Here is a 230,686-nt window from a genome sequence, read left to right as displayed (position 1 = left end):
GGAGGGAAGGTTATAGATGGACATTTCCGGAATTGCTTCATTCGCTGCCTTTTTTACTTTAGAAGCTGTTATGGCTTCAACATCTTTTTCTGAATTATTATTGCATGAAAATAAACCCACCAATGCAATTATTATTGCGACATATCTTAAATATTTCATCTTGCTAATTTTTAGTTTTCAACATCCTTCGCACAACGAAAGCCTAAGTTTTGGGAAGAATAGCGCGCTTTCATACTTCCGCGAAAGGCATAGCGCATAAAGGCTGCGTAATTCATTAAGTCTGAAGCACCGATGGCCGCGCTTCCGCAGAATAGATTTGAGTCTTTGTCTCCGTCTTTTCGGGATTCCCCTGAGATTAGGACAGAATTAAAATCCAATGTCCATTCCCACACCAAACCGTGAAGATCATAGATTCCCCAATAATTTTTGAAGGTTTCACCTATGGGGTTTTTAAATGTTTTTGGGGTTTCATACCAGTTTAAAATAAACTGGTTGTAGGATTCTATCCTTCGGGCATCCTGCACTTTTTCATTGGCCATAGCGGCGAATTCCCATTCGTCCATGGTCGGTAAACGTTTGCCTTGGCATTCGCAGTATTTTTTGGCAGCAAACCACGAAATGTTAGTTACTGGGGCATTTGGTAGCCCTTGAAAGGTTTGGTCATTTTTCCAATTGGTCAAATAACTTTTATCGGCAAATAGGGGTTTTACGTTGCTCTTTTTCCACTGCGGATTTTCTTCAACGAATTTTAGAAAATCTGCATTAGTTACTGGATATACGTCCATTAAAAATGGCTCCACTTTTACAGTTCTGTCCTCAGCACCGTAAAGCGGTAAATAAACACCGCCCTTCACTAAGCTCATCTTATTATTTTGTGCGGTAACTCCACAAAATATTAAAGAAAGGACTACGGAAAGGGCGGCGCTATTAAACTTCAATCTGATCAAATTTATTATTTATTTCTAACGGCTTTAACCATTTCTGGAGTAACCTCTTTTTTGGAGTTGCCCCAACTATTATAAACGTAAGTAAGTACGTTTGATACTTCTTCATCTGTAAGTGCCTGAGCAGTCATTACGCTATTGTATTTTTTGCCGTTTACGGTTATTTCGCCCGATTTTCCGTGCAAAACAATATCAATAGCCCTGTCCACATCAGCATTTAAATAGTCTGAATTTGCCAATGGAGGAAAGGCGTTTTCAATACCTTTACCATCAGCTTGGTGACATGCAGAACAAGTAGCCATATATTTATCTTTACCAAAGGTCATACGCTCCTCAAAACTTAAGGCTTTTACTTCTTCCTTGGGTTCTTTTCTCGCTCCGTTTGGCATAGACTGGATAGCTCCACCTTCCGGCAGGTAAATTCCATCGTGAATTTCACCAGAATAGATACGCTTGTCTTCTTCACCTTCTACTTTCAACATAGCCAAAGCACCTTTATTAAAGGCTCTGAAAATGGAGTGGTCCACAAGTATAAATGTACCGGGAACATCCACGCGGAACTCCACAATTGCCGCGCCACCCGCAGGAATTAGTGTTGTCTGTACATTATCGTTTACTAAGTCACCGCCTTCCACATATACTTTGTCAAAAATTTCTCCAATAACGTGGAATGAAGAAACCAAGTTAGGCCCGCCATTTCCAACAAAAAGACGGACTTTTTCACCAACCTTCGCGGTTATGGCATTGTCGCCTGTCATTGCACCTACGTGACCATTGAATACCACATAATCTGCCTTTTCATCGATGGCTTTTTGCATATCGAACGCCTGTAGGCCACGATCGCCGTATTTGCCTTCGGTATAGAAATCACCCTGCATAATATAATATTCTTTGTCCACTGGAGGTAAGCCACCTTCCGGCTCTACCAAAATAAGCCCGTACATTCCGTTGGCAATGTGCATTCCCACGGGCGCGGTAGCACAGTGGTACACATAAAGACCTGGGTTAAGCACCTTAAAGGAGAATACTTTTTCGTGGCCGGGAGCTACAAATGAAGATTCTGCACCACCACCGGGACCATTCACAGCGTGAAGGTCAATGTTGTGCGGAAGTTTGTTGTCCGGGTGATTTTTCAGGTGAAATTCCACCTCGTCGCCCACGCGGGTTCTGATAAAACTTCCTGGAACAGTTCCCCCGAAAGTCCAATAAACATATTTTACGCCATTGGTCATTTCGCCCTCACGTTCTTGAATTTCCAAGTCCACGATTAGTTTTTTGGCCATTCGTTTTCCTACGGGAGTAGGTACGTTGGGTGGGGAGGTAAGTTCCGCAATCATTTCCTGATTTACGGGAATTTCCACCGTATCGTTATATTTTTTGTCTGACTGGTCGTTTACGCAGCCCGAAAGAAATGCCACCGCGCCAAGGCCCAGAAGCATATTGGTAATTAATTTTTGTTTGATAACTAATTTCATAGGTTCGGTTTTTAAAATGTGGTTGTTTTATTGGTTATTATTATCAGTTTCGGGTTTTTGCCAAGTGAATAGTACAGGGTTTATGGTCACCATTAACCAGCCCCAGTTATTTGTATTCTTGTCAAAATTATTTTTTACGATTTCTATACCTTCTGCCGCAAAAAAGTGTGAATACCCAGCTTGGATACCCACGAATTGGCTCAATTTGTGCGAAGTTACCAAATCCAATTCAAAGCCCAAATCTTTTGACGTATTGTCATCTATTTCCGCGGCAGCGAAAAACTGATGAAGTGCCAATTGAACGTTAGACTGTTTATTGAAAGCATATTTCATATTTCCATATAAGTCCAGCAAGCCTACATTGTTGATGTGGTTGCCTACATAGAAGTAATCCATAAACCCATTAAATTTATGATTGGTACCATACAATGGGTTAAAAGCTTTGTTTTCTCCATCGGAAGTGGCGCCGTAATCATTTCCGCTCTGCAACTCGCCGCCTAAGCCAATTTTTAAACTTTCCAATGCGGAATAATTTGCTTCAAGTGAAAGGAGGTAAGCGCTCAAATCATTATTTGCCACGTCCTTCCCGAATTGATAGTAAAGATTTGAGGCAAAATTGAATTTACTCAAATTAGCCTTTAAATGAAGTCCCGCAGTTTGGCTATAGCGCGTATCGTTTTTTGATTCGTCTATTTCGTCTATATATTGCAAACCATTGTTCACAAATAGGAAGCTCGCCGAAAGTTGCTCCCAATCCTTGTGAAGCCATAGATATTGAAGACTTTTATAGGTATTTGTGGTAAGCATATTTCCAGTCAAGGCTTCCCCATCCTGATTGTATGCCGCACCAAAATGAAACTTCAAAAAGCTGGGTTCATATTTTAAAATAGCGGCATCGTGGCTTCTGCCTTGCTGTGCCCAACCCACATTTCCGAAGAAACGCTGGTCATCGTATATAATTTCCTGGCGGCCAATTTTTAGGGAAAGGTCTGAAATCAACAAGACATCTGCCCAGGCTTGGTGCAATGAAAATCCGTTTTCGTCTGCAACGTTCAGCTGTGGCACATCGCCCCAAACCCTCACGTCCTGGGGACTTAAATAGAAATGAAGTTTTTCGGTTTTGTAACCGAAGTTCAATCGCGTGCGCTGCGAAACGAAGGTCGCGGGGTCTGCATTATCTGGAAAGAGGGTTTTGTAACCGTGCCTGTATTCAAAGCGGGGACGCAATTCGGCGTCAATGGTAAACTGTGAAAATCCCTTGGTGAAACTAAGTAACAGTAGGAAGAGAAACACACTTTTTGAAACCTTCATAAAATGTTTTTTTTGATTTCTGATACAAAGGTCAGTATTGTGTTTGCGGTAAAATATGACGTAAGTCACAAAATGAAAAAAAACTCAATCTTTTGTAAAATTGACTAAACCGTCATTGAAAACAACTGTGTTTCGGGCTGGCTTCGTTGCAGGAGCACATCAAACGCCATGCAGATGTTTCGCACGTAAGGCCTTCCTTTTTCGGTAATCTGAAGTTGATTGGAACCTACTTTTACCAGGCCGTCGTCTTCCATTTCCTTGAGTTTGGAAAGTGCTTCGGGCAGTTCCTCAAATTGCATGGCCTTTTCTTCCCAAGAAGTTTCCAGCTTGCACATCATATTGAGAATGTGTTTGCGGATAATTAAATCCTCAGCATTCAGGATGTGTCCGCGATATACAGGAATAATATTTTGCTCCACCAATTCCTGATATTCCTCTACGTTTTTCACATTTTGACCAAAACTGTACCAACTGTCCCCAATGGCAGAAACGCCAAGCCCCAGCATGAGTTGGGTCTTGCTATCGGTATAGCCCATAAAATTGCGGTGCAGTTTTTTGCTTTCCACGGCTTGGTAGAGGCTATCGGTTTTAAGGGCAAAGTGGTCCATCCCGATTTCAATATAACCAGCCTCTTCCAGCATTTTTTTGCCGGTTTCGTACATTTCGCGCTTTTCTGCGGCACTGGGCAAATCTTCCTCTTTAAAGCCGCGCTGGCCATTTCCTTTTATCCACGGCACGTGGGCGTAGCTGTAGAAGGCAATGCGGTCTGGCATCAATTCCTTGGTTTTTTCTATGGAATAAATAACGTGTTCCTTTTTCTGAAAGGGAAGCCCGAAAATAATGTCGTGGCCTACGGAAGTGTAGCCAATTTCGCGGGCGGTTTCGGTTACATTTTTTACGTTTACAAAGGGTTGCAGCCTATGGATGGCTACTTGCACCGTGGGATTATAATCCTGCACGCCATAGCTTACACGGGTAAAACCGCAATCGTAAAGCGTCTGTAGATGGTCGCCCTTGGTATTGTTGGGATGGCCTTCAAAACTGAAGGAGGGATTTTCGGCCATGGTGGCGTCGCGAAAAATTCCCTTTATGAGCAGTCTTAAATTTTCGGCAGAAAAAAAAGTAGGCGTGCCACCGCCAAGATGTAATTCCTTTATAATTGGGCGTTCGGGGAACATTTCCAAATAAAGCCGCCATTCCTTTAAAACCGATTCGAGATAGGGGGTTTCTACGTTATGGTTTTTTGTAATGCGCTTGTTGCAGCCACAAAAAGTGCAAAGACTTTCGCAGAAGGGCAGATGAATATATAGACTTATGCCTTCTTTGGAGTTGCTCTCCGAAAAACTCTGCATTACCCCTTTTTTCCATTCATTCAGGGAAAAACCTTCATTATTCCAATAGGGAACCGTTGGATAACTCGTGTATCTCGGGCCCGCGACATTATATTTTGAAACTAAACTGTTTTGCATCTTTTGTCAATTCTGGTGTCAAAAGTACTTTTGAAGCATTTAATATAAAATGATAAATATCAGTTTAAAAGATTGTCGAGTTCAATAAAAATCCCTGAAAATCATTGGATTAACGGGGATTTGTGAAATAGGAAATGTCACTATTATAATTATTTCTCTGTATTGTCCAATTATAAAAATATTATGTCTCGTCAGAAGGTTTTGGCGCCCATTTGTTATAGGGCGTCATATCGAAGCTGTTTACTTCTTCCATACTTAATCCCAGTGCCTTTGCCACGCCTTCTCCGTATTCGGGATCGGCTTTATGGCAATTTCTAATATGGCGTATCTGAATAAATTTTTCGGCACCGCCAATTTGGGCGGCCGTATTGTCAAACAATTGTTGCTCTTTTCCATCGGCCTTAATGATTCGGAACAGATCGCCCGGCTGGGTGAAGTAGTCCTCATCGTCATCCCTGAAATTGTGCGCATAGGCAGTGCCGTCCAATTCCAGCGGCGGCTCCTTTGCCTTTGGCTGTTCCTGCCATTCGCCATAGCTGTTTGGTTCATAATGATTGGTGCCGCCATAGTTGCCGTCCACGCGCATTGCCCCATCGCGATGGAAGGCGTGGTACGGACAAGTGGGTTTATTTACGGGAATTTGATAATGGTTTACGCCCAATCTGTACCGTTGCGCATCTCCGTAGGAAAACAACCTTCCCTGAAGCATTTTGTCTGGTGAAAAGCCTATGCCGGGAACAATATTGGTCGGGTTGAAGGCAGCCTGCTCCACATCCTGAAAATAATTTTCGGGATTTCTGTTCAACTCAAATTCACCGACCGGAATCAGCGGAAAATCTTTTTTGGACCACACTTTGGTCAAATCGAAAGGATGGAAGCGGTAGGTCTTTGCCTCTTCTTCGGTCATTACTTGAATGAACATTTTCCATTTAGGGAAATCTTTATTTTCAATGGCATCAAAAAGGTCTCTTTGGGAAGACTCGCGGTCGATGCCCACCAATTCCACTGCTTCTTTGTCAGTTAGGTTCTCGATGCCCTGCTGGGTTATAAAATGAAATTTTACCCAATGCCTCACATTATCTTTGTTGATGAAGCTATAGGTATGGCTCCCAAAGCCGTGCATATGCCTGTAACCTTTCGGGATTCCGCGGTCGCTCATTACAATGGTAACTTGGTGCAAGGCTTCTGGAAGGAGTGTCCAGAAATCCCAGTTGTTGTTTGCGCTTCTCAGATTGGTTTTAGGATCGCGCTTTACCGCGTGGTTCAAGTCTGGGAATTTCATTGGGTCGCGGAAAAAAAATACGGGGGTGTTATTGCCCACCATATCCCAAATACCTTCCTCGGTATAAAATTTCAGCGCAAACCCCCTGATATCGCGTTCCGCATCGGCTGCGCCCCTTTCTCCCGCAACGGTGGAAAAGCGGCTGAACATTTCGGTCTTTTTCCCCACTTCGCTAAAAATCTTAGCCTTGGAGTATTTGGTAATATCGTGGGTTACGGTAAACGTGCCGAACGCACCTGAGCCCTTGGCATGCATCCTTCTCTCGGGAATTACCTCTCTGTCAAAATTTGCCATTTTCTCAAGAAACCAGGCGTCCTGCATAAGCAAAGGGCCGCGAGGTCCTGCGGTTTGTGAGTTTTGGTTATCACCAACTGGGGCGCCGGTCTGTCTTGTGAGTTTTGATTTTTTATCCTCTATTGCTTTTGATTTTAAAGTTATTAAATAGCTTATCAATTTACGAAATTTCTTAGTCAATCGGTATGACCCTTTTCAATATTTGCCAAAGGATTAAGGTTTACAGCCTTCTGAAATGAGACTTTTTGTTGAATTTTTCATGAGTTTGAAAAGTAAGTGCAGAAGGGGAGGTCTTTAATTAATCGAATTTTAAAAAACGCAAGGTTTAGCATCTTGCCAGTTTACGACCGATTCCAGATTTACTTTTTCTGACCCAATTTTATAACTTAAAGGTCATCACCGGAAGTTTTGATTGGTTGGCCAAATCTTCAGAAATACTTCCCCTCAAAAGCCTATTCAATCCTTTTCTGGCGTTGGTGCTTATGGCGATTACGTCGGCATTGGTTTCTTCAGCATACTGCATCAGCCCATCCTCGATGGAATGTCCGGCTATAAATTTCACCTCATTTGCTCCACCGGCTTCGGAAAACTTTTTCAATTTGGCGGAAAATTGCTTGGAACTGAGAAAATCATTGAACGGACGGTTTACATAAACGGGTTGTATTGCACAGCCCAATTTTGTTAGAAGCGACTTCGCCTTTTTGTAGGCGGGTACACTTTCTACGCTCATATCCGTCGCGAAAATTACTTTTTTAAGGCTGAAATCCCCTGGCGGCGATTTTATAATGAGCACTGGAGTACTGCTGTTCCGCACCATTTTTTCGGCGTTGGACCCTGCGAAAATTCCGTCTTGTAACGAAAGTCCCTGGGATCCCATAATTATCAAATCGGCATTTATTTCGTGGGCCAAGGCATCCACTTCGTTGTAAACTTTATGGCGCTTTATTACGGGTATTACGTTCACGCCTTCCAAATATTTTTTGTCCAAAAACGGCTCGAGCTGCTTTTCGGCCAATGCGAGCATGAATAGCATTTTGTTCATATTTTGGGAATCTGATTTTGAAATTATGGATTCAGATAGCTCCAACATGTGCAAAACGTGAAGTGTTGCATTGTGCTCTTTTGCCAAAATGGCTCCGGTTTCCAGAGCAAATTCTGATTGCTTTGAAAAATCAACAGGAATAATAATGTTTTTCATTTTTTATATTTTTTATGGTTTATACTTTAATAAATTTAGATTGCTCTATTTAGCTCATTCTTAGTTTTCAATTGCTTTAAATTACAGGAATGGCGACGTCAAGCGCACCAACTTCTCCCACAAATGAATATAGGTTGGTCTTTTCAGCCAGGTTTTTGCATCAATTAGTTCAGACTCTTGCAAATCTTTTTCAAAGGCCTCCCTCAGTTGGGCGGCGGTATCTTTACTGTAAACCATTGCGTTTACTTCAAAATTTAGGTCAAAACTGCGGTAATCCATATTTGCGGAACCCACGATGGCCAAATCGTCATCAATAACCATTGTTTTTGCGTGAACGAAGCCTTTGTTATATCTATAAATTTTTGCACCGAATTGCAGCAGTTCCGAATAATAGGAATTTGCCGCGGCATTCACCATTCTTGAATCTGAAACCCCCGGAATAATAATCTTTACATCTAGCCCGCCTTGCACGGCAATAATCAAGGCATCCATAAGGCTTTCGTCGGGAATAAAATAGGGACTCGTTATAAAGATACTCGATTTCGCGGAGCTAATGGCCTCCAAAAGGGAGTAAAAGATGACGGGTTGCTCGCTGTCTGGCCCGGAGGCCGCAAACTGTACAATCTTATCTTCTAAGGTTTCCTGGTTCGTATTGTCCGGAAAATAATATTCTGAATATTCCAAATGCGACGCACTGCAAAAATTCCAATCGCACATAAATAGATATTGCAGATAGGCACTGGCCTGGCCTCTTATCATTAAATGCGTGTCCCTCCAAAACAGATGGTTTTCCCTGTTTAAATCGTTTCTATATTTGTCGCTCATGTTGATGCCCCCGATAAAGCTGACCATTCCGTCAATGATGACTATTTTTCTATGGTTTCTATAATTGATGCGGCTGGCAAAGGCGTACCAAATTATTTTGTAAAAAGGAGCGGTCTGCACCCCGGCATCGCGCAATTTTTTAATGAACTTTTTTCCCAGCCGGTGGCTTCCAAAATCATCGTATAAAAAGCGTACTTCCACCCCTTGCTTTGCTTTTTTGATTAGCAGGTCGGCCCCTTGTTTTCCCGTTACGTCATTCTCATAAATATAGTATTCAATGTGGATGTGGTATTTGGCGTTTTCTATGGCCTTTAATAATTCCGGAAATTTTTCTTCGCCATTTATCAGGAGTTTCACATCGTTATTTGCGGTAAGCGGACAGTTGCCGGCATTCCGTAAATATTCAACCAAAGTCTTACTCTTTCTTTTGATTAATCCCGAATTGCTTATCGTTTCAGAATAGGCGTTCATTCGGTTTTTGATGCTTTGCCGAAGCGGCTCATCCTCTACAATTTTTTTGGAATACAGTTTTCGTTTTCTATAATTAATTCCGAAGGAAAAATAGAAGATTATTCCTACGAAAGGAATAAATAAAATAAACAGAATGTAAGCCAATGCCTTGGTACTGCTGCGCGTATCATAAAGCACCCGAAGAATGACCAAAATGACCAAAATTATATAAGCAATCTCGAAGAGTAAAATCCACTTCATAAAACGTGATAAATGGGTTTCAAAAAAGCTGTCAAAATTCTACATATTTCAAAAATTGTTAAACTAATGATTAATCATCCCACTCGGCACGGATTTCTTTCACAATCGCATCATACCGTTCTACCAAATTGGCTGATATTCTTTTGGAAGATTTGTGGAGTTTTCTCAATTGAAAAGCCAATAGAATGCTGAAAAGTCCTGCAAACAGGAAGCTTAGCGCTACTAAAATTACAACACTGAGGCCTGCGAATAACGGATTCCAAATCAAGATGAATGATACAATTGTACCGATTATGCCCAATACCAAAAGACCGCCCCAATTTTTGCTGCCATATTTTTTGACATCTATGGCAAAGCCGATTGTGGAAATGGAGCGGAAGAGAATTACAAAACCGATATAGAAAGCCAGTACGGTCAACGACAAAGCGGGATTTAAGAGTAATAGAAATCCTACAATCAACGTGATAATGCCTAATGCGAGGGACCAACCCCAGTTGTCCAAATGGTCCTTGTTGGCAAGCGCGAATAGGCTTTCAGACAGGCCGCTGAACAAAAAGGAAAGGGCAAACAGCAACGATAAGGCCACGAGCGAACCCGCGGGCGAGGAAAATACCACGATGCTAACCACCACAAAGAAAATACCCACGAGCAACGGAATATACCAGTGTTTAATGGTTTGTTTTAAGCTCTTTAAAAATGATGTTTCCATAATTATATTTTTTAATTGTTAAGTTAAATTCGCAAATAGGCATTTAATTTTCTTGCGCCCTTCCAAAATACCATTATGCCATTTTTTTAATATTATGGACCACGCCGCCATCCACCAAAATATCGGTACTTGTAATAAAGCGTGCGGCATCACTCGCCAAAAATTGGACTACGTCGGCGATGTCCTCGGGCTGTCCGTTGCGTTTTAGGGGAGTGGCCTGTTTAATCATATCCATTCTTTCGGGATGTTCCTCTGCGGCTTTTAGCGCCATTGGGGTTTCAATAACTCCGGGCGAGACCGATACAATTCTGGCTCCTTTTTCTCCCCATTTATCGGCGTTTTTATGGGTGAGCAGTTGCACGCCCCGTTTAGCGAAATTGTACATAGTGTCGGAATCGTCATTCACAAATTTGGCTACGGTTTCAAAAGAACCCGATGCCTGTGGGTTTGTGAGCGCCGCGTCGTATTCCTTGTTTTCGGGCACCGTGTGTGCCATCATGGAAGAAAGCAAAATTGCAACCGAGCCCGTGTTGGCAAGTTCGTAAAAAGCATCAATCAAAAGTTCAGTCGCCACCAAATCTATGGTATATACTTTTTTGATGTCCTTTACCGTTCCGCTAACGCCGGCGGTATGGACCAGGGCTTTTAAGCGGCTTTTTTGGGCAACGTAGTCCGTCAGTTTTTTTATATCGTTCTTATCGGTTATATCGCAGGCAATCCCCGAAACATCAAAACCTTCCTTTGAAAATTTTGCTACGGCTTCATCCACTTTTTCCTGCGAATAATCGGTTAGGATTATAGGCTGGTCCTTAAAGGCTTTTGCACAAGCTTGACCTATGCCTCCGGCGCCTCCGGTAATTACAATCAGTTTTTTAGAATCTTTCATTTCTTACATTTCTTAATATCTCGTTATAGCTCCAAAGCCGTTGAATTTTGCCAATTCTCCCTTCGGAAGAAAGACTACATCGCCGGCAAAATCCATGTTCATCTCAATCATTTCGTCATATATATTATCAATCACATCCTTGTCATTTCGTTCGGCAACTGATACATATCTAATTTTGCCGTTTTCCAAAACTGCCGGTTGGAACAGGCCTTTTTCTACAAAGAGCGTCTGGATTCGACCTTCATTGATCGCCTTGAAAATTTCATTAGTATCGCTCAAAAATTTGTTGTGGGTAACCGCTTTCAGCAATTCTGATTTTCTTTCCGTATTTCTTTCTTTGATATGGGCTTCCATTATTTTCCAGGCATCAGATACAATCGCTTGGGCCTTGTCGGCAATTCTGTTGTTATTTAAAAAGATATCGAAAATGCTGTCCTTTTGATCGGCGATCTTCAGGTATTCGGGATAATTTTCCCCTACCGTACAGATCAGGACCGGAAGCGGGTTCTGGTTTCTTATGGCATTCACTTCCTTATCCACCCTGTTAAAGAACTCGGCAATCAGATTGCGCTGCCTGGAAGAAACCACAGGTTCCATGGTGTTTATATTATCGAATTGGGTGTTTTGCATAGGAAACGGCGACCCAAACTCCTTTACCACCTTGTCGTTCATTGCCTCTATCAACCGAACTTTGTCCTGGCTCAAAACCAGTACATAATAGTTGGCTTCAATATGCATGGCCCTCACCAAATCTCTGGTGGCAAAGGTGTTGTCAATTATAACGCGGTCTGTTACCGGTATGAGTAGTCGTGTAAATTCGGCGATGTCGTGATTTACGAAAAGCAACAAACTTTCTAGGTTATGGCTATGGTCAATCTGCGCGGCAAGTGTTTTTAGCCTGTCTGCCAGAGCGGTGGCATCCCTTTTTGAAGTATCTGCCATAAGCCTGTCTTCGGCTTCTTTTATTAGATTTTTAAGGGTTAATTCGTCCTTTAGGTATCCCGGTTTGGTTCTGTGGGTATTTAGGATTATGGTAATGCAATTTTCAGAATATATATTCTTTAGTTTTTTTAATGTTGTATTCATAGTGACAATTTTTTAATGGTTGATCTTTTTTGGAATTAATGGACTTCAATTTTTCCTATTAAAAAAGGGACTGAAATAATTCAACCCCTTCAATTTTAAATTTACGGTTATGAATTTAGTCGCGCATAGCCTTTAAAATCTGCCCATTTGTGTTGAAGGTAATTACAATACTTTCGTTCCAGCTTTTTTCCAATTCAACTACAAAAGTTGTATCTCCTCCTTTTTCTACGGATTCAACGGAGTCAATTTTATAGTTGGGATAATCTCTCTTTATGATTTCCATTAAATTTGCTGGAATCTGGGCTCGTGTAATGTTTTTTTCCACTTTTACCATATTGCCGTCTTTGTTGAACCATATTTCGTGCTCCATTTTGCCAACTTCAAACTCTACTTTATAATCCGTTCCGCTTCTTTCCCATTCAATATCGGTAGCGTTAGGATAGACCTTTAAAAGACCTTCGGTAAAACTTTTTGGAACTTCGCTCGATTTTAAATCCTGCGCATTCATTGCCACCGTGGCAAGCATTGCGAAAAGTACTAATGTCAATTTTTTCATATTCATAGTTTTTATCGTTATTTGTTAAAGATACGAAATGTTTACCTGACAATTAATGACTTATATCATATTGCGCGATTGGACTTTTATGCTGAGATTTCTATTCTTTTTAAAATTACTTTGAAGAATATCCTAATTTGCAAAAAGTTAAATTAATCTATTTAGGCGTTTGGAAGCATCATGGGCACTTCCATCAAAAGTATTTCGGAGTTTTCAAGCGCTTCAATTTTGAATGAATTGGTATAGCTGATGCCGAGGCCGTCCCTTCTTTCCAAAATTTGTTCGCCAATTTTCGCCTTTCCCTCAAGGATAAAAACATACACGCCATTTCCTTCCTTTTTCAGGAAATATTCCTTTGAAATACCCTTTTCAAATTTTGCCAAATGAAACCACGCATCTTGATGTATCCAGACGCCGTCATCATCCTTATTTGGAGAAACGATCTGTTGAAAGTCATTCGGTTTGGCATTGGCTGTGGCGTCTATTTGCCCATAGCGTGGCGTAACGTTCATTTTATTTGGAATTACCCAAATCTGCAGAAACTTTACGGGCTTGTCGGGATCGTTATTGTATTCGGAGTGCATCACTCCAGTGCCGGCGCTCATAACTTGGATATCGCCAGCCTTTATGATGGTTTCGTTGCCCATATTGTCCTTGTGCCTCAGATCGCCTTCCAAGGGTATGGAAACAATTTCCATATCCTTATGCGGATGGGTACCAAACCCCATATTTCCTGATACCGTATCGTCATTCAGGACGCGCAATACGCCGAAGTTCATACGTTCCGGATTGTAATAATTCGCAAAGCTAAAGGTGTGATAGGAATCTAACCAGCCGTGATTGGCGTGGCCTCTGCTGTCTGCTTTATGATAAATGGTTTTCATGATTTTTTTTATTAATTGTTTTTGAAGTCTGCTCTATGCAAGTACGTCAGAAAGGCTATCATCCCTATCGAAAGTTTTCTTGGCATAAGGGCAGAGTGGGATAATCTTTAAATCGTGCTTCCGCGCGTAATCTACGGTTGCCATTACCAATTGTTTGGCAAGGCCTTTTCCGCCAAACGCTTCCTCAACGCCCGTATGGTCAATTATGAATTTATTCTTACCGGCCCAGGTAAAGGTCATTTCACCGGCAAATTCATCGTTTTCATAAATTACAAAGCGTCCTTTCTTTCCGTTGTCTTCGCGTTCTATTTTAGTCATAATTATCAGTGTTTTTAGGTTATTGAAAATGTTGAATACGCAATTACATTTCCTTGAGATCTGGAACCTTGAGTTTTTCAATATCCCAGTTGGCTTTTTTGGCACCCGCGAGATACGTAGATTCCAAAAACGCTAACAATTCCTTTCTTGGGTCTTCAGTGTTCACTAAATCCTTGTATTTTAGAAGCGCCATGGGGCTGCCATTGTTGTCAATCCATTGTGCCGATGTGGGTTTTATGGTTTCTTTCTCCAAACCATCCGGTGCAGGAAATGTATAGGAATAGAAAGCGGGTTCGGGCACATTTTCGTCGCCAGCCCAAAATCCAAAACTTATACACTCGTGCGAGTACGCATCTTTATCTGAAATTCTCGCGTCTGCGGGCATTGGTGGGGCTTCGTGTCCGGAAAATCGCGTTACCACCAAATCCATGGAGTGCCAATAAAGATGGACCGGACAGGTTTTGCCGTAAAAACGTCCACTGAATTCTTTAAAAACATTACTGGTCCACAACATGGTTTTCCAAAGTTTGTGGGTGTAATCTTGGTCATAATGATGGTATTCGGTGATTTCGTCAAAAGGTTTGTCGATATCCAAATCAAACGGGACATCAACGATGGATACGGAAATATTCGCTTTTTGGAGCATCTTCATAAGATTTTGATAAAAAGCGGCAACGGTAAGCGAATTGTGAAGTGGAAAATGTTCTGAATGACCTTCGCTGGTGTTGACTTCCAGTTGGTGTTTCTTCACATTTATTGTAATATCAAACTGTTCCGTACCTGATTTATAAGGAATGGGGCCCGTGGTAAACCCAGTGGTTCCAATATATTCCGTAATGTACCACCAATGGTTTTTTCGGGGCGTCATTTTTAACCGGACCTTTCCCATAATCTGCAAAAAAATATGCAGGGTCATTTTCTTTTCTACATTTCCTTTATAATGAAGGCTTGGCAATTGAATTTGATTTTGCATACTGTTTTGGTTTTAGATTGGAACTCGTTTAAAATAGTGGGCTTTGGTCTAATCGTTTCGTGTTATTTAGGAAATTTTCCATCGCGAAAGTTTATATACCCTTCGTAACTTTTAAAGTTAAGGTTTTCAAACCTAAGAACTGATTAAACCAAAGCCTTTTCTATTTTTACTGCTTGATAAATTGAAGATTGGCAATAAGTCTAACCTTATCGCTCACCACAATGCTACCCGCTTCGGTTACCGCGCTCCAGTTTAGGTTGAAATCTTTTCGGTTAATGGTTCCAGTAGCCTCAAAACCAGCTTTGGTCTGCCCGTAAGGGTCCACGGCTATTCCATTAAAATCTACGTCAAGCGTAATTTCCTTGGTTACGTCTCTTATAGTCATATCGCCGACCATTTTCTCACCGTCAAAGGATTTTGATTCAAAAGTGAGTTTTGGGAATTTTTCGGCATTGAAAAAATCATCCGACTTTAAATGCGTATCTCTATCCTTATTTTTTGTGCTGATAGAATCAATTTTTGCGCTAAAGCGGAATTTAGCATTTTTAAAGCTGTCATCAGCCGCTTCGATAGAGGCGTCAAAATCGCTAAAACTTCCGGTTACTGTTGAAATCATCATGTGCTTTACTTTGAATTCGATTTCAGAATGTGCGGTGTCTACTGACCAATTTGTTTTGTTCTCCATTTTTTTAAGTTTTAATTATTATTTGTTTGAATTAATTTTTTGTTTCTCAATAACAAGTAGTCCATAGAATACTTGCCAGCACCCATTACCATAATCGTGATGTAGATTGCTGCGTAGAGTAGCGGCAATTCCTGTTTTGCGAACCCATCGTTACTATGGATTATAAAGGTTGCGACCAGCATGGTAATTAGTAATGGTAGGGCGGCCAGGCGGGTTCCCAATCCGAAGATTAAAAGAATGGAACACACTACCTCTGCAAAAACCGTAAGCGCAAGTGAAGCTGTGGCTCCTACGCCAAGAGGGTCTAAAAATTGTATGGGCTCACCGCCGAATAGAGTTTGAAATTTTCCCATGCCGTGGGTAAGCATGAAAATACCTACCGTCAACCGAAGTATAAAAAGCAATAAATCAAGTTGTTTAGGATAAGTGCCGGAAGTAAAAATGTGTTTCATCATTTGTCTTAAAAGGTTTTGTTATGCTAAGGATTTTTATTTGATACAAAACTACGGCGCAAAATAGACCTGCGCATTGATGTATGATAAGAAGATAAGGTTTTGTAAAACAGACCTTTAATAGGAGGTTGGTATTGGGAGTCGCTGTTCCCGATACTCTCTTTGAAAAGAAGTTGCGATGACAGGATTTTCATAATATTAGAGAAATCCTCGGTGCAAATGGAAAATGAACGCTTTTCACGTTCCCATCCATCCACTTACAAAAGCAATACTTTTGACATTACTCAAAATAAAAAATGACCTGGCTAAGCCAGATCATTTTCCGTTAAGTCGGGATGACAGGATTTGAACCTGCGACCCTACGCCCCCCAGACGTATACGCTACCAGACTGCGCCACATCCCGATTGATGTTTAAAATCATACTTTTCAATTAAGTATGATTGGCAATATTTTTTTCGGAATCTTCGAGTGGTGCAGTTTACACTGAGCGCAGTCGAAGTGCCACATCCCGATTTTTTAAAAAATTCCAAATTCCAAATTCCAAATTCCAAATCGTAAATCGTAAATCGTAAATCGTAAATCGTAAATCGTAAATCGTAAATCGTAAATCCGAATTTGGAAGTGCAAAAATAACCAAAATATGAAGTTTCGCAATAAAGTACTTCAATTAATATTCGAATATTTCAAAAGCTGAAATTTCCTTGGTTAATTAGCATCTTCTTAAGGTATTTTGGAAATTACAATCTCTAATTTTGAAGAAACTGCTCTTAAAATGAATTCTTCAGAAAAAATCAACGAACACTACGACCTTATCTGCGCGGGCGGGGGCATTATGAGCGCCACCCTTGCGCTAATGCTGAAACTGATAGACAAGAACCAAAAAATACTAATTCTGGAACGGCTGGACCAAGTGGCGCTTGAGAGTTCCGCAGCCTGGAACAATGCGGGGACTGGCCACTCCGCCTTTTGCGAAATGAACTATACACCCGAGCGGGAGGATGGTTCCATAGACATTTCAAAAGCAATAAAAGTGTGTGCGCAATTTGAAAAATCGAAACAATTTTGGTCTTTTTTGGTCGAAAGGAATTTTATTGAAAATCCTAAAACCTTTATTCATGCGGTTCCACACCACAGTTGGGTGGAAGGGGAGCTCAATGTAGCTTTCCTGAAAAAACGCGTTGCGGAAATGAAAAGGTACCCAATGTTTGAGGGGATGCAGTTTACCGAGGATGCTGCTGAAATGCAAAAATGGTTTCCGTTGATGATGACGGCGAGGGACGCTACCGAAAAAATTGCCGCCAGCCGAATGGAACTCGGAACCGAGGTCAATTACGGGGAACTTACTCGGACTTATTTTAGAATTTTGGAAGAAAAATTTGATACGCCCGTATTTACGCAGCACGAGGTGGAAGATGTAGATCCCGAAAAAAATGACGATTGGCTGGTTAAGATAAAAAATTTGGCAACAAAGGAAAAAATCCACTGCGATGCCGAACACGTTTTTATAGGTGCCGGCGGTGGTGCCCTGCCGTTGCTCCAAAAAGTGGAAATTGAAGAAAAAGAGGGCTATGGAGGCTTTCCGGTGAGCGGCGAGTGGCTTATCTGCAATAAGCGTGAGATAATCGAAAAACACCACGCCAAGGTATATGGCAAGGCCGAAGTAGGCGCACCGCCAATGAGCATGCCACATTTGGACACGCGCTACATAGATGGAAAAAGGGAGCTGTTGTTTGGCCCCTTTGCGGGGTTTAGCACAAAATTCTTAAAGCAGGGTTCCTATCTGGACCTGTTCAAAAGTATTAAATGGGACAATATTCCTTCTATGTGGGGTGTTTTTTGGCATAATATTCCTCTTACCAAATATTTAATCGAACAAGTGCGGATGGGCCACGAGGATAGAATGGAAACACTGCGAAAATTTGTGAAGAACGCCAAAAGCCACGATTGGGACCTTAAAGTTGCCGGACAACGGGTACAGATTATTAAAAGGGACGAGGAGGAGGGAGGCACCTTGGAATTTGGTACCGAGGTTGTCCACAGTAAGGATGGCAGGATTACAGCTCTTTTGGGAGCATCGCCCGGCGCTTCGGTGGCGGTGGATATTATGGTAAACTTGCTCCATTTCGTCTATCCATTAAAGGCCGAGACCAAGGAATGGCAACGGAAATTTTCTGAAATGATTCCTTTGTGGAATCAGGAAATAGAATCAAATCCCGAAATGTTCAAAAAAATACGGGCGCAGTGTTCCGAAACACTTCAAATAAATCTTCCGCCTAAATACATATAGACCCTTCCAATTTCCAAATAACAATTCTTCAGAACTTTTGGATGCCAATTGTTTTGAAAGTTGTTATTTTTGCCATTTAGAAAAATATTGAAGAAAACAATCATGAGCGAAACCATAGAAAGAATAAAATGCCTTATTATTGGCTCTGGCCCAGCAGGATACACTGCCGCAATATATGCCGCGCGTGCCGACCTAAAGCCTGTACTTTACACAGGTTTGGAGCCTGGTGGACAATTGACTACTACCACCGAAGTTGACAATTTTCCCGGTTATCCCGAAGGAATTGACGGTCCTACAATGATGGTGCAGTTACAGCAACAAGCGGAACGCTTTGGAACAGAGGTTAGAATAGGAATGGTTACAGCTGTTGAGTTTAGCGATGAAGTGGGAGGAATCCATAAAATCACCGTGGACAATGCCACGAAATTGGAGGCAGAAACAGTGATTATTTCCACCGGTGCAACCGCGAAGTATCTCGGATTGCCAAGCGAACAAAGATTGCGTGGTGGCGGCGTGTCTGCCTGTGCGGTATGTGATGGATTTTTCTATAAAGGACAGGATGTTGCCATTGTGGGAGCGGGTGATACCGCTGCGGAGGAAGCTACTTATCTTGCCAATATTTGTAACAAGGTCACTATGCTTGTTCGAAAGGATTATATGAAGGCTTCCAAAGCTATGCAGCATCGTGTAAACAATACCAAAAACCTTGAAGTACTTTATAACACTGAAGTGGACGAAGTTTTAGGCGGCCAAGTAGTGGAAGGTTTACGAATGGTAAACAATCAAACCGGTGAAAAGAAGGAGATAGCAATTACTGGTTTATTTATAGCCATTGGTCACAAACCGAATACTGAAATATTTAAGGGACAATTGGATATGGACGATACGGGCTATATAATTACTAAAGGTAAGACCACTAAAACCAATAAGCCCGGCGTATTTGCCAGCGGCGACGTGCAGGATAAGGAATACCGCCAAGCGGTAACTGCTGCGGGTACAGGTTGTATGGCGGCTTTGGACGCGGAGCGTTACTTGGCGACAATCGAGACTGAGGTGACGGCTTAAGGAGAAATTTTACAAACAAAAAATGCCGCAGTTTAGCGGCATTTTTTGTTTGTTTAAACTTTTCTTTAGAGTTTAATAAAGGTCAACAATTCAACATCTCCATCGCCTCCGCTTATATCGGAAAGTTCAATTTGCGAATTGGTGACAGACACAATATCCCAATCGTCATTTATTTCGTCAAATGGTGTTTGCTCGCTGAACTGCAATACCAACTCCTCGCTACTGGAAGAATTATCGTAAGCCCAAGTACCATTTTCAGTTAAAAGATCATTTTGTGCCTTTACGGTGCCATCACCATTAAAAGTGAAAATGAAGCTTTCAAAATCCATAGTGTGGTCAGACTGTCCATCTATCAATTTGCTCACCTTCCACTCACCTTGTGGGAGTGTGGTTTTTATGTTCTCAAATTCGTTGGTGTTTACATTTCCCGAGTCATCATCAGAGCTGCAGGATGCGAATGTTACGATTGCGAATAATATCAATATCTTTTTCATAATTTTTGTTTTTTCCAAAGATGTGGGTTTAGCATTTAAAACCTCTTAAAATTATGATAAATGACAAAAGACCTAACAGTAATTTAGCGAACTGTTAAGCCTTTTTTAGCAATTCGGGGGTATTTTTAAAATGAACTCCGGTCGATAGCTCTACATTTTATTTACGCTTCCCGAATGGCTTTTGTTTGAATTTACGGATACAGGATTGCCGTAATAATTTATTTCGCCACCGCTACTTACGTGTGTTTCCAATTTATCCTGCACGTTTACGCTTACTTCGGCCCCGCTGGAGGCTTCGGCATTGCAATTTAGCACCAAGAGTTCCTTTGCGTCCAGTTCACTTCCGCTGGAGGCGTCGGCATTGAGGGACGATGCTTTTCCGGAAACTTTTAAATCGGCACCGCTACTGGATTTTGCTATTAGTTCTTGCGCAAAAACTTCTACTTCCAGTTCTGCACCGCTGCTGCTTTTTAGGTTCAAATTCTGGCTTTTTATTACAGAATTCCCAGTAACGTCGGCGCCGCTGCTGGCTTCCACCGTGTTGAGTTCCTTGAAGGTAACATAAACCTTTTTGGCTTTAGAACGCCCAATATTTTCAGAAGTGGTAACGTGGAGCTTTCCGCCTTCAATATCGGTTTCAATATATTGAAGCAAATTTTCGTCGGCTTCCACTACAATTTTATTTTCATCACCTTGGGTAAGGTAAACGTCAAGCCCCGCACTTCCACGTACTTCCGTGAAATCTGACGTCACTTCCCGTTCTTGGGTAACTACCTTTCCGTTGCCGTTTTCTCCGGTAGTAATATTTAAGTTACAGGCGCTCAAGATTAGTGCCGCACCCATTGCGATTATCAAGTTTTTTGTTTTCATATCGATTGGTTTTAGTTTTAATCTATTGTAATTGTAAGCGTCTCACTGGTATTGGCCGAAGCGCTATTTTTATTGTTGAAGCCTTCTTTTACCTCTTCCTCCCAGTTTTTATTTTTGATTGTTTTCACACTGTCAACAATAATTTCGGAATTGATGATTTCGGTTGAATCCGCTTCTTTCGTCATTTCTCCCTTTGCTTTGCAATCCAGGCACTGCACCTCGCTTTTTAAAATTCTGTAATAGTGAGCTTCATTGTCCCAATTGCTCAACTCATCAAATTCTGAGTTATATCCATAATAGGAATTTGCGTTCTCTTCAGAATAAATCACCGTGCCTTCGGGTACATAAACCGTTATTTCAATTTGCTGGTCGCGGTATTTGTTTTTGGTATCGGTTGTAAAGAACCCATCCAGCAATAAGCTGCTGTTATCAAATGAATAATTGTACATAATGGCTTCGGCACGCTTTTTTGCGTCCAGCTGATTGTTGCCCTCCGCCGTTTTATCAATTACGATTTTTCCTATGGAATCTTTTGTAGGCTCAATATTCAATAGAATATCGCTTGAATAAATTACTCTTTTGTCATCTTCGGTATATTTCAATTCAAGACCGTTTTCACGACTCACTTCATAACTATATTGTTTATCGGCGCGCATCGCAATTCTCAGGGTGTCTCCTGTGCGAACAGCAAGGGTCTGCTCTTCAATGAAATTGCCATCGTAAGCTTGTTCGGTTGCCTGTTTTATTCCCAAAACGGCCAAACCAATTACGGATAGTGCCCAAACTACAATCAGTAGGATTTTAACGGTAGAGCTCATTGATTTCAGATTGCTAATTAAAAGTTTCAATCCTAAAATGAACAATACAAAAAACGGAATACCCACTGCAAACAGCGATAATAAAGCAATCAGCCACAGAGGAACATTGGTTGTATCAACCAGCGCGATATACTCTGTCAATTCGGAATTGCCCCAAAAATCGATTGAACCAAAGGTGAAAAACCCTACTACAAGCCCAATAATCGTAAAAAGTGAAACGATGATTATCAGCACACCAATAAACTTGACGAATACTTTAAATAGGGTCATGATTACGTTTCCCAAGCCATCGAAAAAACTGGATGTGCCACTTTTCACTTTGTTGCCGTACTTGTCGTAATCCACGTTTTTTACGCGATCGGCAACATTGTCAAAACCTTCTTTGAATTTTCGCTCTATGTTCGAAATATTCACAGGTTGGCCCGTCATTTTCAATTTTTCCGAAGTGGTGAGCGCTGGCGGGACCAGTATCCACAGCAGGATATACACTACTATGGGGGAGCCCATTCCGGCTACGACCAATAGTATCCACAAAAGACGGATCCAAATAGCGTCTATGCCGATGTAGTGCCCAATTCCGGAGGATACCCCAGAAATATATTTGTTATCCACATCACGGAAAAGTTGCTTGTGCGAAGCATTTGCTCGGGATTTGGTATAGGTTTTTGAGGAAGGCGGTACGTCCTCAAAAATTTCGTCATCAACTTCATAATCTTCAGGTTGTCCCATCACTGAAATCACTTCGTCAAGATCTTTTAAAGTGACTACCTGTGAAGGGCTTTCAATTTTTTCGGAAAAAAGTTCGCCGATGCGGGCTTCAATGTCCTGCATGATTTCTTCACTACCGTCAGCTCCTTTCAGCGATTTGCGGATGGCGTCCAAGTAGCGCGAAAGTTTCCCGAAGGCATCTTCGTCTATGTGAAAAGAAGTGCCTGCCAAATTTATATTTACAGTCTTGTTCATTTTGTGTTTTTTTCGCTGGTTACTTTGTTCACGGCCTGTTGCAGTTCTGCCCAGGTATCGTTCAATTCGGTTAAAAATAGTTTACCGGTATCGGTAAGTTCGTAATACTTGCGTGGCGGTCCGCCGGTGGATTCTTCCCAACGGTAGGAAAGCAGCCCCGCATTTTTCAGCCTTGTAAGCAGCGGGTAGATGGTGCCTTCCACGACAAGCATTTTTGCGTCCTTTAGAGTTTCAAGAATGTCTGAGGTATATGCCTCGCCGTCTTTTAAAACGGAAAGGATACAGAACTCCAAAACTCCTTTTCGCATCTGTGCTTTTGTGTTTTCGATTTTCATAATTCGTTTTTACTTGTTTTTAATTCTTGTTCGCTATTGATGATGAATGAATAGGGGAGCACACTGGCGGTCTCTTCGCAATGTTGATGAGTCAATGCGCTAACAGTTTCCTGTTCCGTGGGCATACTTACGCCTATAAATTGTAAAATGGCGGCCAATAGGTAACTAACTAATGTGCTCATTTTGAATAGGGTTTTTAAGGTTGGTTTTTATAAATGGAATACAAAGTGGGTATTGATAAAGTTGCCCGCGCGAAGCGTGGATGGACGCATTTATTACGGCATAGAGTTCAAAAACGAACAATGCCAAAAGCAATAAAATGGCCAATCCGAACAATAAAATGTAACCGGACAAATTCTGTATATTGTTTATTGAAAATTCGCCAGCATTGTTATCAATGGTCTCAATCAAAGAGATAAAATCCGTTGCGAAAATGATAAAGAAGGGGAGACAAATCAATCCAATAAGTATAGTGTAGATTAAAACACTCAGTTGAAAATTGATTGCCTGCTTTCCGTGCTCGTCCACAAAAGCCTTTTCCTTATTGAATGTCCAAATCAATAATGGCGCGATAAAATTCGCGAACGGGAAAAAGTATTTTAAAAAGGTAGATAAGTGAATAAATGCACTTACGTTTTTCTGGTTTTCTGAAATTGTAGTTTCCATTGCTTGTTATTTTCTTATGCAAATATATGTCTAAAAGACAGTAGTGTGTTACGCATAGTACTATAATTAACATATTTTTAACAAATAGGAAGTGTAGATTATATTGAATATCTTCGTGAATTATTTAAGTCGAAATGAAACTGAGCCCAAGTAAAATCAATACTTTTTTATTATTCAAATTACCTTCCGCTTACTTTACCGGTGTTCGGGTAAAATCAATTTCAGAAACAACTTGCATAACCACGGTAAAACATCGATGGATAAATCAAAACCCGTTCAAATCCATTTTTTGGGCGGTACAGGGGATGGCTGCAGAGCTCAGTACCGGAGCTATGGTTATGGCGAAAATAAAGGAGAGCAATAAAAACATCTCGATGCTTGTGGCGAATAATAGAGCGACCTTCACAAAAAAGGCAAAGGGCAGAATTCTGTTCACCTGCAATGATGGCCAATTAATTCATGCCGCAATACACAAAACCATTTCTACGGGGGAAGGCCAAACCATTTGGATGAAATCTGAAGGAAAGGATGCGGCCGGGGATGTCGTTTCTACTTTTGAATTTGAATGGACTTTAAAGATTAAATAGTGTAAACCTCAATTGTGCAAAGGTTTGCGAAACACAGAGAGGTGATTAACAATTTTTTAACAAGCTTAATTGGTGCGCAAACAGAATTTAATTCGAAAAAAATGGTTATATTTAAAACGCATTAAAACAAAATCTTCTGCCTATTGTAAAAATCTACCTACTTAAATTTTTAACTAAACCTCAATTAGCTATGGCAAGAGCAATGTTTGATTACACCAAAGCTGTACTTTCAAAAGTAAGTTTTGACGTCAATTTGTTTTGCAAGGAGTTGAAGAAAGCGTTAACCAGATTACTTCCCTACGAAGTAGAAGAACTAAAAGTCTGGATTGATTCGCTTATCAAGCAGAACCCCCAATTAAATCAATGTCTAATTTATCTAAACCCATAAAAAAATCCCGCCTTTTTCGGCGGGATTTTTTTAGTTAATAGTTAATGGGTTATTAAGTTATTTCACTGACCATTGAATACTGACCTCTGAATAAGGGCTACTTTTTAGTCGGACTTATAATTTTCACATCCTGAAAAGCAATTGCCCCGCGGATTACGCCAGAAATAATATCGTGCAGCGCATTGATAATTTGCATTTTCAACTCACTTTTACTGTAAATCAAGCTCACTTCGCGCGCAGGCGAAGGTTCCTTAAAATATCTTAAATTCTTGGTTTGCGAAGGCAAAATATCCAAGGTATGTAAATAGGGAAGGAGCGTCATGCCCAAACCTTCATCGGCAAGTTTTATTAACGTTTCAAAACTGCCGCTCTCCAATTGAAATTTTTCACTTCCCCCGTTTTTTGAAGCTTTGCAGAGGTTTATAATTCCATCGCGGAAACAATGCCCGTCTTCCAGCAATAATATATCCTCAATGTCAAGGTCATTGGTTTCCAACTTTTCCTTTGTGGCCAAACGGTGATTTTCCGGAATGTAGCCCACAAATGGCTCATAATAAATGGGTCTTTCTTTTATTTTTTCCTGTTCCAGCGGAGTGGCTGCAATGGCGGCATCCAAATAGCCATCGTTAATTTTTGTAATGATTTCGTCTGTGTTCAGTTCTTCAATTTTCAATTGCACCTTTGGATAGCGGTTTGAAAAATTCTTCAAAAACATAGGAAGCAATGTTGGCATTACGGTAGGAATGATGCCGAGTTTGAAAGTCCCGCCTATAAAGCCTTTTTCCTGGTCCACCACATCCTGCATGCGTTCGGACTCATTGACAATGTTTCGAGCCTGCTCCACAATTTTTTTACCGACGCCCGTAAGTTCAATTGGTTTTTTGCTTCGGTCAAAAATCTGGATTTCCAATTCCTCCTCCAGTTTTTGAATCTGCATACTTAGCGTGGGTTGCGTAACAAATGTTTTTTCGGCGGCTTTTGTGAAATTCTGTTGTTCCGCAACTGCCAGCACGTATTTAAGTTGGGTGATTGTCATTGTAAATTATATTTATGCAAATTTACATGTTTAATCAATATAATTTATAATGAAAATTTAAAGAAGCCCTCTCGCCTTTATTTCCAAATACTTATTGATGGTGTTCACCGTAAGGTTTTCAGGTGCGGTAAGAATAGATTGGATGCCGTATTTGTGTAGCTCGTTTACGATTAGCTTCTTTTCATAAATGAATTTTTCGGCAATTGTCTTCTCAAAAACTTGATGGGTGGTGGTTGCTTTTTTGTGCATAAAAGACTTCAATTCGGTATTCTCAAAAAAGATAACGACCAAAAGATGCGTTTTGTTGATTGCCTGCAAATACGACAACTGACGGTGCAGCGCATCCATCGTTTCAAAATTTGTGAAAAGCAAAAGCAGGCTTCGTTGCTTAATATGTCGCTTCACATCAACATATAATCTCGAAAAATCACTTTCCGAGAAATCGGTTTCCACATTGTAAAGTGTTTCCAATATAAGGTGCATTTGGGCACTCCGCCGTTGCGCGATGACACGGTCTTCCACTTTTCGGGAAAAGGTGAACATTCCGGCTTTGTCGTGTTTTTTGAGGACTATGTTTGAAATAACAAGCGTAGCATTAATTGCATAATCCAGCAAACTCAGTTGGTTGAAGGGCATTTTCATCACCCTTCCTTTATCGATTACCGAATAAACCGGCTGCGATTTCTCGTCCTGAAATTGGTTCACCATCAAACTGTTTCGTTTTGCCGTGGCTTTCCAATTTATGTTCCGCACGTCATCGCCAGAAGTGTAATCCTTTATTTGCTCAAACTCCATGGTATGGCCAATTCTTCGGATTTTCTTAAGTCCGAAAAGTTTCAGTCGATTCGTAAAGGCAATAAAATCATATTTTTTAAGCTGAAGAAACGAAGGGTAATTTGGCACCATCGCTTCCGCGGAAAACTGTTGTTTCCGGGCAACCAATCCCAAAACCGTAGAAGAAAAGATATTCAAATTTCCGAAGTGATATTCGCCACGCTCTGTTGGCCGAACTTGATAGGTGAATTTCTTTTCTTCGGAAGCATTCAAAATAGCTTCAATCTTAAAATCGCGAATCTGCCACTGAATGGGCAATTCGTCAATAATTTTTACGGAAGTTTTAAACTGAAACCTATTTACAACCTTAATTTCAATGGAATTATCATCACCGTTGGAAAGTTTTTCGGGCAGTATTCGCTGTGCCTGGATTCCAGTTTTATTTCGATATAATAGGAAAATATCGAAAATAAGAAACACCAAAAGCAAATAAAACAGAAGCTTGGCCACGCCAAACAGTTCCTGAAAGAAGTATGATACTACAAACAGCACCGCAAGGGAGAACAGGACAATGAAAAATTGTTTGTTAAGGTATAGGCTCTTTAGGGGTTTTATCACTTTTTATAATTTATTTCTGGTTTCTGGTTTCTGGTTTCTGGATTCAGGTTTCAGGTTTCAGGTTCCAAGTTTCAGGTTTCAGGTTTCTGGTTTCAGGTTTAAATGAATTGGGTCTTTTATCTTCGGAATTGGGTGTTTGTCTGCCAGAATTTCATCTTTTACTGCCAGAATTTCATCTTGTAGTGTCATAATGACACCTTTCTTTTCATTAATTATATCTGAAAGTTCAAGAATTGCATCTTTCACTTCAAGAATTGCATCTTTCATTTGAAGATCTTCATCTTTCACCTCAAGAATTGTATCTTTTACTTTAAAAACTTCACCTTTTACTTCAAGAATTGCATTTTTTCCCGCCATATTCAGATCTTATGTTTTTTAAATGCAGTTTGCAAACTCATATATTTACACTATCTATCGCGGAATTTCAATAGTTTCAATGATCTGTTGCACAACTTTATCTGCCGTTATTCCTTCCATTTCACGCTCTGGGGTTAGCATTATTCTATGCCTTAAAACCGAAGGCGCTATTTTTTTAATATCGTCCGGCGTTACAAAATCGCGGCCGTTCATTGCAGCCAATGCTTTGGAAGCATTCATAATTGCCAACGATGCACGTGGCGAGGCACCCAAAAATAGATTTGCGTTGGTTCGCGTATTGTCCACAATTGCGGCGATGTATTTTAGCAAATTGCTTTCAATGATTATTTGTTTAATGGTGTGTTGATATTCCGCAATCTGTTTTGCGTTCAGCACTTGTGTCACGCTATCCAAGACGAAAGCATCTTTCCTGTGGTGTTCGTTTTCAAGAATGTGGATTTCCTCTTCCAAAGTGGGATAGGGCACATTTATTTTAAAAAGAAAACGGTCCAATTGCGCTTCCGGCAGGGCGTAAGTGCCTTCCTGTTCCACAGGGTTTTGGGTTGCGAAGACCAAAAATGGCGGTTCCATTTTATATTCGGTACCATCCATCGTTACTTGGCGCTCTTCCATAATTTCGAAAAGCGCGGCCTGTGTTTTTGCGGGGGCGCGGTTTATTTCGTCAATCAAAACAATATTTGAGAAAACGGGACCTTGCTTGAATTCAAACTCGCTCGTTTTTACGTTGAAGATTGAAGTTCCCAAAATATCGCTCGGCATCAAATCTGGCGTGAATTGGATTCTGCTGAAATCTACCGCCAACGTTTTAGCCAACAACTTTGCGGTCAATGTTTTCGCAACGCCGGGTACGCCTTCAATCAACGAATGGCCATCGGTAAGTATTGAAATGATGAGCATTTCCAGCATATCGTGCTGTCCAACGATTACCTTTCCGAGTTCGGCTTTTATTTTTTCAACAGCTTCCTGCAGATTTTTTAAATCGATTCGCGTGTTGAATTCCAACGGATTTTCCTGTGTTTCTTCCATAATTTTATAGTCTAAATGCTTCTATTCGCTTGTTCAGTTCCAGTAAATCGGCTTCACTGTGGACTGATTTTTCTTTTAAATGTTTTATTAAGTGCATCAATTTCTGGGTTTTTTCCAACGTATTTCCACTTTTTAATGCCAGTTTTTTGATGAAATCTTCCGTAATTTCATTTGTGTTCACATAGTATTTTGAGCGAAGGGTTTCCAAAAAATAAGTAATCTTCTTCGCTATAATATTGCTGTAATCCTTATGCTGAAAATATAGGTCGCCGATGGTTTTGGTGAATTCAACCGAAGTATTTTCCAACGGCTCAATCACTTCCACAATCCGCTGTTCCCTTTTTCCCTTGAAAAGTACAAAAATCAACAATCCGCCAATCAAAACATAATATGCCCAAGTAAGCGGTGCTTGGTCCAAAACGAACCGCATGGGCGAGGTTACTACTTTTCGGCCTGATTTTAAATATTCGTCCCAATAAATTTTGTCCGCATCAATGTATGAAAGTACGTTGGCGGCGTATTGCTCGTTGCCTTTTAGCAGGTAATAATTCGAAAAAGCTTCGGGTAGGTTGTGCAATAAAAACTGTCCTTTTCCGAAGTTTACTTTCACATAATTCAAATCTCCCAATACACTTTCGGCATTTTCAAAATATCCCAGGGCCGTGGTTTTTAAGGTGTCAATTTCGTTAAATGAAGCTTTAAAAACGCCTTTTTTGAAAGCGGGAAGCGAATCCTGCTTTAGAGAAGGCGAGAAAAATTGAGGGCGAATTTCTTCTTCCAAAATATTGTAATTGGCCGTGGATTCGATGCCCAGGGAATCCCGCAGAATGTAACCAATGCTACGGGAAGCGATAAATACTGTGTTTCCGTTTTCCACATATTTTAAAATTTCATCGGTCTGTCTTTCATCAAAGAATATTTCGTCGTTGATAAATATATAGGCCGAATTTTGCGCATAGGTGCTGTCCGTCAAAAACTCATAGGGGTCTTTGGCAATCTTTTCTATTTCGGCATTTTTGAATAGGGAAGGAGCTTCCTCAAAAAGCACAAACCCGCCGAACGGAATTTTATCTGCCGAAGTGTAACTGGCGCGCCAATCGATAGGTTTTGGGCGCACGAGCTCCGTAATCACGATGACCAGCAACGTGATTCCGAAAATCCACAGTACCCTTTTTGAACGTTTATCCAGCATTTTTCAGGTTTTGGTTGAGTCGTTCAAAATCTTTTTCGGCGTTTTCAAAACCGGCCTTATCCAGTGCGTATTCGCCATACCAAATGTTGTCGTAGAGATAGGAGGTTTTTTTGAAGTTTTCCTTTAAGGTAATATTCTCAATTTCGCGGTAATAGTCGCTATTGGTTTTTTCAAAATGCCAATCGATGATGTTGTTCAGCGACAGTAATTTCAACGATTTAAGATACATATAGCGAATTGCCAAGCGGTAATTTTCTTCCTTTAGGGCATTTTTTATATAGCTGTCCAAATCAATATTTTCAATGTGTTCTTCTTGAATATTGAGCGGTGCCACCATTTTACTTTTTCTGCTGAAAAAGGACGAAGCATTATCGCCCACGAGCAATTTCACCAAAATATAAATTGCGAAAACGATGAGCAGGCCATAAATAATGAATTTAACGACTTGGTACATTTCCGGTGAAAGATGGATGCCGAAAATTTCCCCAATTTTTTTGAAAAACCATTGGATTGCGCGGCCCAAGAAGTTTTCGGCCTCGCCTTCCATGGAATCGTATTCAAAATCACTTTCGGAATATTTTTCACTTAAATTTTCAGAAAAATGTTTTGGAGCAACCTTAGTGCTGTCCACCGCAACGGTCAAACTATCCGCTCCAAATGCGGTTGCAGCGAGGGAATTCAAAAGAATGAATAATATGAGGAGGTATCTATTCACCGGCGCCAATATTTTCGATACGCTCGCGCGTGGCTTCGTTATAGGTTTCTTCGTGCAGGGAATAATATAGCAACCCATTCACAAATTGTATCATGGACTGGTTGAGTGTGTAAAGTATTAGGAGCAGTGCGAGAGCCAGTGTCCATATTACGTTTGCCACGGCGGAATTGGCAAGGTCCACCCCTGTATCCAAAGAGTGAAAGGCATAGACACCAATCAAAATGCCCGGAACCATCAAAACGACCATCATTAAAATGCCGAGCAGCATTCCGATTACCAGATTTGAGAGCACGCTTTTCCAAAAGAAACTTTTCAAAAGTTTCCAGCCTTCCCCGAAAGCGTCGGTTACTTCTTTATTGTCGTTTATCATGGCCATAAATGAAAGGCCCATCCAGCCGTTGTATGCCAAAACCAAGATGTAGTATGCAATGGTGCCCAAAAGTGGAATGAAAGAAATAACCATCCCGACCACCATAACCAAGAAATACATCAAAATCATCAAAACGATAAAGAGAATTATTTTGCCGAGGTTTTGTTTTACGGTTTCCCACACTTGGCTTTTTTCTACGGTTTCACCTTTATTTTTTTCATATTGAATCATATAAGCCGCGGCCAGACTGTAATTGAGAATTGCGGTGACTACGAAAAGAATTATAAACCCAATGATACCGCCGATAAAATAGGCCTGATAGTTTGAAGTATCAGTATCAATTCCATAAACGGGCGTATTGACAAAAGTGCCGACAAACCCTGTAACCAAAAGGTAGCTTACTCCCAAAAATCCGAGAATAAAGAGCCCATTGTAGCTGATGAAAATGTTTAAAAAAGGCTTGAAATTCTGTTTAAAAAACTCGAAATAGACGGTAATTATTTCGCCTACGTCGCGCTGCCGTTTAAGCGGTATATGTTTGTGCTGCATGCTTTTTGTTGAGGATAATGGGATAAATAACGTAATAATAAATAATAAGCGCCAAGGAACTAAAAATAATGGTCATTGCCAACCAAACGGGCATATTGCTATAGCGGGTTATGAACCCTTCAATAAAACCGGCAATGATGAAAAAGGGAATGGTGCTGACCACAATTTTAAGACCGTCCTTTGCGCCTTTCAAAAATGAAACTTTCCGTGAATATGTTTTGGGGAAAAGAATGCTGTTGCCCATTACCATTCCCGCACAGCCTGCAATAACGATAACCGAAATCTCAATGGTACCGTGCAACCAAACGCTTTTAGAGGCTTCAAAAAGAAGGTCGCGGTTGTAGAAAAAGGTGAAAAAGGCCCCGAGCATAACGCCATTGCTGAATAATATGTAGGCCGTTCCCAAAGAGGTAATCACGCCAAAGGCATACGCCAAAAACGCCACGCGGATGTTGTTGATGGTAATTCCCAAAAAGGTACCTATTTCACTTCCGCTTTTGTAAATGGCGGTCGGGTCGCCTTTGTCGATATTGTTCAAGGTTTCGTTTACATAACTATCGCCCAGAATCAACCGAACGAATGAATCATCGTTTACTGCGGAAATAGCGCCAATTGCCGTGGCGGTAGCGAACAGCAAAAACGAAAAGAGCAACATACGCTGATGCTGCCGGAAAAACAGCGGAAATTCGTATTTCCAAAAACTCACAATGCGGTTTTTGGTTTCTTTTTTATTCTTGTAAATCTTTTGGTGCGCTTGCGAAGCCAACGAATTTAAATACTGAAGTGCCTTGCTGTCAGGGTAATAAGTTTGCGCATAGGCAAGGTCGTTAGTGAGCTGAATGTAATGGTCCGCAAGCTGGTCTGGACTTATTTTTGAATTAAGTGTGATTGCTTTTTCAAATGCAATCCATTTTTCCTTATTTTGCTTGACGAATGCCGCTTCGCGCATCTTCTTAAATTTTCGATAAATATAACCACTTGCTTTTACATGGCAAACTTAGAAATCAATACTACCCAAAACGTAAATCTGGATTATAAGATAGTAAGTGTGGGCGAGCGTATTTTGGCTTTTCTTATAGACCTTTTCCTGTTTTTTGTGTATTTCTATATCGTAGAATTGGCCACCGAGGCAATGAATATGGCATTTAGTGATAATTGGACTGTTTTTGGGCTTCAGCAATTGTTGCTTTTGCCGGTAATGTTCTATTCGCTTTATATGCACATCCTTTTCAACGGAAGGACCGTAGGAAAGATGGCGATGAAAACCCGCGTGGTAAAAGTGGACGGAAGTCCCGCGCGCTGGAGCGATTATATGGTTTTGTGGATGCTCCGGTTGGTAGATATTTGGATTTTTTTGGGTTCCATTGGCTTGCTGTCGATTATTTTTTCCGATAAAAGACAAAGGGTGGGTGACCATGCTGCGGGAACTGTTGTGATAAGTACAAAAAGCAAGGTAAAAATAAGCCACACTATTTTGGAAGAAATAGCTGAAGACTATCAACCCAAGTTTTTAAACGTAACCAAACTGAGCGACAAAGACGCCAGACTTATAAAGGAAACCTATTTTATTGCAATGAAATCCAACGATTTCAAAACCTTGAACGCGCTTCGGAAAAAAGTGGAAAGCGTTTTGGAAACGTCTTCAGATTTATACGATAAACAATACATAGATACCGTACTGCGCGATTATAACCATTTTACACAGAACATGTGAAGCTGATATTACTCATAGACATTTTAGGGACCATCGCGTTCGCTATTTCAGGGGTGCTTACGGCCCTCAATAAACGGTTGGATCCATTCGGGATTTTGATAATTGCCTTTGTAACGGCTGTTGGCGGTGGAACATTGCGCGATATTCTTATTGATGCCAACGTGGCATGGATGCGCAACCTTACCTATGTTTATGTAATTTTTGGCTCCACAATTTTTGCAGTTATTTTCAGAAAAAGACTGGGTTACATACGCAGATCATTGTTTTTGTTTGACACTATCGGGATCGCGCTATACACTATTGTAGGTGTGGAAAAGGGGATTGCCGCTGGTTTTCACCCTATAATTTGCATCGCGTTGGGAACCATGACAGCCTGTTTTGGCGGTGTTTTGAGGGATATTCTCTGTAATGAGATCCCGATTATCTTCAGAAAAGAAATTTATGCCACGGCCTGTATCCTGGGCGCGTCTGCGTACTTTCTGTTGCAGTATTCCCCCATACCCGAAGATTTTATCGTCATTATTTCAGGCTCCATCGTAATGATAGTTAGATTATTGGCGGTTTATTTCAATCTTTCGTTGCCGAGTATCTACAGGAAGGATGAATTGGAAGGAAGTTGATGGGTTGAGAAGTTTACGGGTTTAAAAGTTTATGAGTTTAAAAGTTTCGAAGAATAATCGAATAAATTTTTTAAAAGATAAAACCCTCTGATCTTTTGCTTGAAATTTGGAATTTGTGATTTGGAATTTGTGATTTGGAATTTGTGATTTGGAATTTGTAATTTGGAATTTTCTACTCTATCACTTTTGCCGAAATATAAATATTGTTCAACGGCCAATCCCCATCATCCGCTTTCACTTTTGAGATTTCCTCCACCACGTCCATTCCCTTGGTCACCTTTCCGAAGATGGTGTATTTTCCGTTTAAATGTGTGGTTGAAGATTTTGGCCCAAGAAATATAAAAAATTCATACGGCGCCGTTCTGTTATCGGGGTTTTCTCGGTATTCCTTTGCGCCGGAAACCGTGCCATATTCGTGCACACGCCCGGGAATTATTTCTGCGGGAAGCAAATATTCCTTTCCTAGCTCCGCGCGCTTTTTTTGGGTTGAGGTAAGGTCGCTATTCCCCGCCTGGATTATAAAATTTGGAACAACGCGGTGAAAGAATGTTTCATCAAAATAATGCTGCTTTACCAAATAGATAAAATTGGCGCGGTGCAGTGGGGTATCTTTGTAAAGTTCAATTTCAATATCGCCAAAACGGGTGGTAATCAAAACTTTGGTTTCGGGATTTTTCTCTCCGTATTCAGTTAAAAAGGAAACTGCGTTTTCATTCGTGATTTCCGGAAAATTTTGAGTTTCTTCTTTTTTGGATTCAATTTTTTTTTCTCCTTCAGTTTTGATTTCGTTTTCGATTTCAGTTTCAGTTTGGGAAGCCTTTTTCTTATCTTCACAGCTTCCGAAGAACAACACAATTCCCAAGCAATAAATAATCAACTTTCTCATAAATGGATTTTCGCGATTTTGAAAAACGGATTGTAAAAGTAACAAAAATGGAACTTCCCGGCGAAACGGTCCAATTTAAAATGGCGCCAATGGAACGCCTTCAGGAATTAAAACGTGTGGCGCGCAATCAAAATTCCGCAAAAAGGGCCGGTGTACTGTCTCTTTTTTATCCTTCGGAAGATTTTGAAACGCGATTGATTTTAATTCTTCGGAAAACGTATCACGGGGTTCATTCCGCGCAAGTTGGTTTTCCCGGTGGCAAATTGGAGCCCGAGGACGAAACCATTCAGGATGCGGCCCTCCGCGAAACAGAGGAAGAAGTGGGCGTGCCGCGCAGCGCTATATCGGTCTTGAAGCAACTCACTGAAATCTACATTCCGCCGAGCAATTTTTTTGTACAACCCTTTTTGGGAATCACTTCCCAGTCTCCAAAATTTGTTCCCGAGGAAAAGGAGGTGGAAGCCTTAATAGAAGTGAACTTGCGCGATTTTATGGACGACCTGAACATAACCACCCAAACCCTGTCCACATCCTACGCCGAAAGCATTGAAGTACCAGCCTTTCAATTGAACGGGCATATCGTTTGGGGCGCTACCGCTATGATGCTCAACGAAGTGCGGGAATTGTTGAAAATGGCACTGTAACAGCTTATTTTAGTATATTTGCTGGGTTAAACGAAATTCAAAACAGGAAGTACGAAATTTAATAGCCCCAACTTGAAAACCATACCTGCGTACTGAGCACAGACCACTGATTACTGAATACTGATTACTGAAAAAATGAGTCTCTTCAAAAAAAATCCTTTTGGACACATACTTTTCTTAAAACTCTGGCTGATACGGATAGCGGGTCTGTTGACACACAGACGCTTTAAGGGTTTTAATGAATTGAAAATTGACGGTAGTGAAATTCTAAGGGAACTGCCGGACAAAAATGTACTCTTTGTAAGCAACCATCAAACCTATTTTGCCGATGTTGCGGCGATGCTGCACGTATTTAATGCGAGCCTGCACGGGCGGGAGGATAGCATCAAAAACATTGGTTACCTGTGGAATCCAAAACTGAATATTTATTTTGTTGCGGCAAAGGAAACCATGAAAGATGGTTTGTTGCCGAAAATTCTGGCCTACGCCGGCTCCGTAAGTATTGAGCGCACTTGGCGTGAAAAAGGAAAGGAAGTCAATAAACAGGTAAAGATGAGCGATGTTAGTAACATTACCAAAGCACTCAATGATGGCTGGGTGATAACCTTTCCGCAGGGCACCACCAAACCTTGGAAGCCTATTCGAAGGGGCACCGCGCACATTATCAAAAAAAATAAACCTGTGGTAGTGCCTATCGTCATAGACGGTTTCAGAAGGTCTTTTGATAAAAAGGGAATTCGAATAAAAAAACGCGGCATCCTCCAATCGATGGAAATTAAACCTCCCTTGGATATTGATTACGAAAATGAAACAATGGAACAGATTGTGGAAAAGTTGGAGTACGCCATAGAGCAGCATCCATCTTTCCTAAAGGTGATCCCAACCTCCGAAATCCAGAGCGAGGAGGAACTCAACAAGGAGCGGGAATGGCGGTATTAAATTTAGTCGGTAGTCGGTAGTCTGTAGACGGTAGTTGTAAAAATATTGCGAACAAACCCATCAAAAAACCTTGCTGGTCGGGATGGATTGGATTATTACAGCTTTATTCTCTGACTCCCTTTCTTTAAATCTCTATCTTCTTCAATTCCTTATAGTTTTTGTGCAGTCTTCTTAAAAGAATACCGTAAACAATCCTGTAGAACAGCAGAATAAAACCGATCATCACAATTCCAAAAAGTATTTGTATTGCGAAAAACATCTTCATAAATCTTTCTTGTGAAATTTTTGTGATCCCGTAATCTTCGGTCATAAAATGAAATACTATATCTTGGTTGAAATAGTAGAAAATGTTTATTCCTATTATGAGCAAAACGGAGGCGGTAACATTGCAGATCACAAAATACTTTACCGTTTTACGCGTACGGAGAATATTCTTCATCAAATCTCTTATGGAATCGGTAGTGGAGATTTTGCGATAGTTTCGGTAAAAAAGAATGATAAAAACTCCAAAGACCGTATAGTTGAGCACGTTTACCCCCACCAGAATATTGTGAAGCCCAATGTCATCGCTAAACTTGGTGCTGGATTCGGGCACCAGGAAGGAAAGGAGCGTCCAAAAGAGAATCTCCGCTATACTTATATAGAATATCCATTTTACGATTGAAGAGGATTTCTTCAACAGCATTTTATAAATATCTTCATAGGAAAGCTTGGGGAGCTCCTGCTCCGTGCTTTGCCATTGTTTTTTTAATAGTTCAAGTTGATCCATAGTGGGTTACGGATTTAAAATGGTTCGTAATTTTTCCTTTATCCTGTTCATCTTCACGCGTGCATTTACTTCGGTTATACCCAGGGTTTCAGAAATTTCCCTATAGTTTTTGTCTTCCAAATAGAGGAAGACCAATGCTTTGTCAATATCGTTCAGATCCTTCACGGCACTGTACATAAGTTTTAATTGTTGTTCTGTTGTATCATCATAGGGCTCTGAGGAAATTTTAAAGCTAACCCCCTCATAATCCTGCGTTTTTATGGTGCGTTTTGATTTTCTGTAAAGTGTAATCGCGGTATTTAAAGCCACACGGTACATCCACGTGCTGAATTTTGAATCGCCCCGAAATTTAGGATACGCACGCCAAAGCTGAATGGTTATTTCCTGAAACAGATCGTTGTGAGCGTCACTGTCATTGGTGTATAACCTACAGATTTTATGTACAATGTTTTGATTCTCCTCAAGCTGGGTCACAAAACTATGTTCCAGTTCTTTGTTCAATGGTAGTTTGTTAGCTTTTGATTAGTATTTGCCAAAAGAGCTTTGTTACAAAAATCATAAAAATTAAACGAACTCCCTTTACAATGCCTAAATTTAAGCTATAAAAAAAACGATGAATATTCCAGAAACCAGTGTGCCCCGAATTGTAGTTATAGGTGGCGGATTTGCTGGTATTTCCTTCATAAAAAAGCTTCAAAAAGAAAAAGTGCAGATCGTACTTTTTGACAGGCATAACTACCATACATTCCAGCCATTGCTATACCAAGTTTCCACAGCGGGGCTTGAACCGGACTCCATAGCATATCCGCTTCGCAAAATTTTCAGAAAAAACGTGGATTTCCACTTCAGAATGGCTGAGGTTGAAACCATCCAGGCTGAAAACAATACAATCCATACCTCAATAGGAAGTTTACATTATGATTTTTTGGTGATTGCTACGGGTACGCGTACCAATTTCTTCGGAAATGACAGCATAGCCGAAAACAGTATGCCTATGAAGACGGTGCCCCAAGCATTGAACATCCGCAGCCTGATGCTCCAAAATATCGAAAAAGCCGATATGACCCCTGATGCAAGGGAGAGAAAGCGCCTGCTGAACTTTGTAATTGCCGGGGCCGGACCAACTGGCGTCGAACTTGCGGGAGCTTTGGCTGAATTTAGAAAAGGAATTCTGGAAAATGATTATCCCGAGCTCGAGGAAGAAGAAATGAACGTTCACCTTATTGAAGGGTTGGACAGGGTGTTGCCTCCTATGAGCAAGGAAGCTTCGGCAAAGGCGCAAAAATTTCTAGAAAATCTTGGCGTGCAACTTCATTTGGAAACATTTATAAGCGATTACGACGGAAAGACCGTTACTACAAAAGATGGTCAAAAGTTTGAAACCGCAACATTTATCTGGGCTGCCGGGGTAACGGGCGCGTTGATAAACGGAATAGACGGAAAGGCGCTTGTGGAAAAAGCCAATCGTTACCGAGTGGACAGGTATAACAAAGTGGAAGGTTTTGACAATATTTATGCGTTAGGCGATATTGCCTTGATGGAAACCGAGGAATATCCCAAAGGCCATCCGCAAGTTGCGCAGCCTGCCATCCAGCAGGGGAAACATCTTGGAAAGAACTTCAGAAAAATGCTGAAGGGTGAAAAAATGGAACCTTTTGAATATTTCGATAAGGGAACCATGGCCACTGTTGGTAGAAACAAAGCGGTTGTGGATATACGCAAGTTGCACTTTGGCGGGGCCATAGCTTGGTTCCTATGGATGTTTGTCCACCTCTGGTTTTTGGTCGGTTTCCGAAATAGGGTCGTTACTTTTTTTAACTGGACGTATAGTTACATCAATTATGATCGCGCCGCACGGTTGATCATCAGGCCTTTTAAAAAGAACTAGTCTTCACTTTTACGGGCCAGAAGGCACTGTTCATTATTGTCTTTTCAATTGTACGGGAATTGATGAGCCGCTTGTTATCCAACTGCCGCCCACTTCTTTAATATTTACATCCAACACGTCCGAGGTTTCAAGTTTTTTCACATTTACCTTTACCTCGTCGTAAGTGTCCACGCTTTTTAGGTTTACATTGAGTTCATCGGAAGTATTTATATCTACCAGCCGCACGTCCATTACCTGATTGATTGGTTTGGGCTCAATATTTTCTGAAGCGTAGGCAGAAGGGAATAGTTCAAAATCCTTTACTACGTTTATCGTTAAACAAACTGCGATAATGGTCAGGATGGTTTTTGTGTACATATCGGTTTTCATATTTCAAAAATTTAGGAGATTATCGGTTAAAGATATGCAAAAACCTGATTACGAAGGAATCGAGCCAGATTAACAGTTTTTGTATTTATCGTGAAGGCCGACACCATTTTTTATCATTGGCATACACTTTTCCAATCTACTCAATTTGGTTTTTTCCTGTTTCGCCTCGGTTATATATTCGGCATATTCCCGCTGTTTACCGGGAGTCAGTTTTTGGAAATGTTCTTTTAAAGTTGTGTCTTTTTTAAAAGCTTCATCCAGTAACGGCGGGATTGAAACACCTTTTTTTCGCACGGGTTTTAATTCCTTTCCAGCTTTGCAGTTTGCTATGGCTTCTTCTACATATTCCAAAACAATTTTTTGTTCAATTTTATCATTTTCTTCAAAGCGCCATTGCCGAAGGGCTTTGGCCTCCTTAGCGTTTATGAGCTTGTTGTGTTTGTCTTTTAAAAACACCCCTTGATGGAACCACAGCGCCATATGGTTTTTGAAATCGGCCATTCCCACTACCATTTTTCCGGTGAGGGTGTAGGTGGGTTTGCCCCATTTTAATTCTTCTTTCAAATCTGTTTGCAATATTATTTCACGCAACTTTTCTAGTTTTTCCTTCCATTTTTTTTGCTTCGCAATAAAAGCATCTATTTTTTGTGAATCGGTCATGGTGCTTTCTTTTCTTCCGAAGATACAATTTTCCATTTCTTCCTTCCTAAAAAAGCTTTGTTGAATTTTTTAGTAAAAACCGTAAGTTCCAAAAAGGCTTAGATAATTACATTTAAAAAAATTAGTCCTTTAGAAAAATAATTGTTGATAAATAAAATATATTTATTGTTTATCAATAAATATTTATTTACTTTCGCAAAGTAATTTTAAATCAATCTTAAATGAAAACAAATATTATAATGAAAGTGATGAATATTATATTTTGGATCGTATTCATCGGTTTGTGCCTAGAAACTGGAGCTTTACTCGTTTCTCTTTTTGTGACCCTTTTTATCAATTCTAATGGTGCCGAAGATACGTATATGGGGCTCAACCTTTTGGATTTGTACAATTTCAACGTGGAGCACTACATTGGTGTAGCCAGCTTTTCAATAACCTTATCTGCCCTGAAAGCTTATCTTGCCTACCTTGTCATCAAGCTTTTTATGAAGTTTGATTTAAACTATCCTTTCAACGAAAAAACAGCCTCGGTCATTACACTAATGAGCCATTACGCCCTGAGCATTGGGGTTGTGGCCATCATTGCGGAAAATTATGCAAACCGTATAATGAGGCAGGGACTCACCCTCCAAATAGACTGGGGTGCCGAGCAATTTCTATTCTTTGCGGGAATTATTTACATTATAGCATTGGTTTTTAAAAAGGGAGTGGAAATACAAAGCGAAAACGAACTAACAATTTAAATTATGCCTATAATAGTAAACTTGGACGTAATGATGGCCAAACGGAAGATGTCATTAAACGAACTTTCCGAAAAAGTAGGACTTACGCTTTCCAATCTTTCCATTTTGAAAACCGGAAAAGCAAAAGCAGTGCGCTTTAGCACGCTGGAGGCTATTTGCGAAGCTTTGGAATGCCAGCCTGGGGATATTTTGGAGTTTGTGGAGTGAATCTACATTTGAAGACCTAAATTCTACAGTTCGGTCTATTTTATTCTGAAAAAATACACCAAAATTTAATCTTTGACCTGAAAATAAAACCAACCATTTTATGAAGATTTCAGTTATTACTTTTTTACTAGCTATTTTGCCGGGCTTGTTATTGGCACAAACCACCATTTCAGGGACGGTTATGGACAACAAGGGAATGCCGGTTTTTGGAGCCAACGTATATTTGGAAGGTGCTTATGATGGAAGCACAACCGAAGCGAACGGAAATTTTTCTTTTGAAACTACCGAAACAGGCACGCAGGTCTTGATTATTTCTTACGTTTCTTTTGAGCCCTTTAAGTTTGTGGACGATGTTACGAAAATGAAAAACTTAAAAATCACACTTCGCGAAGATGTAAATTCCTTAGAGACCGTAACCATTTCAGCGGGTTCCTTTTCTGCGGGCGATAACAGTAGGATTTCGGTTTTAAAACCTTTGGATATTGTAACAACAGCCAGTGCTTTGGGCGATTTTGTGGGCGCATTGCAAACCCTTCCCGGAACCACGACCGTTGCCGAGGACGGTCGCCTATTTGTCCGCGGGGGCGATGCAGGCGAAACCCAGATTTTTATTGATGGCATTCGCGTTTTTACGCCCTATTCGCCCACCACCAATAACATACCCACGCGCGGTCGTTACAGCCCTTTTCTCTTTGACGGCATTACGTTTTCCACTGGCGGGTATTCTGCAGAATATGGGCAGGCACTGTCATCCGTATTGCTTTTGAATACGATTGATGAGCCGAACCAGGAAAAGACCGACATTGCCATTATGAGCGTGGGCGCAGGTTTGGGGCATACCGAAAAGTGGGAAAACAATTCGTTGAGCGTGAACGCTTCCTATATAAATTTGGCGCCCTACATCGCGTTGTTGCCCGACAGGAATGATTGGCAAAAACCATTTGAAACCGCTTCGGGTGAGGCCGTTTTCCGTCAGAAAATAGGGGATGGGCTTTTGAAAATTTACGGAGCTTTTGATACTTCCGACTTTGAACTTACGCAGGAAGACATTAACCAACCCGACGGCGCGCGTTTTAAATTAAACAACCAAAATTTTTATACTAATGCCAGTTACAGCCAAAGATTGAGCAAGGGATGGTCCATCTTCGGTGGCGGAAGTTATACCTATGCAAATACAAAAGTTGGGATAGACCGGGCCGATATAAAGGATGTTGAAAACTCCGCACACCTTAAATTAAATGTGAGAAAACGCATCAGCAATCGGTTTAAATTGAATTTTGGCGCAGAGCAATTTGTGACCGATTTCAATGAAAATTATGACGAACCGAATTTTGCCGCAAAACTGGGTTACAACAATAATATTTCCGCAGCATTTACGGAGGCCGATATTATTTTTTCGCGGAAACTTGCCTTAAAACTGGGCGTTCGCGGGGAGTACAGCCAGTTGTTTAAGGAATTTACAGTTTCACCGAGAATTTCTTTTGCATATAAAACCGGAAAGCATAGCCAGCTTTCCCTTGCCTATGGCGATTTCTTCCAGCAACCCGAAAGTGAAGTGCTCAAATTCACAAATAATCTGGAAGCGCAGCATACCCAACATTATATAATGAACTATCAATACGCAGCCAAGGATAGGATTTTTCGCGCTGAGGTTTATAGAAAGCAGTACAGCAATCTTGTGACATATAACGATGAATTTCCCGACATAAATACTACATTCTCAAACAAGGGCGATGGCTACGCACAGGGACTGGATTTGTTTTGGCGCGACAATGAAACACTTAAAAATATAGATTACTGGGTAAGCTATTCCTATTTGGACACTGAACGGAAGTATAAAAATTACCCCATTGCGGCCACGCCGAGTTTTGCAAATACGCATAACCTTTCGGTAGTTGGAAAATATTGGATCAACGATTGGAAAAGCCAGATCGGGTTCAGTTATCAATACGGCAGCGGCCGGACCTATACCGATTTGAACACACCCGGATTTCTTCAGGATAAAACCCGCGACTATAACAGTGTGAGCCTGAATTGGGCATATTTACTCTCTCCACAGAAGATTCTATATGTTTCTGTGAACAACGTTTTTGCATTTAAAAATGTGAATGGCTATCAATATTCGAACATCCCGGATGCAAATGGAAACTTTGCGCGGCGGGAGTTGCTTCCCGCAGCCGATCAGTTCTTTTTCGTGGGCTTTTTCTGGACTATTAGTGATGATGGCAGGGACAATCAGCTTGATAATCTGTAGCCTTCTAACGCTCAAAATGGGATATTCGACGAGGGAACTTTGACAAAGTTTTTAAAATTTGTCAAAGTTGGAATGGAGGAATACAATTCAGCCTACAAAAACAACAGTTGGGTTGAAGGATTTTTTCAAAAGAAATATTTTGATCGAAATTTGAACAACAATAAAAAATAACAATAACCAATAAATAATAACCAACAAAAAATAGAAACCATGCAAAATGTAGTCACTTATTTAATGATTTTTTTCACTGCTCTTATAATGCAGGGGCAGACAGATTCAGCGGTAAATACGGCTGCCGCGCCCTCAAAATACCAACAGGGAATGCGAAAGGCATTCCAACTTTGGCAGGAAAATAAATCGTGGGAAGCTGCCAATGTTTTTGAAAGAATAGCAGCGGCCGAACCGGACAATTGGTTGCCGCCGTACTATGTGGCCCAAATTAACGTAATCAACAGCTTCACGGAAAAGGACGAGGCCAAACTGAAAGCCCAATTGGACAAGGCTCAGGATTTCATCAATGATGCTACGGCAATTTCAAAAGACAACCCAGATTTATTGGTTTTGCAGGCGCATTTGTACACGGCCTGGATTGTTTTTGACGGTCAGAAATACGGAATGACCTATTCCCCTAAAGCTTCAGAGCTTTACAACAAAGCCCTGGCCCTTGCGCCTGACAATCCGCGGATTATTTTGGCAAAGGCAGAATGGGATATGGGCGGCGCCAAATATTTTGGGCAAAGTCTGGAGCCGTACTGCAAAGACATTCAACGGGCCATTGAACTTTTTGCTACCTTTAAACCAGCAGGTGAGTTCTATCCGACGTATGGCGGGGAACGAGCCAAACAAATACAGGCAGAAAGCTGTAACTAAAATTTTGCCGCCAATTCACGAATACTCCCCATCCTCGTGCAAGGTCTTAAAGACTTTGTAGGTATAAAAAAGGAAACATATTTATGCGCATACTAAAAGAATTTGGAAAAGCATTTTTTGTGGGAACCCTGGTTTTCATCATCCTCGGTTTGATTCAATATGCCAATGGTTATCAATATGATAACGGACGTGATATTCTGGTTGCTTTCCTTTACAATCAATTGTATTCAGTAATACTGTATATGGTCAATGCGTATTATTTTGTTTTCTTATTGAAAATATTCCCAGACCAGGTTTTTCAAACAAAAAATCTGTTGAAAGGACTTTTGGGAGGCGTTTTGGTTACACTTTTTGCACTACTGCTTATTCGTTTTATAACAGAAGTCATAATAGACGGTCGAGGTTTTGCTGAATTTATTGCCGCCGAAAAGATGGAGTATTACTACATCTCGTTTATTATTTCGGTTGTGGTTACGACCATTTTTTACGCAGTTTATTATTACCGAAACAAGCAGCAGACTATTGTAAAGGAGCAGAAAATAATAGCCGGCACGGCCTCCGCAAAGTTTGATGCGTTGAAGAATCAATTAGATCCGCATTTTCTTTTCAACAGTTTGAATGTGCTCACCAGCCTGATTGAAGAAAATCCCGAAGCCGCAACGCGTTTTACCACTTCGCTTTCAAAAGTGTATCGCTACGTTTTGGAACAAAAAAACAAGGAGCTCGTTACCCTGGAGGAGGAATTGAAATTTGCGGAACTCTATATGTCGCTATTGGCGGTGCGTTTTGAGGACAGTATTGTTTTTACTTTGCCTTCAAAATTGGAGAACCCGCAGGCAAAAGTGGTTCCATTGTCGCTTCAGCTTTTGTTGGAAAACGCGGTAAAGCACAATCAGGTTATGCCTTCAAAAAAGCTGTATATAACCATTGCGGAAGAAAACGGCAGTTTGGTGGTTACCAACAACAGGCAGCCAAAACAGGTCTTAAAAGAAAGTACCGGCGTGGGCCTGCGCAACATTCGGGATAGGTATGCACTATTGACGGAACGCCCGGTGAGCATCAACAAAAATCCAAAGGAGTTTAGCATTGCAATCCCGATATTGGGTGAAAATCTTCAAATTATGAACACACCACAAACCTTTATTTCAGAGAAAAAATACAAGCTGGCCAAAAAACGTATGGAAAAGTTGAAGGCCTTTTATATTCATTTGGCACTTTATATACTGTTCGTGCCCATATTTATATACTTGAATTACATTTCGAGGGCGGGATTTCCGTGGGCGCTTTTCCCGATTGTGGGTTGGGGTATCGGAATTACGAGCCATGCTGCTGAAACGTTCAATTACAATCCATTTTTCGGAAAGGATTGGGAGGCCCGTAAAATCCGTGAGTTGATGGACAAGGATGATTAAATTACAGTTCATCCCCCGGAAACCACAGTTGGGATGTTTCATTTTTTAAAAGAATTCTATCTGTGTTATCTTTATGAAATAAATTAAAAAACCGAAACTATGGAAACCGGGAACCATAAAGACAGCAAATATTTGAAAGCCAAAAGACGCGTGGCCGAAATCAAGAAATTTTACACCAGCCTGATGTTTTATGTATTATTTATTTGCGCTTTGGCGGGATTGAATTATTACACCAATGAATTGAGGTATCCGTGGTTTCTCTGGGCGGCATTCGGTTGGGGAATCGGCATCTTTTTTCAGGCCGTAAAAACATTCCGTTGGGCGCCTTTTATAGGCAAGGATTGGGAGGAAAGAAAGTTGAAGCAATTTATGGAGGAAGAGGAAAAGAACGCCAAAAACAACTGGAACTAATATGGAATATGCTGAAAATATAAAGTTGCGAAAGGCCCGAAGAAGGGTAGAGGCGCTAAAAGGATTCTATAAGCATTTGCTGATTTATATAATTGTAAATGTTGCCTTATTTATCGTAAGAGGAAGGGTTTTGGAGTTTTTTCAAATTGAATCGAACGATAAAAATTTTATGGAATGGATTGATTGGAATATTTTAATAGTTCCAATTTTTTGGGGAATCGGGCTGCTGTATCATGCAGCGAAGGTTTTTCAATATAAATCCAAGACCCTGAAAAATTGGGAAGAAAAACAAATAAGGAAATTTCTGAAAGAGGAATAAAAACTGTTAAAATGGAAACCAAAAAAAGTTTGGCCTATTTGCGGGCAAAGAAAAAAGTAGAGACCCTAAAGGCATTTTACAGTCACATAGCGGTATATATCATTGTGAATGGAGCAATCATCCTTGTTTCGGCCAATGTTTTTAATTCAAAAGAAATAGATTTTGCCGACTGGGGTAATTACGTAACCGCCATTTTTTGGGGCATCGGTCTGGTGTCGCACGCCCTCTATGTGTTCTTTGTTATGAATGTGAACAACAACTTTTTAAAGCGGTGGGAAGAGAAAAAAATTAAACAATTTTTAGAGGAAGACCTTTAAAAATCGATCCCGATTGCTATCGGGACGAAATCGGAAAACCTGCAACCTGCAACTTGAAACCTGCGGCCAGAAACCAAAAACCAAAAACCAGAAACCATCAAATGAACGCACTCATCATCGAAGACGAAAAGCCCTCTGCCCGTTACCTCCAGCGAATGCTCGAAAAACAGCACGTAAACGTAAGCCAGATGCTCCATAGCGTGGAGGAGGCCGTGGCGTGGTTTCAAAACAACGAACACCCGGATTTGATATTTCTGGATATCCAACTAAGCGACGGACTTTCCTTTGAAATCTTTGATACGGTGGAGGTGGACAGTGCCATAATTTTTACCACGGCCTTTGATGAATACGCGCTGCAGGCCTTTAAACTGAACAGCATAGATTATCTGTTGAAGCCGATTGACGAGCAGGAATTGCAATGCGCCGTCAAAAAATATCAGTCGTTTAAGCCCAGCCCCAAAAACGTACAGTTCAATTTTGAGGATATTAAAAAATTGCTCGTAAACCCAGTGGAGCGCGAGTATAAAAAACGATTTACCACAAAAATAGGACAGCACATAAAAATGATTTCGGTTGATGAAATTGAGTGTTTCTATTCCGAAAACAAAGGCACGTACGCACACACAATTGATGGCCGCGATTATCTTTTGGAAACCACTTTGGAGCAACTGGAGCAGGAACTTTCGCCCGAAATTTTCTTTCGAATCAGTCGAAAATTTTACATAAATATCAATTCAATAAAAGATATAATCGCCTACACAAACTCCCGCCTTCAGCTAAAACTGAACAGTTATCGGGATCAGGAAGTAATCGTTGCCCGCGAACGGGTAAAAGATTTTAAACTTTGGCTGGAGTAGTTACTCTTTCCTTTTGAACGATTCAATCCTATTTTCCTGAAATGAGGATGGCAAAAGTTTCGGAATAAATTTTACCAAGAGTGGCAACAGAACCGAACCGCCCGGAAGCAAAAATATGGTGAGCGACGGAATGGTTTTACAAATATCCAAAAGCTGCTCCTTCACTTTCCTTTTTTCGTCCGCAGAAAGGTCGCGCAGGGTGGATTGCCCCAGCAACAGCATTAATTCGCCGCTTTCTTCAAGTTCGCGTGTCAATCGGTCCTTATTTCTAATAATCAAAAGCTTTACCGTAGAAGCAGATTGTTTATAAAACTGCTTAACTGGATGCGAATATTCAAAGAGCAGGATTTTCTCGGTATATTTCTGCGAAAACACATTCAGCGCCAAGAGGCTTTGTTGAAGCTCCGTTTCGGAAAGATCAAGCGTAACCAATAATTGCTGCAAAAACTGATGTTCTATTTCGTCCATCTTTAAATCTTCCCAAACCGTTAGGCAGCAAAGGTCCAGCAGGTATTTTTTCTCCAATGAATTGTCGCTATTTTTCAAATAGTTTAAACTTTCCAAAAAAGTTGCGGCGCCACCTTCGGTATCGTCAATTATATATTGTGAAGAGGATTCGAAGAGTTCAATCAATAACTTGTCGTACTTCGTTTTTTTCTTTTTGGATTTCAGCGTATGGAAACAAGCCGTTAAAACAACAGTTTCCAATTGTTTGTAATATGCTTTGGCGCTATCGGGATCCTGTAACCATTGTTTAAAGGCGAGGACATCCAAATATAAGAGTGCATAGGTTAAAAGCGAAACCGTATTTTTTTTCAACAAAGTATTTGCTTCCTGTAATCTCGTGGAAAGTATGTGCTCCAAAACATTTTCGGGTTTTTGTGAAAGCGAAAATTTCTGAAAAAATCCCGTTTTCTTTTTTTCCATTTGCTGGTAAAAAGATAGGATGCTGGCAATAGCTTCTTTGTTGGTAGCATTTACATTTTCATCAAAAAAGGAAAACAGCAGCGCGTGAAAGAGGTTTATTTTTGTAAACTCTTCCTTCGTTAGCTTCAGGTTTCCCAGTTTCTTCTTTGGTAATGCAGAAACGGAGACTCCATATATAAAGCCCGTTTCCTTTAGGGCTCTATAAAAGTTTTGGTTATTTTCAAAGGAAGAGATAAGTTCTTCTTTGTCAAAAAGATTTAAAAATTTCAATATCCAATCAGGAGCGGAGGGGTTCATTTGGTAAATCGATCACTAAGTTTTTGGTTGCCAAAGCTAATGTTTTTCACGTTAACAAATGATTAACGCACTTTTAAAAACCATGCAGTTACATTTAAACGTAAGTATTAGCGAACAAGTAAAAATAAATAATATAAACCAACAAGAAAGATGAAAAAATCAAAACTTTTTGCAGTAATCGGTGGAATAGGCGTTGCCGTACTATCGATATTTTTAATATCCGCGGATCACATTGATGCGCCTGCAGTTCAGGGAACTACAGCAGATATTACCGACTTTTATGCCTTTCAGGGCGAAAATAGCGGAAACCTAGTGTTTGCGGCCAACGTGCAAGGGCTATTAGCTCCGGGCGAACCCACCGAGCAGGCCAAATTTGACGAGACAGTATTAATCGAAATCAATATTGATAACAATAACGATTTAAAGGAAGACTTGGTCATACAGGCCATTAGACGTGGCGATTCCATGTACTTCTTTGGCCCAACGGCTCCGGCTACACAAGGGTTGGTTAGTACTATTGCCACATCAACTAGAAGAAGTGTGAAAATTTCAACAACGGATGATGTGCAAATTGCCGAAAAAGACGGAATGAAATTTTTTGCCGGACCCCGCGAAGATCCGTTTTTCTTTGATTTCAATCAATACAATGCCATATTGGCTGGCGATGCCCCCGGCTTTGAAAATCCAGGTACAGATACCTTTGCTGGCTCAAACGTTTTGAGCGTTGTTGTTGAAGTGCCTAAATCAATGCTTCCAGGTGGAGTAGCGGGTGTTAATCCATTTGCTCCGAATACACCTATCTATAATGTATGGGTTGAAGCCAAAAGAAAACAATAAAAATTGCTAACCTTAAAAATTTAAAAAAATGAAAACATTAAAATATATAACTTTTGTTGTTGCAATGTCAACATCGCTATTGTTCATTCAGTGTAAAGATGATGACGATAATATAATAACGCAGGCAACGTGTACGGATGGAATTAAAAACGGAGATGAAACCGATATTGACTGTGGTGGACCCCTTTGTGAGCCATGCGAGCAAACACTCGATTTCAGCGGAAACTACGTGCAGGAGGACCAAATGGGTCGCCCGGGTATCAATACCGTGTTTGGTACCGAAGGTTTTAAAAATGCCTTTAACGTAACAGTCCCTTCAGAAATGCAAGCTGCATTTCAGGATAAATTTGAGGCCAAATTATTGGCTCTTAATGCTGGGTACACAGAAAATGCATTAGGCTTAACAGCCGAGGAATTTACAAAAATTCTTTCCAATGATGTACTTTGGGTGGCGAAAACAGGCATCACCACCTATTTTAACGGCACAGAAATCTTGACAGGTAGAACCTTGAGCGATGATGTGATAGATGTATCATTATTATTGATCTTTGGTGGACCAATGGGTGATGAAAATCCTGGTCTTACCAGCGATGGCGTACCAACCAACGACGTTGCATTCTCAAGCAGCTTCCCTTATTTGGCTGGACCATTTTAATAGACCTAACTTAAAATCAGAAAAGAGAACCGATTGCGTTCTCTTTTTTGGTTTTAATATTTTTCAATTAGGTAAAACCAACTTTAAAAAAATTTATATGAAAAGAATCATCACAATACTGGTTGTTGCCGTGTTTTTTGGATGTCAGGAAAAGGCTGAAAAAATTACCGATAGCAATGATTACGACAAATATCTCAGCACCCACCACACACCCTCCAAAGATGCAGTAGAAAAGGAATTGCAGTTTTGGCAAACCCGCTTCAATAATGACTCTACCCACTTAATGGAAATGGGCCGGTTATCGGGAATACACGCATCGCTTTTTGGAAATACGGGTGATATTTCAGAATTGAAAACTTCCGAAAAACTGATAAAGAAATCAATTGATGTTGCAGCGCGAAATAAAGATAGCTATTTGCGAAGTTTGGCGCATAATTATATTTCGCAGCATAGGTTCAAGGAAGCGCAGGTGCTTCTGGATAGTGCTTATTTGTACCCGGACAACAGAAAGGAAACAGAAATGATGCTCTTTGATGTTGCCATGGAATTGGGTGAATATGATAGGGCAGATACACTTTTAGGGAAAATTAAGGACACTCAGGATTTCAATTATTTAATTCGATTGGCCAAATGGAGCGATCACAACGGAAATCTTGACGCTGCTATCAAATATTTAGAGCAGGCCAAACAAATTGCCGAAACCCGCGATAACAGAGGTTTCAAATTGTGGATTTATAGCAACATAGGCGATTTCTATGGTCATGCCGGCCGTCTGGAAGATGCGTATAACAGTTATTTAAAAACATTAGAGCTCGAGCCAGATAATCATTACGCAAAAAAGCAGCTAGCGTGGATGGTTTATGCTGCTGAAAAAAACACGAAAGAAGCAAACCGTATTCTGGATTCATTAATGGTGAACCATAAAGCTCCTGATTATTATTTGCTGAAGGCCGAAATAGCTGAATATGAAGGCAATTCTTCGGAAGTAAAAAAACAAAATGCAATGTTTCTTAAAGCTGCCCAGGATTCTAATTATGGCGCAATGTACAATACGTATTTAATTAATCTTTATGCCGAAACAGAACCAGAGCAAGCCTTAAAACTTGCGGCGATGGAAATTAACAATCGTGCCACGCCGGAAACATATCAGTTACTTGGGTATGCCCAATTAAAAGCTGGCCACAAAGAGGCTGCCCTAAAAACGATTGAAGAATATGTCATCGGCAAAACTGAAGAACCAAAAGCTCTATTTCACGCTGCGTTGATTTATAAAGCTAACGGCATGGATGATAAGGTTGCGGCCTTAAAGGAAGAACTTATGGGCGCCAGCTATGAGTTGGGGCCTGTAACAGCCAAGGAAATAGATAAATTATAAAATTTTAAAACCAATCTCCTAATATTTACGTAAGTATAGTTGAGGTTGGTTATCTATCAAGAAGTTGATAGATTTTACAAGACCGGTTGATCCGGTTTTCAGAGTTTTTTTGTTAGTTGAAGCGTCCGTCATTTTTGGCGGGCGCTTTTACTTTTATATAAAACAAAAAAAATCTGGACTTCGGTCCAGATTTTTTTAATTGCTTAATTATATTGTGATAACGCCCAGCGTATATAATTGCGACATGGTGGGTGTCTCGCTTCCGCCCTCAGGCTCTAGAGTTATTCCGAACGCTTCGGCATCCGGGAAATTTACGAACTTGAAAATCCCTTCTCCCATCTCATTTTCAGTAGAAATCAGTCCCATACTGGTAGGAGTGAGCGGTTCCATTTTAAGCGACCATACCTGATAAACCTTTCCTCGTGGTGGTGTTGGCAGTCCTTTGGTGTCTATGTAAGCAATGTTTTCACTTTTGTTTAAATATACCTTTGCAAAGGCTTCAGGAGCCACAGCCTGATTGCCGGGAAGAGTATAGACTTGATAATCTTTTGATCTTAAAACTTCCAGCACTTCATTATTTTCAGCCAATTGACTTTCAGCTTTTGATTTTTCTTCGCGTAAAATGGTGTTTTCGGTTGTTGTAACCTGAAGTGAATTATTGAGATCGTTAGTTTGTTTTAACATCCACATAATTCCTCCCATAAATAGAATGGCCGCCGCCCAACCGGTAATTGCCGGCCAGTTTAGGGACCTTACTTTAGGGTCCTCGGTTTTATTGCTGGCATTTCGGATTGCCTTTAAAATATTTGTCCAATTCATTTCTTGAACAGGCGGCGCAACCGTTTCTGCAAGGTGTAACAAAGATTGTTCAATAAGTTCTACTTCGTGCCTTACTTCGGGAAAATCCTGAATTGCCTTTTCTACTTCCAATGCTTCATCCGGCGGCAGTGCGCCGCAGACGTACATTTCTAAATTTCCTGATGTTATTATTTCTTCGGGGTTCATATTATTTTATCCTAAGACCATTACCCGTAATTCATTTATACAGGTACGGTTTCTTGTTTTTAATGTTCCTAACGGTATGTCAAGTGTCTTTGAGGCTTCTGCTTGTGTAAAGCCCTTAAAATATAAAAGGTCTATTATTTTAATACAAGCAGGTTTTAGCGCGTCAACAAATTTCTTTATGCCTATGGCATTGGTTTTTCTGTTTAAACTATCTGAGGATGATAGTATATCTACGAAGTTTGTTGTACTTAGGTTTTTTCTGGAATTTTTGAAAGCTTTGGATCGGGTCTCATCGATTGCGGTGTTTCGTGCAATGTTCAGAAGCCAGGTAAAGAAGCGTCCTTTTTCTATTGAATAGGAGCCTGCATTGTTCCAAATTTTTATAAAAACATCCTGTAAAAGTTCTTCGGCAGTTGCTTCATCTAAAACAATACTATAGATTATACCATATATGGCTTCACTGTACATTGTATATAATTGGGAGAAAGCTTTCTCGTTCCCGCCTTGCATCTCAGTAATGAGATTATTGGGTTGTTCCATGAAATGTTGATTTTCTTGCTAGTAAATGTAACGAAAGTTTTTAAGAATTTTATTTTTCCTGGAATAGGAATGTCAAATTGCAAATTTTGAAATCCACTATGTTAAATTTCATCAGTATTTTAAGAAAATGTTGTGAAAAAACTAAATTTTAATAGCTTTACAGAACTTAACCAACTTACAGGCTAATATTAATCCAAACAAATCAAAAAAAAATGAAAAAAGTTACCCAGAGTTTATTCTTGGTCATCTTGCTCATGTTTTCGGGCGCCTTGGCTGCTCAAAATTTTTCGAGAGCAATTGACCAACAACTAAATCATTTTGTAGAACAGAATGATTTATTACCACAAGACGCGCAGTGGCAAGTAACCAGCGAAACCTTCAGCAAGAAAAGTGGTATTCAGCACATTTATTTCAGACAAACTTTAGATGGGATTGAAATTTATGGTACCGAATCCAGCATACACCTTACATCCAATGGTAAGGTAGTATCAAAAGACAGTAAATTTGTGAAGAATACCGCACAAAAGCGCACAGGGTCAAATGCTCCTGCACTTACTGCGGTACAAGCGATTCAGGCTGCGGCTTCGCATTTTAACTATTCAATTACAGATTCTTTTTCAGTTTTGGAAAGAGCTTCCGGTGTTGATAGAAAAACCTTATTAAGCGATGGCGGAATTTCCCTTAGCCCAATTCCTGCTAAGTTGATGTACGCAATCACTGATAATGATGGGCTGGTACTTACTTGGGACATTTCAATTCAGGAAAAAAGCCAACAAGATTGGTGGAGTTTAAGAATTGATGCCAATACTGGAGCTATTGTAAATCAGGCAAACTGGATGGTAAGCTGTGCCACGCACCACGATCATAGCAATGATGTAAAGGAAATGAATTTTAATGCTAATTTGTATGATATTCCCAATTATGATGAATTGATTGCAGAGTCTACCGCTGCCTGTACAGAATGTTATGAAGTTTTCGCGCTACCTCTGGAAAGTCCATATTACGGGGCTCGCACTATTGAGGTTCAACCAGCCAACGCTACTGCCTCTCCTTTTGGATGGCACGATACTAATGGCGTGGCCGGTGCTGAATTTACCACTACCCGTGGTAATAATGTGAATGCTTATGAAGATGGTAACAATCCGGGATACCAACCTGATGCCGGTGCCAATTTGGAATTCACGGGATATCCGTTCAGTCAAATTTATACTAGTGGAAACCAATATGAAGATGCTGCCATAACCAATCTTTTTTATATGAATAACATTATACACGACGTGATGTACCAGTATGGTTTTGACGAAGTGGGCGGTAACTTCCAAGAAAATAACTATGGCAACGGAGGCGCGGGAAGTGACTCTGTAAATGCCGAGGCACAGGACGGTTCAGGTACCTGTAACGCTAACTTTGGAACTCCACCAGATGGTGGAAATCCTACGATGCAAATGTATATATGTGGCGACAAGGATGGTGATTACGACAACCTTGTGATTATCCACGAATATGGCCATGGTATCTCAAACCGTTTGACCGGAGGTCCATCAGCTGCCGGATGTTTGCAAAATGCAGAACAGATGGGAGAAGGCTGGAGTGATTTCTTCGGAGTGTTAATGACAATTGAGCCGGGTGATACTGGCACTGATGCCAGGGCGGTAGGAACATATCTTTTTGGCCAAGGTCAAGGAGGTGGTGGTATTCGTGATTATCCTTATACCACTGATATGGGAGTAAATCCTCAAACTTACGATTTTATTAAAACTGCAGCTGTGCCGCATGGCGTTGGTTCAGTATGGGCTACAATGCTTTGGGAAGTAACTTGGGCCCTAATAGATGAGCACGGATTTGATGCTGATATTTACAATTTTACCGGAGACGTGAACCAAGATGCCGGAAACATTCAAGCTATGGCCTTAGTTATAGAAGGTATGAAATTACAGCCTTGTAGTCCTGGTTTTGTGGATGGTCGTGACGCAATTTTTGCTGCTGACCAAGCCCTTTATGGTGGCGCCAATGAATGCTTACTGTGGGATGCTTTTGCAAAGAGAGGATTAGGTTTCAGTGCAAACCAAGGCTCATCAGGAAGTAGAAGTGATGGAACACAAGCCTTTGATACTCCTTCTCAAACTGCTTCCCTTTCTATTCTTGATGAAGTATGCGCATCATCTGAGGTGCTTACTGATTTGGGTGGAGGATCACCAAGCGGTGGTACATATAGTGGTCCCGGTGTAACAGATAACGGTAACGGTTCTACTTTTACTTTTGATCCCGCAGCGGCCGGCGTAGGAGTTCACACAGTTACTTATGACGTTCCTTCAGGACCTTGTTCCGTGGCGTCTTCTGCTACAGATACTATTGAGGTACTTGCCGTACCTGCAGGGCCAACTACCACAGGAGTTACAGATTTCTGTGTGGGTGAACCTGTAACAGTAACGGCAACCCTAAATGATCCTTCTAATATAATTAGGTGGTTCGATGCTCCAACCGGTGGAAACTTTCTTTTTGAAGGTGAATCATATACATTTACTCCTGTGGGAACCACTACCGTTTATGCACAGGAAAGTGCCCCTGGACCATTATCACAATTGGTTATTTCAGAAATAAATTTACAGGCTCCGGATAGATTGGAAATTCAGAATGTAGGCATAGCTACCGATTATACGGGCTATAAGGTAGCGGTAAGTGATACTCCTTATACAAATATCAACTCAGTAAATTCAATTGTTAAAAATCTGGGAAGTATGGCTGCCAATTCCGTTATGGATTGGAACGATGACAGTGGTGCCGGATACTGGGGCAATAATATATTCTGGGACAATTCGGGAACGGGATGGATATTAATAATTGACCCAAGTGGAAACGTAGTTGATTCTGTATTTTGGAATTTCAGTGCTTCTGAGATTGCTGGATTTAACGTAACTATTTCTGGATTTAACATTACCGCAGCAGACCTGGATTGGACTGGTGTAGGTGCTTCGTTGGTGACCGATTGTGGTTCCGATTCTTATAGAAGGGTTGGTGATACAGACACTGCAGCCGACTGGTCTGGTATTTGTGAAAATTCAGATTTCGGAACGCCAAATAGCGATATCAATTTAGGAACACCTGGTTGTGCCGGTGCACGCACCGAAACAGAAGTGACCGCTGAAACTGAGAATCCTGTTCTAACCTGTCCTGCGGATGTAATGGTAGAGGTAAACCAGGGAGAGCAGTATCAATTACCTGATTATACAACTATAGCAACTGCAACCGACAACTGCCCTGACCCTGCAATTACTCAAGATCCTGCGGCTGGAACAATGGTTGGCCCTGGCGTTACCACAATGACAATGACTGCGACCGATGGTGCAGGAAATGAAGACACTTGTACATTTACGGTTACCGTAGATGAGATTTTGGGACTTGGTGATAATGAATTTGCCAATAATATTTTATTATATCCAAACCCAACTACTGGCGAACTCACGTTGTTGAATAAAACGTCTACACAACTTAGTAACGCAGTTATTACAGATGTGAAGGGAAGAGTTATTAAATCAATAGACTTGACAGAAGCGGGAATGGAAACCAATTTCTCTTTGGAAAGTCTTGCAACTGGAATGTATTTTGTAAAAATAAATGCAGAAAATACAAGTATTGTAAAGCGTATCGTGAAACAATAAGTTGTAAATAGTTATATTCTAATAACCCGCGTCAATTTTATTTGGCGCGGGTTTTTTTACATTTCAGTTTTCAATAACTTTGGCAGATGAAAAAAATATTATTCCTTGCGGGAAGCAACAGCAGTAAATCCATCAACCATAAATTCGTCAGTTTTGCAGCTTCTCAGGTTGCGGGTCAGAATGTGGAAATAATTAAGTTGACAGATTATGACCTCCCCATGTTTGGAGAGGATATTGAACGCGAAAAAGGCTATTCCGCAAATCTAAAAATGCTATACAACAAAATCAGGGAAGCCGATGCGCTGGTTATTTCGGTTAACGAGCACAATGGAATGGTTTCGGCATATTTCAAAAATACAATAGATTGGCTCTCCCGTTTGGACCGAAATTTTCTGGACGGCAAAAAGGTTATGTTGATGAGTACTTCCAATGGAAGACGTGGTGCTGCCTCGGCTTTGGAATATACAAAAAGCATCCTTCCCAGATTTGGCGCCATAGTAGTGGAAAGCTTTAGTTTTCCTTCCTATTCACATAATTTTTCGGAAGAAAATCAATCAATTTCAGACGAAATACTTTTGTTGGGCTTTACCGATGTACTCCAGAATTTTGTACACCAACTTGAACAATAATGCGGACCGTAAAGAAATTTCCTTTTTCTTTAAACGAAGACTTCAAAATCCGCCTTCTGCAATGGGCACAACAGTTTGATGAGGTTGTGTGGATGGATAGCAACCACTATTCACAAAAGCACGAAACCTATCAGGCAATTTTGGCGGTCGATGCCTTTACGGCAATAAAAACCGATACCTACAGCGCTTTTGACAATTTGAAGGAATATCAAACCACTACGAAGGATTGGGTTTTCGGTTATCTTACCTACGACCTTAAAAATGACGTGGAAAAGTTATCATCCAATAATTTTGACGGACTGGGTTTCCCCGAGCTGTATTTTTTTCAACCAAAAAAGGTTTTTCTTTTTTTTGAAGACAGTGTTGAAATGCACTATTTGAATATGGTAGCCGATGAATTTGAAACAGATTGGGAAGCCATTTTGGAAACACCCCAAAAGCCCGATGAAGGTGAAACATCGAAAGCCATTAGTATAAGTCTTCGCACTTCAAAAGATAGTTATATCCAAAAGGTTGATCAGGTGCTTGGGCACATTGGTCGGGGCGATATTTACGAAGCAAACATTTGCCAGGAATTTTATTCGGAAGGCGCCGAAATCATTCCTTTTGAAATTTTTAGGCGGCTCAATGAAATTTCAAAACCGCCCTTTTCAGTCTTTTTGAAGTTGAACCACCTATTTGCTCTTTCGGCCTCTCCGGAACGCTATCTTAAAAGAACGGGAAATACTGTAATTTCCCAACCCATCAAAGGCACGGCAAAACGGTTGAAAAATAAGGAGGAAGATTTAAAAATGGCGCAGCAATTGGCCGCGGACCCAAAAGAACGCAGTGAAAATATTATGATTACCGATTTGGTTCGCAACGATTTGTCACGAATTGCCGAAAAGGGCAGCGTTACCGTAGATGAACTTTGCACCATTTATACCTTTGAACAGGTCCATCAAATGATTTCGACCGTGAGCTGCCTTGTGCCGCAAGATTTTTCGAGTGTGGAGATTTTGAGAAATACGTACCCAATGGGCAGTATGACAGGTGCTCCGAAAATTTCGGCCATGCGAATAATAGAGGACACTGAAGATGCAAAGCGCGGCCTCTACAGTGGAGCCATCGGATATTTTACTCCGTCGGGAGATTTTGATTTTAATGTGGTTATTAGAAGCATTCTCTACAATGCTACAAAAAAATACTTGAGCTATTCCGTGGGCAGCGCGATTACCATTAATTCCCTTCCCGAAAAGGAATATGAGGAATGCCTACTTAAAGCAAAGGCCATGCGGGAAGTTTTGAACACGGAGTTTTAGGTTTGATGATTTATTATTACTTCCTATTAGTTAATAAACTTATAAACACCATTTATTAGTGTTTTAACTTATAAACATATTTTATTAGTTTAATAGCTAATAAAATTATATCTTTGGAAAAAAGTTTCATGGAATGGCCTATTCAGTAATCTCTGGCGACATTATTTCATCCACAAGTTTAAGCCTTGAAGACAGTAAGCTCGTGGAGGAAAATTTGAAAATTCTGCTCCAGGATTTGAAGACGATATTTAATGCATATGGTCGAATCATTAAAGGAGATTATTTGGAATGCGTTGTTCCGAATGCGTCTGAAGGCTTGCAGGTAGCATTGGCCGTAAAAAGTTTTGTGAAAGCCATTCCAATAGATGTAAAGAAATACAAAAAGGAGGATAACCGTTTAAAACAGTTCAAAACCCACGGCATACGGTTGGCAATAGGTTATGGGGAGTTGAGCCGCTACAATCCCGAGCAAGGTATTATAGATGGGGAGGCAATCTACCTGTCCGGCCGCGAAATTAGCGGAGAATCCACCTATAACAAGGAACGTATCGTGATAAAAAACACCATGTTTTTTGCGTCTAAAGATGAGGATTTAAATAAAAATTTTCAACCTTTACTGGCGTTGTTGGACGTTTTGCTGAGTAAAGCCACATCGCGGCAATGCGAGGTTTTATATTTAAAACTGTTGAACAACCAAGAGGATGAAATAGCCAAGCGCCTCGGCATTGGGCAATCTGCAGTCAATCAGCATTCCACCAGCGTGGGCTGGAACGCCATTGATGAAGCGGTTAACTATTTCAAAATGGTAATTTCAAAATAAAACTATGGGACTAAAGGAACTTTTGCTGCTCCAGTTCATCGCGCACCTATGCTTGGATTATTTTTTCCAGACCGACAGACTTGCGAAGCAAAAAAACACCATCGGCTTTAAAAGTCCTTTTCTGTATTGGCATGCCTTGGCTTGTTTTGCACTGGCGTGGCTGTTTTCCCTACTGCTAAGTTTTGTATTGGCCGCGGCTATCATATCCATATCCCACTTCATATTGGATGGATTCAAGCGTCATCTCAACAACAGTCGTTACTTTGGAAGATATGCCTTTTTTATAGACCAGGCCGCCCATCTGGCAATACTAGTAATAGTTGTGGTTCTATTTAACAAATGGCACGGTATCAACCCATCCATCGAGGTTTCACTCAATTTTAAATATTTACTTATAATTACGGGATATTTGGTCTGTCTAAAACCCGCGAATATTTTTATAAGAGAAGTGTTCAAGGCTACTGAAATACAGGTCAGCAGCGATAATGAGATGCCCAATGCCGGAAAGGTAATAGGCGTTTTGGAGCGTATTCTAACCCTTACGTTTATCATAGTTTCACAATATTCAGCTGTGGGATTTTTAATTGCCGCAAAATCCATCCTTCGCTATGGAAATAACGAAACCTTAAAGACCGAATACGTGCTTATCGGTACGATGCTCAGTTTCGGAATAGCCGTAATTGCTGGAATAATCATAAACTTTTTCTAAATAAGAAGATTGCTGACCCAATTCACAAAAAATATTGAAACCAATTTTTCTTTCTTAAAAGGAAAAAAACTGCTCATTGCCTGTAGCGGTGGCCTTGACAGTGTGGTTCTAACCCACTTGGTGAAAAATCTCAGTTTCGAAATGGCGTTGGCACACTGCAATTTTTCGCTGCGCGGAAAAGAAAGCGATGCGGATGAAATGTTTGTTATTGGCTTGGCAAAAAATTTGGAAATCCCGGTTTTCGCCGAAACTTTTGACACCCAAAAATTTGCCAAAGAGCATAAAATCTCAACCCAAATGGCGGCCCGTGAGCTGCGCTACGGCTGGTTTATGGAAATTTTAAAGAATTTCAAGTATGACTATCTTCTAACGGCCCATCATTTGGACGATGATTTGGAAACATTCTTCATCAATCTCTCTCGGGGGACTGGCTTGAGCGGCTTTACTGGAATTCCGAAAAAGAACAATAAAATTATAAGACCACTTTTGGATTTTTCACGTGAGGAAATTTTGCAATATGCCGAAACAAATAATCTAAAATGGCGCGAGGACAGTAGCAACCAAAAAACTGATTATCTCAGAAATAAACTGCGTTTGGAAGTATTGCCAAAATTTAAGGAATCTAGTGAGCCGGTTTTGAAGAATTTCCAAAAAACCCGGCACAATTTGCTGGCCTCCCAAAATTTAATTGAAGATTACTTGGCTTTGGTGTATAATTCGGTTGTTACTCAAGCTCCCGATTCGTATAAAATCAACATTCCAAAAATAAAGGACTTACCGCATACGGAAGCGTTGTTGTATGAACTTTTGAAAAGTTTCGGATTTACCGAGTGGGATGATGTTTCAAATTTATTGGAGGCGCAAACAGGCAAACAAGTTTTTTCCAAAACGCACCGGCTTTTAAAAAACCGTGACGAATTGATTTTAACTGAAATTAATTCTGAAAATTCAAAGGAAGAATTTTTGATTTATGAAGAAGGAATCACCGCGCCAATTACTCTAAAAATAGAGCCTTCAAAATATATCGGTGAAACCGAAAAAAACTTGATTTATGTAGCTTCGGAAAAACTGAAATTCCCATTAAAACTCAGGAAGTGGGAGCGGGGCGATACTTTTCAGCCCTTTGGGATGAAGGGAAAGAAGAAATTGAGCAAATTTTTTAAGGACGAGAAAATTCCCATGCACGAAAAGGAAAAAATCTGGCTGCTTTTAAGTGATGGAGAGATAGTCTGGGTAGTCGGGCATAGAATGGACGACCGTTTCAAGGTAACCGATAATTCAAGTAAAATTTTGAAAATAACTTGGAGGCCTTAATAGTTAAAACAAGAATCCCGACCATTGGCCGGGATTCTTTAACAAACCTAACTTAGTAAACTTTAAAGTGCACCAAGAATATTTTCTATCCCCACAAAAAATATTGCTTTGTGCATTATCCACTAATTCTATGATTCAAATATATGCCAGTTATTAAATTTCCACAATACGTACTTACACGTATTTTTTTCTGATTAAAATCATTTTGAATTGCAAACAATAATAGTAACTTTCCATTTATGAAAATACCAAAAAAAATTGGGATACTAACCAGCGGCGGAGATGCCCCAGGTATGAACGCCGCCATACGCGCAGTGGTTAGGGCCTGCGCCTATCACAATATGGAATGCACTGGCATTTACCGTGGTTTTCAGGGCTTGATTGAAGGCGATTTTAAGGAATTGAACGCACGTTCGGTAAAAAATATTATCAATCGAGGCGGCACATTTTTGAAATCTGCCCGTTCCAAAGATTTTAGAACGGAAGCAGGTAGAAAGCAAGCCTTCCAAAACCTTCAGAATGAAAGCATAGATGCCTTGGTGGTTATTGGCGGTGACGGTACATTTGCGGGGGCATCGGTTTTCGTACAAGAATTTAACTTTCCCATTGTCGGTCTTCCCGGAACAATTGATAACGATATCAATGGCACCGATTACACCATAGGTTACGATACGGCTTTGAATACCGTTGTGGAGGCAATTGATAAAATTCGTGATACCGCAAATTCACACAACCGTCTTTTTTTGGTGGAAGTTATGGGCCGCGATGCTGGCGACATCGCCCTAAACGCAGGTATTGGCGCCGGCGCAGAGGAAATCTTGATACCCGAGCAGAATATGGGGCGCGAACGCTTGTTGGAATCCTTAAGCCGAAGTAAAAAATCGGGAAAGACCTCAAGCATAGTCGTAGTTTCCGAGGGCGACCAGATAGGCAAGAATATTTTTGAACTGGCAAAATATATTGAGGAGAATCTAAAGGAATACGAAGTACGCGTCACAGTATTGGGACACATACAGCGCGGCGGGGCACCCAGTTGCTACGACCGTGTCCTCGCCAGTCGTTTGGGGGTAGGCGCCGTAGATGCGCTTTTACGGGGCGAAACCAATGTAATGATGGGAATAGTCCACAACAAGGTTACCTCTGTTCCGTTTTCAGAAGCACTAAAAGGAAGCAATGAAATAGATGAGGAATTAATACGTGTTGCAGATATTATTTCAATATAAAAATTTGCAAAGAAATAAGAATAATAAAGACATAAGAAAAGATATGACTAAAATAGGAATTAACGGCTTTGGCCGCATCGGGCGTTTAGCCTTTAGAATTGCATCAGAAAGAAAAGATATTGAAATAGTTGCGGTGAACGACTTACTTGAGGTAGACCATTTGGCCTATTTGCTGGAATTCGATTCCGTACACGGAAGATTTCCGGGTAAAATTGAGGTGAAGGATGACAATTTGATTGTCAACGGAAAAACAATACGAGTCACCGCCGAAAAAAATCCCGAAAACCTGAAATGGAGCGATGTAAATGCAGATATAATTATTGATTGCACCGGCATTTTCAAGGAAGTTGATTCCGCATCGGCACACTTAAAAGCTGGCGCCAAAAAAGTGGTGATTTCCGCGCCTTCCAAAACTGCGCCTATGTTTGTGATGGGCGTAAACGACAAAGAGGTAAAGCCTTCGGATACAATTATCTCCAATGCCTCGTGCACTACAAATTGTCTTGCGCCCATGGCTAAAATAATCAATGACGAATACGGAATTGTGGAAGCATTGATGACTACGGTCCATTCAGTTACAGCCTCGCAGTCCACCGTGGACCAGCCTTCGAAAAAAAATTATCGTTTGGGAAGAAGCGCTCTGAGCAATATTATTCCCACTACTACAGGGGCGGCGGTTGCCGTGACCAAGGTAATCCCGGAATTAAAGGGAAAATTGACTGGAATGGCGTTCCGCGTTCCCACCACAGATGTTTCCGTGGTAGATTTAACCGTCCGCACGGAGAAACCCGCAACGTACGACGAAATAAAAGCACTCTTCAAAAAAGCTTCCGAAAAGGAGTATAAAGGCATAGTGAATTATACGGAAGCCGAAGTGGTTTCGCAGGATTTCGTTTCGGACCCATACATTTGTACCTTTGATGCCAATGCCGGCATTGCGCTTAACGATAATTTCTTTAAGTTAGTGGCTTGGTATGATAACGAATACGGCTATTCCGCAAAATTGGTTGACCTTGCCGCTCACGTTGCAACGCTATAAATTATGACCCTAATAACCGATGGTGGTTCTACAAAATGTGATTGGGTATTGTTGGATAATTCCGGCAATATCGTGTTCAAGACCGCTACTTTAGGGTTGAATCCTGCGATTGTTCCCAAGGAGGAATTGATAGCTCGCATTGTTGAAAACCAAACTCTAAACGATGTTTTCAAAAGTGTTGAAATGCTCGATTTTTATGGAGCGGGCTGCGGCACTGCGACTCCGAGAAGTATTTTAAAGGAAGTTTTGCAAGGTCTATTTGTAAAAGCCAATGTCAATGTATATGGAGATATGGCGGCAGCGGTATTCGCGACTACTACAGCACCGGGAATTGTGTGCATTTTGGGCACGGGAAGCAACAGTTGCTATTTTGATGGCACCGAGATTCACTCCCCAATTCCTTCCTTGGGCTTTATTTTAATGGATGAGGCCAGTGGCAATTACTTCGGAAAAAAATTATTGTTGAATTATTTTTACCAACGGATGCCATCGGAAATTGCGGAAGAATTTGAAAGAGAGTTCAATTTGGGGGCAGATTATATCAAAATAAATTTATACAAAAAACCAAATCCAAACGCATACTTGGCGTCATTCGCGCAGTTCATATTTAGGCAGCCTGGCCGCCAACCTAATTTTGAAAAATTTGAAAGTGGCGGGAAAGAAATAAACCCATACTTTTACGCGCTGATAAAAGAGGGTATTTTAAATTTTATTGAATATCGCATTCTCTGTTATGAAAAAGCGCACGAAGTGCCAGTCCATTTTATTGGTTCCATCGCACATTTTTCGGAGAAAATTATAAAGGAGTGTTTCAATGAACATAATCTGGAACTCGGAAATATTGTTCAGCGACCCATTGATGGACTAATTGATTATTATAATGCGAAAATTTCAAATAGAAAATAACAGTTCCGCAAAAAAATGTATGCAGTCGCAGTCACAGTTGGCAGTGAGAAATGAAATCGAATTAAATCACAAATAACAAATCCCAACTCTAAAATCATAAATCGTAAATCGTTAATCGTAAATCAAAATGTCCTTACCAAAAGTAAATCCCACAAAAACCGATACTTGGAAAGCGCTTGAAAAACATTTTCGGGAAATGGAAATGCTGCAGATGCAGGATGTTTTTTTAAAGGATTCCGATCGCGCGGACGACTTTAAAATTGAATGGCAGGATTTTTATTTGGACTATTCGAAGAACAGAATTACAGATGAAACCCTTTTGCTTTTGCTAAAACTTGCTGAGGAAATAAATTTGAAAGAAGCCATCGTTCAGCAATTCTCGGGAGAAAGGATTAACGAAACCGAAGACCGCGCCGTACTGCACACCGCCTTGCGCGATTTTAACAATATGAAACCCGAAGTATGGGAAACGCTTCAAAAAATGAGGCATTTTTCAGAAGAGATTACAAACGGCTCAAACAAAGGGTTTACCGGGAAAGCAATTACAGATGTTGTAAACATTGGCATTGGCGGCAGCCATTTGGGCCCGGAAATGGTAACTGAGGCACTTCAGTTTTACCGAAATCATTTAAGAACACACTTTATTGCAAACATTGATGGCGATGATGTGGCCGAAAAACTCAAATCACTGAACCCGGAGACAACCCTTTTTATAATCGTTTCCAAAAGTTTTACCACGCAGGAAACCATTGCAAACGCTTCCGTAGTAAAAAAATGGTTTTTAAAAAATGCTTCGGAAGCCGATATTGAAAAACATTTTATAGCCGTATCAGCCAATGTAGAAGGAGCAAAGGAGTTTGGCATTTCCGAAGAAAATATTTTCCCGATGAAGGATTGGGTAGGCGGCAGGTTTTCACTGTGGAGTTCGGTCGGTCTGTCAATTTGCTGCAGCATTGGTTTCAATAATTTTGAGGAATTACTAAAAGGTGCTTTTGAAATGGACAAACATTTCAAGAACGAGGATTTCAATCAAAACATTCCAGTGGTACTGGCCTTACTTTCAGTTTGGTACAACAACTTTTTTAATGCAGAAAGTGAAGCCGTTGTTGCCTATTCGCAATATCTGCACAAATTGGTTCCATACCTGCAGCAGGCCGTGATGGAAAGCAATGGGAAGAGCGTGGACAGAAACGGCAATAAAATAGATTATCAAACTGGGACGATAGTTTGGGGCAATGTGGGCAGTAATTCGCAGCACGCCTATTTTCAACTTTTGCACCAAGGAACAAAACTGATTCCGACGGATTTTATAGGTTTTAGTGAACCATTGCACGGCAATAGTTACAATCACAATATTTTAATGGCCAATTTCTTCGCCCAGACCGAAGCACTTTGGGAAGGAACGCACGCCGAAAAGGTTGAAAATCCATTCAAGTTTTTCGAAGGCAACAAACCGACCAATTCCATTTTGATAAAAAAATTGACCCCGAGAAACCTCGGAAGTCTTATTGCCATTTACGAACACAAACTTTTCGTGCAGGGCATTATTTGGAATATTTTCAGTTATGACCAATGGGGCGTGGAACTGGGGAAAACTGTAGCAAAAGGAACATTAACTGCTATTGAGAAGAATAATCCTTCTCTGGTAAAGAATCCATCCACCAGAAAACTTTTGGCCCAATTTTTAAAAAAATCACAATAAACTATAAACCACAAACCCTACACTACAAACATTTTTTATATCTTTCAGTTGTAAACTCCCCGTTTATACTTACTGAATTATGCTTACAAAAGTTTATGGAAGCGCCGTCTTTGGCGTAGAGGCCACAACTATTACCGTAGAAGTAAATGTGGATAATGGAATAGGTTACCATCTTGTGGGTTTGCCGGACAATGCCATTCGCGAGAGCAATTTTCGCATTGCCGCTGCACTTCAGAACAACGGATACAAGATTCCCGGGAAAAAATTGATCCTCAATATGTCGCCCGCAGACCTTCGGAAGGAAGGTTCGGCTTATGACCTTACCTTGGCTATGGGCGTTCTCGTGGCCACGGAACAGATTGAAGAACGAAACCCTCTTTCGGAATATATCATCATGGGCGAACTTTCCCTCGACGGAAATCTTCAGCCCATTCGTGGTGCTTTGCCCATTGCTTTAAAAGCCAAGGAAGAAGGTTTTAAAGGATTTATTCTTCCGAAGCAAAATGCGAAAGAGGCAGCAATAGTAGAAGGAATCGAGGTTTTCGGAATCGAGAATATAAAGGAGGTTATTGATTTCTTTAATGAAAACATCCCGCTGGAAAGAACAGAGGTAGATATGGTTGCCGAGTTTTACGAACATTTGGAACATCCGGAACACGACTTTGCCGATGTAAAAGGCCAAGAGTCCATAAAACGCTGTATGGAAATTGCCGCAGCCGGTGGCCATAATATTATTTTGATAGGTCCGCCGGGTTCTGGAAAAACAATGCTCGCCAAACGTTTGCCCAGCATTCTGCCGCCAATGACCTTACAGGAAAGCCTGGAAACAACCAAAATACACAGCGTCGCGGGACGCACGATGGAAAAGGGTGGAATTATGACCTCGCGCCCGTTTCGGAGTCCACACCATACCATAAGCGACGTAGCTCTCGTAGGCGGTGGGCAATATCCACAGCCAGGAGAAATAAGTTTGGCCCACAACGGTGTTTTGTTTTTGGATGAATTGCCCGAATTTAAACGGGGCGTTCTCGAAGTAATGCGGCAACCGCTGGAAGACCGCGATGTAACCATTTCCCGCGCAAAATTTACCGTAACCTATCCCTCCAGTTTTATGCTCGTGGCGAGCATGAACCCAAGTCCGGGCGGATATTTTAACGATCCCGATGCTCCGGTAATGTCTTCACCTGCCGAAATGCAACGCTATTTGAGCAAAATCTCCGGGCCTTTATTGGACAGGATTGATATTCATATTGAAGTCACGCCAGTACCTTTTGAAAAATTAAGCGATGAACGCCGTGGCGAATCCAGTATTGTAATTCGCGAGCGGGTTACCAATGCCCGAAAAATACAGGCCAAGCGCTTTTTGGAATTTGAGAATATACATTACAACGCCCAAATGGGTGTGAAGCAAATCCGTCAATTTTGTAAATTAGACGAGTCTTCATTGCAACTTTTAAAAACTGCAATGGAACGATTGAACCTTTCGGCCCGCGCGTATGATCGAATTTTAAAGGTAGCACGCACCATCGCCGATTTGGAAGATTCCGAAGAAATAAACGGCAACCATATTTCCGAAGCCATTCAATACAGAAGTTTGGATCGGGATGGATGGTTTGGCTGAGATTTCGATATTGTCCAACTATCTTCGTTTTAACTTATTTTTAAGACATATACTTATCACACATAGTATCTTTAAAACTTTCTAAATTAAACTAAATATGTTCAAAATTTCCCTCAAAACAAGTGTTATCGCCTTGGCTTTAACATCGCTACTTGTCTTTTCGTGCAAGACAAAACAAGTAAGCTCCACAGAAACGGCTACAGAGATGGCTACAGAAAATACGGCTGAAGATAACGCAAAACTTTCCGTGCCTTTCGAAAAATACGAACTCGAAAACGGTCTGGACGTTATTCTTCATCAAGATAAAAGCGATCCAATTGTTTCAATCGCCATTCAGTATGGCGTAGGGTCAAACCGTGAAAAAACCGGGCGCACCGGCTTTGCCCACCTTTTTGAGCACATGCTTTTTCAGGAATCTGAAAACGTGCCACAGGACCAATTCTTCAAAACAATCCAGGATGCGGGCGGAACGCTAAACGGTGGAACGTGGAAGGATGGTACAATTTATTACGAAATAGTTCCCAAAAACGCCATGGAAACCGTAATGTGGCTGGAGAGCGACCGTATGGGTTTTTTAATAAACACTGTAACCGAATCGGCATTTTATAACCAACAGGAAGTGGTGCAGAATGAAAAGCGCCAGCGTGTGGACAACAATCCGTACGGCCATACCAGTTGGGTAATTGACAAAAATCTGTATCCCGAAGGCCATCCATACAATTGGCAGGTAATTGGCGAATTGGAAGATCTTCAAAATGCAACCGTGGAAGATGTAAAGGAATTTTACGATCGTTTTTACGGTCCAAACAATGCCACTTTGGTTTTGGCTGGAGATTTTGATACAGCCGAAGCCAAGCAAATGATCGAGAAATATTTTGGCGAAATAAAGCGTCGTCAAGAAGTAGAGCCTTTAAAACCGCAACCGGTCACACTTTCAGAAACCAAAAGACTTTACCACGAAGACAATTTTGCCACCGCACCACAACTCAATATTGTTTGGCCAACGCTGCAACAATATACTGAAGATGCCTACGCATTGGATTTTTTGGGAGAAATACTTTCCCAAGGAAAAAAGGCCCCTTTGTATAAAATTTTGGTTAAAGAGAAGGATTTAACCGCTAGAACTATGGCTTACAACAATTCCAGTGAATTGGCCGGTGATTTTCAAATTTCAATCACAGCCAATAATGGTGTCGATTTGGATGAAGTGGAAAAAGGAATTTTTGAAGCCTTTGCACTTTTCGAAAAAGAAGGCGTAACAGACAGCGATGTGGAAAGAATTAAAGCCGGATTAGAAACCCAATTTTATAACGGTATCAGCAGTGTGTTGGGCAAATCATTCCAATTGGCAAGATATAATGTTTTCACGGGTAATCCTGGATTTATAACGGAAGATATCGAAAATATCAAAAAGGTTACAAAAGAAGATGTGATGCGGGTTTACAACCAATATATAAAGAATAAACCGTACGTAATGACCAGCTTTGTGCCGAAGGGACAACTTGAACTTATTGCGGAAAATTCCGAAAAGGCAAACGTAGTTGAAGAGGAAATAAAGGAAAACATTGCCAAGAAAATTGAAGATACAAATACTGAAATTGTAAAAACGCCTTCCCGCTTTGACCGTTCAAAACCACCCGTTCAGGGAGCGGCGCCCGAGCTTAACATTCCGGAAATGTGGACGGCAAATCTTGAAAATGGATTGAAAGTCTCTGGAATTGAACAAAACGAGATACCCACCGTGAACTTTAGTTTGGTTATTGAAGGCGGCCATTTACTCGATGATATGCAGAAAAATGGGGTCGCCAATTTAATGAGCGACATCTTGATGGAAGGAACGGCCAGTAAAACGCCGGAGGAGCTAGAGGAAGCAATTGACCTTTTGGGCGCCAGCATCAATATGTACACTACTGATGAATCCATAGTAATCCGTGGAAATACGCTTACCCGAAATTTCAGTGAAACGATGGATTTGGTTACCGAAATCTTTTTGGAACCCCGTTGGGACGAAGAGGAATTGGGACGTATAAAAACCAAGACAATTAACCAAATTGAGCGCTCCGATGCCAATCCAAATGTCGTCGCGAATCGGGTTTACAATAAAATTCTTTACGGGGAAGACCACATTTTCAGCTATCCAGCAATAGGTACCGTGGAATCTGTGAGGGCGATAACGATGGACGATTTAAAGGAATATTACAATAAGAATTTTTCGCCATCCATCAGTAGCTTTCAGGTAGTTGGAAAAATTGATAAAGAGACGGTTTTGAAAGATATAAAAGAGTTGGAAACGCGGTGGGCAGCAAAACCGGTAACCATTCCCGAATATCCTGTCGCCAACAATCGCGATAAGGCTTCACTTTACTTTGTGGACATTCCTAACGCCAAACAATCGGTAATCAACATCGGATACATTGCCCTGCCACGAACCGATGCCGATTTCTATCCAGCGGAAGTGATGAATTATAAATTGGGTGGTTCCTTCTCTGGTAATGTGAATTTAATTCTGCGCGAGGAAAAAGGATATACCTATGGCGCCCGAACCAATTTCAGCGGAAGCAAGATTCCGGGAACGTTTACCGCTTCGTCCAGCGTTAGAACGAATACTACGGGCGAATCCGTTCAAATTTTTAGGGATGAAATTTCAAAATACAAAGAAGGCATATCACCCGAAGATTTAGAGTTTACAAAGAATGCGCTCATAAAATCAAACGCGCGCCGTTTTGAGACCCAAGGTTCACTTTTGGGAATGTTGCAGGAAATCAACGAATACAACCTTCCGGCAAATTATATTGAAAAGGAAGAAGCAACCATCAAAAATATGACTTTGGAACAGCACAAGGAATTGGCCAATAAATATTTGGACGCCTCAAAAATGGCCTATTTGGTGGTCGGAGATGCCGCTACCCAATTTGAGCAATTTAAGGATATGGGCTTTGACGAAGTGAAGCTTCTCGATAAAAATGGAGAGGAAGTAAAGCTTGAGGAAGTAAAGAAGTAATATTTATATTTAGAAATTTATTTACCACGAATCCACGAATAAAAAAATTATTCGTGGATTTGTGGCTTTATCTTTATCCAAATTCGACAGTTTTATGAAAAAATTCTATCTGCTTTTTTTCTCTGTAATCCTTCTTTTTGCCTGTAAAGACCAGAAAAAAGATAACTCAGAAACTTCCAAAAAAGATGAAACTTCCATTCAAGCGTTTCCCGAACCAACCTTCACTTTGGCTGAAGCCAATAAACTTATTGAGCTTCCACTGCATTGCGTGGGCACGGAATATCCTTATAAACCTGGTGAAACCTTGGAAAGTAAAGCAGATTTGGTGGAACCAATCGCCGTGCATCCTATCTTTTATGGGTGTTTTGACTGGCACAGCGCCGTCCATGGCTATTGGTCTATGGTTACGCTGCTGAAACAATTTCCAGAAATGGAAAAGGCAGAGAAAGTTAGAAAATTGCTGAAAGAAAAGATCACAGCCGAAAATGTGACTACCGAGCTTGCCTTTTTTGAGAAACCCATCAATAAATCCTTTGAAAGAACCTACGGTTGGGCTTGGCTCCTAAAACTTTCCGAAGAACTACACAATTGGGACGACCCATTGGCGAAGGATTTGGAACAAAACCTAAAACCATTGGCAGATATTATTGTGCTTCGTTACAAAGAATTTCTTCCAAAACTGAATTACCCAATCCGGGTGGGCGAGCACACCAATACAGCCTTCGGATTGACTTTCGCTTATGACTACGCTGAAACAATGGGCGATTTGGAATTAAAACAATTGATTGAAAAGCGCGCCCGAGATTTTTATATGAATGATGAAAACTGTCCTATTGATTGGGAACCCAGCGGCTATGATTTTCTTTCGCCTTGTTTGGAAGAAATTGACATCATGCGCCGCGTACTATCACCAAAGGCAAAATATTCCGATGGGGAAGAGTTTATAAAATGGTTGGATAAATTTATGCCCCAACTTGCTGATAAAAACTATCATTTAAAAGTAGGGGAGGTAAGCGACCGTACTGACGGCAAATTAGTGCATTTGGACGGCCTAAACTTTAGTAGGGCCTGGGTTTTTTACGGGTTGGCGAAACGGTACCCGAAATACAAACATCTTGAAAATTTAGCGAATGAACACGTGGCCTATTCCTATCCAAACTTAGTGGTTGATAGTTACGAAGGCGGCCACTGGCTGGGCAGTTTCGCTATTTATGCATTAAATACGCTACACGGAAAATAGGCTAATGTGTGCGGTTTTCCTTTAAAAACTCACGTCTAATTCCCTGTTGTAAAATTTTAAGTGAAAGTGTTTCAGATTTTTCACTTAAAACCTGCAAGCAGCAAAATTGGATGATATTTAGAATATTGGAGCCCGTGAGTTCGTATTTTTTTGAAATTTCCTCCCAATCAATTTCTTTTGAAATTTTCAGCTTTTCGGGAAGGTTTGTTTTCCAAATAACGGCCCGTTCCTTTGCACCGGGCATTTCGAAAGCGATAATAGATTGAAACCTGCGCGTAAAAGCTTCGTCAATATTATCCCGAAAATTGGAAGCCAAAATAATTAATCCGGGATGCGATTCCACGCGTTGCAGTAGATAGCTAACCTCTTGGTTTGCATATTTATCGTGGGCATCTCTAACATTTGTTCGTTTTCCGAAGATAGCATCGGCCTCGTCAAAAAACAAAATCCAGTCTTTATGCGCGGCTTTGTTGAAAAGGTTTGAAAGGTTTTTTTCGGTCTCGCCTATGTATTTGGAAACCACTGTTGAAAGATCGATTCTGTAAACGGGTTTGTGGGTGTATTTTCCCAAAAGGCTTGCGGTCAGTGTTTTTCCCGTACCCGCTGGTCCATGGAAAAGTACTCGGTAACCTGCTTTCAAGCGTTTCTCCATTCCCCAATTTTTGAAAAGATGGTCGTTGTGTTGCAACCACGTTTCAAGCTCCTTTATTTGTTGCAAGGTTTTTTCACTTAAAATCAAATCATCCCACTCCAATTGGGTTTCAAGTTTTTCAGCCGGAAATTGGGTGCTTAATTTTGGTGGCGGCACCTCTCCCGTGGTGAGCTTGTGGATAATTTCTGGGAAAAGCACCAATTTTCCGCTCATCATAGGTTCTCCCGAAGGTGCATTTTCGAGGTATAGCACATTTTTTTTGTTGAAGAAATGTGCTTCCGAAAAGTAGTCCATGCACTCCATTCTTTTTGTGAAATCGGAGCCTCCCAAAATAAATTGAACGGTTTCGCCCGTGGGAAGTATGCCGCGGTGATTTTGACCTTTTATACCGCCAAACTCAACAAAATCGGTCCCTTTTGGGAATTCCTTTGAAACCACATCGAGCAAAATTGACGGATAAATGGAAGGTGCGAGAGCCAAAAGAAGAACGACTGCTTCTGCCTGTGAAAGGTTTTCTTCTTTTAGAAATTCGCCCAATTTTGATTTCCCCAGTTTTTTTAAATCCAAAGTAGGTGCTTGCGTCCCAAAATCTGAGCTGGGATTTTTTATTCGCCACGAAATGACCGCTTCCAAAAAGTTGAAAATTTTAGTCAGTTCTATTTCAGAGGTACTTTTCATAAGAAATTTTTAAAAGGCGATTTCCGGGTTTTCATTTTTTTCCATAGCCTTGGTATTAATAAGTTTTTTGATTTCTGAAAATTGCTCTTCCAGCAAAGGATGCTTCAAAATGGCATCGATATAATTTAAGCTGCTTATACTTAAATGCCGCGAAAGGGTAGGTTCGTAAAATTCCCAAGGGTCAAAAAAGGGTTTGTTTGGTTTTTCTGTCAAGGAAAGTATCAAATTGTTTTCCTTTTCCAGAAAAACTTCAAGTTTTTTGCGGGTTTTGGAATTTGTAATCGTGCCCTTAAAAAACGCTTCCACATCATCAATGGAGACTTTGTGCGGCATAAAAATTTTGAAATAACGCAATTTTCCATCGGCGGCTTCTTCCCAATTGGTCAAATAATCACTGAGGTAGTTGGGGATTTTATCAAGATTGAGCCCCGTTTCCAAATCGACGATTATGTTATCCGATTCGTTTTCGTTTTTGTGGATGTGGAGGATTTTGTTTTCTTTTTTGAATTTTTCAACCAAATAATTCACATACAGACTTTTGCTGTTTATAATTTCAACATAAGCAATCTGTTTGTCGCCCAAAACCTGATTGCGAAGTAAATAATGGTGCAAATCCAAACATCCCAAAAGTCCACTATTGTCAATGGCCCCTGCATCGATAAAATGGCCGTGTCCCTTTATTTTTGCGGCGGGACTGAAAATAGGGAAACGGTTGGTAGTAGAAACGGCTTGGTAAAAAGGAATGGTTTTATTGCCCGCCAAGTCGGCCAGATTTTCTGCATAGGGAAAAATGGCGTTGAAATCTTTTTGCTTCACGGACCACAGAATGCCACGGTTTCCTTTTTGGCCGGCGGTATTCATAATGAGAGACGGAAAGTAGCCGTCTTTAAGAAAAGCTTCTTTCCAATAATCGCGAAAAGAAACTTTGGAAAGATGTTTTGAAGGTGTGTTTTGGATGTTGTTTTGATATTTCACCATTGCGTAATAAGGACGGTCGCGTAAGCCGATTCGCTGGCTAAACGGCCACAGCTTTCGATAGGTATCCAGCCCGAACGTTAGCGTTAAATCCAGAGATGTATAATTTTGTTTTGCGAGGGAATCTATCTTTTTTTTGATGCGAAGCGTATCCAAGGCATCTTCCTTGAAAAGCCCCGTATAGAGCGCCAAACCTAACGAACCGCCCGAAGCGCCAGAAAAGGCGATGCTTTGTTTCAACAGTTTTCCTTCTGTATTAGTTTGTAATTTGTTCAGCACATTAAGTGTCCAAACGTTTGCTTTTAACCCGCCACCGTGTGAAGCTATAAAGAAAAGTGTGTTGTCCTTTTTTGCTTTTAGACTATCCAAAAATATCGCTTCGGGTATTTCGGTCTTTGTGTTTTCAACCAAATCCAGTTCGTGGGTGGTGACTTCGGTATTTGTACAATTTGTAATAATTAGGAGCACAAAAAATATAAAGATTATTGCCAAAAAGGCACGATAACCTTTCGTGTTCAGCAATTGCTTTTTTCTGGCAACAAAAAAGTACTTACCCAGACTTGCTAATACAAAATAGTAAAAGTAGAAGAAGGCGAGCAAAATGGGAACGCCATTCATCAGCGGCCATCCCAAAATGCTGGCCATTGTGAGAACGAAAAGAAAAATTGCGGCCACTAAAAAGTTCAAATAGAACATTAACAGATAGTTCTCGGATTTTTCCAAAAAGTGGATTTTTTCAAAAAATATCCGTACGGGAAGATATTTGGTGCTGGTTAACGTATCTAAAATCAAACTGAATTTGGAGCGCAACAATCTGAAAAAAATATAATTGAACATAAAGACATAGCTGGTTAACAGCAGCATTATAAACCCTCCCGGGCTGAAATTGCCCCAAGTAAGTGTATTTATGAGCAGAACAACGCACAGTATAGCAATGATTAGGTACCACAGGGCTAATTTTCGGTAGAATTTTGTCAGCTTTTCAGGAAGTTCTTTGGTGGTTTTTTCACTTTCGTATTTGGTGATTTTTTCCTTCAAATAGATATAAAGTACAAAAGGGACGAGAAGCAGCACGTAAATAATAATCTTCACTTTATCAAAAGGGAAATCCTCAAAAATGAAGTTTGGCTTAAAACTGCTGATGATGAAGTGTATCCAAACAATGTGTATCAAAATGCCCGTGGAATAGCGAAAATAATTGGCCCAGTTATCGGGTTTGTAACCTGAGCTCTTATCTGTGGTAAACGTATAGACCGTAAATTTTTTAAAAAGCCACCAGTTTAAAGGGTGCTTTGCGTGCCAGTTTGTATAATCGCCACTGTTGTTGAGATCAGCTGCATAATAGGTATAAATAGGGTAGTGGGAAAGCGCAACAGCAAGCCCGTTAATGAAAAAGAATGCCAAAAACAGGGATACCCATTTGGTCTCTATCAAATCGACCATCATAGTGAAGGCCTGATCCATTTGGGTTAACAACAAAAGAATGATCAAAATGACCAAAAGGCTTAAAATAGAAGACTTAAAAAAGTTTTTGAAAGATTTGAAAAGATGATGCACGACATCAATCAGCTTTGTAATCCACGATTTTTTTTCTTCAGTTTCTTTCATTGAAAAAAGATATAAGTTTCTAATTTAAAGATAATTATCTAGAAAAATTTCTTTTGAAATAATAATAAACTATACCAATGGCTCGATGGAGAAAACATCCAGTTTCGTTTTTCTGAAATTTCGGGTTCTTTTTAAAACAGCAATCCCGTTTCGGGAGCCCGCTTGGTTGGTGTTTCCCTCAATGGTCTCAATCACGTCGTTGCCCACGGAAATGATAATTCCGGTATGCGTCCAATCATATCTAGATTTTTGCAAAAGGAAAAAATCGCCCGGTTTCATCACCGAAGGATTGTTGCGAACCGTTTGGTAGCGCGTCAACAACCCTTTGCTCAAACCTGTTGTCCCAACGGTATCGCAACTGTAAGTAAGCGGCATCAAGCTGCGGAAATCCTTCCCGAGCGCGCTGGCGGCTTGATCTAAAATTGTTTGTGCAAAGCCCATGCACCAGTACCAAGGCGAACCGTCATGTCCGTCCATATACGCCCGAACCCACGGGCCACTGTTGGATTGTCCTTTTATTTCGAGTTCGAAAGGGGCATTCCTTAAATGATTTTCAGCCGCTTCCACCATTGCATTTCTTAGCGTGTTTGACAGCAATGGTCTTTCAAAGGCATCTTTCATGCCTTCGCAGAGTTTTTCAAAAAGTTGTGGGGTAACTATCCCGGTCTGGCTGCTATTTGTTGCCTTTTGAAAATTTTTGACCGCTTTTTCGGTTGCTGGGCCAAAATCGCCGTCAATTCCGGTTACAGTACCACTTTCGGGGTTTTGAATGGCATAGAGTGAAAGCCAAGACTGTATTTTCATCACATCTTTTTTAGTATTGTCGCCGTGTCTTTTTTGGGTCTCGTTAATGGTCAGCTCTTTTAGATATTTGTCTTTTTTCATGATTTCATCTGTTAAATTGTTTGTTTTTTGAGGAAAATTATTTTCGATTCCTGAACGGCGACGAGCATCCCGTTCCAAGCGCCAACGGTGTGTATGAAACTATCGATTTCAAAAATTTCAACATCTTTTTGAATAATTGCAGATTTCCATTGGTAATTTCCGTCAATGTCCATTTCCTGTTTTTGTAGCCAGAGCGCGGCTTCGCTTCCCGAAACCGCCTGTAGTTTTCCGGTATTTGCGTTTTTTGAAGCAACACAATGTTTTTCTTCACTATGCTGAAATTTTAAACACACGGTGTTGCTTTCCATCCATCCAAAATAAATATCTTCATTTGATTGCCCAACTGTTATAGACTGTGAAATGTTTAAGGAATGTTGCTCATTTGTAATCAAATCAATTACGATCGTTTTGTTTTTTTCTAAAATGATCGCGAAAAGGGTTTTCGTGACGGCGATGAGTTTTGCTGGCGGATTTTCAACTGGTATTGGCTGAAGTTGTTCTATTTCAGAATTATTAAAATTTAAGATACCACGCTTTATTTCATCGGCTTTTTCCTGCCAAGCAACATATATTTTATCCGTGCCGCCAACCTTGGGCCAAATACTGGGAGTGATTTCCAAAGGTATTTTTTGAAGAATTTCTCCGGAAAAATTTATAGCTACAATTATGGCGTTTCCCTCATTATCACTGCCGGAAATAATTATTTGGCTTTCAAAAATATAAGCAGATGTCGATAATATGGGAAGGGTTTTAATTTTTTCAAAAGTGAAAGAATAACTCATTTTAAATACAAAAGTTTCTCTCTTTGCAATTGAATTTGTTAAGATGAAAAGACTTTCCTTCCAAGAAACCAAAACGGCATTCGTTTCAACAGCAACGGGCAGTGAAACGGTTTTTTCAATTTTCAGAAATGATTTATACTTTGTCATCTTAATATTTTTCTGAATTAGGCATTGTCGTGCATAAATTCCGCAAAGGATACATAAGCCGGTATAAAAGCGGCCTCCACGCCGGGTGTTGAAGCGGCGAGGGCTTCCAAAAGCAATGATATCTGCTGCCGCGGATCAGCCCGGAAAAAGTCTGGACCTATAAACAGCGTATCGCCTGCAATGGTGGCTCCACCCATCCAAGACACTACACCAACGGCAAGGCCAAAGACTGTTAAGTCTCTTTTTACGGCAAAGCGCATCAATTTATATTTTTCAACGATAGCGGCTAATTTCACCATATCGTCCAAAGTAGGTTGGTTTGGCGGAACGGAAGGATCATTTACGGGAAATCGCAATGCAGCTTCGTGCATATATGCATTGGCCCAAGTTGCGGCCCAGGTTTGGGAGCCATCGCGTACTAATTGTGCTTCCCCGAAGAGTTGCCCCGAATGGCTTGTTGCCCAAGCCAATCTTTTCTCCAATTGTGCAATTGCAAGTTTCAGTGGGTCTTCATCCGCAGCATCTATCCCTATAAAAGTATCATTGGACGGCGTGCTTATTCCGGCCGGCACCGCATTTGCATTTCCTGTAGTCTGTACTTCTTTTGCGAAAAGCGCAAAAAGTGCATAACTGTCTGAATTTCGTAAACGGTCTTCAGGCGAAAGTTGGAACATCATCCGTTCGTGCCTATAAGCCACGTCTTTTGTTCCTTCGGTAGGAGCTCCCGCGCCACCCAAAGGTGTGGTTCCGTGGGCGCTTTCGTGAATTAGATTTCTAGCGGCATCATTGGTGTTCAAACTTTTAAAGGTAGGAACGCATAAAGTCATGGTTGAAGCAGAATCGACACCATTATTATATGCTATTGGCCCATTTTCACAACCGCCGGTATCACATTGGCCGCCACAATTTGTAATTGCGGGCAAACCTGCAACATGCGCTTGCAGTCTTAACAAATTGCTTGAAAGTGTTGCTAAAATGGCGGCATCATTTCTTCCGAAAAATTGCTGTACTAAATTTGGGTTAAAATCTGCGTGTGTTGCATTTGCAGCATTTATGGCTGCAGTCATTGCGTCATTGGCTATGGGCAATGCGGTATTAAAAGCTGTCAATGTATCGGGATCCATCGTTGCACAGGGCTGGGTAGGCGGATTTACTTTTTGTGGAGGATTGCTTCCCACAACTATTGCATCGCAATCCAAGGTTGTGGGAGTAGCCGTTCCTGTTAGGATTTCAACGCTTCTCGCACTTGCAAAATCACTTCGTGTTGAAGTGGCCGCGGCATTTCCAATAGCCGAAACAACGCTTATGGCGTTTGGATTCTGCTGTAATCTTGCCAAAACCGCATTGGCTCTATCCTGCGCAAGGGTGGTGGGCTCTTCCATGCTTGCAAAGCCAATCAGCCTTACATTCGTGGGCGTTGTCAATTTTAAGGCATCAATTGCGGCAATTCCACCAGCAGTAAGAATGGCACTTCCCGCTGCGAAAAAAATCTTGTCCTGCGAAGAAGCAGGTATTCTCGTAATCTGAAAATCGTTTGGTCCCGCTGTTGGCATTACGGCCGGCAGCGCACCAGCGGTTGGCTGGAGGGTTACTAGGCTTTTTCGGTTTTGGGTTGAATCTATGGCTGAAAATTCCCCCGTTTCCCCATGTGCAAATTTGTTAAAGGTTGCGGTTGAAGGAATACCGGGACTTCCATCGCTAGGGTTTTTCAGTTCGTTTTCCACGGCATTTGCGCGATCGCAGGAAAGACGCCAATTGGTTGAAGCCGCTCCATCACAGCTCGCAAAGCCATCAATGCGTACAGTGTCATTGCGTGCGTCGGCGTGCCACTTTGCCGCAATTGCTGAAAGCGCTGCTTTGCTTTGGGCGTCTATGGCCCAGTTTCCGACCACATAATTTATTTCAGTATTTTGATGAGTTGGGCGTGATGTTTCGGTAGAACATCCGTTCATACCCGTTGAGGGAATGGTGGCAGGGCTATTTTCGCAGGCCCGCTGAATGTTATTATGAATGCCCTTATTTTGCTGAATTACGTGCGTAAGCTCGTGCGCCAACAAGTGTTTTCCAGATTTTGTGGAAGGATTGAATTTCCCGGAATTGAAATAAATATCGTTGCCATTTGTAAACGCCTGCGCTCCCAAAGCACGGCTCATTTGTACCGAAGTACTGTTGCTGTGAATGCGGACATTGCCGAAATCTGCCCCAAAACTTTTCTCCAATTGTGCTTTTGAATTTTTGGGAAGAGGAGTGCCATTGCCTTTCGTGCTTTTTAAAGTGCTTTCAATATTTGAAGCTGAAGCATTGCTGTTTTTGGAAGATTTTTTTTGAATGTTTTCTTCTTTCTGTTCGCAGTCTACACATTTTTTTTGGATTTTGGAAATCCCATCTTCTTCCGAGGCTTTTGAAATAGCGACCTCCTTTTCACATTCCTCACATTTTTCTTGGATTTGTTCGTCTTCAACACTCTTTAATTGAACCAACGGGGTTATGGAATCGGAAAGCGGCTTTTGTTGGATTTCCGTATTTTCTTCCTCGGTTTTTTTCTGAATTGTTGCTGGTGGAAAAAAAGTTTCCGAAGCACGGAAGGCACCATTTTCCATTCGCTGCACCACTTTATCGGCTACGGAACCGGCTTCTTTTTCATAAGCATCGTCGGCTTTTCCCACAGATAGCTTGGCCTGTGCCGCAAAAAAGGGCGTATTGCCTTTTGTGGGCTGCAAGGAATTTGGTTTTCCGTTTTGGGCGCTATTTATTGAAAAAGCTCTCATAATTTTACCAATCCACAAACAGGATTTTTTCCTTCCACGGAATTTTGATCAAATGCACATTCCACGGCAGTTTGTCCAAAAGAATATCCTGGGTTTTGCGTTGAATATAAAGCTGTTGTTTTTCTGCTGAAATCGTGAGTTTGCCTTCCCGTTGCAAAAATTCGTTTTGAAGAATTGCAGTGGAATTGCTTTTCAGTGCCGTCCAATGGCCAAGCACGGCCTCCAGCAATGTCTCACAGGCCATTTTTTGCTCCTTTGTCAACAAAATATGACGGTTAATTGGATGGTTTAGAGGAACATTGCAAAGAAATTTCTCAAAAACAAGTTCGTACTCATACGCCTGTTCCTTTCCCGTTGCCAAATAGTGGAGCGCGTGGATGGCTTCGTCCATTTTTTCAGGTTTGATAGTCTTTTCCGAAATAAAATCCATTTTTTCAAAAAACATTTTTAGGAAGGGATGCAGTAAAATCAATCCGGCATTTTGTACCAAAATACCATCCTTATTTGTTTCAGCTTCTTCTTCAGCGTCAGTAATGTCTATCTCTTTTTGGCTCTTTTCTGTTTTAAGGGAAACTTCTCTTTCAGCAGTTTCCTTTTGAATATTTTTAGTGTTCAAAGAAATATCCAAACCGAAACTTTCCTTTGAAATTTGTAGCAATTTTGAGACTTCTTTGGCGGGAATATTTTGAAATATTGTTTCAACTTCTTCGGCGTTTTTATGAATTGAATACAAAAGCCCAGCTTCCCAAAATTGGTTTCTGAATTTTCTGGGAACTTTGCTTTTCGAATGACCTGATTCGGTTTTTTCTAAAAATGTATTTACAATTTTGAACAACTGGTTATTATCAAATTGATAAATCAATCGCTTGCGAATCGTTGCTTTTGAAAGAAGGTTTTTCAGTGCTTTTAATGTTTCACTTTTGAAATTTGCAACCTCAAAATAACCTTTCCACATATCCGGTTTTTGCTCAAACCACCATGGCAGTGTCCCTGTTTTTAGAAAATGAAGAAATGCTTCGGCCTCGTTTTGCGCAGGCGACGTGGTTTTAAAATCATTCCACTCCGGGCTTAAAATATTTTCTTTATTAATCGTTTTTTTTAATTCATTGATAATTAATATTTTGAGGTCTTTCAAAGAATTTTTTTCTTTAATCGAGATTTCTAAGAAAATATTTTCGATTCGTATAATTTTTGGATTGTTTTTTTGAAGCAAATTGAAATAACTGTCCATTTCCGGAAGGATTTCTTCTTTAAAAAAATCGCCCAATCCATCTTTTAGCTGCATACCATGGGCAAGTGAAGGGGTATTTACCCCAATTTGCACTTTTTTTATGATATTTTTTGGCGCAACCATTTGTGGTTTAGTTTTTTAGACTTATATTTATGGTTCGATTCAGAGATGAATTACTGGGTTGTGTATATTTTAGTTCAAGTTCTTTTATAGTTTGTACTTTAGTTCGTTCGTTAGGTTTACTATCGTCGGTCTTTTGTCTTACTTGTAGTGCTAGTTCTTTAGTATTTTGACCCATAAGGGTATCATTCGGATTGTACAATTTTACCGACTGATACCCTTCTTTTTTTGCGCTATTTTCAGCTAATCTTCTCATATTCTTATCGCATTTTCGCCCGTTGGCGTTCCAAAATAGAAATCGGCCACGGTTTTGTATTTTGCCATTGCGGCGTCCAAAACGCTTGAGTATTCAAAATTTGTGATGTAAATGGACAGCTTTGTAACTCCGGTTTCATTGTGAAGATATTTCCGCAGGTTCACGAACAGCACAATATCATCGTGGGTGTTTTTCTTTTTTCGTCTGTGGTGGTCGAGCATAAACTTGTTCACCCAAGTGCCGTTTACCCAATCGCCGTCCAATCGGAATTGTAGGTTCGTGCCACTTCCGGCCGCCTGGTTCAAATCGCGTTTTAAGTTGCCGATTATGGTTCTAATCTCTTGTGGCAACTGTGCTGAAGAGGTAACCATTCGGGTCAATCCTGCTTCAATTATTATAGGATTGGTAACCAATCGCTCAGTGAGTTTGCTCCATTTTGCCCATTTTTCATCATAAGTTCCGTAATCATCATCTTTATTTACTGGTGCAATCTGTGCGTGCAGTTTTTGATAGAAGGCCTCGCGGTAATTTCTCAAATCACGGCAACGCATCGCATCGGGCCTGAAAACGCGATTGTTTCGGAACATGCCATTGTTGCTGTATGTATAAATGGCATTGTTGTTTGCCTGTGAAATCTCCCGCAGACGAATGGTGAAAGTGTCTTCCTTCGCACGCGTAATGACCAGCCTTTTCTGACTTTCGTTAAAGTCGAAAACCACGCCTTTCTCAAATTTTTTATTTAGCGCTTCGGTAACTGCGTGTATCCTTCTTAAGAATATTTCCTTTAAAGGAATTGTAATTGTAGTCGTTCTATTAATTAGCGGTTCGCCGTTAATCCTGTATTCAATAACCTGCAGCACATAATTTTGCGGCATCGGTTTATTGCGGCTCTGTGTTCCTTTCAAACTTCGTGAAAGGTTGTTCATATATTTTAGCGAGCTGATCCACGGATAGGTACATTCCATCAAAGAGCAGCAACCGTCTGAAGCAGTGCTGATTTTATTCGAAATACAAAAATCGGCCACCACATTTTCCCTTTCGGAAACCAACACGAAGGTTCCGCCTTTGGGAACTCCCGCTTTATGGGCAATTGAAGGGTTTTCCCTTAAAAAAGAAGTAAATGCCTGCGCATCTTTTTGAAGGTCGAAAAGCAAACAGTCAAAATCCAAAGCGTAGTCATTCTTTAAATTATTTATTGCATTGCGGCTGTCCTGCGCGGGATGCCCAAAATGCCCTTCAATCCTGTAAAAATCGTTGCAATCCAACTCAAATTGCAATGGATTTTGCACCCAACTGTTCGGCGCGAGATTTTGTTTGTGAAAGCTTACGTTGAACCGCTGTTTGTAATTTTCGGTTTTGTTGAAATCCCAAGCTGTGAGCATTTCAGCATCAACTTCGTAATAAACGGGGATGGCTTTTTCGCCTAAATTTCCGCAGGTTTTTGAAGGCGTAATGGCAATCTGTCTTTTATCGGAAAGATTGAAATTGTCCAAAACCAAAACCACGCGCTGAACCAAACTTTTCGCCGTTTTTAGATATTTGGCGTATTCATTGTTTGTTGGCGAATGGTAAAAATCGTGGCGCAATTCGGGATAAATTTCTTCGGACGAAAGTGCGCCCAGCAACAAATGCTTCGGAAATGCCTCAATATTTGGGCAACATTCGGTTTTCAATTTTAAAAGAATTTCAGCCAATTCATTATACGTATCGCTTAAATCGCGTACCAAATCGTAGCGGTATTGGACCTTTTCATTGGTGTTGAAATCATCCAAATTATTTATCTGGTTCAACATCGTGTTCGACGTTCCGTCCTTTATATCCAAAACGTCGGAAAAACCTTGAAACAATTGCTGAAACGCGGAATGCAAACCGTTTTTTGAAGAAGTGATGGCAGCTTTATAAGCAGCGGCCAATTTTGTATATGAAGTTGCATTGCTATCGTTTAAAATTACCTTCGGAACAGCGGTTTGCGGAAGGTTTGTAAAAGCTTCGTAAACGTTGTGCTTCGTAAAAATGGCATCCTTTGCATTTACGATATTTTCAACATCTTCCCGGTCAATCAATAACACCCGAAGATTTTGGATATTTAGCTGCCCTTGATTGTCGCAATTTGTAGTGGTACAGATGTCTGCTTCTTTCGGAAAACTTTCCAAATACAGTACGACAACTTTTTCATTGAGCAATTGTGAATTTATGGGAAGATGTCCCGCTTCCAAATCAACCTTTTCCTGCGGAATCAACTCCCATAAATCAATCGTTGCATTGCCGTTTCTGAAGTGTTTGTACTTAGCCTTATCATCCTCAAAATCAATAAAATGCGAATATTTGATGCTTTCCAAAACAATGGAGGTATCGGAAGAGTTTTTTATACTTTTTTGAAGTTTCAGCAAATCGCCATCGGTCGTAACACCGCAGCCCTGCGTTACGGTTACAAGCGAATTTTGGTTGTTTACCGAAACCTTAAATCCGCACGCGACGCCAACGCCCACAAGGCATACGCGCGTCAAGCGGTCTTGGTCCTCAAAATATGCTATAAATTCGTTCAACTGCCCGGAGGTCAGTACTTGGTCGTCCACGAAGGAGCGGTACTGTGGAGTAATTTCCATTAATTTAGTGCCCATAACTTTGGTATTTAAAGTTTGCCCAGGTTGGTCCTGCCCAGGATAATATCTTGTTGTTCTTCGTCATCATCACAATCGTGAAGCGTTCCCTGCGTGTAAATGGTGTGCAGTGTGCTCATAATTTTGATGAGCCTTTTCAATTTTGTGGTCGGTTGTTTTTGGCCCATATCGGTTTTTGCCAATAGCCAGGCTTTGTAGGCTTCTTCCAGTTCCACCATTTCATTTTCCTCGCCCTTGGTATCGTAACTTTTTGGGTAACCAATCCAACAGATTTTTGCCAAAATATGCGAAGGCAATTCCTTTTGAATCAGTTCTTCCAAAAACCTTCGGAAATCCACATTGCTGTAGCGTTCCGTCCATCCCGGCAAAACGATGGAAACCCGGAAAGAGTAGGGGTCAATGCCTTCGCAACCCTCGCAATTGTCGGTACAAATCGGTAAAAAGGTATTTTCGGGAGCGGTGTCTTTTGTTACGTCGGGGCGAAGCAGAATATGCTCAATAACGTACATTCCTTCATTGAAATCGAGCGTGTTTACAAATTCAACGGTTTTAGCAATTGCATTTTCGGCAGCCGATTGTGTTGAAAAACTCGAAATTCTTCGGGCAATCACGTGGCTTTCATCAGTTGTATCGGGAATGTTCGGATTGGTAAGATTGAAGTAAAACTTTCCGGCGGTATTCACTTTTATCTCATAGTTTTCAGCAAAGCGGCCGTAATTTTTCACGTCTAAAATTTCCTTGTAAAGCGAAGCCAAATTGTGGTAATGCTTGCTGGAGGAAGAAAGGATTTCCTTGTTTTTGCTTCGGAAACGGAAACGGTATTCAATAATGCCATCGGTGTCAATTTCCTCGTAAATTTCCAACGGGTCGTCAGAAAAATTTCTTCGGAAATAATTTGGGTTGCCGCTTAAAAGTGCGATGCGTTTTTGGAATGCCGAAACATTGCCGGTGTCCCACAAATCAGCCTCTTTCTGTTCGTAATAATTAAAACTCAAAGGCCGTTCACAGCCAATCATCCCATATTGCTGAAGAAAACCTTCCTTGGTTTTGATTACCGCAGCATCGGTATTGCTGCCGTAGAGTTGTTTCATCAAAAAAGCGTACTCGCTGAAACTTTCCGCAAAGCGGGAAAGCAAATGGTCCAGCATTTGGTTCCTGCGGGTAACTTTATCGTCAAGGTCGGAGAACAAAATATCCGTAATGGTTGAATCGTAAGAATAATTGGCTGATACCAATTCCGAAAGGTCTTTTACGTTTTCAACCATCTGCGTGAAATAACTTTTGTCCAGTTCGCCGTTGATTGAAAAAATATCCTTTACATTTTTTAAATGTGCGAAATAGCTTGCGAAAATCTGGTCAAAAAAGAGCAGATATGCTTTCAGTTGTTTCACTTTTGCGCGGTCTGCAATGGTTGCCGTGCTTTTCACGCCCAGTTCCCCAACGCCGTAAACCTCGGGAAAATCGTTTTGTATCGTACTGTAATTGCCAACATCGGAAAACCGTCCAACGGGCAGTTCCAACGATTTTTTCTGCGAAGCGATATCGAGAATATTGGCTTCGATTTCATCGTAAATTGCTTCCAAATAATCGTCAACCGCTTTTTTGTTTATGTTCAGCGGAAGAAATCCTTTGTAATAGCTGAACGAACTATTATCGCAGCGTTTCGGCTTTTTTCCGGCGGGAATGCAGAGATTCCAGATTTTTTTGGTTTCGGGTTTGCCATCACAATTGTTGATAGTGATGTCGCGGATAACGTCAACGCCTTCAATTTTTTGGATTAAATCAATCAAATCGGTCAGCCGCACCTCTTTTCGAAGTTCTGTTTTTCGAAGTTCTGAATTGTCAATAAATCCATTATTCAAAAGCGGCCCGTTAAAGATTTCATCGGGCGCATAGCCTTTTTCAAGCATATCCTTTAAAGAGTAGAAGCGGAGGGAAGGCGATAAATATTCGTCAATTGTATAAAGAATCTCGGCATGCACTTTGTCTTCGTCGGCTTCGGGTTTCAGTTCCACGATTGCGCAAACGGCAACGGGATGGTTTTCAACTTCCTCGATTTCAATTACATCTTCGCAAAGATTTCGGTGTGCTTGATAAACCGTTCTAACCTCTTCTTTCAGTCTTTTTATTTCTTTGTTTCGTTTCGCTTCAGTATTGAAAATTTCAGGATCCAATTCATCCAATTCCACCAAAACATCGTACAATCCGTTTAAAACAAATTCCTTTTTATACTTTTCCTTTATTTCGAAAGGTTTATAAGACAGTTTGTTTTCCTTGCAGTTGGCATATACTTTCTTTTCGTGTTTTATGAGCCAGGCATTTTTCACGCCTTCAATGTCTATAAAGAGTTTTCTGTAATCTAGCGCCGTTACGGGTTTTATGGGAAGTGCCTTTTCCGCGGTTAAAAATTGGTCATTCAAAAAACTCGGGTTGTCCTTCTCGGCCAAAATGGTTGCCAATGGAAGGGAAAGCCGCGCCCCCAAGTCGGTAATTGCGTAGCACAAAACCTCCAAAGTGGTGATTCCCGGGTCGTGGGCGTTGTAGTCCGTCCACAGACCGCTGCCCAAAGCCTCGATGTATTCGATTCCTTTTTTTCGAAGGAATTCGAAATCGAGGTCATCCTGGGTGGAAGTATCCTTTGCGATGGTGCTATATGTTTTTACGGAAGACATATGGCTGGTTTTTTAGGGTTTTGTTCCCTGCATTTGGATTGCACGGCGGTAATAAAATGCTTTTTGGCCGATACCAAAATTGCTTTCGGGCTGGAGGGAATTATGTTTGTTTTTTCTATGTTAGCCGAAGTTTCCGGAGTTCTGTGTTTCACCACCACATCGTCCAAAAAGTCAACGTACGCCAGGTTTTCCAAATAGGAAATGAGTTTGTTTTTATGGAAGGCGACGCCAAAATTCAGAACCGAGGTTTCCGAAAATGCCCAAGGTGAAAGGTATTTTTTGATGTCTTCCTCAATTTGTTTTGTATAAAAATTTTCGTCAAAGCCTGTATTGAACTTCACGCCGAGCGTAACCTCAACTTCTTCGTAATCGGGGTTTATAATTTCCGCGGAAACGAAAAACGTGTTCAAACCATTGATATAATTTTGGATTTCATTCCGTTTTGCCGTGCTCAGCCGCGGTTGAAAAATATCGAAGGCATTGTTGTTTTTAATATCGGGAATCACAGCGAGCGTAACATTTCCGGGGGCGTGAAAATCATTGCCTTTGGTGTGGTTTAGGCATTTCACTTTATACACCTCGGGGAATTTATCAAGAATTAAATGTTCGTAATCCCACAGTGAAATGGCCCGGTCGCGATGCCTGATCCGTTCGCTCACGCGGCGATAGTAGCTCTCATCGCTTTCCTCGGGTTTTCCACCGAAGGAATTATAGGGTTGTGTAACACTTTTTATTGCGGAATCGCGCTGGGTAAGTTTGCTGATGGTTTCGGCAGACAGACCGTTTTTAAGGTGCGAAAGTTCATTGCCATTGTTTACGAAAGTTGCCGTAATAACCTGTGCGTGGACGTTTATAAACCTACAAACCGCATCGAAGCTCTTTGGATTTTGTGCACGCAGCCAAACCATCCCCGAAGGCAACAACGTATTGTTTTCGGTAGCTTCGCGCGGAATTGTGATGGTTACAATTCCTGTTTTTAGGAAGTTATCTGTTGTATTTCCCAACACATAATCACTCGAAAGTTCCATCCAAGAATTGTTTGAAAGCACCGCCCACGAAATTTTTTCAGCAGAAGAAAAGGGTTCTGCCAACGGATTTTCGGTTCCTTCCAATAATTGAAAAAGGAGCTGCACTTGCTGTAAAGCCTGGGTATTCTCAAGGCCGATGTAAAGTTCACCGCCAGCACAATACGTTGGAACCAAAGTCTCGGAAGTTTCCGCCTGTCCAAAAGGATGCTCGTGAAAGAGTTGGATTTTTTCAAGATTCGCGGTTTCTGAAACGCCAAATTCCACTTCTTGGCTCGCGGTGTAGCTTAGTTCAATTTTTTCAATAATTGGAGTGTACGGTTCGTTTGGAAGCACGGTATCTTCTTCCGTGGAAAGCGCGAGCGCATAAACCTTTGGGAACAGTGCGTGCAAAAACGATTGGTTCAACGATAGTTTTATTGGCCCGTTTTTTCCCGTTGTGTAATTTGCGTTATTGATGGAAAGATTGCTTTCAAAAAGCTCCCCGTTTTTGCTGAAAAGCGGAAAGGCATTATTTACGGTTACCAAATTTTCATTGTTTTCCACGGAAACCTTCGCCTTAAAATAATCGTTTCCGGTTATGTAAAGATTGCTCGGGCTTGATGTGGGATTAAACGTTAACCCGGAAGGTTTTGCATATTTTTTGGTTACTGTATTGAAATTGAAATAGAGCGTTTGAAAATACAGATTTGGCGAAAGGTTGAAATTGCTATCGTCTTTTCTGTAAGCAATATAATGTTGTTTGAAATCGGTCGGCGTGTTTAGCCACGAGGCGTGAAGAGAAACTGTATCCCACTTTTTGCTGAACATTTCGGGATAGTCAATATAGAAGGCGGAGCGTTCCATAGGCTGCGTTCCGAAAGGGAAAAAGGGCTTGTCTGTAGCAAGGGTTCCGAAATCATTTTTCAGTTGCAGATTTTCAGCTTCGGAAACTGATACTTTCACGGTTATTTTTTTCACTTTTTTCTGAAGCAATTCGGTATAAAGTTGGTAACCGATGCTGAATTCGGGTTGTTTCGTTTTCAGCAGAAATCGAAATACCGGTTGTTGGGTTTCGAAATTTTCTTTGTGGATTTCTTGATTATACGGAACAATTGCCTTTTCCGTTTTATCAATTTTTAAACAAAGCTGCACTGTTTTATTTCCTACGGAAGCAGTAAAACCCTTTACTGAAGCCGAAATTTTAAAAGGTCCCAACCAGCCTTTTTCGCCAGTGGCAAAAACATCAATACAATCAATTAACTGGGAAATATTGAAAACCGGAATTGATTTTTCAAGATTGAAAATAACTTGGATTACGCGTTCTCCTTCGGCCAAATTCAAGGTCGGTGCTGCAATTGCAAATCCCAGATTTGGGGTTTCCAAAGGAATTGAAGGTTTAAAATGGGTTGGGTAACCAAAGGGCAACCAATTTGCATCGGCTTTAAAAGGTTCGCCTTTACCATCTGCGGAATTTACTGCTGACGCGGCAAATAGCCCGTTAAATTCATTTGGGTTTAGATTGTTGGTTTTTCTGTGATGGTAAATGCTTTTTAAGGCACCAACAGTCGCTTTGTTAACGACTACTTCTTTATCAGTTGCGTATTGCAGTCGTTTCCCCAAAGCATCTTTTCCGGCCTCCAGTAGCGTATGTTCATCTACTTTGGAAGTAGAAAAATTCTTGGCCAATTCAAAAATAAGATGAACACTATCTGCGACCGGAGCTTTTTTGTCAATTTGAAGAATTTCGTTGTAATAGAAATCGAGATGTCTTTTGGTTAGTGCATTAAAATGTGCTTTGGAAATTTCAAGCAATTTCAGAAAGCACACAAAAAGCGCAAGGTGCGGGGAGAGGCGGTTTGAAGTTTCGGCCTCTCTTAAAAAAGCTGCGATTTTTTCCTTTTCAATAAAAAATGATTCCCAATTTCCCGAAGGTACAGCAGCATTTTCAACAGAAAAATAATTTACTTCCGAAGCAAAATTATTGGCAAACTTCATCCAGTCTTCCGTTGAAAAATCGTTCAAGTTCAGATTTTCCGGAAGCATGGCGCTGAGCGACCTTTGGGTCTGTTCGGTGCCCTTATGGTTTATCAGAAATTTATTTTCGCAGTCTTTTGCCATGGTTTTTATACTTCGGTGCCTTCGGTTTTGTAAAATGGAAAAACAAGGTTTGCCTTCGAATTTGTGATTCTGACAACGTATTCAATATTTATTAAGACCTCGCCGTTCAGCTCATTTGTGGTGTCTAGCGATACTGTTTGTGTATCAATTCGTGGTTCGTAATACAGAATTGCGGTTTTTATAAGTTCAATTATATAGGTCTTTAAGGTTACATCAAGCGGTTGAAATAATAGTTCTTCCAGATTGCAGCCATAATTGGGTAGCATTACTCGCTCGCCCAAGCGGGTTGATAAAAGAATTTCAAGGCTTTTGTTGATATCTACCACTCCGGCCGTGGTGACCAATTGGCCCGTTTTTTTGTCAAAATGGGGCGGAAAACTCCAACCTTCTCCTAAAAATGTATCTGATGTATTCATAATTATCCTCCTATTAATACCGTGAATTCCCCCAAAACAATACTTCCTCCGTGTGCCGTGCTATCTCCCAATCTCGCTGCGGGCATTCCGCCGATAAATACTGAGGACGAGCCCATTATAATTGAGTCCGGTGGTCCCGCACAGGTTGCCATATCGCCAACTCTGGCCGCGGGCATTCCGCCAATCAAGACTGTTGGTTCGCCCGCTGGGAGTATTGGCCCGCCAACGTGCGGACTTCCATTTGGGTTGGTCATCGGGCAAATGTGCATATCGTTTATTCGGGCTGCTGGTGGCATTTTTTATGTTTATTGTTTGTAGTTTATTGTTAATTGGGGATTTGTTAATTTATTAATTCAGGCTTGTTAGTTTGTTATATGAAACCTCAATTTTATCTTTTACGAATCCCGAATCCCGAATCCCGAATCCCGAATCCCGAATCCCGAATCCCAAATCCCAAATCCCAAATCCCAAATCCCAAATCCCTAATTTATTTGTACCAATGATCCTTTTAAAACTGCAACGGCACTGGTTGAAACTTCCGCTCCAGCACTGCCTTCTGCTTTAAATTGGGCATTCGCTTTTACATTTATATTCATAGCTTCAATGTTGCAATCACCGGTTGCTTTTATACTGAAATCTTTTCCGCTTTCAATTGCAACTCCGTCACTGTCCATTGTTATTTTGTTTGAATTTTCATCCTCAATTACAATTGCTCCCGCATCTTCGTCTATGGTTACTTTTTTCCCGCCAGGCGTTTCAATAGTGATTGATTTTTTCTCATCATTGAAAATGAGTTTCATTTCACTTCGGGTAACAAAACCTTTTTCGTGATTGTCGTCGGAGGCTTTCAAAGGGGCGGGTTTTGCGCTGCTGTGGAGCATTCCGAGGATTACCGCATGGTTTGGATCGTCGTTTACGAAACCTACAATTACTTCGTCTCCAATTTCTGGCAGAAAGAAAGAGCCTCGGTTATTTCCGGCATCCAGAGTTGCGATACGTGTCCAAATGCCCTGTTCTTCATTATTGATGATGGGTATTTTTACCAAAATTCTATTCTCGCCACTGGGGTCTGATTCCAATTGTGATACGATTCCAATTTGCAAACCACTTACCGCGGGAATGATTCCGGCAGCAGGCAACTCTGAAATATCATAAGTTTCACTGAACCATTTTGGGTTTATCCCGAATTCGGCGTCAACGGTCCAATTGCCATCCACAATTTCGTGTCGAATGGCACTGATGAAAATTTTTCCGTTAAAACGGTCGCCCACACCTTCCAACTTGAGCATCGTTCCGGGTTTTACCGTTGGAATGCCCTGAAATTTTACCCGTCCGCGGGTTTTCGAAAGTTGCTGGAATAGACTTTTTGCATCGCTCCAATTTTGCAATGATGCCGAATTATAATTGCCGCCGCTTTTCAATTCTAAATTTTCAAGGTTTATTACATCTGCTAAATCGGAAACCGAAATATTTCCGTTTAGGGAAATTGCGGGGTCAGTGGCTTCGGCTTCCACAATTTCCTGTTCGGAAGGATTCCAGCCGTATGCGGTAATTGTGTTGAATTGGTTTCGGGCATCCATTTCGGCGTCAAAGTCGAGTAGGGTAGCGCCAAAGACAACGGTTTCAATGGCATCTTGGGAAAGGTTGGGTTTTGAAACTGTTATTTTTCCATCATCCACGGTGCAAATCTGTCCGTTGATTTGAGCGCGCGTCATTATAAAGTCCCAATCGGAAGCGCGGTACTGCACCATTTCCTTATTGGTGAACGAAGTTACTTCCACATCGCTTTCCAAGGCGTATTTGCCAATAATTTCTTCAATAATATCGCTGTCCTTGCTTTCGTAGTAAAAATTGCTCTTTCTGCCAATGGTCATTTTCACGGCCTCGTCCCTGCATTCCACAATTAAAACGGAATTGATCTCGCGGATTTTAATGCTGTGTTTTATGATTATTCCTTTAAAAATAGTTTCATCATCGCTGTGATAGCCTGCCTTTATTTCGATATTTTTCCCGGGAATCAATAAATCCTCATTGCTTAATTCGAAATCCTGCGATGCTGCATTGCCATCAATAAATACAATCTGTGCAAAGGGAATTCGGTTTATTTCCTTTTCAACAGAAATATTTTTTACTTGATAGGCAGACGAAATTTCGCTGCCGTCAATTAATATTTTGAAGGTTACCAAATCTGCACTTTGCGATGTTTCTATGATTCTACTATTGGGCATATTATGAAACTTTTTCTATGGGTGGAAATTTTATTTGTTGGCCAGGTTTCAATCTTCGGAAATTTGTGAGATTGTTGGCTGCTGCAACTTGCAAGTAATATTTTGAATCACCGTAAATTCTGAATGTCATCAAAGGCAGGGTGTCGCCCTCTTTCACAATCCGTACGTGTGTTAAATCTGGCGAATTGTTGTTTTCCTTTGCCAATCGCAACAAATCTTCAACAATTCCTTTAAAACTTGCTTTTACAACGGCACGCAACGGAACTCCTTCGGGAGAAAAAAGCTTGTATTCAATCGTCATTTCGGCCAAAATTCCCTTAAAAATAAGTGTGCCCCAACTAATCATTAAATAATTGGGTTTGTGCTCGTCGCCGTTATAATCGAAGACAATTCTTTTGAATCGTTCAATATCGGCCACGATTCCTACCCCGAGATCATTGCTATGACCTTTAATTATCCCGGTTCTATCAAAAAGAAACTCAAGGTTTAAATCCTCCGGGACGGAACGAACGTATTTTGGTTGTGATGCGCTGGTGCCTTGACCCTGCGCTTCGGTATATTCCACCTTATATTTGAAGGCATATTTTTCTGGGTTCAATAAAGAAGAAAATATGCCGTCACCCACGATTCGTGTAAACTTGTTATCGCGGTACGCTATTATTTTCAGCTTTGTAAGTTCCCCTTTCATTATCGTTCGTTTTTTCGGGATTCAATTCGCATAACCTCTTCCACGGCAGCTTTTATCACAGCTTCCGCTTTGCCTCCTGATTGTTTATCAGGAGAGGCATTGGTTTGCTCAGTACCGTTCACATTTATTTTTATGTTAAGCTCTTTGATTTCGATAGGCATTTTATACGAGTGTAAAATAGTTATAGGCCAATTCTATGGTCTCAATCGTTACTTTGCTTTCTTCGGCATTGAAATCGTCGACGCTCCATTTTACGGGATAAACATGCACAACGTTCCAAGTTACAAGCGGTTCATGCTTCTCGTTCAGCAATTTTACTGTGAGATCAATCGGTTTAAACTGAAAACTTTCAATTGCGTTCCGGCACCATTTTATGAGTTCGGAATCGGTTACCATTCCGCGTTTCAAAATGAGGTTTGGAAATTTGGACCGCACCGGCAATTTATGCTTGAACCTATTTTCGCCTCCCTCTGCAAACTCCTCGGTCTCGATATCTACGGAAAGCCCCGATACCGATTGGAACTGAACGTCTTTTTCCTGTGAGGAAATTCCGTTGAATTCCACCTTAAAATGAAAGCTTACCGGAGGATATTCAGTGGCCATCAATCTCCGTTTTGGATGGTTAGACCTTCGTGGGCAATCTCCAGAGTTTCAATGGCGGTTTCGTTGCCGTCGCCTTTCAAATCTGTGGATTGTACCTTTATCGGAAAGGCGTTTTTCACCTTCCAAACTATTACCGGCGCGTGCTCTTCGTTCAGCAATGAAATGGTGATGTCGCGGCGCTCAATTTTATTTAGGCTTACGGTATTCCACCATTTGTAAAATTCATTGTCGTTCGCAAACGAGCCGCGTTTTAAAGTGATATTGCTGTATTTCTGCATTCCCGGCATCTTTATTTTGCTGTATTCCGGGCTGGCACCGTGACGGTACTCGATCAATTCGGTTTCTACGTCCAGTCCACTGACCTCGGTAAAACCTATGTTTGTTCCTCCCCAGTCCACTGAGAAATGAAACTTTACTAATGGATATGTATTTGCCATTTTGCTATATGTTAAATGTTAATGGTTAAATGTTAAGTGTTTTGTGTTCCGTTTGAAATAACTGCTCACTGATACTGAAAACTGCAAACTAAGACTATGCTTCTTGCATTTTGTGTGAGAATTTCAACACGATGAATTCTGCAGGGCGTACTGCTGCCATTCCTATTTCGATGTTCATGATTCCGTTGAGAATATCATCTGCGGTCATTGTTTCGCCCAAGCCTACGCGAACGTAAAATGCCTGTTCGGGTTTGGCTCCAGCTAATGCTCCGGCGCGCCATTGAAGAATTAGGAAATTTTCAATCATCGCGCGTACTTTTACCCAGGTATTGGCATCGTTGGGTTCGAAGACGAACTGTGCCGTAGCTTTTTCAACAGACTCTTCCACCATATTGAAGAAACGGCGAACGGGAACATATTTCCACTCGTTGTCATTGCCTGCAAGAGTTCGTGCGCCCCAGACCAAGATTCCCTTCCCCGTAAATGACCGGATGGCATTGATGGATTTTCCTGAGGTATGGATGTTCAAATCCTGCTGTGCTTCGTGTGTAATTTTGATTGTGGGCTCCACAGCGGCACTCACCGATTCGTTTGCAGGGGCTTTCCAAACGCCCCGATTGCTGTCCACTCGTGCATAAACCCCGGCCATTGCACTGCTTGGCGGAAGTGTTACGTATTGTTTTTCCAGTTCCGTCTTTATTTTGTTATAAAGTATCAAGTTGAAATCGGAATCGCCACTGTCTGCAAGCTCGCTTAATGCTTTGGTGTCATAAACGCCCGTTGTTGTTGAGTTTGATTCATCAGTTACATTATGAGCCAAGGTTACGTTAGCGTCATCATACGCGTAACTGTAAACTGTTCTTAAAAACGGATGGTAAGCTGCGCCATATTTCAATAGGTCAACGCCGTTGCCCAAAGAGGCTGTATTGCGAATGTTATCGCTGTTGTTAGCGAAAGCATCTATAATAACAAAGCGGTCTTTTAACTTTTGCGATTGCATCAATGCCCTGTTTATAAGCGAGTAGTAGCTTGAAGCGGTGGAAACAGCCATCGCATCTGGAAATACATACAGGGTGGGCTCATCAAATTTTTCAAGTTCGTCCAGTCCTCCCGAAAGCAACGGTTGGTTAACGGAACCACTTGTGTAATCGCCCACAGAGCAGATGTAGCAAGGCCCTCCGCCATTGTCAAAGTACATCCGAAGGGCATAATACATTACATACGGACTGGTAGTTCCCAGCGCCACGCTAAACTTTTGATCTAAAAGCTGTACCGGTGGCCCGCTGTTTATGGTATCGTTGATGGTTACGGTAATGTTTGCTTCCTTCTCCGCCTTTCCAAAATAGGTTTCGTATTCCAGCAGCGAAACAATACGTTTCGGTTTGTTGCGGACGGTTGTGTCGCTGATTTCGGTGTAGCCAATAAAGGCCGGGATTGCTGTTTCCACTTGGGCCACAGATGGTGGAAACTTCGATATTTCCTCCACATAGACCCCGGGTGTTTTGTACGTAGTTGCCATAGTTTTTGTTATTGGTTAATAAATATTTCTGAAATGGTTTTTATGATATTTCCGCCGCCGTCCTTTTCAAATATGAGTCGGGATGGGAATGCGGAAGGTCTTTCTTGGCCGTTAAAACTGTAACCTATAATACCGTTTTTGGCCAACGGAAGTGTTGTGGGATCTGTAGAGTGGAGGAGTGTATTGGTTGAAGCATCGCGGTAGTTCCAGATGGTGCTTCGGTTTTTTAATTGAAGTTTGAAGGTTTTTGGAAAAGCGGGAATGGTTCCGTTTGCGTTTAGAATATTCCGTGCGTTGCCGTCGAAGGGAACAGTGTCGTCTCCCGCCATTTCCAACGAAATGATTCCGAAAAGCCCAATCTTTTCTTTGGTGGAAAGATTTTTTGCCATTTCACCATAACTTGTTTGGTTTATAGTGAAATTTTCTACGGGCAGGGTAGTGGTTTCCAAATCTAAATAATTGAAAGAAACGCCTTCGGAAACAGGTTTTTTGTTTGAAAAATAATAGGGAATGGCCGGCTTTGGATTCACCGTTGAATAATTTTCGAAAAGCGGATCTTTCACATAAATCAAAAAATTGAAAACCGTTGTTTGCGGAAGGTTTACAAAAGGTCTGTATGTTCCCGAATTGGGCGCAGTTTCCTCGGCTTTCGCATATATGGTGAATCCGCTGTGAGTAGTTTTGAAAACTAGCTTGCTCCCTTTAAAAATTTCCTGTGTTTCTTCGGAAGGAATTATTTCACAGAAATCCCCAAAATTGTATTTGTTGAGCTGCGCTTCCTTTAAAGTAGCATTCGCATCAAAAGCTATACTGCCATCATCCAAAAAATAGTGGTGGTACAGATTCATACCGAACAGAATTTTATATGTGGCAGTAAAACTCATGGCATATTGTTATTGAGGATTCCAGAAATTTCAGTAATCGGTTTGCCTTTTTCAACTAGTGAGTCGCTTTCAATTTTCACGACGCTTATTTTGTATAGCACGCTTGGCAGCGCTTTTGCGCCCAAGGTTCCCCAGATGTAATTTAGTTGCTCAAAGGTTGGGGTGTAGAGCTCGGCAATAAAGCGAAACTCTTTTATATTCTCCAAAACCGGAATGGTTGGATTCAATGGTGTGTTTGTTTGCGTAAAGATTTTTTTTGACTGGAAGAACTCTATAATATAGGAAAGCGCCGTCAACGAGCTGGTATACGTACTTCGGTTGGCCGAAAAAAGAGCGAAAATATTTAAGTTTACGGGAGCATTCTTGTAAAGCGTTTCTCCATTTTTGAATTTTACGTTTGGATTGTTTTTAAGGGCTGTCTCTTCCTCAATATTTAAAAGCGAAAGCACCACTTTGTCGTTCTTGGTGTTGAGGTCCGGATCGTCGTGTTTGGACACGTTTTCCAGTACCACCAGATTGCCGTCCGTGGTTTTAAGCTCCAAATATTTTGAAACCTGATCTTTTACTATTTCGAGTGTTTCGTAGATCATCTGCGGGGAATTCTTAATAGATTAGATTGGGAAATTCAAATATATTAAAAGTTAAAAGGCTATACAACAGTATTTTACCTGAATTTTTTCGGGTGGTTTCCCTACTTTTTCAATAGGGAAAACCCTGATTAATTAATAGGAAATTTCCTATTATGGGAGAGGATTTTTCCTGTTTATTGGGTGGGGAAAGTGCTTTTTTGATTGTTTTTACTACATTGCTGCCAATTAACCAAAAACCAATTTCAATTATGTCAAAACCATCAAAATGTATTACCGTTGACAAAGCAAGAGAATTACAGGATAATTGGGTGGCCACCCGAGCTGTGGATATTGAGCGCGCAATGGGATCAAATGATACGCGGGAATTTCTTTTTAGTCTTGAGGAACTTCAAGAATTTTTGGATTATGTGCGCGCAGAATCGAAAAAACAGGAAATAACCAATCCTGGCGTACGTATCTATTTTGGTGCCTATGATAACGATACTACAGATAAAGCTACTTGCTTTTTAGCTCCAACCGTTGGGATAAATAGCGGAGCGCCGAACAATTATAAAATAGATCCGTTCAACACGGTTATAGGTGGATGGCCTCCTCACAGTTACTAGGTATCCAAATTTTGAAATGTTTAGCGCGTGAAGGAGCATTTTCTGGCCAAAAGTAAAATTTCGGGAAGGTAAAATAACAACTTAAGTCTGTTTATTAAAGCCCATAAATACAAATGTAGGGCAGTAAATCCCTGCCTATTTCTCAAGTTTTTTAATTCTCTCTTTTTTATGAAAGATGGAAAAACTAAGATCCTTAATAAAAAATATTGAATGACAGCTGCAATTATAGCTCACCTTCTTGAATTATCGGCATTTATTGCCGCTTTGTTTTATTACAGAAAAAATAAATCAAAGCCTACTTTTTACTTGATGCTCTTTTTAGGGTTTACGGTTTGTGTGGAAATTTTGGGTTGGTACACCATTCTCATGGATTCGGGGTATCTATCATTTCTGAAGAATAGTGTGTTCCAAAAAAATTATTGGCTTTTTAATATCTATGGAATTATTAGCTATTTGTTTTATATCAATTATTTCAAATGGCACTTAACTTCAAGGGACTCCGTGAGAATATTAAATTTTAGTTCGCTACTTTTAATAGTGGTGAGTCTTGCGGAAATTGCCTTTTCCAATGATTTTTTTAATATCTTTTTGCCCATTTTTCGATTGCTCGGAACCTTCTTGGTCCTTTTGAGCATTTCTTTGTATTATCTGGAATTATTGCGAAGTGAACAAATTCTGCAGGTACAGAAAAGCTTACCGTTTTATGTATCGGTCGGCGCATTGATTTTCCATTTATGCACCACGCCTCTGTTCATTTACAGCTCATATTTTAGCAATTCTATTGATCCGGGTTTTGTACGTTTATATACACTGGTTATCTTTGGGACTAATTATTTATTCTATTCCATCTATATTGCTGGATTTTTAATATGCTCACGGAAAAAGGACCCTTACTTCCCCAGGAAAAACTTTTAATAGTTTACTTTATTGCGGTGTTGCTGTTCTTTACAATCTTTTCAATTGTTTTTGTAATTGCTTTTCAAAGAAGAAAAAATAAATTTCTAAAGGATAGGTTTGAAGCAGAAAAGCGCTATCAACGTGAACTTGCCGATTCTAAAATAGAGATTCAGGAACAAACCTTGAAAAATATTGCGTGGGAGTTGCACGATAATGTGGGCCAATTGCTATCTGTTGCCAATATTCAATTAAATGTATTAATGAATGCCGTACCCCCGACTTATCACGGACAAATAAAGGAAACGAAAGAGGTAGTGCAGGAAACGGTGCAAGAAATTCGGTCGCTCTCCAAAGTTTTAAATAATGACGTGGTCTTAAAAAATGGATTGCTGGCATCCCTACAGGTGGAACTGGACAGGGTAAAGCGATTGGGATATTTGGATGCTTCAGCACAAATAACAGGCGATATTATACCTATAAACAGCTCCAGTGAAATTATAATTTTCCGTATTCTGCAAGAATTTCTGTCAAACGTGTTGAAACATGCGCGGGCTTCAAAATTATTCGTACATTTAGAATATAAAGAAACAACGCTTGATATTTCGGCCACGGACGATGGTATAGGTTTCGATACTTCTTTGAAGACCGATAGTTCGGGAATGGAAACCATGAAAAGCAGAGCCGCATTGATTAATGCAGATTACCAGATCATTTCAGAAATAGGAAATGGTACCCGGTTATATTTGAGCTATCCTTTTAAAGCAAACGCATGAACTCCAAAGAAAAACATACTGTTGCCATAGTTGATGACCACTCGCTTTTTGCGAGATCTTTGGAAAAACTTATAAATTCCTTTCCGAATTTCACAGTGTTATTTCACGCAAAAAATGGATTGCAGCTTCAACAAAAAATTGAAAAGAGTAACGTTTTGCCAGATATAATTCTCTTGGATATAAATATGCCAGTAATGAATGGTTTTGAAACTGCTGAATGGCTCGCAGATACCCATCCCGGAATAAATGTGCTCGCACTCTCTATGGAGGATGAGGAACAGACTATTCTTAAAATGCTTCGAAGAGGGGTGAAAGGTTATCTGTTGAAGGATATTCATCCAGAAATTCTAAATACGGCTTTGGAAGAATTACAGGAAAGAGGCTACTACCATTCCGAAAAGGTATCTGAAACCCTGTTACATTCCTTAACTCCCGATGAGGAAGGCAGAATCCTTGATTTTAAGGAAAATGAACTTACTTTTATAAAATTGGCCTGTTCCGAAATGACCTATAAGGAGATAGCCAATATAATGGATCTGAGCCCGAAAACAATTGATGGTTATCGGCAAGATTTGTTTAAAAGACTAAAAATAAAAAACAGGGTGGGATTGGTAATTTTTGCGTTGAAAAAGAAACTGATCCAGCTCTAATCGCAGGCATTCCATATCACGTCAGTAGGAGCAGCGGCTTCTATTATCAGTTCTTCTTTTTGTACTGGATGGATTAAAGTCAGTTTTTTAGCGTGAAGATGAATGCTGCCATCGGGATTGCTTCGGTCAAACCCATATTTCAGATCGCCTTTTATGGAGCAACCAATAGCGGACAGCTGCGACCGAATTTGATGGTGCCTTCCCGTTTCCAAAGTAATTTCCAATAAATAATAATTGTCCAGTCTTTTCAAAAGTTTGTAGTGGAGAATTGCCTTTTTACTATCCTGAACTTCTTTACTATGGGCGTACGACTTATTTTGCTTTGGATTTCTTTTTAAAAAATGCGTTAATGTATCGGCTGTTTTGGGCGGCGCCTCCTTTACAATTGCCCAATAGATTTTTTCGGTTTCCCTTTTGGAAAACATTTTATTTAAGCGGGCCAGTGCTTTGGAAGTTTTTGCAAAAACAACAATTCCACTTGTGGGTCGGTCCAATCTGTGAACTACGCCCAAAAATACCGCACCGGGTTTATTGTATTTTTCGGCGATGTACTGTTTCACCACTTCGGAAAGAGGTAAGTCTCCCGTTTTGTCGCCCTGTACAATGTCTCCCGGGCGTTTATTGATAACTATTAAATGATTGTCTTCAAAAAGAATTTGAAGATTATCCTTGGTGCTATGTGGGCTGGATTTCTGGATTGTTGGATTTTCGGATTGCTCGATTATTGGATTCTAAATAAAAAATCTAACAATCAATTAATATTGTTCACTGTCATTTGGAAAATCACCACTTTTCACATCATCGCTGTATTTGCTGAAAGCGCTTTTCATTTCCGTATATAAATCTAAATACCGCCTGAGAAAACGCGGATTGAATTCGTGGGTCATCCCAATCATATCATGTGTTACCAGAACTTGTCCATCAACACCGTTACCCGCACCAATGCCGATTACGGGAATGCTTATTTTTTCAGAAACTTCCTGAGCCAATTTTGCCGGTACCTTTTCCAATACAATAGCGAAACACCCTGTTTTCTCAAGTAAAATAGCATCGGCTATTAATTTATCTGCTTCTTCCTCCTCCTTTGCGCGCACGGTATAAGTCCCGAATTTATAAATGGACTGGGGCGTTAAACCCAAATGGCCCATAACGGGAATACCTGCATTCAAAATTCGCTTTATGGATTCTTTTATTTCCTTTCCGCCCTCCAGTTTTACGGCGTGCCCACCGCTTTCCTTCATAATACGGATGGCAGAGCGCAATGCTTCCTTTGGGTCACTTTGATAACTTCCGAAAGGCAGATCAACAACCACCAAACTACGCTCAATAGCCCGAACTACCGAGGCTGCGTGATAGATCATTTGATCCAAGGTTATCGGCAGGGTGGTTTCGTGGCCAGCCATTACATTTGAAGCTGAGTCACCCACCAAGATTACATCAATGCCAGCACTGTCAACGATCTTAGCCATGGTAAAATCATAGGCCGTGAGCATGGAGATTTTTTCACCTTTCTTTTTCATATCTACCAAAGTTTTGGTAGTGATGCGCTTATATTCTTTTTTGGCTGTTGACATATTCTTTAAAACTGGTTCTATTAAAATGTAAAAGTACTATTTTTGAATAGTAACCAAGTAAAATTTTCAAGATGAAATCTCTAATCTTTCTTTTTTCAATTTTTATGGCAGTCCAAAGTTTTGGCCAAGAATCGCTCTCTACGGAAAATGCCAAAATAATCATCAATATTTTTATGGATGGATACCGTGCGGGCGACACGCTAAAAATGAAATCGGTGATGCACCCCAACATGACCATGAATCGCGCCTATCTTAATACCGAACAGGAAAATATTCTAATCTATATTAGATCGTCAGATTTGCTTCAGTATGCCGCTACAAAGGGCAAAGAGCTGGATTGGGATGAAAAGTTGACCGATTATATTGTAAATAGCGACGGTAATATTGCACACGTTTGGGCGCCGTATGAATATTACATGGACGGAAAATTTAGCCATTGTGGGGCCAATTCATTTACGTTGGTTTACACGGACGAGAGTTGGAAAATCCTTAATCTTATAGATTCCCTTCGCATTGGGAGCTGTAAGAAGGAATGATTTTAACAATCGCTAATATTCACTTGCACAGCAAGACCACCCTCACTGGTTTCCTTATATTTTGAAGTCATGTCCTTGGCCGTTTCCCACATGGTGGCAATCACTTTATCGAGGGGCACCTTTGCTTTGGAAGGATCGCTATCCAAAGCCATTTCGCAGGCGTTGATGGCTTTAATGGCGCCCATTGCATTGCGTTCAATACACGGAATTTGCACTAAACCTGCAATGGGATCGCACGTCATTCCCAGGTGATGTTCCATTGCAATTTCACTGGCCATTAAGCATTGTTCGGGCGTGCCGCCCATTAGTTCACAAAGGGCACCGGCGGCCATGGAGGAGGAAACGCCGATCTCTGCCTGGCAGCCGCCCATAGCTGCCGAAATGGTAGCACCTTTTTTGAAGATACTGCCAATTTCGCCAGCCGTGAGTAAAAATTTACGAACGTCCTCAAAATTTGCATCGTGGTTTTCAATCACCATATAATACAGCATCACGGCTGGAATTACGCCCGCGCTTCCATTGGTTGGTGCCGTAACAACACGCCCTAAGGAAGCATTCACTTCATTTACGGCCAAGGCAAAGCACGAGACCCATTTCAGAATTTGACGGAATTTTACCTCGGTATTTCTAATGGCAGCAATCCATTCATCAGCATTGGTGTATTTGCTATCGCCAATTAGGTTCTTGTTCATTTCAAAAGCACGACGTGTTACATTTAATCCGCCGGGCAAAGTACCTTTCGTATGGGCGCCAACGTACATGGAATCGAGCATTACATCCCATATTTTTTTTAGGCCGTCGTTTATTTCGTCTTCGCTTCGCAGCGACTTTTCGTTTTCGAGTACTATTTCAGAAATACTTTTTCTTTCAGCTTTGCAATATGCCAGAAGCTCCGTTCCCTTTTCTATGGGAAAAGGAAATTGCGCAAATTTTGCCAGTTTTATTTTTTTACGTTTTCGTTCCTTCTTCACGGTAAAACCACCGCCTATTGAATAAAACGAAGAGGATTTTTTGGAGCCATCCTTTAATGTTGCCTTAAAAGTCATTCCATTTGGATGAAACTCCAAAAACTTTCGGTTGAAAATAATATTCTGCTTTGGAAAAAAGGGAACTTCCAACTCCCCGTTCAGTTTTAATTTATTTTCTGAATTGATAAAATCAATTTCCTTTTCAATATTTTCTATAGGAAAAGTTACAGGATCAAAACCCGAGAGGCCCAGCATTACTGCAATATCTGTGGCGTGTCCTTTGCCCGTAAGCGAAAGGGAGCCGTACAGATCCACTGAAATCTCAGTTATCTCATCAAATTGATTTTTTTCTTTCAATTCCTCAATCCATCGCAGGGCTGCGCGCCACGGACCTAATGTATGCGAACTCGATGGCCCGACGCCGATCGATAACATGTCAAAAACGCTGATACTCTCCATTCAAATTTCTTTTAAAAACAAAGATAGCATCTTATTTAATCATGAATGAAGAATTGATAATTATGAATTTATTTTTGAGCATTGAGCATTGAACATTCAACATTGAATCACCTCCTTCTGTTGGGCAACAGCGGCGGCGGCGCTCCCGTGAACGGGTTCCAGCGACCGATGCTTTTGGCCTCCATTCCCGCAGCGCGCATAACCGCACGGTCGCCGTAACGATCGCGCATTTTGTCCATTGCGTGGTAGAGGTTGATTATTTTTTCATTGTCGTCAAAAAGGTCTATCTGGAAACCGCCTTCCACTAAATGGCTGAAGCGAACGCCCACCATCCGCACCAACAACCGGCGCTGATAGAGTTTTTTAAATAGTTCCATCACCACGGGAATAATTTTATGGTCTGCGGAACTATACGGTATTTTTTTCTGCACGGTATAGGTCTGGAAATCTGAATACCGTATTTTGAAGGTAATGCAGGCAGTAAGCTTATTGCCCCGCCTCAATTGAAAAACCAGATTTTCTGCCATAGCAATGATGATGCCTTCCAGTTTTTTTACATCGGTAGTGTCGCGGTCAAAGCTACGTTCGGTAGAAATGGATTTGCGTTCGGTATATTGCTCTACGGGCGTGTTGTCTATACCGTTTGCTTTCTGCCAAATGGTCTGTCCGTTCTTTCCAAAAACTTTGGTCATCATTTCTACGGGCATTTCTTGTATTGTTTTTATTTGTTTTATGCCCAGATCGCAGAAGGCCCGGTAGGTAACTTGACCCACCATGGGAATTTTGTTTACTGATAAAGGGGAAAGAAAGGGTTTTTCGGTACCTTTTAAAATATGGATTTGGTTGTTGGGCTTTGCTTCGCCCGTGGCTATTTTTGAAACGGTCTTGTTCACGGAAAGTCCGAAGGAAATGGGCAGCCCGGTTTCTTTTATGATACGTTGCCGCAATTCTGAAGCTAATTTTTCGCAACCGAAAAACTTGTCCATTCCCGTAAGATCGATATAAAATTCATCTACCGACGATTTTTCATAGAGGGGCACACTTTCTTTGATTACTTCGGTAACCGTGTCAGAAAACTTACTGTAGGTACTTGCATCGCCTCGCACCACGATGGCTTCGGGACAAAGCTGTCGCGCCAACTTCATCGGCATGGCCGAATGGATACCAAAGCTCCGCGCCTCATAACTGCACGAGGCCACCACGCCACGGTCGCTTGTACCGCCTATCAATACAGGTTTGCCGATCAACTTGCGATCCAGCAAGCGCTCGCAGGACACAAAAAAGGTGTCCAAATCCATATGCACTATGTTTCTTTTGTCGTTCATTTTTAAAAAAAAATTGACTTAGGGCGATAAAACGTGGGACGTATGACAACATGAGCAAGCTGAGACAATCCCTTCGGGTTCTGTTCTTGTGTTTTTTTAGTCCTACTTCCTACGTCTTATAGCGCAGCGGTCTTACCTCTTATCGTCTTTCGGCTATTATCCGTAACAGTTCCCCCTTCGGGCCTGCCTGCCGGAGACACGTAGGCAGGGGGTAGGGGGCTTGGGCTATACCGCGGATCCTGGATTATCGCCAATCGCTCCATTTTTAAAACCTCAATAGTGATACAATCAAATTCTTCCATCACCTTTCCCGTAATGCTGTAAACCCCTTTTCCGCGGAAGCGATATTGACGTGCCACCGGTGGAAAGTGTACCGTATCCACAAAATGGCCGTCGCGGTCCACAAAATTTCCGAAGTACATATAATCGCCGCGCGAGGTACGGGTTCTTTTGGTGGTTATTAAATATCCTTCAATAGTTATCGTTTTTCCTATAAACTGTGGAAGTTGTGCGGCCCGTAATCTATTTTCCGAAGGCTTTGCAAGCAACTCAAAAGGACTGCACAGCGGAAACCCCAACAGTTCCATTTCGTCAAAAGCGTCTTCCATTGCCGTGTGCAGCAGCGATGGCGTTTGGTAATCTATGCGCTTCGGTCGGAAAAGGGTAGGGGCGTCCTCCTCAAAACTCACCTTGTTTATCTTCATATAGGCTTTCCATAGCAGTTCGCGTTTATTTCTTCCCGTAAAGCGGAAGGCGTTTATTTTTATAAGAATGGTAACTTGCTCCATTCCGATGGAAATGCGCTCCAGAAAATCATCCAGACTTTTAAAAGCACCGTTTTTGTTGCGTTCCGCGATTATTTTTTGGATAAGTTTCGATTCCATAAACTGTAAAAACCCGAAGCCGATGTAAATATCCTTCCCATAAATGACCGTTTCATTGAAACTGCGGTTTATGCAGGGCTGCAGGATGTTTCCGCCGTGCATTCGTGCCTCGTGTACGTAAAGTTCCACGCTGTAAAATCCGCCACCGTTGTTAAGCGTCGCCACTATATATTCCAACGGAAAATAGGCTTTCAGAAAAAGACTTTGGTAGCTTTCAACCGCGTATGAAGCGGAATGTCCCTTGGCAAAGGCATAGCCCGCAAAACTTTCTATCTGCCGCCAAACTTCTGCTGTAAAGGCTTCGTTCTTGCCGGAATTTTTACAGTTTTCAAAAAACTGGTCCTTCACTTTTTGGAATTCTTCCCGCGAGCGGAACTTGCCGCTCATTCCCCTTCGCAACATATCTGCCTCGCCCAGATCCAGCCCGCCAAAGTGGTGCACCACTTTTATAACGTCTTCTTGGTACACCATCACCCCGAAGGTCTCGGGCATAATATCCAGCAGCACGGGATGGGCATCCTTGCGTTTTTCGGGATGGCGGTAGCGCAGCACATACTCGCGCATCATCCCGCTCTTGGCCACGCCGGGGCGGATTACCGAGCTGGCCGCCACCAGCCCCAGATAATCGTCCACCTGCAATTTGCGCAGCAGCATCCGCATGGCGGGCGACTCCACATAAAAACAGCCTATGGCCTCCGCATTGCGCAGGAGCGTCTTTATCTTTTCGTCTTTTTTGAAACGGGTAATGTCGTGGATGTCAATGGGTTTTTTCTCGGGGTGGTTGTATTTCACTATTTCCACGGCATCCTTTATTTTTCCCAATCCGCGTTGGCTTAAAATATCGAATTTATAAAGTCCCACATCCTCTGCAATTACCATATCAAATTGCGTGGTGGCATAGCCCTTTGGCGGCATAAAGGTGGCGGAATAATAATGGATGGGTTTTTCCGAAATCAGGATCCCGCCCGCGTGGATGCCCAGATAATTGGGGAACCCTTCAATGTATTTGCCATAAATAACCACCAATTGCGAAAGTTTGTCCAGCGAATTGAAATCGTAGTCGCCGCCCGACAGTCGGTCTATCTCCTCTTTCGGCAGCCCGAAAACCTTGCCCAGCTCGCGCACCGAGGCCTTGTATTTAAAGGTGTTGTAAACGGCGATGAGCGACGTATTGCTAAAAGTTTTAAAGATGAAATCGGTAATGTCGTCCCGGTCCTGCCACGAAAAGTCAATATCGAAATCGGGCGGATTTTTTCGGTATAGATTTATGAACCGTTCAAAATAAAGGTCCAATTCCACAGGGTCCACATCGGTAATGCGAAGTAGATAGGCGATGATACTATTGGCGCCACTGCCGCGGCCCACGTAAAAATAGCCTTTGCTGCGGGCGTATTTCAGGATTTTCCAGTTGATAAGAAAATAGGAAACAAATCCTTTTTCGCGGATTATTTCGAGTTCCTTTTCCATCCGCTTCATTACCCGTTCGCCCGGGCGTTTGTAGCGATAGGGCAGGCCGGCATAGGCCAATTTTTTCAGCAAACGGAAATCCAGCGCCTCATTGGCGGTGTACGATTTTTGATTACAGGTGGTTTTTTTTGAAAAATCGAAATGCACGTGACAGCGCTTCAAAAGCTGTTCGGTATTTTCAATGAGCTTTGGAAATTCGGCAAAAGATTTTTTCACTATTTCCTCCGAAATAAATACATCGGACTCGTTGCCCTGTTCCGAAGCGGACAATTTGCTCAGCAGCGTATTGTTGTCGATGGCGCGGAGCAATCGGTGGGTGTTGAAACCTTTTTTATGTTTGAAAGTCACCGTGTGCAAAACCACCAGCTTTTCCTGCCGGTGCTTCCACTGCGAAAATTTCAAGCGGTTGATGTCCTCCATTTTTACGCCCAGGAATTCGTTTTCCAAAAGCGTTTCGCCTTCAAAGGAAGCAAACGGATATATAATAAAGGTATGTGGAAGTTGCTCGGCCCTGGCGGGAATTTTTAGGTTTTCCGTGCCTTGGCGCTCGTGGAGAAAGGCAGAAAGGTATTCATTTATATAGTGAAAACCTTCGTTGTTTTTGGCAAGCATTATAAATTGCTGTTTGGCGCGCTTTCTGAAATCCACGCCCAAGATTGGCTTCACATTATAATTTGTGGAAAGCCGTACAAATTCCAAGCAGGCAGAGGTGGAATTTACATCGGTAAGCGCCATTGTCGTTGCGCCATTGGCTTGCCCCAACTCCAGCAACTCGCTGATTTTGAAGGTTCCGAACCGAAGGCTGTAATAAGTGTGGCAATTCAAAAACATGACATTGGGTTTATTCCAAAATTATGGAAATATTCCAATATCGAAAAGAAATTCCAAATAAAAAATTCCAAATAAAAACAGTGCAAAAATCTATTTTTTCTTGAATTTGGATTTTGAGATTTGGCGCTTAACTACGGCCAGCAATATATTCAATAAAAATTTCTGACATCATGGCAGTCGTCCTCCGCTGGCACAATCATTGTCTTATACAGACCGTAAAATAAAATTGAATTAACTAAATATATAACACAATAGATATGAGTAAAATAATTGGAATCGACTTAGGTACAACCAACTCCTGCGTTGCCGTGATGGAAGGTAGCGAGCCAACGGTTATTCCTAACGCCGAAGGAAAAAGAACAACTCCTTCCGTAATTGCATTTGTGGAAGGTGGCGAAATTAAAGTAGGGGATCCTGCAAAACGTCAGGCTGTTACCAACCCTACAAAGACCATCAGCTCCATTAAGCGATTTATGGGGAACAAATATTCCGAATCAAAGAGTGAAGCGGAACATGCAGCATATAAAGTGGTAAAAGGTGATAACGATACCGCCCGTGTTGACATTGACGGACGTATGTACACCCCACAGGAACTGAGCGCAATGATTCTTCAGAAAATGAAGAAGACTGCCGAGGATTATTTAGGACAAGACGTTACCCGTGCGGTAATTACCGTTCCTGCATATTTTAACGATAGCCAGCGCCACGCAACCAAGGAAGCCGGTGAAATTGCCGGTCTTAAAGTGGAACGTATTATCAACGAACCCACTGCGGCAGCTCTAGCGTACGGTCTTGATAAAAAGGGAACCGACCAAAAAGTAGTGGTATTTGACTTTGGTGGTGGTACGCATGACGTTAGTATCCTAGAATTGGGGGACGGCGTTTTTGAAGTATTGGCTACCGATGGTGATACCCACTTGGGTGGTGATGATGTTGACCAAAAAATTATCAATTGGTTGGCTGATGAATTCAAAAAAGAAGAAGATTTTGATTTGAAGAAAGATCCAATGGCGCTCCAGCGTTTAAAGGAAGCTGCTGAAAAAGCAAAAATTGAATTGTCTTCCTCCACACAAACCGAAATCAATTTGCCTTACATTACGGCTACTGCTAGCGGACCAAAGCACTTGGTAAAAACGTTGACACGCGCAAAGTTTGAGCAACTGATTGAGCCACTTGTAAAAAGAACTATCGAGCCTTGTGAAAAAGCAATGAAAGCTGCTGGTTTGAGCAAGAGCGATATAGATGAAGTAATTCTTGTTGGGGGTTCTACCCGTATTCCTGCAGTGCAGGAAGCCGTTGAAAAATTCTTCGGAAAAAAACCACACAAAGGGGTAAACCCAGATGAAGTTGTAGCTGTTGGTGCCGCAATTCAAGGTGGTGTATTGACCGGAGATGTGAAAGATGTACTTCTTCTTGATGTAACCCCACTTTCACTTGGTATTGAAACTATGGGTGGTGTAATGACCAAATTGATTGAGGCCAACACTACCATTCCTACCAAGAAAAGTCAGGTATTCTCTACAGCGGCAGATAATCAGCCCAGTGTTGAAATCCACGTATTGCAAGGGGAGCGCCCAATGGCGAATGACAACAAAACAATCGGTCGTTTCCACTTAGACGGAATTCCGCCAGCACAGCGCGGGGTGCCACAAATTGAGGTAACGTTCGATATTGATGCCAACGGTATCATTAAAGTAAGCGCTACTGACAAGGCTACCAACAAAACGCAGGATATCCGTATTGAGGCTTCTTCCGGCTTGACCGAAGAGGAAATCAAAAAGATGAAGGCCGATGCCGAGGCAAATGCCGAAAGCGATAAGGCTGCGAAGGAAAAAGTTGAAAAACTGAACGAAGCAGATGCAATGATCTTCCAGACTGAAAAGCAACTGGAAGAGTTTGGCGATAAATTATCTGATGATAAGAAAAAGCCAATTGAGGAAGCTTTGGAAGAACTGAAAAAAGCTTACGAAACCAAAGAGGTGAGCAATATTCAGCCAGCTTTGGATAAGATTAACGAAGCTTGGAAAGTTGCTTCAGAAGAAATGTACAAAGCCCAGGCAGACCAGCAGGGTGCCCCAACCGGTGATGCCGGAGCAGGAGCAGAGCAGGGAAGCACAGGCGGCGGCGCTGAAAACAGCGACGTTGAGGACGTAGATTTTGAAGAAGTGAAGTAAGCTTTTAGAAATAGATTAATGTGAAAACCGCAGCCTTAATTGGTTGCGGTTTTTTTATGAGTATTATTTACAATTTATGATTAGAAAAATAATGAGCAGAATTGATAATTTGCAAACTATCGTTTAGTTTACATAAATTTTTCCGAGTGTTGGAATGTGGAGCTGTATAAATATTGTTGAAAAACGTGGAAGGAAAGAGAAAAATAAACCTGAAACTATTCCTTCAAAAACTTTCCGAGCAACCGATTCGTTTTTTCGGGTTTTTCTAAAACAAGAGTGTGGGCTGCATTTTTGATTTCCGTCCATTGGGAATTGTAAATATTTTGATGATATTCTTTGGCGATTTCATGAATGTCCAACGCATCCAATTGCCCTGTGATCAGCAACGTTTTTTTGGTTATGGTATTTATTTGTGTATTGTTTGAGAGCTTGGACCACGATTCGTTCCAATGCTCGTTTACATTTTGTAATATAATTTGTTCTATGTAACGCCGGACGGGTTTCCGTAACCTTGTTGCAGGCTGGCCGGGGCCATCGGACCAATTACGTTGGAAATATTCTACAAACATTGCCTTTTGGTTCATTTTTTTGGCAAGTTGCCGAAGGTCGTAATTTTGCTGTGCCAGCGGATCTTTGAAATATTGCCAACCGTTCATTCCCGGAGAAATCAATACGAGTTTTTCTACGTTCTCTGGATATTTTAGACTATAGTCCACAGCGAGCATCGCTCCCCATGATAGCCCCACAAGGCTTATTTTATCAAGTTTCAGCCGGCTGCGCAACTGTTCAATAATTTCATAACCGTAAAGCTCCTCTTCGCCATTCACGGTGCTGCCGTGGCCCAAATCGTCAAAAATGATGGTTTTATATCCGTGACGGTTTAAATATTCTACTTGGCTGTTCCAAATGCTATGGTCCAGATAGCCGCCGTGTATTAAAATGATTGGGTTTCCATTTCCGGCCACTTCAAAATAAATATGATGGTCTTTTATTTTGAGATAATTCTCGGCTGTCTTTTCCAAAGATGAATTCTGCCCAACCATCGAAGGGCCTTGAAGAGTAAAGATGGAGAAAAGTAAAACTATAATTTTCATCGTCATAAATAATAAAGGGAACTTCCTACCACTGCGAAGGAACGTTAAAACCTGCAAACCATACCCCACGCTTAAAATGAAGTAAAGAATTATAATTATTTAGTTATCAATGCCGTGCCAAATTAAAAGTTAGGTGCTTAGGGCGTATCTTTAGAGTACATTCTTAAAGAGAGGATGCTCACTTAGGTGTACTAATTTAAAACCTTCTATTATGAAAACAACTATTTCAAAAATACTTTCCACTACGGCCCTGCTATGTTTCTTGGTAGTTTTGGCACCTACAGTTACAGCACAGGAACTAAAAAATCACGTGGAATATAAGGGAAAGATTACTGACGGCAATACCCAAGAGCCCCTGGAGGCGGTAAGTGTAAATTTGAAAAACACCAACATCAGCACCATCAGTAATATTGAAGGAAAGTTTGTGTTGAAGGTTCCGCAAAATATGACCGATGGCAGCTTGGTATTTAATTTCTTGGGGTATCAACCAAAGGAAATTTCCCTTAATACACTTTCAAAAAAGGAAAACAAGATTGCGCTAGAGCCAAAAATAACACAGCTTTCAGAGGTAAATATTGCTACATACCTCAATGCGGAAGCCTTGGTAAAAAAGGTTTTTGAGAAGAAAGCCGAAAACAATTTGAACGATCCGGCGGTGATGACCGCTTTTTACCGGGAAACCATCAAAAGACGAAACAGGAATGTTTCCATTACCGAAGCGGTCGTAAATCTTTATAGACAACCCTATACGTCCAATTCCAAAGATGTGATAGAATTGCACAAAGCCCGAAAAAGCACGGATTACAGACGTTTGGATACCGTGGCATTTAAGTTGCAGGGCGGGCCATTTGCAGCTTTGTACTTAGATGTGATGAAATATCCCGAATATCTTTTTACCAATGAGACCATTGGCGACTATACCTACAATTTCGAGCCGCCAAGTACGATCAATAGCAGGCCGGTATTTGTGGTTTCGTTTTTACAGAAGGAAAGGTATGTCGATGCGTATTACAAAGGAACATTGTACATAGATGCCGAAACATTGGCACTGGCCAGTGCGAGCTACAACTTGGAGATCGTAAATGAAAAAGAAGCGAGTAAGTTGTTTGTGAAAAAGAAGCCCAATGACATCAACGTCTATCCTTTGGAAACTTCATATCACGTAGATTATCGCGAAAAGGACGGAAAATGGTATTATGGCTACAGCAATATGCAACTTACCTTTAAAGTGGACCAAAGAGGAAAGCTTTTCAATACCAATTATACGTTGGCTACCGAAATGGCTGTAACCGACTGGGAAAACAATGCTGCCGGCTCCAAGGCAAGTATTGAGAAAAAGTTGAAACCCACAGTGGTCATGAGCGATGCGGTTTCCGGCTTTTCCGACCCGGATTTTTGGGGCCCCTATAACGTTATTGAACCCGAAGAATCCATAGAATCTGGAATTAATAAAATTCAACGGAAGTTGGAACGAAACAAGAGTTAAAATTATTGTTGATAGTAATTGCGAAAATGAAAACTGCCCAACAGCTGAAAATACCGTTGGGCAGTTTTTTATATTGAAATTTAAATAAAATTATCTCAATTGTTTTCTGTGTATTTAATATAGACCACCAAAGCACTCGTCGCATTTTAAAAAAAAGAGCGACCTAAGAAAGGCCGCTCCATTTTAAAAGCTTGTTTTTTAACCAAATATTAAGCTTTAAGGTCTCTGGAGTGGGTGGGGGCCACTGAGTCAAAGACCTGGCGCAATCTACTAATAATTTCTAATCTAGCAACACATTTTAACGATTAAATATGTAATTCATCGGTTTTTAAAAAAATAAGCGGCCCACTACAGGCCGCTGGGAAATGAGGAAATAGAAATAGTGTTAATCTTCACTCTCGTCCCGTTCTATGGCTATAATGGACTGAGTGGGTTCAAGTTGTGGGGAGTTATTTAATAAATCGATTTTTGCACCTGAATTTGACAGCAAAATCACTGAAAAGTCATCAGGGTTGGTAAAATTATTTTCGGCAACCATTAATTCGGTAAGGTTTGGGCAACTGGCCAATCCCTGCGGCAAGGTTCCGTAAAGGTCATTGTCGAATACGTTAAAGATTTCAATCTTGCGAAGTTCACCTAGACTTTCAGGCACGGTCCCGCTTAGTTGGTTACTACTTAGGTGTAATTGTTTTAAATTGGAGAGTCGGCCTAAAGATTCGGGAATGTTTCCGCTAACAGCAGTTCCATTTATGGCCAAAACTTCTAATTTCGACAAATTTCCAAGTTCAGATGGGATAGCTCCCGAAACGGGATTAAAGGATAATTCCAATTTCTTTAAATTTTTCAAATTTCCGAGCGAGGAAGGCAAAACACCGTTCAAATTATTAAACAACAGATTAATTCCAGTCACATTATTATTCTCTACTGTTATCCCATACCAAGTATCGACTGGTTTCTCAAGATCCCATTGCACATTCCACGCCAGACCATTAGTTGCAGTATAGAGATCTAAAAGAACTTGTTTTTCCTGTTTGCTCACCTGCGCCATAACCATGGACGCGATAAACATACATACGCAGGTAAATATTGCCTTTTTCATAGTTTGGGGCTATTTGGTTGTTAAAGCGAAGTAAAAGAAAAACAAAAGAAGTTAAAACACAAAATTATTCGATGAAATACACAATATTCTTAAAATTATATGGAATGTTTTAATAATAATTCCCTGTTAACCTCATGAATTCCATCAAAAACCTCAATTTTCAGCCGATCTTGAAAAAGTTTGGTGCCTTTAAGTTTCTCTTCAGTCTCACGGGCTTCTGTAATGTACTGGTCCTTGTTTCCGTAAAGATAGATTACCTCGGCATCCGTTTTGAGATATTCAAAATCGTTAGGTTGCAATTCATTTGGAATTCCCCCCGAATGAAGAATAAGCTTATCACACTGAACTTTACGGCTGGCAACCCAGCGCGTAGCTATGGAAACACCTTGGCTATAGCCCATAACTATTAAGTTTGCAGTAGTTTCGGCAAGCTCCTTTTCATAAATTGCGTCGATATATTTCAGTATATTTTGGGTCTCAAGTTGTGTATTTTCACGCGTAAGCCAAGAGGCGCCAACGTGCTTAAAATCATTTCCTTGGTAATATTTTGAGGGAGCCTGTGGTGCAATGATGAAATTTTCTTCGGCATTTAATTCGGAAAAATAATTGATAAAGTACTTGCTCAAATAGCCCATTCCGTGAAAAACCATCCATACATTCTTGGTTTTTTCGGTTAACTCATTGAGGGTGTGGTATGTATTCGTAGTTGTATAGGTAACCTCTTTCTGGATGCTCATTTTGTTGAATTCAATTTTGTATTTTTACAAATGTAAACCAATACAATGAAGTACACCAACGACGAAATTTTGGCGGCCTGCAATAAAATGTGCCAAAATACCTTAATGGAAACACTGGGCATAGAATTCACCGAAGTGGGCGATGATTTCCTCGTTGCCAAAATGCCTGTCACGCCAAGGGTTCATCAACCCGATGGGGTTTTGCACGGCGGCGCCTCTGTAGCCTTGGCCGAAAGTGTGGGCAGTGCGGGGGCATTTATGTTTTTGAACGCAAAAGATGTAATAATCCGTGGAATTGAAATTGCCGCCAACCACGTAAAAAGCGTGCGCGATGGTAATGTATATGCCCATGCCAGTATTATCCACAAAGGAAGGACCACCCAGCTCTGGCAAATAAAAATTACGAATGAAGACGGCGCCCTCGTTTCCCTCGTAAAACTTACCACCCTTACCTTACCAAAAAATTAATGGACTTTAACCTACTCACTGAAAAAATCGAAAAACATTTTGAAGAAGGATTGCCCTTTGTGGTGTATTCGTTGCCGAACCAAAAAAGTGTTTCTACTTTGTTTCAAAAGAGCCCAGAACTTTGTACCATTAGCGAATTGACGACCAACGGTTTTGTTTTCGCGCCTTTTGGGTATAATGATTCAGCATACTTTATTCCTGAGAATGACTCAGAAATAGTTAGTGCAGAATTATCGGGAAATACTATTGAATTGACGCCCGTTCCGGTAGCCGAAAACGCTTCGGAGCGGAAAACTTATTTGGAAAAAGTTCAAAAAACCATTGACAATATAAAACGACGAAGGGCTACCAAAATCGTTATTTCGCGTCCGAAAGATTTTCCACTATCAAATTTCTCACTTAAACAATTGTTTGAGCGTTTGTTTGCGGCCTATCCATCGGCCTTTCGATATATATGGTACCATCCGCAAACGGGGATGTGGTGTGGTGCAACGCCTGAAACCTTAGTGCGGGTTGAGACAGACTCCTTTAAGACCATGGCCCTGGCGGGAACACAACCCTTTTACAATTCGGAAAAGGTTTCCTGGGGCCCAAAGGAACTGGACGAACAACAAATGGTAACCGATTCAATAACCAACAGTCTGCAGCGCGTAACCTCGGTATTGAAGGTTTCCAATCCGTACACATATCGCGCCGGGTCGTTGCTTCACTTAAGAACCGATATTACCGGCATTTTAAAAAGGGGAAAAGCCACGCTGACAAAAATTGCCGCTGCCTTGCATCCAACGCCTGCAGTTTGTGGCAGTCCACAAAAATTCGCCAAGGAATTCATACTCCAAAACGAAGGATATAACCGTGAATTTTACACAGGGTTTTTAGGACCCGTAAATGAAAATGGAGCTTCTGCCTCACTAATGGTTAACCTGCGGTGTATGAAGATAGAAAACAATACGGCCCGCATCTATGTGGGCGGCGGTATCACTATTGGCTCACAGCCGGCCGATGAATGGCAGGAAACCCAAAATAAAATGCAGACAATGCTACAAGTATTGGCGCCAATGCTGTAATATTTTCGGCGTCTTCGTACCTTTGCGCTGCATGAAATTCTCAACTAAGATTCTCTCACAAACGCTTGTGCAATTATGTTTGGACAAGGGTATTGACCATATAGTTATTTCTCCCGGATCGCGCAATGCGCCACTTACCATCGGTTTTGGAGAACATCCCGATTTTAAGAGCTTTAGCATCGTAGATGAACGTTGCGCCGCCTTTTTCGCATTGGGTATCGCGCAGCAAATTAATAGGCCCGTGGCGGTCGTCTGTACATCGGGTTCGGCCTTGCTCAATTATTATCCCGCGGTGGCCGAGGCATTCTATAGCGATATTCCTTTGGTCGTCATTTCCGCAGATAGGCCCGCAGACTATATTGACATTGGCGATGGGCAGACCATCCGACAGGAAAACGTTTTTGAAAACCATATTCTTTACAGTGCAAATTGCAGTGAAGGCGAAGATTTTCAAATTAAAAATGAAACCGAAATAAACGTTGCCTTAAATACGGCAATCGAGCTGAACGGCCCCGTTCATATAAACATTCCTTTTTCCGAACCTTTATACCACACGGTGGAAAACCAACTGGTTTGGCCGCAGAACGTTCCTGCGCGACAGCGGACAGCAGGCGTTGAGGAAAATCTGGATGCTTTTGTAAGCCGATGGAATTCCAGTAAACGCAAAATGGTATTGGTGGGAGTATTACCGCCAAATAGTGTGGAAATGCGTTTTGTGGAGCAACTTGCAAAGGACGATAGTGTTTTGGTGTTGACCGAGACCACTTCTAACCTTCACCACGAAAATTTCATTACGGCCATAGACCAACTGATTGCACCTTTAACCGATGGAGATTTCAAAAAATTGCAGCCCGAAATACTACTCACCTTTGGCGGAATGGTGGTTTCAAAAAAGATAAAGGCCTTTCTGCGCAGTTTTCCTCCAGCGGAACATTGGCACGTGGATCCAAAGAAAGCCTTTGATACTTATTTTGTACTGTCGCAGCATTTCAAAACAAGCGTCAATGGTTTTTTTGCTGAATTTCTTCCGAAGACAATTTTAGTGGAAAGTAACTATCAAAGCCATTGGCTCGCAATAAAGCGACATAGATTGCAGCGGCACGCAACTTATGAAACTGCAATCCCATACTCGGATTTTATGGTTTTTTGTGAAATATTCCACAGCCTTCCGCAAAATATCCAGTTGCAATTGAGCAATAGCGCCACGATTCGCTACGCCCAGCTTTTTGAAATTCCCGCTTCTGCCGAAGTATTCTGCAATAGAGGCACCAGCGGAATAGATGGAAGTACGAGTACTGCGGTAGGAGCGGCTTACGCTTCAAGCTTGCCAACGGTTTTTATAACCGGCGATCTCAGTTTTTTCTATGACAGCAATGCGCTTTGGAACAATTATATTCCCAAAAATTTTAAAATAATTGTCGTGAATAACGGCGGGGGCGGTATTTTCAGAATTCTTCCGGGGGAAAAGGATACGGAGATTTTTGATACTTATTTCGAAACAAAACACAACCTAAACGCCGAACAGCTTTCGGAAATGTATGGTTTCAAATATGAAACAATTCACGGAAAAGAAGATTTGAAAAAAACGCTGAGGGATTTCTTCAGAATAACTGAAGGTCCTGCTTTATTGGAAGTTTTTACGCCGGCAGCGATAAATGATAAGGTGCTTTTAGACTACTTCAAATTCATTTTATAAATACCCTTTCCCCCAAATGGCGGCTTCTGTAAGATTGTCGAACATTTGAAAGGGTTTTTTGCAAAACTTAGCCTCCAGTTCTGCATTGGTGTGTCCCACTTCGCTATAATTTACCACTCCTACGGCTCGTAGTGTAGGTACTTTGTTCAAATATTTGTAATCCATCGGCTTAATGGAGTAGGAATGCACGCGATTGGAAATATATACCCAAGGTTTAGTTCCTAAATAATTTAGTCCTTTTAGCAAAATGGAAAAACCAGTTTTATACGAAAGAACCACACCTTCATTGGCTTCAAAAATAACGATGCCATTATAAAAATAAACCATGCCAATATCGGTCTCCAATCTTTTTTTCAACTGGAAGTCTGAGGGAAGGTTATGTAGCGTTATTTTTTCCATTTTCAACGTGAATTTACATTTTAAGTTTGATTTGTATATACGTGGTGTACACTTTTTTTTGATAAGAATACAGTACCTTTGCAACTATGATAAAACTGGGCGAATACAATACTTTGGAGATTCTTCGGGAAACCGAACCGGGTCTATATTTGGGCGATGACGAGGAAAATGTGGTGCTTTTGCCGCATAAATACAAACCAGAGGAATACGAAATAGGCGATGAGATTACCGTCTTTATATACTTGGATAACGAAGAGCGGCCCATTGCCACAACGCTGGATCCCTTTCTTCAATTGAACACCTTTGGGTACTTGCATTGCAGCGATGTAACCGAATATGGCGCCTTTATGGATTGGGGCCTGGAAAAGCAACTATTTGTTCCTTTTAAAGAACAGGCGCGGCCCATGAAGAAGGGTAACTGGTACATTGTCTATTTATATATTGACGAAAAAACCAATCGATTGGTGGGAAGCAGCAAGACGAACCATTTTCTCCAAAATGAAAACTTGACCGTAGAACCGTTTCAGGAAGTAGATATTTTGGTTACGCACTTAACTGAAAAAGGTGCGAACGTTATTGTGAATGGGCAACATAAAGGGCTAATATATATTGAAGATATTTTTGAGGATATCCGTACGGGGGATAAGATGAAGGCTTTTATAAAAAAAATTCGTCCCGACAATAAAATTGATATCGTACTGCAAACGCCGGGCTATAAAAGCATTGAGCCGAACGCCAATTTTATCCGCGAGGAATTGGAGGCTGCCGGTGGTTTTTTGCCACTTCACGACAAAACGGATCCTGACACTATCAAAAACATGCTTGGGATGAGCAAAAAGAGTTTTAAAAAGGCAATCGGCACGCTTTATAAAGACAAGCAGATTATAATTAAGGAAGATGGAATTGAGCTGATTTAGCCAGGCTTTTCCTCAAATTCTGGACAGTCAATGCGTATGGTTTCGGTGTTTAAAGGTTTCTGAAGATATTCGCAATAATCGCCTCCATCTTGTTTCGTGTGGAACTTACAGGCAAAACACATCCGCTGCACGCTGATTATTCCAGCTTTGTTCAAATTGTAAATAAGTTTTACAATGGTTTCATAAACAGTTTCCAATTGGGCTGCGTCAAAAGTGTCGAACTGTTTTTTTAGCGGATTTGCGTAATTCTCGGTTACCGAAACCAATTGTTTTCCCTTTTCAGAAAGCGCTATCAGATAACTTCTGCTATCGGAATTTGAATAATCCTTTAAAATCAATTTTTTTTGTTTTAAAGATTTCACCGCATCGCTGATGGTAGGTTTGGTAACGTCAAATTCCTTTGCGAGATAACTCACCGTGCAGAGCGAACTTTTATGATAGGCAACAAAAATGAGGATCTGGATCTGGATGGGGCTCACGCCAGCTTTTTTTGCTTCGGCCCAGAGTAGAGTACGGAATACTTCTGAAATCCGTTCCAGGCCAACCACTATCTTGTTGCTCACACTTTCCTGCTGAAAAGAGGTATCGAAAACACTTTTTTCCATAATAAAGCCTGTTAAGGGGTAAGCCCTAACAGGCAAAGTTAGTAATCCTAATTGATTTTTCAACCTTTTACATCCGCCATGGAAGCTCCATAATTTATATGAAGTACATTTCCAGTGGGCGTAACCAATGCCGGAACAGATTTTACCCCAGCGTTTTCAGCTTGTGTAATTTTCGATTTATCCTCTCCCAAATGGACCACCTCAATGGTTTCGGGATTCATCAATTCAAGGATTTCGTGCTCCGCGCTTACACATACGGGGCAACCGGCGTGATAAAAAACAGATTTTTTCATAATTAATAAGGATTTAGATATGGCAATATCGCTTGGACAAATATAGTAAGGATTCCTAACATTAAGCGATAAAACTTAGTCATTTTTCTAAAATTTTATAATTAAATGGAATTAATAGCCGTGAATACGGTAGGGAGCGCAGCGTGGGCACACGCCGTAGGGAGGACAGGAGTCGGCAAAAAGAAAACCACGGGAAGCGTCTTTGTAAGCGATGTTTTTAACCTTGGTTGAGCCATCGGCACTATAACTGCTGTTGCCATAGACGCCGTATTCCTTTGGGTCCAAAGAAATTTTAAGGTCAGATTTCACATAATTTTCACTTGCGGACATTGCCTCATACATACTCACCGGTTCGCGGTAGTTGTTTTTATTCATCTTAAAAGAAGGCAGCTTGTTTGAATTTCGTTTTGAAAAATCGGCGTTGGATAGTAATGAAGTGCTCATTAGACTTTCAATTTCAGGCAGTTTCACGAAATCCAATTTAAATTTATTGGACTCAAAGTCTAACTGTGCCGAAGCTATCAGCGGAAACAACAAAAGAAGAAATAGCAACTTTTTCATCGGGTCAAATATAACAAAATTTGTTCCAAGTTTAAAGTGGGTAGTTAGGTAGTAGGTAGTAGGTAGTAGGTAGTAGGTAGTGGGTAGTGGGTAGTGGGTGGTAGAAAAAAATGAACCCTTTCAAAATTAAAACTTTGGAAGGGCTGTGATATGGAGGATTTTGTTTTTATAAATTTAATTTTTTAGATGTTTCCTTTGGTAGCGCATCTTTGTGGACGGTAACGCTAACGGCCTTTAACCGCATATACGGCTCGCTAAAATAAACATATCCGCCATTGGCAACACGCGTTTCATCTGTGCCCCAACTGTTTTTTACCTTGTAATATTTGGTACCGTGCTGATCGAGGAGCATTCCCGTTATGTGCATTAAATGGTCATCGGTAGTGTTGTAATTCTCAAACTCCTCTTGGCGGTATTGTTGTGTAATTTCCTTTTCGGGATAGGTGCTGTGTAGGGCCTTTAAGGTATTTTCCTCATTTTCGGGAATAACGGCCACCCCGTCTTTTGACGAAAAACTGCGCTCGCTTACATCGCAATCCAATTCAACGGTAAACCCGTTTTCCAAAGCATTGTCTATGGTCGCCATCATTTCATCCAACGGAACATTGTAAAAACTACCGTTGCTCCAGTTGTCGGGGATGTTCAAAATAAATTTTGAATAAAACGGCTCGTGTGTAAAACTGGTGATACTTACATAATCTGCCGGTTGGATATTGGTCATCGCCAGAAAGGTTTGGGGCGTATATCGTTTCCCTTCAAAGGTAAAGCTGTCCACATTTTTGCCGATGTACACATCAAGCACGCCCTCAATTGCGGCACGCCATTTCTGGCTGAGTTTTCGTCCCGGATTGTCAACGTAAGTTTTCAACATTGCTTCAAGTACGGCAACCAATTCAGCGTGGTTGTATTTGTTTTCTCCCAAAAACAGGCCACTAAACGCTTCTTGGGGAACCAGACCATTTTTTGCCACCGAATTCATCACATCGTGTGCCAGGCCTCCCTCGCTAAACTGCGCTTTTCCTTGACGCATAATATAATTTTCGGCTTTTAGGGGATAAGTGTTCCGCACTTGGTACATTTCGCTTAAATCAATGCTCCGTCCCGTCAGGCGCATAATTTCACTTTCCAAAAACGAAATACTGCTGAAGCTCCAGCAAGTTCCCGTGATGCCCTGGCTTATAACGGGCGTCGTTTCAAGGTCAGTAACCGTTGTGAATTTGTAGGTTTCTTGGGCGGTTAGGTTTAATGTGAAAAGAATTCCGAAGAAGAAGAGGATGCTTCGCATTGTTTATTTTTTATTGTTATTATTTATTTTGGAGATTTCGAAGGTGTTTTTCTTTGCCTTCACTGCGCCTTTGTGGTAAATATCACCGCTGAGGCGCAGAGAACGCAGAGGTTTTTACGATCATTTCAAAAAAATAGAAAATAATAATAAACAATATCTTCTATCTTTGAAAACAAAAATAACAATTATGGCTACACCCAACTGGAAAACGGCTAAAGAATATACAGATATTACCTATAAAAAATCAAACGGCGTGGCGCGAATCGCTTTTAACAGGCCCGATGTGCGCAATGCGTTTCGCCCAAAAACTACGGCTGAATTGCTCGATGCCTTTCACGATGCGCAGGAGGATACTTCCATAGGCGTGGTGCTGCTTTCCGCCGAAGGACCTTCGTCCAAGGACGGGGTGTACAGTTTTTGCAGTGGTGGCGACCAAAAGGCCCGTGGCCATCAAGGCTATGTGGGCGAGGATGGGTATCACCGTTTGAATATTCTTGACGTGCAACGCTTGATTCGGTTTATGCCGAAAGCAGTTATATGTGTGGTTCCGGGTTGGGCCGTGGGTGGTGGACACAGTCTGCACGTGGTCTGCGATTTAACCTTGGCGAGTAAGGAACATGCAATCTTTAAACAGACCGATGCCGATGTAACCAGTTTTGACGGCGGCTACGGAAGTGCTTATTTGGCCAAAATGGTTGGGCAGAAGCGGGCACGTGAAATCTTTTTCCTCGGAAGAAATTACTCGGCACAGGAAGCTTTTGAGATGGGAATGGTGAATGCCGTAATTTCGCACGACGAACTTGAGGATACAGCTTATCAATGGGCGCAGGAGATTCTTGCAAAAAGTCCTACTTCCATTAAAATGTTAAAATTCGCAATGAACCTAACCGATGACGGAATGGTGGGCCAACAAGTGTTTGCGGGGGAAGCTACGCGCCTTGCTTATATGACGGAAGAGGCGAAAGAAGGCCGTGATGCCTTTCTTGAAAAACGGAAGCCAAATTTTGATAAGAAGTGGTTGCCGTAGTCAGTACTCAGTATTCAGTATTCAGTATTCAGTATCAGTACACAGTAATCAGGAAACTATAATTTAATGCACCAACTCTTCACTTACAATGAATAAACTATTCAACTTGCGCAGTATATGGTATTCGCTTTCGGCAGACCAACGGTTTTTTATTAGACGGCTTTACTATTTGCCAAAAGATATTTTGGATGGTATTACAGGTAAACGACACAAATATGTTCCGCCGCGCGGCTATATCTATACGGGTTCGCCAGCGAGCGCTGAGGATTATTTGAAACAAGGGCAACAACAATTAGAAATGTTGAAGGAACACGCCAGGCTTCAACCTGACCACAGTGTTTTGGACATTGGCAGTGGCATAGGCAGGACGGCGATTGCACTGACCGGTTATTTAAACCAAAATGGAAGCTACGATGGTTTTGATGTGGTGGAAAGAGGCGTACAGTGGTGCAATTCACGAATACATAAAGAAAACGCTAATTTTAATTTTAAATATGTTCCGCTTTTTAATGACCTTTATAATACGGCAACGTTAAAGGCAACGGAATTTATTTTTCCCTATGCGGACAAGTCCATAGATGTGGCCTTCTCCTTTTCAGTCTTTACCCACATGCAGATTGAGGAGATACAGCATTATTTCAATCAGATAAATAGGGTTTTGAAACATGGTGGGGTTTGTTTTTCTACATTTTTTCTCTATGATGAGTTCTCAGAAACATTTATTTCAACTAAAAAAGATTTCAGTTTTCCCATTAAAAAGGATGGTTTTAGGTTGATGAGTGAGAATGTGAAATCGGGAAACATCGCTATTCACAAGACAAAATTGTCCAAGATGCTTTCTCTTGAAAATTTTGAGTTAATAAATATTATCGATGGATTCTGGAAAGATAAAGTATGTGATAATTCCAAAGCGGAATATCAAGATATTGTTGTATTTCGGAAACGCTAATAGACTAAGGAATATATAGGGTAGCAATACGGGAAAATACTTCGAGAAAAATTGGTCTTTTTTAGAATTAATAAAGTTTAACTTCCTTCATTTATCTCACTATTGACCAGTTCTTTTTGTACCCAGGCCATAGCTTCGCTGAGTGTGTCGAATACTTCAAATTTTTTCTTGTAGAACATGCTTTCCAATCTGGCGTTTGACTTTGCGAGGTCGGTTTTGGCCACTATGGCTATGGCAATCAGTTTGTGTATTTTGGAGGTTTCGAGATAGGTGAGCGGATCCACGGCGTAGTTAAAGTATCTGTTGGAAATATATACTACCTTTTTGTTTGCAAAATGTTCATCCAAAACTTTTCAGAGCTTATCATTGTGCTCCGGAGTTACGGTTACGCCTTCCTCAAATTGATTCACGATAAAGTTATCAAAAATGAAAACTTCTGATTCCGGAAATTTGTAATAATGAAACATGCCCATGGCTCTTTCGGTTGGATGGTTTCCTTAAAGGTACGTATTTTTTATTTTTTCTTTTTGAAAACGTTCTATAATGGAACTGATTTTATCTTTTTTTTGGGGAATAAGCACATTGAGAATGAGATAATTGCAAAAAATTCGAGAAATTTCTGGTTGCTTGATTAGGTTGGGAATCTGCTATTCCTTTTTTGATGCAAAGTAACCTTTCAAAATTAATTGCACGCCCCATTTCATGATTTCCATCGATTGTTTATTATTTAGGCCAACAACATCTTTAGTGACTATTAAAGGTTCAATTCCCATTAAAATAGTTAACAGATTTATTAATTTTTCGCTTTCCTTGTTATCGATGGATGTATTTTCAAAGGCAAGCTGTAGCGTTTTATTGCGTCTTGCACCTCGTTTTATTTCTGATGGATTTGAGGTTATGACCGAGCTTAGATATTTTCGAAATGCGCTTTCATGTTCTATGGCCAATGTGTTATAATAATTTTGGATGTAAAGAATCCTATCCTCAAGACTATCCTCTTTGATATTTTCAACAATTTTATCTGGATTTTCTGTTTGGATATTGAGAGCGGCCTCATTCACTAAAATTTCAATGTTTGAATAATAGCGATAAACTGTAGCCCTTGAAATACCACATTCTTTGGCAATATCTTCCAGCGTAAATTCTAAACCTCTATTTAGAAAATATTGGGCGCTGTTTAATATTTTATTTCTCGTTTCTAATTTTTGATTTATCCGACCGGATTTAAAATATTCCTTTTTCATAAGACAAATATCTCATAAAACTTGGTTTTTTCAAAATTGTATTTTAAGTTTGTGAGACAAAAATCTCATAAAATGAATAATCAAACTACTAAATGGGTATTGGTCCATAAAATAACCACCCACGAGACATCCGGGGACTTCGATTTGATGCTGGCAGAAACTCCCGCACATATTCAAGGACCTCCACCGCATTTTCACAACAACTTCAAGGAATCATTCGTGATATTTGACGGTGAAATGGAATTTTTAGTAAACGGTGAAGTAAAAATTGTTAAAGCGGGAGAGTCGCTCGACATTCCCCCTAAAACGCTGCATACTTTTTCAAATAATAGCAATTTACCCTGTAAGTGGATAAATATTCAGAGTCCCAAGGGATTTAAAGGATTTTTTGATGCCGTAGGAATACCTGCTGAAATAGAAAATGCCCGAGAGAAGTCCCATACTCCCGAAATTGTCCAGAAAGTAATTGAAACTGCCGAAGCATTTGATATGAACATCAAAGTTCAATAAAAACGCCAGCGATAGTTTTCTTCGCTGGCGTCATAATGTTTAATTAAATTTTAAAATTATGGCAAATTTTATGGATAGTTTAAATATACAAAAAAAAATTCTTTCATGAACAAAAATTAAAACTCACGTCCCAAATCTCACGTCTAACGTCCCAATTCTCATCCTCACTACTTCGCATACGCATCGGCATGTACATTTTTAACCGCCCGCCCGCTGGGGTCGTTCATATTTTTAAAACTTTCATCCCAATCGAGGGCTACTTGACTGCTGCAGGCTACGCTGGGTACGCTGGGCACTGTTAGTGCCGCGGCATCGCTGGGGAAATGTTCCTCAAAAATGGTTCGGTAATAGAATTCTTCCTTGCTTGTTGGCGTCTGGATGGGGAATCGGTAATGGGCATTTGCTATTTGGTCGTCGGTAACTTTTTCGTTTACCATTTCCTTTAGGGAGTCTATCCAGCTATAGCCCACGCCGTCGCTAAACTGTTCCTTTTGCCGCCACGCAACTTCTGCGGGGAGCATATCGCCAAAGGCTTCGCGAAGCACCCATTTTTCCATGGCCTGTTTGTCCTGTGGGGCTTTCTGCCCGGCAAGTATCATTTTATCTTTTGGGTTAAGGCGCATGGCCACGTCCATAAACTCTTTGTCGAGAAAAGGTACACGGCCCTCAATACCCCAAGAGGCCAGGGATTTATTGGCGCGAAGACAATCGTACATATGGAGTTTGTCGAGTTTCCGCACGTTTTCCTCGTGGAAGTCCTTTGCCGAAGGAGCTTTGTGAAAATAGAGGTATCCGCCAAAAATCTCGTCGGCCCCTTCACCGGAGAGTACCATTTTTATGCCCATGGCTTTAATGGCACGGGCCAGGAGAAACATAGGGGTGGAGGCGCGAATGGTAGTAATATCGTATGTTTCAACGTGATAGATTACATCCTGGATTGCGTCCAGCCCTTCTTGGATCGTAAAGTGGATTTCGTGGTGCACGGTTCCCAAATGGTCCGCTACCTTTTGGGCGGCAGCCAAATCTGGCGAGCCCACCAACCCCACCGCAAAGGAATGGAGCCGAGGGTACCATGCGCCCTCGGTATCGCCAGTTTCCACACGTTTATCGGCGTATTTTTTGGCCAGGGCAGAGGTGATGGAAGAGTCCAATCCGCCCGAAAGCAGTACACCATATGGTACATCGCTCATCAACTGTCTCTTTACGGCCGCATCCAGGGCTTCGCGCAAATCCTGAATGCTCGTCTCGTTTTCCTGCACGGCATCAAAGCTCATCCAGTCGCGGGTCCACCATCTTTTTAACTTGCCGTCGCTGCTGTGCAAATAGTGGCCGGGAGGGAAAAGTTCAATTTTGGTACAGTAGCCTTCCAGCGCCTTCAGCTCGCTTGCCACGTAAAATGTTCCGTCCTTATCCCAGCCCATATAGAGCGGTATAATGCCCATATGGTCGCGGGCAATCAGGTATTCGTTCTTTTCGGCATCGTATAAGGCAAAGCCGAAAATGCCATTGAGTTCATCCAAAAACGAAGGTCCTTTTTCCTTGTAGAGCGCTAAGATAACTTCGCAATCGCTTTTTGTTTGAAAGTTGTATTTTCCTTCAAATTGCTTGCGCAGTTCCATATGGTTATAGATTTCGCCATTGGCGGCAAGCACCAGCTTTTTGTCTTCGGAAAACAGAGGCTGTTTTCCCGAAGTAGGATCTACAATGGCCAAGCGTTCATGGGCCATAACGGCTTTTTTGTTGCTAAAAATCCCGCTCCAGTCTGGGCCGCGGTGCCTAAGGCATTTTGCCATGGTCAGTAACTGTGGCCTCAAGTCTTCTGAAGGCCTTTTTAAATCGAATGCACATACAATTCCACACATAATTGAAAGGTTATTTGGTTAATAGTTTATAGTTATTTGATAATTGGTTTTTATTAAAATCTCTTCAAATATTATTTTCTGTTTCTGTTTCCCCCTTTTGGGGGCAAGGGGAACAAGAGGCAAAAAAAAAGCCCGTCAGGAAAAAAACCTGACGGGCTATATATCGCGACAAGTTTTTGTTACGGCAGCTCGTTATTATTATTGTTATTATTTAAACTGTTGAAAGACATAAACCTGTATTTGTTTTATAATTGAATTGCTAATTTAAAGTAATTAATTCCAGACTTCCAAATATTTATTGAATAAAATGTAATTAATAGTTGAAACTATTGAATATTCGATAAAGTGCAGGATTTTGTGATTTTAAGGTGAATTCCTTCAAATCTAATTCATCAAAATTTTAATCTCCAATGGGAGCGAATCTTTGGGGATTTCATTGCCAGCTGTGTTGTAAAAAATATATTGTACGCCAATATCCTTTAAAAGTTTTACCATGTAGATTTCGCGTTTTGGATTGTAAAAGGTGATAAAATCTGCGTGGCGGATAGTGTAGTCCTTATAATCCCTGTCAATTTTAAGGCGAACCTCTGCCGGGATTATTTCACTGGGCATAAATTCTGAATTGAAAATAAGCACCCCACTGGGAAGATAGGAGGCTGAAAACCCGGGACGGCCGTCGTCTTCAAATTTGGCGATGTACCTTAGGTTTGGGGCGTCCTGCATTCCGTCCATTTCTTGTACTCGCCATTCAGAAACAAAGTTGGTAGGAAATAAGGTTTCCTGCCGGTCCAATACAGGCTGTGGCACTTGTGATTGGGCGATAAAGCGAATGTTGTCGTTTACATCCTGTGAGGTAACGACGGAGGTAAAAATGATACTCAGCAATAGTGTAAAAATGTTTCTCATGGCGCAATATTTTTAAATTACGCTATAAGATACATAGCCTAGCTGAAGTATAACAGGACTTTAGCGTTATCTTAACTTGGGAAACTCCGAAGGATTTGCCTCGTGCATGATGGCGTAAACCCTTTCATAGACATCTTCCACGGAAGGTTTGCTGAAGTAATCACCATCGGTGCCATAGGGCGGACGGTGGTCCTTTGCCGAGAGGGTCTGGGGTTTGCTGTCCATAAATTTATACCCGCCCTGTACTTCAATAATATGGTTTAAAATGTATGCCGAAGCACCGCCCGGCACGTCCTCGTCAATTACCAGGAGTCGGTTCGTTTTGGCTACGCTCTTCACCATATCGTGATTAATGTCTAAAGGCAGTAAGGACTGCACGTCAATAATTTCAACATCTATACCTGCCTGTTGCAGTTCTTTGGCGGCTTCTTCCACAATTCTCAGGGTGCTTCCGTAGGAAACCAGGGTGATATCAGTTCCTTCCTTAATGGTTTCCACAACGCCAATTGGGGTTTTGAACTCGCCGAGATTCTTCGGCATTTTTTCCTTTAAACGATAGCCGTTTAAGCATTCTATAACCAGGGCGGGCTCATCGGTTTCCAACAGCGTATTGTAAAAACCGGCGGCCTTTGTCATATCGCGAGGTACCAGGACATACATTCCGCGCAATAGGTGAATCAAACCAGCCATTTGTGAGCCACTGTGCCAAATGCCTTCCAATCTGTGGCCACGGGTGCGGACAATCAACGGGGCTTTTTGGGTGCCGTTGGTTCGGTAACGAACGGTAACCAAATCGTCACTCATAATTTGAAGGGCATACAGTATGTAATCCAAATACTGAATTTCCGCGATGGGTCGCAAACCGCGCATCGCCATGCCGATTCCCTGGCCGAGAATGGTAGCTTCGCGAATACCGGCATCAGCTACACGTAGCTTGCCGTATTTTTCCTGCATGCCTTCCAGGCCTTGGTTTACATCACCAATTTCACCACTGTCCTCCCCAAAAATCAATACATCGGGATGCTTGCTGAAGATAGCGTCAAAGTTATCGCGAAGCACGACGCGGCCATCTACTTCCTCGGCATCGGTTGCGTAGGAGGGAAGCACCTCCTTTATGGTTTTGGCGTTCTCTTTGGCCTCACTGTAAAGATGGGCACTGTATTTGGGCTGGATTGTTTCGCAATAATTCTCAATCCAATCCTGAAGTTGTTTCTTTTCAGAAGAATTTTCCCCTACTACATAGCGCAGTGCTTTGCGCGCGGAAGCGAGGATATTTCTACGCAATGGCTCCTTTTCGGAAGCCAATTCATTCTTTATTTTTTCAATGAAATTTTTGTTTGGGCTGCTCTCGGCTAAGTTGCCCAACAATACCACGGCTTCCTGCTGCTCCTTTTTCTGGGGAGCCACAAAGGCTTCCCAGGCTGCTTTTTTGCCGTCGCGTACTTTCTTTTTTATTTCCTTTTCTATTTCTGAAAGTTCCTCATCAGTAGCAATATCACTGGCAATCATCCATTCGCGCATTTTCAGGTTGCAGTCGAATTTTGCCTCCCACTCCAAACGGTCCTTGCTTTTGTAGCGTTCGTGCGAGCCACTGGTACTGTGGCCCTGGGGCTGGGTAAGTTGCTGTACGTGGATCAGGACGGGCACATGCTCCTCCCGGGCAATCTTAGAGGCACGGTTGTAAACTTCAATCAATTCTGGATAGTCCCAACCTTTCACGCGGATAATTTCATAACCATCCTCTTCCTCATTGCGTTGGAATCCTTTTAATATTTCTGAAATATTCTCTTTGGTGGTTTGGTATTTTGCGTGGACTGAAATTCCGTACTCATCGTCCCAAACGCTCATTACCATGGGTACTTGGAGCACGCCCGCGGCATTTATGGTTTCCCAAAACAGCCCTTCGCTGGTGCTGGCATTACCGATAGTTCCCCAAGCCACTTCGTTTCCGTTTATGGAGAAATTGGTTTTGTTTTCAATCCCTTTTACATTCCTGAAAATCTTTGAAGCTTGCGCCAAGCCCAATAATCTTGGCATCTGACCTGCCGTGGGCGAAATATCGGCACTACTGTTTTTTTGTTGGGTAAGATTTTTCCAACTGCCGTCTTCATTGAGGCTGTGGGTTGCAAAATGGCCTCCCATCTGCCTTCCCGCGCTCATAGGGTCCGCCTTTATATCGGTATGGGCATAAAGACCTGCGAAGAATTGCTCAATAGTTAATTTCCCGATGGCCATCATAAACGTTTGGTCGCGGTAGTAACCACTGCGCCAATCTCCATTTTGGAAGGCCTTGGCCCAAGCCAGTTGCGGTACTTCCTTGCCATCGCCAAAAATCCCAAACTTTGCCTTCCCTGTAAGTACTTCACGGCGGCCCAATAGACTACATTCACGGCTGGTAACAGCTATTTTATAATCGTTTATAACTGTTTCTTTGAAATCGTCAAAGGAAATTTCGCCGTTGGTCTTTGGGTCTGTCTGCATTTCAATGGGTTTTAGTTTTGCAAAAATAGCGAAATTGAGGGGGTTTCGCAACGCTTAGTTATACACAGGCGGTTTTTGTAACAGAGCGGATTTGTGTTTCAATCTTTTTTTGAAGGAAGAGCGCTCACAATCAACAATCTAAGCAAAAGAATAAAAGGAAACCCGTGGAGCAAGACATCAAACCAGTCTGCTCCCTGCATGCCTTCGGCGCCGCCTGCAATCCATTTCAGTTTACCCCAAATGTGGGGTTCGGGCAAAAATGGTGCTAAGCCCAAGGTTAGGCAAAGGAGGATGACGATTCGCCAGTTATTTAATAGTTGCATTTTTTGATTTTATTTGAAATACCGGTTCTTAAAATTTCGGCCCTCTTTAATACCATCTTCGCGTAAAAAGTCCCAACAGGGTTTTTGGGCTCAAAGTAATTATAAACCTAACTTTTTCATCATAATGGGGCAGATTTGGTTCAAAACCCAAGTTTGAATAGATTGGGAAGTAAAGCTCAAAATAATCGGCCACCAGACTTACCCGCACCCCACTGTCAAAAACCGCATTTGTGCCGCGTTTTTTGTTGCTGACCAAACCTACATCGGCATAGGCATAGATCCATCTCCAGATGTTCGTGCTGGCATTTACGGTGGCCATCCAGCTGTTGGCATATGCCGGCTCCAACTGCGACTTAAAACCTCCTTCGGCTATGATGAGCTGCTGGCTAAAAAGCCCCGAATCTTCACTTCTTCCGTAGTAATTATAATCGAAAAGATAATCGTTGGGACGGTCTAGGGCAAAGCTGAAGAAATCTTCATTTTCACGGGTATCGTTAAAGAGAAAAACCCCTGCAAAGAAGCGAAGGTTCAACTGGCGGTTGCTCAGAAAGAGCTTGCGGTATTCCAAATCAACCGATAGCTTGCTGAATTTTGAGGAAATTTCATAGTCGGCAACGCCCCTAAAATAATTGATAAGGTTGGGATTTGAATACACATATTGCATGTTGAAAACGCTGTAATTCGGCTCCTGGTTGGGATCGTTTGGGTTTTCGTCCCGATATACGTTTACGTTTCTGAGATTGATGTATTGTTTTTCGTTATTTCGCAAATCGTCGTTACGAAAGGCGAAGGTAATGTATGGCGTAAAGCGCTTATAGAAAAGTCCCCGATCGTAGGAATAATAATTTCCGGAAAAACCGTAGCGCATGGCGTAGAGATTGCCTTGGTCCATAGTCTGCGTATAGCTGATGGAGGCACTCCCCACAAGGGTTTTGGAACGAAACCCAAACTGCGGCTCCAGACTGTAATGCACGGCTTTGGGCAATACTGTTTTATTGTAAAGCCGCAATCCCGCCGAAATACCGTCATAGAGGTTATATTCAAAAATGGGCATGAAGAAAAACTGGGTGTAATTTGGGTCCTCCACATCCTGAAAAAGCCGGAACTGTAAGGGTTTATTCAGCAAACCTTTTACGGCCTTAAAGTTGTTTCTTCTGTTGTATTCGGGAATTTTTCCTTCGTAATTGAGCGCCAGTTTCCGGATGTTTTCCGCAGGAATGGTTACCGTAGTTATACTATCCACGGGCCTGGTCCAGGTTTTATAGACAACTTCCTCTTTGTTGAGACCGTAAAGCGAAACGGGCAATTCGCTATTTCTGTTGTTCTTTATAAAGACCTTTAGCGAATCGCCTTGTTTTTCAACTTTCTTTATTTTGAAATCAATCGTGGTACGAGTATCGGCAAAATCCTCAAAAAACCAATTTATGGGAAGTTCGGTGTTTCGGGAAAGCACCGTTTCAAAACTCGAGGATTTAATGGGCTTCAATCTATTTTCAGAATAAAACTCCTTAATACTTCGGTTTACGACACCGTCGCCCAAATAATCGTTCAAATACCTAAGCCCACTTGCGCCGTAGTAGCCGTTGGCAATATTCATATTGAATTTCAACAAGGAGTCCTTTGGCGTGGTCAGGGCCTGATGGATGTTGTTGCGTGCCATATTCAAATAGAGGATTGGATACTGGTCGTTAAATTCCAGATCTGCCGCGTGCGCCCATCGGATTATCCACCAATTGCTCAGATTGCCTATTATCTTCATTTTTGGGTAATAGGTATCCACATATTCCATCATCAGGTAAATTTGCAACGCATCCTGAAGCCAGTAATCATCCCGGGAATCCATAATGAGGGTATTGTCAATATAGTTTCGGGTAATGGTTTTTAGCTGCTCCATATCGTACTCAAAACCATCGGGAAACGGACTGATAAACCGTGGCAATTGGTTGAGACCGTAAACGGGATTGGTTTTATAATCGGTTTCGCTAATGACCATTTTTTCAAAGGGATATGGGCCAAGCCGCTCATGCAGAAAATGAGCAATTCTATCAATCAACAAGGCCTGCACTGGCGGATTTACCTTACTGTTCTGTATGTTTGTGATTACCTGCAGCTTATCTGTTTCAATAGTTTCAAAAGTGGGAATCTTTTCTAGGTAGATTGTTGCGCTCGTGCGCTCCCTTCCTGCAAGAGCAATGGATTTTATGTTATGGGAACTGGACTCGTCCAGCAAATCCAAATCTGAAATGAGGGAGTAGTTCTTCGGAAAATGGAGGCTCACCGAAAATTCGGACGGCGTTAGGTAGAGGTCGTCAATATTTTTATTGCTGTAAACCTGCCATTGGCCATTGTAAACAGCGGGGGAAATATACCAATACCGAAGCTTGTAATTGCCGTTTTTATCTACCCCGTAGCGCGTAAATTTACTATCTGCAACCTTAACGCTATATTCCAGATTGAAGGTGTAGCTATCTCCCGGCAGGAGGGGAGTCTGCGGGATTATTCTCAATATATCCACTTCGTCACCGCGTTGCCACTGTAATGGATTTTTGGCCGTACCATAAATTTTTTCAATGGTGGTTTTGCCACGTTCTTCTTCTTTTTCAAAATGAAAGGAGCTGTCGTAATTTTCGGCAAAGCGCTTGCCCAACGGACTGGTTTTGGTGGAAAAACTATTGGCCCAATCAAAAAGGTATAACTCCCTTAGCGTATCTGCAGAAGTATTTTTATAGGTTATCTGTTGTTTTATTGCCAGCGTTTTTTTGCCCGGAAGGAGCGTCGCATCAATGTTTATAACATGCTGCGCGCCTGCCTGGGCTGCCAAACAGAAAAAAAGTAGGTATAGAATCCTTTTTGGCATTAAGGAGTTTTAAGAAATTTTAGGGTTTGGAAGCCTGGGATGTTCGTTTTTAAATAATATATTCCATTGGCAAATTGGCTTATATCTATCGAAATATGCCCTGTATTTTCTGAAGTGAATTCCAAGAGTTTTTGCCCCAAAGTATTGTAAATTTCAAAAGAAACGCTTTCCGAAACACTCGACGCCAGACGAATGTTCAATTCTGAGGAAGCCATTGTGTTTTCTAAAAGAATAGCGCTTATAATCGCAAAATCCGGATTGTCCAAAACAATTTCCTTGTCCGTTTCCAGGTCCATCACAATGGGCAGATGATCGCTCATATTGTAAAGATGCTCCCGCAATTCTTGGCTGAAATCTCCAGCGCAGTCGGGGCTGTTTATACTGTTGTCGTAGCAATTGCCATTGTTCCCAAAAGATTTATAGGTGTTTTCAATATATTTTAATTTGGGGTTGCCCAGCATATTTTCTGAAATGGTTATAAAATCAAACCTATCGTCCAGCCCGCCGCCGGCTCCCGCGCCAAAAGGACCTGAGCTTAAACGGGTGCTTTGCGAATGTATATCCTGAAAACTATCATTGTTATGCCACGACCCCGGACGATCAATAGGATCTACCATTACAATGGCGTTCGTGGGGTCCAATAATTCTTGGTATCCCGGCTCGCTCGAAGTATAAAAGTTGAAATCACCACTGAAAATTACGAAGGAATCGGGATCCAAGGTTTCCAGTCTGTCGGTAAACTGGTTTACCATAACCAGACGCAATGTTTGGTTCCCGCTACCTTGGCTGGATTTAAGATGGGTTACGAAAATCTCAATTAGCACTGGGTCTGTTTGTTGGTCGGCGGTGCTGAGTTTTAAGGTATAATGGTTTATATCGCGCACTTGTGTTGGGATAACTTCAGCAGCTTCAAGGGTGAACATTCCTTTTCTGTAAAACAGGATTTGTTGATGGTCTGGGTCGCCGGATTGGCTGGGCTGAAATGGAGCCCGTAAATAATTGACGCCTTCATCGTTGAGCGACGTATTCAAAATTAAATCGGCACCATATTCACTTTCCAGCTCGCAAACCATAAAGATATCGGGCTCGTAATCGTCGATTATCTCCATTAAAATCTGTTCGCGATTACTGGGCTGGGCAGAGGGAAACTCCAACAGGTTGTAAAACATGGTCTTTATGGTTCCCTGTGCATTTGCGCAAAGCGAAATTATAAAAAAGGCAACCGTAAGTATCGTTTTAAACATTCGGATGGTTTAAGAATTAGAAGTTCGGGCTTAAATTGTATTCGTTATAAAAATCGTTTAATATTTGAAGGACTTCGTCTTCCGAATCAACCAAATGTACCAAGTCCAAATCTTCCGCACTTACGTTGTTGTTAGCTTCCAAAAGTGTTGTTTTAATCCATTCAAAAAGGCCTCCCCAAAATTCTGTTCCAACAAGTATTAACGGAAACTTATCAATTTTATGGGTTTGGATAAGGGTCAAGGCCTCGAAAAATTCATCAAGCGTTCCAAAACCTCCAGGCATTACCACAAAGCCTTGGGAATATTTTACAAACATAACCTTTCGCACGAAGAAGTAATCAAAATCGATGCTTTTATCACTGTCTATATATGGATTATCGTGCTGTTCAAAAGGCAAGGTAATATTAAGCCCCACGGAAGTTCCGCCAGCCAAATGGGCGCCTTTATTACCCGCTTCCATAATTCCCGGTCCGCCGCCTGTGATAACGCCGTAGCCGTTTTCGGTAATTTTTTTGGCAATGTTTTCTGCCAGTTTGTAATATTTATGGTCCGGTTTGGTACGGGCAGAGCCAAAAATTGAAACACAGGGGCCTATTCGGCTCATTTTTTCATATCCACCCACAAATTCTCCCATAATCTTAAAAATGGCCCAGGAGTCGTTGGTTTTGACTTGATTCCAGTTTTTAGGTATTTGTTCGTCTCTCATTTATTTCAGTGTTCGATGTTATGAGTTAAGTGTTAAGTGTTATGCGTTAAGCGTTATAAGTTAAGTGTTACTCGTCCCTCACGAATGTAATTCTTTTTTAAGGAATCGGGCGGTATAACTCTTTTTGTCTTCGGCTACTTCTTCCGGGGTTCCCAGGGCCATAATTTTTCCGCCCTGTTTGCCGCCTTCGGGGCCAATATCTATAATATAATCAACGGTTTTAATAACGTCCAGATTGTGTTCAATAATCAGTACCGTGTTTCCTTTGTCAACCAGTTTATTCAGCACTATCATCAAAACACGAATGTCCTCAAAATGGAGTCCCGTTGTGGGTTCGTCCAAAATGTAAAAGGTGTTTCCCGTATCGCGTTTGGAGAGTTCGGTAGCCAGTTTAATTCTCTGTGCTTCCCCGCCCGAAAGCGTGGTGGATTGCTGGCCCAACGTAATATAACCGAGACCAACATCCTTTATGGTTTTTATTTTTCGGTGGATTTTTGGAATGTTTTCAAAGAATCCATTCGCTTCATTAATCGTCATTTCCAAAACGTCATAAATGGATTTCCCTTTATAACGTATTTCCAAAGTTTCACGGTTAAAACGTTTGCCTTGACAGGTTTCGCATTCCACATAAACATCGGGAAGGAAATTCATTTCAATAACGCGCAGACCGGCGCCTTTGCAGGTTTCGCAGCGGCCGCCGGCAACGTTGAAACTAAAACGGCCCGGTTTATAGCCACGAATCATCGCTTCGGGAGTTTTGGCGAAAAGATTGCGTATTTCAGAAAAAACACCCGTATAGGTCGCTGGGTTGCTTCGCGGCGTGCGGCCGATGGGCGATTGGTTTATATCGATTACTTTGTCAATATTTTCAAGCCCTTCAATTTTTTTGTAGGGCATCGGTTTTTTTACGCCATTAAAAAAATGTGCGTTGAGAATCGGGTAGAGGGTCTCGTTGATAAGCGTACTCTTTCCGCTGCCGGAAACGCCCGTTACACCTATCATTTTTCCCAAGGGAAATTCCACTGAAATGTTTTTCAAGTTATTTCCCGAAGCACCTTTCAGCTTTAGCGTTTTGCCGTTTCCTTTTCGGCGTTTCTTCGGAATTTCAATTTCTTTATTTCCATTTAAATAATCTGCGGTAAGGGTATTGTGGTTTTTAATTTCCTCGGGAGTTCCTTCGGAAACAATCTCGCCACCGTGCCTTCCCGCTGCCGGGCCGATGTCAATCACATAATCGGCGCTTTCAATCATATCTTTGTCGTGCTCCACGACTATAACGGAATTGCCTATATCCTTCAATTGTTTCAAGGAAAAAATCAAGCGCTCATTATCGCGTTGGTGCAGGCCAATACTGGGCTCGTCCAAAATATAGAGCACGCCCACCAACTGCGAGCCAATCTGCGTTGCAAGTCGGATGCGTTGCGCCTCACCGCCCGAAAGTGATTTTGAGCTGCGGTCCAGAGCCAAATACGTCAACCCCACATCCACCAAAAACTGAAGCCTTGAGCGTACTTCCTTTATAATTTCCGAAGCGATTTTAAGCTGCGTTTCCGATAGGTTGTTTTCGAGGTCTGCAAACCATTCCGCCAATTCCACCACATCCATGTTAGCGAGTTCGGCAATGTTTTTATCGTTCACTTTAAAGTAAAGCGATTCCTTGCGAAGCCGTGTGCCGTTGCACTCCGGGCAGGGAATTTTGTCCATATATTCCTTTGCCCAGCGTTTTAGGGAAGTGGTTTCGTTTGCGTCGAAAGTATTTTGGATAAAAGTGGCAACCCCCTCAAAATCTATTTTATAACTTCGGGTGATGCCGAGTTCCTTTGAAGCAACTTCAAACTTTTCATTTCCGCCGAAAAAGATAACATTCTTGGCTTCTTGCGGAATACTTTCAAACGGATCGCTCAACTTAAATTTGAAGCGTTCCGCAATCAATTCGAGTTGCTTAAAAACCCAATTGTTCTTTTGTGGCCCGTGCGCGGCCAAGGCACCCTGCTTGATGGATAGTTTTGGATTCGGAACGAGCTTGTTCAAATTTACCTCGTAGAGTTTCCCCAACCCTTTGCAATTGGGGCACATCCCTTTTGGTGAATTGAAGGAAAAATTGTTCGGCTCGGGATTTGGATACGAAATTCCCGAGGACGGGCACATCAGCGACCGGCTGAAATAGCGGGCTTCGTTCGTATCGTTATCCAGGACCATCAGTACATCATCACCGTGATACATTGCGGTGTTTATGGTTTCGGAAAGGCGCTTGTTGTTATCGCTTTCGGCGGAAACCTTCAGTCGGTCGATAACTATTTCAATATCGTGGGTTTTGTAGCGGTCCACTTTCATGCCCTTCACAATATCGCGCACCTCGCCGTCCACGCGTACTTTTAGGAAACCTTGTTTGGCAATCTGTTCAAATAGTTCGCGGTAATGCCCCTTTCGTGACCGGACAACCGGAGCCAAAATGCTCACTTTTTTATCGGCGAAATCTTCAAGGATAAGCTGTTTTATCTGCTCATCACTATAGCTGACCATTTTTTGCCCCGTGTTGTAACTATAAGCATCACTGGCGCGGGCGTAAAAAAGACGGAGGAAATCATAAATTTCAGTAATGGTGCCAACGGTAGAACGCGGACTTTTACTCGTGGTTTTTTGCTCAATGGCGATTACTGGGGAAAGGCCTTCAATTTTATCTACATCAGGGCGTTCCAAGCTGCCAAGAAATTGGCGTGCATATGCTGAAAAAGTTTCAATATAGCGACGTTGTCCTTCGGCATAAATGGTATCAAACGCCAAGGAGGATTTTCCGCTGCCGGAAAGCCCTGTGATTACTACTAATTTTTCTCTTGGAATGCGAACGTCAATGTTCTTTAAGTTGTGGACGCGGGCGCCCAAAACTTCAATAAAATCCTCATTTTTCAGCATAGCTGGCAAAGGTACTCAATAGATTGGAAAATAAAGAATGCATGGCAATGGCACGGTGTTAATTTTTGGTAAAAAATGAAATGTTTTTTTAGCGGTTTACTTCCTTTGAAAGAAAAATATGAAATGTGACCGCAACGTAGAAGATGGTACTTATTACGATGGAATAACCGACAATAATAGCCAGTACCGAAAACCCGAGCATTAAATAGGTAAGCGGCAGTAGCACACCAAAAACCATTAACAAAAAAAACACGATGTATAGATAGTATATAAGTCGTGGGGTTTTTCTATTTATGTGGCTCTGAAATTGGGATAGTTTCGGAATGACATCCTTGGTCAAGTGCTCCCAGAGTTTCGAAAAGAAAATTTCATTAAAGGAGGAGTTTTCAAACTTGTCCTGGTCTATGGTATTGGCAAGCGTTAAAATTTTCTCCCTGTGGCGCTCGAAAACGGCTTCCAGATTTAATGATTCCTTATAATTTCCGAATTTATATCCAAACACATACCACAGGCCTGAGCCGCATTTGTGTTCAACCCATTTTTCAATGATATCGTTGTCATAAAAAATAGGATAGTTTATAGTTTCGGGAATGTGCTTGTCTTTCGGGTCGGTCATCAACAGCGATTTTAATTCCAAATAAAGGTTCTCCGTTTCACCGAAATGATGTGTTTCTTGAAGAAACTCGATGGCCAGCTTAGATTTTCCTTTGTAAAATTCCTTAACATCAAAATAAGTGAGATCCGCATAGTCCTTTTCCATATAATCCTTCAGCCCGGGAAGCCATATGTTTGAATTGAACAGGATTTCGGCGATAGTGCGGAAATTGTGCATTTTTTGGGTGGTCTTGCTTATTTTGTGAATGATTTTGGCTTTAAATAATTTCTGTCGCATTGCCGAAGCCGCTAGAAAAACCATCAAAATGGCGGATAAAAATCCACTGATGCCTATATAGATTGAAGTGAGTTTCTTAAGATTGTCTTCAAAACCAAGAGAATTGAGATATTTGTCATAGAGTAGAAATATAAGTCCCGCACAGATGGCCCCACTTATCGCAAAAGCGATAATAGAGTACCAATCCTTGAACGAAAGTTTATTTCCCATAGGCTATAACCGCCAATCTTTCGAAAGGCACTAAAGTGTGATTTTTACAGCAAGAATTTGGTAACAGAAAGCTTATGTGAATAATTTCTGCAAGAGTGATAAAGAAAAGCGTATTATGGTTTCTAAAATTGATGAAATATCGTTTTCCCTAACGGCTTTGATCCAAATTCTTTAAAAAATCCTTGGTTAAATCCCTCAAATCTAAACCTTTTTATTTCCTACAAAAATTCCTTTCGATATAATGCAGAACATTTCGATTAAGCGTGCAGATTGGGTTTTTTAATAACCAACAGCCGTATCATCCCCACGACTGTCGGCACCTCCTTGAAGTTTGCCGTTCGGGAGTTTTAGGATGGCGTCCACCTTCCCAATGATGGGATCTGTTTCTGTGTTTTCGGGATAGCCTTTCTGTTTCAATGCTTCAATCAGATCTTTGGGAAATCGTTCAAATTCATACCTGATGGCATCGGGCAACCACTGGTGATGAAATCTGGGCGCATCCACGGCTTGTTGCATATCCATATTAAATTCATACACATTCAAGATTGTTTGTGCTACTGAGGTGATAATCGTTGCCCCGCCGGGAGTACCTACGACCATCCAGAGTTTGCCGTCCTTTTCTACTATGGTCGGCGTCATCGAGCTGAGCATTCTTTTTTGGGGCGCGATGGCATTTGCCTGTCCGCCAACCAGGCCATACACATTCGGTTCGCCCGGCTTTGCGCTGAAATCGTCCATTTCATTGTTTAAGAAGAAACCGAGTTCGTTGACGAATAGCAAGGAGCCAAAGGTTGAATTGAGTGTTGTGGTAACCGAAACCGCATTCCCAAAGGAATCAACGATTGAAAAGTGAGTGGTTTCAGGACTTTCGTACCCCATAATTACACCGGGCTTAATTTCTGCTGAAGAAGTTGCGGCATCGAAGGAAAAATTTTCCATTCTTCGGGAAAGATAGGCTTCGGAAAGCAAGGAATCGGTCGGGATATTCACAAAATCCGGGTCGCCCAAATAATAACTTCTGTCGGCGTAGGCGCGGCGTTCAGCTTCGGCCAAAACTTGGATGTATTTTTCTGAATTGTGGCCATATTCCGAAAGGGGAAAAGGTTCAACCATTTTTAAAATCTGCGCCAAACAGATGCCGCCGCTGGATGGTGGCGCCATGGAAATCACTTTTAAATCCTTATACTTAAAAACAATCGGTTCGCGCCATTGGCCCTCGTAAGCCTCCAAATCTTTTAGGGTTATTATGCCGCCTTTTTCTTTCAGGAAGGAAACGAGTTTTTGGCCCGTTTCGCCACCGTAAAACTCAGCTCGGCCATTTTTGGAGATACGTTCCAAAGTATAGGCCAGTGCTAAATTTTTCAACGTATCGCCAGCTTTTAGATTTTCTGTATAGAGAATTGTTTCGCCGTTTATTTCTTCAAAATAGGGAATATACATTTCCAATTCCTCTGCCTCCTTCTCAGTTATTATATATCCTTTTTTTGCCAGTTCAATCACGGGTTTTAAAATAACTTCCATCGGTAAACTTCCGAATTTTTCGTGGGCCGCAAACATGCCGGCAACCGTCCCGGGAACGGCCACCGACATTGCGCCAATGGAACTTTTGTTAGGAATAACGTTTCCATCCTTATCGAGGTACATATTTTTTGTGGCGGCCATCGGTGCTTTTTCCCGGTAATCCAACGAGCCTATTTCGCCGTATTGGGTTCTGTAAACCATAAAGCCGCCGCCGGCAAGATTGCCTGCGTTGGGGTAGGTTAGGGCCAAAGCCATATTTGTGGCAATCATGGCATCAAAGGCGTTGCCGCCCATTTTTAGGATTTCCGTGCCAATTTTTGAAGCCTCCGCCCGGGCCGAAACTACCATAGCACTGTCTGCTATTACCGCTTTCTTTGTCTCAACTCTGGGTTTTTCAACAACGGTTTGCGCTTCAGGTTTTTCCTTGCAGGCAAATATGAGAAGTATGATTAATAGGGGATAGATTTTCATAATTATTATTTTTCGAATTTAATTATTTGGGCGTAGAGACGCACGGCCGTGTGTCTGTACTGCCCATCCGTGCGTCCGTACGGGCCAATCCAATTTCATAATTCTTTTAATTTTTGATGGGAAAAAGCAATCAATTCATCAAAAAAGGAAGTGAATTCGGCTTCAAATTCATTATAGTATTCTTCGAGTTCCGCCACGGCAAGGTTCATTTTTGAAACGCCTTTGGTACGCACGTTCATCTGCGCCAAAATTTTGCTGATTCCCTCCACGGTGGCGTAGCTTAGCAGCCAGTTGTCGGCAATCATATACGGCATCATCCGTTGGATACGGGCGGGCAGCATGGTAAAATTTTTCCGAAGCAATTTATAAAAATCCGATACATATTCATCCAAAGGCACTTCGGAATATTTGCTCCAATTTTTCGCTAAAAAATGGTCGTAGAGAATATCCACGATTACCCCGCTGTAATGGCCGTAATTTTTGTGGAGCCGCGCCGTGCTCTGGTGTACCGTCGGGTGGGCATCGGTAAAACTGTCGATTGCACGGTGCAGCAATATACCTTTCGCGATGGCCGGCGGATATTTTAAATATCTTTTTCCCTTAATGCCGTCAGCAATAAAGTTGCCGATGATAACACTTTCGTCATTGCCGGAGAGATAGATGTGGGCCAAAAAATTCATTCAATAAATATATGTATTTTTGCGCTGTAAAAATTCAAAATGGATCTATTACCCAATTTGGATGCAGTATGTTGTTTTAGTGCCTAGACTTTAATGCATTTAAACTTCCCAGAAAACAGAAATTATTTTAACCCTTGCCCACGGCATGGGGCTCCAAATACTAAATACGATTTATACTTAAAAAGAACGAAATAAAATGACTTTAATAAAATCCATTTCCGGCATTCGCGGAACCATTGGCGGTACGCAAGGCGAAAATTTAACTCCCATTGATGCGGTAAAATATGCCGCGGCCTACGGAAGTTGGATAAAACAGCAGCGCAACAAAGAGAATTACAAAGTGGTCGTGGGTCGCGATGCGAGAATTTCAGGGGAAATGATCCAGCAATTGGTTATGAACACGCTAATTGGAATGGGCATCACGGTTATTGATTTAAACCTTTCCACAACGCCTACTGTCGAAATGGCCGTGGCGATGGAACACGCCGATGGCGGCATAATTTTAACGGCAAGCCACAATCCCAAACAGTGGAATGCCCTGAAATTGCTAAATAACAAAGGCGAATTTTTAAATGCCGAAGCCGGGCAACAAATCCTGGATATTGCCGAAAAGGGCGTTGTCGAGTTTTCCGAAGTTGACCATCTGGGTGAAATTCACAAGAACGATGCCTACATCGATTTACATATTGATGAAATATTGAACTTGCCCTTGGTGAAGGCCGAGGCCATAAAAGACTGCGATTTTAAAGTGGTGGTCGATGCGGTAAATTCTACGGGCGGAATTGCCGTGCCTTTGCTTTTGGAAGCATTGGGCGTGGAACCCGTGAAATTGCACTGCACACCAAATGGTCAGTTTCCGCACAATCCCGAACCTTTAAAGGAGCATTTGGGCGATTTGATGGAAAGTGTAATAGCGAATAACGCCGACTTCGGGATCGTGGTGGATCCCGATGTGGACCGACTTGCTTTTGTAGATGAAAAAGGTGAAATGTTTGGCGAGGAATATACGCTGGTTGCCGTGGCCGATTATGTTTTGCAAAACACTCCCGGAAACACGGTGAGCAATATGTCATCATCACGTGCCCTGCGCGATGTTACCGAAAAACATGGCGGAACCTACTTTGCCAGCGCTGTGGGCGAGGTAAACGTGGTAGAAAAAATGAAGGAAACAAATGCAGTAATAGGAGGAGAGGGCAATGGTGGTATTATTTATCCAGAACTGCACTACGGTCGTGATAGTTTGGTTGGTATTGCTTTGTTTTTAAGCTTTTTAGCGGAAGAGAAAATTGCGGTGAGCGAACTTCGCAAAAAATACACCGCTTATTTTATGAGCAAAAGGAAGATTGAATTAACGCCACAATTGGATGTTGATGCAATTTTAAAGACAATGGAAGCAAAGTATGCCGCGGAAGAAATAAACACGATTGACGGCGTAAAAATAGATTTCCCCGACAACTGGGTACATCTTCGAAAATCAAACACTGAGCCTATAATTAGGATTTATACCGAGGCAAAAAGCCAGGAAGATGCGGATGCTTTGGCGGATAGGATTATTGGGGAAATAAAAGCTATTGCGGGTATATAGCGAGAATTTAATTGCCCAATAAAGAACGCCTTCTCCCGTACAATTGGGAGAAGGTGTTTTACAAGTTAAGGTATCCTTTTTATATTGTATTCGCGATTGAACGCAGTATTTTATCAGTCGTAATGGAATCTACATTTCGCGATTAATATTTCTCCTTCTTTATATTGATAAATGAGCCGGTGTTCGCTATCAATTCGTCTTGACCAAAACCCGGCGTATTTATGTTTTAGCGGTTCGGGTTTTCCTATACCGTCAAAAGGATTGCGAGCGATGTTTTTCAGAAGTAAGTTTATTTTTCTCAGTTTTTTCTTATCTGTTCTTTGCCAATACAGATAATCCTCCCAAGATTCGTCAACAAATATGTACTTCATTTTAATTTTCGATCAAATCCTTCTCAAAATTCTTTCCCTCCCTTAATTTTTCGATAGCGGAATCCAATCTCAATTCATTTTTTCGGGAGGAGAGCTCATGGTTGGTAGCCATCAAGGAATTGTATTCCTGTAGCGACATCACTACAATTCCAGAATCTTTTCCGCGATTTATAATCAAGGTCTCAAAATTCTTCACAACGCTATCAAGATAGGTTTTAATGTTTTTTCTGAAGTCGGAGACAGTCGTGATTTGCATGATATTGTATTTAATTTTGTACAAATATAGGTGCAAAATATAAATTTGGCAATTTTTATCAATTACTCCCGATGCGGAAAAAATAGGAGAGGGCTTTGGCAGATAGGATTATTGGGGAGATTAAGATTATTGCGAGAATATAAAAGATTTTTATTCTACTGGTGCCATTGGGTACTACGTATATTTACCTTTTTACAAATTTCCTTTTTAGTGTTTCCTTTTTATTATTTTCTATTGAAATGAAGTATATACCTGATTTTAAATTCCCAACATTTATTTGAGATAGATTTTTTGTGTTATATAAAACCTGTCTTCCTTGGGAATCATAGATAATGATTTTTTGTATGGAAAGATTTTCATTGTATTTTAAATTGAGAATATCAGTAGCGGGATTAGGATAAATTGATAGGGATTGATTGTTAAATTCACTTATCGATAAGTATCTATTACTATATATTGCCTGGTCCCCATTAGAAGCTGTTATAATAAGGGTTCTGTCCTGTCCTGATTCGGTAATTACATAATGAAATGGATCGAAGGGTGGTTCATTCCAGAAGCTCATATATAAATCAGAGTACAGATTATTCTCTTCAATTGAGCAACCTCCTGCAAGCCAATTTATTCCTTCCGAGAAATTGAACTCAGTAGTTCCATTATATTCAATTATGCCATATCCGCCTGTACCATCACATACTCCTGTATAAAAATCATTAGGCTCAATAAAATCTGCGGGAACGTGATTTTGCTCACTATTAATTGGAGGAATATAACTCTGTCCATCCAAAATCAAATCATGTAAAATCCAAGTTTGCTCAAAAAGCCGCATATCTTGTGATAAACACGTCAAGCTTATTAAACTAATCCAAAGGAATATAAAATTTTTCATAGGTTGGTTGCTTGGTTTTATATAAAAATATTCAATAATATCAACAATTACTATTTTGGATTGTCGGTACTTATTTATTAATGGTTATTAAAGATATTAAAAATAAGTTGTTTTATATCAAATCTTATTGAACATTCCTCAGCTTCCACCGTTTATGCGACCATAAATAAAACTCAGGCTTTTCGCGAATCTGTGCTTCCAAGGCATCAAAAAACATTCGGGTTATCTGAAAATCTGGGTATTCCTTTGGATTGTCAACCAAAGGAATAAAAGTGGCAGTGTAATACCCGCGTTTCACTTTTTCAACCTTTAGATAAAGCACTGAAAAGTCGAGCTTTTTTGCCAGTTCCTCGGTCCCGGTGAACATTGGCACATCTATCCCCATAAAGGTATCGCGGTGTTTGAAAGCACCGAGTTTTGGGGTTTGGTCAGAGAGAATGTAGGTTAGCGTTTTGATGCCTTTTTTCCACTTTCGGAAAAGCACGCCCACAATTTTTTTATTGCTCACAATGATGCCTCCAAAGTGTTCCCGGGTTTTTTTAACCAATGCATCAAACTGTTTGTTGTCCAAAGGTTTGTAAACGGCGTGGGCTTGATGCTGCATCAATTTGTTGAGAATTCCGCTCCATTCCCAGTTGCCGTAATGGCCTGCCATTAGCAGGATGCTTCGGTCGTTTTGGTAATAATTGTCAAGGATTTCGGCATTGGTTACCACAAACCGTTTGCGGATTTCCTTTTCGGAAATGGTAAATGCCTTTATAGTTTCAAAAATGATGTCGCAAAGATGTTTAAAGAACTGCTGTGCGATATAGTCCCGCTCCTTTTGTGTTTTTTCGGGAAAAACGAGGACTAGATTATCCTTCACCACTTTTTTGCGATACCCAACAATATAATAGACCAAAAAATACAGCGCGGTGGATTTTAGGTATAAAATACGCATCGGCATAATGGAAAGTAGCCAAAGAATTGGATAAGCCAGGATATAAAGCAATCTTTGCATAGCGAATATTCGTGCAAAACTAATTAAATAAATGTTCAATCTTCAACGTTCAATATTGAATATTCAGGTTAGAATCACGAATCAACAATAACTTTTAATATTTAATTTTTCATTCCAAATGCAAAACCTACACATCGCAACCATTATAATCATTGCCGCCAACGTGATCATATCTATGAAAGGCTTCAATGATTTTGCCTTTTTTGAAAAGTACAAGTTCAACATTGCGGGAATACGCCGCGGCGAGCATATTAGAATGTTCAGCTCTGCTTTTTTGCACGCCGATTTTTCACATTTGCTGTTCAATATGCTTACGCTTTATTTCTTTGCACCGGTAGTTATTATGAGCGTTGGGGTTACTTATTTTGTGATAATCTATGTGGCGAGTTTGCTGATAGGTAATTTGCTTTCCTTTTATTTCCACAAAGATGAATACCACTACAGCGCAATAGGGGCAAGCGGTGCGGTGATGGGCGTGCTATATTCCGCTATTTTGTTTTTTCCCGATATGGGCCTTTATTTGTTTTTTATCCCTATCCCCATTCCGGCGTGGCTTTTTGGGATGGCATATTTGTTGTATTCTATCTACGGAATGAAAAAAAGATTGGGAAATATAGGCCACGATGCCCACATTGGTGGGGCTGTTGGCGGTTATGTGCTAACGCTTGTTTTTGCGCCCTATTTGTTCCAAACAAGTCTATGGATTGTTGTCTTATTGGCGATTCCTTTGATTCTTTTATTCGTTCTCCATAAATTGGGTAAAATATAGTTGGAAATCTTTTGATGAAACATCCGCAAATAACAAAAATCTAAAACCTAAAAAATCTATGAAAACTCTTAAAACACTTTTAATTTTAGCAATTACGACCACTACCGCAATGGCACAGAATACGTTACCGCCGCCCACTATCGATGTTACCGGGGAAGGTATCGTGCGCGTGGTACCCGATGAAGTAACCATAAACATTCGCGTTGAAAATACGGGAGAAAACACCAAGACGCTAAAAGAGCAAAACGATGCGACGATTAATGAAGTTTTAAAATTTCTAAAAAAAATGGACATTTCCGATAAGGATGTGCGTACGGAATATATGAACCTCAGCAAAAACTATGATTACAACAGTAAAACCTACACTTTTGCCGCCAATCAGTCCCTTTCGGTAAAATTGCACGATCTAAAAAAATACGAGGCGGTAATGAAGGGGCTTATAGATACGGGCATCAACAGAATTGATGGCATAAACTTTTCTTCCTCCAAAGAGGAATCGCTTAAGAGTGAGGCCCGTAAAAAGGCTGTTGAGAATGCCCAAATGAAGGCGAGGGAATACGCTTCAGTTTTGAACCAAAGTGTTGGAAAAGCAGTTTCAATAAGCGAATTCAATAATTCGGGAGATCCACGGCCAATGTACAAAACGGCTATGATGGATTCTTCTGCCAGTGGCGGCGAACAAACGATTGCTCTTGGCGAAATGGAAATTAAATCAACTGTAAACGTAAGCTTCCTTTTAAATTAAGCCCAGGTGGTTGAAAGTTGGAGTATTTTATACGTTTAAAACATTTCAAAAACGATAAATCATTAAACACAAAAAAACCTCGGTCGTTCAAAAGACCGAGGTTTTTTAATATTTTTCTACCGACTACCGTCAATACCGCAATTACTCTCCTGCAAACAAAGTAGCAATCTTGGCTTCCAGCGCCGCGCCGCGAAGGTTTTTATCTATTATAACCCCATTTTCGTCAAGAAGGAAGGTAGCGGGTATGGAACGCACGCTGTACTGCTGTGCAATAGGGTCCTGCCAAAACTGGAGGTTTGAAACGTGGTACCAATCCATTTGGTCATCCTTGATAGCTTGTAACCATTTGTCTTTTTGCTCTGCCTTGTCCAGGGATACGCTAATAATATTTAAGCCCTTATCGTGATATTTATTGTAAACCTTTACCACATTAGGATTTTCTATTCTACACGGTCTGCACCAGGAGGCCCAAAAGTCGATAATGGTGTATTTGCCCAACGCATCTTTTAGAGACATCATTTCACCCGTTGGGGTCGGGGCGCTGAAATTTGGAGCCAAACTTCCCACTTCAGCTTTTTTCATTGCCTCGAGATTTGTTTTAAGGTCCTGTACCATTTCAGTGGAGGCTACCTTGGCGTCCATTTTTTCAATATAGGCACTGGCTTCTGCGGGTGTAAGTTCTTTTCGCCCGGTCATTTCAGAAATTAGCATGGCCGCGAACAGGCTATTCAGATTATTGTTCAAAAATTCCTTTTTATATTCCGTTTCCTCTGCTACAATGTTCAAATTTTGGCTTTGTATTTCTGCAACGGTGGCCGTATCGTTCATTTCTCTGGCGGCGCGAAAACGCTCCATATTTTCCTGCTTTCTTTTGTTGAAGGCAGTCATTTTATTGACAAAATCACTGTAGGCCTCATTTTGTTTTCCCCCCATTACGCGAGAGGCTCTAATGCTATCTTTATAAATAGTAGCCTGCATATCCACGTTTTCCGGAAAGAACAGTACCGAACCCTGCACCTCATTCAGCCTTAAGAAATTCAGACTTGTATTTTCACTATTGGGATAAGTGGCCGAAAATTTTCCTTCATTAATAACGATCGTATCCAGCAATTTTGGCTGTTTGTTTTCCAAAGTGTAAACATACATTTCAGTGCCATCCTCAAAACCAATGGCATCACCTTCCAATTTATAGGAATTGGTATCTTTATTGCAGGATATTAATGGAATGGATAAAAGTAAAGCTAAAATCAGTCTCATAAATTTTGTATTTTTAGATTGGTGGCAAAAATAGCTGTTTATTCCCTCATTGTGTGAAATGAGCTATTATTTTATTATTTATTAACATATTTTCGGGGCATTAACCCGTACTTTTATCCTTTAAATATCGCTTTAGTATGAAGAAATTGAAAAGGGATTTTCCGTTGAAAGTTAAGATAGGTTTCAAAAAAGTTTTTGAGGCCTTTAAGGAGAATACACCCGAAACGGAAGTCGAAAAAAATCTCGCGGCCGAAATTCTTTCCGTGGAAGAAAATTTTCCCGAGCTCTCGCAGGGAATAAGCGATTTTGATTTGCTACCAAAATATATGAAGCAGATAGACACCCTTTTGAACCCACTGTTCCCTTCTGTATTGGGGAAGAACGAAATAAAGTTTGCGACCATTCCCTTTCAAGACTTCGCATTTAAAAGTACACAGCGGTATAAAAATTTAATAAAAGCGGCTGGTCCCGATTTTAAACTGGATATTATAAATTTTGATGACGATCAGTTCTACATCATGGGGTGCAGTATCATCCTGAGTGAATACTATGATAGAAAAGTAGATTTTAGACGCTCTTATTATTACAATATTCCCGACGAGCGCGGTATGGTCAAAAATTATAGATTGCTCTATAATGCCGATTTTGTGGAGATCCAAAAAACCGATGAGGCAAAGGATATTTCTGAAGAGGACATCAACGAACTTCTGGAAAGCTTTGACGACGTTTCGGTGTGGAAGGAAAAATTTCCACCGGAAAGTTGGATTTTCAACGGCTTCGTTATTGCTTCCTTAACCGATGTTACCTTGAATGTGTCCATTTCAGATTTTAAATCGAATCTTCTAAGGTTGGAAAAGAACGGGGGCTTCGAGAATACCGAATTCAGCCGTATTTTCCGTTCCATCTTCGACCTGAAGGATTTAATGATCGGCTTTACGGATTATAACGAGGAAACCGAATCTTTTGAAAGAACCCTATTTAAGGAGATTTCAAGTTTCATTCTCAACAATAAGAAATCGCAGTTAAGTAAAGATGCGCTTTGCAGTGCTTCCTACTATACGCTTTTTAAGCAGAAGGAGTTTTATTGCGTTACCGATGCGGAACGCTATCATAAAATGTATCCAGAGAATTTGCTTTATAAGAAAATGCTGGATCAAGGAATGCGAAGTGCCATCTTCGCCTCCATTGTACACAATGATAAAATTTTAGGGGTTTTGGAGCTGGTTTCGCCCAATGCGAACGATTTAAACACCATAAATGCCAATAAACTGCGCGACATCATGCCCTTCTTGGTGGACTCTGTTGTACGCTCCAAGGAAAACCTTGAAAACGAGCTGGAACTTATAATCCAAGAGGAATGTACTGCCATTCACAGTAGCGTGCACTGGAAATTCCGCAAAGAGGCGAAACGTTATCTCAATACCATAAATGAGGGCAACCCAACCTTTTTCAAGGAAATAGTTTTTGAGGACATCTACCCGTTATATGGGCAGACTGATATAAAAGGATCTTCCGAGGCGCGAAACGAGGCTACCAAGCAGGATCTCATTCTTCAACTGAGTTATATCGATGGGCTTTTGAAAAAACTTTCAAACCAGGCATCGCTGCCTATTTTTGAGCAGATGAAGTTTACCATTGCCACTTTTTCACAAGAAATTGAGGAAAATCTGCAAGTAGATACCGAGCGTAAGATTATGAATTTTATTGCTGCGGAAATAATTCCTTTGTTAAAACACATCCGTCAAAAAAACGATGTATTTAAGGAGTGGGTTGATGAATATTATAAATTGGTAGATGTAAATACGGGCTTTGTATATAAGTATCGAAAAGATTATGACGAATCGGTAATGCTTATCAATAAAAGATTGGCTGCCATTCTAGACCGAAAGCAGCAGGAAGCACAGAAAATGTATCCGCATTATTTCGAGCGCTTTAAGACTGATGGGGTAGAGCATAATCTCTATATAGGAGAGGCAATTACCAAAGAGCGCTCTTTCAATAAAATATATCTAAAAAATTTAAAACTGTGGCAACTGCAGGTAATGTGCGAGATGGAAAACAGTTTTTACCGATTTAAGGATTCCTTGCCCATTACCTTAAATGTGGCTTCCATGATCTTGGTTTTTAACGGTTCCCTATCGCTGCGGTTTCGTATGGATGAAAAGCGATTTGACGTTGATGGCACGTACAATGCGCGTTATGAAGTTGTAAAGAAACGTGTGGATAAAGCCAACATTAAAGGCACGGAAGACCGTATTACGGAACCCGGAAAAATAGCCATTATCTATTCCCAAAAAGAAGACGAGGAAGAGTATCTAAAGTACCTGCACTTTTTGCAATTCCAAAAAATGATAGATACCGAAATTGAGGTTCTGGAATTGGAGGATCTGCAAGGCGTTACAGGCCTCAAGGCATTGCGCGTTAAGGTTCTATACAGCAAAAGCAATGACAAGGTAAAGGAATACTATACCTACGAAGATCTTATTTCGCAAATTGAGGAATAATTAAAATTCCAAATAAAAGAAAACCGCAAAGGAAACCAAGGAGATAATTGTACCCGCCACAAAAATGGTATAGGTCAATCTCAGAATCCGGTATTTTCTATCCAGCACCTTTCCCAGGAAATATAAATCCTTGGTGAGTGATTTATAGACGTAATTTCTATCTTTAAGCAATTCCTCTATCGCCCATTCGTACTGTTCCAGTTCCATCTTGTGGAAATTTCCGAAGAAAGTGAGATTCACACTTCTGTTGGCAACGTCCTCTTTGGTAAACTCGCCTCGGGTTACGTTTGGTCGGGTAGCTATTACTGCCAAAATCATAGTTATGGCGCTAAACAATACAAAGATGGCGGTGGGAATAATCAAATAATTATTGTTATCCAATTTTGAGATGAGATTGGAAAGCACCAACGAAATGATAATAGCATTTACCGAAAGCATAATATTTGCTTTTGTATCGGCAATATCGCTTAATTTCATATGGTTTCTCAGGGCGGTTCTATAGAAGGTTTGGATACCGCGTTCGGGGCTATCGTTTTTATATTGGGCTTTTAACTTTGCCTTTACCCGCTCCTTTTGAATCTTCTCCTTGCGCTTTTTCCGCTGGCTTAACAGATCGGCTAGATTATCCTCTTTTACGGGCTGCCATTCCTTTAGGGCATATTCGGTATAAAACTGGTGGTCCTCCACCAAAACTTTTATGTTTTCATCCAGCCATTCGCGGGAAGTGTAATTATGTACTTTTTGAAATAGGTATTCCTGGCGCAGAAATTCGCTGGCCTCCTTAAAATAATCTTTTCCGAAGTGTGATGAGTCCGCATCGCGAATAGCTTTTTCAAGGTCTGATTGCGGGGTAGTGTCCTTAAATTTTGTGGCAAGGATACATTTTTCGACACCCTTAATAACATCTTCCTCTACATTGTGCTCCTCTAAAAATTTACGTGCAATCTTCGCACCTTCCTCTTCGTGATTTTCCCTTCCCACAATGTAGCCCGTATCGTGCAACAAAGCCGCCAAACGTAGTATTAAAGCATCTTTAACATCAAATTGGGAGTTTTCAATAATTTCATTTATACTTTTATAAACACGTTTTGAATGGGTATAATTGTGGTAAACGAAAGTACTTGGAAGCTTGTCCTTAAATAGTTGAAAGATAAAATTATCTGCAGCTTCAACAATATTGCTCATAGATTTATTTTAGGTATCCAAAGTAGTAAAAAATCAACGCACATAAATATATATGAATAAAATTAACATCTTTATAACTTTTGTTGCCACCGCGCTTTTTTCAGCTTGTGCAACCTACAATCCACAATTTAGAAACCCCAATTCCGAAGTTCCCAGAACGCTTTCCGAAAACAAACTCGATAAGACATTTTATCTTATAGGAAATGCCGGGAATTTAAAGGAGAAACCCTCAGAATCACTTCAAGCCTTAAAAAAATATCTCTCGGAAAATAATTCCGAAGACAGTTATGTACTGTTTTTGGGGAACAGTTTTTATCCATCGGGGATGCCGCCCAAGAATGAGGAGGCAAAGACAGAGGCAATCAAAAATATGCAGTTGCAAATCGACGCATTAAAAGGGTTTAAGGGCAAAGTAGTTGTGCTGCCCGGCAATCGCGACTGGCGAGGGGGCGTGGACGGCCTAGAACTGGAGGAAGATTATCTAAAGGCCCAGTTTAACGATGCTGATGTATTGCAGCCCAATAACGGTTGCCCTCTGGAAAGCATCGATATAAATGACAATGTGCATTTAATTGCTCTTGACACCCAATGGTTTTTGGAGGATTGGGACAATAATTCGAAGATGAACGATAAGTGCGATATAAAGACCCGTGAAAAATTGTTTATTGAAATAGAGGGAGAGCTAAAAAAGAACGCCACCAAAACCATTGTATTTGCCATGTACCATCCTATGATTTCCTATGGGGAGCACGGGGGTAAATATCCGGCAATCCACAAAGATTTTTTTAGCACATTTATTAAGCAGATAAAAATACAGGGGGCCATTTCCCCACAAGATCGTTACAACAAACGGTATAACGATTTAATGAGTCGATTGAAAGTGCTCACCAAGGATCTTGACCGTTTGGTATTCGTTTCAGGGCAGGACCAATCCTTACAATACAATGATGATGGCACTGTGAAGCAGATCGTGTCCGGTGCAGGTTCAGGCGCTACCGCTGCGGCGCTTGGGCAGTTTGGCCAATTTGTTTATGGGCACCCAGGTTTTGCAAAACTGGAAGTGGGAAAGAACGGTGCCTCGCAAGTTGAATTTTTTAAGGCCACCGAGGGCGGCTTTTATGAAACTGTATTTGAGACAGAGATATTTCCGGCCATAAAAACATATGACCTTTCCACCCTGCCTACCACCTTTCCAAAAACTGTGAAAGCGCAAGTTTATACAGATGAAATGGTTGATAAATCGGGATTCTATAAAGCCTTGTGGGGCGAGCATTACCGAGAACTTTACGGAACAGAGGTTACCGCAAAGACCGTTTTGTTGGATACACTTTATGGTGGCTTGAAAGTAATACGAGCTGGCGGAGGACACCAGACCCGATCCTTACGACTTGAAGATAAGGATGGAAGAACCTACAATATGCGCGCCCTGAAAAAAAGTGCCGTTCAATTTTTACAGACCGTAATAATTAAGGATAAGGAAATTGAAAACGATTTTTTAAACACTATTCCCGAAGATTTAATATTGGATTTTTATACGGCCGCCCATCCTTATGGGGCATTTACCATACCTAAATTGGCCGCGGCCGCAAATATCCTGCACACTAAGCCTAAGCTTTATTACGTGCCAAAACAGAAAGCACTGGGCAATTTCAATGCTGATTATGGCGATGAACTCTATATGATCGTGGAAAGACCTGATGAAACCTTTACCGGTCCTCTCTTTGATTACCCAGATGATATGGAAAGCACAGACGATCTTTTGGCGAAACTTCGCGAAGACGAAAAATACAAGTTAAATGAGACGGCCTATATCCGCGCGCGTGTTTTTGATATGCTGGTAGGCGATTGGGACCGTCATAATGACCAGTGGCGTTTTACCCAGCACGATAATGATGATGGCACGGTAACCTTTGAACCTATCCCGAGGGACCGCGATCAGGTGTATTCCAAGTTTGATGGCGGCTTATTTGATTTGGCACGGACGGTATTTAACACCTCCCGTCAATTTCAGGTATATGGGGAAGATTTAAAACATACCAAATGGTTTAACGCGGCCGGTATAAAACTGGACCACGCCCTGATTCAGAACCATGGAAAAGAGACGTGGCTGGAGCAGGCAAGAAATATTCAAAAAAATATTACGGATGAAGTTATCGAGAGCGCATTCAATGATCTGCCAAAGGAGGCACAGGACAAATATGCTGCGGAAATAAAACAAAACCTTAAAGGCAGGCGCGACAAAATAGTTGAGATTGCCGAAGATTATTACAATTATTTATCCAGACTGCAGACCGTGCTCGGTACCGATAAGGATGACTATTTTGAGATTACCCGTCTGACGGAAGGAAAAACAAATATAAAGGCCTACCGAATAAAGGACGGAAAGAAAGCCGATTTAATGGTAGATAGAACTTTTGATGCAAGTGAAACTAATTCCATCTGGGTTTACGGGTTGGATGACGATGATGTTTTTGAGGTGAAGGGCAAGGGAGATAATCCTATACATTTACGCATAATTGGAGGCCAAAACAACGACACCTACAAAATAGCCAATGGCAGAAAGGTTAAGGTTTACGACCAAAAGAGCAAAAAGAATACCGTGGAACAAAAAGGAGGTGCAACCTTTAGGTTTACCAATAATTATGATTTTAACACTTACGATTATAAAAAGCAGAAGCAATCCATCCATCTCTTTTTGCCTACATTAGGGTACAATCCAGATGATGGTATAAAAATAGGGCCTGCGTATGTGTTTACCTTTAACGGTTTCCAGCGCAATCCATTTTCGCAGCAACATCGAATAGGTGCGGGCTATTACTTTGCCACCAATAGTTTTGATATAAATTACGAAGGTGAATTCGCAAATATCTTTGGCAGTTGGAATTTCCTGTTGGGCGGTTATTACAAGAATCCCAATTTTTCTGAAAACTATTTCGGTTTCGGAAATGAAACCCTTAACCCTCATTACGAGTTTGATTTTGAAAAGGATTATAACCGTGTTCGCATAGGAGGATATGGAGGATCTATTGGGGTGAAGAAAGTATCGCCTTTTGGCAGCACTTTCATATTCAAAGCTCTTTTTGAGGGAATAGAAGTGGAGGGCACCGATGGTAGATATATCACCCAAGTAACACCCACCCCTGTGGCACTGGACGAAACCAAGTATTTCGTTTCTGCAGAGGGAACCTACCAATACGAAAGTTACGACAATAAAGTAAACCCAACCCGCGGGATGAACTTCAACCTGGTTGCGGGGGGAACCCAGAATATCGATGATAGCGACAGGATTTTTGGTTATGTAAAACCACAAATTGTTTTTTATAACGCCTTGACGCGAAATAGAAAACTGGTGCTAAAAACAGACGTTCGCGGTCAGTTTAATATAGGCAATAATTTTGAGTTTTATCAAGGCGCCCAATTGGGAAGTGATACTGGGCTCCGCGCTTATCGCGACGAAAGGTTCACCGGACGAACCGCCGCTGTAGCCGGGGCAGACCTGCGCTATAGTTTTAATAAATTCAAGACTGCTTTGTTGCCCATCCAGCTTGGCGTATTTGGAGGCTATGATGTGGGAAGGGTATGGGTGCCCAACGATACCTCAGATAAACTGCACAGCTCCTATGGCGGGGGACTGTGGGTAAACACTGCCGATTTATTGAGCGGTACGTTCAACCTCTTTGCGGGGGATGAAGGCTTGCGATTTACCTTTGGCTTGGCGTTTTCAATGTAAGTATATGATTTTTAAAAAGTTCTATTTATTATTTTTTGGAGTATTCCTCATTTCTTCTTGTGCTACCTATGCACCCCAGTTTAAGGACAAGGAAGCACAACCGGTATATCCTTCAGAAAAAAAAATAGAAAAGACTTTTTACCTGGTAGGCGATGCCGGTCTTTCCCCAATGGGCGGAATGAGCGATGCCCTGCACACCTTCAACAATTATTTAAAAACAGAGAAAACCACCGGGAACTACACCATATACTTGGGTGATAATATTTACCCTTCGGGGATGGACCCCGAAGGCCATCCGGGCCGAAAGGGGTCAGAAAATATGATTGACGCACAGTACAAGGCTGTCAAGGATTATTCGGGCCACACTATTTTTATTCCCGGCAATCACGAATGGTACAATAATGGGGTAATAGGCGTCGCCCGGGAAGAGCAATATGTGGAATCGCTGTTTCCCGATCAGGACGCATTTAGGCCAAGCAGCGGCTGCCCTCTGGAAAGTGTAGAGGTATCTGGGAACATCCAGTTGATTATTATAGATACCCAATGGTTTTTGGAAGATTGGAACGCGAACCCCACGATAAACGCCAAATGCGATATAAAAACCCGTGAAAAGTTTTTTATTGAACTGGCTTTGGAATTGGAAAAAAACCAAAACAAGACCATCGTTTTTGCCATGCACCATCCTATGTTTACCAATGGTAATCACGGGGGATATTTCGCTATTCAGAAACACTTGTACCCACTTCAGAAAAGAATACCGATGCCTTTTTTATCCTCACTTGTAGTACAGGTACGATCGCAGGGAGGCGTTTCGGTGCAGGATAGATATAATGAGCTCTATAACAATTTGATGAACAAACTGCAGGAGCTCGTAAAAAACAACAAACGACTTGTTTTTGTATCGGGTCACGACCATAATTTGCAATACATAGAAAATAATGGGCTAAAGCAGATTGTATCCGGGGGAGGCGCAAAGAAATCATACGCCGCTCTGGGCAATGATGGGTTTTTCAGTACGGGGATGCAGGGGTTTGCGGTATTGGATGTCTTTGAGGATGGTTCTTCGTGGGTACGGTATTTTGTAAAGGGCGAAAACTATCAGCCCAAAATGATTTTTCAAAAGGAGGTAGTTCCAGAGCCGGTAAAAACAGATATTTCAAAACTGCCCGAAATATTTCCGCAGCAATATACCGTGCCAATTTTTAAACAGGACAGCATTAACGAAGCCTTATTCTTTAAGACCGTTTGGGGCGCTAAATATAAAAATGCCTATTCCACACCCGTTACCGCACAGGTGGCGTCTCTAGACACGCTATACGGAGGCTTGCAGATTGTACAAGAAAATAAGGACACCGATTACAGCTCGTTATTATTGACCGATAGAAATGGCAATCAATACCGTATGCGGGCCATGGGTAAAAATGCTTTGCAGATATCGCGAAAGCTCATTTTTGAGGATAACGAGAACAAACCCTCGGACGCCCAAAAGGCAGATGTACCTACTGTAAAGGGGCAAAATACTAATTTCTACACCGCAACCCATCCGTATGCAATTATGGCGATTCCAGATATGGCCCGCGCCATAAATATTTTTTACACCACCCCGCAATTGTATTACGTTCCAAAACAGAAAAGACTTGGGCGATACAATGAAAACTTTGGGGACGATCTGTATTTAATTTCAATAGAGCCCTCTGAAAAGAGTGAAGGGGAAGGGTTGTTCAAATATCCCGACGATGTGGAAACTACTGATGATATATTGATTAAACTGCGAAAGACGGGCGATGTACAGGTTGACGAGGAAAATTATATAAAATCCCGATTGTTTGATATGCTCATCGGCGATTGGGATCGGGAACCAAACCATTGGCAGTGGGCAGAATTCTACAACCGGTACAAAAAAAATGTGTATGTGCCCATTCCCAACAACCGCGACAATGCCTTTTCAAGCTTTGAGGGAAATATCTTTGATTATACCCGTTCCATCTTCAACGGTTCCTTGCAGACCCACGTTTATGGTGATAAACTAAAGGATTTGGAATGGTTCAATAAAGAAGGTGTGATTCTGGATCGGGCCTTATTGAAAAATTCGGGCAGGGCACAGTGGAAATATTTGGCAGAATCCATACAGGACAGTATTACCGATGCGGTAATCGAAAAGGCTTTTAACAGCATTCCGCCAGAAGTTCAGGATGAAGCCCTTGAAGATATTAAGCAGAAATTAAAGGAACGAAAGAAGAATCTGGTTACCATCGCAGATAATTACTACAGCTATCTTTCCACATTGCAGACTATTGTAGGGACCGATTATGACGATCTGTTTGAGATAACAAGACTTCCCGACGGCAAGACGCAGGTGAGAAGCTTTACAACCATCAATGGAATAAAGTCGGATACTATAATTGATAGAACATTCTCAAAGAAGGATACCAAGGAAATCTGGATTTACGGCCTTGGGGGAAAAGACAGATTTGTGGTGGATGGAAAAGGGGATAATCTAATCTATCTTCGATTGATAGGGGGAAGAAGCGAAGATACTTTTAGCCTGAAGGAGGGCAGAAGGGTAAAAGTTTACGATCACGAAAGTATGCCCAATATTGTGGAGGAAAAGAAGGGCGGCAGCTTACGCTTTACCGATGTGTACAATTTAAATACGTATGACTATAGAAAGCAAATAGACCGTTTGCAAACCTTGGTTTCAGCTATTGGGTACAATCCTGATGACGGGTTTAGGGCGGCCTTACAGTATGCTTATAGGGTTGATAACTTTCAACGCAATCCATTTTCGCAAAAGCATATCGTTAATTTCGCCTATTTTACCGATATCAATAGTTTTGAGCTTTCGTATTCGGGGGAGTTTGCGAATATAAAGGACGATCTGAACCTCAGCTTTGGGGCACGGCTTACCAGCCCAAATTACAGCATCAATTTTTTCGGCTTTGGAAATGACACCAAAAATTGGCAGGAGGAGAAAGGATATGACTTTAATAGGGTAGAAGTGCAGCATATTTCGGGAAATATCGGGTTGCTTCGGAATAGTAATTTTGGTAGTTTCTTCAAGTTACAGACTACTTTTGATGCCTATGAGGTAAGCAATAACCCAAGCAGCTTTATTTCCGAGGTAGATGCAAGAAACAAGGGCGAAACAAATTATTTCGGAACCGTGGAAGGGATATATAACTACCGCAGTTTCGACGATCCGCTGAATCCTACCATCGGGATGCTTTTTGATTTAAATCTTGGAGTTACCGATAATCTGGAGGATTTGGATGATGTTTTCGGATTTCTAAAAACCCGGCTCGGCTTTTATAACACCCTGATAAAAAACAGGAAGTTGGTGTTGAAAACCAATATTAGTTATCAGCTAAATATTGGGGATAGATACCAGTTTTACCAAGCTGCGAATTTGGGTGGCGATAATGGGTTGAGAGGTTACAGGGAGCAAAGATTTACAGGGAAATCATTTATGGTGGGCAGTGCAGATCTACGCTATAGCTTCCCACAATTTAAGATCGGTCTGTTGCCGTTTCAAATCGGAATATACGGAGGGGCCGATCTGGGACGGGTTTGGTTACCGAATGAGGATTCAAACAAATGGCACAATTCCCGCGGGGGCGGGTTTTGGATAAACGGTTCCGGAGGGCTTAATGCCAATCTGAGCCTATTCAATTCCACGGAAGGAACGCGGCTCAGTTTCGGGTTGGGATTTGACTTTTAGATAAGCTCAGAAAATTTCAGCATAGGATAATAAAAAACTGGCAAGGGACATTGCGCCTTGCCAGTTTTTTAATCTTATATAGTTGGTAAATTAAGCCTCGGGATGGTTTTCATCCTTCTTCATGGACCAAGCATCCAGCATCCAGCTTATTTTTTCGATATGGCCAATAAAACCACCGATTAGGTCTATGGTTCCCTCATCTCCTGCTTCGTCAGCTTTCTCAACCACCTTGCGCATTTGCTTTAACAGTTTTCCGTGGTCATCCAAAAGAATTTTTACCATTTCAGTATCCTTGGTATCTTCAGAAGATTCCTTGATGTTGCTCATTTTTAAATAATCGGTAAAATTGCTGGTGGGTTGGTAACGGAGCGTTAAAATACGTTCAGCAATTTCATCTACTTTCAACTTTGCATCTTCATACATATCCTCAAATTTGATGTGAAGGTCAAAGAAGTTGTTCCCCACCACATTCCAGTGGAAATTTCGAAGCTTTTGATAGTATAGGTGATAATCTGCAAGCAGCACGTTCAGTTCTTTTGCCGTGGTTGCGGTTTTCTTTTTGTCTAGGTTTAAATAGCCCATAATAGTCTGTTTTTTAAGGTTTCCCCAAAGATAGCCAAAGGGTAGGGCAAAGCCAATTTAAAAAGAGTATTTAGCCTTTTTTTAACTTGTGCTTAAAATCCCATTCTTGGCACGCATTTTAGCAGAAAAATCATCTTTTTGGATTTGTAGGAAAAAAGGGCGCTTTTCTTACATTTTAATGACTTTGCTATGGCTTTGCTATGGCTTTGGTATGGCTTTGCCGTGGAGTATCGTGGAGTGACCTTATTTTGAGGGCTTTTTCTTTTTAGGATCGCCATCATTTGCCCGATTTGGGGGCTTTGGCAAATTTGTATCCTTCTCAATTTCATCCTTGTCCTTTTCGACTTCGCCATATTGGTTATGGTCGCGATTTTTTCCGAATCCGTCAACAGTGTTTCCCATGAGTATAGTTTTTTCTTAAAATTACAAAGATTTTGTTTTGCTGCCAAGGAATGAATGGAATTATAAAACCGCGCAAACTTTCCTTTAAATTCAAAATTGTACCTTTCCGGTCCTTAACAAAACTGACTATGAAAACTCTTTTGACAGTAGCAATACAGGCAGCCCTGAAAGCCGGAGCGGAGATACTCAAGGTTTACGATACCAATTTTGCCGTGGAGCATAAAGATGATAATTCGCCCCTTACCCTGGCCGATAAAAATGCCAATGAGGTGATCAACGGTTTTCTAAAACCTACACAGATTCCTATTATAAGTGAAGAGAACAAACAACTGGACTACTCGGAAAGAAAGGGATGGGACCGTTGCTGGATTGTGGACCCGCTGGACGGCACCAAGGAATTTATAAAACGCAACGGAGAATTTACCGTAAACATTGCCTTGGTTGAAAACGGGAATCCGGTGCTAGGCGTAATTTACGTTCCCGTTTCAAAAGAGCTGTATTTTACTACTTCGGATGGAAATACTTCAAAAAAAATTACAGTTTCTTCGGAAGAGGATCCTGTTGATGAACTCTTCAGAAATGCTAAGGAAATCAGACCGCGTGAGGCTACTAATGTAGTGAGAATTGTTGGCAGCCGGTCGCATTTGAATGAAGACACTAAGAATTTTATTGCTGAAATAGAAAAGCAAACCCAGGTAGCGATTGTTTCCAAGGGAAGTTCGTTGAAGTTTTGCTTAGTGGCTGAGGGCCTGGCGGATATTTATCCACGCTATGCGCCTACGATGGAATGGGACACCGCCGCTGGCCACGCCATCTGTAAGGCCGTGGGCGTTTCGGTAATTGACCAAAGTACCGGAAAGCCCATGATATACAATAAACCCAATCTACTGAACAACTATTTTGTAGTACGTAAAAAATGAGGGACCCATCCCGAAAAAGACATATAGCCAAAACCATTACCTGGCGAATTGTAGGCACGGTGGACACTATTCTATTATCGTGGCTCATAACCGGGAACCCTATGATGGGGGTAAAAATTGGATTGGCCGAGGTGGTTACCAAAATGGCCCTCTATTATTTTCACGAGCGGATCTGGTTTGGCATAAAACTTTCCAAAAACGGGATCATCGGAGAAAGCCGAAAGAGGCATATCCTTAAAACCTTTACGTGGCGGGGGGTAGGAACGTTGGATACCATGTTGCTATCGTGGATAATCACCGGAAATCCGTTGACCGGGCTCAAGATTGGCCTTTCTGAGCTTTTAACGAAAATGATTTTATACTATCTTCACGAACGCGTTTGGTACCGCACAAACTATGGATTGCCGAACAGAAATTAAATTTTATGGAAGAAAACGTAATTCCGCACCACTTTAGCATAACACAACGCCAACGCAGCGATCTAAAAAGGCACGAACCGCTGTTGGTATGGTTTACGGGGCTTTCGGGCTCGGGAAAATCTACCATAGCCAATGCCTTGGAAAAGGCACTTTTTATAAGGGGCACGCACACCTATCTTTTGGACGGTGACAATGTGCGCAAGGGGTTGAACAGCAATCTCACCTTTTCACCGGAAGACCGAAGCGAGAATATCCGCCGTATTGCTGAAGTAGCAAATTTGATGCTGGATGCAGGTTTGGTGGTGCTGGCATCGTTCGTATCGCCCTATCGGGAAGATCGCGAAAACGTAAAACGGATTGTGGGCTATGAAAATTTTGTGGAGGTTTTTGTAAATACGCCTATAGAGGAATGCGAACGGAGGGATGTAAAGGGGCTATACGCAAAGGCGCGGGCCGGGGAAATCGAGAATTTCACCGGGGTAAACGCGCCCTACGAACCCCCGATGGCCCCGGATGTTGAGATTGATACCATGAAGGTTTCTGTGGGAGATGCGGTGGCGTTGATTGTAGAATTTATTGCTAAAAAGATGTAAAGGGGATTCGTTAATTCGGGATTCGTGATTTGTTAATTCGGGATTCGGGATTCGGTGATTAGGGATTTGTTTCTTCTGGATTCGTTATTTTGGGTGTTGGATTTATTTTGAATTAGAATGATAGGATTATTAAACGTAAGATTATGGCAGGAAACTTTGAAGAGCTGCATTGTTGGCAAGCTTGTTATAATTTGAGAAATTATTTGAAAATTAGTGTTTTGGAGAAATTGCCAAAAAATGAAAAATTTGAACTTCACTCGCAAATATTGCGTGCAGCACGTTCATCAACCGCAAATATAGCTGAAGGATGGGGCAGGTATCATTATAAAGAGAATATTAATTTTTTACGTTTTTCGAGAGGTTCAGTTGCGGAAATTCTTGACCATTGCATCGAGGCAAAAGACTGTAATTATATAAATTTGGAAACTTTAGATGAAATTCGTTTAAGAACTGAAAAATGTGTACAGTTAATTAACGGTTATATAAGATACCTTCGGAGTAAAAGTGATGAAAAATAAACAGATTACTACGGTGCGTTAAAAAAATAACAAATCACAACCTGCCTGTAGTGCCTATGGCAGGCAGTTTCCGAATCAACGAATCCCGAATCCCGAATTAACAACTTAACAAATAAACCATGAGCAAGTATTATTTAAATTATTTGGACGAACTGGAAAGCGAGGCCATCTATATTTTACGCGAGGTGTGGGCGCAGTTTCAAAATCCCGTGATACTATTTTCAGGTGGAAAGGATTCCATTCTCGTTACGCATTTGGCGAAAAAGGCATTTTATCCTTCCAAAATCCCATTTCCGCTGCTTCACGTGGATACGGGCCATAATTTTCCCGAGACCATTCAGTTTCGCGATGACCTAATAAAGGAACTGGGCGTGCAACTTATTGTTGGCTCGGTCCAGGAATCTATTGATACCGGAAGGGTTGCCGAGGAAAGGGGAAAAAACGCCACCCGAAATGCGCTTCAGATTACAACGCTTTTGGACGCCATAGAAAACAACAAAATAGATTGCGCCATTGGCGGCGGAAGACGCGACGAGGAAAAGGCACGCGCCAAGGAACGCTTCTTTTCGCACCGTGATGATTTTGGACAATGGGATCCCAAAAACCAACGTCCGGAGCTTTGGAATTTGCTGAACGGAAAACATTTTGAGGGCGAACATTTCCGTGCTTTCCCGATAAGCAATTGGACCGAAATGGACGTTTGGAACTATATAAAGCGCGAGGGTATCAAGATTCCTTCCCTGTATTTGGCACACGAACGCGAGGTGATATGGCGAAACGGCTCGTGGATCCCGGTTTCCGAACATTTAAAACTGGAAGAAAACGAAAAAGTTGAAACCAAGAAAATCCGTTTTAGGACCTTGGGCGATATCACCATTACCGGTGGAATAGAATCTGATGCGGACACTTTGGAAAAAATTGTGGCAGAAGTTGCTGCAATGAAACAGACCGAACGCGGTAACCGCAGTGATGATAAGCGCAGCGAGACGGCTATGGAAGATAGGAAGCGGCAGGGATATTTTTGAGGAATCCGAATTTATCCTAATTTATCCGAATTTATGCGAATTTATCCGAATTTATGCGAATTTATCCGAATTTTAACGAATTTATCCGAATTTGGGGATGGAAACTACTAAGATATTATTTAAGGACGAAAGCTATAAAATTATTGGTGCTTGTATGCAGGTCCACAATAATTTAGGTCCCGGTTTTTTGGAAGCTGTTTATGAAGAAGCGCTGGAAAAGGAGTTCCGTAATTTGAGCATCCCCTATAGTAAGCAAGCTAAGCTAAATATTTTCTATAATGATGAAAAGTTGAATAAAACCTATAGAGCAGATTTTATATGTTACGAAAAAATTATTGTCGAGATTAAGGCGGTAAGTATAGTTCCAATGGCTTTTTCCAAACAATTGAGAAATTACCTGAAAGCGACAAACCTTGAACTGGGAATACTCATCAATTTTGGAGAGTCATCCCTAACCTATAAAAGAATTTTAAATAAACCCAATCCGAACCCTTCGTAATAATTCGTATAAATTCGTGCAAATTCGAATAAATTAATAATAACATGGAAATTGACAAAAACCAACTACTAAGATTCACCACCGCAGGCAGTGTGGACGATGGCAAAAGCACGTTGATAGGAAGATTGCTTTACGATAGCAAGGCCATTTTTGAAGACCAACTGGAAGCAGTGGAAAATACGAGCCGTAAAAAAGGCCATGAAGGAGTTGACCTTGCTTTGTTCACTGACGGACTGCGCGACGAACGGGAGCAGGGGATAACCATTGATGTGGCGTATAGGTATTTCACTACGCCCAAGCGAAAATTCATCATTGCGGATACGCCTGGCCATATTCAATATACCCGGAATATGGTTACCGGGGCGTCCACGGCCAACGCAGCGTTGATATTGATCGATGCCCGCCACGGGGTGATTGAGCAAACAAAACGCCACGCCTTTATTGCTTCGCTGTTGCAGATACCGCATATTATTGTGTGTATCAATAAGATGGATTTGGTTGATTATTCGGAAGAAATTTATGAAAATATCATCCACCAATTTGAAGAATTTTCATCCAAATTATATGTGAAGGATATTCAATTTCTTCCCATTAGCGCTTTGGATGGCGATAATGTGGTAAACCGTTCCACGAACATGGATTGGTACCAAGGCGCCCCTTTATTATATACTTTGGAAACTATGCACATAAGCAGCGACATTAATAAAATAGATGCCCGTTTTCCGGTACAAACAGTTTTACGCCCACAGCGGGAAGGTTTTATAGATTACCGAGGGTATGCGGGCCGTGTGGCCAGTGGAATCTTTAGACCTGGTGATGATGTAGTTGTATTGCCTTCCGGTTTCCCTTCAAAAATAAAGAGTATAGATACCATGGACGGTACCTTGGAAGAGGTCTTCGCGCCGATGTCTGTCGCCATTACCCTCGAGGACGACATAGATATAAGCCGCGGCGATATGATCGTGAAGGAAAACAACCAGCCAAAGCCACTTCAGGAATTTGACGCCATGCTCTGCTGGTTCAACAATGCCCCGGCACGGCCACGGGCAAAATATACCATTGTGCACACTTCAAACGAGCAAAAGGCGATGATAACCAATGTGGTCTATAAAATTGACATAAACACCTACGCCCGCGAGGAAGACGATAAGGAGTTGAAGATGAACGATATTGCCCGAATCAGCATCCGCACCACGCGGCCGTTGATGGTGGACGAGTATCGGGACAACCGGATAACGGGCAGTTTTGTGTTGATTGACGATGCTACGCATGAAACCGTTGCGGCGGGGATGATTGTTTAAATGTTGATTTTGGGATTAGGGATTCGTGATTCGGGATTCGGGATTCGTGATTCAGGATTTGGGATTTGGTGATTCAGGATTCGGGATTTGGTGATTCGGGATTCGGGATTCGTGATTCGTGATTTGGTGATTAGGGATTTTTTAATTAGGGATTTATACAATTTTGTTTTTGCGGTTAATTGCTTGTGTATATTGTGAATAAGAATACTTTTGCAAAAAAAACCAATGCGCCACTTTATTTTTGCGAGCTTTCTAGTTTCGTCCTTTATTTGCCAGTCCCAGACCTTTGAAGAGTATATTTCATCTTTTCCCGATAGGGAAATGCAAATGCACAATTACAACGTTTTTCAGGTGTATGATAGGGGTGTGGCCAGATATTACCCCGGAGGTTATGAGGCCTTGCAACCAAGCGTATATGGCCCTAATAATTATAGTGACGTTGTAAATATTTTAGAATACATAGGTCCTGATAATATATTTGTAGCCTCCTTTAATATTCCTACAACTGCCAAATTAAAAAGATTTAACGGCGTGGAATGGTTGGATTTTCAGCCGGCGCTGCCCAATGGAGCAATGAAAGTTTCGGATATTTTGTACCGAAGTGAGAGTGAGATCTATGTAGCGGCGCAAAATCTGTACACACAAACTTCCTTAGTCTATAAATTTGATGGCACCCAATGGGTCGATTTAAACTTAATGCCCTTCGGTCACTATCCCCCCTCCTTATTTTATATCAGCTCCACAGAAATCTATCTTACCACGGCCGGCCAACTTGCGGTATATAATGGAGAGGAATGGAGTATTATTGACCACTTCGGCATAACCACCAATAAAATTTTTGTTGATGTTGTGGATGCCGATCACAAATACGTTACGGGCCGCCACCAGCTTCTCAATTTTGCCAATGGTACAATGACTCCCGTAGGAAATATATTGTTGCCCAACGAGAGCCAGAATGATGTTACGGTTACACACGTACAGGCCATAGCGAATGACAATATTTATATAGCCGCCAAAATTTACGTGGGCTTTAGCAACGCCACCTTTGTTTCGCATTGGGATGGGAGCAATTGGGAACGTATGTGGACTTTTGATCCATCCAATCAAGTGGATGATTACCCTACTTATTTATTTGAAGAGAACGGGAATATTTTTGTAAAAATATTTAATAGGCCCATGTTTGCCTATTTGCCCAATTTTGTAGATGACGATGGCGATGGGGTAGCAAATAATGAGGATGCCGATCCTGCTGATCCCTACATTTGCAGGGATTTGGATGCCGACGGTTGCGATGATTGCAGTCAGACGGGCAACAATGGCTCTGGAGGAAATACGGCAAACGACGGAGATGATTTTGACAATGATGGGCTTTGCGATTATGGCGATTTAGATGATGATAATGACGGAGTGCCCGACCTAGTTGATGCCTTTCCGTTTGATCCGAATGAAGATACCGATACGGACGGGGATGGAATAGGCAATAATGCCGACCCCGATGACGATAACGACGGCCAACGGGATATTGATGAGCTGGCTTGCGGTTCAGATCCATTGGATGAAAACAGCCTTTCGCCGGATTTGGATATTGATGGCATTCCCGATTGCGTAGATGATGACATTGATGGCGATGGGTATTCCAATGCGGAAGAAATTGACTGTGGCAGTAATCCGTACGATCCATCAGACACCTGCGAGACGGCCGGGATGGGAGAAAATAGTATAGAGAGCATAAAAATATATCCCAATCCCAGTACTGGCATTTATACCATTACCAGTGCGTTGCCGATAGCACACTTGGTTGTTTATTCCATAAATGGAAGTAAAATTAGAACCCTGGAACCGCAAGAGCCTGTGCAACATCTAGACCTGAGCCACTTGCCAAAAGGTATTTATTTGCTAAAAATCAAAACCCAGACTGGCACCGCAGTAAAAAAATTAATTAGGAAGTGAAGTTGGAGTTTATATACAATTTCTTTTTTAGAAGCAGCTATATGATTATAGAATAGGGTATTTTTTACATTCGAAAAACAGCTCCAATTTTGTTCAAAAAATTATATAGTTGCTTGTAGATTAGCATTTTTAGACAAAATATTCCTTTCAGTTATCAACAATTTTCTATACGCCAGGTAGTAAAATACCGAACCTTTATAGATTTATCTACTCGAAAATTATTGTAGAAAACCCCTCTTTTGGAAAAGGGCGTTGCCCTTTATCTATAATAAATAGCGTTTTATCCTATCAAATTTAATTCGTAAAAAGTTAAAATGCTGATATACAGATGGTAATCCGTTGAAAAATGATTTTTACCGGATTTCGCGCTTTAATTACCACTTTTTACCATAAAAAACAAGGATTTTTTTTGTTGATAAGTGTTAAAATTTATTTTCAAAGAGAATTGTATTTCTTCTTAATTTGCCGATGTCAATGCAATGAAGCGGCGACCGCCGAAAGGCGAAATACTAATTCTATATGGTTTTATTAAAGCCAATGGAGCGTAAGAATCCCCAAGATGTGGCCGCTCCGCCCAAATTTTATGCCCAGGCTATTTCCCAGGGCATCACCGATCTGGAAAGGTTGGCGTATTTAGTGTCTAACCAATGTACCGTAAGGGAAGCAGATTGTCTTGCCGTGCTCAATGCCCTCCAGCACAATGTGATGGACGAACTGGCAATGGGAAGGGTAGTGCAACTGGGTACCCTGGGCAATTTCCAGATTGGCGTGCGATCAGAAGGTACCGACGTGCAGGATGATCTGAATGTGGCCGCGGTACGGTCGGCACACGTAAACTTCAGGCCAGGACCACGGTTCCGGACATTCCTGAAAACCGTAAGATATAGGATGACGGGCAGCTAGTAATTGCGTCATTCTTCTATTTTACATTTCTGAAAATAAGTCCCGGGGAACGTTCTTTCCCGGGATTTTAATTCTAGAAAAACTACGCGCCATTATAAAAAACATCTACATCTTTTTCTTAAACTGCTACGCCCTTCCCAAAATTCGCTAAGCGAATAAAAATATTTCATAAGCAGTTCCAAAAAATCCCTAAGCACTTTCAAAAATCCCGCATTTTTTGATTGTTTTTTCTCTTTTAGAGCCATTTCTAGCCGCTCCGTTTTCTGAAATCATACATGGGCAGGTTATGGTAATAAACAATTTATAAACAACTTGTCAACAACTAATTAAACGTCAAAACTGCTCTCAAAAGCGAAGTATTGAGGGAAAACCTTCTTAAAAAGAAAAAGCCCAAAAAAATCAGGCAGCTAGTAATTGCGAGTTCTTCTGGGCAGTTCTGAAAATAAGTCCCGGTTTGTTAACCGAAATTTATGGTATAAAGTTAGAACTTATCTACTCCATCCACAACAGCATTGGCAAAATTCTATCAGCAGAAGACCACAAAGCGATTATTAACAATCCTTCTCCCACAAAGCCAGAATCCGTCATTCCCTGAACGCTGCACCTAAATAACTTACATTCTAGAGAAATGTGGTTATATGGGAATTTGGCAATAGGCCATTTTGGAACAATTTGTATCTTGGATGCGTAACTTAAATTCAGAATATGTTTCCCTTTAAATTGACCCAAAAAAAAGACACGCTTAAAACACAAGAGCACTTCTACTACGCGACCGCTATAAAAGTTGGCAGTTTGGAGGAGGAGGCACTAATTGCTAGCTTAAGCGAGCGAAGCAAATTGCATCCGGTGGACTGCGAGCGGCTATTATACCATTTGGCCGATCTCATGGAGGAAACGCTTATGGAGGGAAAAACCGTAAGCCTACCGAATTTGGGGATTTTTCGGGCCACCATTAGCAGTAAGGGAGTGGCGACACCCACGGATTTTAAAAAAGAATTTATAAAAGGTTTAAAGATTGCCTTTTTGCCGCATAAGAGAATGAAGGCAAAAATGAAGACGACGCAGTTTAAACAAATACGGGAATCGGGAAAATCAAAGCTTTAAATTATTGATTTTGAGTACTAGATTTAGTTTGGCTTTGGTTGCATTATAATTTATTCCAGTTAAAAAACTTGAGCATACTTACTTAATAATTTTCCTATCACTCCATTAACATTTAATCGGTTTTAATTGGCAGTTAATCGATAGCGGTTAGTTATCTTTGCGGGCTTATCTAATAAACTATTTTGTTTGTTAAGAATTAGGTTGATAATTAAATTAAGAGCATTTTTGAATTTCAAGAGTTATTCTGAGCAACTATTACAAAGATTACTAAAGAATCAATTGTTTAAGGATTCTTTTTGGTCTTTAGCTGGCAATGTTATTGGTCGGGGTTTGGCATTATTGGCCGGAATTTTGGTTGCACGCTTTTTGGGTAAGGATGTGTTTGGAGAGTACGGTATTATAAGGAACACGATTTTAACCATTGGAGTATTTTCAACATTTGGTTTAGGATATACCGCAACCAAATATATTGCCGATCTAAAAACTAGTAAACCTTTCTTAATAAGAACTTTTATCTCCTATGCCATACAAATTACCTTGATTTTTAGTGGGTTAATGGCAGTAGGGCTTTTTATTTTTGCCGCACTTATATCTGAAGAATTGCTTGGGGTTGCGCATCTAACTTTGCCGTTACGGTTACTGTCTATTTTAATAATCTTTAATGCTTTAACTACCACTCAAGTAGGAATACTTTCAGGTTTTGGAAAATTTAAAGCTATGGCAAAGATCAATATGTCCATGGGAATATTGACCTTTATCTTTAGTGGTATTTTGGCTTACTATTTTGAATTGGAAGGTGCCTTATTAGCTTTGCTCCTTGTTCAAGTTCTTAATTTTCTTTTCAATTTTTTTTTAGTCAAAAAAAGTGTAAAATCATTTCCAAAATCCCTCAGTAAAGATAAGAAATTTCGAAAAGGAATAATTCAATTTTCTACACCTATTGCTTTACAGGAAGCTGTATATTCGCTTACTTCATGGCTAGGTTATTTACTGTTGGTAAATTATGCGAGTTTTGGAGAGTTGGGAATGTATTCTGCTGCTATGCAATGGAATGCCATCGTTTTATTCATCCCCGGAATATTAAGAAATGTGATACTTTCACATTTATCAGCAACTGCTTCAAATGATAAAAGACATGGTACTATCTTAAAACAAATTATAGTGGTTAACCTAGGAGCTACTTTAGTGCCATTTATTGGTATATTATTGTTTTCTTCATGGATATCAAGTTTTTATGGCCAAACATTTCAGGGATTAGATGATGTCCTTACCCTAGCAGTATTTTCAACAATTGCCATTAGTGTTAGCAATGTATTTGCTCAGGCATATACTTCAATAGGAAAAAATTGGCAAATGTTAATTTTTAGAATGATTAGAGATATATTAATTTTAGGTTGTTTTCTAATCCTAATAAATTTAATCTCCGTAAGACCTGCGCTTATAATGATATATAGTCAATTATTTACCAATTTTTTATTTTTAATCATAATTTCAATAAACTATAAAATGATTAGGAAATGGGAAATTAATTATTAAATCGCCGAAATGTTTAACGGCGATTAATTTTTTTGATTTTAGATAAAAATTTATGACTTATAATGTTTCTTATTTTATTTTAATCGGAGCCATTATTTTATCAGCTCTCCAATATTCTTCTATTGGAATTGGAGGTAATAATTATATTCTGTTTAGAACTCTAATTATAGCTTTGATGGGCTTACTATTCTTGTTTAATTTTCGCGGAATAATAAATTCATTTGTAAAAAATTCTTTTATTAAAATACATTTGGGAGTTACTACATTAACCACATTCTGTTTGATTTTATTTTGGGGAATGGTAGGAGATGTGGATTTTGGCATAGGTAGAGATTTATGGATTTCTCTCACTTTTCTTTCCATAGGTTATAATTTTGATTTTGATGAAAAAAAATTCTTGGGATTGATATACCTCTTCATTTTATCTAATACACTTGCGGCCTTTAGCCTGGTCGCGAAATTTGCTTCAGGTTTCGTCGTAGAAGAACTTTATTGGGATGTGCCTAAAAATCAAATTGCCCCCGTTTTCGGTATTGCCTTTCTATTATCTTTATATTTTTTGTTTTATAAAAGCCGGAAGGTGAATTGGATTTTGTTGCTGTTAAGCGCATTGCTTTTATTATCGATAATTGTTTTACGTGGTAGGGCGGTTATTCTCGGCTGTTTAATTTGTTCATTTATATTTCTTTTTACAAGAATCAGGAAAAATAAATATATTATTCTTTTACCCATACTTCTAATACCTGTTATTCCATATTTATATAAATTATTGATTGATTCATTATTTCTAAATTACGACTCTACAAACATAAATTCATTATCTTCGGGTCGCTATAATACTTATACAGAGGCATTTCACTTTTTTGTAGAAAATCCATTTTTTGGACAGCAAGGACAAACTACATTAAATGGAGGTATAATACATAATTATGTACTGTATGCATTGGTGTCCTACGGATTAATGGTTAGCTTTTTTATCCTCATATTATATTTTAAATATTTTAAATTGGTTATAAAAAGTATGATTAAGCCGAAACCTTTGTATTACGAATCTGGAGTTTTTGTTTTTGCATTATTTATGCTCGTTAGTTTATTTGAGTATACGTTCCCTTTTGGACCCGGGAGTGCGGTGTTTTTTCCTTTTCTATTACTGGGTTTTTATATAAAAAAAAATGAGTATGCAAAATAAAACTTGTGCCTTACTAAACTTTGGATCATTCTATAGAACATCAATTTTTATTTTGATGGACAAAGAGCTTAATTGTGATTTTTATTTCGGAAATAAAACACGCACACCAATTAAAAAAATGGACTATAAAGTTTTACGAAATTTTCAAAGAGAATTTAAATATTTAAGAATTTTTGGAAAGTTTAATTGGCTTAGAGGAACTACTTCTCTATTGTTTAAAGATTATGATATATATATTTTGACGGGTGAGGCCTACTGCCTATCGAACTGGTTAATCTTAATTTATTCCAGAATTTTTAACAAAAAAGTATTTTTATGGACCCACGGGTGGTATGGTCGCGAAAGGGGAATTGCAAAATATATAAAAAAATTTTTTTTTGGACTGAGTAGTGGATTATTCCTATATGGAGATTATTCCAAAAGTTTATTATTATCTGAAGGATTCAAGGAGAATAAATTAATCCCAATTTACAACTCCTTAGATTATCAAAAGCATTTAAATGTCAGAAAATCTTTAACAAAAACCTTAATTTATAAAGATAAGTTCAAAAATGATTTTCCCACCTTAATTTATGTGGGTCGGATTCAAAAATCAAAACGCATAGATCTAATTTTTCAAGCGTTAAAAAAATTAAAAGAAAATGATATAACCCCAAATTTTGTTTTGGTTGGAAATATAATTGATGATTATTTATTAGAAAAAATGGTTAATGATTTAGAGATTGTAAACCAAGTTTGGTTTTATGGGGCTTGCTATGAACAAGAAAAATTAGGAGAGCTTTTTTATAATGCTATTGTTTGTATATCACCTGGAAATGTAGGTTTGACAGCCATTCATTCTCTCAGTTTTGGAACTCCCGTCATAACACATAATAACTTTAAATATCAAGGTCCAGAATTCGAAGCTATTGTTGAAGGTGAAACAGGTTCTTTATTCGAAGAAAATAATATTGATGATTTGGTAAAAAAGATAAAACAATACATTGACCTTAGTGAAGTGCAGAGAGATTTAATTCGTAAAGAAAGTTATCGAATTATAGATGAGCGTTATAATCCCTATTTACAAATTAAGATTATGAAGAGGGCTGTACTTACCTAGGGAACGTCTTTTATGAAAAATTACTTTGTTTAATAAATTGAAAATCTTGCGGTGTTATTATTAGATAGTTTATATATTAACAATAGTGGCGGAAAGGTACTGCTTGATTATTTAGTACAAAGATTAGAAAAAAAGAAGGTAAATTGTTTTTATCTTTTTGATAAGCGCTGTGAAAACGATTATAATTTCATCCCAGATAATCGTAAAATTTTTCTAAAGGCATCGCTCTTAGCGCGAAATAACTTCTACATAAAAAACAAATCAAAATTTTCCAAAATATTTTGTTTAAGCAATTTACCGCCCTTAGTTAAATTTAAAGTACCTGTTTATACATATTTTCATCAACCATTATTTTTAGCCATCCCAGATTCAGTTTCTACCATTACAAGAATTAAATTGAGAGCTAAATCTTTTGTTCTAAATATATTAAAATCAAATACAAACTATTGGTTAGTACAATCAACACTCATCAAAGAAGGATTGGCACAAAAATATAAAATTGACCGAAACTTAATTGAAGTTTTGCCGTTTTTCCCTCCTTTAGATGGAGATAAGATAAATATTCCACGTAGGAAAGATGGGTTTGTATATATTAGCAATCAAGGCCCTCATAAGAATCATCAAAATTTGATTGAAGCTTTTTGTAATTTCTATGATAAAACAAAAATGGGTATTTTACATCTAACTATTAGCGCACAGTCTTCACCTTTAATTGACATAATTGAAAAAAAAATAAAACTGGAATATCCTATTGTTAATCATGGCTTTGTATTGAGAAGAGAATTATACGAGCTATATCAATCAAATGAATATTTAATCTACCCCTCTCTAGCAGAAAGTTTTGGTTTAGGATTAGTTGAAGCAATTGAAAATGGTTGCAAAGTAATTGGAGCAGATTTACCATATACCTTTGCCGTTTGTAAACCTTCTCTCCTTTTTGACCCATTAAATGTAAATAGCATAATAAAGGCGTTAATTGATTCACAAGGAAACAATATTAAGGAAACCAAACAACTGGTTTTTAATCAGATAGATGATTTAATTCAAATTCTAAAAGAAAATAATGAAGATACAAAATAAAATCCTCTTAATCACTGGCGGCACGGGCTCCTTTGGCACAGCAGTACTCAACCGTTTTCTACATACCGACCACTTTAAGGAAATCCGCATTTTTAGTAGAGACGAGAAAAAGCAAGACGATATGCGCAACCGCTATAAAAATGATAAAATTCGCTATTATATAGGTGATGTTCGCGATTATGATTCGGTAGCACCTGCCACCCACGGGGTGGACTATATTTTTCATGCCGCTGCACTCAAGCAAGTACCTTCTTGTGAATTTTTTCCAATGCAAGCGGTACAGACCAATGTTATTGGCACTCAAAATGTAATTCGGGCAGCTGCAGCCAATAAGGTAAAAAAGGTTATCTGCCTGAGTACGGACAAAGCGGCATACCCTATAAATGCTATGGGAATTAGCAAGGCAATGATGGAAAAGGTGGCCATAGCCGAGTCTAGAAACCATGAATTTACAGATATCTGCCTAACGCGTTATGGAAATGTTATGGCTTCCCGTGGCTCTGTAATTCCCTTGTTTCTAAATCAAATACAAAAAGGAGAGCCTATTACGGTTACCGACCCAAATATGTCCCGGTTCTTTATGTCGCTGGATGATGCGGTTGATTTAGTTTTGTTTGCCTTTGAGAATGGAAATTCGGGTGATTTGTTTGTAAACAAGGCACCTGCTAGTACCATCGGCAATTTAGCGCAGGCGATGATTGAGATTACAGGTAAGCAAGTTCCTATAACGGTAATTGGTACAAGGCATGGAGAGAAATTGTATGAAACACTCTGTACCCGTGAGGAAATGATTAAGGCGGAAGATATGGGCGACTTTTATAGGGTACCTGCCGATAATAGAGACCTTAACTATGCAAAGTATTTTTCAGAGGGAGAGCAAGATGTTTCCAAAATTGAAGATTATCATTCGCATAATGCGGAACAACAAGGGGTAGAGGGATTAATAAATCTAATCTCTAAATTACCGCTAATCCGTAAGGAAGTTTTTGGGGAAGAGGTAGAAGACTATGTTCAATAAATAAATACGCTATGAACCTATTAAAGGGCAATATCTATAAAGATGGGCGAGGATTTATTTCCTATAATAATCACTTTGACGCTTCTGAGATAAAGCGTATTTATATCATTGAAAATGCCGATACTGATTTTGTTCGTGGTTGGCAGGGACATAAGATTGAGCAGCGATGGTTTGCCTGCATTAAGGGTAGTTTTCGAATACAGGTTATTGCCATTGATTCATTTGATAAACCGAATCCGGAATTGCCCATAGAAAGTTTTACCGTTAAGGAAGGGCCTTTGGATTTTTTGCATATTCCTTCTGGTTGTGTTACAGCTATTCAGGCTTTGGAGGAAGCTAGTAAATTGTTGGTATTGGCAGATCATTTGATAGGGAAGGTGCAGGACGAGTATCGATTTGATATTGATTATTTTAAAAAGTAAGGTTTATCGCAGATTTGTGCGGATTGGTTTCGCAGATTTACGCAGATAATTAGAAAAATCAGCGGACATCCGCGGTATTTAAATCTGCGATAACCTGTGCTGAGCCTGTCGAAGTATCTGCCAGAAACCTTAAAAGAATATAATATGTTAAGAATAGGAATTACCGGCCAACATGGCTTTGTTGGCACACATTTGTACAATACTTTAGGTTTATATCCTGAGGAATTTACACGTGTTGAATTTCAAAAAAAATATTTTACCAACGAGAAGGAAATGGATTCTTTCGTTGCCCAATGTGATGTCATTGTCCACCTTGCAGCAATGAACCGCCATAATGACCCAGAGGTTATATACAAAACAAATTTAGAGCTGGTCCAAAAACTTATAGCTTCCTTAAACCGTACTGAAAGTAAAGCCCATATAATTATGTCATCTTCTTCTCAGGAGGAGAGGGATAATCCCTATGGCAAATCAAAGAAAGAAGGTCGGGAGAGATTTGTAGAATGGGCAAAAGAGGCCAAAAGCACTTTTACTGGGATGGTTATTCCCAATGTATTTGGCCCCTTCGGGCATCCATATTACAATTCCGTGGTAGCAACCTTTTCCCATCAAATCGCAAATAGGGAAACCCCCGAAATCCAAGTAGATGGTGATTTAAAACTTATATATGTAGGAGAGTTGGTAGCAGAGATATTAAAGGTAATTCGCGAAAGAAAGAATGAAGCTTTATATACCGTAGCTCACACTTCGGAAGCTAAGGTATCTGAGTTATTGGATCTCCTTCAAAACTATAAATCACAATACCAAGACAGAGGAGAAATACCATCTCTCAACAATACTTTCGAATTAAACTTATTCAACACCTATCGTTGTTATATGGATATTGCCAATTACTTCCCGGTAAAATTTACCCAACACACCGACCCAAGAGGATCTTTTGTAGAGGTGATACGTTTAGGAGTAGGAGGGCAGGTCTCCTTTTCTACTACGGTGCCGGGAATAACCAGAGGCAATCACTTTCACACCCGCAAAATAGAACGTTTCGCGGTAATTAAAGGCAAGGCCCTAATTCAACTGCGAAAGATAGGAACCGATGAAGTACTGGATTTCTATTTAGATGGGAATGAACCTGCCTATGTTGATATGCCTATTTGGTACACACACAACATAAAGAATATTGGAGATGAAGTATTATACACCAATTTCTGGATTAATGAGTTTTATGATCCGGAGGATGCAGATACTTATTTTGAAGAAGTGTAACTTTGTAAATCCCAAAAACCGCTTTAATTCGCTGACTTTAAAGAATATAGAATGAAAAAATTAAAAGTAATGACAGTAGTGGGCACCCGCCCTGAGATAATACGATTATCAAGAGTGGTAATTGCCTTAGACTCCTCTGAGGCCATAGAACACATTTTGGTGCATACGGGTCAAAATTACGATTATGAATTAAATGAAGTTTTTTTTGAAGACCTAGGCATCCGCAGACCTGACTATTTTCTAAATGCTGCTGGCCCAAATGCCGCAACAACAGCGGGACAAATACTAATAAATATAGATCCAGTATTGGAAGAAGTTGCACCGGATGCATTTTTAGTTTTGGGCGATACAAACTCTTGCTTATGCGCTATAGCCGCCAAGAAACGCCGCATTCCCATTTTTCATATGGAAGCCGGAAACAGATGTTTTGATCAAAGAGTACCTGAAGAAACCAATAGAAAAATTGTTGACCATATTAGCGATATAAACTTAACCTACAGTGATATAGCAAGGGAGTATTTATTGCGCGAAGGGTTGCCAGCAGATAGAATCATAAAAACCGGATCCCCCATGTTTGAGGTTTTAAATAATTATGCCTCAGAAATTGAATCTTCCAATGTTTTGTCTAAATTAAATTTGGAAAAAAATAAATACTTCGTCGTTTCTGCCCATCGTGAAGAGAATATAAGTTCAGAAAAAAACTTTAAGGGTTTAATCGACTGTTTAAACACCATAGCTGAGAAATACGATTATCCTATTATTTTTTCTACCCATCCACGTACTCGCAATATGATTGAGAAAAGGAAAGTAGGAACCCATAAAAATATTCAGTTCCTAAAACCCTTGGGCTTTCACGATTACAATGCCCTTCAAAAGCATTCCTTCGCTGTTCTATCGGATTCTGGTACAATAAGTGAGGAATCTTCCATTCTCAATTTTAGAGCCTTAAACATTCGTGAAGCACACGAACGGCCCGAAGCAATGGAAGAAGCATCTGTTATGATGGTAGGTTTAAATACTGAACGTATTCTTCAAGGCTTAGTACAATTACAAAAGCAACAATTGGGAGAAAGCCGCAATTTCAGACAAGTATCAGACTATAGTATGCCCAATGTTTCGGAAAAAATGGTTCGCATTATTATTTCCTACACAGATTATATTAACCGAGTGGTTTGGCAAGACAATAAATAGGAAATAATTATGAATGTTCTATTTCTAACCATGGTCAATATTACCACGCTGAAAAAGAGAGGAATTTATCAAGACCTCCTAAATCATTTTATTGAGCAGGGTCATAATGTCTATATAGTTGCTCCGGTTGAAAGACGGCATAAAACCAAAACGTCCTTTACCCAAGAGGGAAAAGCAAATATTTTAAACGTACAATCTCTTAATCTTACAAAAACCAATGTGCTAGAAAAAGGATTGGGCCAAATCCTTATTGAAGGTCAATTTTTATCGGCAATAAAAAAGTATATAAAAAATGTTGATTTTGATTTAGTTCTGTATTCAACTCCTCCCATTACGTTTTCCAAGGTCATCGATTTTATAAAAAAACGTGATGGAGCATATTCATATCTATTGTTGAAAGATATTTTCCCACAAAATGCAGTGGATATGGGAATGATGAAAAAAGGAGGACTGTTGCATAAAACCTTCGTAAATAAAGAAAAGCGTCTTTATAAGATCTCAGATACTATTGGATGTATGTCTGAAGCCAATAAAAAATTTGTTCTTGAGCATAATCCAGATATATCAAGGAATAAAGTAGAGGTGAATCCTAATACGATAAAACCTAAATTTATTGAATACAGCGAAGAAGAGAGAGTAAAGATTAAAAATAAATACAACATACCTATTGATAAGAGAATTTTCGTTTACGGCGGTAATTTAGGTATTCCTCAAGGTATCGATTTTTTGATAGAAACTATTTCAGACCTTAAAGAACCCCTAGCCCATATTTTAGTGGTAGGAAGCGGTACTCAATTTAAGAAAATAGAGATCTGGTTTAATCAAAATAAACCAACCAACGCTACCTTGCTATCCGGTTTGCCAAGGGATGAATACGACGTCCTCCTTGCCGCTTGTGACGTAGGAATGATCTTTTTGCACAAAGATTTTACCATTCCTAATTTCCCTTCCCGTCTTCTCGCATATTTAGAAATGAAAATGCCCGTTTTGGCGGCAACAGATATAAATACAGATATTGGAAAAATTATAGAGGAAGCCAAATGTGGATATTGGGTAGAAGCTGGAGATGCAAACGGCATTCAAGTTAAAATTTCGAAGCTATGTGCAGATAATTTAGATATATTGGGGGATCGGTCTTGGAACTTATTGCAGAATGAATATTTAGTGGAAAGAAGTTATAACCTAATTGTAGAAAAAATAAATGTATAGAAATATTGTTAAGCCTACGTTTGATTTCTTGGCGGCATTTTTCGGCCTTATAATTCTATCCCCTATTTTTGTAATAGTAACGATAGGATTAATGATTGCCAATAAAGGGACCCCCTTTTTTTTTCAAAAACGACCTGGGAAAAATGAAAGGATTTTTAGCATAATCAAGTTCAAGAGTATGAACGATAAAAAGGATTTGGAAGGACATTTACTTCCTGACGCCCAACGCCTTACTAAAATCGGCGCTTTTGTTAGAAAAACTTCTTTGGACGAAATTCCACAGTTAATAAATATCTTGAAGGGTGATATGAGTTTGATAGGACCTCGACCTCTTTTTGAAAGGTACCTTCCTTTTTATACCGCTAGGGAAAAATTGAGACATACTGTTAAGCCTGGTATAACTGGTTTGGCTCAGATAAGTGGGCGTAATTTTTTAGGTTGGAACGAACGGTTGGAAATGGACGTGAAGTATGCGAAAGAATTATCACTACGATTGGATATCCAAATCTTAACTAAAACTGTAATCAACGTTTTAAAAGCAGAAAAGGTGGAAATTATACCTGGTAAATTAGGCAACCCTTTAGATATTGATAGAAGTCGAACAATAAAGAAATAAATTATGTATAAGTTGAGAAGGTTAAAACTTGATGATTTAGAACTAAGAGTTCAATGGATGAATGATCCGAGAGTTTATGAAACAATGCATTTTGTTCCTCCAATTACATTAGAGAAAACTCAAGATTGGTTTAGGAATAATGTCGGCAACGATACTCGAATGGATTTTGTTATCGAAGAAGATGGAGTTGTCTGCGCAATGGATGGATTGACAGGAATAGATCCCAAATTACGTAAAGGAGAATCTTATACCATAGTGGATCCAAATTATAAGGGAAAAGGAATTGGCACAAGAACTCTTTTCTTAAAATCTATTTATGCTTTCGAAATTGGAATTTTAAATAAAATTTGGGCATTTATTGATGCAGATAATATTGCATCAATTAAAATGTGCGAAAGAATTGGTTATAAGGTTGAGGGTATCTTAAGGCAGGAAGTAGTTCGGGAGTCAGGTTTAATAGACCGCTATTATATGGGATGCTTGGAGGATGACCTAAAAAAAGATGCTTTCGCATATGAGGTTATTAATGATGAGATTATTCTGTGCTAGATGATTCAAAAATTAGATTTAAATCTGGCCGTTTTTCGTGATGATTTATACCCCAGCCTAGGCGGTGGAAACAAAGGCCGGAAGATGGATTATATAGGCAAAACAATTTTATGTGATCAGTATGACAGTATAATTACTACGGGGGGTATTCAATCCAACCATTGTAGGGCAGTGGCAATATTTGCTGCACGACATAAGTTGAGATGTACCTTTGTACTACACGGGGATAAGGAGCGATATAATAGCGAATCTGGAAATGCAAAGGTTATCCGCCTTTCAGGGGCTAAGATTGTTTTCGCAAAAGAGCCTTCAGATATTAGTATTTTAATGGATCACGCAATGGATGACTATTCAAATTCTGGATTTAATCCATACTATATATGGGGTGGAGGGCATACAATGGAAGGAGGGCTAGCTTATATTGAAGCAATTAAAGTCTTAAAGGATTACACAGTTTCTGAAAATTGGCACCCCGATTATATCTTTCTTGCTTCAGGGACTGGATCAACTCAGGCGGGAATTATGGCGGGTTTGGATAAATTCGATTTTCATAATACATCAGTCATCGGTATTTCTGTTGGTCGAAATTCCGCTCACGCTGAAAATGTGGTTCAAGAGTTTTATAATGAACTCTGCTCTAAATATAATATTAAAAATAACATGCGCAAAGCGATTGTTCTCGATGAATATTTATGTGGCGGTTATGCAAAAAGCAATTATGAGCTAGACAGCCTATCGTTGAACTCTATTAAAGACTTTGGTTTTATCCTAGACACAACTTATTCCGGTAAAGCATTTTTTGGGATGCAAAAGTTTATTAAGGAAAACAAACTTAAAGGGAGGATTTTATTCTGGCATACTGGTGGTACTTTTAACTTTTTAGCTAAATAAAGAAATGAATATCTTATTCACTTGTGCAGGTCGTCGTAACTATTTGATAAACTATTTTAAAGAAGCTTTAAATGGCGTAGGTACTATATATGCGACGGATATGGATTTGACAGCACCAGCTTTGATTGATGCTGATGTGGCCATTAAGGTTCCCCCTATTTATGATCCAGATTATATTAGAATTCTCAAATCGGCTATAAAAGATAATTTAATCGATGCGGTAATTTCTTTGAACGATTTGGAATTGCCAATATTGGCAATTCATAAGCTAGAATTGGAAGAAACCGGTGCAAAATTAATCGTTCCTAACCGGGAGACCATAGAAATTGCTTTTGATAAATGGAAAACTGTACAATTTCTGGAAGCCAATGGATTAAAATCTCCAAAAACCTTTATTGACTTTGATGAAGCAAAAAAAGCAATTGAATCTGGAGAGCTCAAGTTTCCTTTAGTTTTAAAGCCCAGATGGGGAAGTGCCTCGATTGGTATTGATTTTGCTGAAAATGTGAGAGAGTTGGATTTGGCCTATGAACTTCAAACTATAAAATTAAACCGAACAATTCTAGCGGAAGCAAGTAAGGATGATGTAAATCGCGCTATTCTAATACAGGAAAGAATCATAGGAAAAGAATTTGGTATGGATGTTTTAAATGATTTTGAAGGTAATTACGTTGGTAACTTTGTTAGACAGAAACTATCAATGCGTTCTGGTGAAACGGATAAAGCCATTTCTATAATTGATAGTCGATTTGATGCTATTGGTAAATGTATAGGGGATAATTTAAACCATCTCGGCAATTTAGATTGCGATATACTAGAGAAAGAAGGAAAGCTATATGTTCTTGAACTCAATCCACGTTTTGGAGGCGGCTACCCATTTTCCCATGAGGCTGGGGTAAATACCGCTGCGATTTACTTGGAATGGTTAAGAGGAGGTAATACCATTGAAAAATTTATAAACTATAAAGAGGATATTATGTTCTCCAAGTGTGATCGACTGTTAAGAGTTAATTAAATTTTATCCCATAAATAAAAGTTGAATCGCCATTATCCATAATGTTCCCGAGGCCACAGTAGTGGTTGGGAATCCCGGCAGGGTGATAGGTTGAGGTAAGAATGCGGACTCAATACTTTAAGTTGTATTTTAGAAAGTTTAAAAAAGATCTTAGCTGCATTTATACTACCCCTTTGACCTGCATTTAGGACAGGTTGCTCTCTGTGATACTTAATACCCAACCCATTTAAAAATTGCTAACCAACAATAATATTTCTATCAAGAGGATCTTCGACATAGCATTTTCGATAATTGGTCTCCTGATTTTTGGCTGGTTACTACTCTTGTTATTGCTTTTCGCCTATTTTGATACGGGGAAGGCTCTTTTTTGCCAGCCAAGGGTGGGCCAATATGGCAAACAATTTACCATTTTTAAGATACGGACATTACAAACTTGTTGTGGGAGCGTTTCAAAATATGGAAATTTTCTCCGGCGTTCCAAATTGGACGAGTTGCCGCAACTGCTAAATATCCTTTTTGGACAAATGAGTTTTGTGGGCCCACGTCCCGATATTCCCGGATATTACGATAAACTGGAGGGGGAGGAAAGAAAAATATTGGAGCTGAAACCGGGTTTGATCAGTAAGGCGGCTTTAAAATATTATAATGAGGAAGCCCTTTTGAAAGAACAGACGGATCCCCTAAAATACAATGATGAGGTTATCTTTCCCGACAAGGTACGAATGAACTTGGACTATTATTACAATAGATCGTTTGCGGAAGACCTAAGGATTATGTGGCTCTTTTTGACGAAGTAAATTTTTTCTCAATTAATTTTTAATGTTGCGCAGCTGTTTCTATGTATGGTTCAAAACTAATCTAGCTACTTTCGGAAGGTCTTCACCTACGTTCGAGCTGTATCCATTGGCGTTGAGGTAGGTTTAAGCTACTCAAAGGCTACTCAAAGGCTACTTAAAGCCTACTCAAAAGCTACTTAAAAGCTAAAATATTTATATGGTTCGCACAGAATATTAAATTTGAGGGATAGAATAAATTTGTCAATCCCTTATCATTTAATGTCGTCATATTATTTCTTAACTTTGCGCCCTTTTAAAGGTGCGATACTATTAGATATTATGCTGTTACCTCATTATAGGGTAAGCTTTATGCGATATTACTGTAAATGAAATTTTAAATATATTTCCCCAACATCAAATTAATGGACTCAAAAATATATCTTTCCTCCCCACATATGGGCGGCGCGGAGCAGGCTTTTGTCAACGAGGCATTTCAGACCAACTGGGTAGCGCCCTTGGGGCCGAATGTGGTAGGTTTTGAGAAGTCATTGGAAAGTTATCTTGGCCATGGAAGCCACGTTGCAGCATTAAGCTCGGGTACAGCAGCAATACATTTGGCTCTTATTTTATTGGGCGTGGAAAGAGGCGATGAGGTTATCTGCCAGAGTATGACTTTTTCGGCCTCGGCAAATCCCATTGTGTATCAAGGGGCGACCCCCATTTTTGTCGATAGCGAGCCTGAGACTTGGAACATTTGCCCAAATTATTTGGAAGAGGCAATCAAGGACCGAATCGCAAAAGGGAAAAAACCCAAAGCAATAATCGCCGTACATCTTTACGGAATGCCCTATAAAGTTGATGCGATAAAGAAGATTTCCGAAAAATATGAAATCCCCATAATAGAAGATAGCGCGGAAGCATTGGGCAGCACCTATAAGGGCCGAAAATGTGGCACCTTTGGCGATATTTCAATCCTTTCCTTTAACGGCAACAAAATAATAACTACCTCGGGCGGAGGCGCTTTGGTTTCCCGAAATCCAAAACACAAGGAAAGGGCAATCTTCTTGGCAACCCAGGCGCGCGATGCCGCACCGCATTACCAACATTCTGAAATAGGCTATAATTACAGGCTCAGCAATATTTCGGCAGGGATAGGCCGAGGGCAAATGGAAGTCTTGGACAAACACGTAGGCTTGCGAAGAAAAATGAACCAGTTTTATAAGGAGATTTTTGGAAGGGCAGGTGGCGTGAAGGTTTTTTCGGAACCCACATCCGATTTCTTTTCAAACCATTGGCTCTCCTGCATTCTAGTGGATAAAAAGATCAGCGGGTTTTCCAATGAAGATCTGCGTGTGGCCATGGCGGAAAATAATATTGAGAGCAGACCGTTATGGAAGCCGATGCACTTGCAACCGGTTTTTAAGGACGCGCCATATTATGGCGATACGGTGGCCGAAAATCTTTTTGAGATTGGTTTGTGCCTGCCTTCGGGCTCGAACCTTAGGATTGAAGAAAAAGTGAAGATTAACGATGTTTTAATGCAGTTAATCGATAATTAAGCTATATTTGTAGTCCCAAATCCTACGAACTTTGCCTCATAATAACAAATTTTTAGAGCGATTACGCATGCGAACCAAAGCCATAGGTTTATTGAACCAACGCTATTTACCCCGTTGGGCAGTTTTTCTGCTGGATATTTTTATATGTTTGGTCTCTTTTGGGATTACCTATTTAATTTTGGAGGGAACCCCTTTAAAATTTCAGACCGTTTGGCCCCTTTGGGGGCGCGCTGCATTTTTTATAGGCATGAACGTCTTCTTCTTTTATATTTTTAGAACTTATGCGGGCATAGTTCGCCACTCCACATTTACCGACGTGTTTAGGGTAGCTGCGGCTTCCTTTTTGACTGCATTTTCGGTGATTGTATTCAATACGGCCTATTTCAGCTTTACGGATGAAAAAATATTTCTCACTACGGCTGCTATTCTTTATATGTTTCTCTCCTTTACCTTCCTGTTATTCTTTAGGATAGTAGTAAAGGAATCCTACCAATACCTGCGTAGAATGAACAGTGGGAATTTGAAAAAACGGGTGGTTATTGTTGGCATGGACAATCAGACCATAAATTTGGGAAGAGCGCTAACCTCAGAATCTGATCAATCCTTCCATTTGGTGGGTTTCGTTTCAGAGGATAGTTCAAACAAAAGCTTAAATGTATTGGGGAAACCTGTTTTTTTAACGCCCATCCATAAGGACTCCACAGAATTTTCAGCTCTTATGGTTAAGCATAAAATTGACGGTATCTTGATGGTTCGCGATTCCTTATCGGTTTCTGAAACAAATGAGATCGTGGAGGCTGCCTTGGCGAACGAGCTAAAGGTATTCAATATGCCTTCAGTTGAGAATTGGAATAAAAAAGAAGACCTGGAGACCCAGATAAAGCATATAGAAATTGAGGATCTACTGGACCGATATCCTATTGAAATAGATACCGAAATCATCAAGAACGATCTGGAAAATAAGACCATTTTGGTAACAGGCGGCGCCGGCTCCATTGGTAGTGAAATTGTGAAGCAATTGGCTATGTTCAATCCATCGGAGATAGTGGTGCTGGACAATGCCGAATCTGCACTTTATGAAATGGAGCTTTATTTGGAGCAAAATTTTCCCGACCTGAATTTTACGACCGTGCTTGCCGATGTAAGAAATATTGAGCGGTTGGAGATGATTTTTACTTCCTTCAAGTTTCACTTGGTATTCCACGCGGCCGCATATAAGCATGTGCCGTTGATTGAAAAAAATCCTTATGAGGCGGTAGGAGTAAACATAAGCGGAACGGTAAACCTCGCAAATCTTTCAGTGCAGCACGGGATAGACAAGTTCGTTATGATATCAACCGATAAGGCCGTGAACCCCACCAATGTAATGGGCGCGTCCAAAAGGGCTGCGGAAATGTATGTGCAATCGCTTCAGGAGAAAATTGGCACCCATACCCGATTTATCACTACCCGCTTTGGTAATGTTTTGGGCTCCAATGGGTCGGTGATTCCCCACTTTAGAAGGCAGATAGCCGCCGGTGGCCCGGTAACGGTAACGCATAAGGATATTATAAGATATTTTATGACCATCCCTGAGGCCTGCCAACTTGTCCTACAGGCAGGTACAATGGGCAACGGAGGCGAAATATTTATTTTTGATATGGGCAAGCCCGTAAAAATTCTCGATATGGCCGAACGAATGATTAAATTGTCTGGTTTTAAGCCCTATAAGGATATTGATATACAAATAACCGGTTTGCGACCTGGGGAGAAATTGTATGAGGAATTGTTAAATGATACCGCGCAAACCTTGCCTACCTTCCATTCCAAGATCTTGGTCTCCAAAGTACCGGTAGGGGATTTTCATGGTGTGAATATGAAGATACAGGCTATTGTGCAGGCTACTACCCAAACCAAGAAAACGGAAGTGGTGATGAGGATCAAGGAGCTAGTGCCAGAGTTTATAAGTCAAAATTCCGAGTATCAGATGTTGGATCTGCATCATCAGAATTAATTGGAAAGTATATTTTTAATGCCGAGACCTTCATAAAATATATGAAGGTTTGTTTATTTAAGGTGTGTAGCAAATGGTTTTATAGTCATAAAAACAGAAGAGAAGGTGATGTAACGCATTAGTTTTATAGATTAAAAACACAATTCTCTAGGTTAAAAGCCTTATTCCTTTAGGGAGGGCATTAGAAAAGTTTATATTTGCAAAAAAGTTATGAGACAATTTTTAATTAGGTTTTTTATACTCTCTGTACTCGTTACGGTTGGCGTATCCTGCGTATCTTCAGAAAAGATTGTATATTTTCAGGATCTGTCTGAAGGGCAGCGCCTATTGGATACCATTCAAAAAAATAGCAAAATACAGCCCGACGATCTGTTGAGTATCGTGGTTTCGGCATACGATTTAAATGCGGTACGTCCCTTTAACCTGATGAGCGAAACAAGACCTGCATTGGAAACAACGACAGGGCTTAGCTATAATGCGAACAACCAGCAACAAGCTTATCTTACTGCCCAGGATGGAACCATCGATTTTCCTGTTCTTGGCAAAATAAAGGTGGCGGGCTTAACACGGACGGAACTAAGTGATATGTTGACCCAGCGTATTTCAGAATATGTAAAAGACCCGATAGTTACTATCCGGATCTTAAATTTTAAGGTTAGTTTGTTGGGCGAAGTAAATAGGCCCGGCACCTATAATTTTGAGGGGGAACGCCTTAGTCTGCCCGCAGCCCTTGGCCTAGCGGGAGATTTGACGCTCTATGGAAGAAGGGATAATGTATTGGTGATACGCGACGATGGCAAAACCAAAAACTATAAGTATTTGGACCTCAGAAGTGCCGATGTTTTAAATAGCGAATATTATTATCTGCAACAGAATGATGTGGTTTATGTAGAACCAAATAGGGCACAGGTACAAAGCAGCAGCTTTAATAGAAATACCGCCATTTACGTGAGCGTTGCCTCGCTGCTTCTATCAGCCATGGCCATTATTTTTAGATAGTACGCCCAAGAATCCGCTTGTAAATACGTTGGCCCATTATTGCAAAAAAGTTGAATAGGCAATTTCATATCTAAAGCCTTTAAAATTGTCCAGTAGATTACGTTATGAACGACAACCTAAAAAATCAAGAAGCAGAAGAACTTTCCCTAAGGGAGATGATTGAGCAATATACCCGATATTGGTACTTTTTTGTTATTGGGGTACTCATTGCCTTGGTCTTGGCTTTTCTTTATTTGCGTTACACCCCGCAATTATACCAAAGCAAGGCAACTATTATCATAAAGGATGAAAAAACCCAGAGTCCGCTGGAAATGGCGGCCTTTTCACAATTTGGCAGTTTTCTCTCCCGGTTTAAGACGAACCAGATTGACAATGAGTTGGCTATTTTCAATTCAAAGAGGCTCATTTCAGAAACGGTAAAGGAGCTACAGCTTAATATTAAGTATGAAGTGATGGGCAATATAAAAACCTCAGAACTTTATGGATACAGACCCTTTGAAGTGAAGTTCCAAAGTTTTGATGAAAGTTTCGTGGATCCGATCCCCGTGCTTTATTTCAAAATGCTATCTGAGAGTGAATTTCATCTGGAAAGTGAACCGCTTAATATTTCAACCAATTACTCTTTTGGGGAACAAATATCACTACCCTTTGGTGTAATTACGGTCCTCCCAAATCTGGACGATGCTGAAAAATTTAGGGGATATAAAAACAAGACTATTTTAGTAAGTTATAATTCCGTGGAAACCGTGGCCTTGCGATTTCAGGAACGCGTGAACATTCTTAATACAGATGCCAAGAGCAATGTGGTAGAACTTTCCATACAAACGCAGAACAGGGAGAAAGGCGAGGATTTTTTAAATGAATTGGTACGGCAATACAATAAGGATGCGGTACAGGACCGAAACGAGATTGCGAAGAAAACTTCTGCTTTTATTGAATCCCGATTGCAGATTATTACAAGGGAGCTGGACTCGGTAGAAACCAATAAGGAAGACTTTAAAAGTACCAATAGGTTGACGGACATTCAGGCCGAGGCCCAAATAACCTTGGAGAATGCAAGTGAGTTTAACAAGCGGCAATTGGATGTCTCTACCCAAATGGAGTTGAGCAACACGATGATCGACTATATGAAGAACGCAGATCGGGATGAGCTTTTACCAGCCAATATTGGTATTTCAAATGAAAGCGTGGGCAGTGCGGTGAACAACTATAACGAACTTATTTTATATAGAAATAAACTGCTGCAAACCTCCACTCCCAAAAATCCAGTGGTGAAAAGCGTGAATGACCAGATAGCCCAAATGCGCAGTAGCATATTGGAAAGTCTCGAAAATTCAAAGAATGCCTTACGCATAGCGATGAAGGATCTGAACATGCAGGAGAATATTATCAGTTCTAAAATATCGCAGGTTCCCGCGAAGGAAAAAATATTTAGGGGCATAGAACGGCAGCAGACCATTAAGGAGCAACTTTACCTCTTTTTACTGCAACAGCGGGAGGAAGCCTCCATTGCCCTAGCGGCTACGGCAGATAGGGCCAAGATAGTGGATAGCGCCTATGGCCCGCAGGAGCCGGTATCGCCAAAAAAATCCCTGATTTATTTGGGTGCCCTCTTGGCGGGACTGCTTGTGCCATTCGGCGGTATTTATAGCTTTAATTTATTGAATACCAAAGTTAAAGGAAGAAAGGATGTAGAAAGACATCTTAAATCGATACCTATTATTGGGGAAATACCAAAGGTGCAGAAAGGAGACTCAGACCTGATAAAGCATAACGACCAAAGTATAATGGCAGAGGCCTATAGGATTTTCAGGACCAATCTGCAGTATTTGTTTATCAATAAGTTGGAGAAGAACGAAGAGGGGAAATCCCTAATCGTAACCTCCACCATAAAAGGAGAGGGCAAAACGTTTGTAGCATTCAACCTGGCCCTAACCCTTGCCCTTACCGGGAAAAAGGTAGTTTTGGTGGGTGCCGACATACGGAACCCGCAATTGCAACGGTATTTGCCTGAGCATTTAAAAGCTAAAAAAGGTCTTACGGAATATATTGTATATGAAGACCTGCAGGTAGCAGATGTAGTGGCACAGAGTGAGTATAACGAAAACCTAAATATAATTGTATCGGGTGCCATTCCGCCGAATCCCGCGGAATTGTTAATGCAGAAACGCACTTCCACTTTAGTAGAGGAGCTGCGGAAGCAATACGATTATATAATCTTGGACACCGCGCCCGCAATGCTTGTAACCGATACCATTTTGATCAATAAGCTGGCTGATATCACCCTTTATGTAGTGCGGGCTGACTATACCGATAGGCGCCTGTTGGATTTTGCCAAAGATGCCATTGAGGACGGTCGCCTTACCAACGTGGCAATGGTATTGAATAATGTAGCTTTAAACAACTTCGGTTATGGTAATAAATATGGGTATGCCTATTCGCGCGAGGAACGTTCGTTGCTCAAACGAATTTTGAATAAGCAATAAGCTGCTACTTACTATGAAAGGTTTCCTGGTTTTAGTTTTGTTATTTCCAATGTTTCTCTTTTCCCAAGAATTTGGGATTGAGGGGGAAGTGGGAACCAAAATTATCGTGACCAATAAAGATGACAATCCGTTTTGGTTCCACACCAATACGAACTATGGAGTGGGAGCGCTAACAAATCTTTCGGTAACTGCCCAACTTAATGCCAGTCTTAATTATTCTACTTTTAAAATCAATGCGGGTGCAGCCGCCTTTGGCAGGGATGGAGTGAAAGATGCCATCCAGCGTCGGGATTTGTATCTTCAGTTTGAAAATTCGTGGCTGTTGGCAACCGCAGGAGCTAAGAAACAAGAGGAAGTATTGGATGGTCTTTCCGCAACCAATCAAAACTTTCTATGGTCCGGAAATGCCCGGCCTCTACCTGGGTTTCTACTGGAAGCCAATAACCCTTTTAAAATTTCAAAAACCTTTGCCATTGATTGGGGAATAGGACATTATGTTATGAACGTTACCCGATATGTGGACAATACGCAACTGCATTACAAGCGTTTGGGGTTAATCACAAAGTTTAATGAAAACAACATCCTTACGCTAAAAGTGCAGCACTATGCACAATGGGCAGGTACTTCGCCGGAATGGGGCAAGTTAAAGAGCGGGTTTAAGGATTTTGTAAATGTATTTTTTGCACACACCACGGAGGAATATGGTATTGAGGGCGAAACCCTAAATAAGCTGGGCAATCACCTAGGGAGCATTTTATTGCAATACGACCTCAAAAATAAGTTTGGGGAATTCTCTATCTATCACGACCACTATATTGAGGATGGAAGCGGCACACGATGGGCGAATTTTCCCGATGGGCTGTGGGGTATTTATTTTAAACCGAACAACCAGCGTTTTATAAGTTCGATACTCTACGAATATATCGACACTGTGGACCAAAGTGGGATATCAGTTGGCAGCGGAAAGGACAATTATTTTAGCAATTCCATCTACAGGAGCGGCTGGACCTATGAGGAGAATGTAATTGGCGTCCCGTTTATTTTATACAATAAGGAACTATCCTTGGAGAGTACGGAATCGCGGTATATCAGCAACAGATCCAAAACACACCATTTGGGGGTTATGGGACAGTTCAATAACTTAACCTGGAAAATAAAAACCACTTATTCAAAATATCTCGGCACTTATGGCGCCCCTTTATATCCGGAGTGGAAGTATTGGTATAACTACGGTTCGCTATCGTATAAAACCGAAAAACTGGGTATTTTCACGACGATAGGAGGTGTTGATTTTTCTAATAGAACCTCCACGGTTTTTGGTGCTGGCTTGGCCTATTCGTACCAATTTTAATTTCCTGAGATCCCTGTCCTTTTTAAATGTTACTATTTTCATAATTTTTTTGAAATGAAGCCAATTAACTTTGGTGGAACAGAAAATAGCCGTTAATTTTGTCTTTTATTTATAATCAATATAAACTATAATACAATGAAAAAACTAATTTTAGTATTCGCGGCCGTCCTTGCAATAAGCTGTGGCGACAACAAGAAAGAAGAAAAAAATGACTTAAAGATCGGTGCTCCGGTAGAGGAAACCACACCTGCCGAAACTACGGATGATTCAGTAACGGAAGTAACGATTACCGGGAACGACCAGATGAAATTCAATAAAAGTGAAATTCGCGTAAAAGCGGGTCAAAAGGTAAGACTTACCTTAAAGCATGTGGGAACAATGCAAAAAAACGTAATGGGCCATAACTGGGCACTACTTACACAGGATGCCGATATGGCTGCCGTGGGACAGGCTGCAGCTGTTGCGGAAGATAACGACTATATTCCTGCGGATATGACAGATAAGTTTATAGCGCATACCAAAATGCTTGGTGGGGGTGAAAGCGACACCATTGAATTTGACGCTCCAGCTCCAGGTACCTATACTTTTATGTGTACTTTCCCTGGGCACTATGCTTTAATGCAGGGTAAGTTTATCGTAGAATAATCGGATTAATCAAAATATCTTTTAAAAGCCGCAATCTAAATTGCGGCTTTTTTATTTGTCGGTGTTTTTTCCCTTAAAGAGAAAACCCAAGGGCAGCATCAAAAAAATAAATAGGTACCTTCCCGTTATCAGCCCCACGATGGTCACTACCGCCGCCGCTACCATAAGGATGATTTTAGTGTTTTTGCTCATTTGAAGAGTTTTTAAAATAGGGATTAGGGATTAGGGATTAGGAAATAGACGCTAAAAACTTGAAACCATCAACTTAATCTCCCCCATAAACCAATTCAATAAAATCAATTTTTGGAATGTCGCCAAAGTATTCTTTTATCTCAATATCCTTGAGCAAGTCGGAAATGTCTTCTTTTTCGTAACGGGCGCCTTCCAATAGTTTTTCAAGCTTTTCCACGGGTTCTTTTCCGAAGAAATCGCCGTAGATTTTAAAATCCTTGATGTGTCCCTTTTCCACAAAAATACGAAGATCAATTTCACCAATTGGAAAACGTTTGCTCCGCTGTATGTTGAATTTTGGGGAACGTCCGAAGTTCCAATCCCAAGTGTCGTATTTCTCTTCTTTCAATTCGTGGACAGCTTTCCATTCTTCGGGCGTTAAATGATAACTCTCAAACGGTTCACTTTCCTCGTATAGTCCTTCCAATAACAATTTTCTGAATTCTTCGATTTTTAAAGGTTGCTTTAAAAATTCAGAAATATTGGCCACGCGGCTGCGTACCGATTTATGGCCCTTGCTCTGAATTTTACTCATTTTGACGTTAAGCGCGTTTACCACTTCGCCCAAATCCGTATCAAACAAAAGTGTGCCGTGGCTTACCATTCGTTTTCCAGTAGAAAACTGGGCAGTGCCAGAAATTTTCTTTTCATCCACCTGAATGTCGTTGCGGCCCTTAAGTTCCGCATTTAGGCCCAAACTGTTCAAAACCTTTATTACGGGCGCGGTGAACTTTTTAAAGTTGTTCAAACTTTTTATATCGTGATCGGTAATAAAGCTGAAGTTGAGGTTCCCAAAATCGTGATATACCGCACCACCGCCCGAAACCCTTCGCACTACGTGAATATTGTTCTGTTCAATATACTCGTGGTTAATTTCTTCCAAGGTGTTTTGGTTACGGCCAATAATAATGGACGGCTCGTTTATGTAGAAGAGCAGATAATCATTATCTGCGCTAAAGTTCCGCAGGGCGTATTCTTCCAGTGCAAGGTTGAGTCGAGGATTGGTGTTGCCTTCGTTTTCTAGGAAAATCATGATGTTAAAAGTTTTCGCAAAGGTACAAACTTCAAGGCTTAAAGTTGATACTTTAGTTTAAAGCCGCTATACCAATTTCGAGGCATGCCGGGGTAGTAGTATCGCGGTTCGGAACCCCCAAAGCCGGTGGCATTTATCAAAACCGAGGAGGCATATTTTTCATCCGTAAAATTATTTATCCCTGCATTTATTTCAAAAGAGAGCACTTTTGAAAGTTGATTTTTATAGGAAGCCTTAGTATTGAAAACCGTATATTTTTCTGAATAAAGCGCGTTAGCGTCGTTAAGTGGAATTTCGCCAATATGAAGAAAATTAGAACTCAAACTGAAGTTTTTAAAACTAAGATTTATGCCTCCGTTTACTTTTTTATCGGGCACTCCCGTAAGTTGGTTTCCCGAAAAATCACTGTCGCCATCCACGAAGTCGATAAATGTATGGTCGGTAATTTCCGCATTTAAGTAGGGAGAAATATATAAAAATCGTCCTACGGATTGGTTATAGGAAATATTTAATTCAATCCCTTTGTGTTGCGTTTTGCCCGCATTTCTGCCAATATACTGATCGTCGCCGATGCGCTCCGCTACCAGTAAATCGTCAATATCCAACAGATATGCATTCACCTGAAAGTGAAGTTTTCTCTTAAAAAGAAAGAGCTCGCTTCCCAATTCATAATTAAAACCCTTTTCGGGCCCGAGGTTGGGATTTATAACTCCGTCCGGCGTAAGGGTCTCCTCAATGGAAGGATAATTAAAGCCGCGACTGAAGTTGAAATAAACGCTACTATTTTCAGTGAATTGATATAATAAGTTTACATTAGGTGCCAAAATGGGCTCAAAATTGCGTTCCGCACTTTTATTGGAAGCCCCAACATTAAAGTCGTCGGTAAAATCATAAGTGGTTTGGTTAAAATTGAGGCCAAACTGACCTTTAAACTTTTGGGTAAAGGGCAAAGTTACGGTCGCAAAAACATTCAAATTGTCCCTTTTTTCAATATTATCACTTAACAATTGCCCTTCCAAACTGCCGTTGCCATTGTTTTCCTCATATAAATTTTCAATCGTTTTCCAGTTGTATTCATCTTTGTAAAATTCCCCTCCAAAACTGAGATTGGCTTTATTTTTTAAAAATGAAAAGTCTTTTGCAAAAACCGTCCGTGCGCCGTATCCATTGGTGAATTCATCCAAAATGTTGAAAGGCCGCGGCTCGTAATGGTCTAAATAGGTATAAAAAACACTGCTGGTATTGCTGAAATTTTCGGAAAATCGATGGGTATTGCTCACTCCCAACAAGGTCTGTTTATTATCCTCAAAACCCTGCGCAGCCTTCCACGTAAAGGCCGCTTGGGAAGGGTCTTCCTCAAAAGCCGTCCTGCCAATGGAGCTGGGAATCTGGGCGAGATAATCCACATAATTTATCAGTAAACCGAGTTCGTTTTTAGGATTCAATTTATATGAGGAAGTAAGGAACAAGGTTTTCCTATCATAATCGCTATTCTCACGAAAGCCGTCCGTTTGCAAGTGGTCGTAATTTAAATTTAAGGAAAACCTGTCGGTTGCAGTCGCGGCGGCGACCGTGTTTTTAATCAGTCCAAAGGAGCCAACGGAAAGGTTGGTGGCGAAGTAAGAATTGCCCACGGCGGCCTGTTTGGAATTTATCAGCAGGGTTCCGCCCAAATTGGTGCCGTATTGTGTGGCTTTGGGCCCTTTTACTATTTCCATGGTCTGAATATTCTCGGGATCAATCGCGTCTATTGCCGTTTCGCCACCGCCATTGGTAATGGGAATTCCGTTAAAATAGGCACGGATTTTATTGGTGCCATAAAGCGTGCGCGAGCCAACGCCCCGAATTACGATCCGGTTGGTATTGATGGCCCCGCTCTGTATATAAACCCCGGGCGTTTCATTGATGGCTGAAACTAAATCCCTGGGGCTGTATTCCTCAAATTTTTCAGCGGAAATTTTCTTCGTGGAAATCAGGACCTTGCTTTCCTTTTGATAGGTTGAAGAAATAATCACTTCATCGAGTTTTTCAGATTTGGATAGCGGTGAAAGTTGAAAAGCCTCGTTATTCTTGGTCATTTGCACGGTAACATTGTAAAAATCTGGATGCTGAAGCGTTATTTTTAAGGGAAGCTTGAATACTTCGGAAAGCGTAAATAATCCTTCGTTATTGGTTTCAACGGTCTTTTTACCATTCACAAAAACCGAAACCTCAGGTATTGGGGAATTATTTGTATCAAATATAAAGCCCTTCAATTCCTGGGCTTGCAAGGTATTTAATAAGGCGATTATAAAAATAGTGGCCAACGTACTATGAAATGTTTTTCCCATAAAATTATTTGTTTTAAAAATAGCCAATAACTGGACGAAAGGAGGCACACTTTATAAGTTTAATCAATTTTTAACTAGGGGTTAGTGAATATTTCAGGATTGATTATTGTGAAAAACTTCGCCATTAAAAATTTATATTTGCGCTCTATGGGCAGATTGGTACAAATTGCGATATTACCGCGGCAACAGGAAGATTTGGATTATATCCTTGAACTTGCTTTGGAAAAAGAGAAGCTGCGCAGGGATGGAATTAGCGATTGGCGGATTCGCAAGCGCTCCATTGATGCGCGCCGGAAACCCATCAAAATAAATCTGCAGATTGAAATATGGCTGAAAGGTGAAAAAAGGGAAACCATTCCGCCATTCGTGCCTCAAGATGTTTCAAAAGCAAAGGAAATAGCGATCATTGGCGCTGGGCCGGCAGGGCTTTACGCAGCGCTTCGGGCAATTGAGGCTGGATTGAAACCGATTGTTTTTGAACGCGGAAAAGACGTCCGCGAGCGCAGGAGGGATCTAGCGGCAATCAATAAAGACCAAATCGTAAACCCGGAAAGCAATTATTGTTTTGGCGAGGGCGGCGCGGGAACCTATTCCGACGGAAAACTTTACACACGTTCAAAAAAGCGGGGCAATGTGCTAAAAGCCTTGGAATGGTTTGTTCATTTTGGCGCCGATGAAGATATTCTTGTAGATGCACATCCACATATTGGCACCAATAAACTTCCAAAGATAATCACTGCAATGCGGGAAGCTATTATCGAAAATGGTGGTGAAGTGCATTTCAATTCAAAATTGACCGACTTAAAGCTGAAAGCGAATGCTATTGAAGCCATTCAAATAAATAACGAAAAATGGTTTGAGTTTGAGAATGTAATACTTGCAACCGGCCATTCCGCACGGGATATTTTTTATTTGCTTCACAATAAAAATATTAAGATTGAAGCCAAACCGTTTGCCATCGGGGTTAGGGTGGAGCACCAACAGGAACTGATCGATTATATACAATATCACGGCGAGGTGGACAATCCGTTTTTGCCACCGGCCAGTTATGCCTTGGTGGAGCAGGTGGATGGATTGGGTGTGTATTCTTTCTGTATGTGTCCCGGCGGAATAATAGCGCCCTGCGCCACGGAACAGGAGGAGGTGGTTACAAATGGGTGGAGCCCAAGCAAGCGCAACAATCCGTATGCGAACAGCGGCATTGTGGTGAGTGTGGAGCCGAAGGATTTGCCAAACTATAAAAAAGACGATCCTTTTGTATGCTTAAATTTTCAGAAGGAAGTGGAAAAGCGTTGTTGGGAAGCAGGAGGGAAGACCCAAAGAGTCCCTGCCCAGCGGATGATTGATTTTGTGGAGGGAAAGCTTTCAGAGGATTTTCCGAAGACTTCCTATCAACCCGGAATTGTTTCGGCGGATTTAAATGAAGTGCTACCGGCCTTACTTTCAAAACGTTTAAAAAAGGCGTTTGTAGCCTTCGGAAAAAAGATGAAAGGATATTATACAAATCAAGCAGTTTTGCATGCGCCGGAGAGTAGAACTTCTTCCCCCATAGCAATTCCAAGAAATTCTGAAACGCTTGAACATATTGAAATAAAAGGTTTGTATCCTTGTGGCGAAGGCGCAGGTTATGCCGGGGGAATAATTTCCGCAGCCATTGATGGGATTAATTGTGTGGATGCGATTGTTCTTAAATTAGAAACAAGAAAGCTGTAATTCCACAACCATACTACTGTAAGCAATTTCAAGGATTTCTTTCCTTTTTTCTATTCCATTCTTGCATACTTACAATAAATACTTCGCCATTTTCTATTTTTTATCCAGATAATTTGTTTTGTGGAAACCCAAGTGATGACATTTCACAAAGAAATTCGATGGACTTTTAAAGGGGATGAAAACCAATCCCTATAATTAAAAAATGATTTTATGATGAAAAAAAAATTACGACACTTATTTTCTTTATTAATAATATTTATGACTACAGCCGCCTTTTCACAGGATTGGGAAGTGGTTGGTATTCCCGGATTTTCAGCGGGAATTGTTCAGGATATTTCCTTAGTATTTAATACTAATGGAGAACCGTATGTTGCCTATAGGGATGGTGGTAATTCATTTAAAGCTACTGTGATGAGGCATAATGGAAATAACTGGACTTCTGTTGGAACAGCAGGATTTACTCCCGGGGAAGTAAGTTATACTTCGCTCGTCATAGACAATAGTGGAACGCCGTACATAGCATATTCCGACAGTTCACTTGACTCAAAAGCAACGGTAATGAAGTTTGATGGCACCAACTGGGTAGTTGTTGGTACTGCTGGTTTTTCTGCAGATACTGCATATCACACTTCCCTCGCAATTAGCAACACTGGTGAATTATTTGTCGCATACCAAGATTGGGCGGAAGGTTATAATGTTACTGTTATGAAATTTAATGGAAGCAACTGGATACCTGTGGGCAGTCCTGGATTTTCCGGTGGTGGTTCAATTTATACCGATCCTGCTCTCGCCATTGGCAATAGTGGCAATCCTTATGTGGCATTTCGTGATGCTGGAAATGCAAGCAAGATGAGCGTGATGGAATTTGATGGAAATACTTGGGTTTATGTAGGAATTCCAGGATTCTCAGCGGGTAATATTATATATCCATCACTTGCTTTTGATAGTAATAATGATTTGCACGTGGCTTACACAGATGGTGGAAATGAAGGTAAAGCGACTGTAATGAAATTTGATGGGAACAACTGGATACCGGTTGGGAATACCGGATTTTCGGAAGATGAAGTTTCATTTACCTCGCTTGCATTCAGTAATGCTGGAGCTCCGTATATAGCTTTTCGCGATAAAGCAAATGCAAATAAGGCAACTACAATGTTTTATAACGGTACAGATTGGGTAGCCCTTGGAACGGAAGGATTTTCGGAAGGAGCAACGGGTTATACCTCACTTGCATTCAGCAATACGGGTATGCCTTATGTGGCCTATTTAGATGCAAATAATGGAGAAAAGGCTTCTGTGATGCGTTATACCGGCACCTTGGAAATAAATACTGTACAAGCTGTGCCTTTTTCGATATATCCCAATCCTGCGCAACACAACATTTATTTGCAATGGGAAGAAGGCACCCAACCTAATTCTGTTTCAATTAGGGATATGCAAGGAAGAAATGTGATGGAAATTTTTCCGGTTATCAATACTATTAACATTGAAACATTACGTTCGGGAATCTATTTTTGCGTATTTGAAAATGCGGATGGTGTATTTTATAAAAAGTTTATAAAGAAATAAATAAAAACCTCTCCATTCTTAATTACTTTTTTGTTTTTAATTGGAAATAAAAAAAGACTACTTTTTTTGGTAGTCTTTTTTGCATCGATACGGTTATCAAATTTATTTTATTGCGAGGAGCTCGAGTTCAAAGGTAAGATCTTGCCCAGCCAATGGATGGTTTGCATCTACAATAATAAACCCGTCCTTTACATCGGCAACCCGCAATTGGCGCTCACTACCGTCTGGATTTTTAGATACAAGCCCCATACCCACTTCAGGCTTTATGTCTTGTGGCAAATTCTCACTCGGTATTTTTTGGAAAAGTTCTTTTTGAACTTCGCCGTAAGCTTCTTCTTTAGGAATGGTAATGGTTTTCTTTTCGTTTTCTTTCATATTTACCAATCCTTTTTCAAAACCTGGAATTAAACGACCTTCCCCCAGTTTTACCTCCACTGGTTCGCGTTGTACGGAACTGTCGAACACTTGTCCGTTGTTCAATTTTCCTGTGTAGTGAAGTTTTACGGTTTCATTTCCTTGTACTTGACTCATAATTTTGTTTTTTCAATTATTGTTCAATAAGGGGGCAAAACTATGGGTTTGCATTGCCAATTCCACAAAAAGAAAGCATTAATCTTGGGATTTATGGAAATATTAACGGATTTACCCTTGTATAAGAGGTGGTGGGGGATAATGAAGAGAACTGATTTAAAATTTGTAAATTTAGTTTTTACACTACATCAGTAATTAAGCAATGGACCAACCAGTAAAAATATTTAGGTTTGACGTTGAAGAGGCAAAAAAAGTTGCTTCTTCAACTAATGAACCTCATATCCACGATTTTGAAGAAATCCTTATAGGAATGGAGGGTTCTATTGAGCATTTCATAGATTTTGAAACCACAACCGTAGATGCTCCCTATGTTTGTTTTGTAAGCAAAGGTAAGGTTCACAGAGTAAAGCCTATAGTAAAAGATGGTAAGTGCGATGTTTGGGTAATTAGGTTTGGTAGTGAATTTGCAGCTGAAATTATTTTTCAACTTTACGCTGCATTCCACAATACGGCTAATATATTTTGGCCGGTGGAAAGGCTTACCGGCCGCCTTCCTGTTTTGACTGAAATGATGTATAATGAATTAAGGCAATCACATCCTGATTTTTCCGTCATTCGCCATTTGCTTAATGCCGTTATTTCGATTGTATTATCAGAAAAACAGAAACAGCAGCCCACAGATATTTCCTCAAACCAAAATGAGACTTTTACCAATTTTCTCGCCATTTTGGAAGAAAATTTTAGGCGCCCCTTGAGCGTGGGATATTATGCGGAAAAATTGTTTATGAGCACCCGGAACTTAAATTTAATTTGCCAAAATATTCTACAGCAAAGTGTTTCGGAAATCATTGAAACCAGAAAATTGACTGAAGCCAAAAACCTTCTGACTTCCACAGATAAAACCATTGCCGAAATAGCCTACGAATTGGGTTATAATGAAAATTCTTACTTTTCAAATGTCTTCAAAAAAAAATCGGGACAAACACCAGGTGAGTTTCGGGATGAAATGCGAAGCCTGTTAACTTCCTAAAATTATACCTCTACTACCGAAAAGTGTAATTCTTAACATCCGTAGTGTTACTATTTTTGTAATCAAATAATTAATTAACAATTTAATTTTAAATGATTATGAAAAAAGTACTGATTTTAGTTGTAATGTCCCTATTTACAATAGGAGCTTTTGCACAGACCCAATGGCAGGTAGACCCAAACCATTCTTCGTTAAACTTTAGCATCAAGCATTCAGGCATTAGTTTGGTGAATGGCAAGTTTTTAGACTACACAGGTAGTTTAACCACTAATGGCGAGGCCTTGCGTGATGCACAATTTAATTTTAACGTGCAAGTGGCAAGTATCAACACCAATGTAGATGCGCGGGACAAACACTTGAGAAGTGCCGATTTTTTTGAGGTAGAAACCTATCCGACGATGACCTTTAAAAGCACTAAAATTTTAGCGACCGGTAAACCAGAATATTTTTTATTGTATGGCGAGCTTACTATTAAAGGAGTTACAAAACCAGTAATTTTTGATGTGTACTACGGGGGAACTGCCAAGAGCGACCAAGGTGAAAAATTAGGTTTGAAAGCGAAAACCACTATCAACAGGTTTGACTATAACATTAATTTTGACCCTACCGCAGCTGGTATTGGTAAGGATGTGGATATTGTAGTTCATCTACAGTTCGCCAAACAGTAAAACTATTTAAAGGGAAGTTATTCATATTTTGAATTTAGAAATCATGAAAAAGTTTAAAATCCAAAAGATAAGCAGAGAAGACGTGTATGGCAAAGCAAGTTTCGTAGTTAAATTACGTCAATGAATAGAAAACAATTTTTAAAATCAATGGCACTATTGCCGCTAATAGGTTCAAGTATGAATTTGAAAGATTTAAATAAAATGACAGCAACAATGAGTAGTACAGAAAAAATGCCTGTACTATTCTTGGGTCATGGAAGTCCTATGAATGCCATTGACGAAAATGAATTTGTGGCAAATTTTAGACGGCTGGGAAATGAATTGGTACGCCCCAATGCAATACTCTGTATTTCTGCCCATTGGGAAACGAATGGCACATATGTAACAGCAATGCAAAATCCTCCTACCATTCATGACTTTGGAGGTTTCCCACAGGAGCTTTTTGAAGTACAATACCCAGCACCGGGAAGCCCTCAACTGGCAAAACAGACCAAAGCGATAATAACAAAAACAAATGTAGGATTAGATGATAAATGGGGGCTCGACCACGGAGCATGGAGCGTTATAAAACATCTCTATCCCAATGCCGATATCCCGGTAATTCAAATGAGTATTGATTATACACAGCCTGCAAAATATCACTATGAATTAGCAAAGGAATTGAATGGCCTTCGCACAAAGGGTGTTCTAATTGTGGGAAGTGGAAATATGGTACACAATCTTCGCATGGTTTCGTGGAAAAGGTTAAACGAAGTATATGCCTACGATTGGACTATAGAGGCCAACGAAAAGATGAAAAACTTTATCGTTAACGAAGATCACAAAAGTTTAATAAACTTTAAATCCCAAGGAAAAGCTTTTGAGTTAGCCATCCCAACGCCCGAACATTATATGCCGTTGATTTACACCTTGGCATTAAAGACCAAAAATGAAGAAATAACAATATTTAACGACAAACCTGTTGGAGGTTCACTTACAATGACTTCAGTAAAGATAGGTTAGAAACAAAACAATGAATTATGAAAAAATTACTGGATATTGAATTAAAAGAGAACACAGTTGGTATGGCTGTCTTATTATTAAGGTTGGGTGTGGGTATAATGATGCTTGTTCATGGAATTCCAAAACTATACATACTGTTTAGCGGAGATATTCAGTTTCCCATTGTTATGGGGATGAGCGCAACGTTTTGATTAGTACTAACTGTGGTTGCAGAAGTTTTATGCTCTATATTACTGCTAATTGGACTTTTTACCAGAATAGCGGCCATTCCATTAATTATAACCATGTTGGTAGCCGTATTAATGATTCACGGTAGCGATCCTTATGCCATAAAAGAATTAGGACTGTTTTACTTGTTGGCCTATGTAGTTTTGTTAATACTTGGCAGCGGTAAATATTCTTTTGATGCTATTTTGAAAAACTATCAACTAGAAGAATAGATATCTACAGCTATGTCCCTGTCAAAAACCATATTGGTTAGGTCACTTGTGCTTTTTCAAACACATGGAATCAAGACCGTTAGAATGGATGATATAGCCCGAGAAATGGGTTTATCAAAGAAGACCATTTATCTTCATTATGGCAGTAAAAAGGAATTGGTTCAAAAATGTATTCACCATCTTTTTGATTTACATTTTTCAAATATCAAAAGGATTCAAGATGAAAGGGGAACACCGATAGAGAAAATAATAAAGATTTATGAATACGCCGTAAAACATTTAATAAAAATTACACCTAATTTTTATTTTGATTTAAAAAGAGGTTATCTGGAAACCTATCAGTTTTATGCCCTTCAACGCGGTAAAATAGTTTTTGGTATAATTAAAACCTTATTGAAAAAGGGGCAAAGGAGTGGTGATATAGACCCCACAATCAATACCCAGTTGTTTTGTGAATTTCATCTGATAAATCTGGATCAAGTAATAAGCCATAAAACCGCACTTATGGAATATAGCTTGCAAGACCTATTGGACAACACTATTAGAGTGAGCCTGAATGGTATTATTAAAAGACAATAATTTATTCAGCTCTTTTTAAATTTAAATCCTGCATGTTAATGAAGGCAAGTTACTTTCCGATGCAGAAATTAGCAAAAATGTTTCCAAGCAGTTCGTCATTCGATATTTCACCAGTTATTTCACCGAAATAATGCAGTGCCTGCCGTATGTCTATTGCCAAAAGATCACCACTTAAACCATTGTCAATACCTTCCTGTACTTTGATTATTTCTTCCAAAGCCTTTAGCATAGCGTCATAGTGGCGGCTGTTGGTAACAATGGTCTCATTGTTTCGAAGCGCGCCGGTGTTTACGAATTCGAGGAGTTTGTTTTGAAGTTCTTCAATTCCATCTTTTGTTTTTGCAGAGAGTAACAAAAAGGAAGAATTTTCAACCGCGTTCAGGGAGATATTGAGTTGTTGGATTTCTTCTGTGGAAAGTTTATCAACCTTATTGGCAACAATTATAAGATTTTTTAGCGGATATTTATTTTTAATAGTTTCAATTTCAATCTTAAATTTTGAACCTTGAATCTTGAATTTTTCCGCATCAAAAAGATAAATAACTACCTGCGCCTGTTCTATTTTCTGAAATGTTTTTTGAATTCCCAAACCTTCTATCACATCCACCGTTTCGCGAATTCCTGCCGTATCAATAAACCTGAAACCAATGCCGCCAATGGTTATTTCGTCTTCAATGGTATCGCGCGTGGTTCCGGCAATATCGCTTACAATCGCTCTTTCCTCGTTAAGCAAGGCATTTAGCAGGGTAGATTTCCCTACATTCGGTTCGCCCACAATGGCAACGGGGATGCCGTTCTTTAAAACATTTCCAGTGGCGAAGGAATCTATAAGTCGCTTCAGAACATGGGTTATTTTTGAAATAAGTTTCTGAAATTCTTCTCGATTGGCGAATTCTACATCTTCCTCAGCAAAATCGAGCTCCAATTCTATGAGGGAAGCAAAATTTAAAAGTTCCTCGCGAAGTTTTTTTATTTCAGAGGAAAATCCGCCGCGCATTTGTTGCATTGCCAATTGGTGGCTGGCAGCACTGTCGCTAGCGATTAAATCTGCAACTGCTTCGGCTTGGCTTAAATCCATTTTTCCGTTCAGAAACGCACGAAGCGTAAACTCGCCCGCTTGGGCCATTCTGCAACCCTTCCGAAGGCATAACTGTAAAATTTCCTGCTGGATGTAGTTGCTTCCATGGCAAGAAATTTCAACCACATCCTCGCCCGTATAACTATTTGGGTTTTTGAAAATGGTTGCGAGCACTTCATCAATCACGCGTTCGCCATCCTTTATATGGCCTAAATGCACGGTGTGGGTTTTCTGTTTGGCAAGCTCTTTCCCTGAAACGGAAGTGAATAGGGAAGAAGCAATAGCAATTGCATCTGGTCCCGAAAGACGAATTACCGCTATTGCCCCCGCACCTGCTGGGGTTGCCATTGCCACTATGGTGTCTGTGTGTGTCATTGGCTGCAAAGGTACGGTTAACTTTGGAAAATAAATACTGGCAAAATTGCCATTAAAAAAGCAGCACGATGGCTGCTATTTTTAATTTCTATAAGCTGTATCCCTCAATAGGCGAAATTTTTAAAATTTCCTGTCATAGTAACCGTCGGTCCTGCACCTGAAGTTCCGGTAATAGTAAAGTTTCCCGAGATTAAACGGCCGTCCTCGTTTTCGGGATTTTCACGGTTTTCCAGAATATTTATTTCTCCCTCTGAAGCACCGTAGGTTACCTGATTGGTTTGATCGCGAATTATAACGCCAGTTACGAACCCATTGGTAGCAACATCTCCCACGATTTTGGTGATTCCACTTCCAAAGCCCCCTGTTTGGTTTAAAAAGATACGGACAATGTTTGTACTTTCATCGGTTATGGCTAGCGTCAATCCATTATCGCTATAATCGCTTGAATAGAAGCCTAAACGCGATGTATAATTGTTGCCAAAGCCGCCACCGTTGATGGTTGCACTAAATTCCGCCTCGGGAGCACTGTCGCCACCGCCATCGTCTTTTTTGGAGCAGGAAAACATAAGTACGGAAAAGAATAGAATACAGATTGTTTTTAGATTTTTCATATATTTTAATTTAATGTTTGGTTAGCATTAATCGACGAAACTTTTTATTGTCATCGGCTTTATTATAGTTTTGGAAAAATTATTGTCGGAATTAACTGTTTAGTTGCAGTTTACAGTTCTCCAAGTTAAAATACGCCTCTAATTCTTGATGAATTTTGTGGAAGCACCAGAAACGGTAAACACATAGGCGCCAGCGGAAAGATTTTCTATATTGATCCTTTCGTTCGGCTGTATCATCCCCGTTGCTACTTTTGAACCGTCTATCGCATAAATGGTGAAAGGTTGCGGATCTTGTAAATTTGAAACTTGGATAAAACTGGTAGCGGGATTCGGAAACAGATGGATGCTCTTGGCCGATAGATCGTTCACCCCAAGTGGAATGGTGATTTTGGATATTTTATTGGCGCCTTTTTCCAATATAAATAGGGTATTTCCGGCAATTTCAATATCGGTGGGACTACTGATGCCGCTTACAATTTCTTCCGCAGTACTGGAACCGTTGGAAAGGTCTTTTTTAGAAATCTTATTCCCGATATATTCGGCGATGAAAAGATTGTTTCCCACAACTCGTATTCCCAAAGGCCTGTTTACTCCCACAACTACATCTGTGGGTTGGGTGTTTCCGCTGGTTACATCAACCATGGAAACTCTATTTGCCTGGCCCTGGCCCATATATAGTATGTTTCCCAGCATAGCCAACCCAGAGGGGTTAAAATTGAAATTGGAAGTGGCTACTACCACGGGGCTCGGGTTAGGGTCGGTGACATCAAATTTAGCTACAAAATTATCGTTGGGATCTGAGTAATACATTGTGTTTCCGTCAAGCAGCAAATTACCGGGGGTGTTTAATCCAGAGATGACCACTTCTGCGGTGGGCGTGGGGTCGGTTATGTCAATTTTTGAAATTTTACCTGCATTGAATTCCGAAAAATAAAGCGTATTTCCTTCCATAGCCATTCCTACGGTGCCATTGAGTCCACCAATTACCGATACCGGGGTGGGTGAATTTTCGGTAATGTCAATTTTGAAAATTTCTGAAGCGGTGGAATAATACAGGTCAGTGCCATTAAGAAACAATCGCGACGGATTGTCAAGACCTGTTACTACGTCGGTAAGTTGGGCCTGAATTGTTGAGACGCCCATCAATAAAATTGAAACAAAAAGATAAAATTTTTTCATGACTTTAGTTTTAAGGATTACTATCAATTAAGTATCGTCAGAAGTTTGAATAGTCATCATTAAAAAAAGAAATAAGCCAAAAAAAAACCGCCCCAGACTGGGACGGCTTTTCTAAATTTTATCGTAAAGAGAGCGATTTAATTGTTGAGCATTACCGGCATTACCAGCATAGTAACGGTTTCGCCTTCGTCCAGTCCATCGACCGGGGTAAGGATTCCTGCACGGTTGGGCAGGCTCATTTCAAGGGAAACCTCATCGCTTGTAAGGTTATTCAGCATTTCCGTTAAGAAACGGCTGTTGAAGCCAATCTGCATATCGTCGCCTTGGTAATCGCAGGTCAAGCGCTCCTCTGCTTTGTTGCTGTAATCAATGTCCTCTGCGGAAATGTTCAACTCCGCACCCGCAATTTTCAAACGGATTTGGTGCGTGGTCTTGCTGGAAAAGATGGAGACACGACGTACGGAATTCAAGAACTGGTTTCTGTCAATCACCAATTTATTAGGGTTTTCCTTCGGAATAACCGCTTCGTAATTTGGATATTTCCCGTCAATCAAGCGACACACCATTTCGGTGTTTTCAAAAATGAACTTGGCATTGCTGTCGTTGTATTCAATGGTAACATCTTCCTCGCTACCGGCAAGTATGCTTTTTAAAAGCGTTAAAGGCTTTTTCGGCATAATAAATTCCGCGGTTTGCGAAGCACTGATGTCGTCGCGGGTATATTTTACCAATTTGTGCGCATCGGTGGCAACGAACACTAGATTATCTGTTGAAAACTGAAAAAAGACACCGCTCATTACTGGGCGTAAATCATCATTTCCCGAAGCAAAAATTGTTTTGCTGATGGCCGTAGCCAGCACATCGCCCTGGACCACTGTGGAAGAAGGATCCTTCAATTCCACGGCGTTTGGAAACTCCTCGCCACTGGCATAGGCAAGGGCATATTTACCGTGGTTGCTGCTTATTTCGATGGTGTTGTTGTCTTCAACAGTAAATGTCAAAGGTTGCTCCGGAAATGTTTTTAGGGTTTCCAACAAAAGCCTTGCGGGAATGCAGACCATTCCTTTTTCGGTGCTTTCCACTTCCAGTTTTGAGGAAATGGTCGTTTCCAAATCGGAAGCGGAAACGGTAAGGGATTTTTCATCCAAATTGAACAGAAAATTATCTAAAATAGGAAGCGTATTATTATTGTTGATAATACCACCCAAAACTTGCAGTTGCTTTAATAAATACGAACTCGATACGATGAATTTCATTGAATATTTATTTTTTTGATCAGAATAATGATAAATGCCTTGGTTTTAGCATACCTACAAATATATTTCAATTGAAGTGTTTGTTAAAACAAACTTATTAACATTTAACGGGTGTATCGGCGTTTGCGGTAGAAGTTGAAAGCGATTCCGAAAAGCGCAAGTAAGCCCAACGGTAACAGCAGGTTAAGCGTTTGCCATTTTGAGCGCGGTTCCACCGTTTTTTGTGGATCGAGAAATGGCACCGCAATTTGCCGCGTGCGAATGTTTATAAGTCCGCTGTCGTCCAAAAGGTAATTGACGGTATTCAGCAGAAATTCCTTATTTCCGTAGAACTGATTGGTCATTTTATCGAAGCCAAGCTCGAGCGGGCGATTGCCCTGCAATTGGTTTTTTATGATGTCTCCATCACTTATAACAACCATTTTTGAAGGTTTGCCGTCATCTATATTTTTCACGTTAAGCTTAAGTGGCTTCACGCGATTTTTGAACGCTGAAGTGAACTGTCCTTCCAGCAAAACCGCAAGCGGAATTTCCCCTGCATTGTACTCATTTGGGTTTGGGCCTTCATTTACCACCTGCAAATTCTTTGGGATTTCCACATCAAAGTCAATAGGGAAGGGAAGTCCCACGATTTTTGAAATAGGCGAGGTGGAAAGCAGCACGGTCTTTTTAATGTTGTTCGGCAGCGTATCGATGGCACTGGCGTAATCAAATTTAACGGCCTCGATGTTTGAAACTATGGGGTGATTGTTTGCACTGCTGCTCAATGGACTGAAAAACCACGGATAGCGGTTGTACTGCGCTTCGCGTTCGTCGCCACTTGCCAGAACTATAGGGGCGGAATAAACGTCTTTTACCAAATTTGGATTGATGCGGATTCCGTATTTGAAGAAGAAATCATTTAAATTCAAATCCTTTCCAAAGGCGAACATATTTCCGCTTATGGTGTCCATCTGCATTTGTGTGGCATCCATCAACCACAGCGATTTACCGCCGTTCATAATAAATTGGTCCAGTACATATTTTTCCGCATCGCTGAATGGTTCCGTAGGTTGGGCCGCAACTATTAAATCAAAACCGTTGAGTGCATCTAAAGTCTTTTCAGGGTTGGTTGCTACCGAATCCAAGGTAAAAGGCGCGATAAAATAATACTCCCGAAGTGTTGCGAAGAAATCGGCAATATAGCGATCGTCATATTCTCCATTTCCTTTCAGAACCGCAATTTTTTTCGATTTCTGCGTGGCCAGTTTCTTAAAACCGTCTGCGAAAGCATATTGCAGATTTTGGAGGGAGCTGTTTACACGTTCTTCGGAAGTGGCGCCCAGTTGGTTTTTCAGCAACGGGATTTTAACTGTTTTGCCATCGTGATGGGCGAGTGCCCACGGATAGACGAGTTCGGTACTCTGCTTGCCGCTTTCGGTCACGGAAACCTGCGCGGGGGTCAATCCAAACTTTTCAAATTGCGATTGAAAGGCTTCGTTGCCTTTTTCGGTGGGATTGATGAAATCAAACTTAATATTTGAATTATATGCGGAAAATTCCTCCAAAAGTTGCTCGGTCTCACTTTGAAGCCTTCGGAATTCCGGGGGAAAATTTCCTTTCAGAAAAACATCGACTATAATGGGAGAATCTACGTAATCAACAATTTCCTTTGCTTCCGCGGAAAGGGTAAAACGCTTGTCCTGCGTAAGGTCAAAACGTTTGTAGAAATAATTTCCGAGGACATTCAAAAGAAGTAAACCTCCGACCAAAACGGCTATTGAAACGATATTTTTTTTAATTGAAGCCTTCATCATTGTTTCTTCAATTTAAAAATGGTCAACGCTATGAAAAACACCGTCACGCTTAAAAAGTAAATTAAATCGCGCGTGTCCAGAACGCCACGCGCCACGCTGTCAAAATGCGCCTTCATTCCCAAAGTTGAAATATCGACAGCGGAGGAGGTAAAGCCCTCAAACCCATAATAGAGCGCAAAACACAGAAATACCGCAATGATAAAGGCTACAATTTGGTTCTGCGAAAGCGTGGATGAAAAGATGCCGATGGAAGTATAGGCAAATACCAAAAACAGCAACCCGATGTAGGAGCCGATAGTGCTGCCCACGTCCCAATTACCGGGCGGATTGCCCAATTCCGAAATTGTGAAAACGTATAAAATTGTTGGAATTAACGCAATTACTATTAAAATCACGGCGCCAAAATATTTTCCCAAAACGATTTGTTTCAGCGAAATGGGTTTCGTCAATAAAAGTTCCAACGTACCCATTTTCATTTCGTCGCTAAAGGAGCGCATACATACTGCGGGAATCAGGAATAACAATACCCAAGGCGCGAGTTCAAAATAGGGGGAAAGGTCCGCAAACCCAGAATTGAGAATGTTGAAGTTGCCGCTGAAAACCCAAAGAAACAGCCCATTGATCACCAAAAACACGGCAATCACCAAATACCCAATGGTGCTGGAAAAGAAGGAGTTTATTTCTCGTTTTATTATTGTGAGCATCTAATTATTTTAAGGAATGTAAAGTGTCTACACTCCATGCTTCCGCTTTTGATTTAAACATCGGTTTTGTAACACTCCAAACGTTTTTGAAAAGTTCACTTGTTCTATAGTTTTCCAAATCGGCTTCCTCATTCCAACGGCTGTAGGTGAAAAAGATTGTTTCGTCATTCTTATCCTTGTAAAGTTCCAGAAAAGTGCAGCCCGGGAAATTTCGGATTTTTTCTTTCACCGTTTCAAAATTAGCCAGAAATGCAGGGATATTCTCCTTTTCAAACTCCATTTTAACTATTCTTGTAAACATATTTTCCACTTAACACTTAACACTTAACACTTAACGCTTAACACTTATCACCTAACCCTTAACCCCTTCCGAAATAAAATTAATCGTGATGGTATCGCGAAACTCAAGCCCAAACAAGCTCGCAGCGCCACCAACTGAAGTGGGATTGCTCTTATAAATGGCCAGTTCCAAAAACTGTGATGAATTCCAAAGCGCCAGTCGCTTTCCGTCCTCCTCGCGTTTTTCGGGTGGCTGCCCAAAGTTAATGGCATCACTGTAATGTGTGTGTATTTTATTGAATTTCTCAGAACGTGCGTTAATTAAAAAGTCCCTTCCCTTACCCACGCTTTCAAACAGCTTTCTGCTAATGTTGCTGATCACATTTCCGTAGTTGTCAATATAGATAACATTGCCGATTATTTGGCTTTCGTTGTTGTTTACCACGGGGCGAATGCCCGTTAGCTCCTTTATTTCAGAAATGGGCTTTCCAATTACCTCCAGCGTTCCGCCGCGGGCAATGTGGCCAGCGACTTTTACAAAAACATCGAGTACCGGGAAATTACTTATAATGCGATCGTGAATGTTTATTTCAACTATTTTTTCGGGTCGTATTTCCGAAGTGAGCATAGAGATAATGCCGTTGTCCGCACACACAAAATAATGGCCGTCCATAAAAACCGCAATGTGCTTATTTTCTGGGTTCAATTCAGAATCGACCCCAATTACGTGTATGCTTCCCGAAGGAAAGCTTTTGTAGGCATTTTGGATGATATACGCCGCCTCATGCAGATGGAAGGGTGAAACCTGGTGCGAGATATCAACAATTTTGGCATCTTCCATTTCGGTATAGATGGCTCCCTTTACTGCGCCAACAAAGTGATCTTTCTCTCCAAAGTCGGTAGTAAGCGTGATTATGGGCATAAAATGATTGTTGATATTTTCTTAAAAGATTTACCACAAAAATAGGTTACTTTTGTTAGTGGCAAAACTATTTTTTGCATATTCCAAATAATAAAAAAGCACGCCTTTTGAACGAACTTATCATCGAACTTACAGAGATCAGTCCAAGGGAATTCTTCGGACTTGAAAACGCTAATATTGACCTTCTTAAGAAGTATTTTCCAAAACTTAAAATCGTTGCCCGCGGCAATAAAATAAAGGCCTATGGCGATGAGGACGTGCTGGAGGAGTTTGATAGGCGCATTACCATGCTGCTCGAGCAATATATGAAATACAACAAAATTGACGAGAACGTAATTGAGCGTGTACTGTTGAGCCGTAGCAAGGAAGATTACGAAACTCCCGAATTCAATAATAAGGAAGTGATAGTGCACGGGGTGAGCGGAAAACCTGTAAAGGCACAAACGGCAAACCAACGGAAATTGGTTGAGCTTATGCGCAAAAACGACATGGTTTTTGCAGTGGGTCCCGCCGGAACTGGAAAAACATATACTGGTGTTGCACTTGCTGTTAAAGCACTGAAAGATAAAGAAGTAAAGCGCATTATCTTAACAAGGCCTGCGGTGGAGGCTGGGGAGAATCTGGGTTTCCTTCCGGGCGATTTAAAAGAAAAGCTTGATCCGTACATGCAGCCGCTATACGATGCCCTTCGCGATATGATACCGGCGGAAAAGCTGGCATCACATATTGAGACGGGCGTCATTCAGATTGCGCCCTTGGCATTTATGCGCGGCCGTACTTTGGACAATGCCTTTGTAATTTTGGACGAAGCCCAAAACACTACCCACGCGCAAATGAAGATGTTTTTGACCCGTATGGGAAAAAATGCCAAGTTTATGATTACGGGCGATCCCGGACAGATTGACCTTCCGCGGCGCGTGATTTCGGGTTTAAAGGAAGCCTTACTGGTTTTAAAGGATGTGAAAGGGGTGGGAATTATATATTTGGACGACAAAGACGTAATCCGCCACCGTTTGGTGAAAGAAGTAATTGCCGCCTATAAGAAAATTGAGAACGTAGATTAAGAAATCCCAAAATATTAAACTCCAAATTCCAATTTTTAAATCGAAAATCGTATATCTAAAATCAAAATGAGTAATACCATAATTTCAACAGATTTCAATTTCCCCGGACAGAAAAGTGTTTACCACGGAAAGGTCCGCGAAGTCTATACTTTGGAAAACAATATACTTTTAATGATTGCCACCGACAGGTTGAGTGCCTTTGATGTAGTGATGCCGAAGGGAATTCCATATAAAGGCCAAATTTTGAACCAAATTGCAACTAAAATGATGCGCGATACGCAAGATTTGGTGCCCAATTGGTTGATAGCTACACCCGATCCAAACGTTGCTATTGGTGAGGCTTGCGAACCTTTTAAAGTTGAAATGGTAATCCGTGGCTATATGAGTGGTCACGCCGCTCGTGAATATAAAGCTGGAAAGAGAATACTTTGTGGGGTTACTATGCCCGATGAAATGAAGGAAAACGATAAATTTCCGCAACCAATTATCACGCCTGCCACCAAAGCCGAAATGGGCGATCACGACGAAGATATTTCGCGTGAAGATATTTTGAAACGAGGAATTGTTTCCGAAGCAGATTATCTTCAGTTGGAAGATTATACCCGAAAACTTTTTCAGCGTGGTAGCGAGATTGCTGCAAAAAGAGGGTTGATTTTGGTGGATACCAAATATGAATTCGGAAAAACGAAGGATGGAAAAATAGTTCTTATTGATGAAATCCACACCCCTGATTCATCCCGCTATTTTTACGCGGAAGGCTACGAAGAAAGGCAAAAAAACAATGAACCACAGAAACAACTTTCGAAAGAGTTTGTACGCCAATGGTTGATTCAAAATGGTTTTCAGGGATTGGAGGGGCAAAAAGTTCCATTTATGAGCGATGAATATATTGAAACTGTTTCGGAAAGATATATTGAGCTTTACGAAAACATTACAGGCGAAAAATTTATAAAGGCCGATGTTTCCAACATCCACGAGCGTATTGAAAAAAACGTATTGGAATATTTAAAGTAAACAATTCATCTTCAATTTAAACTTAGGCCTCTTTTCGGAGGCTTTTTTATTGGTATTTCTTTACAAAAGCATTATTTAAATTTTGTGTTTCTGAAAATTAATTCAGCTGACCAAATCCTTACAATCACTTACTTCCCTTATTAAAATCGGCCAATTTAACTGTCTAATTTATAATAAAGTAAAACCAGAACCTGCTTTCCTTCGTAAGTAATAGTAAATCCCGAATAAACCACTTCGGGATTATTATTAATTAACCAGAATTGGATGAAAGCAACTTTACGGACAAATTTCATAGAAAGAATATAAACGTGCAAAGGGCCCCGGCTTGTTGCACGTTTTGTTTTTTGACGTAAAGTGGTTTTCAAAAAATTTGAAAAAAAAGACTGCTAACTTAAATCTTAAATTATGAGAAACATTTTTACGCGAAACCTTTTAATATTGGTTTCAATTTTAATGACTACGGGAATCGCCATTGGGCAGACCTATAATGTCACGAGCGGGGCCAATAGTGGCGCTGGAACGCTTCGGAATGCAATCAATCAGGCCAATTCTGATGCCTTTACACCTTCTTTTATAACTTTTGATCCTGCAATTACGGTTCTACTAACTGCGGGACAAATAGTTGTAAACGATGAATTAGTAATTACTGGAAATGCGGACGGCAGTACAGTAATCGATGGAACAAATGCAAACAATCGTGCATTACGGTTTGTGGATGTTTCTGGAAGTTTGGATCAATTGACTTTTCAGAATTTTACGAGCAATGCCAATGGCGGAAGTGTGGTTGCGCAAAACGCGGGAACTTTTGATGTTTCCAATTGTGTATTCACAAACAATGAAGCCCAGGGCATAAATGGCGGCGGAGCATTATATCTGAATAATGTTGCAAATTCCACAGTAACCGATAGCGAATTCAATTCAAACACCGCAACGGCTACGGCTGGAAGTGGAGGAGCGATTTTTGTAAATTCCTCTGGGATTTTAATAGTTTCCAATAGCACATTTGCGGGTAATTCCGCAGTGCGTGCGGGGGGTGCAGTAGAAACCAATTCTGCCGGTATGATTTCCTTTACCAATTCCAATTTTGTAAATAACACTGCCATAGGCGGGACGGCGCCCGGAAATGGTGGGGCTTTCCACATAAGCGGGGTCGGAAATTCTACATTTACAGATTGTATTGTACAGAATAACACGGCCGTTGAAGGTGGTGGGCTTTGGAACGGCACCGGAATAATGACCATAACCGGAAGCGATACCGAATTGAGTGGAAACGAAGCCAAGGGAAACGATCCTGATCAAGGCGGCGGCGCTCTTTACAATGATGGAGGAACGATGAATATTGACTCCTTCGCAGATATTTTTAGCAATATAGCCACAGGAACCTCTGGATCTGGAGGAGCTATTTTGAGTACTTCGGGAACATTGAATATCAATTCCGCGGCGCTTACTTCAAACGGTGCAAACCGCGCTGGTGGAGGAATTGAAATTATTGATGGAACAGCAAACCTTGTTGATTTACAATTAATATTCAATGACGTAAACGGAACTGCAACAGGCGGAACTCCAAATCCGGGAAATGGAGGAGGACTTCACGTAACGGGCAATTCGGCCAACGTAACCCTAAGCGGAATTGTGTTTTTGAATGCAGCCGCTTCTGAAGGGGGTGGTTTGTGGAATAACGGCGGAACGATGACCGTTCAAGCCGGAGATGTAATTTTTGGAGATACCTTTATTGATTTTAATACTGCCGCAGGTAATGCTTCTGATAATGGTGGTGGAGGAATCTTCAATAACGGAGGAACACTTATTCTTGCCCCAGGAACTCAAGTAGTGCGAAATGTAGTAAGCGGAACCGCTGGTTCTGGTGGTGGAATTTTTAATCTTACCCCAGGAACTTTAGTTGTTGATGGTGTTAATTTTGAAGATAACACAGCAAACAGGGCAGGTGGTGCGATTGAATTGAATTCTGCTATGGGTGAAACTTTTACATTCAATAATGTTGTAATGAATCAAAATACTGCGAACGCTCCAGCTCCAGGTAATGGAGGAGGACTTCACATTAGCGGTCCCGGAAATGTAAATTATAACGGGGGAAGTATAACAAACAACATCGCCTTTGAAGGTGGTGGACTATGGAATGGCACGGGAACGATGACCGTTTCTGGAACTACGATAACAGGAAATAAAGCAACTGGAGATGCAACCGGCGGTGGTGGAATTTTTAACAATGGAGGAACTCTAAATGTTGATGCCGCTACCACTTTAACTGCTAACGCTGCAATGGGAGCTACTCCCGGGGGACGTGGTGGCGCTTTGTTCAACAATACTGGAGGCACGTTGAATGTGGCAACCGGAAGTACAATTTCAGGAAACTACGCAAGTCGTGCCGGGGGTGCTATTGAAGATGCTTCAGGAAATACTTTAACATTGGATGGTGTTACTTTAAATGGGAATTCAGCAGGTGTAAATATCGGGTTGGGAAATATGGCAAATCCTGGAAACGGTGGAGCTATTCACCTTTCAGGAACTACAAATGCAGATATTTCAAACAGTACAATTGAAAATAACCAAGCTGCCCAAGAAGGTGGTGGATTGTGGAACAATGCTGGAATTATGACGATTGAAGCAACAGTTTTGACTGGAAATTCAGCGAGTGGAGCTCTAGCCGATGATGGTGGGGGCGCATTGTTCAATAACGGAGGAACATTGAATGTTCTTGCAGGAACTGAAATAACAAACAATAAAGCTGACGGAACTGCTGGTTCTGGTGGTGGAATTCACAGTACAGGTGGCGATGTAACCGTAACCGATGCAATTATCACAAGTAATATATCAAACCGTGCAGGTGGTGGAATTGAAATCGCTGCAGGAACATTAACAATGTCTGGAACAACTTTAGATACTAATGATGCAGGTGTTGCCCCGGCGGTTGCTGCCCCCGGAAATGGTGGTGGACTTCACGTTGGTGGAACCGGAAACGCAACAATTACCGGTGGAACTGTTGACGCAAACATAGCCGCTGCTGAAGGTGGCGGTCTTTGGAATGGTGGCGGAACAATGACGGTAGACGGAGTGCCAGTTACCAATAACATCGCCAGCGGTGCAAATGCCGACAATGGTGGTGGAGGAATCTATAATGATGGAGGAAGGTTGGACATTCTTGCGGGAACTTCCATAAATAATAATATGGCCAATGGAGCCTCGGGTTCTGGGGGTGGTATTTTATCTACTGCAGGAACTGTTACGATTGCTAATATTTTAATCCTTCAAAATTATGCGAATCGCGCAGGAGGTGGAATTGAAGTAGTTGACGGCACATTAAATCTTAATGGAACTTCAATTGCTTTTAATGATGTAAACGGAACAGCTGGAACTCCAAACCCAGGAAATGGTGGCGGAATACATATTTCAGGAGCTACCACAACTTCTATAAATGATGCTACTGTTTCTGCAAATATGGCATTCAATCAAGGTGGAGGTCTTTGGAACCAAGCTGGAAGCACAATTAGTGTTACAAATTCTATGATTGATTTGAATAAAGCCATCAGCGGAGCCGGGGGTGGAGGAATTTATAACAATGGTGGTGATCTTAATGTTACCGATGGAACTATTCAAAGTAATCTTGCTAACGGCGTATCAGGTTCTGGTGGTGGAATTTTAACTACTGACGGCGCAGTTACTATTACAGGTACTATGATTGATGGAAATGCCGCAAACCGCGCTGGCGGAGGTGTTGAAATTGTTGCTGGAACATTAGATATTACAAATGCTTCTTTAATTGGAAACAAAGCAGATATCGCCGCAGGTACACCAAATCCTGGAAATGGTGGTGGAGTGCACGTTACAGCTGTTGCAACTATAAACATTACAGGAAGTACCCTCACCAATAACGATGCAGCAAGCGAAGGTGGTGGTCTTTGGAACCAAGTAGGAAGTACAATGACTGTTGATGGCACTTTATTGGATAGCAATCAAGCTGCTGGGGATGACGGGACAAACGGGGGTGGAGGTATCTTTAATAATGGAGGTACTTTAATCGTTCAGAATTCTTCAACTATATCTAACAATGCTGCAACCGGAACTGCTGGCTCTGGGGGTGGAATCCAAAATGTGGATGGAGGTTCTTTAACCGTTAATGACTCTAATATTTCAAACAATTCAGCAAAAAGAGCAGGTGGTGGTATTGAAGACAATTCTTCCGTAACTCCGGGAACTGTTACACTTTTGAATACAAACTTGGACAATAATACTGTTGGAAATGCGCCCGGAAACGGAGGTGGATTTCATATAACAGGTCCCGGAATTGCCACGATAACAAATGGTACCGTAAACGGAAATACAGCCAAAGCAGAAGGTGGCGGTTTGTGGAATGGAAGTGGAACAATGACCGTGGATAATGTTACTATAGATGGAAACACTGCAAGCGGAAACGACGCAGACCAAGGTGGTGGCGGTATTTTCAATGAAGGAAGTACTTTAATTGTTCAAAATGGAACAACCATCAGCAATAATATCGCAAACGGAACTGCAGGTTCTGGCGGAGGTATTTTGAATAATCTTGGAAGTTTGACAGTTTCTGATTTTGAATTAAGTGGAAACACTTCAATGCGTGCCGGTGGTGCAATCGAGGAAAATTCAATTGCGGGAAGCTTGCTGACCATTACAAATTCAGATTTGATAAATAACAGCACAGCGTCTGCTCCAGGAAACGGGGGTGGACTTCATATATCTGGTGCTGGCGATTCAAACATTACTGGCGGAAACGTAAGTGGAAACACTGCATCTAGAGAAGGTGGTGGACTTTGGAATGGAGCTGGTATTATGACTGTTGATGGAACTACAATTGATGCAAACATTGCTAGCGGTCCTATGGCCGATGATGGTGGCGCAGGTATTTTCAACAATGGCGGTACTTTAAATGTTTTGAATGCTACAATTTCAAATAACATCGCTGATGGAGCCGCTGGTTCCGGTGGTGGAATTTTTAATAATGAAGGAACACTTACAGTTACAGATTCAGATTTGACCGGAAATACTTCAATGCGTGCCGGTGGTGCAATCGAAGAAAAGTCTGTTGCTGGAAGCCTTTTGACCCTGACAAATACAAATTTAATGAACAACAGTACAGCTTCAGCGCCTGGAAACGGTGGTGGAGTTCATATTACTGGTCCCGGTGACTCAAACATTACTGGCGGAACTGCAAGCGGAAACACTGCTTCAGCTGAAGGTGGTGCATATTGGAACGGCTCAGGAATTATGACGATCGACGGAACAACTGTTGATGGAAATACCGCAAGTGGGGCCGATGCCGACCAAGGTGGTGGAGGTATTTTTAACGAAATGGGAACATTGGTTGTTATGAATGCCACCATTTCAAATAACATTGCAGATGGAACTTCAGGTTCTGGCGGTGGTATTCTGAATAATCTTGGATCATTAACTGTTTCAGATTCTGAATTAAGTGAAAACACTTCAATGCGTGCCGGTGGTGCAATTGAAGAAAATTCAATTGCAGGAAGTGAGTTGAATCTTACGAATGTAATTTTCACTTCAAACACAACTTCCGCATCACCAGGAAATGGAGGAGGACTTCATATTACAGGCGCTGGTGATTCAAACATAACAGGTGGTTCTGCAACTGGAAATATTGCAGGTGCCGAAGGTGGTGCGCTTTGGAACGGTGCTGGAATTATGACTGTTGACGGAATGATGATTGATGCCAACATAGCTCAAGGAGCCGACGCCGACAACGGTGGAGGTGGAGTTTTTAACAATGGCGGAACACTGAATATTGTTAACGGAACTTCAATCACAAACAACCTTTCAATTGGAGCTTCAGGTTCTGGAGGTGGATTGTTGAGTACTGCGGGTGATGTTACAATTACAGATTCTTCATTAAGTGGAAATTCAGCAAATAGAGCTGGTGGTGCTATTGAATTGATTGACGGGACACTTACATTCACAAATTCTGAGATGACCGATAACGACGTTAATGGAACAGCAGGAACGGCTGCTCCCGGAAACGGTGGTGGTCTGCACGTAACCGGAAATAGTGGTTTAATCACGATTTCCGGAAGTACAGTTTCAGGAAATGAGGCTGCTCGCGAAGGCGGCGGACTTTGGAACCAAAGTGGAACAATGATGAATATTGACACTACAACAATCGACGGCAACAGTTCATTCGGTACAGCCGTAGATGATGGTGGTGCTGGAATTTTCAACAATGGCGGAATGTTAGAAGTTGTTACTTCAACCATTTCAAATAATACAGCAAGCGGAGCAACAAGTTCTGGTGGTGGTATTCACAATGCTTCTGGTGGAGATGTAATGGTTATGCGAAGTACTATTTCAACCAATACGGCCAACGGCGCTGGAGCTGGAATTTACAACAACGGAGCAAGTTTTGATTTAAATGCTGTAACCGTGGCAATGAACAACGCTCTTGCTGACGGAGGTGGTATTCAAAGTGAAACTACAACTTCTTTAAAAAATACTTTGGTTGCTCTCAATACAGGAATTTCTGGAGTTGATGTGAATGGAAATTTTGTATCGAATGATTACAATTTAATTGGAATGGACGACGCAAACGCTTTCCCTGAGCAGGCTAACGATATTGAAGAAGTAGATCCAATGCTTGGCCCGCTTCAAAATAACGGAGGTGCTACTTCAACCCACGAGCTTTTATTAGGTTCCTTGGCATATAATGCAGGCGATCCGGCCGATTTGTTTAATGATCAAATTGATCAAACAGTTTTTGAAGGAATTCGGGATATTGGAGCTTTTGAGGCGCAAACCATTTTACTTTCTATTGAAGATATTACAGAAGGTGGAAGTGGAATCATAATCTATCCAAACCCGTCTAGAGGTATTGCTACCGCTAAAATTCCAACAACTTTTGGAACAGAAATAAACATCGTTATTATTGAATTAGGTTCTGGAAAAGTTGTTCGTGAGGTAAAAGGCAATGTGGGCGAAACCGATCTTGATTTCAGTAGTTATGCCAATGGAGTATATATTATTAAAGTTATTTCTGAAACATCAACATCTACCCATAGATTGATTTTGTCAAAGTAATTGTTTGCTTGAATTTTTGTTAGTTTGAAGACCCTTTTCCCTTACACGGAAAGGGGTTTTTAATTTTGTGCCCGATGGTTAAAACTGTACACATATCCTAAACTAAGCTCTGTAAAATCAGCTTGTCCAAGATTTGCGTTGAGGTGGGCACCAACGTAGAAATTGTTTTTCGGCGCTTGTTCCATTCCTATCAAATAATATTTAAGCCCTAATCTGGAAGAAATACGGTGTTTCTTTTTATAGCTCCCATCCAGTTCTCCCAAAACCCAACTTTTTGGGATTTCCCTTGGGGTATTGTCCCAGCCTTCGTTAATGCGCCACTCGAGCTTGTATGCCGGTTTGTGCAGGTTGTAACCCAATTGCAAATCAATCCCCACGTGGTTTAGGAATATTTCGCCGTGTACGGTTATACCCAAATTGGAAGCATAATACCAGGGATTGCCCTTGAAATAATCAAACTCCCTTCCGGCCTGCACCAAAGATTCGTTGCCGTTGATATAATCGTAATAGTGCTGGTAGAAGCGATAATAAAAACCCAAGCCGATTTTAAAGGTATTATTATAAACTCGACCATATTCACCCGCAATGGTGTAAACGTTTCTCTTATCGTTAAAGGCCAGCGCAAACACATTTTGCCCAAGTCCGCCCCGCACAGCGATATAACTATAAACCGATTTTTGGTACTCTGGAAATTTTTCATGAGAAGTAATCCCAGCACGGCCCAATGGGTTTTTTATGTCTGCCGAAAGGCTCACTAAAAATGAGTTGTATCCTTGGTTCAACAAGCGGGTATGACCGTTGGAATGGTGTGAATATCCCAAGCCAAGCCGCCAGTCCAAATCTTTGGTGGAGAGAAACTGGTAATATAAGTACATTCGGAATGCCCAAGTGATATCTGTTGTAACCGCTTGGTTTTGTGGATTCGTTTCTTCGTTGAATTTTTTTGTGAAATAGGAAGCGCCCATTCCTGTAAGAACACTCCATTTTTCACTTCCAAAGGCTTTAAATTCTATAAAAGGCATTGCGCTTATGGCAATTCCCAAGCTGTCGCGGTTTCCAAAATCGGTTATTCCCAAGGAAAGGCCCGTCTTGGGAGCCTTTAAACGTTGTGCCCATTGTTGGGGATTGTTGTTATGGTACCGTCCAAAATTTAGAATAAGCTGTTTTTGCAATTTTGTTTCGGGGAAACCGTCATTGGCCTCCATAGTAAGCCCCACGAGAATTTCAGGAGTAAAAGTAAAGGCACTTTTTTTCCAATCGCCTTGGTTTTGGGCAAATGAAATTAAGGTGACAAATAGAAAGAAAATGGTTGGCTGTTGTCTCATTTGGCGCTGCAAGTAACAATTTCCCAGTTAATTTTAAAAATTTATAGCTTACATTCGTAAAGACTTTAATCATTTCCCTTGAAGAAAATAGACGCTTTTATTGCCGAAATGGCCTCCTTTGCTTGGGGTTTGCCGTTATTGATAATTTTGATAGGCGGCGGTTTATACCTCTTGATTCGAATTAAATTTCTGCCATTTCGTTATTTGGGGCACGCGCTCGCCGTTCTACGCGGAAAATATGATAATGAAAGCGATGCCGGCGAGATTACACATTTTCAGGCCTTGACCACTGCGCTTTCCGCCACCGTGGGAATGGGGAATATCGCGGGAGTTGCCGTTGCCATTGCCATTGGCGGACCGGGAGCCGTATTTTGGATGTGGGTGAGCGCGGTGATTGGGATGTCAACCAAGTTTTTTACGGCTACGCTCGCCATTCTTTACCGTGGAAAGGACAGCGAGGGCAACATTCAAGGGGGACCGATGTATTTTATAACGGAAGGTCTTGGGAAAAAATGGCTCCCGTTGGCCGGAATGTTCAGTATTGCCGGCTTGGTGGGCGCGCTGCCGGTTTTTAATGTGAATCAACTTACCCAAGCCATAAATGATATCCTTTTAAAACCCGCGGGACTTTACAGCGGTTTTAAAACTGATTTAATTATAGGGTTGGTTTTGGCTTCGTTAACCGCCATTATAATTTTGGGAGGTCTTTCCCGAATTAGTAAAACGGCTTCCAAGATGGTACCGGCAATGGTCTTGCTTTATTTTGTTTTGGTCCTTATCATTCTTGCAGTGCATATTGACGTAGTACCGAAATATTTTGGATTGATATTTTCCGATGCGTTTTCCGCAAATTTCTACAAGGGCGATGCGTTTTTAGGAGGCGTAGTTGGGGGTATCATTCTTTTGGGAATCCGGCGCGGGGCATTTTCAAACGAGGCGGGGATAGGAACGGCGCCCATGGCCCACGGGGCGGCAAAAACCAATGAGCCCATTCGCGAAGGTCTGGTAGCAATGCTTGGCCCGGCAATCGATACTTTGATAATTTGTACGCTCACAGCGTTGGCAATCTTGGTTACGGGCGTTTGGCAGAGCAGCGATGCAAATGGGGTGAGCTTGACGGCTTCTGCTTTTGAGGAAAGCATTCCATATTTCGGCAAGTATGCACTATTGGCCTGTATTGCGATATTCAGTATCTCTTCCCTTTTTTCATATTCCTACTACGGCAGCAAGTGCATGTCGTTTCTGTTTGGCGCAAAAAACAAGGGGATTTATAACTATTTCTACATATTGAGCATTCTCGTGGGAGCCACCACTTCTTTAAGTATGATGATAAATTTGATTGATACCTTCTTTGCGTTGATGGCCATTCCGACCATGACGGCAACCATAATTTTGGCTCCCAAGGTAATAAGAGAGGCGAAAATTTATTTTGAAAAATTAAATCGCAATTAATTCAGGCTGTCAAGTTTTTGGTTTACTAAGGCTGTGAATTTCTTTGCGCCATCGGGGTTTAAGTGGTTTTCATTTAAAAAATCCTTTATTTTGAAATGTACGGTATCAGTCTCTTTGTTTAGAAGAACCACGTTGTCGTATTTTTTCAGAATTACCGAAAGCACACTGTCGCGACGGCGTACTACGCTTGGGTTTCGTCTTTTAATATAATTTTTATACAAAGGCATAGTGCCAATTATCACTTTTAATTTTTTGGCTTGCATATAGTCTAACATTTTGTAGAGGTATGCTGTATTGCTCTTAAAAATATCAAGATTTTCACGAGTATATATTTTGAAGAATTGATTCTTAATTTGGTCGGGATCGTAATGCAATTTTTGGAAAGTCCCATAATAATTATTGGTGTCGAAACCATATTCATTTAATTCTGACTTATTTGTTTTGTTGCTAAGAAGATAGTAATCCTTCAATTTGGAGGAAAAAAAACGAGGATAAGAAAGGTAGACGAGTCTGTCCTTAAAATAAGTGTTTCTCTCAAAGGTATTAACCCCATAATATTTTAAGTAAATGTTGTTTTTCCAATAATCCTTTGAATGGTAGGGCAATTCCAAATGCATATACGATACTTCGAACAGCACATATTTTAAGTTCGGCAATCTATCAATAGTGCCCTTGAGGATAAGAAAGTCTTCTTTATGGTGTTGTGAACTTGAAGCCAGATTAATGGCCGATACATTGGAAAGCGCTGGATTGAACCCGCATTTTACCTGAGATGAACCTAGACCAATCAACATAATCTTATCTGAATGGGAGTCTAAATATTCACCAACGATTTTATAATTTATAGGTAGCTGCAAAGCCAATATTTCCAAAACACAGTATACTATAATTACAGGTGCGAAGAAAACCGCACAGTCTTTTAAAAAACGTCGCTGCGCTTTGTTAAAACTGGAAATAGATAAACTCCTCTTTAAATCCGGCATATTGAAAAATAATAAAAATAAGCATATAATAAATGACCCAGCGTATTGGCGATCGGGTGTATCTATCAATTCGGCTCAATGGAAAATCTTTGCGGCGAGTTAAAATTTCCGCAATAAGCATACAAACCGTAAATGTTAGAAAATATTTATTTAATAATATCCCTATTTCCCTACTCGGGATAAAACTTAGAATACGTTGTACTATTAGCCAAGCGTCATTGATATTCTGGCTTCTAAAAAGAATGGAGGATAGGGTGATGATAAGTGCGGAAAACAATGGAAACAATGGTTTCATCTTAAGTGGTTTATAATAAAAACTGGATCTTCTATTATTCCGCAGAGGAATTCTTTCCAAGACAATCAAGAATCCCTGAAAAATTCCAAATACTAAAAATGTCCAGTCCGCACCATGCCAAAGACCGATCAAACCCATGGTTAAAAAAATGGCTATGTTTCGGCGCACATTGCTGCGCAGGTTTTTTTGGATAATGGGAAAATAAACATAATCTGTAAACCAACGGGTAAGGGTAATATGCCAGCGTTGCCAAAATTCGGTAACGCTTTTTGCCAAATACGGAATATTGAAATTTTTGCTCAATTTGAAACCGAAAAGCTTGGCCGTACCAATGGCAATGTCTGAATAACCCGAAAAGTCGCCATAAATCTGTAAAAAGAAGAGCACCGAGGCATATAGCAAGGAAAGGCTTCCATAGTTTTCGGGACTAGCATATACCATATTTACAATGTATGCGGCATTATCGGCAATCACCATTTTTTTAAATAATCCCCAAAGGATTTGGCGCAGACCTTCTTTTACTTGTGTGGTGTCAAACGATCTTTGTTTGCTGAACTGTGGCAACAAGTCGGAAGCCTTTTCAATGGGTCCCGCCACCAGTTGCGGAAAGAAGGCTACGAAGCCCAAAAAATTGAGAAGATTTTTTGTGGGGGCAATTCGGTTTTTATATACATCAATGGTATAGCTCATTGTTTGAAAAGTATAAAAACTGAGCCCTACGGGAAGTATCAAATTCAGCGTACTAAAAGCGTATTCACCCTGCTGCATATTAAAAAGCAGTGCAAATTCATCAATAAAAAAGTTATAATACTTAAAGAGAAAGAGTACACCCAAATTCCATACGATACTGCCGTAAAGAAACATTTTTTGTCTATTCGCATTCTCAGTTCCCTTGATGGCCAGTGCGGCGAAATAATCTACCAAGGAACTGGCGATTATCAAAAAAAGGAATCGCCAATCCCAAAGCCCATAAAAGAAATAACTCGCGGCGAGCAGAATAAAGTTTTGTGCTTTTATTCTTTTAAAACCAACAGCCCAGTAGAGCAGGAGGGTAATGGGAAGAAACAATCCAAAGGAAAAGGAGTTGAATAACAAAAGTGGCCGGATTTTGGGGTAAATATAACAAAAATGAAACCGCTACAAATTTATGTTTGTAGCGGTTTTTTTTGTTAAGATGGAAATGTGTGAATACCCTTACATTTACCTTTATTTATACAAAATAACTAAAACTATCCCCATCCTTAATATTGAGTAAAGTTTCATAAATAAGCTTGATGACGTTCTCCACATCATCGCGATGCACCATTTCCACAGTTGTGTGCATATAGCGCAGTGGCAGCGAAATCAAGGCACTTGCCACGCCGCCATTGCTATATGCAAAGGCATCGGTATCAGTTCCTGTGGCCCTAGAAAGCGCCGCCCGCTGGAAGGGTATCATTTTCTTTTCAGCAGTGTCCACTATCAGATCGCGCAGTTTTTGCTGAACTGCCGGGGCATAAGCAATCACCGGACCACAGCCAATTTCTGCCAGGCCCTGCTTCTTTTTGTCGATCATTGGGGTAGTGGTATCGTGGGTAACATCAGTAACGATCGCAATATTTGGTTTTATGCGTGCTGCAATCATTTCAGCTCCGCGGAGCCCGATTTCTTCCTGTACCGAATTTGTGATATAAAGCCCAAAGGGAAGTTTCGCTTTATTTTCGTGAAGCAATCTTGCCACTTCGGCTATCATAAACCCGCCCATTCTATTGTCGAGGGCGCGGCACACGAATTTGTCTTCGTTCAAAATATGGAATTGATCGGGATAGGTAATAACACATCCCACATGGATTCCCATTTTCTCAACTTCCTCTTTATCCTTTGCACCTACATCAATAAATATGTTTTCTGGTTTAGGAGCTTCCTCTTTCGATTTGTCGCGTGTATGTATGGCTGGCCAACCGAACACCCCTTTTCTAATACCATTTTTTGTATGGATATTTACAATTTTAGAGGGAGCAATTTGATGGTCACTGCCCCCGTTACGTATCACGTAAAGCAATCCGTTGTCGCATATATAATTAACGTACCACGAAATTTCATCGGCGTGGCCCTCAATTACCACCTTAAATTTTGCTTTCGGATTGATTACCCCTACCGCTGTTCCATAGGTATCCGTAAAAAATTCATCGACATAGGGTTTTAGATAGTGCATCCAAATTTTTTGCCCCTCCCATTCATAGCCTGTGGGTGAAGCATTGTTTAAGTATTTCTCTAAAAATTCAAGTGATTTGTCATTTAATATTGAAGTAGTCATAAATTCATTTTTCTGAAAAGATACAGTTTCGGTAAAATTAGTGATTTCTTATGGAGACCCACAAGGCAATTTGCTTATTTTTGGAACGTTTTTGGATGACGTTAGCTTTGCATAAAGAAATAAGTGAATGAAGATTTTAGCACCCATATATATATGTCTGATAATTTTTGGCCTTAATCCATTATATGGACAGACGGATACCGAATATTTAAAAAAACGAAAGGATTCTTCCGAAGTGATGTACTACATAATAGAAGGAGATACGGTAGCCAGGGAAATGATCGATCTGGATGAGGTGATCTTACTTGACAGATTAAAGTTTAAATCAGAGCAGGACAGAAGGCGCTATCTCATTCTTCGCAGAAAGACCCGGAAAGTATATCCCTATGCAAAATTGGCTTCTGAGCGTCTTACAACCATGACTGAAAGATTGAAGACGATTGAAAAAAAGAGAGATAGAAAGATATATACAAAACGCGTCCAAAAATACATAGAGGGAGAATTCTCGGAAAAGCTGAAAAAGTTGACACACACCGAAGGACAGATCCTGGTAAAACTAATTCACAGGCAGACCGGCCGCACGGCATTTGACCTGGTCAAGGAGCTTCGTACCGGATGGAGGGCGTTTTGGTATAACACCACAGCGAGCCTTTTTGAAATTTCCTTAAAAGAGGAGTACAGGCCGTTTGACGTGAAGGAAGATTATTTAATAGAAGATATATTGGAAAGATCTTTTCAAGAAAACATTTTGGAACGGCAAAATCCCGCCTTTCCCATTGACTATCTCGATTTAAAAGCGCATTGGAACAAAAAGACTGTTAATAAGTAAGAGAGTCAGGCAGTTGCATAACAATTTAAAACATGTTATGTTTGTAGTTCGCTCTTTTATTATTTTACAAAAATCACCGCCACAGGGCTTTAGCAAAGAGTACGTCTTAATCATTAGATAGGAAGACCTATTTTTTAGATAATTATTTTTTTGGCTACTAAAAATGTAGTTTTCAAAGTGTTATTATTTTTCTGTAAGAATTACTGAAAAAACTTCCTTTTTTAATTTGCGGGAACGAAAAAGCGGTCTATATTTGCACCCGCTTAGCAGGACAGATAGAGAAGTCCGGAAAGGCAAAAGCGACGCTCTTAAAAATTTTTGAAATATTTTTTTAAAAAAGTATTGCGGGATTAAAAAAGAGTTGTACATTTGCACCCGCTTAGACAATGAGTGACTACAGAACACGATCTGTCGGCGAGCAAAAGAGAGACAAAAAGTTCATTGAGATATTGAAATTGACAGCGTAGGTCGCCACCTGGAGAGGTGGTCGACCGACAGAGAAAACTAAACTAAGTGAGA

The 230,686-nt window shown here is 40.8% G+C and carries 204 protein-coding genes and 1 tRNA gene (1 of these 205 cut by a window edge); 96 read left to right on the top strand and 109 right to left on the bottom strand.

All coding sequences use genetic code 11. The features are described from left to right. The 18 genes from MB09_RS05980 to MB09_RS05895 form a co-directional block, all read right to left on the bottom strand. A protein-coding gene (locus MB09_RS05980; protein WP_045079977.1) for an SCO family protein crosses the window boundary here: on the bottom strand, nt 1-159 show its start. Its footprint begins 462 nt before the window's first position; only the first 159 of its 621 coding nucleotides appear in the window; it begins with the start codon at nt 157-159; the stop codon falls past the left edge of the window. Between the two features lie 11 nt (nt 160-170). Then, on the bottom strand, nt 171-863 hold the full coding sequence (locus MB09_RS05975) for a formylglycine-generating enzyme family protein (RefSeq protein ID WP_165586680.1): 693 nt from the start codon (nt 861-863) through the stop codon (nt 171-173). A gap of 89 nt (nt 864-952) precedes the next feature. Next, the gene (gene nirK, locus MB09_RS05970) at nt 953-2,419 is read right to left on the bottom strand and encodes a copper-containing nitrite reductase (protein WP_045079976.1); all 1,467 of its coding nucleotides are present in this window, start codon (nt 2,417-2,419) and stop codon (nt 953-955) included. A gap of 27 nt (nt 2,420-2,446) precedes the next feature. Then, on the bottom strand, nt 2,447-3,730 hold the full coding sequence (locus MB09_RS05965) for an alginate export family protein (RefSeq protein WP_045079975.1): 1,284 nt from the start codon (nt 3,728-3,730) through the stop codon (nt 2,447-2,449). A 104-nt stretch (nt 3,731-3,834) separates the two neighbouring features. Beyond that, nucleotides 3,835-5,199, bottom strand: a complete 1,365-nt coding sequence (gene hemN, locus MB09_RS05960) for an oxygen-independent coproporphyrinogen III oxidase (protein WP_045079974.1) — start codon at nt 5,197-5,199, stop codon at nt 3,835-3,837. Between the two features lie 181 nt (nt 5,200-5,380). Then, nucleotides 5,381-6,898 (bottom strand): catalase, encoded by a 1,518-nt coding sequence (locus MB09_RS05955; protein ID WP_045080179.1) that lies wholly within the window; start codon nt 6,896-6,898, stop codon nt 5,381-5,383. Between the two features lie 256 nt (nt 6,899-7,154). Beyond that, entirely contained in the window at nt 7,155-7,973 is an 819-nt protein-coding gene (locus MB09_RS05950) for a universal stress protein (RefSeq protein WP_045079973.1), read from the bottom strand. An 81-nt stretch (nt 7,974-8,054) separates the two neighbouring features. Further along, nucleotides 8,055-9,509: a cardiolipin synthase gene (gene cls, locus MB09_RS05945; RefSeq protein WP_045079972.1), complete on the bottom strand. Its 1,455-nt coding sequence runs from the start codon at nt 9,507-9,509 to the stop codon at nt 8,055-8,057. Between the two features lie 70 nt (nt 9,510-9,579). Next, nucleotides 9,580-10,218: an HdeD family acid-resistance protein gene (locus tag MB09_RS05940; RefSeq protein ID WP_045079971.1), complete on the bottom strand. Its 639-nt coding sequence runs from the start codon at nt 10,216-10,218 to the stop codon at nt 9,580-9,582. A gap of 73 nt (nt 10,219-10,291) precedes the next feature. After that, a complete protein-coding gene (locus MB09_RS05935; protein WP_045079970.1) occupies nt 10,292-11,104 on the bottom strand; it encodes an SDR family oxidoreductase in 813 nt (270 codons plus the stop codon). A 12-nt stretch (nt 11,105-11,116) separates the two neighbouring features. Then, nucleotides 11,117-12,190 (bottom strand): AOC03_06830 family ribosome hibernation factor, encoded by a 1,074-nt coding sequence (locus MB09_RS05930; RefSeq protein WP_045079969.1) that lies wholly within the window; start codon nt 12,188-12,190, stop codon nt 11,117-11,119. A gap of 115 nt (nt 12,191-12,305) precedes the next feature. After that, nucleotides 12,306-12,746, bottom strand: a complete 441-nt coding sequence (locus MB09_RS05925; protein ID WP_165586679.1) for a PepSY-like domain-containing protein — start codon at nt 12,744-12,746, stop codon at nt 12,306-12,308. 161 nt (nt 12,747-12,907) lie between these two features. Continuing rightward, nucleotides 12,908-13,630, bottom strand: coding sequence for a pirin family protein (locus tag MB09_RS05920; protein WP_045079967.1), 723 nt, complete (start codon nt 13,628-13,630; stop codon nt 12,908-12,910). Nucleotides 13,631-13,663: 33 nt separating this feature from the next. Further along, entirely contained in the window at nt 13,664-13,948 is a 285-nt protein-coding gene (locus tag MB09_RS05915) for a GNAT family N-acetyltransferase (protein ID WP_045079966.1), read from the bottom strand. 43 nt (nt 13,949-13,991) lie between these two features. Beyond that, nucleotides 13,992-14,921, bottom strand: coding sequence for a DUF5996 family protein (locus MB09_RS05910; RefSeq protein WP_052671302.1), 930 nt, complete (start codon nt 14,919-14,921; stop codon nt 13,992-13,994). Between the two features lie 166 nt (nt 14,922-15,087). Beyond that, entirely contained in the window at nt 15,088-15,606 is a 519-nt protein-coding gene (locus MB09_RS05905) for a YceI family protein (protein WP_045079965.1), read from the bottom strand. Between the two features lie 11 nt (nt 15,607-15,617). Next, a complete protein-coding gene (locus MB09_RS05900) occupies nt 15,618-16,061 on the bottom strand; it encodes a DoxX family protein (protein WP_084709046.1) in 444 nt (147 codons plus the stop codon). A gap of 327 nt (nt 16,062-16,388) precedes the next feature. Beyond that, nucleotides 16,389-16,462, bottom strand: a tRNA-Pro gene (locus MB09_RS05895). Nucleotides 16,463-16,831: 369 nt separating this feature from the next. On the opposite strand from MB09_RS05895, the gene mqo reads away from it, so the two are divergent. Next, the gene (gene mqo / locus MB09_RS05885; RefSeq protein WP_045079962.1) at nt 16,832-18,346 is read left to right on the top strand and encodes a malate dehydrogenase (quinone); all 1,515 of its coding nucleotides are present in this window, start codon (nt 16,832-16,834) and stop codon (nt 18,344-18,346) included. A 102-nt stretch (nt 18,347-18,448) separates the two neighbouring features. Then, entirely contained in the window at nt 18,449-19,411 is a 963-nt protein-coding gene (trxB, locus tag MB09_RS05880; protein WP_045079961.1) for a thioredoxin-disulfide reductase, read from the top strand. A gap of 65 nt (nt 19,412-19,476) precedes the next feature. On the opposite strand, the gene MB09_RS05875 is transcribed toward trxB, so the two are convergent. The 6 genes from MB09_RS05875 to MB09_RS05850 all read right to left on the bottom strand — a co-directional run bounded on the left by MB09_RS05875 (nt 19,477) and on the right by MB09_RS05850 (nt 23,557). Further along, a complete protein-coding gene (locus MB09_RS05875) occupies nt 19,477-19,905 on the bottom strand; it encodes a hypothetical protein (RefSeq protein ID WP_131459839.1) in 429 nt (142 codons plus the stop codon). 150 nt (nt 19,906-20,055) lie between these two features. After that, the gene (locus MB09_RS05870) at nt 20,056-20,775 is read right to left on the bottom strand and encodes a head GIN domain-containing protein (protein ID WP_045079959.1); all 720 of its coding nucleotides are present in this window, start codon (nt 20,773-20,775) and stop codon (nt 20,056-20,058) included. A 17-nt stretch (nt 20,776-20,792) separates the two neighbouring features. Further along, nucleotides 20,793-22,556 carry a PspC domain-containing protein gene (locus MB09_RS05865; RefSeq protein WP_045079958.1) on the bottom strand — a complete coding sequence of 588 codons (1,764 nt, stop codon included), beginning with the start codon at nt 22,554-22,556 and terminating at the stop codon, nt 20,793-20,795. After that, nucleotides 22,553-22,891: a PadR family transcriptional regulator gene (locus MB09_RS05860; RefSeq protein ID WP_045079957.1), complete on the bottom strand. Its 339-nt coding sequence runs from the start codon at nt 22,889-22,891 to the stop codon at nt 22,553-22,555. Before MB09_RS05860 ends, MB09_RS05865 begins: the two co-directional genes overlap by 4 nt. Next, nucleotides 22,888-23,073, bottom strand: coding sequence for a hypothetical protein (locus MB09_RS05855; protein WP_045079956.1), 186 nt, complete (start codon nt 23,071-23,073; stop codon nt 22,888-22,890). The genes MB09_RS05860 and MB09_RS05855 overlap by 4 nt, the downstream gene beginning before the upstream one ends. Next, nucleotides 23,057-23,557: a DUF4870 domain-containing protein gene (locus MB09_RS05850; RefSeq protein ID WP_045079955.1), complete on the bottom strand. Its 501-nt coding sequence runs from the start codon at nt 23,555-23,557 to the stop codon at nt 23,057-23,059. Before MB09_RS05850 ends, MB09_RS05855 begins: the two co-directional genes overlap by 17 nt. 134 nt (nt 23,558-23,691) lie before the next feature. On the opposite strand from MB09_RS05850, the gene MB09_RS05845 reads away from it, so the two are divergent. Together MB09_RS05845 and MB09_RS16365 are read left to right on the top strand one after the other, a co-directional pair. Further along, the gene (locus tag MB09_RS05845; protein WP_045079954.1) at nt 23,692-24,144 is read left to right on the top strand and encodes a DUF4442 domain-containing protein; all 453 of its coding nucleotides are present in this window, start codon (nt 23,692-23,694) and stop codon (nt 24,142-24,144) included. A gap of 190 nt (nt 24,145-24,334) precedes the next feature. After that, nucleotides 24,335-24,532, top strand: coding sequence for a hypothetical protein (locus MB09_RS16365; protein WP_045079953.1), 198 nt, complete (start codon nt 24,335-24,337; stop codon nt 24,530-24,532). Between the two features lie 97 nt (nt 24,533-24,629). On the opposite strand, the gene MB09_RS05835 is transcribed toward MB09_RS16365, so the two are convergent. The 8 genes from MB09_RS05835 to MB09_RS05800 form a co-directional block, all read right to left on the bottom strand. Beyond that, complete coding sequence (locus MB09_RS05835; RefSeq protein ID WP_045079952.1) at nt 24,630-25,568, bottom strand: hydrogen peroxide-inducible genes activator; 939 nt, start codon at nt 25,566-25,568, stop codon at nt 24,630-24,632. A gap of 57 nt (nt 25,569-25,625) precedes the next feature. After that, a complete protein-coding gene (locus tag MB09_RS05830; RefSeq protein ID WP_045079951.1) occupies nt 25,626-26,960 on the bottom strand; it encodes a DUF58 domain-containing protein in 1,335 nt (444 codons plus the stop codon). A 78-nt stretch (nt 26,961-27,038) separates the two neighbouring features. Continuing rightward, entirely contained in the window at nt 27,039-27,317 is a 279-nt protein-coding gene (locus tag MB09_RS05825) for a hypothetical protein (protein WP_045079950.1), read from the bottom strand. A 54-nt stretch (nt 27,318-27,371) separates the two neighbouring features. After that, nucleotides 27,372-28,364 (bottom strand): AAA family ATPase, encoded by a 993-nt coding sequence (locus MB09_RS05820; protein WP_045079949.1) that lies wholly within the window; start codon nt 28,362-28,364, stop codon nt 27,372-27,374. Nucleotides 28,365-28,368: 4 nt separating this feature from the next. Further along, complete coding sequence (locus tag MB09_RS05815; RefSeq protein WP_052671301.1) at nt 28,369-29,556, bottom strand: DUF4350 domain-containing protein; 1,188 nt, start codon at nt 29,554-29,556, stop codon at nt 28,369-28,371. Beyond that, nucleotides 29,546-30,271, bottom strand: a complete 726-nt coding sequence (locus tag MB09_RS05810; protein WP_131459837.1) for a hypothetical protein — start codon at nt 30,269-30,271, stop codon at nt 29,546-29,548. The genes MB09_RS05815 and MB09_RS05810 overlap by 11 nt, the downstream gene beginning before the upstream one ends. Beyond that, nucleotides 30,264-31,190 (bottom strand): hypothetical protein, encoded by a 927-nt coding sequence (locus MB09_RS05805; RefSeq protein WP_045079947.1) that lies wholly within the window; start codon nt 31,188-31,190, stop codon nt 30,264-30,266. The genes MB09_RS05810 and MB09_RS05805 overlap by 8 nt, the downstream gene beginning before the upstream one ends. After that, nucleotides 31,165-32,139 (bottom strand): stage II sporulation protein M, encoded by a 975-nt coding sequence (locus MB09_RS05800; RefSeq protein ID WP_045079946.1) that lies wholly within the window; start codon nt 32,137-32,139, stop codon nt 31,165-31,167. Before MB09_RS05800 ends, MB09_RS05805 begins: the two co-directional genes overlap by 26 nt. A gap of 39 nt (nt 32,140-32,178) precedes the next feature. Between MB09_RS05800 and MB09_RS05795 the strand changes: the two genes are divergently transcribed. Then, nucleotides 32,179-32,904, top strand: a complete 726-nt coding sequence (locus MB09_RS05795; protein WP_045079945.1) for an RDD family protein — start codon at nt 32,179-32,181, stop codon at nt 32,902-32,904. Further along, complete coding sequence (locus tag MB09_RS05790; protein ID WP_045079944.1) at nt 32,901-33,524, top strand: trimeric intracellular cation channel family protein; 624 nt, start codon at nt 32,901-32,903, stop codon at nt 33,522-33,524. The genes MB09_RS05795 and MB09_RS05790 overlap by 4 nt, the downstream gene beginning before the upstream one ends. A gap of 172 nt (nt 33,525-33,696) precedes the next feature. Here MB09_RS05790 and MB09_RS05785 read toward each other — a convergent pair whose 3' ends face one another. Then, entirely contained in the window at nt 33,697-34,410 is a 714-nt protein-coding gene (locus MB09_RS05785; RefSeq protein ID WP_045079943.1) for a peptidylprolyl isomerase, read from the bottom strand. 2 nt (nt 34,411-34,412) lie between these two features. Here MB09_RS05785 and MB09_RS05780 point away from each other — a divergent pair, with 2 nt between their 5' ends. Together MB09_RS05780 and MB09_RS05775 are read left to right on the top strand one after the other, a co-directional pair. After that, on the top strand, nt 34,413-35,054 hold the full coding sequence (locus tag MB09_RS05780; protein WP_045079942.1) for an NUDIX hydrolase: 642 nt from the start codon (nt 34,413-34,415) through the stop codon (nt 35,052-35,054). A 135-nt stretch (nt 35,055-35,189) separates the two neighbouring features. Next, the gene (locus MB09_RS05775; RefSeq protein WP_045079941.1) at nt 35,190-35,993 is read left to right on the top strand and encodes a lysophospholipid acyltransferase family protein; all 804 of its coding nucleotides are present in this window, start codon (nt 35,190-35,192) and stop codon (nt 35,991-35,993) included. 124 nt (nt 35,994-36,117) lie between these two features. On the opposite strand, the gene MB09_RS05770 is transcribed toward MB09_RS05775, so the two are convergent. Both MB09_RS05770 and MB09_RS05765 read right to left on the bottom strand, forming a co-directional pair. After that, nucleotides 36,118-36,762 (bottom strand): hypothetical protein, encoded by a 645-nt coding sequence (locus MB09_RS05770; protein WP_045079940.1) that lies wholly within the window; start codon nt 36,760-36,762, stop codon nt 36,118-36,120. Between the two features lie 6 nt (nt 36,763-36,768). Continuing rightward, entirely contained in the window at nt 36,769-37,263 is a 495-nt protein-coding gene (locus tag MB09_RS05765) for an RNA polymerase sigma factor (protein WP_045079939.1), read from the bottom strand. Between the two features lie 112 nt (nt 37,264-37,375). Here MB09_RS05765 and MB09_RS05760 point away from each other — a divergent pair, with 112 nt between their 5' ends. Further along, entirely contained in the window at nt 37,376-38,650 is a 1,275-nt protein-coding gene (locus MB09_RS05760; RefSeq protein ID WP_045079938.1) for an NAD(P)/FAD-dependent oxidoreductase, read from the top strand. A 33-nt stretch (nt 38,651-38,683) separates the two neighbouring features. On the opposite strand, the gene MB09_RS05755 is transcribed toward MB09_RS05760, so the two are convergent. Beyond that, the gene (locus tag MB09_RS05755) at nt 38,684-39,019 is read right to left on the bottom strand and encodes a hypothetical protein (RefSeq protein WP_045079937.1); all 336 of its coding nucleotides are present in this window, start codon (nt 39,017-39,019) and stop codon (nt 38,684-38,686) included. A 69-nt stretch (nt 39,020-39,088) separates the two neighbouring features. Then, nucleotides 39,089-39,715, bottom strand: coding sequence for a YdeI/OmpD-associated family protein (locus MB09_RS05750; protein WP_240484811.1), 627 nt, complete (start codon nt 39,713-39,715; stop codon nt 39,089-39,091). Between the two features lie 185 nt (nt 39,716-39,900). Here MB09_RS05750 and MB09_RS05745 point away from each other — a divergent pair, with 185 nt between their 5' ends. From MB09_RS05745 to MB09_RS05705, 9 genes are all read left to right on the top strand, one after another. After that, the gene (locus tag MB09_RS05745; RefSeq protein ID WP_045079936.1) at nt 39,901-40,422 is read left to right on the top strand and encodes a DUF2975 domain-containing protein; all 522 of its coding nucleotides are present in this window, start codon (nt 39,901-39,903) and stop codon (nt 40,420-40,422) included. A gap of 3 nt (nt 40,423-40,425) precedes the next feature. Further along, nucleotides 40,426-40,629, top strand: a complete 204-nt coding sequence (locus MB09_RS05740) for a helix-turn-helix domain-containing protein (protein ID WP_045079935.1) — start codon at nt 40,426-40,428, stop codon at nt 40,627-40,629. A gap of 100 nt (nt 40,630-40,729) precedes the next feature. Next, nucleotides 40,730-42,883 carry a TonB-dependent receptor gene (locus tag MB09_RS05735; protein WP_045079934.1) on the top strand — a complete coding sequence of 718 codons (2,154 nt, stop codon included), beginning with the start codon at nt 40,730-40,732 and terminating at the stop codon, nt 42,881-42,883. Between the two features lie 210 nt (nt 42,884-43,093). After that, nucleotides 43,094-43,753 (top strand): hypothetical protein, encoded by a 660-nt coding sequence (locus MB09_RS05730; protein WP_045079933.1) that lies wholly within the window; start codon nt 43,094-43,096, stop codon nt 43,751-43,753. 83 nt (nt 43,754-43,836) lie between these two features. Beyond that, a complete protein-coding gene (locus tag MB09_RS05725; protein ID WP_045079932.1) occupies nt 43,837-45,165 on the top strand; it encodes a 2TM domain-containing protein in 1,329 nt (442 codons plus the stop codon). 99 nt (nt 45,166-45,264) lie between these two features. Next, entirely contained in the window at nt 45,265-45,576 is a 312-nt protein-coding gene (locus MB09_RS05720) for a 2TM domain-containing protein (RefSeq protein ID WP_045079931.1), read from the top strand. A 1-nt stretch (nt 45,577) separates the two neighbouring features. After that, nucleotides 45,578-45,895 carry a 2TM domain-containing protein gene (locus MB09_RS05715; protein ID WP_045079930.1) on the top strand — a complete coding sequence of 106 codons (318 nt, stop codon included), beginning with the start codon at nt 45,578-45,580 and terminating at the stop codon, nt 45,893-45,895. Between the two features lie 11 nt (nt 45,896-45,906). Beyond that, nucleotides 45,907-46,212, top strand: a complete 306-nt coding sequence (locus tag MB09_RS05710; RefSeq protein WP_045080175.1) for a 2TM domain-containing protein — start codon at nt 45,907-45,909, stop codon at nt 46,210-46,212. Nucleotides 46,213-46,313: 101 nt separating this feature from the next. Next, nucleotides 46,314-47,069: a LytR/AlgR family response regulator transcription factor gene (locus MB09_RS05705; protein ID WP_045080174.1), complete on the top strand. Its 756-nt coding sequence runs from the start codon at nt 46,314-46,316 to the stop codon at nt 47,067-47,069. Here MB09_RS05705 and MB09_RS05700 read toward each other — a convergent pair whose 3' ends face one another. Then, a complete protein-coding gene (locus MB09_RS05700; protein WP_045079929.1) occupies nt 47,070-48,293 on the bottom strand; it encodes an LETM1-related biofilm-associated protein in 1,224 nt (407 codons plus the stop codon). Between the two features lie 150 nt (nt 48,294-48,443). On the opposite strand from MB09_RS05700, the gene MB09_RS05695 reads away from it, so the two are divergent. From MB09_RS05695 to MB09_RS05685, 3 genes are all read left to right on the top strand, one after another. Then, on the top strand, nt 48,444-49,130 hold the full coding sequence (locus tag MB09_RS05695) for a DUF4331 family protein (protein ID WP_045079928.1): 687 nt from the start codon (nt 48,444-48,446) through the stop codon (nt 49,128-49,130). Nucleotides 49,131-49,158: 28 nt separating this feature from the next. Continuing rightward, complete coding sequence (locus MB09_RS05690) at nt 49,159-49,785, top strand: DUF4331 family protein (protein WP_045079927.1); 627 nt, start codon at nt 49,159-49,161, stop codon at nt 49,783-49,785. A 97-nt stretch (nt 49,786-49,882) separates the two neighbouring features. After that, the gene (locus MB09_RS05685; RefSeq protein ID WP_045079926.1) at nt 49,883-51,160 is read left to right on the top strand and encodes a tetratricopeptide repeat protein; all 1,278 of its coding nucleotides are present in this window, start codon (nt 49,883-49,885) and stop codon (nt 51,158-51,160) included. Nucleotides 51,161-51,367: 207 nt separating this feature from the next. Here MB09_RS05685 and MB09_RS05680 read toward each other — a convergent pair whose 3' ends face one another. Both MB09_RS05680 and MB09_RS05675 read right to left on the bottom strand, forming a co-directional pair. Continuing rightward, nucleotides 51,368-52,165, bottom strand: a complete 798-nt coding sequence (locus MB09_RS05680; protein WP_045079925.1) for an anti-sigma factor — start codon at nt 52,163-52,165, stop codon at nt 51,368-51,370. A 6-nt stretch (nt 52,166-52,171) separates the two neighbouring features. Beyond that, nucleotides 52,172-52,705 (bottom strand): RNA polymerase sigma factor, encoded by a 534-nt coding sequence (locus tag MB09_RS05675; RefSeq protein WP_045079924.1) that lies wholly within the window; start codon nt 52,703-52,705, stop codon nt 52,172-52,174. A 212-nt stretch (nt 52,706-52,917) separates the two neighbouring features. On the opposite strand from MB09_RS05675, the gene MB09_RS05670 reads away from it, so the two are divergent. The 13 genes from MB09_RS05670 to MB09_RS05610 all read left to right on the top strand — a co-directional run bounded on the left by MB09_RS05670 (nt 52,918) and on the right by MB09_RS05610 (nt 71,869). Beyond that, nucleotides 52,918-56,364 (top strand): M36 family metallopeptidase, encoded by a 3,447-nt coding sequence (locus MB09_RS05670; RefSeq protein WP_052671300.1) that lies wholly within the window; start codon nt 52,918-52,920, stop codon nt 56,362-56,364. 86 nt (nt 56,365-56,450) lie between these two features. Beyond that, a complete protein-coding gene (locus MB09_RS05665) occupies nt 56,451-56,993 on the top strand; it encodes an NADPH-dependent FMN reductase (protein ID WP_045079923.1) in 543 nt (180 codons plus the stop codon). Next, complete coding sequence (locus MB09_RS05660; RefSeq protein WP_045079922.1) at nt 56,993-58,294, top strand: anthranilate synthase component I family protein; 1,302 nt, start codon at nt 56,993-56,995, stop codon at nt 58,292-58,294. The genes MB09_RS05665 and MB09_RS05660 overlap by 1 nt, the downstream gene beginning before the upstream one ends. A gap of 133 nt (nt 58,295-58,427) precedes the next feature. Beyond that, entirely contained in the window at nt 58,428-59,114 is a 687-nt protein-coding gene (locus MB09_RS05655; protein ID WP_045079921.1) for a hypothetical protein, read from the top strand. Between the two features lie 4 nt (nt 59,115-59,118). Next, the gene (locus MB09_RS05650) at nt 59,119-59,823 is read left to right on the top strand and encodes a DUF3307 domain-containing protein (protein WP_045079920.1); all 705 of its coding nucleotides are present in this window, start codon (nt 59,119-59,121) and stop codon (nt 59,821-59,823) included. Between the two features lie 9 nt (nt 59,824-59,832). After that, nucleotides 59,833-61,137, top strand: a complete 1,305-nt coding sequence (tilS, locus tag MB09_RS05645) for a tRNA lysidine(34) synthetase TilS (RefSeq protein ID WP_045079919.1) — start codon at nt 59,833-59,835, stop codon at nt 61,135-61,137. 239 nt (nt 61,138-61,376) lie between these two features. After that, nucleotides 61,377-62,360, top strand: a complete 984-nt coding sequence (gene pfkA / locus MB09_RS05640; RefSeq protein WP_045079918.1) for a 6-phosphofructokinase — start codon at nt 61,377-61,379, stop codon at nt 62,358-62,360. A 43-nt stretch (nt 62,361-62,403) separates the two neighbouring features. Then, nucleotides 62,404-63,399, top strand: a complete 996-nt coding sequence (gene gap / locus MB09_RS05635) for a type I glyceraldehyde-3-phosphate dehydrogenase (RefSeq protein ID WP_045079917.1) — start codon at nt 62,404-62,406, stop codon at nt 63,397-63,399. Nucleotides 63,400-63,402: 3 nt separating this feature from the next. Continuing rightward, nucleotides 63,403-64,305 carry an N-acetylglucosamine kinase gene (locus MB09_RS05630; protein ID WP_045079916.1) on the top strand — a complete coding sequence of 301 codons (903 nt, stop codon included), beginning with the start codon at nt 63,403-63,405 and terminating at the stop codon, nt 64,303-64,305. Between the two features lie 127 nt (nt 64,306-64,432). Next, nucleotides 64,433-66,007 (top strand): glucose-6-phosphate isomerase, encoded by a 1,575-nt coding sequence (gene pgi, locus MB09_RS05625; RefSeq protein ID WP_045079915.1) that lies wholly within the window; start codon nt 64,433-64,435, stop codon nt 66,005-66,007. A gap of 79 nt (nt 66,008-66,086) precedes the next feature. Beyond that, the gene (locus MB09_RS05620; protein WP_045079914.1) at nt 66,087-67,628 is read left to right on the top strand and encodes a YifB family Mg chelatase-like AAA ATPase; all 1,542 of its coding nucleotides are present in this window, start codon (nt 66,087-66,089) and stop codon (nt 67,626-67,628) included. Between the two features lie 97 nt (nt 67,629-67,725). Beyond that, nucleotides 67,726-70,629 (top strand): M16 family metallopeptidase, encoded by a 2,904-nt coding sequence (locus tag MB09_RS05615; protein ID WP_045079913.1) that lies wholly within the window; start codon nt 67,726-67,728, stop codon nt 70,627-70,629. Nucleotides 70,630-70,723: 94 nt separating this feature from the next. Further along, nucleotides 70,724-71,869, top strand: a complete 1,146-nt coding sequence (locus MB09_RS05610; protein WP_045079912.1) for a DUF2891 domain-containing protein — start codon at nt 70,724-70,726, stop codon at nt 71,867-71,869. A gap of 1 nt (nt 71,870) precedes the next feature. On the opposite strand, the gene MB09_RS05605 is transcribed toward MB09_RS05610, so the two are convergent. The 19 genes from MB09_RS05605 to MB09_RS05515 form a co-directional block, all read right to left on the bottom strand. Then, nucleotides 71,871-73,199, bottom strand: a complete 1,329-nt coding sequence (locus MB09_RS05605) for an ATP-binding protein (RefSeq protein ID WP_084709045.1) — start codon at nt 73,197-73,199, stop codon at nt 71,871-71,873. A gap of 9 nt (nt 73,200-73,208) precedes the next feature. Beyond that, nucleotides 73,209-75,782 (bottom strand): hypothetical protein, encoded by a 2,574-nt coding sequence (locus MB09_RS05600; RefSeq protein ID WP_045079911.1) that lies wholly within the window; start codon nt 75,780-75,782, stop codon nt 73,209-73,211. 69 nt (nt 75,783-75,851) lie between these two features. Next, nucleotides 75,852-76,667: a peptidoglycan-binding protein gene (locus tag MB09_RS05595; RefSeq protein WP_045079910.1), complete on the bottom strand. Its 816-nt coding sequence runs from the start codon at nt 76,665-76,667 to the stop codon at nt 75,852-75,854. An 11-nt stretch (nt 76,668-76,678) separates the two neighbouring features. Further along, nucleotides 76,679-77,596: a hypothetical protein gene (locus MB09_RS05590; RefSeq protein WP_045079909.1), complete on the bottom strand. Its 918-nt coding sequence runs from the start codon at nt 77,594-77,596 to the stop codon at nt 76,679-76,681. A 17-nt stretch (nt 77,597-77,613) separates the two neighbouring features. Next, on the bottom strand, nt 77,614-80,364 hold the full coding sequence (locus MB09_RS15430; protein ID WP_052671299.1) for an eCIS core domain-containing protein: 2,751 nt from the start codon (nt 80,362-80,364) through the stop codon (nt 77,614-77,616). Nucleotides 80,365-80,368: 4 nt separating this feature from the next. After that, nucleotides 80,369-81,718, bottom strand: a complete 1,350-nt coding sequence (locus MB09_RS15425; RefSeq protein ID WP_052671298.1) for a contractile injection system tape measure protein — start codon at nt 81,716-81,718, stop codon at nt 80,369-80,371. A gap of 249 nt (nt 81,719-81,967) precedes the next feature. Beyond that, nucleotides 81,968-84,592 (bottom strand): hypothetical protein, encoded by a 2,625-nt coding sequence (locus tag MB09_RS05570; protein ID WP_045079907.1) that lies wholly within the window; start codon nt 84,590-84,592, stop codon nt 81,968-81,970. Nucleotides 84,593-84,603: 11 nt separating this feature from the next. Then, entirely contained in the window at nt 84,604-87,264 is a 2,661-nt protein-coding gene (locus MB09_RS05565) for a YegP family protein (RefSeq protein WP_045079906.1), read from the bottom strand. Then, nucleotides 87,252-90,389 (bottom strand): baseplate J/gp47 family protein, encoded by a 3,138-nt coding sequence (locus tag MB09_RS05560; RefSeq protein WP_045079905.1) that lies wholly within the window; start codon nt 90,387-90,389, stop codon nt 87,252-87,254. Before MB09_RS05560 ends, MB09_RS05565 begins: the two co-directional genes overlap by 13 nt. A 5-nt stretch (nt 90,390-90,394) precedes the next feature. Continuing rightward, entirely contained in the window at nt 90,395-90,805 is a 411-nt protein-coding gene (locus MB09_RS05555; RefSeq protein ID WP_045079904.1) for a GPW/gp25 family protein, read from the bottom strand. A 2-nt stretch (nt 90,806-90,807) separates the two neighbouring features. Next, nucleotides 90,808-91,101 carry a PAAR domain-containing protein gene (locus MB09_RS05550; protein WP_045079903.1) on the bottom strand — a complete coding sequence of 98 codons (294 nt, stop codon included), beginning with the start codon at nt 91,099-91,101 and terminating at the stop codon, nt 90,808-90,810. Between the two features lie 186 nt (nt 91,102-91,287). Next, the gene (gene vgrG, locus MB09_RS05545) at nt 91,288-93,033 is read right to left on the bottom strand and encodes a type VI secretion system tip protein VgrG (RefSeq protein ID WP_045079902.1); all 1,746 of its coding nucleotides are present in this window, start codon (nt 93,031-93,033) and stop codon (nt 91,288-91,290) included. A 1-nt stretch (nt 93,034) separates the two neighbouring features. Further along, nucleotides 93,035-93,721: a CIS tube protein gene (locus tag MB09_RS05540; protein ID WP_045079901.1), complete on the bottom strand. Its 687-nt coding sequence runs from the start codon at nt 93,719-93,721 to the stop codon at nt 93,035-93,037. Further along, nucleotides 93,721-93,882, bottom strand: coding sequence for a DUF5908 family protein (locus MB09_RS16140; protein ID WP_165586678.1), 162 nt, complete (start codon nt 93,880-93,882; stop codon nt 93,721-93,723). The genes MB09_RS05540 and MB09_RS16140 overlap by 1 nt, the downstream gene beginning before the upstream one ends. Nucleotide 93,883: 1 nt before the next feature. Then, entirely contained in the window at nt 93,884-94,324 is a 441-nt protein-coding gene (locus MB09_RS05535; RefSeq protein WP_045079900.1) for a phage tail protein, read from the bottom strand. Beyond that, nucleotides 94,324-94,761 carry a phage tail protein gene (locus MB09_RS05530; RefSeq protein WP_045079899.1) on the bottom strand — a complete coding sequence of 146 codons (438 nt, stop codon included), beginning with the start codon at nt 94,759-94,761 and terminating at the stop codon, nt 94,324-94,326. The genes MB09_RS05535 and MB09_RS05530 overlap by 1 nt, the downstream gene beginning before the upstream one ends. 94 nt (nt 94,762-94,855) lie before the next feature. After that, on the bottom strand, nt 94,856-96,280 hold the full coding sequence (locus tag MB09_RS05525; protein ID WP_045079898.1) for a phage tail sheath family protein: 1,425 nt from the start codon (nt 96,278-96,280) through the stop codon (nt 94,856-94,858). Nucleotides 96,281-96,288: 8 nt separating this feature from the next. Beyond that, nucleotides 96,289-97,128 carry a hypothetical protein gene (locus MB09_RS05520; protein WP_131459835.1) on the bottom strand — a complete coding sequence of 280 codons (840 nt, stop codon included), beginning with the start codon at nt 97,126-97,128 and terminating at the stop codon, nt 96,289-96,291. A 32-nt stretch (nt 97,129-97,160) separates the two neighbouring features. Then, complete coding sequence (locus MB09_RS05515; protein ID WP_045079896.1) at nt 97,161-97,754, bottom strand: DUF4255 domain-containing protein; 594 nt, start codon at nt 97,752-97,754, stop codon at nt 97,161-97,163. 248 nt (nt 97,755-98,002) lie between these two features. On the opposite strand from MB09_RS05515, the gene MB09_RS05510 reads away from it, so the two are divergent. From MB09_RS05510 to MB09_RS05495, 3 genes are all read left to right on the top strand, one after another. Then, nucleotides 98,003-98,359: a hypothetical protein gene (locus tag MB09_RS05510; protein ID WP_131459833.1), complete on the top strand. Its 357-nt coding sequence runs from the start codon at nt 98,003-98,005 to the stop codon at nt 98,357-98,359. An 869-nt stretch (nt 98,360-99,228) separates the two neighbouring features. Then, a complete protein-coding gene (locus tag MB09_RS05500) occupies nt 99,229-100,029 on the top strand; it encodes a sensor histidine kinase (protein WP_045079893.1) in 801 nt (266 codons plus the stop codon). Next, the gene (locus MB09_RS05495; RefSeq protein ID WP_045079892.1) at nt 100,026-100,679 is read left to right on the top strand and encodes a response regulator transcription factor; all 654 of its coding nucleotides are present in this window, start codon (nt 100,026-100,028) and stop codon (nt 100,677-100,679) included. The genes MB09_RS05500 and MB09_RS05495 overlap by 4 nt, the downstream gene beginning before the upstream one ends. Here MB09_RS05495 and MB09_RS05490 read toward each other — a convergent pair. Together MB09_RS05490 and panB are read right to left on the bottom strand one after the other, a co-directional pair. Next, nucleotides 100,676-101,377, bottom strand: coding sequence for an RluA family pseudouridine synthase (locus MB09_RS05490; RefSeq protein WP_045079891.1), 702 nt, complete (start codon nt 101,375-101,377; stop codon nt 100,676-100,678). The genes MB09_RS05495 and MB09_RS05490 overlap by 4 nt on opposite strands. 57 nt (nt 101,378-101,434) lie before the next feature. Then, nucleotides 101,435-102,253 (bottom strand): 3-methyl-2-oxobutanoate hydroxymethyltransferase, encoded by an 819-nt coding sequence (gene panB / locus MB09_RS05485; protein ID WP_045079890.1) that lies wholly within the window; start codon nt 102,251-102,253, stop codon nt 101,435-101,437. A 71-nt stretch (nt 102,254-102,324) separates the two neighbouring features. On the opposite strand from panB, the gene MB09_RS15420 reads away from it, so the two are divergent. Then, nucleotides 102,325-102,789 carry a nuclear transport factor 2 family protein gene (locus MB09_RS15420; RefSeq protein WP_052671297.1) on the top strand — a complete coding sequence of 155 codons (465 nt, stop codon included), beginning with the start codon at nt 102,325-102,327 and terminating at the stop codon, nt 102,787-102,789. A 2-nt stretch (nt 102,790-102,791) separates the two neighbouring features. Here the strand turns inward: MB09_RS15420 and MB09_RS05475 are convergent, their stop codons facing one another. The 3 genes from MB09_RS05475 to MB09_RS05465 form a co-directional block, all read right to left on the bottom strand. Further along, nucleotides 102,792-104,216 (bottom strand): L-serine ammonia-lyase, encoded by a 1,425-nt coding sequence (locus tag MB09_RS05475; RefSeq protein WP_045079889.1) that lies wholly within the window; start codon nt 104,214-104,216, stop codon nt 102,792-102,794. 107 nt (nt 104,217-104,323) lie between these two features. Next, a complete protein-coding gene (dinB, locus tag MB09_RS05470; RefSeq protein ID WP_045079888.1) occupies nt 104,324-105,541 on the bottom strand; it encodes a DNA polymerase IV in 1,218 nt (405 codons plus the stop codon). A gap of 116 nt (nt 105,542-105,657) precedes the next feature. Further along, nucleotides 105,658-108,723 (bottom strand): DNA polymerase III subunit alpha, encoded by a 3,066-nt coding sequence (locus MB09_RS05465; protein ID WP_084709043.1) that lies wholly within the window; start codon nt 108,721-108,723, stop codon nt 105,658-105,660. A gap of 257 nt (nt 108,724-108,980) precedes the next feature. On the opposite strand from MB09_RS05465, the gene dnaK reads away from it, so the two are divergent. Next, complete coding sequence (gene dnaK / locus MB09_RS05460) at nt 108,981-110,897, top strand: molecular chaperone DnaK (RefSeq protein ID WP_045079887.1); 1,917 nt, start codon at nt 108,981-108,983, stop codon at nt 110,895-110,897. A gap of 215 nt (nt 110,898-111,112) precedes the next feature. On the opposite strand, the gene MB09_RS05455 is transcribed toward dnaK, so the two are convergent. Beyond that, on the bottom strand, nt 111,113-111,919 hold the full coding sequence (locus MB09_RS05455) for an alpha/beta fold hydrolase (protein WP_165586677.1): 807 nt from the start codon (nt 111,917-111,919) through the stop codon (nt 111,113-111,115). Nucleotides 111,920-112,202: 283 nt separating this feature from the next. On the opposite strand from MB09_RS05455, the gene MB09_RS05450 reads away from it, so the two are divergent. Then, nucleotides 112,203-113,477, top strand: coding sequence for a carboxypeptidase-like regulatory domain-containing protein (locus MB09_RS05450; protein WP_045079885.1), 1,275 nt, complete (start codon nt 112,203-112,205; stop codon nt 113,475-113,477). A gap of 385 nt (nt 113,478-113,862) precedes the next feature. Here the strand turns inward: MB09_RS05450 and MB09_RS05445 are convergent, their stop codons facing one another. Together MB09_RS05445 and MB09_RS05440 are read right to left on the bottom strand one after the other, a co-directional pair. After that, nucleotides 113,863-114,576 (bottom strand): leucine-rich repeat domain-containing protein, encoded by a 714-nt coding sequence (locus MB09_RS05445; RefSeq protein WP_052671296.1) that lies wholly within the window; start codon nt 114,574-114,576, stop codon nt 113,863-113,865. Between the two features lie 95 nt (nt 114,577-114,671). After that, on the bottom strand, nt 114,672-115,313 hold the full coding sequence (locus MB09_RS05440; RefSeq protein ID WP_045079884.1) for an alpha/beta hydrolase: 642 nt from the start codon (nt 115,311-115,313) through the stop codon (nt 114,672-114,674). Between the two features lie 45 nt (nt 115,314-115,358). Here MB09_RS05440 and MB09_RS05435 point away from each other — a divergent pair, with 45 nt between their 5' ends. Genes MB09_RS05435 through menD form a run of 3 tightly spaced genes read left to right on the top strand, consistent with a single transcriptional unit; the run spans nt 115,359 to nt 118,544 of the window. Then, on the top strand, nt 115,359-115,781 hold the full coding sequence (locus MB09_RS05435; RefSeq protein WP_045079883.1) for a PaaI family thioesterase: 423 nt from the start codon (nt 115,359-115,361) through the stop codon (nt 115,779-115,781). Beyond that, nucleotides 115,781-116,848, top strand: a complete 1,068-nt coding sequence (locus tag MB09_RS05430) for an isochorismate synthase (RefSeq protein WP_045079882.1) — start codon at nt 115,781-115,783, stop codon at nt 116,846-116,848. The genes MB09_RS05435 and MB09_RS05430 overlap by 1 nt, the downstream gene beginning before the upstream one ends. Nucleotides 116,849-116,879: 31 nt before the next feature. Beyond that, nucleotides 116,880-118,544 carry a 2-succinyl-5-enolpyruvyl-6-hydroxy-3-cyclohexene-1-carboxylic-acid synthase gene (gene menD / locus MB09_RS05425; RefSeq protein ID WP_045079881.1) on the top strand — a complete coding sequence of 555 codons (1,665 nt, stop codon included), beginning with the start codon at nt 116,880-116,882 and terminating at the stop codon, nt 118,542-118,544. Here the strand turns inward: menD and MB09_RS05420 are convergent. Continuing rightward, a complete protein-coding gene (locus MB09_RS05420) occupies nt 118,539-118,943 on the bottom strand; it encodes a hypothetical protein (RefSeq protein ID WP_052671295.1) in 405 nt (134 codons plus the stop codon). The two genes, menD and MB09_RS05420, sit on opposite strands and share 6 nt — an antisense overlap. A gap of 86 nt (nt 118,944-119,029) precedes the next feature. Between MB09_RS05420 and MB09_RS05415 the strand changes: the two genes are divergently transcribed. After that, the gene (locus MB09_RS05415) at nt 119,030-119,860 is read left to right on the top strand and encodes a CvfB family protein (protein ID WP_045079880.1); all 831 of its coding nucleotides are present in this window, start codon (nt 119,030-119,032) and stop codon (nt 119,858-119,860) included. Here MB09_RS05415 and MB09_RS05410 read toward each other — a convergent pair. The 4 genes from MB09_RS05410 to MB09_RS05395 form a co-directional block, all read right to left on the bottom strand. Beyond that, the gene (locus MB09_RS05410; protein WP_045079879.1) at nt 119,857-120,465 is read right to left on the bottom strand and encodes a MarR family winged helix-turn-helix transcriptional regulator; all 609 of its coding nucleotides are present in this window, start codon (nt 120,463-120,465) and stop codon (nt 119,857-119,859) included. The two genes, MB09_RS05415 and MB09_RS05410, sit on opposite strands and share 4 nt — an antisense overlap. Nucleotides 120,466-120,524: 59 nt before the next feature. Continuing rightward, entirely contained in the window at nt 120,525-120,758 is a 234-nt protein-coding gene (locus tag MB09_RS05405; RefSeq protein ID WP_045079878.1) for a thioredoxin domain-containing protein, read from the bottom strand. A 111-nt stretch (nt 120,759-120,869) separates the two neighbouring features. Next, nucleotides 120,870-121,319, bottom strand: a complete 450-nt coding sequence (locus tag MB09_RS05400; protein WP_045079877.1) for a hypothetical protein — start codon at nt 121,317-121,319, stop codon at nt 120,870-120,872. A 166-nt stretch (nt 121,320-121,485) separates the two neighbouring features. Further along, a complete protein-coding gene (locus MB09_RS05395) occupies nt 121,486-122,604 on the bottom strand; it encodes a C1 family peptidase (protein ID WP_045079876.1) in 1,119 nt (372 codons plus the stop codon). A 187-nt stretch (nt 122,605-122,791) separates the two neighbouring features. Between MB09_RS05395 and MB09_RS05390 the strand changes: the two genes are divergently transcribed. Together MB09_RS05390 and MB09_RS05385 are read left to right on the top strand one after the other, a co-directional pair. Beyond that, the gene (locus MB09_RS05390) at nt 122,792-123,631 is read left to right on the top strand and encodes a 1,4-dihydroxy-2-naphthoyl-CoA synthase (RefSeq protein WP_045079875.1); all 840 of its coding nucleotides are present in this window, start codon (nt 122,792-122,794) and stop codon (nt 123,629-123,631) included. Between the two features lie 88 nt (nt 123,632-123,719). Further along, nucleotides 123,720-124,580 carry a class I SAM-dependent methyltransferase gene (locus tag MB09_RS05385; RefSeq protein ID WP_240484810.1) on the top strand — a complete coding sequence of 287 codons (861 nt, stop codon included), beginning with the start codon at nt 123,720-123,722 and terminating at the stop codon, nt 124,578-124,580. A gap of 77 nt (nt 124,581-124,657) precedes the next feature. Here MB09_RS05385 and MB09_RS05380 read toward each other — a convergent pair whose 3' ends face one another. Both MB09_RS05380 and MB09_RS05375 read right to left on the bottom strand, forming a co-directional pair. After that, entirely contained in the window at nt 124,658-124,927 is a 270-nt protein-coding gene (locus MB09_RS05380) for a hypothetical protein (RefSeq protein ID WP_240484809.1), read from the bottom strand. A gap of 300 nt (nt 124,928-125,227) precedes the next feature. Continuing rightward, nucleotides 125,228-125,824 carry a TetR/AcrR family transcriptional regulator gene (locus tag MB09_RS05375; protein ID WP_045079874.1) on the bottom strand — a complete coding sequence of 199 codons (597 nt, stop codon included), beginning with the start codon at nt 125,822-125,824 and terminating at the stop codon, nt 125,228-125,230. Between the two features lie 72 nt (nt 125,825-125,896). On the opposite strand from MB09_RS05375, the gene MB09_RS05370 reads away from it, so the two are divergent. Continuing rightward, complete coding sequence (locus MB09_RS05370) at nt 125,897-126,334, top strand: cupin domain-containing protein (RefSeq protein WP_045079873.1); 438 nt, start codon at nt 125,897-125,899, stop codon at nt 126,332-126,334. A gap of 167 nt (nt 126,335-126,501) precedes the next feature. Here MB09_RS05370 and asnB read toward each other — a convergent pair whose 3' ends face one another. From asnB to MB09_RS05315, 11 genes are all read right to left on the bottom strand, one after another. Continuing rightward, the gene (gene asnB / locus MB09_RS05365; RefSeq protein ID WP_045079872.1) at nt 126,502-128,196 is read right to left on the bottom strand and encodes an asparagine synthase B; all 1,695 of its coding nucleotides are present in this window, start codon (nt 128,194-128,196) and stop codon (nt 126,502-126,504) included. Between the two features lie 384 nt (nt 128,197-128,580). Next, nucleotides 128,581-129,102, bottom strand: a complete 522-nt coding sequence (locus tag MB09_RS05360; protein WP_045079871.1) for a hypothetical protein — start codon at nt 129,100-129,102, stop codon at nt 128,581-128,583. A 66-nt stretch (nt 129,103-129,168) separates the two neighbouring features. After that, on the bottom strand, nt 129,169-131,583 hold the full coding sequence (locus MB09_RS05355; RefSeq protein WP_045079870.1) for an alpha-ketoacid dehydrogenase subunit alpha/beta: 2,415 nt from the start codon (nt 131,581-131,583) through the stop codon (nt 129,169-129,171). Between the two features lie 98 nt (nt 131,584-131,681). Next, complete coding sequence (locus MB09_RS05350) at nt 131,682-131,906, bottom strand: hypothetical protein (RefSeq protein WP_045079869.1); 225 nt, start codon at nt 131,904-131,906, stop codon at nt 131,682-131,684. A gap of 46 nt (nt 131,907-131,952) precedes the next feature. Then, a complete protein-coding gene (locus MB09_RS05345; protein WP_045079868.1) occupies nt 131,953-134,763 on the bottom strand; it encodes a gluzincin family metallopeptidase in 2,811 nt (936 codons plus the stop codon). Continuing rightward, nucleotides 134,763-136,007: a T9SS type A sorting domain-containing protein gene (locus MB09_RS05340; RefSeq protein WP_045079867.1), complete on the bottom strand. Its 1,245-nt coding sequence runs from the start codon at nt 136,005-136,007 to the stop codon at nt 134,763-134,765. The genes MB09_RS05345 and MB09_RS05340 overlap by 1 nt, the downstream gene beginning before the upstream one ends. 16 nt (nt 136,008-136,023) lie before the next feature. Beyond that, a complete protein-coding gene (locus MB09_RS05335) occupies nt 136,024-136,713 on the bottom strand; it encodes an LOG family protein (RefSeq protein ID WP_045079866.1) in 690 nt (229 codons plus the stop codon). 78 nt (nt 136,714-136,791) lie between these two features. After that, a complete protein-coding gene (uvrA, locus tag MB09_RS05330; protein WP_045079865.1) occupies nt 136,792-139,626 on the bottom strand; it encodes an excinuclease ABC subunit UvrA in 2,835 nt (944 codons plus the stop codon). Between the two features lie 88 nt (nt 139,627-139,714). Next, nucleotides 139,715-140,728 (bottom strand): hypothetical protein, encoded by a 1,014-nt coding sequence (locus MB09_RS05325; RefSeq protein WP_045079864.1) that lies wholly within the window; start codon nt 140,726-140,728, stop codon nt 139,715-139,717. 279 nt (nt 140,729-141,007) lie between these two features. Continuing rightward, nucleotides 141,008-142,720 carry a gamma-glutamyltransferase gene (gene ggt / locus MB09_RS05320; RefSeq protein WP_045079863.1) on the bottom strand — a complete coding sequence of 571 codons (1,713 nt, stop codon included), beginning with the start codon at nt 142,718-142,720 and terminating at the stop codon, nt 141,008-141,010. A gap of 95 nt (nt 142,721-142,815) precedes the next feature. After that, complete coding sequence (locus MB09_RS05315; protein WP_045079862.1) at nt 142,816-143,400, bottom strand: acyl carrier protein phosphodiesterase; 585 nt, start codon at nt 143,398-143,400, stop codon at nt 142,816-142,818. A 196-nt stretch (nt 143,401-143,596) separates the two neighbouring features. Here MB09_RS05315 and glmM point away from each other — a divergent pair, with 196 nt between their 5' ends. Next, nucleotides 143,597-144,985, top strand: coding sequence for a phosphoglucosamine mutase (gene glmM, locus MB09_RS05310; RefSeq protein WP_045079861.1), 1,389 nt, complete (start codon nt 143,597-143,599; stop codon nt 144,983-144,985). A 113-nt stretch (nt 144,986-145,098) separates the two neighbouring features. On the opposite strand, the gene MB09_RS05305 is transcribed toward glmM, so the two are convergent. From MB09_RS05305 to MB09_RS05290, 4 genes are all read right to left on the bottom strand, one after another. Next, nucleotides 145,099-145,356: a Txe/YoeB family addiction module toxin gene (locus MB09_RS05305; protein WP_045079860.1), complete on the bottom strand. Its 258-nt coding sequence runs from the start codon at nt 145,354-145,356 to the stop codon at nt 145,099-145,101. Between the two features lies 1 nt (nt 145,357). Beyond that, nucleotides 145,358-145,612 carry a type II toxin-antitoxin system Phd/YefM family antitoxin gene (locus MB09_RS05300; RefSeq protein WP_045079859.1) on the bottom strand — a complete coding sequence of 85 codons (255 nt, stop codon included), beginning with the start codon at nt 145,610-145,612 and terminating at the stop codon, nt 145,358-145,360. 184 nt (nt 145,613-145,796) lie between these two features. Then, nucleotides 145,797-146,498 (bottom strand): T9SS type A sorting domain-containing protein, encoded by a 702-nt coding sequence (locus MB09_RS05295; protein WP_045079858.1) that lies wholly within the window; start codon nt 146,496-146,498, stop codon nt 145,797-145,799. A gap of 124 nt (nt 146,499-146,622) precedes the next feature. Further along, the gene (locus MB09_RS05290; RefSeq protein WP_045079857.1) at nt 146,623-147,498 is read right to left on the bottom strand and encodes a lysophospholipid acyltransferase family protein; all 876 of its coding nucleotides are present in this window, start codon (nt 147,496-147,498) and stop codon (nt 146,623-146,625) included. A gap of 118 nt (nt 147,499-147,616) precedes the next feature. Here MB09_RS05290 and MB09_RS05285 point away from each other — a divergent pair, with 118 nt between their 5' ends. Together MB09_RS05285 and MB09_RS05280 are read left to right on the top strand one after the other, a co-directional pair. Beyond that, the gene (locus MB09_RS05285; RefSeq protein ID WP_045079856.1) at nt 147,617-148,267 is read left to right on the top strand and encodes a rhomboid family intramembrane serine protease; all 651 of its coding nucleotides are present in this window, start codon (nt 147,617-147,619) and stop codon (nt 148,265-148,267) included. A 58-nt stretch (nt 148,268-148,325) separates the two neighbouring features. Continuing rightward, on the top strand, nt 148,326-149,012 hold the full coding sequence (locus MB09_RS05280; protein ID WP_045079855.1) for an SIMPL domain-containing protein: 687 nt from the start codon (nt 148,326-148,328) through the stop codon (nt 149,010-149,012). 141 nt (nt 149,013-149,153) lie between these two features. On the opposite strand, the gene MB09_RS05275 is transcribed toward MB09_RS05280, so the two are convergent. Then, nucleotides 149,154-150,269, bottom strand: coding sequence for a TlpA disulfide reductase family protein (locus MB09_RS05275; protein WP_045079854.1), 1,116 nt, complete (start codon nt 150,267-150,269; stop codon nt 149,154-149,156). A 137-nt stretch (nt 150,270-150,406) separates the two neighbouring features. Between MB09_RS05275 and MB09_RS05270 the strand changes: the two genes are divergently transcribed. After that, the gene (locus MB09_RS05270; protein WP_045079853.1) at nt 150,407-152,773 is read left to right on the top strand and encodes a hypothetical protein; all 2,367 of its coding nucleotides are present in this window, start codon (nt 150,407-150,409) and stop codon (nt 152,771-152,773) included. Here the strand turns inward: MB09_RS05270 and MB09_RS05265 are convergent, their stop codons facing one another. Then, nucleotides 152,774-153,958, bottom strand: a complete 1,185-nt coding sequence (locus tag MB09_RS05265; protein ID WP_045079852.1) for a Pycsar system effector family protein — start codon at nt 153,956-153,958, stop codon at nt 152,774-152,776. A gap of 52 nt (nt 153,959-154,010) precedes the next feature. Between MB09_RS05265 and MB09_RS05260 the strand changes: the two genes are divergently transcribed. Further along, the gene (locus MB09_RS05260; protein ID WP_045079851.1) at nt 154,011-157,688 is read left to right on the top strand and encodes a BamA/TamA family outer membrane protein; all 3,678 of its coding nucleotides are present in this window, start codon (nt 154,011-154,013) and stop codon (nt 157,686-157,688) included. A gap of 4 nt (nt 157,689-157,692) precedes the next feature. Continuing rightward, nucleotides 157,693-161,406 (top strand): metallophosphoesterase, encoded by a 3,714-nt coding sequence (locus MB09_RS05255; protein WP_045079850.1) that lies wholly within the window; start codon nt 157,693-157,695, stop codon nt 161,404-161,406. Between the two features lie 90 nt (nt 161,407-161,496). Here the strand turns inward: MB09_RS05255 and MB09_RS05250 are convergent, their stop codons facing one another. Together MB09_RS05250 and MB09_RS16135 are read right to left on the bottom strand one after the other, a co-directional pair. After that, complete coding sequence (locus MB09_RS05250) at nt 161,497-161,988, bottom strand: Dps family protein (protein ID WP_045079849.1); 492 nt, start codon at nt 161,986-161,988, stop codon at nt 161,497-161,499. A 243-nt stretch (nt 161,989-162,231) separates the two neighbouring features. Continuing rightward, the gene (locus MB09_RS16135) at nt 162,232-162,390 is read right to left on the bottom strand and encodes a hypothetical protein (protein WP_165586676.1); all 159 of its coding nucleotides are present in this window, start codon (nt 162,388-162,390) and stop codon (nt 162,232-162,234) included. Between the two features lie 128 nt (nt 162,391-162,518). Here MB09_RS16135 and cysQ point away from each other — a divergent pair, with 128 nt between their 5' ends. The 30 genes from cysQ (at nt 162,519) to azu (ending at nt 194,509) form a co-directional block, all read left to right on the top strand. Next, nucleotides 162,519-163,310 (top strand): 3'(2'),5'-bisphosphate nucleotidase CysQ, encoded by a 792-nt coding sequence (gene cysQ / locus MB09_RS05245; protein ID WP_045080164.1) that lies wholly within the window; start codon nt 162,519-162,521, stop codon nt 163,308-163,310. Further along, nucleotides 163,307-163,729, top strand: coding sequence for a DUF2061 domain-containing protein (locus MB09_RS05240; protein ID WP_045079848.1), 423 nt, complete (start codon nt 163,307-163,309; stop codon nt 163,727-163,729). The genes cysQ and MB09_RS05240 overlap by 4 nt, the downstream gene beginning before the upstream one ends. 5 nt (nt 163,730-163,734) lie before the next feature. Further along, entirely contained in the window at nt 163,735-164,322 is a 588-nt protein-coding gene (cysC, locus tag MB09_RS05235; protein WP_045080163.1) for an adenylyl-sulfate kinase, read from the top strand. 143 nt (nt 164,323-164,465) lie between these two features. Beyond that, nucleotides 164,466-164,840, top strand: coding sequence for a four helix bundle protein (locus MB09_RS05230; protein WP_045079847.1), 375 nt, complete (start codon nt 164,466-164,468; stop codon nt 164,838-164,840). A gap of 119 nt (nt 164,841-164,959) precedes the next feature. Then, the gene (gene cysD / locus MB09_RS05225) at nt 164,960-165,865 is read left to right on the top strand and encodes a sulfate adenylyltransferase subunit CysD (RefSeq protein ID WP_045079846.1); all 906 of its coding nucleotides are present in this window, start codon (nt 164,960-164,962) and stop codon (nt 165,863-165,865) included. Nucleotides 165,866-165,962: 97 nt separating this feature from the next. Further along, complete coding sequence (locus MB09_RS05220; RefSeq protein WP_045079845.1) at nt 165,963-166,364, top strand: GxxExxY protein; 402 nt, start codon at nt 165,963-165,965, stop codon at nt 166,362-166,364. A gap of 44 nt (nt 166,365-166,408) precedes the next feature. Beyond that, the gene (locus MB09_RS05215) at nt 166,409-167,665 is read left to right on the top strand and encodes a sulfate adenylyltransferase subunit 1 (RefSeq protein ID WP_045079844.1); all 1,257 of its coding nucleotides are present in this window, start codon (nt 166,409-166,411) and stop codon (nt 167,663-167,665) included. 225 nt (nt 167,666-167,890) lie between these two features. Then, nucleotides 167,891-169,615 carry a T9SS type A sorting domain-containing protein gene (locus MB09_RS05210; RefSeq protein ID WP_045079843.1) on the top strand — a complete coding sequence of 575 codons (1,725 nt, stop codon included), beginning with the start codon at nt 167,891-167,893 and terminating at the stop codon, nt 169,613-169,615. Nucleotides 169,616-170,134: 519 nt separating this feature from the next. Further along, entirely contained in the window at nt 170,135-170,518 is a 384-nt protein-coding gene (locus MB09_RS05205) for an HU family DNA-binding protein (RefSeq protein ID WP_045079842.1), read from the top strand. 705 nt (nt 170,519-171,223) lie between these two features. Beyond that, a complete protein-coding gene (locus tag MB09_RS05200; RefSeq protein WP_045079841.1) occupies nt 171,224-171,622 on the top strand; it encodes an HU family DNA-binding protein in 399 nt (132 codons plus the stop codon). Between the two features lie 186 nt (nt 171,623-171,808). Beyond that, the gene (locus tag MB09_RS05195; protein ID WP_045079840.1) at nt 171,809-173,158 is read left to right on the top strand and encodes an oligosaccharide flippase family protein; all 1,350 of its coding nucleotides are present in this window, start codon (nt 171,809-171,811) and stop codon (nt 173,156-173,158) included. A gap of 52 nt (nt 173,159-173,210) precedes the next feature. Beyond that, a complete protein-coding gene (locus MB09_RS05190; protein ID WP_045079839.1) occupies nt 173,211-174,347 on the top strand; it encodes a hypothetical protein in 1,137 nt (378 codons plus the stop codon). Next, nucleotides 174,337-175,446 carry a glycosyltransferase gene (locus tag MB09_RS05185; RefSeq protein WP_052671294.1) on the top strand — a complete coding sequence of 370 codons (1,110 nt, stop codon included), beginning with the start codon at nt 174,337-174,339 and terminating at the stop codon, nt 175,444-175,446. Before MB09_RS05190 ends, MB09_RS05185 begins: the two co-directional genes overlap by 11 nt. A gap of 51 nt (nt 175,447-175,497) precedes the next feature. Continuing rightward, a complete protein-coding gene (locus MB09_RS05180) occupies nt 175,498-176,526 on the top strand; it encodes a glycosyltransferase (RefSeq protein WP_045079837.1) in 1,029 nt (342 codons plus the stop codon). Beyond that, nucleotides 176,510-177,544, top strand: coding sequence for a polysaccharide biosynthesis protein (locus tag MB09_RS05175; protein ID WP_045079836.1), 1,035 nt, complete (start codon nt 176,510-176,512; stop codon nt 177,542-177,544). Before MB09_RS05180 ends, MB09_RS05175 begins: the two co-directional genes overlap by 17 nt. A gap of 11 nt (nt 177,545-177,555) precedes the next feature. Then, complete coding sequence (locus MB09_RS05170; protein ID WP_045079835.1) at nt 177,556-177,966, top strand: WxcM-like domain-containing protein; 411 nt, start codon at nt 177,556-177,558, stop codon at nt 177,964-177,966. 144 nt (nt 177,967-178,110) lie between these two features. Beyond that, entirely contained in the window at nt 178,111-179,229 is a 1,119-nt protein-coding gene (locus MB09_RS05165; protein WP_045079834.1) for a polysaccharide biosynthesis C-terminal domain-containing protein, read from the top strand. Nucleotides 179,230-179,280: 51 nt separating this feature from the next. After that, nucleotides 179,281-180,420: a non-hydrolyzing UDP-N-acetylglucosamine 2-epimerase gene (gene wecB / locus MB09_RS05160; protein WP_045079833.1), complete on the top strand. Its 1,140-nt coding sequence runs from the start codon at nt 179,281-179,283 to the stop codon at nt 180,418-180,420. Nucleotides 180,421-180,450: 30 nt separating this feature from the next. Beyond that, nucleotides 180,451-181,629, top strand: a complete 1,179-nt coding sequence (locus MB09_RS05155) for a glycosyltransferase family 4 protein (protein ID WP_240484808.1) — start codon at nt 180,451-180,453, stop codon at nt 181,627-181,629. Further along, on the top strand, nt 181,622-182,245 hold the full coding sequence (locus MB09_RS05150) for a sugar transferase (protein ID WP_045079831.1): 624 nt from the start codon (nt 181,622-181,624) through the stop codon (nt 182,243-182,245). Before MB09_RS05155 ends, MB09_RS05150 begins: the two co-directional genes overlap by 8 nt. Before the next feature lie 3 nt (nt 182,246-182,248). Next, nucleotides 182,249-182,794, top strand: a complete 546-nt coding sequence (locus tag MB09_RS05145) for a GNAT family N-acetyltransferase (protein ID WP_045079830.1) — start codon at nt 182,249-182,251, stop codon at nt 182,792-182,794. After that, nucleotides 182,795-183,685, top strand: coding sequence for a 1-aminocyclopropane-1-carboxylate deaminase/D-cysteine desulfhydrase (locus MB09_RS05140; RefSeq protein ID WP_045079829.1), 891 nt, complete (start codon nt 182,795-182,797; stop codon nt 183,683-183,685). A 4-nt stretch (nt 183,686-183,689) separates the two neighbouring features. Next, nucleotides 183,690-184,700 (top strand): ATP-grasp domain-containing protein, encoded by a 1,011-nt coding sequence (locus MB09_RS05135; protein WP_045079828.1) that lies wholly within the window; start codon nt 183,690-183,692, stop codon nt 184,698-184,700. 233 nt (nt 184,701-184,933) lie between these two features. After that, entirely contained in the window at nt 184,934-185,497 is a 564-nt protein-coding gene (locus MB09_RS05130; RefSeq protein WP_045079827.1) for a sugar transferase, read from the top strand. A gap of 401 nt (nt 185,498-185,898) precedes the next feature. Continuing rightward, nucleotides 185,899-187,035 carry a DegT/DnrJ/EryC1/StrS family aminotransferase gene (locus tag MB09_RS05125; RefSeq protein WP_045079826.1) on the top strand — a complete coding sequence of 379 codons (1,137 nt, stop codon included), beginning with the start codon at nt 185,899-185,901 and terminating at the stop codon, nt 187,033-187,035. A 67-nt stretch (nt 187,036-187,102) separates the two neighbouring features. Beyond that, entirely contained in the window at nt 187,103-189,028 is a 1,926-nt protein-coding gene (locus MB09_RS05120; protein ID WP_045079825.1) for a polysaccharide biosynthesis protein, read from the top strand. Nucleotides 189,029-189,238: 210 nt separating this feature from the next. Next, a complete protein-coding gene (locus MB09_RS05115; protein WP_045079824.1) occupies nt 189,239-190,027 on the top strand; it encodes a polysaccharide biosynthesis/export family protein in 789 nt (262 codons plus the stop codon). 104 nt (nt 190,028-190,131) lie between these two features. Continuing rightward, nucleotides 190,132-192,513: a GumC family protein gene (locus MB09_RS05110; RefSeq protein ID WP_045079823.1), complete on the top strand. Its 2,382-nt coding sequence runs from the start codon at nt 190,132-190,134 to the stop codon at nt 192,511-192,513. Nucleotides 192,514-192,526: 13 nt separating this feature from the next. After that, on the top strand, nt 192,527-193,864 hold the full coding sequence (locus tag MB09_RS05105) for a capsule assembly Wzi family protein (protein ID WP_045079822.1): 1,338 nt from the start codon (nt 192,527-192,529) through the stop codon (nt 193,862-193,864). A gap of 135 nt (nt 193,865-193,999) precedes the next feature. Beyond that, complete coding sequence (gene azu / locus MB09_RS05100; RefSeq protein ID WP_045079821.1) at nt 194,000-194,509, top strand: azurin; 510 nt, start codon at nt 194,000-194,002, stop codon at nt 194,507-194,509. Between the two features lie 51 nt (nt 194,510-194,560). Here the strand turns inward: azu and MB09_RS16130 are convergent, their stop codons facing one another. The 3 genes from MB09_RS16130 to MB09_RS05085 all read right to left on the bottom strand — a co-directional run bounded on the left by MB09_RS16130 (nt 194,561) and on the right by MB09_RS05085 (nt 198,103). Beyond that, on the bottom strand, nt 194,561-194,701 hold the full coding sequence (locus MB09_RS16130) for a hypothetical protein (RefSeq protein WP_045079820.1): 141 nt from the start codon (nt 194,699-194,701) through the stop codon (nt 194,561-194,563). 73 nt (nt 194,702-194,774) lie between these two features. Continuing rightward, on the bottom strand, nt 194,775-195,773 hold the full coding sequence (locus MB09_RS05090; RefSeq protein ID WP_045079819.1) for a lipoate--protein ligase: 999 nt from the start codon (nt 195,771-195,773) through the stop codon (nt 194,775-194,777). A 38-nt stretch (nt 195,774-195,811) separates the two neighbouring features. Then, nucleotides 195,812-198,103, bottom strand: coding sequence for a TonB-dependent receptor (locus MB09_RS05085; RefSeq protein ID WP_045079818.1), 2,292 nt, complete (start codon nt 198,101-198,103; stop codon nt 195,812-195,814). 147 nt (nt 198,104-198,250) lie between these two features. Here MB09_RS05085 and MB09_RS05080 point away from each other — a divergent pair, with 147 nt between their 5' ends. Together MB09_RS05080 and MB09_RS05075 are read left to right on the top strand one after the other, a co-directional pair. Beyond that, nucleotides 198,251-199,816: an NAD(P)/FAD-dependent oxidoreductase gene (locus MB09_RS05080; protein WP_045080162.1), complete on the top strand. Its 1,566-nt coding sequence runs from the start codon at nt 198,251-198,253 to the stop codon at nt 199,814-199,816. Nucleotides 199,817-200,074: 258 nt separating this feature from the next. Then, nucleotides 200,075-201,385, top strand: coding sequence for a T9SS type A sorting domain-containing protein (locus MB09_RS05075; RefSeq protein ID WP_045079817.1), 1,311 nt, complete (start codon nt 200,075-200,077; stop codon nt 201,383-201,385). Nucleotides 201,386-201,487: 102 nt separating this feature from the next. On the opposite strand, the gene MB09_RS05070 is transcribed toward MB09_RS05075, so the two are convergent. Then, complete coding sequence (locus MB09_RS05070; protein ID WP_045079816.1) at nt 201,488-201,916, bottom strand: FKBP-type peptidyl-prolyl cis-trans isomerase; 429 nt, start codon at nt 201,914-201,916, stop codon at nt 201,488-201,490. Between the two features lie 202 nt (nt 201,917-202,118). Between MB09_RS05070 and MB09_RS05065 the strand changes: the two genes are divergently transcribed. From MB09_RS05065 to MB09_RS05045, 6 genes are all read left to right on the top strand, one after another. After that, entirely contained in the window at nt 202,119-202,946 is an 828-nt protein-coding gene (locus tag MB09_RS05065) for a helix-turn-helix domain-containing protein (RefSeq protein ID WP_045079815.1), read from the top strand. Between the two features lie 98 nt (nt 202,947-203,044). Beyond that, nucleotides 203,045-203,614, top strand: a complete 570-nt coding sequence (locus tag MB09_RS05060; RefSeq protein ID WP_045080161.1) for a YceI family protein — start codon at nt 203,045-203,047, stop codon at nt 203,612-203,614. Between the two features lie 177 nt (nt 203,615-203,791). Then, complete coding sequence (gene ygiD / locus MB09_RS05055; RefSeq protein WP_045080160.1) at nt 203,792-204,616, top strand: 4,5-DOPA-extradiol-dioxygenase; 825 nt, start codon at nt 203,792-203,794, stop codon at nt 204,614-204,616. Between the two features lie 17 nt (nt 204,617-204,633). After that, nucleotides 204,634-204,807, top strand: coding sequence for a hypothetical protein (locus MB09_RS16270; protein WP_205618092.1), 174 nt, complete (start codon nt 204,634-204,636; stop codon nt 204,805-204,807). Between the two features lie 12 nt (nt 204,808-204,819). Further along, complete coding sequence (locus tag MB09_RS16265) at nt 204,820-205,056, top strand: DoxX family protein (protein ID WP_205618091.1); 237 nt, start codon at nt 204,820-204,822, stop codon at nt 205,054-205,056. A gap of 12 nt (nt 205,057-205,068) precedes the next feature. Continuing rightward, on the top strand, nt 205,069-205,635 hold the full coding sequence (locus MB09_RS05045; RefSeq protein ID WP_084709034.1) for a TetR/AcrR family transcriptional regulator: 567 nt from the start codon (nt 205,069-205,071) through the stop codon (nt 205,633-205,635). 49 nt (nt 205,636-205,684) lie between these two features. Here MB09_RS05045 and mnmE read toward each other — a convergent pair whose 3' ends face one another. The 8 genes from mnmE to MB09_RS05005 all read right to left on the bottom strand — a co-directional run bounded on the left by mnmE (nt 205,685) and on the right by MB09_RS05005 (nt 213,835). Then, on the bottom strand, nt 205,685-207,088 hold the full coding sequence (mnmE, locus tag MB09_RS05040; protein WP_045079813.1) for a tRNA uridine-5-carboxymethylaminomethyl(34) synthesis GTPase MnmE: 1,404 nt from the start codon (nt 207,086-207,088) through the stop codon (nt 205,685-205,687). Between the two features lie 104 nt (nt 207,089-207,192). Continuing rightward, on the bottom strand, nt 207,193-207,699 hold the full coding sequence (locus MB09_RS05035) for a hypothetical protein (protein WP_131459831.1): 507 nt from the start codon (nt 207,697-207,699) through the stop codon (nt 207,193-207,195). Nucleotides 207,700-207,837: 138 nt separating this feature from the next. Continuing rightward, nucleotides 207,838-208,878 (bottom strand): T9SS type A sorting domain-containing protein, encoded by a 1,041-nt coding sequence (locus MB09_RS05030; protein ID WP_131459829.1) that lies wholly within the window; start codon nt 208,876-208,878, stop codon nt 207,838-207,840. Between the two features lie 137 nt (nt 208,879-209,015). Further along, nucleotides 209,016-210,134 (bottom strand): DNA polymerase III subunit beta, encoded by a 1,119-nt coding sequence (gene dnaN / locus MB09_RS05025; protein WP_045079810.1) that lies wholly within the window; start codon nt 210,132-210,134, stop codon nt 209,016-209,018. 104 nt (nt 210,135-210,238) lie between these two features. Further along, the gene (gene gldG / locus MB09_RS05020) at nt 210,239-211,930 is read right to left on the bottom strand and encodes a gliding motility-associated ABC transporter substrate-binding protein GldG (protein ID WP_045079809.1); all 1,692 of its coding nucleotides are present in this window, start codon (nt 211,928-211,930) and stop codon (nt 210,239-210,241) included. Further along, nucleotides 211,927-212,634, bottom strand: a complete 708-nt coding sequence (gene gldF, locus MB09_RS05015) for a gliding motility-associated ABC transporter permease subunit GldF (RefSeq protein WP_045079808.1) — start codon at nt 212,632-212,634, stop codon at nt 211,927-211,929. Before gldF ends, gldG begins: the two co-directional genes overlap by 4 nt. Before the next feature lie 4 nt (nt 212,635-212,638). Next, nucleotides 212,639-212,935, bottom strand: a complete 297-nt coding sequence (locus tag MB09_RS05010; RefSeq protein WP_045079807.1) for a putative quinol monooxygenase — start codon at nt 212,933-212,935, stop codon at nt 212,639-212,641. Nucleotides 212,936-212,986: 51 nt separating this feature from the next. After that, complete coding sequence (locus tag MB09_RS05005) at nt 212,987-213,835, bottom strand: SAM hydrolase/SAM-dependent halogenase family protein (protein WP_045079806.1); 849 nt, start codon at nt 213,833-213,835, stop codon at nt 212,987-212,989. A gap of 107 nt (nt 213,836-213,942) precedes the next feature. Between MB09_RS05005 and MB09_RS05000 the strand changes: the two genes are divergently transcribed. The 3 genes from MB09_RS05000 to MB09_RS04985 all read left to right on the top strand — a co-directional run bounded on the left by MB09_RS05000 (nt 213,943) and on the right by MB09_RS04985 (nt 222,987). Next, nucleotides 213,943-214,899, top strand: a complete 957-nt coding sequence (locus MB09_RS05000; RefSeq protein ID WP_045080159.1) for a PhoH family protein — start codon at nt 213,943-213,945, stop codon at nt 214,897-214,899. Between the two features lie 66 nt (nt 214,900-214,965). After that, complete coding sequence (locus MB09_RS04995) at nt 214,966-215,913, top strand: phosphoribosylaminoimidazolesuccinocarboxamide synthase (protein WP_045079805.1); 948 nt, start codon at nt 214,966-214,968, stop codon at nt 215,911-215,913. 405 nt (nt 215,914-216,318) lie between these two features. After that, entirely contained in the window at nt 216,319-222,987 is a 6,669-nt protein-coding gene (locus MB09_RS04985) for a right-handed parallel beta-helix repeat-containing protein (RefSeq protein ID WP_052671293.1), read from the top strand. 59 nt (nt 222,988-223,046) lie between these two features. On the opposite strand, the gene MB09_RS04980 is transcribed toward MB09_RS04985, so the two are convergent. Next, nucleotides 223,047-224,312, bottom strand: coding sequence for an acyloxyacyl hydrolase (locus MB09_RS04980; protein ID WP_045079803.1), 1,266 nt, complete (start codon nt 224,310-224,312; stop codon nt 223,047-223,049). A gap of 78 nt (nt 224,313-224,390) precedes the next feature. Here MB09_RS04980 and MB09_RS04975 point away from each other — a divergent pair, with 78 nt between their 5' ends. Further along, on the top strand, nt 224,391-225,764 hold the full coding sequence (locus MB09_RS04975; RefSeq protein ID WP_045079802.1) for an alanine/glycine:cation symporter family protein: 1,374 nt from the start codon (nt 224,391-224,393) through the stop codon (nt 225,762-225,764). Here MB09_RS04975 and MB09_RS04970 read toward each other — a convergent pair. The 3 genes from MB09_RS04970 to MB09_RS04960 form a co-directional block, all read right to left on the bottom strand. After that, nucleotides 225,761-226,621, bottom strand: a complete 861-nt coding sequence (locus MB09_RS04970; protein ID WP_131459827.1) for a hypothetical protein — start codon at nt 226,619-226,621, stop codon at nt 225,761-225,763. The genes MB09_RS04975 and MB09_RS04970 overlap by 4 nt on opposite strands. An 85-nt stretch (nt 226,622-226,706) precedes the next feature. Further along, nucleotides 226,707-228,137, bottom strand: coding sequence for an MBOAT family O-acyltransferase (locus MB09_RS04965; RefSeq protein WP_045079800.1), 1,431 nt, complete (start codon nt 228,135-228,137; stop codon nt 226,707-226,709). Nucleotides 228,138-228,252: 115 nt separating this feature from the next. Further along, complete coding sequence (locus MB09_RS04960) at nt 228,253-229,338, bottom strand: M42 family metallopeptidase (RefSeq protein WP_045079799.1); 1,086 nt, start codon at nt 229,336-229,338, stop codon at nt 228,253-228,255. Between the two features lie 127 nt (nt 229,339-229,465). Between MB09_RS04960 and MB09_RS04955 the strand changes: the two genes are divergently transcribed. Continuing rightward, the gene (locus MB09_RS04955) at nt 229,466-230,167 is read left to right on the top strand and encodes a DUF4294 domain-containing protein (protein ID WP_045079798.1); all 702 of its coding nucleotides are present in this window, start codon (nt 229,466-229,468) and stop codon (nt 230,165-230,167) included. Nucleotides 230,168-230,686: the final 519 nt, after the last annotated feature.

The sequence above is a fragment of the Aequorivita vladivostokensis genome (assembly GCF_000952855.1).
Taxonomy (GTDB): domain Bacteria; phylum Bacteroidota; class Bacteroidia; order Flavobacteriales; family Flavobacteriaceae; genus Aequorivita; species Aequorivita vladivostokensis.
The sequence above is the reverse complement of the archived record's forward strand: the minus strand, read 5'-3'. Positions and strand labels throughout refer to the sequence as shown.

Coding starts and splice junctions, on each gene's coding strand:
- MB09_RS05975 (WP_165586680.1), bottom strand. CDS start 863: ATGAGCTTAGTGAAGGGCGGTGTTTATTTACCGCTTTACGGTGCTGAG.
- nirK (WP_045079976.1), bottom strand. CDS start 2,419: ATGAAATTAGTTATCAAACAAAAATTAATTACCAATATGCTTCTGGGC.
- MB09_RS05965 (WP_045079975.1), bottom strand. CDS start 3,730: ATGAAGGTTTCAAAAAGTGTGTTTCTCTTCCTACTGTTACTTAGTTTC.
- hemN (WP_045079974.1), bottom strand. CDS start 5,199: ATGCAAAACAGTTTAGTTTCAAAATATAATGTCGCGGGCCCGAGATAC.
- MB09_RS05950 (WP_045079973.1), bottom strand. CDS start 7,973: ATGAAAAACATTATTATTCCTGTTGATTTTTCAAAGCAATCAGAATTT.
- cls (WP_045079972.1), bottom strand. CDS start 9,509: ATGAAGTGGATTTTACTCTTCGAGATTGCTTATATAATTTTGGTCATT.
- MB09_RS05940 (WP_045079971.1), bottom strand. CDS start 10,218: ATGGAAACATCATTTTTAAAGAGCTTAAAACAAACCATTAAACACTGG.
- MB09_RS05935 (WP_045079970.1), bottom strand. CDS start 11,104: ATGAAAGATTCTAAAAAACTGATTGTAATTACCGGAGGCGCCGGAGGC.
- MB09_RS05930 (WP_045079969.1), bottom strand. CDS start 12,190: ATGAATACAACATTAAAAAAACTAAAGAATATATATTCTGAAAATTGC.
- MB09_RS05925 (WP_165586679.1), bottom strand. CDS start 12,746: ATGAAAAAATTGACATTAGTACTTTTCGCAATGCTTGCCACGGTGGCA.
- MB09_RS05920 (WP_045079967.1), bottom strand. CDS start 13,630: ATGAAAACCATTTATCATAAAGCAGACAGCAGAGGCCACGCCAATCAC.
- MB09_RS05915 (WP_045079966.1), bottom strand. CDS start 13,948: ATGACTAAAATAGAACGCGAAGACAACGGAAAGAAAGGACGCTTTGTA.
- MB09_RS05910 (WP_052671302.1), bottom strand. CDS start 14,921: ATGCAAAATCAAATTCAATTGCCAAGCCTTCATTATAAAGGAAATGTA.
- MB09_RS05905 (WP_045079965.1), bottom strand. CDS start 15,606: ATGGAGAACAAAACAAATTGGTCAGTAGACACCGCACATTCTGAAATC.
- MB09_RS05900 (WP_084709046.1), bottom strand. CDS start 16,061: ATGATGAAACACATTTTTACTTCCGGCACTTATCCTAAACAACTTGAT.
- mqo (WP_045079962.1), top strand. CDS start 16,832: ATGAATTCTTCAGAAAAAATCAACGAACACTACGACCTTATCTGCGCG.
- trxB (WP_045079961.1), top strand. CDS start 18,449: ATGAGCGAAACCATAGAAAGAATAAAATGCCTTATTATTGGCTCTGGC.
- MB09_RS05875 (WP_131459839.1), bottom strand. CDS start 19,905: ATGAAAAAGATATTGATATTATTCGCAATCGTAACATTCGCATCCTGC.
- MB09_RS05870 (WP_045079959.1), bottom strand. CDS start 20,775: ATGAAAACAAAAAACTTGATAATCGCAATGGGTGCGGCACTAATCTTG.
- MB09_RS05865 (WP_045079958.1), bottom strand. CDS start 22,556: ATGAACAAGACTGTAAATATAAATTTGGCAGGCACTTCTTTTCACATA.
- MB09_RS05860 (WP_045079957.1), bottom strand. CDS start 22,891: ATGAAAATCGAAAACACAAAAGCACAGATGCGAAAAGGAGTTTTGGAG.
- MB09_RS05855 (WP_045079956.1), bottom strand. CDS start 23,073: ATGAGCACATTAGTTAGTTACCTATTGGCCGCCATTTTACAATTTATA.
- MB09_RS05850 (WP_045079955.1), bottom strand. CDS start 23,557: ATGGAAACTACAATTTCAGAAAACCAGAAAAACGTAAGTGCATTTATT.
- MB09_RS05845 (WP_045079954.1), top strand. CDS start 23,692: ATGAAACTGAGCCCAAGTAAAATCAATACTTTTTTATTATTCAAATTA.
- MB09_RS16365 (WP_045079953.1), top strand. CDS start 24,335: ATGGCAAGAGCAATGTTTGATTACACCAAAGCTGTACTTTCAAAAGTA.
- MB09_RS05835 (WP_045079952.1), bottom strand. CDS start 25,568: ATGACAATCACCCAACTTAAATACGTGCTGGCAGTTGCGGAACAACAG.
- MB09_RS05825 (WP_045079950.1), bottom strand. CDS start 27,317: ATGGCGGGAAAAAATGCAATTCTTGAAGTAAAAGGTGAAGTTTTTAAA.
- MB09_RS05820 (WP_045079949.1), bottom strand. CDS start 28,364: ATGGAAGAAACACAGGAAAATCCGTTGGAATTCAACACGCGAATCGAT.
- MB09_RS05815 (WP_052671301.1), bottom strand. CDS start 29,556: ATGCTGGATAAACGTTCAAAAAGGGTACTGTGGATTTTCGGAATCACG.
- MB09_RS05805 (WP_045079947.1), bottom strand. CDS start 31,190: ATGCAGCACAAACATATACCGCTTAAACGGCAGCGCGACGTAGGCGAA.
- MB09_RS05800 (WP_045079946.1), bottom strand. CDS start 32,139: ATGCGCGAAGCGGCATTCGTCAAGCAAAATAAGGAAAAATGGATTGCA.
- MB09_RS05795 (WP_045079945.1), top strand. CDS start 32,179: ATGGCAAACTTAGAAATCAATACTACCCAAAACGTAAATCTGGATTAT.
- MB09_RS05785 (WP_045079943.1), bottom strand. CDS start 34,410: ATGAGAAAGTTGATTATTTATTGCTTGGGAATTGTGTTGTTCTTCGGA.
- MB09_RS05780 (WP_045079942.1), top strand. CDS start 34,413: ATGGATTTTCGCGATTTTGAAAAACGGATTGTAAAAGTAACAAAAATG.
- MB09_RS05775 (WP_045079941.1), top strand. CDS start 35,190: ATGAGTCTCTTCAAAAAAAATCCTTTTGGACACATACTTTTCTTAAAA.
- MB09_RS05770 (WP_045079940.1), bottom strand. CDS start 36,762: ATGGATCAACTTGAACTATTAAAAAAACAATGGCAAAGCACGGAGCAG.
- MB09_RS05760 (WP_045079938.1), top strand. CDS start 37,376: ATGAATATTCCAGAAACCAGTGTGCCCCGAATTGTAGTTATAGGTGGC.
- MB09_RS05755 (WP_045079937.1), bottom strand. CDS start 39,019: ATGAAAACCGATATGTACACAAAAACCATCCTGACCATTATCGCAGTT.
- MB09_RS05750 (WP_240484811.1), bottom strand. CDS start 39,715: ATGGAAAATTGTATCTTCGGAAGAAAAGAAAGCACCATGACCGATTCA.
- MB09_RS05745 (WP_045079936.1), top strand. CDS start 39,901: ATGAAAACAAATATTATAATGAAAGTGATGAATATTATATTTTGGATC.
- MB09_RS05740 (WP_045079935.1), top strand. CDS start 40,426: ATGCCTATAATAGTAAACTTGGACGTAATGATGGCCAAACGGAAGATG.
- MB09_RS05735 (WP_045079934.1), top strand. CDS start 40,730: ATGAAGATTTCAGTTATTACTTTTTTACTAGCTATTTTGCCGGGCTTG.
- MB09_RS05730 (WP_045079933.1), top strand. CDS start 43,094: ATGCAAAATGTAGTCACTTATTTAATGATTTTTTTCACTGCTCTTATA.
- MB09_RS05725 (WP_045079932.1), top strand. CDS start 43,837: ATGCGCATACTAAAAGAATTTGGAAAAGCATTTTTTGTGGGAACCCTG.
- MB09_RS05720 (WP_045079931.1), top strand. CDS start 45,265: ATGGAAACCGGGAACCATAAAGACAGCAAATATTTGAAAGCCAAAAGA.
- MB09_RS05715 (WP_045079930.1), top strand. CDS start 45,578: ATGGAATATGCTGAAAATATAAAGTTGCGAAAGGCCCGAAGAAGGGTA.
- MB09_RS05710 (WP_045080175.1), top strand. CDS start 45,907: ATGGAAACCAAAAAAAGTTTGGCCTATTTGCGGGCAAAGAAAAAAGTA.
- MB09_RS05705 (WP_045080174.1), top strand. CDS start 46,314: ATGAACGCACTCATCATCGAAGACGAAAAGCCCTCTGCCCGTTACCTC.
- MB09_RS05700 (WP_045079929.1), bottom strand. CDS start 48,293: ATGAACCCCTCCGCTCCTGATTGGATATTGAAATTTTTAAATCTTTTT.
- MB09_RS05695 (WP_045079928.1), top strand. CDS start 48,444: ATGAAAAAATCAAAACTTTTTGCAGTAATCGGTGGAATAGGCGTTGCC.
- MB09_RS05690 (WP_045079927.1), top strand. CDS start 49,159: ATGAAAACATTAAAATATATAACTTTTGTTGTTGCAATGTCAACATCG.
- MB09_RS05685 (WP_045079926.1), top strand. CDS start 49,883: ATGAAAAGAATCATCACAATACTGGTTGTTGCCGTGTTTTTTGGATGT.
- MB09_RS05680 (WP_045079925.1), bottom strand. CDS start 52,165: ATGAACCCCGAAGAAATAATAACATCAGGAAATTTAGAAATGTACGTC.
- MB09_RS05675 (WP_045079924.1), bottom strand. CDS start 52,705: ATGGAACAACCCAATAATCTCATTACTGAGATGCAAGGCGGGAACGAG.
- MB09_RS05670 (WP_052671300.1), top strand. CDS start 52,918: ATGAAAAAAGTTACCCAGAGTTTATTCTTGGTCATCTTGCTCATGTTT.
- MB09_RS05665 (WP_045079923.1), top strand. CDS start 56,451: ATGAAAAAAATATTATTCCTTGCGGGAAGCAACAGCAGTAAATCCATC.
- MB09_RS05660 (WP_045079922.1), top strand. CDS start 56,993: ATGCGGACCGTAAAGAAATTTCCTTTTTCTTTAAACGAAGACTTCAAA.
- MB09_RS05655 (WP_045079921.1), top strand. CDS start 58,428: ATGGCCTATTCAGTAATCTCTGGCGACATTATTTCATCCACAAGTTTA.
- MB09_RS05650 (WP_045079920.1), top strand. CDS start 59,119: ATGGGACTAAAGGAACTTTTGCTGCTCCAGTTCATCGCGCACCTATGC.
- pfkA (WP_045079918.1), top strand. CDS start 61,377: ATGAAAATACCAAAAAAAATTGGGATACTAACCAGCGGCGGAGATGCC.
- gap (WP_045079917.1), top strand. CDS start 62,404: ATGACTAAAATAGGAATTAACGGCTTTGGCCGCATCGGGCGTTTAGCC.
- MB09_RS05630 (WP_045079916.1), top strand. CDS start 63,403: ATGACCCTAATAACCGATGGTGGTTCTACAAAATGTGATTGGGTATTG.
- pgi (WP_045079915.1), top strand. CDS start 64,433: ATGTCCTTACCAAAAGTAAATCCCACAAAAACCGATACTTGGAAAGCG.
- MB09_RS05620 (WP_045079914.1), top strand. CDS start 66,087: ATGCTTACAAAAGTTTATGGAAGCGCCGTCTTTGGCGTAGAGGCCACA.
- MB09_RS05615 (WP_045079913.1), top strand. CDS start 67,726: ATGTTCAAAATTTCCCTCAAAACAAGTGTTATCGCCTTGGCTTTAACA.
- MB09_RS05610 (WP_045079912.1), top strand. CDS start 70,724: ATGAAAAAATTCTATCTGCTTTTTTTCTCTGTAATCCTTCTTTTTGCC.
- MB09_RS05605 (WP_084709045.1), bottom strand. CDS start 73,199: ATGAAAAGTACCTCTGAAATAGAACTGACTAAAATTTTCAACTTTTTG.
- MB09_RS05600 (WP_045079911.1), bottom strand. CDS start 75,782: ATGAAAGAAACTGAAGAAAAAAAATCGTGGATTACAAAGCTGATTGAT.
- MB09_RS05595 (WP_045079910.1), bottom strand. CDS start 76,667: ATGAAAAAAGACAAATATCTAAAAGAGCTGACCATTAACGAGACCCAA.
- MB09_RS05590 (WP_045079909.1), bottom strand. CDS start 77,596: ATGACAAAGTATAAATCATTTCTGAAAATTGAAAAAACCGTTTCACTG.
- MB09_RS15430 (WP_052671299.1), bottom strand. CDS start 80,364: ATGAGAGCTTTTTCAATAAATAGCGCCCAAAACGGAAAACCAAATTCC.
- MB09_RS15425 (WP_052671298.1), bottom strand. CDS start 81,718: ATGGTTGCGCCAAAAAATATCATAAAAAAAGTGCAAATTGGGGTAAAT.
- MB09_RS05570 (WP_045079907.1), bottom strand. CDS start 84,592: ATGGGCACTAAATTAATGGAAATTACTCCACAGTACCGCTCCTTCGTG.
- MB09_RS05565 (WP_045079906.1), bottom strand. CDS start 87,264: ATGTCTTCCGTAAAAACATATAGCACCATCGCAAAGGATACTTCCACC.
- MB09_RS05560 (WP_045079905.1), bottom strand. CDS start 90,389: ATGGCAAAAGACTGCGAAAATAAATTTCTGATAAACCATAAGGGCACC.
- MB09_RS05555 (WP_045079904.1), bottom strand. CDS start 90,805: ATGAATACATCAGATACATTTTTAGGAGAAGGTTGGAGTTTTCCGCCC.
- MB09_RS05550 (WP_045079903.1), bottom strand. CDS start 91,101: ATGCCACCAGCAGCCCGAATAAACGATATGCACATTTGCCCGATGACC.
- vgrG (WP_045079902.1), bottom strand. CDS start 93,033: ATGCCCAATAGTAGAATCATAGAAACATCGCAAAGTGCAGATTTGGTA.
- MB09_RS05540 (WP_045079901.1), bottom strand. CDS start 93,721: ATGAAAGGGGAACTTACAAAGCTGAAAATAATAGCGTACCGCGATAAC.
- MB09_RS16140 (WP_165586678.1), bottom strand. CDS start 93,882: ATGCCTATCGAAATCAAAGAGCTTAACATAAAAATAAATGTGAACGGT.
- MB09_RS05535 (WP_045079900.1), bottom strand. CDS start 94,324: ATGGCCACTGAATATCCTCCGGTAAGCTTTCATTTTAAGGTGGAATTC.
- MB09_RS05530 (WP_045079899.1), bottom strand. CDS start 94,761: ATGGCAAATACATATCCATTAGTAAAGTTTCATTTCTCAGTGGACTGG.
- MB09_RS05525 (WP_045079898.1), bottom strand. CDS start 96,280: ATGGCAACTACGTACAAAACACCCGGGGTCTATGTGGAGGAAATATCG.
- MB09_RS05520 (WP_131459835.1), bottom strand. CDS start 97,128: ATGAATCTGTACCACCACTATTTTTTGGATGATGGCAGTATAGCTTTT.
- MB09_RS05515 (WP_045079896.1), bottom strand. CDS start 97,754: ATGATCTACGAAACACTCGAAATAGTAAAAGATCAGGTTTCAAAATAT.
- MB09_RS05510 (WP_131459833.1), top strand. CDS start 98,003: ATGTCAAAACCATCAAAATGTATTACCGTTGACAAAGCAAGAGAATTA.
- MB09_RS05500 (WP_045079893.1), top strand. CDS start 99,229: ATGCTCACGGAAAAAGGACCCTTACTTCCCCAGGAAAAACTTTTAATA.
- MB09_RS05495 (WP_045079892.1), top strand. CDS start 100,026: ATGAACTCCAAAGAAAAACATACTGTTGCCATAGTTGATGACCACTCG.
- panB (WP_045079890.1), bottom strand. CDS start 102,253: ATGTCAACAGCCAAAAAAGAATATAAGCGCATCACTACCAAAACTTTG.
- MB09_RS15420 (WP_052671297.1), top strand. CDS start 102,325: ATGAAATCTCTAATCTTTCTTTTTTCAATTTTTATGGCAGTCCAAAGT.
- MB09_RS05475 (WP_045079889.1), bottom strand. CDS start 104,216: ATGGAGAGTATCAGCGTTTTTGACATGTTATCGATCGGCGTCGGGCCA.
- dinB (WP_045079888.1), bottom strand. CDS start 105,541: ATGAACGACAAAAGAAACATAGTGCATATGGATTTGGACACCTTTTTT.
- MB09_RS05465 (WP_084709043.1), bottom strand. CDS start 108,723: ATGTTTTTGAATTGCCACACTTATTACAGCCTTCGGTTCGGAACCTTC.
- dnaK (WP_045079887.1), top strand. CDS start 108,981: ATGAGTAAAATAATTGGAATCGACTTAGGTACAACCAACTCCTGCGTT.
- MB09_RS05450 (WP_045079885.1), top strand. CDS start 112,203: ATGAAAACAACTATTTCAAAAATACTTTCCACTACGGCCCTGCTATGT.
- MB09_RS05445 (WP_052671296.1), bottom strand. CDS start 114,576: ATGAAAAAGGCAATATTTACCTGCGTATGTATGTTTATCGCGTCCATG.
- MB09_RS05440 (WP_045079884.1), bottom strand. CDS start 115,313: ATGAGCATCCAGAAAGAGGTTACCTATACAACTACGAATACATACCAC.
- MB09_RS05435 (WP_045079883.1), top strand. CDS start 115,359: ATGAAGTACACCAACGACGAAATTTTGGCGGCCTGCAATAAAATGTGC.
- MB09_RS05430 (WP_045079882.1), top strand. CDS start 115,781: ATGGACTTTAACCTACTCACTGAAAAAATCGAAAAACATTTTGAAGAA.
- menD (WP_045079881.1), top strand. CDS start 116,880: ATGAAATTCTCAACTAAGATTCTCTCACAAACGCTTGTGCAATTATGT.
- MB09_RS05420 (WP_052671295.1), bottom strand. CDS start 118,943: ATGGAAAAAATAACGCTACATAACCTTCCCTCAGACTTCCAGTTGAAA.
- MB09_RS05415 (WP_045079880.1), top strand. CDS start 119,030: ATGATAAAACTGGGCGAATACAATACTTTGGAGATTCTTCGGGAAACC.
- MB09_RS05410 (WP_045079879.1), bottom strand. CDS start 120,465: ATGGAAAAAAGTGTTTTCGATACCTCTTTTCAGCAGGAAAGTGTGAGC.
- MB09_RS05405 (WP_045079878.1), bottom strand. CDS start 120,758: ATGAAAAAATCTGTTTTTTATCACGCCGGTTGCCCCGTATGTGTAAGC.
- MB09_RS05400 (WP_045079877.1), bottom strand. CDS start 121,319: ATGAAAAAGTTGCTATTTCTTCTTTTGTTGTTTCCGCTGATAGCTTCG.
- MB09_RS05395 (WP_045079876.1), bottom strand. CDS start 122,604: ATGCGAAGCATCCTCTTCTTCTTCGGAATTCTTTTCACATTAAACCTA.
- MB09_RS05390 (WP_045079875.1), top strand. CDS start 122,792: ATGGCTACACCCAACTGGAAAACGGCTAAAGAATATACAGATATTACC.
- MB09_RS05385 (WP_240484810.1), top strand. CDS start 123,720: ATGAATAAACTATTCAACTTGCGCAGTATATGGTATTCGCTTTCGGCA.
- MB09_RS05375 (WP_045079874.1), bottom strand. CDS start 125,824: ATGAAAAAGGAATATTTTAAATCCGGTCGGATAAATCAAAAATTAGAA.
- MB09_RS05370 (WP_045079873.1), top strand. CDS start 125,897: ATGAATAATCAAACTACTAAATGGGTATTGGTCCATAAAATAACCACC.
- asnB (WP_045079872.1), bottom strand. CDS start 128,196: ATGTGTGGAATTGTATGTGCATTCGATTTAAAAAGGCCTTCAGAAGAC.
- MB09_RS05360 (WP_045079871.1), bottom strand. CDS start 129,102: ATGAGAAACATTTTTACACTATTGCTGAGTATCATTTTTACCTCCGTC.
- MB09_RS05355 (WP_045079870.1), bottom strand. CDS start 131,583: ATGCAGACAGACCCAAAGACCAACGGCGAAATTTCCTTTGACGATTTC.
- MB09_RS05350 (WP_045079869.1), bottom strand. CDS start 131,906: ATGCAACTATTAAATAACTGGCGAATCGTCATCCTCCTTTGCCTAACC.
- MB09_RS05345 (WP_045079868.1), bottom strand. CDS start 134,763: ATGCCAAAAAGGATTCTATACCTACTTTTTTTCTGTTTGGCAGCCCAG.
- MB09_RS05340 (WP_045079867.1), bottom strand. CDS start 136,007: ATGTTTAAAACGATACTTACGGTTGCCTTTTTTATAATTTCGCTTTGC.
- MB09_RS05335 (WP_045079866.1), bottom strand. CDS start 136,713: ATGAGAGACGAACAAATACCTAAAAACTGGAATCAAGTCAAAACCAAC.
- uvrA (WP_045079865.1), bottom strand. CDS start 139,626: ATGCTGAAAAATGAGGATTTTATTGAAGTTTTGGGCGCCCGCGTCCAC.
- MB09_RS05325 (WP_045079864.1), bottom strand. CDS start 140,728: ATGGGAAATAAACTTTCGTTCAAGGATTGGTACTCTATTATCGCTTTT.
- ggt (WP_045079863.1), bottom strand. CDS start 142,720: ATGAAAATCTATCCCCTATTAATCATACTTCTCATATTTGCCTGCAAG.
- MB09_RS05315 (WP_045079862.1), bottom strand. CDS start 143,400: ATGAATTTTTTGGCCCACATCTATCTCTCCGGCAATGACGAAAGTGTT.
- glmM (WP_045079861.1), top strand. CDS start 143,597: ATGACTTTAATAAAATCCATTTCCGGCATTCGCGGAACCATTGGCGGT.
- MB09_RS05305 (WP_045079860.1), bottom strand. CDS start 145,356: ATGAAGTACATATTTGTTGACGAATCTTGGGAGGATTATCTGTATTGG.
- MB09_RS05300 (WP_045079859.1), bottom strand. CDS start 145,612: ATGCAAATCACGACTGTCTCCGACTTCAGAAAAAACATTAAAACCTAT.
- MB09_RS05295 (WP_045079858.1), bottom strand. CDS start 146,498: ATGAAAAATTTTATATTCCTTTGGATTAGTTTAATAAGCTTGACGTGT.
- MB09_RS05290 (WP_045079857.1), bottom strand. CDS start 147,498: ATGCAAAGATTGCTTTATATCCTGGCTTATCCAATTCTTTGGCTACTT.
- MB09_RS05285 (WP_045079856.1), top strand. CDS start 147,617: ATGCAAAACCTACACATCGCAACCATTATAATCATTGCCGCCAACGTG.
- MB09_RS05280 (WP_045079855.1), top strand. CDS start 148,326: ATGAAAACTCTTAAAACACTTTTAATTTTAGCAATTACGACCACTACC.
- MB09_RS05275 (WP_045079854.1), bottom strand. CDS start 150,269: ATGAGACTGATTTTAGCTTTACTTTTATCCATTCCATTAATATCCTGC.
- MB09_RS05270 (WP_045079853.1), top strand. CDS start 150,407: ATGAAGAAATTGAAAAGGGATTTTCCGTTGAAAGTTAAGATAGGTTTC.
- MB09_RS05265 (WP_045079852.1), bottom strand. CDS start 153,958: ATGAGCAATATTGTTGAAGCTGCAGATAATTTTATCTTTCAACTATTT.
- MB09_RS05260 (WP_045079851.1), top strand. CDS start 154,011: ATGAATAAAATTAACATCTTTATAACTTTTGTTGCCACCGCGCTTTTT.
- MB09_RS05255 (WP_045079850.1), top strand. CDS start 157,693: ATGATTTTTAAAAAGTTCTATTTATTATTTTTTGGAGTATTCCTCATT.
- MB09_RS05250 (WP_045079849.1), bottom strand. CDS start 161,988: ATGGGCTATTTAAACCTAGACAAAAAGAAAACCGCAACCACGGCAAAA.
- MB09_RS16135 (WP_165586676.1), bottom strand. CDS start 162,390: ATGGGAAACACTGTTGACGGATTCGGAAAAAATCGCGACCATAACCAA.
- cysQ (WP_045080164.1), top strand. CDS start 162,519: ATGAAAACTCTTTTGACAGTAGCAATACAGGCAGCCCTGAAAGCCGGA.
- MB09_RS05240 (WP_045079848.1), top strand. CDS start 163,307: ATGAGGGACCCATCCCGAAAAAGACATATAGCCAAAACCATTACCTGG.
- cysC (WP_045080163.1), top strand. CDS start 163,735: ATGGAAGAAAACGTAATTCCGCACCACTTTAGCATAACACAACGCCAA.
- MB09_RS05230 (WP_045079847.1), top strand. CDS start 164,466: ATGGCAGGAAACTTTGAAGAGCTGCATTGTTGGCAAGCTTGTTATAAT.
- cysD (WP_045079846.1), top strand. CDS start 164,960: ATGAGCAAGTATTATTTAAATTATTTGGACGAACTGGAAAGCGAGGCC.
- MB09_RS05220 (WP_045079845.1), top strand. CDS start 165,963: ATGGAAACTACTAAGATATTATTTAAGGACGAAAGCTATAAAATTATT.
- MB09_RS05215 (WP_045079844.1), top strand. CDS start 166,409: ATGGAAATTGACAAAAACCAACTACTAAGATTCACCACCGCAGGCAGT.
- MB09_RS05210 (WP_045079843.1), top strand. CDS start 167,891: ATGCGCCACTTTATTTTTGCGAGCTTTCTAGTTTCGTCCTTTATTTGC.
- MB09_RS05205 (WP_045079842.1), top strand. CDS start 170,135: ATGGTTTTATTAAAGCCAATGGAGCGTAAGAATCCCCAAGATGTGGCC.
- MB09_RS05200 (WP_045079841.1), top strand. CDS start 171,224: ATGTTTCCCTTTAAATTGACCCAAAAAAAAGACACGCTTAAAACACAA.
- MB09_RS05190 (WP_045079839.1), top strand. CDS start 173,211: ATGACTTATAATGTTTCTTATTTTATTTTAATCGGAGCCATTATTTTA.
- MB09_RS05185 (WP_052671294.1), top strand. CDS start 174,337: ATGCAAAATAAAACTTGTGCCTTACTAAACTTTGGATCATTCTATAGA.
- MB09_RS05175 (WP_045079836.1), top strand. CDS start 176,510: ATGAAGATACAAAATAAAATCCTCTTAATCACTGGCGGCACGGGCTCC.
- MB09_RS05170 (WP_045079835.1), top strand. CDS start 177,556: ATGAACCTATTAAAGGGCAATATCTATAAAGATGGGCGAGGATTTATT.
- MB09_RS05165 (WP_045079834.1), top strand. CDS start 178,111: ATGTTAAGAATAGGAATTACCGGCCAACATGGCTTTGTTGGCACACAT.
- wecB (WP_045079833.1), top strand. CDS start 179,281: ATGAAAAAATTAAAAGTAATGACAGTAGTGGGCACCCGCCCTGAGATA.
- MB09_RS05155 (WP_240484808.1), top strand. CDS start 180,451: ATGGTCAATATTACCACGCTGAAAAAGAGAGGAATTTATCAAGACCTC.
- MB09_RS05150 (WP_045079831.1), top strand. CDS start 181,622: ATGTATAGAAATATTGTTAAGCCTACGTTTGATTTCTTGGCGGCATTT.
- MB09_RS05145 (WP_045079830.1), top strand. CDS start 182,249: ATGTATAAGTTGAGAAGGTTAAAACTTGATGATTTAGAACTAAGAGTT.
- MB09_RS05140 (WP_045079829.1), top strand. CDS start 182,795: ATGATTCAAAAATTAGATTTAAATCTGGCCGTTTTTCGTGATGATTTA.
- MB09_RS05135 (WP_045079828.1), top strand. CDS start 183,690: ATGAATATCTTATTCACTTGTGCAGGTCGTCGTAACTATTTGATAAAC.
- MB09_RS05125 (WP_045079826.1), top strand. CDS start 185,899: ATGGACTCAAAAATATATCTTTCCTCCCCACATATGGGCGGCGCGGAG.
- MB09_RS05120 (WP_045079825.1), top strand. CDS start 187,103: ATGCGAACCAAAGCCATAGGTTTATTGAACCAACGCTATTTACCCCGT.
- MB09_RS05115 (WP_045079824.1), top strand. CDS start 189,239: ATGAGACAATTTTTAATTAGGTTTTTTATACTCTCTGTACTCGTTACG.
- MB09_RS05110 (WP_045079823.1), top strand. CDS start 190,132: ATGAACGACAACCTAAAAAATCAAGAAGCAGAAGAACTTTCCCTAAGG.
- MB09_RS05105 (WP_045079822.1), top strand. CDS start 192,527: ATGAAAGGTTTCCTGGTTTTAGTTTTGTTATTTCCAATGTTTCTCTTT.
- azu (WP_045079821.1), top strand. CDS start 194,000: ATGAAAAAACTAATTTTAGTATTCGCGGCCGTCCTTGCAATAAGCTGT.
- MB09_RS16130 (WP_045079820.1), bottom strand. CDS start 194,701: ATGAGCAAAAACACTAAAATCATCCTTATGGTAGCGGCGGCGGTAGTG.
- MB09_RS05090 (WP_045079819.1), bottom strand. CDS start 195,773: ATGATTTTCCTAGAAAACGAAGGCAACACCAATCCTCGACTCAACCTT.
- MB09_RS05085 (WP_045079818.1), bottom strand. CDS start 198,103: ATGGGAAAAACATTTCATAGTACGTTGGCCACTATTTTTATAATCGCC.
- MB09_RS05080 (WP_045080162.1), top strand. CDS start 198,251: ATGGGCAGATTGGTACAAATTGCGATATTACCGCGGCAACAGGAAGAT.
- MB09_RS05075 (WP_045079817.1), top strand. CDS start 200,075: ATGACTACAGCCGCCTTTTCACAGGATTGGGAAGTGGTTGGTATTCCC.
- MB09_RS05070 (WP_045079816.1), bottom strand. CDS start 201,916: ATGAGTCAAGTACAAGGAAATGAAACCGTAAAACTTCACTACACAGGA.
- MB09_RS05065 (WP_045079815.1), top strand. CDS start 202,119: ATGGACCAACCAGTAAAAATATTTAGGTTTGACGTTGAAGAGGCAAAA.
- MB09_RS05060 (WP_045080161.1), top strand. CDS start 203,045: ATGAAAAAAGTACTGATTTTAGTTGTAATGTCCCTATTTACAATAGGA.
- ygiD (WP_045080160.1), top strand. CDS start 203,792: ATGAATTTGAAAGATTTAAATAAAATGACAGCAACAATGAGTAGTACA.
- MB09_RS16270 (WP_205618092.1), top strand. CDS start 204,634: ATGAAAAAATTACTGGATATTGAATTAAAAGAGAACACAGTTGGTATG.
- MB09_RS05045 (WP_084709034.1), top strand. CDS start 205,069: ATGTCCCTGTCAAAAACCATATTGGTTAGGTCACTTGTGCTTTTTCAA.
- mnmE (WP_045079813.1), bottom strand. CDS start 207,088: ATGACACACACAGACACCATAGTGGCAATGGCAACCCCAGCAGGTGCG.
- MB09_RS05035 (WP_131459831.1), bottom strand. CDS start 207,699: ATGAAAAATCTAAAAACAATCTGTATTCTATTCTTTTCCGTACTTATG.
- MB09_RS05030 (WP_131459829.1), bottom strand. CDS start 208,878: ATGAAAAAATTTTATCTTTTTGTTTCAATTTTATTGATGGGCGTCTCA.
- dnaN (WP_045079810.1), bottom strand. CDS start 210,134: ATGAAATTCATCGTATCGAGTTCGTATTTATTAAAGCAACTGCAAGTT.
- gldG (WP_045079809.1), bottom strand. CDS start 211,930: ATGATGAAGGCTTCAATTAAAAAAAATATCGTTTCAATAGCCGTTTTG.
- gldF (WP_045079808.1), bottom strand. CDS start 212,634: ATGCTCACAATAATAAAACGAGAAATAAACTCCTTCTTTTCCAGCACC.
- MB09_RS05010 (WP_045079807.1), bottom strand. CDS start 212,935: ATGTTTACAAGAATAGTTAAAATGGAGTTTGAAAAGGAGAATATCCCT.
- MB09_RS05005 (WP_045079806.1), bottom strand. CDS start 213,835: ATGCCCATAATCACGCTTACTACCGACTTTGGAGAGAAAGATCACTTT.
- MB09_RS04995 (WP_045079805.1), top strand. CDS start 214,966: ATGAGTAATACCATAATTTCAACAGATTTCAATTTCCCCGGACAGAAA.
- MB09_RS04985 (WP_052671293.1), top strand. CDS start 216,319: ATGAGAAACATTTTTACGCGAAACCTTTTAATATTGGTTTCAATTTTA.
- MB09_RS04980 (WP_045079803.1), bottom strand. CDS start 224,312: ATGAGACAACAGCCAACCATTTTCTTTCTATTTGTCACCTTAATTTCA.
- MB09_RS04960 (WP_045079799.1), bottom strand. CDS start 229,338: ATGACTACTTCAATATTAAATGACAAATCACTTGAATTTTTAGAGAAA.
- MB09_RS04955 (WP_045079798.1), top strand. CDS start 229,466: ATGAAGATTTTAGCACCCATATATATATGTCTGATAATTTTTGGCCTT.